This window comes from Actinokineospora spheciospongiae, assembly GCF_003182415.1.
In the GTDB taxonomy this organism is placed as follows: domain Bacteria; phylum Actinomycetota; class Actinomycetes; order Mycobacteriales; family Pseudonocardiaceae; genus Actinokineospora; species Actinokineospora spheciospongiae.
On sequence record NZ_QHCP01000001.1, the window covers coordinates 1 to 165259 of the forward strand.

Below are 165259 nucleotides of genomic sequence, written 5' to 3' on the forward strand. Positions count from 1 at the left end.
GTCGTTGAAGAAGGCGGTGTGGCCGTCCCCGTCTACGCGGCGTTGTCCGCATCGGTGGGGAAGGCGGAGAGGTCACCGGTGAAGGACGCCCGCCGGATGGGGGCGGGCGGGGCACCACCCGGTCGGTGGTGCCCCGCCCGCCGTGCGGGGGCTAGCGGGTGAGCAGGTCGGTGGTCACGGCGCGCAGGAGGGCGCGGGTGTCGATGCCGTGGAGTTGGTTGTGGTTCTTGCTGTCGCGGATGCCGTGGCCGTGGTGGGCCAATTCGACGCAGGTGTTGTTGCCGCTGCTCGCGGTGCGCCAGCGGGTTCCATCCGAGTCGTGCAGGGTGTTCATCGGTCTCCGTTCGGTGCAGTGCCATCGATGAGTTTAGCGATGTGCTCGGCTGAGTCGGCTGGTGTGAGCGCGCGCCGATCAACCTCCTCTGCCGCCGCCTGGTACGCGCTCACATCCGGCGTCCGCCACAGGGACGAGGACGCGGCGAAGTGTTCCAAGTGCACGATCGGCGAGGCGGTGGCGAACTCCAGCAGGATGAAACTGCCGAGTAGGTGGGGCGAGTAACCGGGCACGGTGGAGGGGATCACCTGCACTGTGATGTTGGGCCGCTCCGCCATGGCCATGAGGTGCTGCCACTGCTCGACCATGACCGCGCGGGACCCGATCGGCCGGACCAGGGCCGTGTCATCGATCAGCGCGCGGAACTCGCTGGGATCATCGCGGGTCAAGATGCGCTGCCGGTCCATCCTGAGCCTGACCTTGGTCTCCGACTCGGATTCGGCGCCGAGGACGACTCGGGCGTAGGCCTCGGTCTGCAAGAGGCCGGGGAGAACGGCGAGACTGACCTCGGTGATGCGGCGGGCGGTTTGCTCGATGTTCACGAACTTGGCCAACTGCGGGCCGATGGTGGGGGAGCCCGCGACCAGTTCCCCCGGCGAGGCTGCCTGCTGGCGCAGTCCGAGCAGGCGGTCCCGCTCGTCGGCCTCGACCCCCAGCACGGTCAGCACCATGGTCAGGTCGTCGACGGCGGGCAGGCGGGAGCCCTGCTCCCAGAACGACAGCTTCGTGTCGGAGAACCCGACGACGTCCGCCAGGGAGCGCAGCGTGTGATCGGCCGCCGTGCGGAGTCGCTTCAGGTCGGCGCCCAGCTCGCGGGCCGCCGCGGTCGTGCTTTCAGACATGTAAGCAGCCTAGGCCCTGGCTGATGTTGGCCGACCATGCCCTGATCGGGTGGTTCCCATTGCTTACGTGAGCACATTGTGCTTACGTAAGTCACCTCCCGTACGGGAGGTGGGACACCCGAACCGCACGGTCGCGCCGGTGTCCGCCGCCGGGCACGAACCCACCGAGGAACAGCACCATGTCCACAGTGAACACAACCAGCCGACCGCAGGACAACGACCTCTCCCGGGCCAAGACCCTGCGCGGCCTGCTGCTCGCGCGTGAACTCGACGAAGCCCGGCGGGCGCGTGGGTTCAGCACCCGGGACCTCGCCCAGGCCATGTCGATGTCCCCGGCGATGGTCAACCGGGTCATGACGGGCCGCCGGGTGCCGACCGCCCTGGAGATCGGTGGGCTGTGCGCGGTGCTGGACGTCCCCGCCGCCCGCCGCCCCGTGCTCTACGAGCGGCGGGCCACCGCCGACCGCACCGAGTGGATCATCCACCCCGGCGGCGGCCGGACCATCGTGCACGACGTCGAGGCCATCGCCGACGCCATCACCTGGTTCGCTTCCGACCTGATCCCCCGACCGCTGCGCACCGCCGCCTACGACCGCGCCGTCGAGCAGTCGGCCGACCCGCGACCCGGGCACCAGGCCGCGCTGCGGATCAGCCGGTTCCTCCTGCACCCCCGGGTGCTGCGCCACCCCGCCCTCACCGGCGAAGTCCTGCGCGACCAACTCCACCACCTGCTGGACGCCCACCTGCCGAGAATCCGCCTGCTCCCCGGCTCCACCGCTCCCCACCCCGGCTTCCGGGTCCTGAACACCGGCCACTTCCCGCCGATCGTCCACATCGAACAGCTCGGCACCGACCTCCTGCTGGAGAACCCCACCGCCACCGCCCGGCACGCCGAGTTCCTGCGCCACCTCGACGCCACCGCCCTCACCACCCCCGCGACCCGGGACACCCTGCGCCACCTGCTCGCGGCCGGGGGCGCTTGAGCCGGTGGGCGGACGCGGGGTGCTCGGAGGCGGTGATCCGCAGCACCGGTCAACGCCTCCGCCGGGTCGGGAAGAGGCGTGGGCAAGGCGGTGAACACAGGGTGAATTCCGTTGGGGATGAACCCCGTTGCGTCTTTCAGAGGTACCTCCCCGACGCGCCTGGTGATCAACTGGCCCTCGACGGCGGCAGGTCGCCGGGAGGATCGGACGAGGGGAAGACGATGGGGCGCGAGAAGCGGTTCGCGGGCATGCTGGTCGCCACCCTGGCCGCCGGGTTCTCGGTCCTGCTGGGCGGTTCCGCCGACGCGGCCGGGACCACGAGCCTGCACGGCACCCAGGCGTGCTGGGTGCCGTCCGGGTACACCTACTCGCGCGTTTCCTGGTCGCCCAGGTGCGGCACCTCGCAGTACGCCACCGAGTTCACGCTCTCGGACTACACGAACCTCGACATCAGCAACTCGACCGTGTGCTGGGTCCCGCCGAACTTCGCCATCGCCCGCATGACGAACACGACCGCCTGCGGCACCTCGCAGTACGTCGCGGAGTTCACCGTGCTCGACCCGGTCCGCCGCAACCTGACCGGGGTCTGGTCGTGCAACGTGCCCCCCGGCTACACCTACTCGGCCACCACGAACACCACCAACTGCTCGACGAACTCCTCCCAGACCTACTTCCTCCTCCAGAAGTACTGACCAACCCCGCTCAGGCCGCCGCCTCGACCCGCTCGGCCAGTTCCACGATGAGCCCCTCGGGCCCGCCGACGTAGCAGAGGCGGAAGGCGTTCTCGTGGTCGACGACGTCGCCGACCGTGCCCCACCCCTTGTCCCGCAACCGTTCGAGGACGCCGTCGAGGTCGTCGACGACGCACGCGACGTGCCGGAAGCCCAGGCGGTTGGCCTGCGGGCCCTGTGCGGGCGCCGGGTCGACCGGCCGGTGGAACCTGGTCAGCTCCAGCCACCCGCCGCCGTCCGGGGCGTTGACGGGCACCATGTCCGCCCGCACCCCGTCGAGGCCGACGATCCGGTCCACCCACCCGCCCTCGACGCGCATCGGGTCGCCGCGCTCGAACCCGAGGTCGACGAAGAACCCCGCGACCAGGTCCAGGTCGTCCACGACGACGCCGACGTGGTCGAACCGCCGCACGCCGCTCATCCGACGCCCACCGTCTGGCGGTCGGGGGCGATGACCGCGACGACGCGGTCCTCGTCGCGCGAGTACGGCTGACCGGTGTACTTGGTGGCGATCCGGTCGATGATCGCCCAGGCCGCGTCGCCGTCGAGCCAGGTGGTGACGCGACCGCGGACGGTGATGGGTTCGTAGGGGTTGTCCGGGGTGGTCAGGGACAGCGCCACCCGGGGGTCGCGGCGCAGGTTGCGGGCCTTGCGGGAGTCCGGGCCGGTGAAGAAGACGACGTGGTCGTCGTGGGTGCCGATCCAGAGCGGGGTGGTGTGCGGCGATCCGTCGGGCAGGACGGTGGCCAGGTGGGCCAGCGAGGTGCCGTCGAGGGCTCGGCGCACGGCGGGGGTCAGCATCGGGTTCTCCTTCGGGGTTCCTTGAGAAGACTCCGTTACCGTAGCAGTCGGAGTTCCCTCAGGGAACCCTGAACGCTAGGCTGCTCCCATGCAACGGACGGACTTCAGCGGGATGGCCTGCTCGATCGCGCGGACGCTCGACGTCATCGGGGAGCCGTGGTCCCCCTTGATCCTGCGCGACGTCTGGGTCGGCCTCTCCCGGTTCGAGCAACTCCAGGCCGACCTCGGCATCTCCCGCAAGGTGCTGACCGAACGGCTCAACCACCTCGTCGACCGCGGCGTCCTCGAACGCCGCCCCTACGACCGGCGGCCACGGTACGAGTACGTCCTCACCGACAAGGGGACCGAACTCGTCGACGTGCTCATGGTGATGGTCGGCTGGGGCGACAGGTGGCTCGCGGGTCAGGCGGGCCCGCCGGTCCTCTACCGCCACCACGCCTGCGGGCAGGTCGCCGCCGTCGACCTGCGGTGCGCGCACTGCGGCCTGCCGATGCACGCGGGCGACATCGACCTGCTCCCCGGTCCGGGCGCGGCCCGGCCGTAGGCGGTGGACCGGTTCCGCCCGCTCAACCCGCACCCCGGCCGCGCCGCGCGGGTCGGGCCGGGCGCCGGAAAAGTTCCGGCGGTTATCGGAATGGAAGCGGAATCCCACTGTTTCACCTGGACGGTGTGATCCGCAACACTTCACCGTGCCGATTCCAGGGAAGATCGTCATCATTCGGTTGAACCCGGCCGAAATTCCCCTGGAAGGGTCTTTGTCATGCTGTGCAACGCATCCGTGCGCGTCGCCGCTTCACCCGGTGGGGCGGTGACAGTGTTGGAATGCGATTCCGTCACTCCGGGCGCAATTCCCGGGAAAGCTTTATCGAGCGCTTTCCCGGACCAACCGCGTCGAGCAACGGAATGTGTGGCATGTGCGTTCACCTGATAAACCTGACCGTCGGGTATGACGACCACGTCCTCTTCAGCGGGGTCACCGCCCACGCCAGGGCGGGCGCGGTCACGGTCGTCCTCGGGCCCGCGGGCGTGGGCAAGTCGACCCTGCTGCGCACGCTGGCGGGCGGCAGCCCCGCCCTCGCCGGGCGCGTGTGCCTCGACGGCGCCGACCTGGACGCGCTCGCCCCGGCCGAGCGCTCCCGCCTGGTCGCCCTGCTGCCCGGCGACGCGGTCCCCGCCTGCCCCGGCCTGCTGCTGCTGGACCAGTCGGACCCCGCCCTCGACGGCCCGGCCCGGGCCCGCCTCACCGCCCGCCTGCGCGAGCTGGCCGCCCGGCACGACGCCGCGGTGGTGGTCGGCACCCGTGACCCCGACCTGGCCGTGGCCGCGGGCGACACGCTGTGGCTGCTGACCCCCGACGGCCTCGTGCGCACCGGCACCCCCGCCCGCCTCACCGAGGCCGGTCACATCGCCGCCGCCTTCGCGCCCGGCGCCGGGGCGCGCCGGGCGGACCCGGGGCGGGTGCGGGCGGCGGTGACCGACGCGGCCACCCGGTGCCGCTACGTCAGCGACACCGACATCGACACCGACACCGACACCGGGGACGGCGTCGCGCTGCGGGCGCTGCTGGCGGACCGGGCGCTGCTCGCCGCGCACGTCGACGAGGTCGCCGGGGAGCTGGGGGTGCGCGAGACCCGGGTGGCGGCGTCGCTGCTGCACTACCGGCTGGTGGCCGGGGTGTGGTCGCTGGCGCTGGCCGCGCCGGGGCTGGTGCCCGACCTGGACCGGCTGCGGGTGCGGCTGGACCCGACCACCACCCTGCGGCTGAGCCTGCCCGACCCCGGCGGCTGGACGGCCGCCGACCCGGTCCCGCTGCTGACCCGCGTCGTCGTCGACGACCTGCTGCGGCCCCTGCACGACGCCCTGCACGCCACGACCCGGATCGCGCGGGGGCTGCTGTGGGGCAACGCCGCCTCGTCGCTGGCCTCCGCGCTGCGGGCCGTGCCGAACGCCCCCGCCGAGCGGTTGACCGCGATCCCCGAGCTGGCGGCGGCGTTGGCCGAGGACGGGAGGCGGCGTAGCTGCTGCCTGCACTACCGCACCCCGGCCGCCACCGCGTGCAGCGGTTGCGTGGTCAAGCCAGCGACAACCCCAGGAACGCCGCCCCCAGCCCGAGGATGAGGCTGACGGCGGCGTTGCCGACCGCCGCCGCCCACCGGCCGCCCTGGAGCAGCCGGAACGTCTCGAAGCCGAACGTGGAGTAGGTGGTCAGCGCGCCGCAGAACCCGGTGCCCAGCAACGCCATCAGCGGTGCCGGCACCGGCAGGCCCACCAGGAAACCCAGGACCAGGCTGCCCACCACGTTGACCACGAGCGTCCCGAGCGGGAACCGCCCCCCGCTCCGGCGCTGCACGGCCTGGTCGACCAGGTACCGCAGCGGCGCCCCGACCGCCGCCCCCAGGGCCACCAGCAGCGCGGTCACCGGAGCACCTTCGCCGCCGCCGCCCAGCCCAGCGCCACCGCGGGCACGGCGGCGAAGAGGGTGCCGAACAGGTAGAGCAGCGCGGTCGGCGGCGGCAGGTGCGCCGTGTCGACCACGGCGGTGGAGAAGGTCGTGTAGCCGCCGAGGAACCCGACCCCGAGGAACGGGCGCAGCAGCGGGCTGTGCGGGCCGGTGCGGGTGATCACCGCCATCAGCGCGCCGATCAGCAGGCACCCGCTCACGTTGACCAGCCAGGTGGCCCAGGGCGCCGGGAGCAGCGTGCCCAGCCCGTACCGGGCCAGGGCGCCGAGCACCCCGCCCGCCGAGACGGCCGCCAGGACGGCGGCGTTGATGCGCATGGCTGCCTCTTACCAGTTCCGAGGCCGCGCGGGTGGTTCAGGGGGTGAGGACCACGGTGCCGATCGTCCGGCGGGCCTCCAGGAGCCGGTGGGCGGTCGCCGCCTCGGCCAGGGGCACGGGCGGGGCGGTGATCGGGTTGAGCAGCCCCAGGACACCCAGGCGCATGGCCTCGGTGCGCAGACCCATGGCGCGGGCCGGTTCGTGGGCCACCCGGGGGCCGAAACCGGTGACCGTCAGGCCGTGCACGAGGACGTCCGCGGCGGTGAACCCGGGGGAGTCCGACGCCGCCGTGCCGTGCACGACCGCGCGGCCGGTGCCCGGGGCCAGCAGGCCCATCGCGGTCGCGCTGAGGTGCCCGCCGACGCCGTCGAAGAGCAGGGCCACCGGGCTGACCAGGGCCCGGACCCGGTCCGCCCAGTCCGGGCGCGAGTAGTCGACGACGTGGTCGGCGCCCAGGGCCGCCGCGGTCGCGCACTTCTCCGGCCCGCCCGCCGCCCCCACCACGACCGCGCCCGCCCGCTTCGCCAACTGCACCACCAGCCCGCCGACGCCCCCGGCCGCCGCCAGCACCAGCACCACCTCACCGGCGGCGGGCAGCCCGGTCTCCATCAGCCCGACCGCCATCGCCCCGTGCCCGTTGAGCGCCACCGCCCGCTCGACGCCCACCCCCGGCGGCAGCCGCACCAGCGACGCCACCGGCACCGCCGCCAGCTCCGCGTACCCGCCGCCGCACAGGCCCGCCACCACCCGGGTGCCGATGAGCCCGGGGTCCGCCGCCGCGACCACCGCGCCCGCCACCTGGAACCCCGGGCCCCACGGCAGACCGGGCATCGGGAACCACCGCGTCGCGGCCGACCCCGCCCGCAGTTGCGCGTCCAAGTAGGACGTCCCCGCCGCCTCGACCCGGACCAGCACCTCGTCCGCCGCGGGCACCGGGTCCGCCACGTCCTCCAGCCGCAGCACACCCGGGTCGCCGAACTCGTGGAACCGCACTGCCCGCACTCCGGTGCCTCCTCGATCCCCTGGTGCCGGGGTCCGCTCCGGGCGCTCCCGACCCGGGGGGAATCCCCGCCCGCCCGGCCACGCTACCGGCGCTACCGTGGGCCCATGGCCGACACCCGCGGGCGCCTGATCGACGGTGCCATCGAGACGATCCGCGCGCACGGCTTCGCCGGGACCTCGGCCCGCACCATCGCCGCCACCGCGGGGGTCAACCAGGCGCTGGTCTTCTACCACTTCGGCACCGTGCACGACCTGCTGCGGGCCGCCTGCCTGGCCAACACCGAGGCCAGGGTCGCCCGGTTCGCCGACCGGATCGCCGCCGTGGCCGACCTGCGCGGCCTGCTCGCCCTGGGCCTGGCCCTGCACGCGGAGGAGCGCGCGGCGGGCAACGTGGCGGTGCTGGCGCAACTGCTCGCGGGCGCGCAGACCGACCCGTCCCTGGCCGAGGCGACCGCGGCGGCGCTGCGGCTGTGGATCGACCCGATCGAGGCGGCACTGGTGCGGCTGCTGGCCGACTCGCCCGCGGCGGAGGTCCTCGACACGGCCGGGCTGGCCAGGGCGGTGAGCGCGGCCTTCATCGGCCTGGAGCTGTACGAGGGCGTCGACCCCGGCGGCGCCGCGGCCGCCCTGGACGCCCTGGACCGGCTGGCCGTCCTGGTCGAGGTCGTCGACGACCTGGGGCCGGTGGCCCGGCGGGCGCTGCGGGGCAGGCTGCGCAGGGTCTCGCGCTGACCCGGCCCGCGGTTGTCACGCTCCTGCCAGGTCCCGCGCGGCGAGGTGTCAACCGGGGGCGAACCCGCTCGCGCGATGCGGGAAAACACCGCCGGACCAAGCACGAAATGACAACTTTCCTTGGCGCGCAACGATTGCGGCGCGGTATCGGGGGTGCAACACTTCGATGACCAACCAGTGCGGCGACCCGGAGGTCGGAGAAGGCATGGGTGCGAGGTTCCGCTCCAAGTGGCCGTGGGCAGCGGCCGTGGTGTCCTGCGTGGCGGCGGGCGTGGTCGCCGTCGGGGTGTCGGGTGCCGACGCGGCGCAGGCGGCCGGGGAGCCGACCGTCACCAGGATCGCCCCCGGGGCGGGCGGCGGGCACCCGCTCAGCGGAGCCGAGGGGATCGTCGACCTCGACCGGCTCGGGTACACCGAGGACGAGTACCTGATGTCCGGCACCGCCACCACCTACGACCAGTCGGGGCTGTGGACCGACGACGGCCGGTGGAACACCAAGGTCACCGGGACCGGAACCGCCTACACCACCCGGCTCCTCGTCGAGCGGCCCAGCGACCCGGCGAAGTTCAACGGCACCGTCGTCGTCGAGTGGCTCAACGTCAGCTTCGGCGTGGACATCCCCGTCGACCTGTCCCAGTCCTACGAGCACTTCGCCCGCGAGGGCTACGCCTACATCGGCGTCACCGCCCAGAAGCGCGGCGCGGACAAGCTGACCCAGCTCGACCCCGACCGCTACGCCGGGGTGGACCTGCCCAACGACACCATCTCCTACGACGTGCTGTCGCAGGCGGCCCGCGCGGTCCGGGCGAACCCGTCGATCATCGGCGGCGGCACCCCGCGCACGGTCCTGGCCTCCGGGCACTCGCAGTCCGCGGGCAGGCTCGTCACCTACGCCAACGCCATCCAGCCCAAGGACGACGTGTTCGACGGCATCATGGTCCACGGGCGCAGCGGCGGCGCCGCGGCCATCGCGGGCGGCCTCCCGCCGATCTCGGCGAAGATCCGCGCCGACCTGAACGTCCCGGTCTTCGTCCTCCAGTCCGAGACCGACGTCCCGCTGTCGTCCTCGGCCCGGCAGAACACCGACCGGGTGCGCACCTGGGAGGTCGCGGGCACCGCCCACGCCGACCAGTACGGGCTGGACACCTACAACCCGGTCAACGCCCGCGACAAGGCGATCAACGACGGTGCCGCGACGTACTGCGACACCCCGATCAACTCGATGACCTTCCGCTACGCCGAGAACGCCGCCTTCTCCCACCTGGAGTCCTGGGCCCAGGGCGGGCCGCCGCCGCCCAGCGCCCAGCCGATCGACGCTTGGTTCGGCACCCTCATCCAGCGCGACAAGGACGGCAACGCCCTCGGCGGCGTGCGCCTGCCCGACCTGGTGGCCCCGGTCGCCGCGTACGGCCCCAACAACAGCGGCGGCAACGTCACCGGCGCCTGCCTGCTGCTGGGCACCACCAAGCCGTTCACCGCCGACCGCCTCAAGCAGCTCTACCCCACCCGCGAGGCGTACGTCACCAAGTTCACCGACGCGGCCGACGTGGCCGTCCGGTTCGGCTTCCTCCTCCCCGAGGACCGCGCGGAGGCAGTCGCCCGCGCCCAGGCCGCCGCCATCCCCTGATCGGGAGCCCCGGCCGAAGGTCCTCCATCCCCGTGGCCCGTCCCGCGTTCCCCCCGCGGGGCGGGCCACGGGTTTCGCGCTCGCTGGTGTTCGGCGACGACCCCGACGAGGTCGCGCACCGCCGGAGCGCCTTGGAGAACCTGATCCGCTGAGGGTGCGCGGTTCCCCCGGTGGGTGTTCGACAGCCGGTCCACCGCGCGGGGTTGCGTCGGCGGTGCCGGTGGGTCGGCGGTACGGTGGACGCCCGTCGAGAGTCTGACGCCTCCCCAGCCGGACACGGCGGTCGTCACGGCGGTCGTCATGTCGGAGCACGCGGGCGCCCGCCGGGTCGGAGAGGCCACACCATGTCGACCGGCGACGACACCACCGGGGGCGCCCGGGTGTGGGCGTGGGTGGCCGAGCGCGCGGCGGACCTCGACGTCCCGGTGTCGATACCGGTGCTGTGCGACACCGCGGTGCTGCGGTTGGGGGTCTCCGGCGCCACGCAGACCGCGGAACTGCCCGGGGGCTGGCCGCAGACCGTCCACGCGACCGACGAACTGGGGGCGCGGCTCGCCGAACTCCAGGTCACCGTGGGCCAGGGGCCCTGCCTGGACGTGTGGCGCGACGGCGGACCGGTGCTCGTGCCGGAACTCGACACCCCCACCACCCAACGCCGCTGGCCGCTGTTCACGCCGTCCGCCGTGCGCTGCGGCGCCGCGGCGCTGTTCGCCTTCCCGCTGGCCGTGGGCGCGATCCGGGTCGGCGTGCTCGCCCTGCACTTGACCGAGTCCCAGCGCCTGGCACCGGCCACCCTGGCCGACGCGGTGGCGTTCGCGCACCTGGCGCTGCGGCTGCACCTCGACACCCGGATCGGGCGCGACGGGTCCGCGCCCCGGCTGCACGACCCCCGGCTGCACCAGGCGACCGGGATGGTCTCGGCGCAACTGGAGGTCGGCGTGGAGGAGGCGTTCACCCGGTTGCGGGCCAGGGCGTTCGCCGACGACCGACCGCTCGCTGACCTGGCCGCCGACGTGGTGGCCCGGCGGCTGCGGTTCGACCCCGCCGACGAGGCGGGATGAGCGGGGGCGGGCGTCCCCCACCGCCCGGTCCTACGCTGGGGGCGACGGAGGAGAAGACGAAGATGGCCGAAGACCGCTTGGTGGGGGTGTTCGTCGAACTCGCCGACACCCTGGTCGACGAGTTCGACGTGATCGACTTCCTGCACCTGCTCGTGGACCGGTGCGTGGGCGTGCTCGGGGTGGACGCCGCCGGGCTGCTGCTGGCCGACCAGCAGGGCCACCTCCGGCTCATGGCCAGCTCCGACGAGCACGTGCGGCTGCTGGAGCTGTTCCAGTTGCAGAGCGACGAGGGCCCGTGCCTGGAGGCGTTCGCCACCGCCGCGCCGGTGAGCGTGGCCGACCTGCGCACCGACGACACCCGCTGGCCGCGGTTCGCCTCCACCGCCGTCGCGGCGGGGTTCCTCGCCGTGGACGCCCTGCCGATGCGGTTGCGCGACCAGGTGATCGGCGCGCTGAACCTGTTCCACGCGGACGCGGGGGCGCTGAGCCCGGCAGCGCGGCGGGACGCGCAGGCCCTGGTGGACGTGGCGACGATCGGGCTGTTGCAGGAGCGGGCGATCCGCCAGCAGGAGGTCATCACCGAGCAGTTGCAGACCGCGCTGCACAACCGGGTGGTCGTCGAGCAGGCCAAGGGGCTGGTGGCCGAGCGCCTCGGGGTCGAGGTGGGGACCGCGTTCACCGCGCTGCGCGACTACGCGCGCTCGCACGGCCGCAAGCTCGGCGAGGTGGCCCACCAGGTGATCTCCCGCGAGCTCAGCACCGAGCAACTGCTGGGCCGGACCACGGCCTGAGCGGTGCCCGGAGCCCACCGCTCCGATCGCCACCGTGCTCGGGTTCCCGGTGGCGCAGGCGGATTCACGTGCGCGCGGACCCGGCCGCCGGACCGGTGTCCGAATTGGACCGAAGGTCACCGGTCCCCGCCCAGCGCGTCGATCGACCACGCCCCAGGTCCACCACTCGGGCGGGGGTTCTCACACCGGTCCGGCCTCCGGTCGGAACGCGCTGATCCGCCGCGCCAGGGCGCGCGCGTCGGCGTCGCCGCGCCGCCGGGCCGCCTCGTCGCGCAGCGGTCGCAGCCGGGCCGCGGTGCGGACCGAGGCCAGGCCGCGGCACAGGTCGAGCACCTGCTCGCCCACGGCCACCGCCCGCTCCACCTGCTCGTCGATGAACAGGCAGGTGGCCAGCGAGATCAGGGTGAACGCCCGGCTGCGCGCCATGTCCGGCCCGTACCCGTCGAGCGCGGCCACCAGCGCGGGCACCGCGGACTCGACGTGCCGGGGATCGACGCTGCGCGCCAGTTCGGTGTGGACGACCCCGGTCATCGCCGAGAGGTCCGCGGCGGTGAAGAACGCCGCCCAGGCGGGCACCGGTTCCCCGCGCGCCCCGGCGAAGTCGTCCCTCGCCCCGGCCAGCAGCGCCAGCGCCGCCCCCTCGTCCCCCAGCCTCGCCCGCGCCCACGCCTGGTTCGCCCCGGTCACCGCCAGCGCCAGCGCCGACCCGCCCGCCCCCGCCGCCCGTTCCCCGAGCCGGAACTCCGCCAGCGCCTGCTCCGGGGAGTCGTGGTGCAGCCGCACCCGCCCGCGCCGGTAGTGGATGTTCGACAGCAGCACCCGGTCCCCGCCCAGGGCGGCCACCTCCAGCGCCACCCCGAAGTGGACCAGCGCCTCGTCGACCGCGCCGGTGTCGAAGCAGGCCCACCCGGCCAGGTTGTGCAGGTCGGCCACCGCGGTGCACAGCGGCCCCAGCACGTCGTCGGCGACGTGCAGGCCGAGCAGCGCCCTGGCCGCGGGCAGCCGCGCCACCGCGGCGTCCCGGCAGCGACCGCCGCCGTGGCGGTAGTCCAGTCGCCGCAGCCTGCCGGTGAAGTCGACGACCGCGGTCACGTCGGTGTGCCCGATCCGGCCGCGTCTCGCCCACGGCTCGGTGCGGGGGTGCTCTCGGGGTCGTTCGACCGGCTCGGGCATGGGGTACCTCCGGCGGCGGGTGCTGGCTGCGCGGTACGGCCGTCGGGGTCCGGGGCGAGGTGGGGAATTCATGGTGGCACAGCTCACAGGCACCGGTGCCCGCTTTCACCCGACAGGGGATGGTCTTCCCGTTGGGGCGGTGTGCGGGGTCGCTGGTCGACGCCGCGCCGGTGGGAGGCGGCGTCAGGGGCGGTGGGGCCCGCGGCGGGGGTTGGGGCTCAGGAGCTGCCGGGTGCTGATCCGGCCCTCGATGACGGCTCGGGCGACGTCGCCCAGTTTGAGGTTGGCGGCTCGGGCGAAGCCGCGCAGGGCGGCGAAGGCGCCGTCCATGTCGATCTGCAGGCGTTCGGCGACGAGGCCCTTGGCCTGCTCGATGCCCACCCGGCTGGTCAGCGCGGACTGGAGCTGCTCGGCCAGCACCTGGTGGTGGCGCAGCGATCGGTGCTGCACCAGACCGATGGTGGCGACCTCGACCAGGGACGTGGCGGTGCGCAGCGCGGTGGCGCCCAGCGGGCCCGGTGAGGTGCGGAACAGGGTCAGGGCGCCGAGGACGTCGGTGCGCAGGCGCATCGGCACCGCGTCCACCGCGGCGAAGCCCGCCGCCCCGGCCGCGGGGGCGAACCTGGGCCAGCGGCGGTGGCCGTCGGTGCGGAGGTTCGGTTCGTCGACGTGGGCGCCGGTGGTGAAGGCGTCGACGCCAGGGCCCTCCACGGTGTGCAGCCGGTGGGGTTCGGCGGCTCGGAGCCGGTCGCCGGAGGTGGCGATCAGCTCCAGTCGACCGTGGGGGTCGGCCAGCAGCAGCGCCGCCGCGTCGACGCCGACGAGTTCCGCCGAGCGGTCGGTCAGCAGGTGCAGGAACTCGACCACGTCGAAGTCCTCGACGAGGGTGTCGGCCAGCTCGACGAAGGTCTCGGCCAGCCGGTCGGCGTTCACCACAGCTACCTCACTGGTGCGACTCGGGGGGTGGGGCCTCCGGTCCGCCCTGCCACCACGGCGCTGTGGTGCTGTGCTCCCCGTCGAAGGTGGGTCGGGATTCCCGCCCGGGTACTCGCGATCGCCTCACTCTACGCGCCCCGGGTTGGCCGGGCACCCCTGCCCGCGTGCCCGGGTCACCGGCCGCTGGTGGCCTTGCGGTTGATCGGGCCCTTGTTGGAGTTGCCGTAGGTCATGCCCGCCGATTCCCCCGAGCACAGGCACTTGCGGGCCGGGCCGCCCGCGGCGCCGGCGCGGCAGAACCGCAGGGCGATCGGGTCGTGCGCGTCCAGCGGGTGCGGGCACGCGGTGCAGGTCTCCTCGGCGTGGTCACCGGCATCCGGTGTCGAAGCACCCGGGGTGGAGGAATTCGGGGTGGAGGAATTCGCTAGCGCGTCCATGGTTGGCATCCGCCCAGTCCTGTGATGTCGTCCCTGGTGTCCCGTGGTCTACTACCGCGGGGGCCGGGGCGACACTCCCAGGCTACCCCGGTGCGCCCCCGGAGGCCGACCACGCGCCCGGGTCCGGCCCCGGGCCACGCCGCGCCCGTCGCCGCTCCGCCTCGGCGCGGTTCGCCTGGCGCAGCCGGGGTCGGCCACCACGACCAGGTCGGCCTCGTCGAACCCGCCCGAGGTGGCCCGAACCAGGTGGGTGCGGACGCGCCCGCCCGCCCCGCCTCCCCGGTCAGCCGCTCAGCGCCCACCGGATGGCCCGGACCATGCCGTGGCCCGCGACCCGGACGGCCGCGCTGTCCAGGCCGGGCAGGCGCGGCACGGCGAGCTGGTCGCGGGCCCAGCGGGGCAGCATCGCCACCGCGTTGGCCCCCAGCACGCCGTAGGGCAGCCGCACCGGCCACGGGATCGGCGGCGTCAGCAGCAGGAAGCGCGCCGCGTCCCGCGCCTCCGGGGTCGGGCGCAACTCGGGGCGGTAGGACTCCAGGTGCTCGGCCAGTTCGGCCTCGGTGCGCGGCGGGTCGGTCACCCCCAGGGCGGTGGCCACCCGGGCGGCGTCGGCCACGTAGCCGTCGCGGCCAACCTGGTCCAGCGGGCGTGCGCCGTGGCGCTGGTGGGCGCGCAGGAAGCTGTCGACCTCGGCGACGTGCACCCAGGCCAGCAGGTGCGGGTCGGCCGCGTGGTAGGCCGCCCCCTCGGCGGTGGTGCCGCGGACCCGCTGGTGGATGCCGCGCACCTGGTCCACCGCCCGCTGCGCGTCCTCGGCGGTGGCGAACGTCGTGGTGGCCAGGAAGGTGCTCGTGCGGGCCAGCCGCCCCCACGGGTCGCCGCGGTAGCCGGAGTGGGCCGCGACCGCCGCCATGGCCAGCGGGTGCAGCGATTGCAGCAGCAGCGCCCGCAACCCGCCGACGAACATCGACGCGTCACCGTGCACCGCGCGGATCGGGCGGTCCTCGCCGAACCACCGGGGGCCGGGGGTGTCGTGGATGCGCGAGCGCGCCGCCGGACCGTCCGGCCCGGCCACCCGCTCGAACAGCACCTCCCCGGCCAGTCGCCGGACACCGCCGGGCCGCACCACGTCCTCGAACCGCACCGGACCTCCCACCGCTCACCACGAGCCTAGGCGGTGTCCGGTGGGCAGGCGCATGGCCGGGCGCGACGCCCCGCGCACCGGCAGGCTCGTCGTCGAGGCCGTGCGCGCGGCCGGTGTCCGCGCGGTGCTCGCCACCGGCTGGGGCGGCATCGCGTCCACGGGGTCGACGGATGTGCTTGTCATCGACCAGGCGCCGCACGACCGGCTGTTCCCGCGCATGAGCGCCGTCGTGCACCACGGCGGTGGCGGCACCACGGCCGCCGCGCTGGCCGCGGGCGTTCCCCAGGTGGTGTGCCCCTTCGTCGCCGACCAACCCCACTGGGCGCACCGCGCCCACCTCCTCGGTGTCGCCCCGCCGCCGCTGCGACAGCAAGAGCTGACCGCCACCGCGCTCGCCGCCGCCATCACCACCGCCGTGCACGACGAGGCGATCCGCCGCCGAGCGGAAGGGGGCGGCCGGGTCGTGCGTGCGGAAGACGGTGTCGCACAGGCCGTCGCCGCGCTCGAACACCTCGTCCGCTGACCACATCACTCCACAGTGGACACTCTGGCCCGGGTGCGGCCGCCGCCTGCTCGGGGGTGGGGGTCGCGGGCCTCGGCGCGAACTTGCCCGGGTCGGCGACGGGTTCGGCCTCGAACACCACCGGGCCTGATCCGCCCGAGTCTTCCACCGGTATGACCGTTTTGGCCGGAATACCCGATAGGGTGGTCGCAGAGCGCAGCCGGGAGAAGGGGTACGCCTTGGGCGAGGACGCGCGGGTCGAGTACGACGCCGTCGTGATCGGGGCCGGGTTCGCGGGCCTGCACATGCTCTCGGAGTTGCGCGGGAGCGGGTTCACCTGCCACGCGTTCGAGGCGGGCGGGGGAGTGGGCGGTACCTGGTACTGGAACCGCTACCCGGGTGCCCGCTGCGACATCGAGAGCCTCGACTACTGCTACCTGCACGACCGCGACCTGCACCGGGAGTGGCGCTGGTCCGAGCGGTTCGCCGGGCAGCCGGAGATCCTGCGCTACGCCGAGCACGTCGCGCGGCGGCGCGGGCTGCTGCCGCTGATCACCTTCGACACCCGGGTCACCGCCGCGGAGTTCGACGGGTCCGGCTGGCTGGTGCGCACCGAGCACGGCGCCGAGGTGCGCTGCCGGTTCCTCATCACCGCCGCGGGCTGCATGTCCGCCGTGCACACCCCGGGAATTCCCGGCCTGGACGACTTTCGCGGTCCGCGCCCGCACACCGGCCGCTGGCCGCGCGAACCCGTCGACCTGGCGGGCAAGCGCGTCGGCGTCATCGGCACCGGGTCCTCGGGCATCCAGGTGATCCCGGAGATCGCCAAGTCCGCCGCCGAGGTGGTGGTGTTCCAGCGGACCCCGAACTTCAGCGTCCCCTCCGGGAACCGGCCGCTGACCGACGCCGAACTCGACCGCGCCGCCGACACCTACGACGACCGCGTGGAGTCCGCGCGCACCACCCGCTTCGGCCACCCGGTCACCGGCACCGGCCGGGCGATCCTGGACACCGACCCGGACACCGCCCTGGCGGAGCTGGAGGCCAGGTGGGCCGCGGGCGGCACGCACATCGTCGCCACCTTCACCGACACCGGCCGCGACCTCGACGCCAACGCGCGGCTCGCCGACTTCTTCCGCGCGAAGATCCGCCAGGCCGTCGCCGACCCGGGCACCGCCGAGCGCCTGGCCCCCACCGGGTACCCGATCGGCACCAAGCGGCTCTGCGTCGACACCGGCTACTTCGACACCTTCAACGCCGACCACGTGCGCCTGGTCGACCTGCGCGCCGAACCGATCGAGCGCGTCACCGCCGACGGCGTCCGCACCACCGCGGCGGAGTACCCGCTCGACGTGCTGGTCCTCGCCACCGGCTACGACACCTTCACCGGCGCGCTGACCAGGATCGACATCACCGGCCGCGACGGCGCGGAACTCGCCGCGCGGTGGGCGGGCGGGCCGCGCAGCTACCTCGGGCTGGCGGTGGCCGGGTTCCCGAACCTGTTCACCATCACCGGACCCGGCAGCACGATGGTCCTGTCGAACGTGCTGCGCGCCATCGAGCACCACGTGACCTGGATTCGAGACCTGCTGGTGCACCTGCGCGAAACCGACGCCACCGCCGAGGCCGAGACCGCCGCCCAGGACGACTGGGTCGAGCAGGTCGCCGCGGCGGCGGCCAAGACCCTCTACGGGCACACCGATTCCTACTACCTCGGCGCGAACGTCGAGGGCAAGGCGCGCGTGTTCATGCCGTACGCGGGCGGCCTGGACACCTACCGGCGCATCTGCGACTCCGTCGCCGAGGACGGCTACCGCGGCTTCCGGCTCACCCCGGCGCGGGTCACCGCGTGAGCGCCCGCCCGCTGTCCGCGCTCGGCCTCGCCGCCGTCCTGCTGGGTGTGCTGCTGCCGATGATGGACTCGTTCATCGTCAACGTCGCCCTGCCCACCATCGCCGCCGACCTGTCCGCGAGCAGCGCGGACCTCGAACTCGTCGTCGCGGGCTACGGCACGGCGTTCACCCTGTTCCTGGTGCTGGGCGGGCGCCTTGGTGACGCGTTCGGCCGCAGGCGGGTGCTGGTGGCCGGGCTGGCCGTGTTCGTGGTGGCGTCCCTGGCGTGCGCGTTCGCCACCACCGCGCCGTGGTTGGTCGCCGCGCGGGTCGCGCAGGGCGCGGCGGCGGCGTTGGTGCCACCGCAGGTGCTCGGCACGATCCAGGCCGCCGTGCCGCCGGAGCGGCGGGCGGCGGCGATGAGCCGGTACGCGGCCGTGAGCGGCCTGGCCGCCATCCTCGGGCTGGTGCTCGGCGGCCTGCTGGTCGAACTCGACCTGTTCGGCACGTCGTGGCGGCTGATCTTCCTGGTCAACCTGCCGCTGGGCGTGCTCGCGGCGGTCCTGTGCCTGCTCGCGGTCCCCGACACCAGGTCGCCGAACCCCACCGGCGTCGACCTGCGCGGCACGGCGCTGCTCGGCGCGGTGGTGCTGCTGCTGCTCGTGCCGCTCAACCGGGGTCCGCTGCTCGGCTGGCCGTGGTGGACGGTCGCGCTGCTGCTCCTGGTGCCGGTGGCGGCGATCGCGTTGTGGCGCGTGGAGAAGCGGGTGGTCGCCGCCGGGCGGGTACCGCTGCTGCCGCCCGCCGTCCTCGCCGAACCGCGGGTCCGCGGCGGCCTGGTGCTGGTCGCGCCGTTCCTGGCCGCCTGGGCCGGTTTCCTGTTCGCCCTGCCGCTGACACTGCAACACGGGTTCGGCCTCGACCCGCTGACCGCCGGGCTCACCGTGGCGCCGATGTCGCTGGCGTTCCTGCTCGGTTCGTTCGCCATTCCCGCGCTGCGCACCAGGTTGGGCGAGCGGGTCCTGCCCGCGGGCGCGCTCGTGCAGGCGGCGGGGGTGGTGTGGCTGCTGGTCCTGCTCGGCGTGCTGCACGCCCCGGTGTGGGCGGCGCTGCCGGGGCTGGTGCTGGTCGGCCTCGGGCAGGCGCTGGTCGTGGGCGCCTCGCAGATCTCGGTGCTGGGCGCGGTCCCCACCGCCTACGCGGGCGTGGGCGGTGGGGTGCTGGTGACCACGCAGCAGGGCTCGATGGCGATCGGTGTGGCCGCCCTCGGCACCCTGTACGCCACGGTGACCGTGGGACAGGGCAACGCGACGGCGTTCGCGGTGGTGCTGGGCGTGCAGCTCGCGATCGGCCTCGGCGTGGCCCTCGCGGGCCGGGGCATGGCGCGACTCGCGCCGGTCGGCTGAGCGCGACCGGCGCCCGCCGGTGCTCGTCAGCGGACGGCGGCGGCGTCCAGGTCGGCGATCTGGGCCATGGACAGGCCGAGTTCGCCGTGCAGGAAGCGCACCATGGTCCAGTGCGGCAGCGCACCCTCGTCGAACGGGCCGAAGGCGTCGCGGTAGAGCGGAATCCACCGGAGGGCCTCGGCGGCGGCCCGCTCGCGCGTGGACTCCTCCTCGTAGGCGGTGTAGCTGACGCTGCGGTGCTCGATGAAGAATCCGCCGGGCAGCCGCGCGCACAGCTCGCGGTACTCGGCGGTCTGGAGGATCAGGTAGTGCCACACCTCGTCGATCTCCTGCTCCACCGGCAGGAACAGCCCCGCCAGCTCCTCGCGGTGCGCGGAGACGAGGTACAGGTACCGCAGGCACTCCAGCGCCTGCCGCTCGACGAAGTCGGCCGGCTCGCCGGTCTTGGCCGCGAAGTGCTCCACGACCTCGGCGTACAGCGGTTCGCCCAGCAGGGAGCGCAGGTCGGCGGGGGAGACGGTCGGCACGGTTCTCCTAACGGGTGCGGGAATCCGGGTGCAGCCAGGCGTACTTGCCCGACTTGCCGATGGGGATGTGCTCGCGGTGGACCGGGGTGACCGACAGTTCCAGGTGCTCGGCCAGCACCCGCGCCAGCGCGGCCGGGTCGGGCAGCGGCCGGTCGTCGAAGGTCGTGTACTCCAGCTCACCGGAGGTGCCCTCGCCGACCCGCAGCCGGTACAGGAACACCCCGGGCGCGGTCTCGCCGATCCACCGGTCGAGGTCGCCGTGGCACAGCAGCGTGGAGCCGACGCGGATCAGTTCCTTCTCCCGGCCGCAGAACCGGGCGATCCGCTCCGGGTCGGGGCTGCCGTCGACGGTGCGCGCGCAGTCGCCGGAGCGGTAGCGGATCAGCGGCATCCAGGGGTTGCGGATGCTGGAGACGATCAGGCTGTAGAGCGTGCTGCCCTCTTCGACCGGCACCAGTTCCACCCGCATCCGGTCCAGGTGCGGGTGGTAGCCGCCGGTGCTGTCGCTGTAGTAGAGGTAGCCCAACTCGGTGCTGCCGAACAGGTCCACGATGGGGCAGTCGAAGTGCGCGCGCAGGAACCGGGACACGTTGTCCGGGGTGTACTCGTAGGCGTGGATGATGCTCGACGGGCGCGGGAAGTCCTGCGCCAGCCCGAATTCGTCGGCCTTGCGCACCAGGTGCGCCAGGTGGTAGCTCGAACAGTCGAGGTGGTACTGGCCGCTGGGGTGCGCCGCGCGGGTCTGCTCGATCTCGTCGAGCATCCGCCGCACCTCCGCGCGCGTCCACAGCGCGGGGTCGACCTGCTGGTTGACGTAGACGGTCCGCTCGTCGAGCCACCGGTCGGCCAGCTCCGGGTGCTCGGCGGGCTGCTCACCACGGGCCTTGGCGTTGATCCGGGCGACGTGCTCGGTGGCCAGCACGGTGGTCACCGACACCCGGGGGCAGCCCAGTTCCCAGGTGTGCTTGATGTCGGGGTGTTCACCCCACAGCCGGTAGTAGCTCTTTAGCAGGAAGTACGGCGGGCGGATGATCTGCATCCTGGCGTGGTTGGTGCCGGTCGACAGCACGAACTCCGCCGCCCCGGTCTCCAGCGCCGCCGCCAGGTCCGGTGTCATCCAGTTGTCGGGGAAACCCCTTGCTATGACGTCCTTCTCCAGGATCGGGAACTCACCGCTGCGCAGGTTCTCCCGGTAGATGGGGATGTCCTTGATCCGGTCGAGCATCTCCGGATCGGGCCGGCCCGTCATGCGCACCCCTTCTGTGACCTGCCTTCTGGAACACGCCGGTGGTCGGCGACGCGCGTCGCCGACCACCGGTGCGGGGAATCCCGTCAGCCCTTGGAGATGCAACCCTGCTTCTTGGAGATGCACCCGTCCTTGGTGGCCGAGTTCGCGGCCACCCACTTGGCCCACACGTCGTCCTGGGCGAGCTTCGCGACCAGCTTGTCCATGCCGTACCTCCGAGAGGGGGAAGGGGAAACGCGGGGACCGAGTGGTCCGCCGCTGACGTGGAACACTGCCCACCGAGTCCAGTGCTTCGGACATTTCGGACAGGCACACCGGCGACGCTACCAGAGCCCGTCCGAAATGTCCGCTGTGTCAGCATGGCTGATCAACGGCGGCGTGTCGGTAAGCCGATCGGGCGATCCCGGCTGCCAGACTTCCGCCGGTGTACACCCCGTCCGACCTCGCCGACCTGCTCGACTGCGAACACCGCAGCGTGCTGCGGCAGGCGCACGCGGCGGGGGTGGCGGGCGCCCCCCGCCCGGTGCGCGGCGGCGACCAACTCGCCGCCAAGCACGGCCGGGCGCACGAGCAGGCCACGCTGACCCGCCTCCGCGAGGAGGTAACCGCCCTGGTCGAGATCGACGAGCGCGACCCCGCCACCGCCGCGACCGAGACCGCCGCCGCGCTCGCGGCGGGCACCGACGTCGTCTACCAGGCCGTCTTCCTCGACGAGACCTTCTCCGGCCGCGCCGACTTCCTCCAGCGCGACGCCCAGGGCCGCTACGAGGTCTACGACACCAAACTCGCCCGCCGGGCCCGGCCGGGCGCGGTGATCCAACTGGCCGCCTACGCCGACGCCCTGCGCCGCGCGGGCTGGCCCAGCGGCCCGAACATGCACCTGCTTCTCGGCGACGGCAGCACCGAGACGCTGCGGGTGGACGACTTCCTGCCGCTGCTGCGCCGCCTGCGCGACCGCCTGACCAGCCGCGAACCCGGCCTGCCCGAGCAACTGTGGGCCGACGAGCGCGCCGCCTGCGGCACCTGCGCCTTCGCCCAGCACTGCGCCGACGGCCGCGAGGCCGACCGCGACCTGTCCCTGGTCGCCGGGATGCGCACCGACCAGCGGCGCAAGCTCGCCGCCGCGGGCCTGGGCACGATCGACGCCCTGGCCCAGGCCGGACCCGAGGCCCGGCCCAAGAGCATCTCGCCCGCCTCGTTCACCGCCCTGCGCGCCCAGGCGGCGATCCAGGTCCGCCAGGACGCCACCGGCAAGATCAGCTACGAGGTCGTCGACCCGGATGCCCTGGCCTCCCTGCCCGCCCCCAGCCCCGGCGACGTGTTCTTCGACATGGAGGGCGACCCGTACGCCCTCGACGGCGACGGCCTGGAGTACCTGTTCGGCGCGGTGACCGCCGACGGCGCCCGCGGGTTCACCCCGTTCTGGGCCCATTCCCGCAGGCAGGAGAAGAAGGCGTTCGAGGACTTCGTCGACTTCGCCACCGCCCGCCTAGCCGAACACCCCGGTGCCCACGTCTACCACTACGCGCCGTACGAGGCCACGGCGGTCAAGCGCCTCGCGGCCCTGCACGGCACCCGCGAGCAGGCCGTCGACGACCTGCTGCGCCGAGGGGCGCTGGTCGACCTGTACGCGGTGGTGCGCAAGGCCCTGCGCGTGTCGCAGCGCTCGTACTCCATCAAGTACCTGGAACCCCTCTACATGCCCACGGAACGTGAAGGAGACGTCAAGAACGCGGTCTCCAGCATCGAGGCGTACGAGGAATACCTGACCCTGACCCAACTCGGCCACCCCGAACGCGCCGACGAGGTCCTGCGCGGCATCGCCGACTACAACGAGTACGACTGCGTCTCCACGCTGGAGCTGTTCGGTTTCCTGCACCGGGTCCGGGTGGAACAGGGCATCGCCACCCGAGACCCGGAAGAACTCGCCCTCCCCGACGACGGCAAGGCCGAGGAGCGAGCCGAACGCGAAGCCCGCATCGCCGCCCTGGTCGCCCCCCTGCTCGACGGCCTCCCCGAGGACGTCGCGGACTTCACCGACGACCACCGCGCCCGCGCACTGCTGGCCGCCGCCGTCGGCTACCACCGACGCGAATCCAACCCGGCGTGGTGGGAGTTCTTCCACCGCCTCCAGACCCCGCTGTCGGACCTGGAGGTCGACACCAACTGCGCGGTCCCGGTCGCGATCGAGGTGGGGGAGTGGGTCAAACCCACCGGCCGCCAACGCAAATCCCGCCGCGAACTCCACCTGACCTGCGACCCCGACCGCCCCCACCCGTTCACCGCGGGCGACCAGGTCCGCCTCCGCTACGGCGCAGAGGGAACGGAAGCGAAGGTCACCCACGCCACCGCCGACCACCTCACCGTCGAGGAGACAGCGGCGGTGGGCGAAGAATCCCATGCCACCCCCGCCGCGGTCCTCCCCGGACGCCCCATCTCCGCCACCCCCAAGGACAAGGCGATCGAGGAACTGGCCGAAACGGTCATCGCCACCCTCCCCACCCTCCCACCCCACCCCGGCATCGACCTCCTCCGCAGGCTCTCCCCCCGGATGCGCCGAGGCGGCCGCCTCCCCGACCCCGGCTTCGACCTGGTCGCCACGGTCATCGAGGCAGTCGACAACCTCGACCAATCAGTCCTGGCCGTCCAAGGCCCACCCGGCGCGGGCAAGACCTACCTGGCGGGCCAACTCATCACCCACCTGATCCGCGCGGGCAAAACCGTCGCCGTCACCTCCACCAGCCACAAAGCGGTGGAGAACGTCCTCACCGCGGCCCTGACCACCGCCCCCGACATCCCCGCCGCCAAGATCTCCAAGTCCAAGACCCCCGCCGAAGAACTCTGGGAAACCCCCAAGGACAACAAGGCCCTGGCGGCCTGGCGCGCCGACCACCCCGAAGGCCACCTGGTCGGCGGCACCGCCTGGACCTTCGCCAACCCGGCCCTGAAAGCCGACCCCTTCGACGTCCTCCTGATCGACGAGGCAGGCCAGTTCGCCCTGGCGGACGCCCTGGCGGTGTCCACGGCCACCCGGACGATGGTCCTGCTCGGAGACCCCCAACAGCTCCCCCAGGTCGTCCAGGGCACCCACCCGGCGGGCGCGGACGCCTCAGCCCTCGGCCACCTCATCGGCGAAGCCGACGTCATCCCCCCGGAACTGGGCTACTTCCTCGACGAAACCCGCCGAATGCACCCGGCGGTCTGCAAACCGGTCTCGGACCTGTCCTACGCGGGCCTCCTCCACGCCCACCCGACCGCCGCCGACCGCTCCGTCGACGGTGTCGCCCCGGGGTTGTACGTCTGCTCGGTCGAACACGAGGGCAACACGACGCGGTCTCCGGAGGAGGCCGTGGCTGTGGTTTCCACGGTGGCCGCCTTGATCGGTCGTTCGTGGAACGACCGGGGGGAGGTGCGGCCGTTGGGGGAGAAGGATTTCCTCGTGGTGGCGCCGTACAACTTGCAGTCCCGGGTGGTTTCGCGTGCGTTGGACCAGGCGGGGTTCGGTGGGGTGCGGGTCGGCACGGTGGATCGCTTTCAGGGGCAGGAAGCCCCGGTCGTCATCGCCACCATGACTTCGTCGTCGGCGGTTGACCTGCCTCGGGGCCTGGACTTCCTGCTGTCGCGCAACCGCCTCAACGTGGCCCTGTCCCGAGCCCAGGCGGTGGCGGTCCTGGTCTGCTCCCCCCACCTGGTCGAAGCCGACATCCGCACCATTCCGCAGATGCGCCTGGTCTCCGGCATGATCGGCCTCCTGGACGTCGCCACCCCTTGGTGATCCGCTGGGATGCCGCCGCTGCCGATCGGCTCGACCAAGCCCACCCGGACCCGGGCGGCCACCCCAGGTGCCTGATTTGCCGGGAATGCCTTCGAAAACCGTGCCCATGGCGTTGGTTCAGACCGCTTTCCCCAGCGGACGGTTGACCGAGCCGGGCAGGCCGGAGGGCTTCCAGAACCCGCTGCAGATCGTCAACGACCTCGGCAACATGATCAGTCCCATGATGCTGATGAACATCCAGAACACCGTCCGCGCCGTGAACGGCGGGGTGTTGGACATCATCGGCAGCAACGGCGCCTTCAAGGCCCACCCGCTGCCCGCGGGCTACGACCACCCGGGAGCATGACCATGCCCCAGCAAGGCCCCCGCTTCTCCGACGACCCAACCGCTACGCCGCACGCAACCCACCTCTGATGAGGACCACACTGAGCCGGTGCGCGGCGGCCGTGCACCCAGGGATACCTCGCGCAGCTTCGACTTCTCGTGGGCGTCGGGCAGGCGGCGGTTCGAGTGCGGGCCAGTACGCGAGTGCGTTGGCGTGCATCGCCGAAGTCAGCAGACTGACGTCCGTCAGGGTATCGTCGTCGGCCGTCAGTTGCTGACGACGGCGAGGCGGTGGGTGAGGCGTTGGCGGTTCCCAGTGCCAGTCCCGTCAATTCCGGCTGACCGTCGATGGGGTGCCCGCCGGGCCGATTCGGACCTCGTGACCCGGCCGGTCATGTGCGCGGGCCAGGACCCCGTTCGAGGTCAGAGATCCGCCGGTTCGGTCATCGTGATGGCGCCCTCCCGCGCCGTCAGGACCACGTCCGCGTCGTACCGGCCTTCGCCGAGCGCGGCGACCTGGCCCAGGCTGACCATCCGCACGATCTCGTCGTCGCGCCGGAAGACCAGGAGGTTGCCGTCCTGGACGTAGTCCCCGCCGTGCGTGCCGTCGCCGTCGATTTCGGTGGGCTGGCCCAGTTCGCGTTCGATGCGCGCGCCGGATGCGGGGCCGAGGAGGATGTGCACGGAGGTCCAGTCGCCCGGGGCCAATTCCTTGAGCGGTCGTGAACCGCCCGCGCGGGCCAGTTCGGTGACAGACCGTTGCAGGGTCTCGTCGAATTCCACGGCTGCTCCCGAGGTGTCGCCGCCGCATCCCGCCAGCAGTGCCAGCAGGACGAGCAGGGTCGCGATCACACGCATGTCAGTACTGGTCCGGCTTCGCTGAGGGCCTGCCGGGGTCGCGGTCGTCGCCGCGTCCCGGGTTGTCGGTCGGCCAGGGGTTGTTCCTCGTGTCCCGGGTCTCGCCGGGGTTCACCTCGTTGGACGGCACGAGGGTGTCGTCGTTGTCGATGACCACCATTCTGCCGTCTTTGACCGCCTGCTCCACCAGGGAGGCCAGTTCCTCGGGGCTCGCGTCCGGGTTGGCCCGCGCGATCTCGCGGCCCACCTCGTTGTTGTGCAGGTCCATGCCGACGGGAACCGGGTGGCTGGACGGGTTGCGCTCGTGGGCGGTGGCGAACTCGCCCGCCCACTCCTCGCCGTACCGCTGCGTCATCAGCGCGTTCCAGTAGGCGTGCCGGAAGGCGTCCGCGTGCCCGTCGGTCAGGCCCTTGCCCTCGAACCTGCCCTCCGCCACGTGCAGCGCGTCCTGCCGGAGGTCGGCGAACTCCTTGACCCCCAGCAGCCCCTTGCGCGCTTGCAGGTCGTCGAGCATGGCCGCCTCGGCCTCGGTGACCTGCTCCTTGGAGAACCCCGCCTGCTCGGCGAGCCAACCGGTCAGACCGCTGGGCCACGTCGTGGTGGCGTCGGTCCGGACCTGGTACTTCTCCAGCAGGTCGCGGTGGCGCTGCTCGTCGGTGACGTGGTCCTCGCCCGCCGCCGCGGCGTCGGCCAGCGTCGTCGCCCCCGCGTCGTCGATCTCGCCGGAGCGGATGCCCTGGAGCACGGAGTCCAGTTCGCTGTCGATCGCGGTCGCCTGAGCCAAGGTGGCCTGCACCTCCGCCTGCAAGACCACGGTGGTCAAGAAGCCCCCACCCTCCGCCACGACCTCACCGTTGACGATCCGCATGCCGTTGCGGGCGGCCTGGTCCTCGACCGCCTCGACCCTGACGACCAGCTCCCGCACGGCGTGCTCGGTGTCGTCGATGACCTTCACCGCCGCGGACAACCGCGAGGCCAACTCCTCCAGGCCCTGGCGCCGGGTGCGCAGGTCGTTGTCAGCGGCCTCCGCCGCTTCCCCCGCCCACCCGGCGGGCTTGCTGCCGTCGAGCTCGTCCTGTAGACCGACAACGAGGTTGCGCCGCGCCACCAAGTGGTCGCCCACCTGCCCGACGGCATCGGCCCGCCACTGCCTGACCTCGTCCCAGGTGGCCATCAGCGACCTCCCATCCGCCCGAAGCCGTCCGCCGCGGCATCCTCCTGGGCCTGGTAGGCCTCAGCCGAGGCAGCCAGCGCGGTCGCGTACGAATCCATGCCCTCGGCCCACCGCGTACTCGTGTCCTCCCACTGCGGCCCGAGTTCGCGGGCCGTCGCGCCGGACGCCGCCCCGGGCAGCGCGGTGGCCAAGTCCGCCACCCGACCCAACTCCAGTGCCCGCACGACTCCCGCAGCCTGTCGCGCGGCGGCGGCCGCGGCGCGCAGCACATCGGGACCCACGTCGAAACCGGTCATTTCACCCCCAGTGGAATCCCACCGAAGGTATCAGCACGGGTGCTCCCTGTGACCGGGGTTCGACGAAATCGGAGCTGCGGTGGGGGCCGAGGAGATCATCACCGGGTTGTCTCCTCCTGGGGCGGTGCCAGGGCGGGAGGGTCAGGAGGTGGGGGTCGGGGTGGCGGAGAGGCAGGGCTGGTCAGGATCGCCGACCATCTCCAGGGTCCGCAGGCACCAGCGGCCCGAGTCAAAGGTGAGCAGGCCGCTGCCGGTGGACCAGGAGCAGTGGCTCAGGTCGCCGTTGTCGATCGCGATGATCACGTCCGCGGGCAGCTTTCTCCCGGTCGCCGGAGACGTCCGCGCCGCGCAATCCACATCCCCGATCCGCCGAACCCGTCACAGCCCGGGTGGCTCCCGCCTGCGACAGCACGGCCTGGTCACTCACCCTCGACGGCTTGATCTGTAGACGGGCAGCACCGCCCGGCGATCCAGGTTGAACCTCGGACACACCAGAAATCGGGGATGGTTCCCCACTGGAAAGTGCCCGAGGGGGCTTGTGCGCCCCTGGCTGCTGCCGGGTGCCTCGCGCGGCTTCGGACTTCCTCACGGCCGCCGGGTGGGCAGTGGGCCGAGTCCAGGCCAGCGCGCGAGTGCGCGGGCGTGCATCGCCGAGGTCAGCAGGCCGAATTGCGCCAAGGCGCCGTCGTCGGCGGTCAGTTCGCTGACCACGCCGAGGCGGTGGATGAGGCGTTGGCGGGCGGTGGCGGTTCCCCAGTGCCAGTCCCGGGTGGTGGCTTCGGCCAGGTGGTCGATGGTGCCGCGTTGGGCTCGGGGAACCAGGGCGTCGCCCCGGAGCAGCCAGCCCACGCAGGCGTCGGTGGTGCTGGGGAGGGTGGTGCCGGTGGTGGTGAGCCAGGTTGTCCGATAGGCGGTTTCGGCGGCGTGCAGGAGGTGTGGGGGCGGGGCGGTGGCGCACCAGCAGGTGGGGAAGCCGATGCGGAGGTAGGCGAGTTCGACCAGGCCGTTGCCCAGGGAGGACTGTTCGAAGTCGATGAACCTGACGCCTGCGGTGGTGTGCATGTCGTTGCCGGGGCAGGGGTCGCCGTGGAGGAGGGCGGTGGTGGGCATGGTGCGCAGGCGTCCGAGCAGGGCGTTCAGTTCGTCTTGGACGCCGGGGGTGGTGGGGACGTCGAGGTGGTGGGCGAGGCGGAGGAAGGCGTCGGCGTCGGTGGGGGTTGGGGCGGACCAGGTGGGGAGGGGTGCGTCGGGGTCGATGGTGGCGTGGAGGCGGGCCAGGGTGGTGGCGTGGTCGATCAGCCAGTCCTCGGCGGGGTGGTGGTGTTCCAGGTGCTCCAGGACCAGTACGTGGTGCTCCGGGTCGGTTGCGAGCAACGAGGGGGCGACCGGGGGTGTTGCTCGGGAAGCCAACCGCAGGGCGGTGACCTCGCGGGTGTAGCGGTCGGCCGCTTCCGGGTCTGCCACCAACTGCTTGACCACGGCGGGTGTTCCGGCCAGCTCCACCCGCCACACCCGTGATCGGGGGCTGCTGTCCAGTGGGACCACCGCGGTCGGTGAACCCAGTTCGGCTCGCAGGCGCCCCCCGAACGGGAGGTCACCGCTCTCGCCCGCGCCCTTCAGCACCATCTTTCGAGCATATCCACGGCACCGCCCTGTTCGGCGCCGGGAGCGGTGGCGCGACAGGTGCTGCGGACGGTGTCAACCTTCCCGGCTCGGTGGTCTTGCGCGGACGGCGCCAATGCTCGCGGTGACCACCAACGCTGTGGCCGCTGCCTCCACCAGGGTCAGGGCCTGGCCCAGGACCGCGAAGCCGACCACCGTGGCGATGGCGGGGGTCAGGCACGTCAGCACGGCGAACGTGCCCGCCGGGAGGGTTCGCAGGGCGCGCAGTTCCAGCGAGTACGGCAGCGCCGAGGACAGCACCGCCACGACGAGCCCCAGGCCCAGCACCACCGGGTCCGCCAGCGCCTGGCCCGCCGTGGACAGGCCCAGGGGCAGGGTGGCGACCGCTGCCACGACCAGGGCCAGTGCCAGGCCGTCGGTCTTGGGGAAGCGGCCCGCCGTTCGTTGGGACAGCACGATGTACGCCGCCCACATCGCGCCCGCTCCGAGGGCGAAGGCGACGCCGGGGAGGTCCAGGCCCGTGGTCAGGCCCGCGCGGCTGAGGGTGGCCACGCCTGCCAGGGCGAGGGTTGCCCACAGCCAGCGGCGGGTGGTGGCGACCGCCAGGACCAGGGGGCCGAGCACTTCGAAGGTGACTGCCGCGCCGAGGGGGATTCGGGCGACGGCCAGGTAGAACAGGGTGTTCATCGTGGCCAGGGCGAGGCCGAACCCGGCGATCACCAGCCAGTCCGCGCGGGTGTGGCCGCGCCAGCGGGGGCGGCAGGTGATCGCGAGCAGGATCGCGGAGAAGGCCAGGCGGAGCATGACCATGCCGAGGGCGCCCGCTCGGGGGAAGAGCAGGCCCGCGACGGCCGCGCCGGAGGGTTGGCAGAAGGCGCCGGTCACGACCATGGCCACGGCGGCTGCTCGGGGGGTGGTCCGGGTTGCCAGGGTTGTCACGGCGGTGACCGTATGCAGGGTGGACCACTCCGCGGAAATGCTGTTTCACCAGTGGTTATGCTCTACAGGCATGTCGGTTGAGCTGCGTCACCTGCGGGCGTTCCTGGCGATCGCCGAGGAGGGGACGATCAGTCGGGCCGCGGTGCGGTTGCACCTGAGCCAGCCCGCTGTGTCGCGGACGTTGCAGCAATTGGAGGCGCACCTGGGGGTTCGGTTGGTCGACCGGTCCACCCACCACGTGCGCTTGACGCCCGCCGGGATGGCCACGCGGGTCCGGGCCGAGGCGGCGGTGGCCGCTGTGGACGACGTGTTGGACGCCGGGAAGTTGGGGAGTTGGCCGTTGCGGGTGGGGCACGCCTGGTCGGCTTTCGGGGAGTACACCGTTCCGCTGCTGCGGGCTTGGCGGGCCGCTCACCCGGAGACCGCGTTGGAGTTGAACCGGGTGGACGACCGGACCGCCGGGCTGGTGCGGGGGCGGGTGGACGCCGCGCTGCTGCGGGGGCAGGTGCGGGTTGCCGGGTTGCACACCGAGGTGCTGCTCAGCGAACCCCGGTTGGCCGCCGTGCCCGCGAGCGGGCCGTTGGCCGGGCGGGCTTCGGTGGCGTTGGCGGACCTGGTGGGGGAGACGATCGCGGTCAACCCGGTGTCGGGGACCACCAGCCTGGACCTGTGGCCCGCTGACCGGCGCCCCGCCGAGGCCGTCGAGGTGTTGAGCACCGACGACTGGATCACCCTGATCGGTGCCGGGCACGCCGTGGGGATCACCACGACCGCCACCGTCAGCACCTACCCGCACGCGGAGGTGGCCTACGTGCCGTTGACGGGCGTGGCCCCGGTTCCCCTGGTGCTGGCCTGGACCACACCGCCCAGTCACCCGATGGTGTGGGCGCTGGCGGAGTTGGCCCGGGCCGTGGTGGGCCGAGGGCCTGGAGGGGGCGGCCGGTGATCGCGCGGGTGATCGGGAAGCCCGGGGGGTCCGGGTCGGTGGAGCGCGGGGCGAGGTGGGGGTGCGGGTCCGCCGCGTTTCGGCGGGGAGGGCGACGACCGCCCTTTTCGTGACTATTGCTCGCTTCTTGGGCGGTGTTCCGTGGATTAACCCACCCGGGTGAGGGTGGGCGGGTCTGGGCGCGGGGGGCCTCTAGAGTCTCGCGGATGCGTGTGGTGATCGCGGGCGGCCACAGCGGCGCGGGCCTGCGCCTGGCCTCCCTCCTGTCCGCCCGGGGCGACGCGGTGGTCGCCCTCGTCCCCTCCGACCGGCACCGCGCCGACGTCCGCGCCCACGGCGCCCGACCCGTCGTCCTCGACTCGCGCGGGCTGGTGGAGACCCTGCCCGGGGCCGACGCCGTGGTGTTCACCGGGGGCACCGCGCTCGGGCCGACCGAGCGCCCGGCCGCCCTGGCGTTCGCCGACGGGGTCGGGGCGCTGGGCATCCGCCGCTACGTGCTGCTGAGCACGATGGCGGGGGAGGCGCGGGCCGACGACAGCCCGGAACGGGCCGAGTACCTGCGGACCAAGGCCGAGACCGAGGCCGAGATCGCCTGCCGCGACCTGGACTGGACCATCGTGCGGGCCGGGCGGATGACCGACGACCCGGGGTCCGGGTTGGTCAGCCTCGGGGGAGGGGTGTCCGAGGGGGAGGTGCCCCGGGCGGACGTGGCCGCCGTGCTGGCCGCGCTGGTGACGGGGCCGTGGTGCGTGCGGCGGACCGTGGGGTTGGTCGGTGGGAGCACCCCGGTGGACGACGCGGTGCGGGCGCCCGTGGATTGACGGTGGGGGCGCGGCCTCGGCAGGTGGAGGCAGCTCGGCACGACCCGACGGCGGGCAACCGCGGTTTTACCCCCGCGCACCCCGTGCGGGCGGGAAACGTGGCAGCGTGGCGGTATGGACCTGAACACGGTGGTCGAGGTGCGCGACCCGCGCGTGCCCGGCCCCTGGCTGCCCGGTGACGCCTGGCTGGCCGGGGGCACGCAGCTTTTCTCCGAGCCGCAGCCCCTGGTGCGCAGGCTGGTGGACCTGACGAGGTTCGGGTGGCCCCCGGTGACCCTGGGCGGTGACCTGGAACTGGCCGCGACCTGCACGATCGCGGAGTTGTCCCGGTTCGGGCGGGACAGTGGGCTGCCGGTGGCCGAGTTGGTGCAGCAGTGCTGCCGGGCGTTCCTGGCCTCCTTCAAGGTCTGGAACACCGCCACCGTCGGCGGGAACCTGTGCAACGCGCTGCCCGCCGGGCCGATGATCTCGCTGACCGCCGCCCTCGACGGGGTCTGCCTGCTCCGGACCGGCGGCGGGGAGCGGCGCGTGCCGGTGGTCGACTTCGTGCGCGGGGCGGGGGAGTCCGTGCTGACCGACGGTGAGCTGCTGCGCTCGATCACCATCCCCGAGGCCGCGTTGCACCGCAGGTCCGCCTTCCGGCAGGTGTCCCTGCACGCCCACGGCCGCTCCGGCGCCCTGCTGATCGGCACCGCCGGCACCGGGTTCGCGCTCACCATCACCGCCGCCACCCCGCGCCCGGTGCGCCTCGACTTCCCCACCGCGCCCACCCCGGGCGAACTGCGCTCCGCCATCCTGGGCACCGTGACCGACTGGTACGACGACATCCACGGCCTGCCCGCGTGGCGGCGGCACATGGTGTTGCGGCTGGCCGAGGAGATCCGGGAGGAGTTGGCGTGACCGGCTTCGAGGTCCGGGTGAACGGCCGGACGCACGACGACTCCCCTCGGCCCGGGCAGTGCCTGCGGACCTACCTGCGCGGGCACGGGTGGTTCGGGGTCAAGAAGGGGTGCGACGCCGGGGACTGCGGCGCCTGCACCGTCCACGTCGACGGCACACCCGTGCACAGTTGCCTCTACCCGGCCCTGCGCGCCGACGGCAAGCAGGTGACCACTGTGGAGGGTCTGGCCACCGACGGTGAACTGCACCCGGTGCAGGAGCAGTTCCTGGCCGCACAGGGGTTCCAGTGCGGTTTCTGCACCGCCGGGTTCCTCATGACCGCCGCCGCCCTCGACGACGAGGGGCGGGCCGACCTGCCGCGGGCGCTCAAGGGGAACCTCTGCCGCTGCACCGGGTACCGGGCCATCGAGGACGCGATCACCGGCGTCAAGCACGTGGAGGAGCCCGCCGACGGGGAAGCGGTCGGTCGCAACCTGGGGGCACCCGCCGGGCCGCAGGTGGTCACCGGGACGGCCCGCTACACCTTCGACGTGGACGTGCCGGGGTTGCTGCACATCAAGCTGGTGCGCTCCCCGCACGCGCACGCGCGGATCACCGGCATCGACACCGCCGCCGCGCTCGCCGTGCCCGGGGTGCGGATCGTGCTGACCCACGAGGACGCCCCGCAGCGGCTGTACTCCAGCGCGCAGCACGAGATCGTCGAGGACGACCCGTGCGACACCCGGGTCTTCGACGACGTGGTGCGCCACGTCGGGCAGCGGGTGGCGGCCGTGGTCGGGGAGACCGAGGCCGCCGCCGAGGCGGGGGCGCGGCTGGTACGGGTGGACTACGAGGTGCTGCCCGCGGTGACCGACGCGCACGCCGCGATGCGCCCCGGCGCGCCGGTGGTGCACGACAAGGACCCGGTCGAGGCGCGGATCGCCCGGCCCACCGACAACGTGCTCGCCGAGCTGCACGACGAGTTCGGCGACTTCGCCGCCGGGCTGGCCGAGGCGGACGCGGTGTACCGGGGCACCTTCCGCACCCCCCGCGCCCAGCACGCCGCCCTGGAGACGCACGGCGCGCTGGCCTGGTTCGACGCGGAGACCGGCAGGCTCACCGTGCGGACCAGCACGCAGACGCCGTTCCTGACCAGGCGCTCCCTGTGCGCGCTGTTCGACCTGCCCGAATCCGACCTGCGGGTGGTCGCCGGGCGGGTCGGCGGCGGGTTCGGCGGCAAGCAGGAGATGCTGGTCGAGGACGTCGTGGTGCTGGCCGCGCTGCGGTTGCGAGAGCCGGTGAAGCTGGAGCTGACCCGGTCCGAGCAGTTCTTCGGCACCACCACCCGCCACCCGTTCACCGTGGAGGTGGAGGTCGGTGCCAAGGCGGACGGCACGTTGACCGCGTTGCGCGTGCACGTCGTCAGCGACACCGGGGCGTACGGCAACCACGGCCCCGGCGTGCTGTTCCACTCCTGCGGGGAGTCGATCGCCGCGTACCGCTGCCCGAACAAGCGCACCGACGCGTACGCCGTCTACACCCACAACGTGCCCTCCGGGGCCTACCGGGGTTACGGTCTGGGGCAGGTCATCTTCGCCGTGGAGTCCGCTTTGGACGAACTGGCGCACCGGCTCGGCATCGACCCGCTGGTACTGCGCGAACGCAGCGCCGTCCGCGACGGCGACACCCTGACCACGGCGTCGGGCCCCGAGGAAGACCTGCTGATCGGCAGCTACGGGCTCGACCAGTGCCTGGACGTGGTGCGCGCGGCGCGGGCCGAACCGGTCGGGCCGGTGCCCGGGGGGTGGCTGGTCGGCGACGGCGCGGCGCTGTCGATGATCGCCACCGCCCCGCCGCGCGGGCACTTCGGGGAGGCGCGGCTGCGGCTGCTCGCCGACGGGACCTTCGAGCTGTCGGTGGGGACGGCGGAGTTCGGCAACGGCTCCACCACCGTGCACCGGCAGCTCGCGGCGAGCGCGCTGCGGGTGGCGACCTCGCGGGTGTCGATCCGGCAGTCCGACACCGACCTGGTCCGGCACGACACCGGGGCGTTCGGGTCGACCGGGGTGGTGATCGCCGGGACGGCGGTGCTGCGCGCGGCCGAGGCGATGGTCGGCGCGCTGCTCGGCGCCGCCGCTGAGCGGTCCGGTGTGGACGTTTCGCGGTGCGCGCTGGTGGACCGGGGGGTCGACTGCGGTGGGCGGGTGGTGCCGTTCTCGGAGCTGGCCGCCGGGGAGCCGCTGACGACGACCGGTCACTGCGACGGGACGCCGCGGTCGGTCGCGTTCAACGTGCACTGGTTCCGGCTGGCCGTCGACCCGGGCACCGGGGAGGTCCGCGTGCTGCGCAGCGTGCACGCCGCCGACGCCGGGCAGGTGCTCAACCCGATGCAGTGCCGCGGGCAGGTGGAGGGCGGTGTGGCGCAGGGGTTCGGCGCCGCGGTGGCCGAGCACGTCGACACCGGGGCGGACGGCGCGGTCACCACGGCGGCGTTCCGGCAGTACCACGTGCCGACCTTCGCCGACGTGCCGCGTACGGAGGTCCACTTCGCCGACGTGACCGACCCGCTGGGGCCGTTGGGGGCGAAGTCGATGAGCGAGAGCCCGTTCAACCCGGTCGCCCCCGCCTACGCCAACGCCCTGCGCGCCGCCACCGGGGTGCGGTTCACCGACCTGCCGCTGACCCGGGACCGGGTCTGGCTGGGTTTGTCGCGGGACTGATCGCCAACCGGCGGGAGACGGCGCCGAGGAAGTCGGCGTCGTCGAGCAGGTCGGTCCCGCCCGGGACGGCGGCGGCGTGCGCGGTCGGGGGCGCACCGCCCGCCCGGGAGCGCAGGGCAGCGACCACCGCGGCGGCCTCCACGGCGGCGGCCAGCTCCCGGCCGGTGAGGCCCGCGGCGACGGCCGCGGCGTGGGCGGCCGCCGCGGTCTCGCGGCAGCGGTGGGGGCGCAGGGCCAGCAGGCCGTCGCGGATCTCGATGACGCGGCGGTACAGGCGCGGCCGCAGGTTGCCCAGCACGAGCGCGTCGGGCACCGCGGGCGGGTCGAGGGCGATGCCCGGGTCGGCGCGGTGCAGGGCCCGCCACAGCGGCCCCAGCCTGCGGTGCAGGCGGTAGCGGCGCAGCCAGCCCAGGCAGGCGGGGAGCGCGGCGGCCAGCAGGACCAGCAGGTACGCCGTGGTGGGCAGCACCTTGCCGGGGAGGGCGGTGCGGCCGAAGGGGAACTCGAAGCCCAGCCTCGGCGCCGTGGCCAGGGCGGACTTGTTCACCAGGTACAGCAGGCCGAGGGCCGCGCCCGCGGCGACCAGGCGCAGGCTGATCGCCGTGGTCCGGTCCTGCGCCTGCCGGGCGTGGCGCAGGCCGAGGTGGACCAGTGCGGCCAGTGCCGGTGCCTGGGCGAGCGCGTAGACCAGGCAGTACTCCATGACCCATGGGGACTGGGGGAGCGTGTCGGGCATGGCCGCGAACAGGGCGCACATCAGGGCGGCTGCGCCCGCCGCCCACCACGCCTGCCACCGGGCGCCGCGTGGGTGGCCGTTGACCAGGGCCAGGAACGCCTGGCCCGCCCACACGGCCTGGACCATGCCCAGGTGGCTGACCAGGCGGGCGGCGTGCGGGACGCCGACGAGGTCGCCGAAGGCGGTGGCCGCGGCCGGGATCTGGGCGGTCAGGGAGCAGGCCAGGCCGAGCAGCACCAGGCGCACACAGCGGCGGGTGGGGTCGCCCGCCCTCCACCTGCTCAGCAGGAGCAGCCAGGCCACCGCGGCGGGTGCCCACTGGCGGAGCGGTTCAGCCACGGGCCCCGCCGCCGGGGTGTCGGCTGCCGGTCCTCGGGTGGACCTGTTCCGCCGGGGCGCGCGCCGCGTGCTGCCGGTCGCCCGGGCACCCGGCCCCGGTGGTGTCGGAGGTGGGCGGTTCAGACAAGGCTGTCGCCGCCCAGGGCACCGCGGAGGCGGGTGGTGAGGGTGGTGCCCGGTGCTTCGCGGTGGCGGATGAGGTAGGCCAGGTGTTCGGCCTCGCGCTCCTCGGCGCCCGCGTGGCCCGCCTGGCCCGCCCGGCCGAGGACGCGGCGGACCACGTCGGGGTCGAGGTCGGGGAGCAGGGCGCGGGCCTGGTCGGCCAGCGGGATCGAGATCCGGTGGTCGCAGAGCAGGTGGGCCAGTTCGTGCAGGACGATGTGGTCGCGGTGCGGTGGGGTGGTGTCGCTCTCGTGGAAGATGAGGTCGGCGGTGTCGGTGGCCACCCACATGCCGCAGACCCCGGTCAGCCCGGCCATCGGCACCAGCCGGATGGGCCTGCCGCGCCGCTCGGCGACCCGCGCGCACAGCGCGGCCGCGTCGAACGGGGTCGGGACCGGCAGTTCGCGCAGCAGCGCCGCGTGCCGCCTGCGCACCGCCGCCCGGCTCAGGGGGCGGTGGGTGGCGACACCTCCAGCCATGGGCACAGCCTATCGGCAGTGCCCGGCGGGGCACAGGTCCTTGGCGGGATCTGGGGCTGTTCGCGGGGCGCCGGGTCCGGCAGGTGGTCGACCGCGACCGGACGCGGCTGCCCGCCGTCGCTGCGGGCAGCCGCGTCTGCGCGCGGGGATCAGGCCGGGACCGCCACGGGGGTGCGCAGGGGGGCGCTGACCGCGTGCAGGTGGCGCAGCACGTGGCCGTAGGTGGCGGCGAGGCCGCACTCGGTGTACTCGATGCCGTGCTCGGCGCAGTAGCGCTCGACGATGGGCTTCGCGCGGCGCAGGTTCATCCTGGGCATGGTGGGGAACAGGTGGTGCTCGATCTGGTAGTTGAGGCCGCCCGTGGCGAACTCGACCAGGCGACCGCCGCTGATGTTGCGGGAGGTGAGGACCTGGCGGTGCAGGAAGTCGATGCGCCTGCCCGCGGCGATCGTCGGCATTCCCTTGTGGCCGGGGGCGAAGGAGCAGCCCATGTAGAGGCCCCACAGGCACTGGTGCACGAGGATGAACACGACGCCGGTCAGCGGGGACAGCACCAGGAACACCGCGGTCAGGTACACCGCGAAGTGGCCCAGCAGGAGGAACATCTCCACGCGCCTGCCGCGCAGTTCCTTGCGGCGCAGCGACTGCACGGCGTTCACGTGCAGGCTGAAGCCCTCCAGCAGCAGCAGCGGGAAGAACAGGTACGCCTGGTGCTTGGCCATCCAGCGCAGGAAACCGCGCTTCTCCAGGCTCTGGCCGGTGGTGAAGGCCAGCACGGCGATGTTGACGTCGGGGTCGGTCTCTTCGTGGTTGGGGGCCTGGTGGTGGCGGTTGTGCTGGTCGATCCAGGCGCCGAAGCTCATGCCGACCATGCCGCCGTGCCAGAGGCCGATGGCGGTGTTGGCGCGCTTGCTGCTGAAGATCTGGTGGTGCCCGGCGTCGTGGCCGACGAAGGCGAGCTGGGCGAACATCACCGCGAAGAAGACCGCGACGAGCAGTTGCCACCAGGAGTCGCCCAGGGCGGCGAAGGCGACGCAGCCCGCGGCGAAGGCGACCATGTTGAGCGCGATGCGCAGGACGTAGCGCCCGTTGCGGCGGTCGAGCAGGCCCTCGGCGCGGATGGCCCGGGCCAGTTCGGCGTAGTTGCCGACGGCCGTGGCCGGTGTGTCGAGCGACGTCACGTGCCGCCACCATTCCTGGGTCGTGAGTGGGTGGGAGTCGGGGCGGTATGGCGTCCGGCGTCGGCGACGGAAGGTCGGCCGGACCGCCAACCCGCGATACGCCGTCGACACCGCCACCGTACACGGGCGCATGGGCTGTGTCGCGGTGCCCGAAGGCGTTCCGGCCCACCGTCCTCGACCGACTGCGGAGTAGGTTCGCGTCCCTTTATCCAGCCTGGTGGGAGCCGCTTCGGACACTCGGGACCGCCGCCCATCGCGCGCTGACCAGCGTCTGTCTGTCCGATCGCGGCTGTGAACTGTTCACCCGACATTGTCCGACTGACTAAGCTGGTTAGTTACTTCGTTGATAGTCTGGGTTTCGTGAACCCGGCAGAGCGCCCCGCGCGGCGGTACGCCGCGATCCCGGCAGGTGTGTCCACCCCCGGTGCCGACAACGACGTCATGGAGCGGTTGCAGGAGGTCGGCGTGCTGACGGTGGTGGTCGGGCAGCGGCTGGGGCGGGCGCTGGGGATCAACCCCACGGACCTGGCCGCGATGGACCGGTTGATCACCGAGGGACCGCTCACCGGCCGGGAGCTGGCCGACCGGCTGCGGATTTCCACGGCGGCCAGCACGCACGTGGTGGACCGGCTGGAGCGGGCCGGGCACGTGCGGCGGCGCGCGCACGAGACCGACCGGCGCAAGGTGCTCGTCGACCCCGTCGAGGAGTCTGTCGTCCGCCTGCTCGACCACCTGCGACCCCTGCTCGGCGGGGTGGAGCGGCTGGTGGGCGCGCTCAGCCCCGCCGACCGCGAGGTGGTGTCGCGGTTCCTGGGTGACGTCGTCGCGGTCTACACCTCCGCCGCCGACGCCATGACCGCAGACCGACAGGTTTCCCGGATCGAGGTGAACTCCTGATGAGCCGCACTGTCCTGATCCGCGTCGGCGCCCACTTCGCCACCCCGCCCGCCGAGGCGATCGACCTGTCGGACTACGCGGTCGCGTCCACCTGAGCGTCGTCGAGCAGTTCGGCGACCCGGCGGTGGGCGTCCGCCGGGTCGGTGGTGAAGTCCTCGGGGGTGGGCAGGGTCGCGGTCATGCCCCAGACCCGGCCCCGCGCCCAGGTGGCGTCGTCCACGCCGAGGGCTTCGCGGTAGGCGGCGCGGTGCCGGGCGGGGACCGACGCCCAGGCGGCGATCAGGTCGCAGGCCGGGTCGCCGACGGCCACCGTGCCGAAGTCGATGACCGCGACCAGGCGGCCGTCGTGGACCAGCAGGTTCCCCGGGGCGGGGTCGCCGTGGACCCAGACCGGCGGGTGCGACCACGCGGGGGCGGCCAGCCCCGCTTCCCGGACGGCGGTCAGACCGTCCACATCGGCCAGACCGGTCAGGGCTTCGAGCTTCGGGCGGAGGCGTTCGGCCACGATCGCCGAATCCCGCTCGTCGGCGACGGCGACACCGCGGAAGCCGTTGCTCCACTGCGGTGGCGGGCCGCCGGTCGCATCGATCGCCCGCAGCGCGCGGAAGAAGCCCGCCAGGGCCAGGACGGAGTCCTCGGTGGGGGTGAAGCCCACCGCGTCCTCGCCGTCGAGCCACTCGATGATCGACCAGGGGAACGGGTAGCCCTCGCCCGGCTCGCCCTGGAAGACCGGTGTGGGCACGGCCAGGGGGAGGTGCGGGGCGAGGACGGGCAGCCAACGCTGCTCGCGGGTGACCTGCTCCTCCCAGCGGGGGTACCTCGGCAGCCGGATCGAGAGCCGGTCACCGACGCGGAAGGTCATGTTGTCCCACCCGGGTTTCGCCACCGGCACCACCGGCAGATCGGACCACTGTGGACACTGTGCGGCCAGCAGCCGCCGGACCAGTGGCACATCGATGTCGACCGTCAACGCGGGCGCCCTCCCTCGTGGTGTCCGACCATCACAGCGGGGGAGGGCGGGCGCTGTCCACCGGGTTTCAGCCCAGGCGGGTCCCGTACTCGGCGAACCACGGCAGCGTCTCCGCGTTCGTGACCGCGCCGGGGGAGGTCACCTGCTCCGGCGGGGCGCCCTGGAGGATGCGCTTCACCGGGACCTCCAGCTTCTTGCCGGTCAGCGTGCGCGGCACGGCGGCCACGGCCACGATGTCGTCGGGCACGTGCCGGGGCGACAGCTCGGTGCGGATGGCCGCCCGCAGCCGGGCGCGCAGGTCGTCGTCCAGTTCCGCGCCACCGGTGAGCACCACGAACAGCGGCATGGCGTAGCCGCCGTCGGGGAGTTCAGCGCCGATGACCAGGCTGTCGGCGATCTCCGGGAAGCGCTCGACCACGGCGTAGATGTCCGCCGACCCCATCCGCACGCCCATCCGGTTCAGCGTGGAGTCCGAGCGGCCCGAAACGACCAGGCTGCCGTCGGCGTGCACCGTCACCCAGTCGCCGTGGCGCCACACACCGGGGAACACGTCGAAGTAACCCGCCCGGTACCGCTCGCCGCCCGGGTCGTCGACGAACCGCAGCGGCATCGACGGCAGCGGCTCGGTCACCACGAGTTCGCCCTGCTCACCCACCAGCGGCACCCCGTCCGGGCTCCACGACGCCAGCGCCACCCCGAGCGCGGGAGCGGGGATGCGTCCGGTGTGGACGGGCAGGTCCGCCGCCGCGCCCGCCAGGGCCGAGCACACGTCGGTGCCGCCGCAGATCGACTGCAACCACACGTCCGCGCTGACGCCGCGGTACACCCAGCGCCACGCCGAGGGCGGCATGGTCGACCCGGTCTGCAACACCGACCGCAGCCGCGACAGGTCGAACCGCGTCCCCGGCTCCGCCCCGGACTTCTCACCCGCCACCAGGTACCCGGCGCCGACACCGAGCACGGTGGTGCCGGTCAGCGCGGCGACCCGCCACGCCTGGTCCACGTCCGGGTGCGTCGGGCTGCCGTCGTAGAGCACGACCGTGGCACCGTGCAGCAGCCCGCCGACCAGGTAGTTCCACACCATCCAGCTCGTCGAGGTGACGAACCCGAACCGGTCGTCGCCGGTGATGCCCGCGCACAGCCCCAGCGACTTCAGCAGCTCCACCACGATCCCGCCGTGGCCCTGCACGATCCCCTTCGGCAGGCCGGTCGTGCCCGAGGACCACAGCACCCACAGCGGGTCGTCGAACGCGGTGTCGGCGAACTCCGGTTCACCCCCGGGCTCCGGCCACGTCCGGGTGACCACGCCCGGGCGGTCGGGCCACTCGCCGCTCACGGTGAGCAGCAGCCGCACCGAGGGCAGCCCGTCCAGCAGTTCCGCCGCGTGCTCCCGCCGGTCGAAGCGCTTGCCGCCGTACACGTAGCCCTCGCCCGCGAGCAGCGCCACTGGCTCCACCTGCCGGAACCGGGCCAGCACGCTGGCGATCCCGAAGTCCGGCGAGCACGCCGTCCACACAGCTCCGACGGCCGCCGTCGCCAGCACGCCGACCACGGCCTCCCGGACGTTCGGCAGGTACGCGGCGACGTGGTCACCCGGCCGGACGCCTTCCGCGCGCAGCAGCGCGGACACCGCCGCCACCTCCACGCGCAACCGCTCCCAGGAGGTCTCCACCGGCTCGCCGCGCTCGTCCACGCCGATCAGCGCCGGGCGGTCGGTGCGCGCACCTGCCAGGCACCGCTCGGCGAAGTTGAGCCGCGCCCCGCTGAACCACCGCGCCCCCGGCATCTCCCGCCGGGGCAGCACCTCCTCGTAGGAGCTGACCCGGTCGAGGCCGTAGTACTCCCAGACCGCGCCCCAGAACTCCGCCGGGTGCTCGGCACTCCACCCCCACAGCTCCAGGTAGCCGCCGAACCCCAACCCCCGGGACGCGGCGAGCCACCGCAGGAAGTCGGCCAGGGGCGACCCGGCCACCTGCTCGGCCGTGGGCCGCCACAACACCTCAGCGCTGTCCGTCACCCCGCCGATCCTAGGGCGCCCCCAGCGGCTCAGAAAGCTCACCGCATCCACCATGTGGGAACGGAATCCGCTGTCCCTGGACCGCGTTGTCCCCGGTGACGGGAACACACGCGGGAAGGACGACCATGGGCTTCACGGCGCAGTGGCAGGACTGGAAGACGGCCAGGGAGTGCGACCTCGCCGAGCCGCACGGCTGGCTGGCGCTGGTGTCGCTGGACTGGCTGGAGGACGAGCCGCGCGAGTACCCCGGCCTGCCCGGCCGCTGGTGGCAGGACGCCGACGCCGCCCACGTCGACCCGCAGGGGGCGGTGCTGGAGCACGAGGGCACCGCGCTCACCGGGGTGCGCCGGTTCGAGCTGGTCAACAGCGGCCCCGGCACCCGGGTCAGCAGCGGTGACCTGGAGATCGAGGTCGCCCGGCGCGGCGGGTACCTGATCCGCGTGCACGACCCCAAGGCCGAAGCCGTCCGCGCCTTCCGGGGCGTGCCCAGCTACGAGCCGCAGGAGTCCTGGGTCCTGGAGGGCACCTACGAACCGTTCGACGAGCCCCGCCCCACCACGGTAGGCGCGGTCGTCGCGGGCCTGACGCACGTCTACACCGCCCCCGGCGTCGTCCGCTTCACCCACGACGGCACCGAGCACACCCTGACGGCGTTCAACGGCAAGAAGGACGGCTTCAGCATCCTGTTCACCGACGCCACCAGCGGCGTCACCACCTACGCCGCGAACCGCTCGCTGAGCGTGCCGGAGCCCGACGAGCGGGGCCGGGTGCGCTTGGACTTCAACCGCGCGGTCAACCTGCCGTGCGCGTTCACCGAGTACGCGACCTGCCCGCTGCCGCCCGAGGGCAACCGGCTCCCGTTCGCCGTCGAGGCCGGGGAGAAGATCCCGCACGAGGCCCACTGACGCCCGCCCCGGTGCGGCCCGCAGGACGCCGAGGCGGATCTGGCCGCTGCGGTGCCGCACCAGGGCAGGCGCGGTTGATCCACCCGATCGTGGTGACTCGTTCACGTGCGATCGCTACGTTGGGCGCGTCGTCCACGAGAGGGGTCGAGATGCGCTCGTTCATGGCGGTGGTGCTCCTGGTCGCAGGCCTGGTGCTGCCCGGCGCACCCGCGCGGGCAGCCGAGTTCTCCTTCCTGAACCTGAGCTTCAACCTGTGCGGCAACAAGTGCAACGGCGGCAGACTCGCCGTCGCCGACTCCACCGCCGACGCCATCCTCGACCGCCCGACCCGCCCGCGCACCGCCACCCTCCAAGAAGTGTGCGCGGGCCAGGCCCAACGCCTCCGCACCCGCCTGGGCGCCGCGGGCTACAAGGTCATCCACGTCCCCACCGCCCACCGGTGCGACGACGGATCGGACTACGGGATCGCCCTGGTCCACCGGGGCGAAGCCGCCTGGCACCGGGTGCACCCACTGCCCAACCCGGGCGGCCACGAACCGCGCAAGGCGGTCTGCGCCATGCTGCGCACCCCGGCCACCCTCGCCTGCTCCACCCACATCGACTTCCACGCCGACGGCACCCGGGGCGCCCAGATCAGGGAAATCGCCACCCTGATCGCCGACTTCACCGCAGCGGGCCACGCCACCTACATCGGCGGCGACTTCAACGCAGAACCCACCGACGACCAACTGGACCCCCTGTACCTCCCCGCCTACGGCGGCGGCGCCACCGGCAGGCTCACCGAGGCGACAGGCTGCTGCACCCGAGGCGGCCCCGCCACCGCCGACGGCGGCCGCAAAATCGACTACACCTTCGCCCTGGCGGGCAAGTTCAACCCGGACTGGATCGACGTCGTCCCCACCGACCAGTCTGACCACCACAAGGTGTGGTCCCGCTTCACCCTGCGCTGACCACCCCACGAAGCCACCCCGCCCACCACGGACCCGGCCGCCGACCACCCCCGAACCGCCCACCTGGCAGCCGGCCACACCTAACGCCACCGGGCGCAGCGGCGGGCACCCCACACACCGGCGGCCTGGCGGCCAACCACGCGAAGCGCCAGCGGCGCAGCGGCCGACCACCCTGCCATCCGCTGGCTTGGCGACCCGTTACGCCGAACCCCACAAGCGCAGCCGCCAGCCACCCCGAAAACCGCCGGCCTGGCGGCCAGCCACCTCGAACCCCATCGGGCGCAGCCAGCGATCACCCCGAAAACCGCCGGCCCGGCGGCCAGCCACCTCGAACCCCATCGGGCGCAGCCAGCGATCACCCCGAAAACCGCCGGCCCGGCGGCCAGCCACCCCGAACCCCACCGGGCGCAGCCTGGCGACCACCCCGAAAACCGCCAGCCCGGCTACGGCTCTGCCCGGGTGGGTGGATTTGCTTGGGTGGGGGAAGCGATCATGTGCAAGCCTGCCTGGGCTGTGGGGCATCTCTTCAGCCCCACTCGGTCACACTGGGCGCATGATCGCTGTAGGGGCCCCGCCCAAGCAGATCCACCCACCCGGGCACCAGCGACAAAATCCCGGCCCTTGAGCCGAAGCACACGGCGCAGCCCCGGCGCAGCGGACCACTCGGGCACCACCACCAAACCCCGGCCCTTGATTCGAAGCACACGGCGCAGCGGACCACCCGAGCACCACCAAACCCCGACCCTTGAGCCGAAGCACGGAGCGATCCCCACCCGAGCATCAACAAACCCCCCGGGCTCGAACCACCGCTCAGCGCAGCACCTTCCGATGCTCATGCGTGTAAGCCACGATCTCGTCACTCCGCCCACCCAGCAGCTTGACCACCCACTCCGGGTCTGCCAGCAACGCCCGCCCCACAGCCACCAGGTCGAACTCCCCGGCCTCGAACTGCTCCACCAACCGCTCCACCCCGGCGAAGGACGCCGCACCGTCCCCCTTGCTCAGGAACGCCGTGTCCAGCCCCACCGAGCCGACCGTGATCACCGGCAGCCCGGTGACCTTCTTGGTCCACCCCGCGAGCCCGAGTTCCCCGTCCCGCCCCGGCAGGTCCGGGAAGGCGGGCAGGTAGTGCCGCCGGGTCGACGGGTGCAACGCGTCCACGCCCGCGGCGACCAGCGGCGTGAGGACTTCCTCCAGTTCGGCGGGCGACCCGGCGATGCGGGCGTTGAAGTCGCTGTCCTTCCACTGCGAGTAGCGGAAGACGATGGGGAAGTCGGGGCCGACCTCGGCGCGCACGGCGGCGACCACCTCGGCGGGGAAGCGGGTGCGGGCGGCGCGGGAGCCGCCGTGGGCGTCGGTGCGGTGGTTGGTGCGGTCCCAGAGGAAGCCGTCGAGCAGGTAGCCGTGGGCGCCGTGCAGTTCCAGGCCGTCGAAGCCGACGGACTTGGCGTTGCGGGCCGCTTCGGCGTAGGCGCGCAGGGCCGTGTCCAGGTCCGCCGTGGTCATCGCGCGGCCGACCTGGTCGCCGTTGGTGGCGATGCCGGAGGCGCTGACCGTCTCGGCGTCGGGGTGGTACGCCGGTTCGGCGCCGCGCTGCGAGCCCAGGTGCCACAGTTGCGGGATGATCCGGCCGCCTTCGGCGTGCACGCGCCGCACCACGTGCGCCCACCCGGCCAGGCTCTCCTCGCCGTACAGGTGCGGCACGTCCGGGTCGGGGCCGGTGGCCGGGTCGGGGATGTAGGTGCCCTCGGTGATGATGAGGCCCACCCCACCCGCCGCCCGGCGCGCGTAGTACTCGGCCACGTCGGTGCCCGGGACGCCGCCGGGGGAGTGCCTGCGGGTCATCGGCGCCATGGCGAACCGGTTGGCGGTGCGCAGCGAGCCGAGGGAGAACGGGGTGTCCAGTTCCTTGCCGACCACCGGATCGCGAGATCCGTCCGCACTCGACGATGTCGTGCTCCGCAGGGGTTCGCTCATGATTCGCACTGTAATCGCCGTCGGGCGAGGCGTTCCGTGAGCATTCTGACAGCTCAGGTGGGAATGCGGGACGCGTCCCGCAGCGGTGCCGCACCACCCGGCCCGCGGACCGGGCCGTTCACCCATTCCGCGCGAGGTCTCACCGATTTTGTCGGTACTCGACGATGGCATCGCGAGTGCGATCCGGCCGTCATCGCACCCGGGCCGCGACTTTCCGGGCCACCGGGTGTGTGGCAGGCGGTCGCGGCGTCGAACGGTCCGGTCGATGGGACTGATCGAAACTCCTCGTTGGACTCCCCGCCCGGGCGCGGGCACCGTGGGGGCATGCCCCGGACAGCCCTGCCGCAGACCGACCGCCGCCGCCACGCCGTCGGGTTCCACCTGGTCGCGGTCGTGTTCGCCATCGCGCTGGTGTTCTCCACGCTGCCCACCCCCCTCTACGGGCTCTACCAGTTGCGCGACCACTTCGCCGCCCCGGTCATCACCGTGGTCTTCGCCGCGTACGCCGTCGGGGTCATGGCGGGGCTGTACTTCGCGGGCCACATCAGCGACTGGGTCGGCAGGCGGCGGGTGGTGCTGGCCGGGACGGTCACCGAACTGGTGTCCGCGGTGGTCTTCCTGGTGTGGCCGGAGGTGCCGGGGCTGATCGTGGCCCGGCTGCTCTGCGGGGCGGGCATCGGGGTGCTCACCGCCACCGTCACCGCGCACATGGGCGAACTGCGCGCCGTCGCCCGCCCGGCCGAGCACCCGTCCCGGGCGGCGCTGGCGGCCACGGCGGTGACCATGGGCGGGCTGGCGCTCGGACCGGTCGTCGGCGGGGTGCTCGCCGAGGTCCTCGACGCGCCGCTGACCGGGGCGTTCGTGCCGTTCGTGGTGCTGTTCGCGCTGTCATTGCCGCTGCTGCCGCTCATCCCGGAGACCGTGGACCGGCCCGCGCGGCCGCCCGCCTACCGGCCGCAGCGGGTGTCGGTGCCCGCGCGGTCGCGGGCGGCGTTCCTCTCGGCGGCGGCCGGGGTGTTCGTGGCGTTCGCGGTGCTGGGGCTGTTCACCTCGCTGGCACCGACGCTGATGGCGGGGGTGTTCGACGAGCCGTCGCGGGTCGTCGGGGGGTTGGTGGCGTTCGCCGTGCTCGGGGCCGGGGCGGTCGCGCAGGTGGGGTTGGCCGGGCTGGACGCTGCGGTGCGGTCGCGGTGGGGGGTCGCGGCGATGCTGGCGGGGCTGGTGCTGACGCCGGTGTCGGCGCTGCTGGGGGTGGAGTTGCTGTTCTGGGTCGGTGGGGTGCTGGGTGGGGCCGGGTCGGGGTTGCTGTTCCGGTCCTCGGTTGAGACCGTGAGCGGGCTCGCGGCGCCGGGGGCGAAGGCTGAGGTGTTGGCGGCGCTGTTCCTGGCGGCTTATGTGGGGATCGCGCTGCCGGTGTTGGGTGTGGGGTTGGTGTTGGTGTGGTTGCCCGCGGCGGTGGCGTTGGTGGTGTTCGCTGTGCCGATGTCGGGGTTGGTGGTGTGGGCGGCTCGTGCCGGGCGTCGTTCCTGAGCCGTGTCCTGCGAAGCCCGGTCTTTCGGGTGGGGGTGCCCGGCTGGGTGGTTGGCCGTCAGGTCAGCGGTGTCGTGGGTGGGGCTGGTCTGTTGGTGGGTGGGGTGAAGAGCTCCAAGAGGGCGCGGGTGGCGCGGCTGGGGGTGGTCGCGGCGGCTGTGGCGACGGAGAACTGCCAGGTCAGGTCGCTGTTGCGGAGGGGGAGGACGGTCAGGCCGGGGGAGCGGGGCAGGGCAACGTCGGGGACGACGGCCACGCCGAGGTCGGCGCGGACGTAGTCGGGCACCGTGGTCAGGTCGGCGACCTCGATCGCCACCCGGCGGGGGGTGCCCAGGGTGGCGTAGGCGCGGTCGACCGCCAGGCGGTTGCCGAAGCCGGGGAGCGTGTCGATGAACGCCTCGCCCGCCAGTTCCGCCAGGCCGATCGCCGAGGCGGTGGCCAGGGGGTGGTCGGTGGGCAGGAGGGCCACGTAGGGTCTGCTCGCCAGTTCGCGCGCCGACAGGCCGACCAGGTCGGTTCGGGGGAGGCCCAGCACGGCGATGTCCAACCTGCCCTGGCGGACGTCGTCGGCCAGGCCGGTCGAGCCGGTGGGGGAGGCGGTGACGTGCAGGTCGACCAGGGGGTAGCGGGCGCGGAAGGCGCGGAAGAGGGCGGGCAGGTCGACGACCGGGATGCGGGTGAGGGTGCCGATCCGCACGCTGCCGCGCAGCCCGCCCTCGGCCTCCCGCACCGATTCCCTGGCCCGTTGCAGTGCGGCGAGGGCGGCGCGCGCCTCGGGCAGGAACGCCCGGCCCGCCGCCGTCAGCGACACCTGCCGGGTGGAGCGGTCGAACAGGGTCGCCTTCAACTCGGTCTCCAGGGAGCGGATGCCCGAGGACACAGTGGACTGCACCGCGTACAGGCGCTCGGCGGCCCGGGTGAAGTTCAGTTCCTCGGCGACCGCCACGAAGTACTCAAGCTGCTTGAGGTCCACGGGGGCGATCCTGCCACCCGCTATGCTCGCCGGGAAGTCGAGGAGGGGTCGATGAGTCCACAGTGGTCGGTTGAGCGGGTGGTGCTGCGGGTCGGGGGGCGGGATCGCTCGCTCACCGTGGTCCGCCCGGCGGTGGCCGGTGGCGGTCTGCTGATCGCCTTCCACGGTTCCGACCAGAGCGGCGAGCGGTTCCGCGAGTTCTCCGGCGGGGTGTTCGACGCCTTCGCCGCCGACGGGGTGACCGTGGCCTACCCCGACGGGCACCGGGGCCACTTCAACGACGCCCGGCTCGGCGTCGACTTCCCCGCCCGCCGCGACGACGTGGACGACGTGGGCTTCACCGAGGCGGTCATCGACCACGTCGGGGCCACGCGGGTGCACGTGGTGGGCTACTCCAACGGTGGGTCCATGGTCATCCGCCTGGTCCACCAGCTCGGCTCCCGCCTCGCGGGCGCGACCACCATCGCCGCGACCCAGCCCGCGCCGGAGAACCTGCTGCCGATGGACAGCCCGGTCGTGCCGGTGCCGGTGCTGCTGTTCCACGGCACCGAGGACCGGTTGGTGCCGTACGCGGGCGGCGTGAACAGCCTGTGGGGCTCCGAGTCGCGCGGTCTCGGGCGGTCGGCGCGGGAGACCGCCGCCTACTTCGCCGAGCGCAACGGCATCACCGCCGAGCCCACGACCACGCTGGTGGCGGAGGTGGGCGCGGACCGGACCGGAGTCGAGCGGCTGGACCACCGCCAACCCGGCCACAAGCCGGTCACCCTGTTCACCGTGCACGGCGGCGGGCACGTGATCCCGGGCCCGGTGAAGGCCCCCCTCTTCCTCGGCCGCACGACGCGGCGGGTGTCGGTGGTCGAGGAGATGCGGGCCTTCTTCCGGCTCGGGTAGTGCGCGCCCACCGCCGAACGGGACCCGTGCGGCTCCGGGTGGTGGTCGAACGAGAGCCGCGCTGACGATTCCCGAGCGGACCCCGGCCGGTTGCTCCCCGCCGATGCCGGAACACTCCGCCCGCTGCGCGGGCGACTGTCGTCATCGGCGGTCGGGGAGGTGCGGGACTTCTTCGGGTCGGGTGGTCGGTGGCCATCCTCACCTGCGCACCCGGGGTGCGAGGGTCCGCAGGTCTTGACAAGAAAGAGCCGGATCTTCCCGACATCCGGGCATCGCCTGGACGGGCCGCGCCCGGTGCGGGAGGGTGTGGGCGTCGACCACCGTCCACGTCCACAGTGGACCAGGAAGGAACGGGTGCCCACGTTGGCTGTTCTCCCCTCTCGCGGTGCGGCGCGGGCCGGTGTCCTGGCGGCGGCCACGGCGCTGTTCGCGGTCGCCCCGGCCGTGCCCGCCTCGGCCCACGTCACCGTGTCGCCCACGGCGGTCAGCAAGGAGGGCGTGTCCCGGCTCACCTTCCAGGTGCCGAACGAGTCCCCGACGGCGGGGACGGTCTCGGTTCGGCTGACCCTGCCGCTGGACACCCCGGTCACCTTCGCCATGCCCGCGGCCAAGCCCGGCTGGACCACGGCCATCGGGGAGGAGGACCTGGACAAGCCGTTGGACATCGACGGGTACGAGGTCACCAAGACCGTGCACACGGTGACCTGGACCGCCACCCCCGGCACCCGGCTGGAACCGTCGACCTTCACCCTCTTCGAGGTCCTGCTCGGCGAGCTGCCGCAGAACACCGACAAGATCCTGCTCCCGGTCACCCAGACCTACGACGACGGCAAGGTCGTCGACTGGGCCGACCCGCCCCTGCCCAATGGCGATGAGCCCAACTCCCCGGCCCCCGTGCTCACCCTGACCGACGGTGGCGCGGAGCACGACGCGCACGCCGCTCCGGCCGCTCAGCAGACCACGGCCGGGACACCGTGGCTGGCGGTCTCCGCGCTGGTCGTGGGGGCGCTCGCGCTCGGCCTCTCGATCGGCAACCTGCTGGCCCGCAGGCGCAAGTCCGCTTGAGCGTCCGGCCGGGGCCACGCGCGGCCCCGGCCGGATGGGCCGTCAGCCGCCGGGCCACCAGCGCGACAGCGGCGAGGTGCCGTCCTCGCGCCTGCGCGACGTGGCGGCCAGGACACCGCCGCCGACCAGGAGCAGGGCCACGCCGATGCCCAGGGGCAGGGCGATGTCCGCACCGGTACTGGCCAGGCCGCCGTCGGACTTCCGCCCCGCCGCGTCCGAGGTGGAGCCGCCCGTCGAGCCGCCCCCGGAGGTCCCCGGGGTCGGGCCGCCCGCCGTGCCGCCGCTGATCCCGTCGCCGCCCACCGGGTCGGGGCCGGGGGTGGGCGGTGGGGGCGCGTCGCCCGCCAGCAGGGTGACCGTGGCGTCGTCGGCTCCGGTCAGGGGTTCGCCGGTGTCGCCGACGGCGGGGGTGGGGCTCGCGGTGTAGGTGGCGGTGTTCTTCAGCTCCGTCGTGGCGTCGTCGGTCGGGGTGGTCGTCGTGCAGCGGATGCCGTTGGCCGCCCCGGCGCGCAGGCCCTCGCCGGTCAGGGTGAAGTCGCAGTCGGGTGCCCGGTCGTTGCCGACCTCGACCACCACGGGCACGTCGCCGATGTTGCGGACGGTGACGGTGAAGTCGACGTCCTCGCCGTGCTTGGCCTGCTCCCGGTCGGCCGTGGTGCTGATGGTCAGCGCCGGGTTGATCACCGTGACCCGCAGCGGGGCCGCCTGGGTGCGCATCAGCCGGTTCCCGCCGTCCACCGCTGAGGCCAGCGCCTGGTTGTCGAAGCTGCGGTCCGGGACCGCGGTGCAGGTCCTGGTCGCGGTCTCACCGGGGGCCAGGGTCGGGATCGGCTCGGGCAGGCAGTCGGGGGGCAGGGTCGGGCTGGTGATCCGCACGTCGGTCACCGGGCCCTCGGCCGCGGTGGCGGTGCTCGTGACCGCGAAGGTCAGGGTGACCCCCTCGGTCACCCGCACCGGGGTGCGGTCGACCTGCTGGGTCAGGGTGATCAGCGGGTCCAGGACGGTGACGGCGACCGGTTCGGCGGTGGCGGTCACCCCGGCCCCGCCCACGTCCACCGCGGTGAGCGCGGCGACCACCTCCAGGGACTCGCTCGGGGTGGTGGTGCAGGTGGTCTCGGCGGTGGCGCCGGGGGCCAGCGACGGGATCGGGTCGGGGGCGCAGTCAGGCAGGTCGGCGACCGCCACCCGCAGGTCGCTCAGGGCCTCGTCGGCCTCGTCGCCGGTGTTGGTCACGGTGAAGGTCAGCTCGACCGAGTCGCCCCGGTAGACGGTGTCCTTGTCGACCGCGGTGGTGATGGTCGCCGCCGGGGCGATGACGGTCACCAGGACCTGCTGGCTGGTGATGGTCACCGTGGCGCCGGTGGCGTCCAGGCCGGTCAGCCTGCCCGCGCTCTCGAAGCTCTCGGCGGGCGCGGTCGCGGTGCAGGTGAAGCTGGTCGAGGTGCCCGCCGCCAGGGTGGTGCCCGTCGGGCCCGCGCAGTCCGGGGCCGCGCCGTCGGCGTAGGCGATGCCGGTCAGCGGGGCGGTGGTGTTGTTCGTCAGGGTCACCGCGAACACCACCGGGTCGCCCTCGCGCACCACCAGCCGGTCCGGGACGCGGGTGATGGCGTAGTCGGGCAGCTCGACCTGGACCTCGGCGCTCGCCGACGCGCTCACCGTGCGCCGCTCGCCGCCGGGGCCGACCAGGTAGGTGCCGGTGGCCGTGGCGGTGTTGGTGAACCGCGGACCCGCGCCCGCCGGTTGCAGGCAGGTGACCCGGGTCGTCGCCCCGGGGGCCAGCGGCGGCAGGGCGGTCGGGGTGCAGCGGATCTCCTCGGACGTCGGGTCGCTGGTGTCGGTGAGGGTGACCCCGGTGAGCGGGAGGGCGCCGTCGTTGCGGACGTCGACGGTGAAGGTGGCCAGCTCGCCCTGGGTGACCGGCTCGGTCGGGCCGGTGTTGACCACCGAGATCGACGGGGCCACGGTCTCGGCCAGCACGACGTTGTGCACCACCACGAAGTCGCCGATGCCCGCCACACCGATCTCGACCTCGCCGGAGTCGTTGTCGGCGAGGGTGGGGCGGATCGTCTTGGCGTCGACGCTGAGGTTGTTCACCGGCCGCTTCGCCGGGTCGACCGGGTCGACGGCCCCGACCGCGCAGGAGCGGAAGAAGTCCTCGGTCTTGCGCCCGCCGCAGGGTTCGACCGCGGCGGCGCCGTCCACTGTGAACGTCTCCCCGCCCTGGCGCCAGTCGCCGTCGTAGGCGGTGAGGCCAATGGCCACGTCGGCGGTGGAGCGGTTGCGGGCCACCCCGGGGAGGACGACGCTCGTGCCCGTCAGGCCGGGGACCAGACCGGGCAGCAGGCCGTCGACCAGCGTGGGGAAGCCGGGCACCAAGGGCTCGATCAGACCGGGCAGCAGGGCGCCGCTCTTGGGCAGGTCATCGGTGTAGAGGTCGATCACCCTGGGCTGGGTGTAGGGGGCCCGGGGCTCGTCGTAGCCGAACACCACGACGACCGACCAGCCGCCGGAGCAGCCGGGGCCGGTGGGCGCCCAGACGTTGCTGACCGACAGCGGGATCGGCGTCCCGGTGGGTGCGCCCGCGAACGCCCGCGTGACGTCGGCCCAGTCGCTGTAGAGCTGGCTGGGCTCGGTCAGCCCGTCGGTGGTGCGGAAGTGGGCGGGGTCGCGCCGCACCGGCACCGGGGTGCCGCCCGCCACCGCGATCCGCACCTGCTGCTGCGCCGGGGACGCGGCGGCCGGGGGCGGCGGCGGCTCACCCTGCAACAGCAGCGGGCGCACGCAGTTGACCCCGGAGAAGCCGATGAACGTGCCGGTGTGCCCGCCCCAGTTGAGCTGCGCGTGCCGCACGGTCGCCCCGGCCGGGATGGTGATCTCCGCCCGGCTGGAGGTGAACGAGTCCGGGCGGCCGTCGTCGTCGGCCAGGTGCATGTAGTACCCGTTGTTGTTGCCGCTGTTGTCCAGCAGCGCGCTGTCGGACGGCCCGGAGGCCGCCGTGGCCGCGGCGCACTCGGCGGGGGAGTGGTCCCCGGACACCTCCTCGCCCACCGGGCAGCGCAGCACGCTGTTGCCCGCCTGGAGGAAGTCCCCGTACACCGCGTCCCGGTACCCGGGCGCCACGGTCGGGCTCGGCGGCGCGGGCAGCAGACCCGGCTGCGCCACGTCCGTCGACGGCGCCACCCCGCCGGGCGCGGCCACCTCGGAACCGGGCACGACGGCGAAGGCGAGCAGCAGCAGGCCGATGGCGGCCCAGATGCGGTACACGGGGACTCCCTCAGGGCCTGCGGATCAGGGGTCGGGCGGGTTCGTCGGACACGGTTCGCCTCGGTGGTCAGTGCTCGGTGATGGTGGTGCGCTCCCAGCGCCGCCGCGGCGCCGGGGAAGGGCCCGCCTCGGCGTCGGGGTGGGTGGTGTCGTGCACGTCCAACTCGATCGTCCGCACCGGCGGCGCCGCCTGGCGCAACCGCGACGGCAGCGCCGGGGCGGTCACGGTCAGCTCCAGCGCGGTGCGCATCGGCACCCCCAGCGCACCCCACAGGTCCGGCCCCCGCGCCACCGGCGACCAGCCCAGCCGCAGCGGCAGCGCCGTGGTCAGGGCGTGCAGCGACCCGCGCAGGTGGTCCACGCCCAGCGCGTCCTGCTCGGCGTGCGCGCCGATGACCGCGCCGAGCAGCTCGTTCTCCTCGACCGTGTCCGCCGCCCAAGCCGTGACCAGGTACGACAGGTGGTAGCTGCGCAGCGGGGCGACCGTGCCGGTGACCCGGCCGTCGGCGTTGCGCACGCGCACCCGCGCCGCGGGCACCCCGTCGAGGTCCTCCGCCACCCCGAACAGGAAGACGTTGAGGATGCCCGCGCGCCGGGGTCTGCGCTGGATGCCCGCGAGCAGCCCGGGCGGGTCGAAGCCGATCTCCGTGCCGGGCGCCAGCTCGGAGTCGAGCCACGCTCGGATCGAGGAAGCCATGTCTGCCAGCACATCTCGCAGTCTCCAGTGCCGCGGGTTCCCCGGGCAGCCGCGTCGCGGCCCGCCCCATGGCCACCGTCGGTTGCCTTCGAGGGCAACCGCGGGTGGCCGTGCCGTTGCGCGCGCGACGGGCCGGACGGGGGCCGCGCGGTGCCAGCCTGGTCGTTGTCCGATCCGGTTGACAACGGGGAGAGTCGATGCCCAACTATCTGGCTCCAGGTGTGTACGTCGAAGAGGTGTCGTCCGGCTCCAAACCCATCGAGGGCGTCGGCACGGCGGTCGCGGGATTCGTCGGCTTCGCCGAGAAGGGCCCCGTCTCCGAGCCCACCCTGGTCACCAACTGGACCCACTTCACCCGCACCTTCGGCGGTTTCGTCGAGGGCGCCTACCTGCCGCAGTCCATCTACGGCTACTTCCTCAACGGCGGCGGCGCCGCGTACGTGATCCGGCTGCCCCAGCCCGCCGTGGACGGCGAGCAGCCCGCGGCCAACCACGCGGTCGTGCCCGCCGCGTCGGGCGACGACCAGCCCGCGTTCACCGTGCGGGCGCTGACCAAGGGCGACGACCTGAGCGTGTCGGTCGGCGAGGCGAGCCAGCCCGGCGAGGACACCTTCAAGCTCGACGTGCTGCGCGCGGGCAAGGTGGTGGAGTCCTTCGACAACGTCACCGCCAAGCGCGGCCCACACCACGTGGCCACCGTCGTGGCCAAGCAGTCCAAGCTGATCGCCCTGGACGACAGCAAGTCCACCGCGGTCGCGCTGCCGAAGAAGGACGCCGCCGTCGCGCTGGTGCCCAGCTCGCCGCCGCCCGCCAAGGTCAGCGCCGCCTCCTACGTCGGCGACCCGATCGACCGCACCGGCCTGGGCGGGTTCGAGGCCATCGACGAGATCACCATGGTCCTCGCCCCGGACCTGATGTCGGCCTACCAGCACGGCCTGATCGACGCCGAAGGCGTCAAGGCGGTGCAGTTGGCCATGGTCGCGCACTGCGAGCTGATGTCGGACCGGGTGGCCGTCCTGGACCCGCCGCCGGGGCTCAACTCCCAGCAGGTCAAGGAGTGGCGCACCGAGTTCGCCGGGTACGACACCAAGTACGGCGCCCTCTACTGGCCGTGGGTGCAGGTCATGGACCAGAGCAGCGGCAACCGGATCTCCGTGCCGCCCAGCGGCCACGTCGCCGGGGTCTGGGCCCGCAGCGACGAGACCCGCGGCGTGCACAAGGCCCCCGCCAACGAGGTGCTGCGCGGCGTGGTCTCCCTGCACACGGTCATCAGCCGCGCCGAGCAGGAGCAGCTCAACCCGCTCGGCATCAACTGCATGCGCGCCTTCCCCGGCCAGGGCATCCGCGTCTGGGGCGCCCGCACCCTCTCCAGCGACCCGGAGTGGCGCTACGTCAACGTGCGGCGGCTGTTCAACTTCATCGAGGAGTCCATCCTCAACGGGACCAACTGGGTCGTGTTCGAACCAAACGACGCCTACCTGTGGGAGTCCGTGCGCCGGGTCGTCGGCGCGTTCCTCCAGCGCATCTGGCGCAGCGGCGCCCTGGTCGGCCGATCCGCCTCCGAGGCCTACTACGTCAAGTGCGACGAGGAGAACAACCCCCCGGAGAGCCGCGACGCGGGCAACCTGTTCATCGAGATCGGCGTCGCGCCGGTCAAGCCCGCGGAGTTCGTGGTGTTCCGCATCTCGCAAATGCCGCAGGGCGCCGCGCTCGAAGAGTGACCTGTCCACCCCCGTTCCTCAAGGAGTGACCCATGACCATGCCCCGCGTGTCCATGGCCAGCAGCAACACCTCCACGCTGGTCAGCGCCGCCCGCTTCGTCGTCCAGTTCGACGGCGGTTCCGAGATCACCTTCTCCGAGATGTCCGGCATCACCTCCGAGGTCGAGGTCACCGAGTACCTGGCCAGCGGCAAGGTCGGCGTGTCGATGTCCAAGCAGTTCGGCAAGACCAAGCCCGCCACCGTCGTCCTCAAGCGCGGTGTCGACCAGGACTACGCGCTGTGGACCTGGCACCAGGAAGTCCTCGCCGGGCAGTCCACCGCCCGCCGCACCTGCTCGCTGATCCTGCTCGACATGGCCAACGTGCCCAAGCAGACCTACCAGCTCCTCAACGCCTGGCCGTCCAAGCTGGAGATCGGCGGCCTCAAAGCGGGCGGCAGCGAGGCCGTCATCGCCACCGTCACCCTCACCTGCGAGCAGATCGACCTCACGAAGGGCTGATGATGACCGCCACCGCCGAAGCCGCGGGGCCCGGCCTGCGCACCGAGTACCCGTTCGTCCTGCCCCGCGGCTTCGTCGACGAACACGGCACCGTCCACCGCGACGGCGTGCTGCGGCTGGCCACCGCCAAGGACGAACTGACCGCCCACGCCGAACCCCTGGTGCGGCAGAACCCGGCGTACCTGTCGATCTACCTGCTGATGCGCACGGTGGGCAGGCTGGGCACCCTCCCGGTGGTCGACCGGTTCGTGGTGGAGCACCTGTTCGCCTCGGACCTGGCGTTCCTGCAGGACCTCTACCGCCGGGTCAACCAACAGGGCCACACCGAGGCCGAGGTCGCCTGCCCCGAGTGCGCCCACCGCTTCCTGGTGGACGTGGCCGGTGAGGTCACCGGGTGAGCGCCCCACCCGACCGGCTGTGGGAGGAGATCGTCTACATCGCCTACTACCTGCACTGGTCGTTCGACTCGATCCTGGAACTCGACCACCGCACCCGGGCCAGGGTCATCCAGGAAATCGGCAACATCAACGCCCGCATCGACGGCGCTGACCAGGACGAGTACTGACGGGAGGACCGACCCATGCCACTGTGGCCCCTGCGCCGCCCCCGCCGCACCACCGCCCCCGGCGCGACCACCGCCCCGACGGCTGCCCCGAGCCCTGCTGACCCGACCGCCGCCACCGACCCGACCGCCGCGGAACTGACCACCGCCACTGAGCCGATCACCGCCGGCGACTTGACCGCCGCAGAGCTGGCCACCGCCACTGAGCCGATCACCGCCACCGACTCGACCGCCGTCGAGCCGATCACCGCCACTGAGCCGATCACTGCCGTCGAGCCGATCACCGCCGCCGAGCCGATCACCGTCACCGGGGCCACAGCGCCCGCCAGTGGGTCCGGTGTGGACTCGCGGCCGCCGTTGCCGGGTGCGCGGTCTGCGGCGGGAGCAGCGCCGTCGCCCCTCGTCGGGGGCGACGGTGGTGCGGGTGCCGCTCGGGTCGCGGCGGAGCAGGCAGCGGAACGAGTCGCGGCGCCCCGGGTGGCGGAACAGGTGCCGGGGCGGCGGCGGGCGGCGTGGCGGTCGCTGCCCGCGATGCCCGGCACGGTGCCGGTCGACCCGCCGCTGACGGTGGTCACCGAGGCGTTCGGGGTGCTGTCGGGGTTCGCGGTGGCACCCGCGGTCGAGCGGTCCGCCGGGCTGCCCGGCCGGGTGGCCGGGATCGTGACGCCGGTTCCCGTCGCCGAACCCGTGGACGCGGCGGGGGAGTACGCGCCGCCGGTGGTGGTCGCGGCGCGGCCCCGGGCGCTGCCGGTGCGAGTGCGGGCGGGAGCGGCCCCGGTGCCGCTCACGGTGGCCGACGACCGGTGGGTGTCGGAGCCGGTGGTGCCGCAGAAGCCGGTGCGGCCGTCGGCGTTCATGCACAAGGCCTACCAGGAGAAGGACCGGGTGCTGGCGGAGCTGTACCTGGAGGCGGAAGGGGAGCGCTCGCCCGCGCCGGTCCGGCTGCCGCCCCCGCCGGTGGCCGAACCACCGCGCCCGGAGACCCCGCGCCCGGAGACCCCGCGCCCGGAACTCCCGACCTCGGTGGAGGCGCGACCGACCGCCGCGCAGGCACCGGTGGTGCGCCCGCCCGGCAGGCGCGCGTCGCTGGCCGAGAGCCGCAGACTCGGCCTGGGCCGCACCCCGACCACGGCGACCCCGCCCCCCGCCGCCGCAGAACCCACCGAGGCGCAGCCGCCGGACGAGCCCGCCAGAACCGCACCGGAGCAGGCTGCCACCACCGGGTCAGCTTCCAGCCCTGGGCCGGGGCAGGCTGCCACCGCTGCGTCGGCTTCCGGTGTCGAGTCGGGGCAGGTGGCTGCCGCTGGGATGGTTTCCGGTGTTGGGTCGGGGCAGGTGGCTGCCGCTGGGATGGTTTCCGGTGCCGGGTTGGGGCAGGTGGCTGCCGCTGGGATGGTTTCCGGTGCCGGGTTGGGGCAGGCTGCCACCGCCGGGTCGGCTTCCGGTGTTGAGTTGGGGCAGGTGGTTGCCGCCGGGGCGGCTTCCGGCTCTGAGCTGGGGCAGGCTGCCACCGCTGCGTTGGTTTCCGGTGTTGAGCTGGGGCAGGCTGCCACCGCTGCGTTGGTTTCCGGTGTCGAGTTGGGGCAGGTGGCTGCCGCTGGGTTGGTTCCCGGTGTCGAGCTGGAGCAGGCTGTCTCCGCCGCGTCGACCTCCGGCACCGAGTCGGGATCGACCCCGCCCACCTCGTTCCCCGCCGTGGCCGGGAGCTTGCACGCCCCGTCGAGCACACCCGCGCACCTCTCCGGGGAACCGAACCTGATATCCGAAGTGGACAACGCGTTTCCTGATCCCGCGCCGGAATCCCCGCTCATCCACGCCACGCCCCCGCCCTCAACTGCCGCAGGCACCACGGCCGAGTGGGACGACGCCACCGCCGAACCGCAGTGGACCCATGCTGCGAACCGGCCGGTCGAACCCGACCACGCTGCCACCGAGCACGACGAACAGCCCCCGACCGGCATCCCACTGCCCGAGCCCCAGACACCGCCGAACCCCCCAGCGCCATCCGATCCCGATGCGCTGTCCGAGTCTCCCGCACCTGCCACTCCGTTGCCGGAGGCCGATCCGGTCGACCCTCGCGCGGCCGACGCAGAGGGATCTGTCGAGGTCGCCCTCCCGTCAGCCGACCCACCAGTGAAAACCGGGGGCGGCGTGGCCTCCCCGCTGATCGGCACCGCCCCTCAGCGCACGGACGCGGCACCGCTCGGGACAGTGTTCCCGGTGGCGTCCCGGACACCCGCCACCGCGACCGGGGAAGCCGCGCTGCCGGTTGTCCACCGGGATACGAGTGCATTGCCCGGAAGACCCGAGCCGCACATCACCCCGGAGACCGGGCCCAGCACGCCCACTTCGCCGGATGCGCCCGCCACCCCGCCCACGACACCGGCTCGCAACGACCTGCCCTCCGCTCAGCGAGCAGACAGGCGAGGGGATACGGGCGTCCCAGCGACCCCGCTCACCGGAACCGCCGTGCCTGCCGACTCGCGGGCCGGCGCTCCTGCGCGTGTCGTTCCCGTCGAAGCCCCCGCACCGACCACCCCCGGAACCCCGCTGCCCGTGCTCCGGCGCGACGAAGCCACGGCGTGGGACACCTCGCCGACCAGGTCCGCCGACCCCCTCTCCGGGAGTGCTGCGTCCGACGGTGGACTGATCGGGAGCCCCGCCCCCGGCGATCCGCTTGCCGGGGGCACCGCGCCCGTGGCGGCGGGCACGCCCGCCGCCACGGGCGCGGTCCCCCTCAGCGCACCGGCCAATGCCACCGCCCCGCAGCCTGGCAGCATCCCATTGACCCCGGGTTCGGCACCGGCTACCCGCGACGCGGCGCCCGCCTCCCCACAGGACGAGGACCCTCCGCAGGCCAATGCCGCCCTGCCTGTCATCCGCCGGGTCCGAGGTGCGGCCACCGAGAGCACGGCGGCTGGTGGGCATGGCGCGGGAGCCCCGGTGACCGGTGGTTTCCACCCCGCCGCCATGGCTGCCGAAGCCGCTGCCCCGCCGAGCGGGAACAGCTCCACCACGCCGGGGTTGGCCCCCGACCTGGGTTCCGTCACACCGGGTTCGATCACCGGATTGGGGTCCGTCACACCCGGTTCGACCGCCGAATCGGCGTCCACCGCACCGGGTTTCACCGCCGAACTGGGGTCCGCCGCACCTGGTTCCGCCACTGAGTGGGGTTCTGCCGCCGGACCGGGTTCGCTGTTCGCCGGAACCGGCCGCACGGCTGTGCCCGTGACTTCGCCGTCCGGTGCCCTCCCGCCGGACGGCCCGCAGCCCACCAGGTCGTCGGAAAGGAACCCGTCGGTCGGCGCGCTCCGGGCCGAGTCCGCCCCTCAGGCCCCAGGAGCCAGCGGCCTCCCGGCCGGAACCGCTCCCGCCACCCGGCCGTCGAGGAACCCCCACCTCAACCACCCGCGCCCCCGCCCGGCTGATCCCGTCACCCGGACGCCTGAGCCCGCAGCCCGGTCTGGGGAATCCGCCGCCACGCCGGGGTCGTTCAGCGCCTCGTCCGTCCCCCTCACCGGCCCGGTCTCATCAGTCCCCTCGGCTCCCGCGACCCCGCTCGCCACCGCGAGCCCGGCAGCGACCCCCGTGCCGGAACCCGCTCCGTTGATCGACGCGCCCCGCCCGGCACCCCTGCCGCCGAGCACCGACACCCCTGCCGTTGCGGTGGTCGACGCAACCCCCTCGCCGACTCCGCCGCCGGGCCCCACTGCTTTCGTGGTTTCCCCCATCGAAGCGGAAACCGCACTGTCGAACCCCGCCGAGCCGACCCCGCAGGCCACCCCGGAGCCGGACGTCAGCACGGGCGCACCTGCCGGAGTGGACCAAGCGCCGCCGGACTCCGCCTTATTGTCCGGCCCGGTCTCGACGGACCCCTCGGCTCCCGGCTCCACCGCCCCGGCACCGCTGACCGGTGCGGCATACGCGCACACCGACCAAGCGCCCCTGGTTCCCGGCCCGCACACCCCACCCAGCGGTCCCGAAGGCATTGTGGTTCCCGCCGCCCTGCCCCTGCGGTACCTCGAAACCCGAGCCCACCCCGCCGAAGCACGCCACCCCGCCGAGGTGGTCCACCCGGCCGGGGCGGTGTACGCCGACGTCCAGCGGGCTCCGGGGGTGGCGGCCGTGAGCACCATCGTCCAGTCCGCCGTGGAGAGCTTCGTCCCCGCCGTCCTGGTGGCACCGCTGCGGCGGGTGCTGGCGGTCGACCTGGCCGACGTGGCCGTGCGGCGCGGGGACGACGTGTCCCGGGTGGCGCACCGGATCGGGGCGCGCGGGTTCGCCAGGGACGGTGTGGCGCACGTGCCGGAATCGGCCGGTGACCTCGCCGGTGCCGCCGCCCCGCTGCTGGCCCACGAGCTGACCCACGTCGCCCAGCAGCGGCGGTTCGGGGCGGCGCTGCCGGGGCCGGACACCGCCGTGGGCAGGCAGTTGGAGGACGAGGCCGTGGCCGTGGAGCACTGGGTGGCCGGTGGGGTGCAGGCGGCGCCGCCCCTGGTGCACGGGCACCTGCCGCAGGTGTCGCGGCCCGGGAGTTCCGACGAGGACGGGTCCGAGGAGGACGAGGAGCGCAAGCGGGAGTTCCTGGCCCGGCTCCGTGCCGCCGTCGCGGCGAAGGGTGCGACCGACCTGGGTGTGGGCCCGCAGGCCCTTCCGTCCGGGATCACCCCCGAGGACATCCGCGCCATCCCGTCGGGCACCGAACTCCCCGGGGGTGCCCAGCAGTGGTCCCTGGACCAGTTCTTCCGGAACGACGCGGGTTCCGCCACAGACGACGGCCCGCCCCGGGTGGGCTCCAGCCCGCCAGGGGACGGTGACGACAGCGACGGGTCCGACCCCGGGTTGTCCCTCGACGACATCGACGACCACCTGGTCGAGGACCCGCCGCTGCGGTGGATGGACCTCGACGACCAGGACCACTTCGAGGAGTTGGCCGATCGGCTCTACACCACGCTGATCGGGCGGTTGCGCTTCGACGTCCTGGTCGAGCGCGAGCGGACCGGCACGCTACTGGACTTCGGCTGAGGAGCAGCAGATGGTGAATCCACCCACCCTGGCGCACGGGATGGCGCACCGGTTCGTGGTGTCCGCGGGGTCGCGGGACCTCGGTGCCTGGTCCAAGGTGGCCGGGCTGTCGGTCAAGTGGGACCTGGCCGAGTACCGGGTCGGGCACTCCGACCAGTACTTCAAGTTCGCCGGGGTGCCCAAGTTCGCCACGCTCAAGCTCAGCCGGGCCGCCGACACCACCGGCACCAAGGCGGTGCAGGCCTGGCTGGGCGAGGTGCAGGCCGGTGGCGGCACCCCGGAGGAGGGGGCCGTCGAGATGCTGACCTCGGCGGGTGACTCGGTGATCGTGTGGACGCTGCGGGAGATGTTCCCGATCGCCTGGCAGATCAGCGAGTTCGACGCGACCGCGGGGAAGGTGGCCGTGGAGACGCTGGAGATCGTCTACTCCGGGTTCCTGCTCTCCGCGCAGCAGAACGGCGCGTGAGCGGCGTGCCGGGGAGGGGAGAACGGTGAGCGGGACCAATCTCGCGCTCGGGATGGCGATGCGGTTCAACGTCGTCATCGACGGGGTGAACCTGGGGAACTGGACCTCGTGCAAGGGCCTGGACCTCAAGTGCAAGATCCACAAGTTCTACGACAACGGGGAGTTCGGGTACCAGAAGATCCTCTTCGCCGACGTCGAGTACCCGACCGTCAAGCTGGAGCGGGCGATGGAGAAGGCGTCCTCGCAGGTGCTGCGCGAGTGGCTGGCCGACAAGCTCAGCGCCTGGAAGCAGCCGGGGTTCATGCCCGACGTCCTCAACGCGGTCCTCGGTGGCAGCACCGCGCGGATCACCCTGCTCGACTCCGCCTGGGAGGAGGTGTCGTCCTGGGAGCTGCGCAACGTCTACCCCTCCGGCTGGTACGGCCCCTCCCTCGTCGCCAAGGACAGCGCGGTCGCCATCGAGCGGCTGGAGCTGGATCACGAAGGGTTCCTGTGACGTGTTCATCCCCAAGGTCATGCCGCTGAGCGGTGGCAACAAGCTCAGCCAGGCCCTCAACCTCGGCCTCGCGCTCACCGGCAACGCCAAGGCGATGCTGGTGCCCGCGGAGGGCGGGATGCCGCTGGTGTTCACGCTGAACCCGAAGTCGGTCTCGCTGGAGAAGACCAACAAGGGCGAGAGCGAGCGCGGTGTGATCACCAGCTCGTTCAAGGACGCGATCAAGGCCACCGGCAACATCCGGCTCAAGCTCAAGGAAGCCCACCTGACCGGCGCCCTGGTCACCCAGGCGGCGATCGACATGCTCACCGCCTGGGCCACCCCGGTCCCGATGACCGGGGCCGACGCCAGCCTGGTCAACGCCGCTTTCGACCTGGCCAGGAACACCCTGACCGAGCGGATGAGCCTCAAGCCCAACAGCACCACCCCCGGCGGCGACTCCTCGCCGCTGACCAAGGACCCGGACCCGTCCTCGGTCGCCCCCAGCCCGCCGGTCTACTTCAGGCTGCCGGTGTTGCAGTTCATGTGGGGCGTCGGCGGTCCCGCGGGCGGCGGCATGATGGTCAACCTGGAGAAGTTCGAGATCGAGTACCAGCGCTTCGACGGGAGCGGGGTGCCGGTGTGGGCCAAGGTCGGCCTGACCCTGGTCAAGTTCACCGAGTACCTGCCGGGCACCAACCCCACCTCCGGCGGCCTCCCCGGCCGCACCAGGCACGTGGTGACCCAGGGGGAGGGCGTGGTGCAGATCGCCACCCGCGCCTACGGCTCCCCGCAGGCGTGGCGGGCGGTGGCCGAGGCCAACGACCTCGACGACCCGCTGCGCGTCAGACCCGGCCGCGCGCTGCGGCTGCCCGCACCCGGGGAGCGGTCGTGAGCCAGCCGGTCGAGCGCATCGCCGACAGCGAGGCCACCGGCCGGGCCGGGGTGGCGGTGGGCGGTGTGCCGCTCAGCCCGGTCGTCAACTCGCGGCTGCTGCGGGTGGTGGTGGACAACGACGTCGCCCTGCCCGGCATGTTCGAGCTGACGTTCCTGGACCTCGACGGCTCCACGCTTCCGCTGGCGGGGTTGTCCATCGGGTCGGAGGTGACGGTAAGCGGCCCCGGCGCCCTGGGCACGAGCGTGCCGCTGATCGTCGGGGAGGTCACCGCGATCGAGGGCCTGTTGCAGGGCCTGACCGCCCGCACGGTCGTGCGCGGCTACACCGGGGCGCACCGGCTCCAGCGGGCCAAGCGCAGCCGCAGCTTCCTCAACGTCACCGACGCCGACGTGGCCCGCCGGGTGGCCTCGGAGGCGGGCTTGGGCGTCGGGCAGGTGGTGGCGACCAGCACCACGCACGCCTACCTGGCGCAGGTCAACCAGACCGACTGGGACTTCCTGCGCGCCAGGGCCACCGAGATCGGGTTCGAGATGGGGGTGGCGGGCGGGCTGTTCCACTTCCGCCCGGCGGGCGACAGCCTCTCCTCGGCGGGCGGTGGCCTGGCCGGGTTCGGCCGCAGCGTGCTGGCCGGTCTGGCGGGCATCGGGTCGACGGTCGAGGTGGCGTTCCCGGACAACCTGATCAGCTTCCGACCGCGGGTCACCGCGGGCAACCTGACCCCGGACGTCGAGGTCCGGGTGTGGGACCCGATGCTGCGCCAGACCCTGGCCCAGGCGACCTCCACCCCGGTCGGGGCGGACCCGTCGCCCAACGCCCTGGGCAGGCAGTTCACCGGGGGCGCGTTCGGCGCGGTCACCGGTTCGCTGGAGTCCGCCGCCGACTCGCTGACCTCGTTCAGCCTGACCGGCGCGGTCAACGGCGTCGACGGCGCCCTCGACGCCGCGGGCGACGAGGTGGCCCAGGCGACCGGCGGGCTGGTCGGCTCCCCGGTGGGCTTCCTCGGCCCGCCGCCGAGCAACACCGCGCACGTGGTGGTCGACCGCCCGTTCGCCGACGGCACCACCATGGCCACCTCCGGCCCGATGGTCGCCGGTGCGCTCGGCAGCGACGTCGGCAGCACCTTCGCCGAGGCCGAGGGCGAGGCCAAGGGCAACGCGGGCATCCAGCCGGGCGGCAAGGTCTCGATATCCGGTGTGCCGTCCGTGTTCGCGGGCACCTGGCACGTCTCCCGCGCCCGGCACGTTTTCGACGACTCCGAATTCGGCTACCGGGTGGTGTTTTCCGCGCACGGCAGGCAGGACCGCACCATGCTTGGCCTGACCTCCAAGGGCGCCAAGCGCTCCTCGGGCAACCCGGTGCTCGACGGGGTGGTGTGCGGGGTGGTCAGCAACTGCGGCGACCCGCTGGGCAAGGGCAGGGTGAAGGTGACCCTGCCGTGGCTGTCCCCGGACTTCGAGACCGACTGGGCGCCGAACGTGCAGTTCTGCTCCGGGCAGCGCAGCGGCGCGATGTTCATGCCGGAGATCGGCGACGAGGTGCTGGTCGCCTTCGAGTTCGGCGACGCCCGCAGGCCCTACGTGCTCGGCGCGATGATGAACAACCTGACCGAGTGGAGCATCGCCTCGGGCGGGCCGATCTTCGCGGGCGGGCTGCTCGGCCTGGGCAGCGCCGCGGCGGGCATGGCCGGGCAGGTGGCGGGCGCCGCCCTGGCCGGGCCCATGGCCGGGCCGCTGGGCGGCGCGGTGGGCGGGGCGATCGGCAACCAGGTCGCGGGGGAGATCGCCAACGAGGCCACCGAGTCCATCGCCGGGTCGGCGCTGACGCCGGGCATGATCACCGAGATCCACCACCGCGGGTTCGTCTCCAGCACCGGCAACGCCCTGCTGTTCTACGACGTCCCGGCCCCGCTCGACGCGCCGTCGGCGGCCGAGGCGGGGCAGGCGGTGGGGATGGACTTGGACGCGGGCGGCGGCACCGGCGGCGGCGCGGGCCCGATCGTCCCGCCCGGGGCGGGCGCGCTCGGCTCCGCGGTGCGGGTGGGTTCGCAGAACGGGGAGATCGGGGTGACCGTCGACCAGGTCAACGGCGGGGTCAACATCACCGCCGCCCCGGTGCCCGGGGTGACCACCACACCGCTGACCAACATCAACATCAGCACCGCGAACGGTTTCGTCAACATCGGCGCCGGACCCACCGGGACCATGCTCATCGACGGCGGCGCCAACCTGGTCATCAAGTCCTCCACCGCGATCACGCTCAACGCGCCGACGGTCAACATCGTCGGCCTGCCGCTGGTCAACGGTGTCCCCATCCCGATCTAGGAGCCCCCGATGATAGAAGACGAATTCATCGGCCGCGGCTGGGCGTTCCCCTTCGACGTCACCAGCAACGGCACCATCGCCACCGTCGGCGGCGTCCGCAAGCTCGAACAGGCCATGACGCTGGTGCTGTCCACCTACCCGGGGGAGCGGCCGTTCCGCCCGGCCTTCGGGGCCAAGTTGCGCGACTTCGTCTTCGAGGGCGCCACCCCGGTGGTGTTCGCCCAGATCCAGCGCGAGGTGCACGACTCGCTGGCCATGTGGGAGCCGCGGGTCACCGTGCGCGACGTCTTCGTCCACCCGGACGAGAACCAGGAGAACCTGCTCAACATCGACATCACCTACCTGGTCAAGGGTGAGAACGACGCGCGCAACCTGGTCCACCCCTTCTACACCATTCCCGACGAGGGGGACTACTGATGGTGCTTCCCGCCCCCAGCCTGGACGACCGGCGGTTCCAGGACCTGGTCGACGACGCCAAGCGGTACGTGATGCGCCGCTGTCCTGAGTGGACCGACCACAACGTCTCCGACCCCGGTGTCACGCTGATCGAGGCGTTCGCCTTCATGACCGAGCAGCTCTGCTACCGGCTCGACCGGGTGCCCGACCGGCTGTACGTGAAGTTCCTGGAACTGCTGGGGCTGCGGATGCTGCCGCCCACCCCGGCCGAGGTGCCGGTCACGTTCTGGCTGTCCACCCCGGCCAGGTCCCCGCTGGTGATCCGGGCGGGCACGGCCGTGTCCACCACCCGCACCGAGAGCGAGGAGTCGGTGGTGTTCTCCACGATCGCCGACCTGCCGGTGCTGCCCACCTCGATCGCCGCGGTGCGCCGGGTCTCCGGGAGCGGGGTGGCCAGCGAGAACCAGACCACCGCCCACGAGATCGGCCAGGAGTTCGCCGCGTTCGGCGAACCGCCGCAGCTCGACGACGCGCTGCTGATCGGCCTGCGCGACCCCGCGCCCGCCTGCGCCATGCGGCTGGACTTCCGCGGTGAGACCACCGGCGTCGGCGTCAACCCGCTGCACCCGCCGCTGGTGTGGGAGGCGTGGACGGGCACCGGGTGGACCGGGTGCGACGTGACCACCGACGAGACCGGCGGGCTCAACCGGTCCGGCCGGATCGTGGTGCACCTGCCGCGCGGGCACGAGGCCAGCGTCATCGAGGACCAGCGGGCGGGTTGGCTGCGGGTGCGGGTGGTCGAACCGCTGCCGGGGCAACCGTCCTACAGCTCCTCGCCGGTGGTCCGGTCGCTGGCCGCGGGCACCGTCGGCGCCACCGCCGCGGCGGTGCACGGGCGGATCGTGGAGTTCGAGGAACTCGGCGAGTCCGAGGGCGTGCCGGGGCAGCGGTTCCGGCTCAACCACGCCCCGGTCCTGGCCGGGGCGCACGCCGCGGTGATCGAGGTGGCGGGGGAGACCGGGTGGCAGGAGTGGACGCAGGTCGACGGCTTCGCCACCAGCGGCCCGCACGACCGGCACTTCGTGCTCGACGGGGTCGCGGGCGAGGTCGAGTTCGGCCCGGCCGTGCGGCTGCCCGACCGCGGGCTGCACCAGTACGGCGCGGTCCCGCCGCCGGGCGCGCGGGTCCGGGCGCGCCGCTACTACAGCGGCGGCGGCCTGCGCGGCAACGTCGCCCGCCACGCCGTGGACACCCTCAAGGGCTCCATCCCGTTCGTGGCCGGGGTGACCAACCTGCACCCGGCCTCCGGCGGCGTCGACGGGGAGACCCTGGAGGAGGCCAAGACCCGAGGGCCGATCATGCTGCGCACCCGCAGCCGCGCGGTCACCGCCGAGGACTACGAGGCCATCTCCCGCGAGGCCGCCCCGGAGGTCGCCCGCATCCACTGCCTCACCGCGGGCGAGGACGACGTGGCGCACGGCGCGGTGAAGGTGCTCGTGGTGCCCGCCGCCGCGCACCGCGACGGCCAGTTGCTCTTCGCCGACCTGGTGCCCGCCGCCGACACCCTGGAGCGCATCGCCCGCAGGCTCGACGACGTGCGGCTGGTCGGCACCCGGGTCCTGGTGGAACCACCCCGCTACCGCGGCGTCACGGTCGTGGCCCGGCTGGTGGCGCGCACCCGGCTCGACCCGGACGAGGTCCGCACCAGGGCGCTGACCGCGCTGTACTCCTTCATCAACCCGCTGACCGGCGGCGAGGACGGCACCGGCTGGGCGTTCGGCAGGCGGGTCTCGCACGGCGAGGTGTTCGCGCTGCTGCAATCGGTGCGCGGGGTGGACGTGGTGGAGGACGTGCGGCTCTACGGCGCGAACCCGGTGACCGGGGAGCGCGGCGCCGAGGTGACCCGGCTGCCGGTGGGCGCGGGCGGGCTCGCCTTCTCCTACGACCACCAGGTCCGGGTGGAGCGGTCGTGAGCACCCCCACCGGCCGGGCCGTGGTGCCCGGTTCCCCCGCCCCGCTGCCCTCGCCGTACCCGCTGATCGACCACCTGCCCGCGGTGTTCGCCGAGGACCGGTTCGCGGCGCGCTTCACCGCGGCCTTCGACGACGTGCTCGCCCCGATCATCAACACCATCGACTGCGTGCACGGCTACGTCGACCCGCTGCTGGCCCCCGAGGGGTTCGTCCGCTGGCTGTCGAGCTGGTTCGGGGTGCTGCTGGACGAGAGCTGGCCGCTGTCGGCGCAGCGCGCGGTGGTCGCCGAGGCGGTGGACCTGTTCCGGATGCGCGGCACCATGGCCGGGCTGCGCAGGCACCTGGAGGTCGTGGTGGACGGGGAGGTGGAGATCACCGAGAGCGGCGGCACGTCGTCCTCGGTGCGCCCCCGACCCGACCCGCCGACCGACGTGGAGCACTGGGTCCGGGTCACCGTCCGCCCCCGGGTGCCCGACTCGCTGTCCGAGGCCGCCGTGGCCGCGGTGATCCGCGCGGCCAAACCGGTCCACATCGCGCACTCGCTGGAGGTGCTGCCGTGATCGTCTGCACGGTGTGCGGCAACCACAACGACGAGGCCGCCGCGTTCTGCGGCGACTGCGGCAAGTTCCTGGAGTGGAACGGCGAGAAGGTCGCCCCGCCGCCGGAGGTGGTAGTGGTGGTGGAGGAACCGCCCCCGCCGCCGCAGCCGGAGAAGCTGACGCTGTGGCAGCGGGTGCGCGACAAGGTCGCGTCCTGGCTGCCCGAGCGGGTCTACGTGGAGAGGCGCGAACCCGCGCCCGCCGCCGCGGCCCTGGCCACCTGGACCTCGGAGGCCGAACCGCCGCCACCCCCGCCACCCCCGCCGCCAGCGGGTGCGCCCCCGCCGCCTCCGCCCCCACCGGGCGCGAAGCCGCCGCCGCCCCCACCTCCCGGCGCCAAGCCGCCGCCTCCGCCGCCAGGAGCGAAGGCGCCGCCACCCCCGCCGCCCGGTGCGAAGGCACCGGCGCCGCCCGGGGCCAAGCCGCCGCCTCCGCCGGGTGCCGCACCGCCGCCCCCGCCCCCGGGGGCGAAACCGCCCGTGCCGCCCGGCGGCAGCACGGCGGCTGGTGGTGTGGCTGGTGGCGCCGCCAGCGGTGGTAGTGGCGCGGCAGCCGGTGGTGCGGCTGGTGGTAGTGCGGCAGCCGGTGGTGGTGCGGCGGGCGCTCCGCCCCCGCCGCCCGGGGCCAAGCCGCCGCCCCCCGGGGCGAAGCCCCCACCCCCGCCGGGCGCCACATCGCCGCCGCCCCCGCCCCCGGGGGCGAAGCCGCCCGCGCCGCTCGGTGGTGCGGCCGGTGGTGGCGCGGCGGCCAGTGGTGCCGCCGCCGGTGGTGGCGCGGCAGCCGGTGGTGGTGCGGCCGGTGGCAGTGCGGCGGCTGGTGGTGGTGGCGCGGCTGGCGGCAACGCGGCGGCCGGTGGTGGTGCGGCGGGCGCTCCGCTCTCGCCGCCCGGGGCCAAGTTTCCACCTCCGCCGGGTGCTGCATCGCCGCCCCTGCCTCCGGGGGCGAAACCGCCCGCGCCGCCTGGTGGTGCGGCCGGTGGCAGTGCGGCGGCCGGTGGTGCCGCCAGCGGTGGTGGCGCGGCTGGTGGTGGTGCGGCCGGTGGTGGCGCAGCGGGTGCTCCGCCCCTGCCGCCCGGGGCCAAGCCGCCGCCCTCCGGAGCCACGGCCCCGCCTCTGCCGGGTGCCGCACCGCCGCCCCCGGGGGCGAAATCGCCTGCGCCGCCCGGGGCGGGTGCTGCGGGTGCTGCGGGTGCGCCGCCTGCACCCCCGGGGGCCAAGCCGCCCGGCGGGGGCGGTGCGGGTGCGCCGCCCCCGCCGCCCGGGGCGAAGATGCCGCCTGCGGCGAAGGTGCCGCCCCCCGGGGCGAAGCAGCCGGGTGGGAAGCCGCCCGCGGCCGGGCCGGGGCCCGCGCGGCCCGCGGCCGACCCGGAGTTGGTGGCCGCGTTGGCGCTGTCGGTCACCGGGGTGGCCGAGGCGCGGCCGGAGGAGCCGCCCGAGTTGGCGCCCGCGCCCGCGGTCAAGAAGACCCGGGCGATCGTGCGCACCAAGCCGACCCGCAGGCTCGAACCCGACGACCTGGTGTGCGCGGTCTGCGGTGAGGGCAACGCCCCCACCCGCAACTTCTGCAGCCGCTGCGGGGAGTCGCTGGCCGACGCCGGGGTGGTGCGGCTCGCCTGGTGGCGCAGGCTGTTCCGGCGCAAGCCCAAGCGGCACCCCGCGGGCACCCGCCCGGGTGCCAAGGGCACCCGCCAGCACCGCAACTGGCTGGCGACGCTGTCGCTGCGCAGGCTGCGCACGGTGCTGGTGGTCGTCGCGGTGGTGCTGGGGCTCGTCTACGCGGTTTACCCGCCGTTCCGGGCCACCGTCATCGACAACGTGCGCGCCCTGTACCGCAAGGTCGCGCCCACCCTGGACCCGATCCGGCCCACCACCGTGTCCTCGCCGACGGCCATCCCCGACCACCCGCCCGGGATGCTCGTGGACACCTACGACAACACCTTCTGGGCCGCGCAGCTCGGCGGTGCCCGGCCCAAGGTGGTCTTCACGTTCGGGGAGAGCTACCTGCTGCGCAGCATCATCCTCCACTCGGGAGCGCTCGAGTCGTTCACCGAGGACGGTCGGCCGTCAATCCTGCGGCTTACCTACAACACCGGCAAGAGCGAGAACGTGTTGCCGCAGGACAGTTCCCGGGGGCAGACGATCGACCTCAAGAACACCACCCTGGTGTCCTCGGTGACCGTCGAGGTGGTCGACACCTACAGCGGCACCAAGCGGCAGACGGTGGCGATCAGCGAACTGGAGTTCTTCGCCCTCAAGTGATCCGGTGCCCCCCGGTCGGCCGCACCGGCCGGGGGGCACCCGTCAGCCCTCCGCGAGCAGGGTGCGGTACGCCTGCTGGCCGCGCCGGGCCGCCGCGACGTTCCCGGCGCGGCTGCGGGCCTCGGCCAGCAGCGACCACAGCCGGTGGTCCAGTTCGTCGATGCGCAGCGCCCGCTCGCACACCTCGATCGCGGCGGTCAGGTCACCGCGCCGCATCTCCAGCCCGGCCAGCGCGACGGCGACCCCGGCGGCCTCGCCGCGCAGGCTCTCCCGCTTGGCCAGCACCCACTCCGTCGCGCCCTCCTCGCTGAGCAGTTCGCCGCGGTAGAGGTCGAGCACCCGGTGGCCGCGCTCGACCATCGCGGGCAGGTCGCGGGTGCGCCTGCTCTCGCGCCAGTCGCGCACCGCCCCGGCGAAGTCGACCACGTCCACCGCGCTGCCCGGGGGCAGCGCCAGCAGGTAGGTGCTGCCGTGGCGCAGGACGCCGAACCCGTCCACCGCGTACCCGCGCAGCAGGGCGCGCAGGCTGGAGATCGCCACCTGGAGCCGGTGCTTGGCCTGCTTGAGCGGCGCGTCCGGCCACAGCGCCGCCACCAGCCGCTCCTCGTGCAGCGGTTGCCCGTAGTGCATCGACAGCACCCGCAGCACCCGGCGGGCCTGCGCGCGCAGCACGTCGAGGTCGACCGGGGTGCCCGCGACGACCAGCGAGTAGGAACCCAGGCAGCGCACCGCGACCGGCGGCACCGGCGCGACCGGCTCGGGGACGACCGCGAGCGCGGGGCCCGCCGGGGCGGCCGGGGTGCGCATCGCCCGCGCGGCGGCGGCGCCCTGCCGCGCGGCCCGCTGCACCGCCGTCGCGGCGACCAGTGCCTCGGTCCGCTCCCGCTCCGCGGCCGCGGCCGGGTGGCCCCGGCGGCCCAGTTCGTCGGCCAGCAGCACCCGCAGCCACGTCTCCGGCACCCGCGCCCCCAGCCGGGCGGCCCTGGCCGCGGTGGCGGTGAGGACGTCCACCGCCTCGTCGTGCCCGGCGCGGATCAGGCCCACCGCCAGCACGTAGCCGGTCAGCAGGGCGCCCCACTCGTCGCCGACCTCGCGGCACTCGTCGAGGACCGCGGCGGCGTCGGCGCACGCGTCCGGGTCGAGCAGGGCCGCGCCCGCCCTGGCCACCCTGGCCAGCCAGAGCCACCCGGCGCCCTGGGCGTCGGTGCTCAGCGCGGCGAACTCGGCGGGGGTGACCCGGCCCGCGGTCGAAGCCGCCAGCACCGCCACCAGCAGCCGGGCGGCCAGCGCGACGAACCCGCGGCCGGTGCCCAGCGGTTCGGCCAGTTCCGCGGCCAGCCGCGGCCTGCCGTCGAGCATCGCCGCCACCGCCCGGCTCAGGTCCCACTCCGGGCTCGTGGCGGGCACCGCCCTGGCCAGAAGCTGCACCGGCCTGCCGCGCACCGCCGCCGCCACGTGCCCGGACACATCGTCGACCAGTGGGTCCCCGTCGCGTTCGCCCTCCCCGCCGGGAATCCACCTGGCCACCCCGGAGCGCTCCAGCGAGCACTGCCAGCGCAGCCCGGGGTCGGACAGCCGGTCCTCGGCGTGCAGGTAGCGGTCGTAGGACTCGGCGAGCCTGCCCTCCCCGCGCAGGCGCCGCGCCTCGGCCAGCGCCACCCACGGGTCGTCGTCGAGCAGGGTGTGCGGCACCGAGGCCGCCGCGCGCAGCCCGCCGACCCCGGCCCTGGCCCGGTGCCGCACCTCCGCCGCGGCCACCCAGTCCTCGGCGCGGGCGTAGCCGCGGTGGGCCTCGGCCCAGTGGCCCGCGGTGACCAGGTGGCCCGCGGCGCTGTGGTGGTCCTGCCGGGCCAGGTGCCTGCCCCGGCGCTCGACCAGTTCGCCCTCCAGGTGCTGCTGGAGCAGGGTGTGGAACCGGTAGGCCCGCACGCCCCCGGGCACCGGCAGGGTCAGCGCCTGCCCGGCGGCCAGGTCGGCGAGCACCGCGCCGCTGTCGCGCCGGTCCAGCAGGGCGTCGCACAGCGGGCCGTCGAGCACGCCGAGCGGGCTGACGCCCACCATGAACTCCTGGACCTCCGGCGGCAGCGGCCCGAGCACCTCCCTGCTCAGCCAGCCCGCGAGCTGCCGCGACCCCGCCAGCGGCTCGGCGAACGCCGCCGCCCGCTCCCGCGCCCCCGACAGCACGGTGTCGACGTGCAGCAGCCTGGCCGCCACCGGCAGCCCCTCGATCCGCGCGCACAGCGCCGCCGCCTCCTCCGGGCCCAGCGCGACGCCGTAGACCGAGGAGAACAGCTCCTCCACGTCCCAGGTGCGCAACCGCAGGTCGGCGTAGCCGAACCAGTGCACGGCGCCGGGCACGTCCGTCGCCCACACCGCCCGCTCGTCCCGCGTGGCCACCACGAACCGCACGCAGGCGGGTGCCTCGCGCACCAGCCGGGTCAGCGCGGCGGTGCCCGGGTGCGCGTCGTCGACCAGCACGGTCACCTCGCGCCCGAGCCGGTCGAACGCGGTCAGCACCGCGTCCACCTCGGGCGCGCAGCCCAGCGCCGAACCCAGGCCCGCCAGCAGACCGCCGTCCCCGGCCGCGGCGCGCACGGGCAGCGGCTCGGGCGCGGTGGCGGCGAGTTGGCGCAGCAGCACCGACTTGCCGGACCCGGCCGGGCCGAGGAGCACCCGCAACCGGGCGTCGGCCACCGCGGCCAGCCGGGTGAGCAGGCGCTCCCGGCGCAGCGTCCCCGCCTCGGTGGGCCGGGGCGGGACACGCGCTGGGGTGCTCTGCTGTGCGGACACGCGGGAAGTGTGGACGCCGCCGCGGCGGGTGTCAGCGGGCAAAGCGCCCACCGGGTGGTGCCCGACAGGGCAACCCGCACAGGCCCGTGCCGCCATTCGGCGCAGCCGGTTGCCCGTGCGGCCACCGTTCACCGCCCGCGCGGACGGTTCCCGCGCCGCTGCGCGGCCCCGCCCGCGCCCGCCACGATTGCCGCATGGCCGTCAGCGCGGTGCTCCGCACCACCCAGGTCACCGTGGCCCCCGGCGGGGCCGCGCGGTGCCACGTGCTCATCCGCAACAACTCCGCGGTGGTCGACCAGTTCGCCTTCACCGTGCGCGGCGACGTCGTCGACTGGACCGAGGTCAAGCCCGCCAGGGTCAACCTGATGCCGCAGCAGGAGGTCGGCGTCGAGCTGACCTTCACCCCGCCGCGCTCGCCGGGGGTGCTCGCCGGGGAGCACGCCTTCGCGCTGGTGGTCGCCTCGCGGGAGGACCCGGCCGGGTCGGTGGTGCAGGAGGGGCTGCTCACCCTCGATCAGTTCACCGAGGTCGAGGCCGCGGTGGTGCCGGTGACCTCCACCAGCAGGCGCACCGGCAAGCACACCCTCGCGGTGGACAACCTGGGCAACCACAGCCACGGCGTCGAGGTGAGCGCCACCGACGCCGACAGCAGGCTCACCTTCAAGGTCAAGCCGCGCGCGCCCCTGGTCGAACCCGGCACCGCCACCTTCGTCCGGGTGGTGGCCAAGCCGAAGAGGTACTTCTGGCGCGGGGATAACCGGCTGCTGCCGTTCACCATCCGCGTCCTGGGCCCGGACGGGGCGCCGATCGAGGTGGAGGCCGCCCTCGACCAGGCGGCGCTGCTGCCGCGCCGGTTCGTCCGGCTGTTCGCGGTCCTGCTGGCGCTGATGCTGCTCCTGGTCATCCTGATCACCACCATCCTGCGCCAGCGACCGCTGTCGCTGGTGGGGCACGCGCCCGTCCCGTCGTCCACCCCGGCGCCGCCGAGCACGACGCCCGCCCCGAGCAGCACCGCCCCGACGTCGTCCGCCCCGGTGCCCACGACCACCGCGCCCGTGCCGCCCGCCCGGGTCGGCGGTGCCGGGTCGGCGGCCACCACCGGCCGGACGACCTCCGCCCCCGCCCCGGTGACCACGACGTTCACCATCGCCGCGCAGGCCTACCCCGGTGTCGGCGGCGGTCCGCAGCTTTTCTCCTACGTGGTCCCCGACGGCCCGCGCCACCGGGTGACCTCGGTGCTGCTGCGCAACCCGGCCGCGGACGTCGGGCAGGTCCAGATCCGGCACGACCGCACCGTGGTGGGCACCGTCGACCTGGCCGCGGTCGACCGCGACGGCGGCGACGGGCTGCTGTTCCGCCCGGACGACCCGCCGCTGGTGGCCCCCGGCGAATCGCTCGTGCTGGCCGTGTCCTGCGGCAACGCGCGCGACCCGTGCACACCGCAGGGGGTGTTCACCGCCGCGCTGGTGCGGTAGCCGCACCGGGTCGGACGACCGCGTTGAGCGGCCGTCGCGCTGTGTTGAGCCGGTGTTGAGCCCGCCGCGCACAGTGGGGGTCGGCACAGCGCAGCACCGACCAGAGGGGCGACGAGATGAACCGCATCCCTGTCCACGTCACCGCCATCGACCCGATCCTGCGGACCGGGGTGGACTCGCAACTGCGGTCGCGGCCGGAACTGCTCCTCGTCGCCCACCCGGCCCAGGAGCCCGGGGTGGTCAGCGTGGTGGTCAGCGACGTCGTGGACGACGCCGCGCTGGCCCTGGTGCGGGAGCTGCGCGGCCAGGGGGTGCGCCAGGTGGTGATGGTGCTCGCGCTGATCGACGACAGCGCGCTGTTGGCCGCGATCGAGGCGGGCGCCTGCGGCATCGTCCCGCGCGCGGAGGCCACCCCGGAGCGGCTGGTGGCCGCGATCGGGCACGCCGCGGGCATGGGCGGGGTGCTCTCGCCCAAGCTGCTGGGCAGGTTGCTCGACCAGGTCAACCGGTTGCAGAACCAGGTGCTCGCGCCCAGGGGCCTGCGGCTGACCGGGTTGTCGGACCGGGAGGCGTCGGTGCTGCGGCTGATCGCCCAGGGCATGGAGGTGCGCGAGATCGCCCACGAACTGTCCTATTCGGAGCGGACCATCAAGAACACGCTGCACGACGTGGTGAACCGCTTCCAGTTGCGCAACCGCGCGCACGCGGTCGCCTTCGCCCTGCGCGAGGGGATGATCTGAGCCGGGGGTCCGCACCACCGACCCCCGGCGGGGGCTGTCACCGACAGTGGAGTTGATCACAACGTGGTCCGGGCGGTACCGGACGCCACCCGGGGAGCCCGCATCCGGATCGACCAGCGCGAACAGGACGAATCCGAGCGCGCCTCGCGCCGTCGCGACCACAGTGGAAGGCGTACCGGGCCGAAATGCTTGCCCTCTTTGGTGAATCGTCCGATCGGGTGACGCCTGAACGGACCGTACCACCGGGCCGGTGATCGTCGTTGTCCTGGTGAACAGAAGACGGAGACCGCCCGGCAGCGTCGCCCGCGGACTCCGAACGGGGTCGGGGGATCGCGTCCCAACCGGGCGCGCGGTCGGTGAAAAGGTGACGCGCCGGTGGGTGCGCCGCCCGCGTCGTGCGGAACTGAGGAGACCCAGTCAATGTCCGTTGCGCTCAGTCGCCTGCTGTCCGTCGGATTCTTCAGCGACCAGACCGTCTTCGCCTCCGAGCGCTCGCTCGAGACGCCCGTCGACTCGGTCACCGCGGCACCGGCCGCGGCCGCGGTGGCCGAGGTGACCCCCGCCTCCCTCGTCGTGTTCGGCCGCACCCAACTGCGCGCCGAGGACGTCGACACCGACCTGGCGATCCGGCTCGCCGCCGAACGGGGGGCCACCGGTCTGCTGTTGCAACGGCCACCGCAGCCGCTGCCCCAGGCCACCCGGTCGCTGGCCGAGCGGTCCGGGGTGGCGCTGGTCCTGGTCGAGGACGCCGAACCCAACCGGCTGGTGCCCGCCATGGACCGCTACGTGCGCGCCCCGGAATCCGCCGACAGCGGGCTCGTCGGCCTCGTCGCGCACCGGCTGCGCGCGGCCCCACCGGACCCGGCGGAGATGGTCCGGCTGCTGGGGACGGCGCTGCGCCACCCGGTCGGCCTGGTCGACCCGACGGGCCGGGTGGTGGCCGGGGACCTGCGCCCGGCGCTGCTGCCGCTCACCGCGCCCACCGCCGCCCGGCTCGCCGCGGCCCGCCCGCTGTCCCGGGTGTGCTCGGCCGGGCCGGACGCGCTGCTGCTCCTGCACCCGGTCCACCCCACCCCGGGCGGACCGGCGAACCTGTGGTTGGCGGCCGAGGTCCCGGTGTCGCCCGCGGCGCACGTGCGCGTGGTCACCCAGGCCCTCGGTGTGGCCGCGTGGGCGTTCGTCGCGCACTTCGCCACCGCCGCGGTCGACCTGGAGCGCCGGGGCAGGCGCCTGGAGGCGCTGCTGACCCGGCTGCTGGAGGAGGCGGGCGCGCCGAGGCTGCCGGTGCTGGAGCAGGCCACCGCGGCGGGCTGGCGGCTCGGCGGCTGGCACAGCGGTGTGCACGTGCGCTTCCGCGCCGGGCAGACCCCGACCGCGGTCGTCCGCGACCGGCTGCGCGAGCACCTGGCCACCCGGGGCGTCCGCGCCGAACCCGTCCCGTACGCCGACGGGTGGTCACTGTGGACCACCTCCCCGGTCGCACCCGGCCCGCAGGCGCAGGTCGACCTGATCGACGCGGTCCGCCGCGCCCTGCTCGCCGCCGAGCACGACTGCCCCGACCTGCGGCTGTGCGCGGGCGTCGGGTCCGCGGCGGAGGGCACCGCCGGGCTGCGCGACTCGCTGCGCGAGGCCCGGCGGGCGAGCGTGCTCGCCGGTGCCCGCGACGTCGCGGGCGCGGTGGAGCACATCGGCGCGAACGACGTGAAGCGCCTGCTGTCCAACAGGTACACCACGGGTGTCCAGCAGGACCTCGCGCACCAGTTGCTCGGCCCGCTCGGCGCGGACGCCTCGGGGCAGCTCCTGCACACCCTGTCCTGCTACCTGGACAACAAGTCCTCCGCCACCGCGACCGCCGCGGTGCTCGGGGTGCACCGCAACACCGTGCTGCAACGGCTCGACCGCATCCGGACCCTGCTCACCGTGGACTTCACCGACCCGGACGAGCGGCTGGCGCTGCACCTGGCCACCCGGCTGGTGCGGACCGGGACGCCGCACCGGGCGGGCGAGGACGTCGCCGCTTCCTGAGCCCGCCACGGCGGTGCCGGGGCGATGACCGCCACGGCGGTCACGGGGCGGGGGTGCAGGTGGGTGTGGGGGAGGGCAGGCCGAGGAAGCCGCCGAGCAGGCCGGTCACCGGGACGAGCACGCACGTCAGGCCGGTCACCGGGTCCACCAGCACCTGCCCCACGGTGCCGACCGCGCCCTGCACCACACCACCGACCACCTGGGGCAACTCGGGCACCGACGGTACCGGCGGCACCGGCGGCGGGGGTGGTGCCGGGGCGGGCGGTTGCGGGCGGGGCGTTCCGGGCTGGGAGGTTCCGGGGGGTGCCGGTGTGCCGGGCGGGGGCGGTGTCGGGCCGGTGGTGGGCGGTGTGGTGGGTGGTGTGGTGCCGGGCTGGTGCGGGGGAGCGGGGACCGCCTGCGGTGCGGCGGGCAGGGCGACCGCACCGCCGCCGCCCTCGGTCGCCGGGGTTCCTCCCGGGGCCGTCGGTGCCACGGCGGTGACACCGCCCGCGTAGGCGGCCATCCACGACCGGACCAGGCGCAGGTAGGCCGTGGAGTGGTTGTAGCTGAGCACCGCCGAGTCCAGGCCCGCCTCGGTGCGCAGGTCCCGGCCGCCCGCGCACAGGTAGCGGGCCGCCGCGGTGGCCGCGTCGTGGACGTTGTGCGGGCTGGCGACCCCGTCCCCGTTGCCGTCGGTGGACCACCTGGCCCAGGTGCCGGGGATGAACTGCATCGGGCCGACCGCCCGGTCCCAGCGCGCGTCGCCGTCCAGCCCGCCCAGGTCGGTGTCGCCGATGGCGGCGACGCCGGGGGCGCCGTCGAGCCGCGGTCCCAGGATCGCCTGGACGGTGGTGCCGCCCGCGTCGACCCGGCCGCCGCGGGCGTGGCCGGATTCCACCTTCCCGATGGCGGCCAGCAGGGGCACCGGCACCCCGCACCCCGGCTGCGAACCGGCCAGCGCGAGCGCGGCCCGCCGGTAGGCGGCCAGCACGGGGGCCGGGATGCCCGAGACCGACGCGGGCCGGTCCACGACGGTCCCGCCGCCGGGCGAGGTGCGCTCGACCACCGGCACGACCGGCGGTGCCGCGGTCGGCGGGGTGCCGCCGTCCGCCCCGGGGACCGGGGCGGGCACACCCTCCACGACGCGCGGCCGGACCGGGGCCGGGTCGCCGTGCGCCCCCTGCCGCGCCCGCGCACCGGGCGACCCGGCCGCCCCGATCGCCGACGTGGTGAGCAGCGCCGCGATCACGGCGGCCGTGCGCGGCACCGCGCGCTGCCCTCGGGTGGGTGGGGTTGCTCGGGTCATGCCCCCGAGTAGAGCACCGCGGGCCCCGTTCCCGGGGCCCGCCAACGCTTTCCTGCCCTCGGGGGCAACCCTTCCCGCCCGCGCGGGCTCCTCAGGGGGTCAGGCTGCTCAGGGTGAGGTCCGCGAAGTGCCGCGCCACCTCTTCGGCGCTGAGCGGACCGTCCGGGTGATACCACAGGCCGAGCCGGTGGACCGCGCCGAAGTGGTAGCTGACCGCCAGTGTCGCCGGGACGTCGGACCGGAACGTCCCGTCCCGCTGCCCCTCTTCGATCAGGGCCTTGACCCGGTCGTGGTAGCCGCGGCGCTCACCGCGGACCATCTCGCGAACCCGGGGGGACAGCAGGTGGAAGGACTGGAAGAAGACCACCGCCTCGTCCAGGTCCGCGATCGTCGACTCCACCACGTCGCTGATGATGGCGTGCAGCTTCTCCCGCAGCGGCAGGTCGGAGTCGGCGATGGCCTCCATGCGCAGCCGCTGCCCGCCCTGCATCTGCCGGTAGACCTCGACGAGCAGGTCTTCCTTGGTGGCGAAGTAGTGGTAGAGGGCTCCCGTCGTCACCCCCGCCGCGTCGGCGATCTCGCGGACGGGGGTGGCGTCGAAGCCCTTGCGCGCGAACAGGGTGATGGCCGCGCGCACAACTCGGTCACGTACAGGCACCGGCTCAGCCAACCAGAGCCACTTCGGCCGGGGTGCGGCGGGCGGTCGGCGCGGCGGTGATCGGGCCGGTGCCGCGGTCGGTGACCATCGGCTCCTGGACGACCTTCGGGGTCAGGTCGGGGGAGACGGTGAACACGAACGCCCCGGTGTAGCCGGCGTGGGAGTCCTTCGAGAACGCGAACGGGGTCATCCCCGGCCCGGACAGCGAGCCCGACGACATGGCCTCCAGCAGCTTCGAGCGGGTCAGGTCGCGGCCCGCCAGCTTGACCGCCTGGGCGAACGTGTACGCCTGCGCCATGCCGGAGACCAGCGTGTTGGTGAGCGGCACGTCCGGGATGTAGCGCTGGTGGATCTCCTTGAACAGGGTGATCCACGGGTCGTCGGTGTCCACACCGGGCAGGTAGCCCGCGCCGATCATGCCGGTGAGCAGGGCGGACGGCGACACCTCCGCCCCGGCCTGCTTGCTGAACGCCGACAGCAGGCCGCTGAGCGTGCGCGTGTCGGCGCCGATGCTGTTCACCACGAACTGCGGCTTGTAGCCCAGCCGGGCGGAGGTGAGGACGGCCAGGGCGGTGAACGCGGGCACGCACTCGCACACCACGACCTCGGCGCCCGCGCCCTTGAGCGCGGTCAACTGCGGGAGCACGTCGGTGTTGGCCGAGTCGTAGGGCTGCCGGGACACGACGGCGTCCTTGACGAACTGGTCCAGCCCGGCCTGCGCGTCGCGGCCCACGTCGTCGTTCTGGTAGAGCACGCCGACCTTCTTGCCCGCCAGGTTCTCCTTGACGTACTTGCCCAGGATCTTCGACTCGCGGGTGTAGTCCACCTGGAAGCCGTAGGTCATCGGCCGCGCGGCCGGGTCGTCCCACGCCAGCGCCCCGGAGGACACCAGGACGTCCGGCACGCCCTCGGTGGTGAGGAAGTCGAGCACCTTGGAGTGCGTCGGCGTGCCGAGGCCGCCGACCACGGCGAACACCTGGTCCTGGAGCACGAGCTTCTTGACCACCTCGACGGTTTTCGTCGGGTTGTAGCCGTCGTCCTCGACCCGGTAGTCGATCTTGCGGCCGTTGATGCCGCCCGCGTCGTTGACGTAGGAGTAGACGGCCCTGGAGCCCGCCGAGATGGAGGCGTAGCCGGAGGCGGCCGGGCCGGTGAGCGGTTGGTGGGTGCCGATCACGATGGAGGTGTCGGTGATCCCGGCGGTCTCGTTCTTCACCCCGCTCGCGGCGCCGCCGCCACCGGGGTCGGTCTCGCCCGCGCCCCCGCAGGCACTGAGCAGCAACAGGGCCGAGAGCCCGATGATCCTAGCCTTCAACATGGCTGTCCTTCCGACGCCGGAGCGGGATCTTCCTGAGCAGGCCGTGGATTCCCTGGGGGAGGACCAGCACCACCACGATGAGCACGACACCGAAGATCGCCAGCGGCAGGAAGTTGGCGACGTCGGTGCGCAGGGACAGGCCGTGGGCGAGTTCTTCCGCGCCCGCCTGGAGGGCGACCAGGGCCAGCGCGCCCCACAGCGCGCCCCACAGGCTGCCGACGCCGCCGAGCACGACCGCGGCGAGCAGCGTCAGCGACAGGGCGGGGGTGAACGAGCCGGGGGCGGCGGTGCCCAGCAGGAACGCCTGCAACCCGCCCGCGAGCCCACCGCAGACGGCGCTGACCAGGAACGCCAGCACCTTCGTCCGCCCGACCCGGATGCCGGCCAGCGCCGCGGATACCTCGTCGTCGCGGACCGCGCGCATCTCCCGGCCGACCCGGCCGGAGGTGATGTTGGCCAGCACGACCATTCCCAGCAGGACGGTCGCCCACACCACCCACGCCTGCCAGCGGGTGGTGGGCACGTCCAGGCCCGCGGGCATGCTGTTGACGGTGAAGCCCAACCCGTTGCTGCCGCCCAGGAAGTCCGGGAAGCGCTGGGTGATCGCGGGCAGGCCGACCGCCAGCGCCAGCGTGGCCCCGGCCAGGTACGGGCCGTGCAGCCGGGCCGCGGCGGCCCCGGTGAGCACCCCGGCGACCCCGCTGACGGCGGCGGCGATGAGCAGGTCGGCCCAGAACGGCAGGCTCGGCACGTGGGTGACCAGCAGCGCCACGGTGTACGCGCCGACGAACAGGAACGCGCCGTGGCCCAGCGACACCTGCCCGGTGAGCCCGGTCAGGACGGTCAGCCCGGCGGCGGCCAGCAGCAGGTACCCGACGGTTGCGACCCGGACGTTGGTGAACGGGTCGACCACCGAGGACACCGCGACCACCACGGCGAAGGCGAGCAGCGCCCAGAGCAGGTGGCGCACCAGCGGCGGCAGCGCCGCCCGCCTCGGCGCTCGCCCGGACCGGATTCCCCCGGCTCGGCTCTCCGCTGCCTGGATCTCCTCCTGGGACACCATCACACCCTCCTGGCCACGCCGCGCCCGAACAGGCCGTGCGGGCGGAAGGTCAGCACCAGCACCAGGATCGCCAACGACGCCAGGGTCACCAGCTCCGGCCCGACGTACCCGGACACGTACGACAGCACCACGCCCAGGCCGAACCCGCCGATGATCGTGCCCACCGGGTTCTCCAGCCCGCCCAGCACGGCCGCGGTCAGCGCGTAGACGAACACCGCGTCGAGCACCGTGGGCGACAGGAACGGCGGCGCCGCGAGCACCCCGGCGAGGGCGCCCACCACCGCGGCCAGCGTCCACCCGATGGTCAGCATCAGGCCCACCTTCACCCCGACGAGGCTCGCCACCTCGGGTTTGAACGCCGCGGCCCGCATCCGCAGGCCCAGCGTCGTCGCCCCGAACAGGGCCAGCACCGCCCCGGCGGTCACCAGCACGACCACCACCACGAACACGGCGGCGGGGGAGAAGGCGCCGCGGAAGTCGAAGGCGTAGGGGAACGACTTGGGTTCCGCCGACCAGATCATCCCGCTGACCGCCTGCAACAGCATCAGCAGGCCCAGGGTGGCGATCACCGGGGCCAGCTCCCCGGACCGGCGCAGCGGTCGCATCAGCACCCGCTCGGTGAGCGCGCCGAGGACGCCGCCCGCCACGAGCGCCACCAGCAGCCCGAGCCAGTAGCCGCCGGTCGCGCGGTTGACGCTGTGGGCGAGGTAGGCGCACAGCAGCGCCAGGGCGGGTTGCGCGAAGTTCACCACCCGGGTCGCCCGGTAGATGATGACCAGTGCGAGCCCCAGCGCGGCGTAGATGGCGCCGTTGGTGAGCCCGCCCAGGGTGAGCGTGAGGAAGTCGGGCATCAGAACCCCAGGTAGGCGTGTCGGAGTCGGTCGTTGTCGAGCAGGTCCGCGGCGGGGGCGTCGGCGACGACCCGGCCCAGGGACAGCACGTAGCCGTGGGTGGCCACCGACAGGGCGCCGCGGGCGTTCTGCTCCACCAGCAGCACGGTCAGCGCCAGTTCGCGCAGCACGCGCAGGATGCGCGCGGTGACCATCGGCGCCAGCCCGAGGGACGGCTCGTCGAGGATCACCGCCCGCGGCCCGCTCATCAGCGCCCGGCCGATCGCCAGCATCTGCCGCTCCCCGCCGGAGAGCGTGCCCGCCTGCCGGTCGAGCCGCTCGGCCAGCGGCGGGAACAGCTCCAGCACCTCCCGGCGGGTGCGCTCGCGGTCGGCCCGCGCCCGCCACAGGCCGCCGAGCCGGAGGTTGTCCGCCACGGTCAGCTCGGTGATCACGCCGCCGTTCTCCGGCACGTGCGCCAGCCCGCGGCGCACGATCCGGTCGGGCGCCCAGCCGGTGATGTCCTCGCCGTCGAAGGTGACCGTGCCGGCGTTCGGCGCGGCCAGGCCGCTGACGGTGCGCAGCAGCGTCGTCTTGCCCGCCCCGTTCGCCCCCAGCACGGCGGTGATCACGCCCGCCTCGGCGGCGAGGTCCACCCCGTCGAGGGCGCGCACCGGTCCGTAGGCGGTCGCCAGGTCCTGTACTCGCAGCACGGTCAGCCCGCCGTTCCGAGGTAGGCCTCGGTGACCCGCTCGTCGGCGCGCACCTGTTCCGGTGGCCCGTCGGCGATCACCCGGCCGAAGTCGAGGACGGTGATGTGGTCGCACACCCGCATCACCATGTCCACGTGGTGTTCGACCAGCAGCACCGCCGTGCGGTCGGTGAGCCCGCGCAGCAGCACCACCAGCTCCTCCACCTCCACTTCGGACAGACCGGAGGCGGGTTCGTCGAGCAGCAGCAGCTCCGGCTCGGCGACCAGCGCCCTGGCCAGCGCCACCCGCTTGCGCACGCCGTAGGGCAGCGCCCCGGGCAGCGCGTCGCGCCACCGGGCGATGTCGAGTTCGTCCAGCATGCCCAGGGCGCGCTCGGTCAGCCGCCGCTCGTCCCGCGCCGCCCCGCGCAGGCCCAGCAGGGTGCCCAGGGCCGAGGACCCGCGGTGCCGGTGCGCGCCGACGAGCACGTTGTCCAGCACGGTCGCGCCCGCGAACAGCCCCAGCCCCTGCACGGTCCGGGTGATCCCGAGCCGGGCCAGGTCGTGGGTCCGGTGGCGGCGCAGGGACTCCCCGCGCCACAGCACCTCCCCGCGCACCGGCCGCACGAAGCCGCAGATGACGTTGAACAACGTCGTCTTGCCCGCCCCGTTGGGGCCGATGACGCCGTGCACGGTGCCGGGGCGCACGGCCAGGGAGACGTCGTCGAGCGCGGTCAGCCCGCCGAAGCGGACGGTGGTTGCGGACACGGTGAGCGCGGGATCGCTCTGCATCGGGGCCAACTCCTTCGGACGCCTCTGTCCTCACGGAATGTCCCACTATCTGGGACCGACCATACCGAGCGTTCGGTATGTCGGGCAATGATGCGACCGTGACTCCCGTCCGTCAAGGGGCCTTTCGGTCCAGTCGGGGTTTTCGGGCGTTTCAGCCCCGGCGCTCGGCGTGCACCGGGCAGTAGTGGCGGGGATCGGTGCGGTCGCGCGGCAGGTACCGCTCCGGGGTGTGCACCAGCGGTGTCGAGGCGGGCAGCCTGCCGGACGCGCGGTCCAGGCCGTCCCTGGCCCGGGGGTGCTTGCGCAGCCGGGGCGGCACCAGCCGGAACGCCAGCCCGACCGCCGCGCCGAACACCCGGTGCGCCCGTTCGTCCCACGTGGACCACCGGTAGCCCAGCAGGTCCCGCACCGGCTGGTCGTACATGCCCACGGTCACCCACGCGAACCCGCGCGCCACCACCGCGCGGGTCGGCCGCCACAGCCAGTCCGGCAACCACGGCGCGAACGGCGGCGCGGGCATCGTGGTCAGGTCCAGCACGTCCCGCGTGGCCCTGTTGTCCTCCAGCACCTCGCGGCACATGTGGTCCCAGTAGCGCTGGAAGTCCTCCCAGGTGTCCGGCACCGGGCGCATGCTGACGCCGTACCGGGCGTACCAGGTCTTGTGCTCCTCGAACAGCTCCCGCTTCTCCCGCTCGCCGATCCCGCCGCAGAAGTGTTGCGCGGTGAGCAGGGTGCCGTAGAAGAACGTCGCGTGCGCCCAGTAGAAGACGTCCGGGTCGAGCGCGTGGTACCGCCTGCCCCGGGTGTCGACGCCCCTGATGTCGCGGTGGTAGTCCCGCACCTCCCGCCCGGTCTCCTCGGCCCGCTCCCCGTCGAACACCACACCGCCGATGGGGTAGAGCGAGCGGAACAACCGCTCCCACCGCTCCTCGAAGAACTCCGAGTGCTCCTCCACGGCGGCGCCGAGCTTGGGGTGCATGTTCTGCATCGACCCGGCCCAGAGCCCCTGGAGCATCCCGCGCCAGTCGCCGAAGTACTCCCAGGTGACCGACCCCGGTCCGAGCCCCTCCGCCATGACGTTCCCTCCGGCAGGAATCGACCACCCCGCCGCCGAGCTGACAACGGGTGTTGTCAGGCTAGAAGCCGACAACGCCCGTTGTCAACGCGAGGCGGCGATCCCGTTCGGCCCGACCTGTCGGTGTTCGGACCTGTGGACCCCCACCCCGGGGTTCCGAGGCAGGCGAGGCGCTGGGCCACCATGGCGTCCATGGCGTTCCTGCAACTCACCGCGATCCTCGTCGAGGACTACGACGACGCGATCGACTTCTTCACCGAGGCACTGGGATTCGAGTTGGCCGAGGACTCGTCTGCCCGCACCGACGACGGTCGTCCCAAGCGCTGGGTGGTCGTCCGCCCGCCGGGCGCGGAGACCGGCATCCTCCTCGCCCGCGCCGACGGCGAACACCAGATCGCCGCGATCGGCGAGCAGCACGCCGGTCGGGTCGGGTTCTTCCTCCGCGTCGACGACTTCGACGCGAGCTACCGACGCATGCGCACCGCAGGTGTCGAGTTCCTCACCCAACCCCGAACCGAGCCCTACGGCCGGGTTGTCGTCTTCCGCGACATCGCAGGCAACCGTTGGGGCCTCCTCGGTCCCGTCGGCTCTCCACCCCGACACCCTCGCCACCCGCCGCAACCTGGACTACTGGCGGGGCAGGGTGGACGAGTGAGTCTCGATCATCTTCGCGGGCACTCCCCGGACTTCTCGGGTGACCTGGGTCGGATGGTGTCGTGGTGGCTCGGCGATGGGAACCCCAGTTCAGCGCGGCGAACGGCTGATCGAGGGTGGTCGGGGCAGGATGCGGGGCGGTCACCTGGTGGGTTGTGGGGCCGGATTCGCCGTGAACTCGTGGGAGGCGTTTTCCAGCCAGGTCTTGGCCAGGTCGACCTTCTGCCCGGAGGCGACGGTGTCGGCCGCGCCCTGGTTGTCGGCGTCGAAGTGGACGGTGACCGTGTGGGTGGTGGAGCGGTTCCACGCCGACGTGGCGTTGTTCTTGACGCAGGCGCCCAGGCCGGGGCCCGGTCCGGTGAAGGTCTGGCAGTCCGGGGCGGTGTCGCCGTAGTCGGCGACCGTGGCGGTGAAGTCGGCGAGCGCGCCGGACTGGTCCTGGCCCCAGTACAGGCAGAACTCGCCCTCGTCGCACACCCCGTCGCCGGGGGTGGCGGCGGTGGCCGTGCCCGCCTGCGACACGATGAGCGCGATGGTCCCGGCGAGGGCCGCCGCGGTCCGCACAAGACGTTTCCCCATGGTGTTCCTCCCGGTTGGGGCCGTGGCGCCGCCTTGCCGGGCGCCCCACGTGGACGAGCCTGCTGCACTTTCCGGTCCGGTACCGGCGCGACCACCCCATCGGGTGCCCAGCACCCCTCGATCGGCACCTTCCGACCCGCCCCGACCCGCCCGCCCCGCGCCTGTCCGCCACGACCGGGTGGTCAGGGGTGAGAATGGTCCGCGATGGCCTCCTCACTCGCCGACCGCCGTGCCGCCCGCCGCGCCGCCCTGCTCGCCGCCGGGGTGGCGCTGCTGGGTGACCCCGGCCGCCCCGGGGTGTCCGTCCGGGCGGTCTGCCGGGCCACCGGGCTGACCGAGCGCTACTTCTACGAGAGCTTCCCCGACCGCGACGAGTTCGTCCGCGCCGTCTACGACGACGTCGGCGCCCGCGCGCACGACGCCCTGGTGGCGGCCACCGGGGGCGCCGACCGGGAGGACCTACCGCGGGCCGCCGTGGCCGCGTTCGTCGACCTCATCGTGGGTGACCCCGCGGTGGGGCGGGTGCTGCTGCTCGGGCCGCTGACCGAGGCCACCCTCGGGTCGCGCGGGCAGGAACTCGCCCCCGCGTTCGTGGCGCTGGTCCACGACCACCTCACCGCCGCCGACCCCGCCGAGCGGCAGATGATCGCCCTCGGCGTGGTCGGGGCGCTCACCACCCTGTTCATCGCCTTCCTCGACGGCACGCTGACCGTCCCCCGCGCCCGGCTGGTCGAGCACTGCACCGCCCTGGTCGCCTCGGCGGGGCGGGCGTAGCACCTTCCACAGCACGCTCGGGGCGAGCAACACCGCCGGGCCGCGCACCAGGTGCGCGGCGAGGAAGAAGCGGCGGAACACGTCCGGGTCGCCGGGGATGACGTCGTCCAGGCGGGCGAGGTACCACTGGGCGAGGCGGGCGCGGGCCGGGGTGGGGTGCGGGTCCCAGGTGAGGTCGGCGGCGGTGGCCATGGCCCAGGGCAGCGCCAGGGCGCGGGCGACCCGCTTCTGGAACACCCGCGGCAGGTCCGCCGCGCCCCGGTCGAGGAGGTCGCCGAGGATCTGCGCCTGCACGGCGGTCACGGTCATGCCCTGGGCGTGGACGGGGTTGAGCGTGCACACCGCGTCGCCCAGGCAGAGCAGGCCCCCGGGCCAGCGGGGCATCCGGTGGTAGTGAACCCAGCGGCTGTCGAGGTGGGCCATGCGGTGCGCGCGGCCGAGGGGTTCGCCGCCGGTGATCGTCTCGGCGAACTCCGGGCTGCTCAGGGTGCGCGCGTAGTCGAGGAACCCGGCCGGGTCGGTCGGGGCCGCCTGGCCGTCGGCGCCCATCAGGGTGAGCAGGCGGTGCCCGTCCTCGGTGGTGACGAGAACGCCGCCGCGGCGGCGGTCCGGGGCGCGCGGGAACTCGGCCACCGTCGTCCAGTCCGCTGTGGACGGTGCGCGGAACAGGCGGGTGGTGTAGACGCCCTCGCCGGTCACCGACACCTCCTCCGGCCTGCCGAACCCCGCCGCGCGCAACCAGGTGGGCAGCTTCGTCAGGCGGCCGCTCGCGTCCACGACCAGGTCGGCGCCGATCTCCTCGTGCGCGTCCGGGAGGGCGGACCCGGTGACCCCGGTGACGCGGGTGCCCTCGGCGTCCCAGCACAGGCCGTCCACGGTGAAGCCGGGTCGGGTGGTGACGCGCGGGTCGTCGAGGACCCGGCGGCGCAGGCAGCGCTCCAGGGTGACCCGGGTGGCGGTCTGGATCGGCAGGCCGATCCGACCGCGCGGGGCCCAGCCGGTGGGGAGGCGGTAGCGGGCGCTCTCGCCGAAGTCCGCCCGGGTGGCGCCGCGCGCGGCGAGTTCGTCGCCGAGGCCGGGGAAGAGGCCTTCGAGTACGGCCGACCCCCTGGCCAGCAGGGCGTGCGGGTGGTGGGCCTGCGGGATGCCGCGCCGGTGCGCGGATTCCGCGGTCACCGGGTCCTGCTCCAGCACGACGACCTCGGCGAAGTGCCCGCTGAGCACCCGGGCCGCGCACAGGCCGCCGAAGCCGCCGCCGATCACCACCGCGCGCTGTGCTGCCATGCCGCGAGGGTGGCACCCGAACCGGAACGGCAGTGACCTGGGCCACGAAGCTCACCCGATCGTCGCAGCTCGAATACTCCTCGGTTTGTCGGGCCGGGTTCAGGCGGGGCGCCGCACCGACCCGGCGGTGGCCGGGCTCGGCGGGTCGCCCGGCCAGGCCCACGCCACCGCCGCGGGCTGCGGCAGCGGCTCGGCACCGGGCAGCGCGCACAGCGCGACGACCCGGTCCAGCGACAGGCCCAGCGCCGCGGCGATCGCGGCCACGGTGAAGAACGACGGCCCGGCGATCCGCCCGGCCTCGATCTTGCGCAGCGTCTCGCTCGGCAGCCCGGCCCGCTCCGCGATCGCCGCCAGGGTCAGGTTTCCCCGCGCGGCCCGCAGCAGCGAGCCGAGTCGCCTGCCGCGTTCGCGCTCCTCGGACGTCAGGGGGTGTCGGACCATGATCCGGACGCTAGCGGCCCGGCCGGGGCCGCCGCACCGGTCGAGAGACCCGGAAGTCGTCCGCGATCAGCGGTACCGCGGTGGGCCGAACGGCCTTCCGGCGGGGTGGACCGGATGCTGAATCCCGATCGCGCCTCGACCTGGTCGTCTATCGTGCTCGGGTGCTCGGCCGGTCCGGGGGCGCGGCGACAACGCCCCCGGCGCGGCACCGGCGAGGGACGAGGAGTGGCGGTATGACGGAGTCGAACCCGGAACTGGCGAGGTTCCCGCTGGCGGGCGGCGGGGCCGTGCTCGTCGAGGTGGACGGGCGGGCGGGGGTGGAGCGGGCGGGCAGGCTGCCCCGGGTGCTGCTGGAGGCCAAGACCGGCTTCGACGGCGCCCTCGCCGAGGTGCGCGACGCCGCGGTGGCGGCGCTGGCCCAGTTCACCACCATGACCCGGCCCCCGGAGGAGATCGAGCTGAAGTTCGGCATCAAGCTCGACGCCGAGGTCGGGGCGGTGATCGCGCGGACCGGGGTGCAGGGCCAGTTCGAGGTGAAGCTCAAGTGGCGCAAGGACCCCGCCCCGCTGGAGGAGGAGTCGGTCGAGGAGGCCTGACCCGGCCGGGGGGAGCGGCGTACCGCTCCCCCCGACCGGCGGTTCAGCCCGCCATGTCGGCCAGCAGGGCCGTGGGCGCGGCGAGGGCGGCCAGCGCCTTGTCCACGGTCTCGGTGCTGACCACGTTCTCGTCGTGGCTGGCGGTCAGCTCCATGTGGTCGCGGGTGCGGATGGCGAAGACCGTGATGCCGTCCGGGCCGTAGGAGGGGCTGAAGCCGAAGAAGCGCTTGGTCCCCGTGTCCAGCCACGGCATGTCCGCCAGGCCGGGCAGGGTGGGCATGGAGTTGAACGTCAGGGTGACCCTGTCCGGGCGCGGGGCCAGGGCGGGCGCGGGTTTCGGGGTGGCCGAGACCGCGCCGATGAGCGAGCCGAGGGCGAGCGCGGGCAGGGCGCGGCCGGTGTCGCGCGCCTGCTTCATCGCGGCCTCCACGGCGGCCGGGTCGCCCAGGTCGGTGCGCAGGTAGAGGCTCTTGGACAGGTTGCCCCACCGCGGGTCGTCCGAGGGGCCGAGCATCCCGCGGACGTCGATCAGCGCCCACAGCCCGTCCCCGTTGAGCGGGACGCCGTGGGAGACCAGCGCGCGGTGGGTCATGCTGGTGAGGACGCTGGTGATGGAGATGCCCTTGGCGTGGGTGTTGCGCCAGCGGGTGATCTCGCGCAGCGCCGGGTTCGGGATGACCGCCCCGGTGAAGTCGGGGCGGGTGCGCTCGGGGGCCGTGGTGGCCGCGGCGACCGGGGGAGCGGTGCGGTGGCGCACGTAGTCGACCCAGTCCCGGCGGTGGGTGCGCAGCCCGGCGCGCAGCGCGTGCAGCACGGTGCGCGTGGGGGTGCGGGCGGCCAGCTCGTCCAGGCCCTCGCCGCGGGTGGCCGCCATCAGCAGCCGGGTGAAGGTGGACGCGTCGCCGACGGCGTGGCTGATGTCGCCGAGCACCGCGGTCGGGCTGACCACCAGGCGGACCGGGAGGTCGCGCGGCGGCGCCAGGTGGGCCTTGATGTACCCGGTGAGGTCCTCGGGGTCCGGGTCGGGGGCGGTCACCACCATCCGGGCCACGTGCTCGGCGCGGTCGCCCGCGCGCACCGGCAGCCAGCGGCCGGTGGCCTCGTCCAGGCGGGAGGAGACGGGCGAGTCCGGGTGCAGGTGGGTGAAGCGCAGCAGCGCCGCCCGGATGGCCTCGACGTCGGTGGCCACCGGGGTGACCAGCAGGACCGAGCGCTGGTGCAGCCAGGGGCGGTCGAGCGGGCCGACGCGGCGCGGGCGCGGTCTGTCGGTCATGGTCAGTCCTCTCCACGGAGCGCGGACCGGTAGATCGCCAGGGTCTCCTCGGCGATCCGCCCCCAGTCCGGCACGTCGGCCTCGTCCCGCCGGGTCTCGGCGAGCGCCTGGGTGACCGCCGCGGCGACCGCGGCGGGCTCGGGTCCGACCAGCCGCGCCGCCCCGCCCAGGTGCTCGGCGGCGATCTCGCGGTGGGCGGGGATGTCGCTGAGCACGACCCCGGCGCCCGCCGCGGCGGCCTCCACCGGGGCCATGCCGAACGCCTCGTGCTCCGACAGCGACACCAGCACCGCGGCGGTGCGCAGCCAGCGGTGCACCTCGTGGTCGTCGACGCCGCCGGTGAACCGCACCCGCCCGGCGACGCCGAGCCCGGCGGCCAGCTCGCGCAGCTCGTCGGACTGGGAACCGGTGCCCACGACCACGACCTGGACGTCGGCGGGCAGCAGCGGCAGGGCGCGCAGCAGCGCCGCCACCCGCTTGTAGGGCTCCAGCCTGCCCAGGCTCAGGACCGTGCGCGGCTGGTCCGGGAACGGTTCCGCTGCCCGGATCGCCGCCACGTCGACGCCGTTGGGCACCACGTGCGCGCGGTCCGCGGCTCCCGGGAAGTCGCCCACGAGCTGGTCGCGTTCGGCCCGGGACACGCACACCACCGCCCGCGCCGCCCGGAACAGCAGCCGACCGACGAACCGGTAGACCACGTGCAGCGCCGAGGCCTGCCTGCTGTGCCCGCCGCCGTGGTAGTGCGGGGTGAACACCACGGGGCGGGCGAACCCGCCGAGCGCGGCGAACCCGCAGGCGGCGTGGTAGCTGTGCACGTGCACGACGTCGCTGCCCCGACCGGCGCGCAACCCGGCCAGCAGCAGCCGCGGCGAGATCGACATGACCGTGGTGCGCCAGGCCGGGAACACCCGCACCGGCATGCCGCCGGGGCGCTCCAGCACCGGCCGCGGCACGCCGCGGCGCGCGGTGAGCACCCGCACGTCGACCCCGCGCGCGCTCAGCTCGCGCGCCAGGTGCCCGGTGTGCGCCTCGACCCCGCCGCGCTCGGGCGGAAAACCGGGGGTGACCAGGGTGACCCGCAGCGGCGCGGTCATGCGATGTGGGCCGCGCGCACGACGTGCTCCGCGATGAGCCGGTGCCCGTCGGCGGTGGGGTGCACGTCGCCGTACCGGCAGAAGTAGGTGTAGAGGCAGGCGGCGGCGACGGCGGTGGGGACGGTGCCGTAACCGGGGACCGAGGTGGTCTGGGTGAGCGGCACGTAGCCCTGGGCGGCCTCGGTCACGTCCACGAACTCGGCGCCGACCTTCGCGTACTCCGCCCGCAGCACCGGGTTCACCAGGTCGCGGAAGACCCCGACGGAGGCCGCGGCGACGTCCCGGCCCGGGGCGCCCGCGGTCACCCAGTAGCCGAGCAGCATGTCCGGGTAGCTCACCCCGACGATCGGCACGTCCGGTCCGGCCGCGGCGCGCAGTTCGGCGAGCACCGCGGCCAGGTCGGTCCGCAGCCGTTCGACCGAGGCGGTGACGCAGTCGATGGCGTCCGGCCGGGGGGCCGCGCCGATCGGCAGGCAGGGGCGCACGTCGTTGCCGCCGACCACGACGGTGACCAGGCCCACGCGCCCGCGGTTCTCGGACAGGAACTCCACCGCCGCCCGCGCCTGGGACAGGCCGCCGTAGTCCGGGGCGCCGGGGGCGAGCGCGGTGGGCGCGCAGCCGGGCTCGGTGCGCAACTGCGCGGTGCTGACGCCGGAGCAGCCGAAGTTGGCCAACCGCATCGGCAGGCCGTGCGCGACGGTCTGCTCGGCGACCCGGTAGGCGAACCCGTCGGTGGAGGTGCCGCCGCCGTCGGCGCCGGTCGGCTTGTAGCCCGCGGCGTAGGAGTCGCCGACGGAGACGTAGTAGCGCTCGCCGGGGGCGGCGGCGGTCGAGGTCGCCGCGCACCCCGACAGCGCGAACAGGGCGGCGGATGCCGCCGCGAACAGGCGAACCGACACGGAGCGCGTTCCTTCCGACCGGGGGTGGAGTTCACGACAAAGCGGGGGACCGCGGGAGCGCAAGGTGAAGCAGGCGGAAACCCGACATCTCGTACTTGCGAACGCGCGGGAGCCAGGCGCGATTCATGTTCTCCGGGCGAAGGGTACTACAAATGCCCTCGACCGCACTCCGGAAAGTTGTTCATGATTTGTCCAGTGCTGTGTGGACAGTGGATCAGCGCTCTTCACGGCGTTGTCAGGTCGGGTGCACTGGGTGATGTTACTTGGCAACAGTTACCCGGACAGGTTGTGTCACTCGGGCACAGAAACTGTTCTCAGCGGGGAGTTGATGAACGGTGTGTAGTTAGATGTCCCTCAAGTTACGCTGTGTTACACCTTCGGGTGGTGACGCGTGGTGAGGCCAAAAGAGTGAAACCGCGCACGTTTGGCCCATTTGAGTAACAGCGGACAAGATGATTGCGAAATCCTGTCCGTAGCTCGTCCCCACCTGTCAGAAGACTTGGGAGAACTGATGGTGCGCCTCTCCATCGTCATGCCGGTCTACAACGAGAGCGCCACTATCAGATCGGCCATCGAGCGCGTGTTGTCGGTCGATTACCCCTGCCCGGTGGAGCTGATCGTCGTCGACGACGGCAGCTCCGACGACACGCCGGAGATCCTGCGCGAACTGACCCCCCGGGGCCTGCGGCTCGTCGAGCACCCGCGCAACCTCGGCAAGGGCGCCGCCGTGCGCTCCGGCGTGCGCGAGGCCGAGGGCACCCACATGATCATCCTCGACGCGGACCTGGAGTACTCGCCCGGGGACATCCCGGCGATGCTGGAACCGGTCCTGCGCGGTCGCGCCGACCACGTCTTCGGCGCTCGGGTCTTCGGCCTCAACACCCGCTACCAGTCGTTCCGGTTCGCCGTCGGCGGCCGGGCGCTCACCCTCGCGGCGAACCTGATGTACGACTCCTGCCTGACCGACATGCACACCTGCCTCAAGCTGCTGCCGGTCGCCGACTTCCGCGCGCTCGACCTCACCGAGGACGGCTTCGGCCTCGACACCGAGCTGACCGCCCGGCTGATCCGCGGCGGCGTGCGCCCGTTCGAGGTGCCGGTCAGCTACGTCGGCCGCTCGGTGGCCGACGGCAAGAAGATCAACTGGAAGGACGGGGTGCGCTGCCTGTCCATCCTGGCCAAGGTCCGCACCGAGCGGCACCCGCAGGGGCTGTCCTACGCCACCGCCACCAACACCCCGCACGTCCCCGCGCCGGTCGTCCCGCACGCGGTCGACCTGGACGCGCCGCGGGCGGTCACGGCCACCAGCGAAGAGACCCCGCTCGCCATCTGAGCGGGCGCACCACCGAAAGGCAACGGAGAAGTGGGAGAGCGGCGCAGGGTGTGGCTGGTCGGGCCGGGTTTCGAGTTCCTCAGCGGCCTGTCGGTCTACACCTGCCGGCTGGCCAACGCGCTCGCCGAGGAACACGACGTGTCGGTCGTGCTGCTGCGCAAGCTGATCCCGGCCCGGCTCTACCCCGGCGGCAAGCGCACCGGGGATGACCTGACCAGCCTCAGCTACGACGAGCGGGTCCGCGTCGCCGGTGAGGTCGACTGGTACTGGGGCGCGGAGCTGGGCGCCGTCGTGCGGCGGCTCAAGCGCGAGCGCCCGGACGTGCTGGTGCTCCAGTGGTGGACCGCGGCGACGCTGCACACCTACCTGGTGCTGGCCAGGGCCGCCCGGCAGGCCGGGGTGCCGGTCGTGCTGGAGTTCCACGAGACCCAGGACACCGGCGAGGCGTCGGTGCCGCTGGTGGCGGGCTACTGCCGCCGGGTGATGCCGCGGCTGCTGGCCAAGGCCTCCGGCGCGCTGGTGCACAACCGGCACGACCTGGAGCTGCTGCGCGGCACCTACGGCGCGGCGCTGGACCACCTCGCCGTCGAGATCGCCCCGCACGGCCCGTACGACCACCTGCCCCCGGCCCCCGCCACCGACGCCGACGTGACCCGGCTGCTGTTCTTCGGGCTGATCCGCCCTTACAAGGGCGTCGAGGACCTGGTGTCGGCGTTCAACGCCCTGTCCGCCGAGGACGCCGCCCGGTTCACCCTGACCGTGGTCGGGGAGACCTGGGAGGGCTGGACCAAGCCCGCCGAGCTGATCGCCGCGAGCCCGCACGCCGACCGGATCACCTTCGTCAACCGCTACGTCAGCGACGAGGAGGCGGGCCGGTTCTTCGCCGACGCCGACGCCCTCGTGCTGCCCTACCGGCGCGGCTCGGCCAGCGGCCCGCTGCAGATCGCCATGAGCGGCGGCATCCACGTGCTGCTCTACGCCGTCGGCGGCCTGGTCGAGGCGGTCGCCGACTACCCCGGCGCGGTCCTGCTGCCCCCCGACGACGTGACCGCGCTGCGCGCCGCCCTGCTGGACCTGCCGGACCGGCGCGCGGAGCGCTTCGCCGACCCGCACTCGTGGGCCGCGACCACCGCCGCGGTCGACCGGCTCACCACCGCGCTCACCGCCGCGGCCCGGACCACCCCGGCGGCGGTGTGACCACCTCGACCCACCCGCCGACGCAGGCCCCCGCGGACACCCCGGGCACTGCCGCGTCCACACAGGACACCCGCCCCCCGGCCCGCTGGACGTCGTGGCCCGCCGTGGTCGGCGCCGCCGCGGTGGGCATCCTCGTCGTGGGGCTGTCCTACCGGCTCGCCGCCGAGGGCGGGAACCCGAACATCCGCTACGGCGTGTTCTGGCTCGGGATGCTGCTGGCCGCCGTCCCGGTCACCGCGCGGATCGCCACCGGCGACCGGGTGGCCGCCGGTTGGGGCGTCGCCCTGCTCGGCGTGCTCACCTACGTGCCGAAGTTCCTGCGCAACCCGGGCGCCCCCGCCTACCACGACGAGTACGCGCACTGGCGCGAAGCCGTGGACGTGCTCTCGACCGGCACCCTGTTCCAGCCCAACTCGATCATCCCGATCGTGCAGTACTACCCGGGCACCTCCGGGCTGACCGCCGCCGTGCAGCGGCTCACCGGGCTGTCGGTGTGGTCCTCCGGGCAGCTCGTGTTGTTCACCGCGCACGTGCTGGTCCTGTTCGCCGTCGTCGTGCTGGCGCGCGTGCACCTCAGGTCCGCCGCGGCCGGTGCGCTGGCCGCCGTGGTCTACGCGCTGAACCCGTCGGAGATGTACTTCGACACCCAGTACGCCTACGAGGGCATCGCGGTCGCGTTCTTCATGTGGATTCTCGCCCTGGGCAGCATCGCCGCCCGGTCGAGCGGACGGCGGCGGACCGCCGCGCTGGCGCTGGCCCTGCTGTGCGTGGGCGGCTGCGTGGCCACCCACCACCTGACCACGCTGTTCCTGGTGCTGCTGCTGGGCGGGGTGGCGGCGATCGTGGCGTTTCGGCGGTGGCGGTCCAAGACCGCCGAGGGCACCGGGGTGTGGCTGGTCCTCTTCGGCGGCACCGTGCTGGTGGCCGTCGCCTGGGTCCTGTTCGTCGCCACGCCCACGCTGACCTACCTGTCGCCGTACTTCGGCGGGTCGGTGGAGCAGCTCAGCGGCATGGCGTCCCAGGAGGACACCGGGCGGGTCGTGCTGGCCCCGTCGCCGCAACCGCTCTGGGAGCGCGGGCTCACCGCGCTGTCGCCGGTCATCGTCGGGCTGGTGTGCCTGGCCGCGCTGCTGGCGCTGCGCAAGGTCCTCAAGGACTGGCGCGCGGACACGCTGGCGCTCATGGCGTTCGGGCTCGTGTACTTCCCGTCGGTGCTGTTCCTGCTGGCGCCCTCCGGCGCCGAGGGCGCCCGGCGGTCGTGGGCGTTCAGCTACCTGGGCATCGCGCTCATCGCCGCCTTCATGGTCCTGCGCTGGCGGGAACGCCGACCGGTGCGGTGGTGGGGGCGCGGGTGGGTGTTGATGGCGCTGTTCGTCGTCGTGCTCGTGGGCAACGTCGGCGCGGGCCTCAACGACCCGTACCGCTTCCCCGGGCCGTTCCGCTGGGGCACCGACACCAACTCCGCCAGCGCCGAGGCGCGCACGGTGGGGGAGGAGCTGTCCGCGCGGGCGGGCCGGGTCCGGGTCATCACCGACCGGTACACCGCGCTGCAACTGGTCGCCTACGGCGGCTTGGACGTGGCCGCGCCCTCGGTCGGCTTCCCGGCCTGGCAGCTCACCCAGACCCCGGACGGGCCGAGCACGCAGCTCGCCGCCGAGATGCGCGCCGCGGGCTACGACTACCTGGTCGTCGATACGCGCATGGCCGAGGAGCCGTCCTTCATCGGCGACAACTACGGCCCCACCGACCCGCTGATCGGCCAGGCGACCCCCAAGGAGAACCTGGCCCGCCTCGACCGGGTGCCCTGGGCCACCCGGGTGATCACCACCGAGCACCTGCGGGTCTACCACCTGGACTTCTTCCTGATGAACGCGCCGATTGGGGGCGGGTCGTGAACCGGACGTTGATCCTGGCCTCCTCGGTCGTCGCCGCGGTGGTCCTGTCGCTGCTGCCGGTGCCGGTGGTGCTGCGCACCCTGGTCCTGTTCCCGGTGCTGATCCTCGTCGCGGGCTGGAGCGCCGCCCGGCTCGTGCTGGGCACCCGCACTCCCGGGAATGACACTGCCGACGACGACCTCCGGTTCACGCTGCCGGTGCTGGTGGCGCTGCTCGTGCCGCTGGCCGTGGTGCTGCTGCTGGCGGTCTTCGGCATCCCGGTCGACACCCCGGGCATCGCGATCGGGACCGGGGCCGTGGCGCTGCTGCTGGTGGGCGCCGCGCACGTCGCGGCCGGTCCGCCGACCTGGCCCACCGGCCTGCGCCGGACTGTCGGGCCGCTGGTCGCCGTCCTGGTGCTGGGCGGTGCCGTCGCCGGTGCCGCCGCCATGCGGCCCCCGGTGGTCGAGTCGTACGCGCAGCTCTCGCTGAGCACGGCGGTCCCCCGGGCGGTGGCGGGCAGCACCGTGACGGTGCCGTGGACGCTGACCGGGTACGGCTCGCCGCTGCCCGAGGGCGCCCCCGAGGTCCGGGTGGCCGTCGCCGGGCAGACGGTCACGCCGGTCGAGGTCACCGGCGGCGCGGTCGGCCCGAGCACGGCGGCGGGCGCGGTCGACGAGCGGCGCGGGTCGGTCAGCTTCGCCGCCCCCACCGCGCCCGGCCTGCACGACGTGCGGGTCTCCGTCGGCCGCGACCCCTGGGCGACGCTCGTCCTGCGCCTGGAGGTCATCTCGTGACGGTGCCGGAGACCAGCGAGACCCCGGGGAACACCGGGACGACCGACAACGGCGGGGCCACCGAGACCACCGGGGCCGCCCAGAACCCCGGGTTCGCGGGGGGTGCCGGGGTCGCGGCCGACCCGGGCGGGCCGGTCGAGGCGGCGCCGGTCTCCTTGCGGGAGCGGCTCGCCACCGACGCCATGCTGCGCAACTCGATCGCGATCATGGCCACCACCGTGGTCACCTCCGTGTTCGGGTACGTGTTCTGGCTCGTGGTCGCCCGCACCTCCACCCCGGCGGTCAGCGGTGCCGGTGCCGCCGCCACCAGCGCCCTGCAGGCCGCCGCGCTGTTCGCCGCGGTCGGCGCCGCCGCCGCGATGGTGGAGTGGCTGCCGCGCAGCACCTCCACCGCGCAGTGGCGCTCCCGGCTGACCGTGGGCGTGACCGTCGCGACCGTGGGCGGCCTGCTCGGCGGGGTGTTCGTCGTGGCGCTGCTCGGGTACGCGCTCAACACCCTGCCCGCGCTGCGCGGACCCGTCGGCGGGGTGCTGTTCTGCCTGGGCACGGTGTTCTTCGCCGTCGGCACGGTCTACGACTACGCCGCGGTGGCCGAGCGCAGCGGGACCATGATGCTCGCCCGCAACGCCCTGTTCACCGCCCTGCGCGTCCCGCTGGTCGTGCTGCCGTGGCTGCTGCCCGGGACCGGCGACCAGATCCTCACCGCGTGGACCGCCGCGGCCGGGCTGTCGCTGCTGCTGGCCGTGGTCGGCTTCCGCCGCAGCGCGCACGGCCGGTCGCTGCGCCCCGCCCTGCCCGGGTTCGGCGCGGCGCTGCGCGAGATGCGCGCGTCGCTGCTGGGCCAGCACCTGATCACCGTCGCCGCCATGATGGGCACCTACCTGCTGCCGATCATCGTGGTGGCCAGGGTCTCGCCGGAGGCCAACGCCTACTTCTACGCCACCTGGATGCTCGGCGCGGTGTTCTTCATGGTCAGCCCGGCCGTGTCCACCTCGCTGTTCGCCGCCGCCGCTGAGGACCCCGCCGCGGTCGCGGGGGCCGCCCGGCGCGGACTGCGGATCATCGGCGCGCTGCTGGTCGCCCCGATCCTGGTGTACCTGCTCGGCGGCGGCCTGCTGCTGTCGCTGTTCGGCCCGGAGTACCCCGGGCAGGGGCGCCTGCTGCTGGTCCTGCTGACGCTCTCGGCGATCCCGGACGCCCTGACCAACGTCGCCGTCGCCGTCCTGCGGGCCACCACCCGGCTGCGCGCCGCCCTCTGGCTCAACCTGTCGATGCTGCTGGCCAGCCTGGTGGCGTCCTGGTTCCTGCTGCCGAGCCTGGGGATCGCCGCGGTCGGCTGGTCGTGGCTCGGCGCGCAGACCGTCGGCGCGCTGTGGGTCGTCGTGTCCTGGCGCCGGATCACCACGCCGTGAGGGTCCTCCAGGTCACCGACAACTACGCCCCCGCGACCGGGGGCCTGGAACGGGTCGTGCAGCTTCTCTCGCACGAACTGTCCGCCCGCGGCCACGAGGTGCACGTCGCGACGCTGAGCCGAACCGACGCCCCCGACCTGGAGGCGGAAGGCCCGGTCACGATCCACAGGCTCTCCGGCCTGACCCGGCACCTGCGCCGCTTCTCCGCAGACCCCAACCACCTGTTCCACCCCACCGTCGCCGACCCGGTCCTGGTGCGCCGGTTGCGGGAACTGGTCGACGAACTGCGCCCGGACGTCGTGCACGTGCATAGCTGGATGCTGCACTCGTGCCTGTCCCTGCGCCTGCCGCCGTCGTCGTCGCTGGTGGTGTCACTGCACGACTACGGCATCGCGTGCGCCAAGAAGACGTTGACGTACAAGGACTCCCTGGACACCGCCTGCTCGGGCCCCGAGCCGCGCAAGTGCCTGGGGTGCGCGAAGGACTTCTACGGCGCGGTCAAGGGGACCGCGCTGACGCTGGGGCTCTCCCGCACGCGGCTGGACGGGGTGGACCTGTTCCTGCCGATCAGCGACGCGGTGGCGCGGGCGTGCCTGCCCGGGGTGGCCGCCGAGCGAATCCGGGTCGTGCCGTCGTTCGTGGCGGACTCGGTCGCGCAGGTGGGTCCACGGCCGGACTTCCTGCCCGACGGGGACTTCGTGCTGTTCGTGGGCGCGCTGGGCGAGCACAAGGGGTTGGGGCCGCTGGTCGAGGCGCACCGCCGGATGGCGGCGGCCGTGCCGCTGGTGGTCATCGGACCCCGCCGGGCCGACACACCGGAACTGGTGGGGAGTCCTGGTCGGCCGGTGATCGTGCACGGGTCGGTGCCGCACCCGCAGATCATGGCCGCGTTCGCCGCCGCCGCCGTGGTGGCGGTGCCGTCGCGGTGGGCCGAGCCGCAGGGGCTCGTGGCGATCGAAGCCCTGGCGGTGGGTACGCCGGTGGTCGCTTCGCGGGTGGGTGGCTTGCCCGGGCTGGTCACCGATGGGGTGACCGGGCTGCTGGTGCCTCCGGGGGATGCCTCGGCGTTGGCGGGTGCTCTGGACTCGTTGCTCGCTGACCCCAGGGTTCGGGGCAGGATGGGGGCGGCGGGGCGGGTGGATGCGCGGCGGTACTTCGCCGGGGCTGTGGTGCCGCAGGTGGTTGCGGCTTATGAGTCGCTTGTGGATCGACGGTCTGCGGTGTCCTAGGAGCTGCTGGGAGTCCGGTCTTGTGGCTGGTGCCCGGGGTCTGGTGCCTGCTTCAAGCGCCGGTCGTTCGGTGGGTGTGCCCGGCTGGGTGGATGTGTTTGGCCGGGGCCCCTATGGCGATCATGTGCTCCAGTGCGTCAGGTGGGGCTGAAAAGATGCCCCACCGCCCAGGCAGGCTGTCACATGATCGCCACCCCCGGCCAAACACATCCACCCACCCGGGCAGGGCCGTAGCCGGGGCGGCGGTTTGTTGGGTGGTCGGCTGGCCGAGCACATCCACCCACCCGGGCATTTGGCTTGCCGGGCCGCCGGTTTCGGGGGTGGTTGGCTGGGCAAGCACATCCACCCACCCGGGCAGGGGCGTAGCCGGGCTGGCGGTTTGTTGGGTGGTCGGCTGGCCAAGCACATCCACCCACCCGGGCAGTTGGCTCGCCGGGTCGCTGGTTCTCGGGGTGATCGGCTGGCCAAGCACACCCGCCCACCCGGGCGTTTGCTTGGCCGGGCCAGCGGTTTTCGGGTGGTCGGCTGGGCGGGTACCTCCGCCCACCCGGGCGTTCGCTCGCCGGGCCGGCGGTTGCGGGGTGGCAGGCTAGCCGGTCGACGCCATCGCCCCCGCTCGGTGGCGTGCCGCCGACACCCCGGTGTTGGCGCTCGCCGCAGTCCTGGTCACCGCCGCGATGTCGGCTTTGCTCACGCGGTTGTCGGTGTTGTCACCGAGTACCGCGATCTGCTCGGCCAGTGGCAGCTTCTGCCACTGCGGCGACACCGGCCCGACGTGCCCGGGAAGGGCGGGCTCGTCCTTCGTCACCGCCAGCGTGGCACCGACCGAGCCACGCGCCGCGACGGTGCCGTACATGTTGCCGGTCCACTGGCGGACGCCGTAGTACTCCAACCCGACCCATTGCGACAACAGGATGTGGGAGTTCGCCAACGTCGAGTACGGATGCACGATCGGCGCGTAGATGTTCTGGGCCTGCGCGTAGGTCACGTGGGTCTTCGGGGCGGTCCACAGGCCCGTCGGGTACGTCGCCGTCTGGGTGACCGCGCCGCGGCCGCCGTTGAGGAACGACAACACGACCCGCCCCTCGATGACCTGTGCCGACAGCTCGCCGATGGCTTCGTTGCGACTCGGTGCGTTGATGATCGGCGTGATCGGCCCGTACTGGCGCCAGTCCCAGCGACCGGAGCCGTCGACGCCCCAGAAGCGGTACTGGCTGTAGTTCCACATCTTGTCCCACGGCACCCGCATGAGGTGGATGCCACCGCCGTTCCAGCGGCCCTCGTTGGTCCCGTAGACGTAGACGAAGTTCTCACCCGGCCACATGATCATGGTGTTGTTCTGGAACAGGCTCATGTCGCCGCTGTTCCAGTAGTCCATGTTCTCCCGGTTGGTCTCCAGGTTCCACGTGGTGGTCCAGTTCTCCGCGTTGGTGTCGGTGGACGTCCACAGCCGGGAGTACCAGGTGCGCCAACTGCCACCGGCACTCGGGATGCCGCCCTGCTCGGGGATCGCCCAGTCCCGCACACCGAACGTGGACATGATGTAGCGGCCGTCGGGCAGGTGGATCAGGTCGTTGGGGATCTCGGTGACGACCTGCCCCGGCGTGTTCCTGGCGTAGGCGGGATCGTTGTGCCGGTAGAGGATCATCTCCTTGGCCCGTGAGCCACCGATGGCGTTGTCCCAGCGGATGCCGTTCTGCAGGTCGGTGTTCGACTGGCGCAGCCCGACGGGCGAACGCCACCCGGTGACGTTGACCGGCACCGGCTGGTCGAAGGTGTCGCCGAAGATCGAGATGCAGTAGCCGTGGTTGGTCCGTGCGGTGAACCCGAGGTCGGTGCCTCGGAAGCCGAACCGGGCCGTCTCGTTGCCCGTGAGGTCCTTGAGGTAGCCGGCCCGCGGTGTGCCGGCTGCGCTGGCCGTCGCGGCGCCGAGCCCGCCGAGCCCGGTGCCTGCGCCGAGCAGTGCGCCTGCGGCCCCCTTGAGGAACGTCGCACGGCTGATGCCGAGGCCCGTCCGTGCTGTCGGATCGGTGCCATCGCCGCTGGTGTGGTCGTCGCGTCGCATTCCGCTCCTCCAGGAGTGACCGCTGTGTGACCACGACGCTACCCACTGTTCCAGAAAACCGGAATGACCAGATTTTGCCGGTGCCGGAACCCTGGGTCTGGCTGCCGGGTGGGGCGGGGTGGCGCCATGCCCGGCGCCGCCCCGCCCGGGGTCAGCGCAGGCCGTTGCGGCGGGCGACCGCGATCAGCAGGTCGGGGTCGTCGCTGATCGCGCCGGTGACGCCCAGGTCGATCACCCGCTGGATGGTGGCCTCGTCGTTCACGGTGTACGGGACGACCTTGAGCCCGTACCGGGACTGCAAGGTCCGCACGTCCGGGCCGAAGTAGTAGGCCGGGTCGGTGCGCAGGTACCAGTCGTCGTTCGGGGACTTGGTCTGGGTCGGGTCGTGCACCTGCCAGTTGGCCGACACCGTGGACGCGCCGGAAGCCTTCACCAGCTTGCCGAGGTCGCGGTACCGCCACCAGTCCAGGCCGCCGGTCCACGGGCTGCGCACCGACGGGTCGCCGTAGACCGCCTGCAAGGAGCACTCGTCGGCGGCGGTCTTGCACTCCTCCGGGCCGTACTGCCAGACCAGGGCCACGGTTTCGATGCGCGGGTCCAGTGCCCGGGCCAGGCGGATCGTCCGCCAGTCGAACGACTGGATGGTGGCGCGGCGGGCGAACCCGGCCCGCTCGATCGCGGCCACCAACTGCACGGCGAACTGCTGGTGGGGGGCGGTGTCGTCGGCGGTGGGGCTGAGCTTGGTCTCGACGTTGAGCCGGATGTCGGTCCGGCCGCTACGCCTGACCAGTGCGAAGACCTCGTCCAGCGTCGGGATGCGCTGGCCGGGGGCCGCCTGCTGCCTGGGGAACTCCGGCAGGGTCTTGCTGCCGCAGTCGATGGTCTTGAGCTGCGCCAGGGTGAGCTGCCGCACCTGCTTGCCGACGTACGGGTACAGCGGGTCGCCCGCGCGGACCGGGGCGGTGTCGACGCAGTGCGAACCGTTGACCGTCCGGTCGTGCAGCACCACCAGGCGGTTGTCGCGGGTGATGCCGGTGTCCAGTTCCAGTGTGGACACGTCGCGCTCGGCCAGCGAGTACCCGAAGGCCGCCAGGGTGTTCTCCGGGCGCACCGACCGGCCGCCGCGGTGGGCCTGGACGTCGAAGGGGGAGGCGTACCCGCGGGGCAGGGCGACACCGCGCCCGCGCAGGACCTCGCGCAACCGGTCGGGGTAGTCGGTGATCAGGCCGTCCACGCCGTCGTCGACCAGCTTGGCCATGGTGGGGGCGTCGTCGACCGTCCAGGGGATGACCTCGACGCCGTTGGCGTGCGCGTGCCGCACCAGTTCGGCGGTGACGTAGGACCGGTAGTCCGGGTCGGTCACCTTGCCCGCCTGCGGGAACCCGTGCACGGGGGAGAACGCGTTCGCACCGAAGGACTTCACCGCCGCGATCGGGTCGCCGCCGAAGTCGTCGACGTCCAGCCCGCCCAACCACGGCGAGCGGCCGGGCTGCCCGGTCTGCAGGAAGTCGAAGTTGGTCAGCGCGACCAGGGGCAGCTTCGGCGACACCTGGCGCATCCGCATCAGCGCGCCCCAGTCGAAGCTCTGCACCGACACCCGGTCACCCACGCCCGCCTCGGCGATCACCCGCGCGGTGACCCGCACGAACTGCTCGCGCGGCGCGGTCTCCTGCGGGGCGCCCGCCTCGACCTTCGTCTCCACGTTGAACCGCACGTCGTCGGCGCGGTGGCGGGCGGCCAGCGCGAACACCTCGCTCAGCAGCGGCATCCGCGAACCCGGCGACAGGACCTGGCCGGGGAAGTTCGGCAGCCGCTTCGACCCGCAGTCGAGCGTGCGCACCTGCGCCAGGGTCAGGTCCTTGACGTAGTGGCCGACGTACCGCGCCCCCGGTTCGGTGTCGGCGCACTTGTTCCCGTCCACCTTGCGGTCGTGCGTCACCACGGCCTGCCCGTCGGCGGTGATCTGCACGTCCAACTCCAGCGTGCTCACCCCCAGCCGCAGGGCGTTGCCGAACGCGCTGAGCGTGCTCTCCGACCGCAGCCCGATCCCACCCCGGTGCGCCTGCAGGTCGAACCCACGCCGCTCCCCGGGCGCCGCGTCCGCGGGCGCCACCACGAGCCCCGCCGCCAGCGCCGCCACCACCACAGCCCAGCCCGTACGTCTCATGCCCGGCATGGTGCCAACGGGTTCGGCCCGGACCAAGGCGCGCACCCGCCATTCACCCAGGTTTCCCCCGGCGTACCCCGGATGCCCCAACCCTCGGCCGTCGCAAGTTCTCGGAGGTAAATATAAGCTATCTCCTATCAAGATATTTCAGAGCCTGAAACGTGGTGGGAACGATATCCGGGTAGGAGGTGGACGAATGCGAAGATGGGACCCCGCCTGGCTGTACCCGAGCTGAGGCAGGTGCCGCGTTCTCGGGGGTCACGGGTGTTCGGCGCAGAAGCAGTCGATGCCCTTCTCGATCCAGTCGCGGCCGACCCATTCCGGGTGGCGTTCGATCGCCAGGGCCGAGACCTCCGCGACGATCGTCTCCCGGCTCACGGCCGAGTCGCGTCGGAGCCAGGTTTCGTCGCGCAGGAATTCGAGGTAGGTGCGGACCTCGTCGAGCACCCGGGGGCCGGAGATGTCGCCGTGGCCGGGGACGACGGTGTCCGGGGTGGTGGTGATGAGGGTGCCCATGACGTCGATCCAGCGGGTGCCGGAGACGTCGGTGTCGTACGGCGGGAACCAGGGGAAGATCGCGAACTGCCCGGCTTCGACCAGGTCGCCGGTGAACAGCACGCCCGCGTCGGGGATGGAGATGACCTGGTCGCCCTTGCTGTGGGCGCGGCCGGTGGCCCGCAGGTGCACGGTCCGGCCGCCCAGGTCGAGGTCGTGTGCGCTGTCGTAGACGGTGTCCGGGGTGATCGGTTCGACGCCTTCGAGGCGGCGGGCGACCGGTGTTCCGAGGCCTCGGAACATGTCCAGGTAGGCCGGGCCCTTGTCCGCCAGGTCCGCCGCTTGGGCGCGGTTGAGCAGGTAGGTCGCCTCGCCCGCGAAGGACTGGGCGCCGAAGGCGTGTTCGGGGTGGAAGTGGGTGGTGGTCAGGTGGATCTTGCGGCCCCGGGCGTACTCGGTGGCGAAGGTGAGCACGTCGGTGCCTGCGCGCGGTCCCAGGCCGGTGTCGACGACCAGGATGGAGTGGCTGCCGCCGATGATGCCGATGTTGGGCACCAGTTCCACCCCGCGGTTGGGGATGACCACCAGGTCGTCGGCGATTTCCCGGGCGTCGGTGGTGGTGACGGCCGGGTCGTGGGTGAGGGGTTCGAAGGCCATGTCCTGACCTTGGTGGTCGGGGGTGGCGGGCGTCCAACACCGATCCCGCACCGCCGATACCGCGTTGGTATTGTCGCTGGTGATGGAGCTTCGCCTGCTGCGCTACTTCGTGGCCCTCGTCGAGGAGCGGCACTTCGGTCGGGCGGCTGCCCGGTTGCACATGACGCAGCCGCCGCTGAGTCGGGCCATCCGGCAGTTGGAGGCCGACCTGGGGGTCGTGCTGCTGCTCCGTTCGGCGGTCGGTGTCGAGCCCACGCCCGCCGGGGACGTCCTGTACGCGGAGGCGCGCACGTTGTTGGAGCGGGCTGAGCGGGCTCGTGGGCGGGTGGCGGCGGCGGGTGCGGTGGCGTTGACCGTGGGCATGCTCGCGGACAGTGCGGCCGAGGTGGGTACGCGGGTGGTGGAGGCGTTCCGGGAGCGCCACCCCGGGGTGTCGATCCGGTTCCGGGAGGCGGACTTCACCGATCCGACCGCGGGGTTGCGCACCGGTCTGGCCGATGTGGCGCTGACCCGGACCCCCTTCGACGACACCGGCATCGGTTCGCGCGTGTTGCGGTCGGACCCGACCGGGGTGGTGCTGCGCGCGGACGACCCGCTCGCCCGCCGCGACACCCTGTGCCTGGCCGACCTCGCCGACCGCCCGTGGCCGCAGTTGCCGGAGGGCGTGGACCCGGTGTGGGGTGCGTTCTGGAACGGGGCGACCCCGGTTGGGGGGCGGTTGGCGGGTCCGGTGGTGCGGACGGTCAACGAGTGCGTGCAGGCCGTGCTGTGGAACGGCTCGGTCGGGGTCGCGCCGTTGGGCCACGCCCTGCCTGTCGGGTTGGTCTGCGTGCCGTTGGCCGACATGCCGCCGAGTTCGCTGGTGGTGGCCTGGGCGGTGGGGAACCGGAGTCCGCTGGTCGGTTCGTTCGTCGACATCGCCGACCGGTCGGCGCGGGTGTGGGGTGGGGTCAGGTCAGCCAGTCGAGGATGCGCCGGTTGATGTCGGTGGGGGCTTGCAGGTGCGGGAAGTGGCCGACGCCGGGGATGACCTCGGCCTTGGAGCCGGGGGAGAGCAGGGCCTGGGTGGTGGTCGGGTCCGGGGGGAGGATGCAGCCGTCGTCGGCGCCGTGCAGGTAGAGGGTGGGGGTGTCGGGGGTGCGTTCGGTGGCGGCCTGTTCGGTGGCGTAGCGGGGTTGGTGCAGGTCGGGGTTCATCCGGGCCCGGTAGTAGCCGAGGGCGGCGGTGAGGTTGCGGGGGTCGGCGAGGGCGGCTTTTACCTCGGCGAGGTCGTCGGCGGCGGGGTAACCGGGGGACCAGTCGGCCCAGAGGCCGTCGAGGAAGGCGAAGTCGTCGGCGGCGACGGCGCGTTCGGCGCCGGGGAGTTGGAAGAGGTAGGAGTAGAAGAAGCGCTTGTGCTGCTCGTAGCTGTGGTTCCAGGCCCCGGCGGGGGGTGCGGCGAGGGTGACCAGTTTGCGCCAGCGGCCGGTGCTCGCGGCGGCGTAGGCGGCGAAGGCGCCCCAGTCGTGGCCGATGAGGACCGCGTCGTCGGTGCCGTCGAGGGCGTGGTGCAGGGCGTTGGCGTCGGCGGCGAGGGCGCCGACCTGGTAGGCGCCGTCGGTGGGGATGGCGGTGGGTGCGTAGCCGCGCAGGAACGGGGCGACGGCGTGGTGGCCCTGTTCGGCGAGGGCTGGCAGCAGGTGGCGCCAGGTGTGGGCGGTGTCGGGGAAGCCGTGCAGGCACAGGGCCAGTGGTCCTGATCCGGCTTCGAGCAGCCCGAATTCCAGTCCGCCCGCCACCACGCTCCGCGCTGTCACAGTCACGCGCCGACCATAACGGTTGTCGAACCGGGCCAGGGTGATGTGTTGTGCGGGGGTACCGGTGGGCTGGAAGTGTGCCAGGCTCGGGTGATGAGCGCGTACGACTACGACCTGGTCGCCACCGGTACCCGGCCCGCGCGGCCGGGGAAGGCCTAGGTCCCACGGGCGAGGGAATCGTGGACTTCGACGAGTTGCTGCGCCGGGTTGATGCCCGGGTGCGGCGCTACGACGGCCCGGACGACGCCGCGGTGGTGTTGGGTGCGGCGGTGGAGGCCGAGGCGGACGCGCTGTGGGGTGCGGCCCAGCCCGCGGACCCGGGTCGGGTGAGCGGGGTGGAGGAGGAGCGGCGGGCGGCGGCGAGCCTGGTGTTGGGGTGGTTGGCCTATTGCAGGCACACCGCTCTGGGGCCGGGGCTGCCTGCGGTGGTGGAGTTGGCCAGGGCGGTGTTGCGGTTGTCGCCGATCGCGTCCGCGGGTGCGACCGTTCCCGCCGCGCTGCGGTCGATGATCGGTGCGGAGGCGGATGCGCAGGTGCAGGCCGACACGGGGACCAGGTTGTTGTTGGCCACCGGACACACCGATGACCGGGGGGTTCTCCAGGCGGCTGTGGTGCTGCTCGGTTCGGCGTTGGGGCGGTTGCCCGCGGAGCACCCGGAGTGGGCGCGGTTCACGGCGAACTTCGGGTTGGCGTCGTTGCGGCTGTACGAGAGCCAGGGGTCCGTCGGGGACCTCGACCTCGCGGCGGAGGCGATCGAGGCGGCCGTGGCCGCCGACGGGGAGCACCCGGACCGGCCGGGGTGGCTGTCGAACCTGGCCCGCGTGCACCAGGCGCGTTACGGTCTGACGGGGGACACCGCCGAGCTGCACCGGCAGGTCGACGTGCTCGGGCAGGCGCTCGCCGGTGGGCACTTCGACGAGCCGGGTGTGCTGGGGATGCTGGGTGCGGCGCACCGGAACCTGTACTGGCGCGATCGGGAGCCGGCCGACCTGGACCGGGCGGTGGACAGCCACGAGCGGGCGGTGGCGTCCACACCGGACGGTGCGCCGCGGGTGGCGGAGCAGTGGGCCGCGTTGGGGGTGGTGCGCCTGGAGCGGTGGGAGCACACCGGGGTCGAGGCCGACCTCGACCGCGGGATCGAGGTGCTGGGGGCGGCGGTGGCCGCGGCGCCCGCCGGGCACCCGGACCGGCCGGGGTGGTTGTCCGGGTTGGGGGTCGCGCACCGCAAGCGGTACCGGTTGACGGGGGTGCCCGCGGACCTGGATCGGGCGGTGGAGCTGCTGGAGGGGGCGGTGGCGGCGTTGCCGCCCGGGCGGCGGGAGCGGCCGGGGTTGCTGTCGACCCTGGGGTCGGCCTACCGGGCGCGCTTCGACCGCGCCGGTGCGGTGGCCGACCTGGACCGGGGGGTGCGGTGCTTGGCGGCGGCGTCGGCGGAGACCCCGCCTTCGGGCGGTGGGCAGCCGGTGCTGCTGGCGGACTTGGCGGCGCTGCACGCGAGCCGGTTCGGGCACAGCGGGCAGGAGTCCGACGCCGCCGCGGCGATCCGGTTGCTGCACCTGGCGGCGTCGGCCGAGGAGCACCCGGCGCGGCCGGTGTTCCTGCGGGACCTGGCCGCCCAGTACGAGTCGCGGTACGCGCGGTCGGGCAGCGCCGCGGACCTGGATCGGGCGATCGCGCTGCTGCGGCAGGTGCTCGCGGTGATCCCGGTCGGGCACGGCGGGCGGGCGCCGGTGCTGGCCCGGTTGGGTCGGGCGTACCTGCGGGCGTTCGAGGCGGGGGACCACAGCGTGACCCCGGTGTTGCTGCGGGACCTGGCCGAGGGGGCGCGTGCGGCTGCCACCGGCACCCCGGCCGATCGGGTTCGCGCGCACCGGGCGGTGGGGGAGTTGGCCTACGCCATGGGTGATCACGAGGTCGCGGTGCGGTCGCTGGGGGCGGCGGTGGCCCTGTTGCCGTCGGTGGCTCCGGGGGGTGGTGGGCCGCGGGACCGGGAGCGCCTGCTGGGGGAGTGCGCCGGGGTGGTGTCGGAGGCGGTGGCGGCGCACTGCGAGGTGGGGGACGCGGCCGGTGCGGTGGAGGTGGCCGAGCACGGGCGTGGGGTCCTGCTGGCCGCCCGGCTGGGTGGTCGGTCGGAGTTGGCGGAGTTGGAGCGCGCGCACCCGGAGGTGGCCGAGCGCTTCCACCGCCTCCGGGACGACCTGGGGTTCGCGGAGTCGGCGGACCAGGTGGAGGGCCGCGGGCGGTTGTGGGCGCGGTACGAGGCGCTGTTGGCGGAGATCCGGCGGCACGAGGGCTTTTCCCGGTTCCTGCTCCCGCCGGGGTTGGCCGAGCTGCGCCCGGCGGGTGGGGTGGTCGTGCTGGTCAACGCGGGCAGCCGCCGCTGCGACGCGGTCCTGGTCGGGGCGGCGGGGGAGCCGGTGGTGGTGCGGCTGCCGGACCTGACCCGGGCTGAGGTGTCGGTGCGGGCGGCGGAACTGCTCGACGCGCACGGTCCGGGCAGGCAGGCGGTGATCAGCGCGCACCTGGCGTGGTTGTGGACCGCGGTCGTCGGCCCGGTCCTGGGTGCCCTGCCCGAGGGGGTGTCGCGGGTCTGGTGGTCGCCGACGGGTCTGCTCGGTCTGCTGCCGCTGCACGCCGCGGGCCCGCCGGGGGAGCCGGGTGCGTTGGAGCGCGTGGTCTCGTCGTACACGCCGACGCTGCGCGCCCTCGTCGACGCGCGCACCCGGCCCACCGCGACGGTGCGCGAGCAGGTGGTGGTGGCGCTCTCGCGCACCCCCGGTCTGCCGGACCTGCCCGGCGCCGACCCGCACCCGGACGCCCCGCACCTGCTCGACCGGGACGCGACCGCCGAGGGCGTGCTGGCCGCGTTGTCCGGTGCCACGTGGGCGCACCTGGCCTGCCACGCGGTCTGCGACCCGGAGGTCCCGGCGCGCAGCGGCCTGCGCCTGGCCGACGGCCCGCTGCCGGTGGCGGGGCTCACCGGGCTGCGCCCCGACGCCGAACTGGCCTACCTGGCGGCGTGTTCCACCGCCCCGGGCGGGCAGGCCGACGAGTCGGTCCACCTCGCCTCGGCGGTGGTGCTGGCCGGGTTCCGGCACGTCGTCGCCGGGCTGTGGCACCTCAACGACCAGGTCGCCACCTACGTCGCGCGGGCCTTCCACCACCACCTGCCCGACGGCCCGACCGCCGACGGCGCGGCCGAGGCGCTGCACGCGGTGACCAGGACCCTGCGGGGCAAGTACCCCAACCGCCCCGAGCTGTGGGCGGCATTGGTCCACAGTGGACCCTGACCGGCGCGCGGGGCACCCCGCGCGCCGGTCGGGCGGTGCCGGTCAGACGGAGGCGGCGGCGCGCTCGCCGAAGGACCTGCCGGTGGCGGTGGCCAGCTCGTGCGCGGCGGCCGCGGACTCCTTGGCCAGCGGGATCAGCTCGGCCATGGCCGGGTTGACCTCGGCCAGGGTCAGCTCGGCGGCCACCACGGTGACCTCCGCGCCCCAGACGTCGCGCAGGATGCGCACCAGGTACGGGGTGGCGTGGTCCCAGCCCGCGCGCGGGGTGCCCTCGCCGTAGCCGCCGCCGCGGGCGACTACCAGGGCGACGGACCTGCCCGCCAGCGGCTGGGTGCCCGGGCCGAAGCGCGGGTCGAGGATCAGCAGGTCGATCCACGCCTTGAGGTGCTGCGACACCCCGAAGTTGTACAGCGAGGTGGCGATGACCACCGCGTCGGCGGCGGCGAGCTGGTCGGCGCTCGCGGTCACCTCGGCGAGTGCGGCGGTCTGCTCGGCGGTGCGCTGGTCCTCCGGGGTCTGCCCGGCACCCAGGGCGGTGGCCCAGGTGCTCGCGCCGAGCGGGTCGGCCCCCAGGTCGCGCCGCACGACCTCGGCGCCGGGGTGCACCTCGCGCCAGCCCGCCTCCAGCGAGTCGGCGACGGCGCGGCTGACCGAGCCCTCCTGGCGGATGCTGCTGTCGAGCCGGAACAGGCCCATGTCCACTCCAAGGTTGCGATGCGGATTAGATGTTCTGTTTTACAGACTATCGTCTCCACAGACCATACCCTTCGGCGGGTCCCCTCCCGTAGGATGGGACCGTGCACACCCCCGCCGTCGAAGCCGATCTCGGCTGGGCTCTGGGCTCGGTCTTCCGCGGGTACCTGCGCGCCACCGGCGAAGCGCTGGCCGGGCTGCCCGGCGGCCCCCGCGGCTACCAGGTGCTGACCTCCGCCGAACAGGGCGAACCCTCCAGCCAACTGGCCCTGGCCCACCGGCTCGGCGTGGACCGCACGGTGATGACCTACCTGATCGACGACCTGGAGCGCTCCGGCCTCGTCGAGCGGCGACCCGACCCGGCCGACCGCCGGGCCCGCCTGCTCTCGGCCACCGAGGCGGGCCGGGCCCGCCTCGCCGAGGCAACCGAGGCGCTGCGCCGGGCGGAGGACCACGTGCTGGCCCCACTCAACCCCGCCGAACGCGACCAGTTGCGGGACCTGCTGCGCAAGCTCGCCACCGAGGCGCCCGGGGAGAACGCCTGCCGGGTCGTGGCCGACGTGGCCGCGCTGGAGGGCGGTTCCTGCTAGGTCGCGTCTTTCTCGGTGGTGCGCCGGGAGATCCGCTTGTGGTGCTCTTCGAGCCCGGTCTTGTGGGTGGTGCTCGGTCTTTGGTGCCTGCTTCAAGCGCCGGTCGTTTGTTGGTGGTGCCCGGCTGGGTGGATGTGTTTGGCCGGGGCCCCTATGGCGATCATGTGCTCCAGTGTGACCGGGTGGGGCTGAAAAGATGCCCCACCGCCCAGGCAGGCTGTCACATGATCGCCACCCCCGGCCAAACACATCCACCCACCCGGGCATGGCCGTAGCCGGGGCGGCGGTTTTCGGGGTGGCTGATTGGGCCGCTGCGCCGGTGGGGTTCGTGGTGGCTGGCTGGCTGGCGGTTGCGGGGTGGCCGGGTGGCCGGGTGGCTGGCCAAGCGCATCCACCCGCCCGGCAGGGCCGTAGCCGGGCCGCCGGTTCTCGTGGTGGCTGGCTGGCTGGCGGTTGCGGGGTGGCCGGGTGGCTGGCCGAGCGCATCCACCCGCCCGGCAGGGCCGTAGCCGGGCTGGCGGTTTTCGGGGTGGTCGGTTGGGCGAGCGCATCCATCCACCCGGGCGGTCGCTCGCCAGGCCGGCGGTTTGTTGGGTGGCTGGTTGTTGCTGCGCCCTTGGGGGTTCGGGTGGCCGGGTCGGTCTGTTTCGAACCTGTTGTGTGGGAACGTGTTCGGCCTCGATTGCCTCCCTGTCCGTGTCGGTTGGAGTGTTGCGGACGGGTGTTGCGTCCTTTTGGAACTGTCATGTCGGGTGCGGGGGTGGCGGTGCGGGTGGGTGGTCGGGGGATCACCAACCGGGCCGCTTTTCCGAAATCGAGGCGGGTTCGGTAACGCGTGGCGGGGGTTGCCGATGTAGGGGGGCATACACCGCACGTCCGTCTGGAGTGGTCACATGCAGAACCCATCGGCCGAGCAGGCCATGATGTCGGGCGAGGTGGCCGTGTCGGTCGCCGAGGAGCAGTACCGGGGTGTGCTCCCGCGCCGCCGGGCCGCCCGGTGGCGTGCGTTCTCCGGTTTCCGCCGCCCGGTTGTCGTCACGGGTCTGCTCGTTGCCGTGGTCGCCCTCGTCACCGCCTGTTCGGGTGGTGGCGACGCGCGTGGCGGCGGTGCGGCCGGGATTTCCGTGGCCACGTCGACCTCCGCCACGCCGACCACCACCACCACCACCACCGCAGCGCCCACGACAACCGCCACCACCACCACGGTGGCCCCGGTTCCCACGACCGTCGCCGCCCCGGTCGCCGTGCCCCCGGTGCAGCCGCCCGTGACGGTGGCCAAGCCCGCCACCACGACCAAGAAGCCCGCCACCACGACCAAGCGCACCACCGCGGCCGCGCCGCCGCCTGCCGAGAAGGCCGCTCCGGCGTCGAAATGCGACCCGAACTACAGCGGCTGCGTGCCGGTGGCCTCCGACGTCGACTGCGCGGGTGGCAGCGGCAACGGTCCGGCCTACGTGCAGGGACCGGTGCGGGTCACCGGGAGCGACATCTACGGGCTCGACAACGACAACGACGGCCTGGGCTGCGAATGACGGTCCCGGCGCCGACCGCCCGGGGCGGTCGGCGCCGGTCGTCGCTCACCCGCACAGGGCGTGGTTGACCAGGTCCCGCTGCGCCTGTGACGCGGCGGCGCTGTCGGCCACGACCGGGGTGTTGTTGATCGCGATCGACACCGCCCGCTCGCCGTCGCCCACGGTCAGCGTGGTGTAGCCGGCGATCTGTCCGGAGTGGCCCCAGACCTGGCCGCAGTCGGTGCTGTAGCGCTGCAGGCCCAGGCCGTAGTTGGGGAGGCCGGGGCCGGGTGCCACGTCGCGCATCTGCGTCAGCAGGGTGGGGGACACCAGTTCCCCGCTGAACAGGGCGTTGAGGAACGCGGTCAGGTCCTCCCCGGTGGAGACCAGTCCGCCCGCGGCGCCCCAGACGGCGGGCTCGTAGCCGGTGACGTCGGCGAAGGCCATGCCGCCCACCGACAGGTAGCCGTGGGAGGCGGGGGCGGGCAGCGCCTTCTGGCCCGGGGCGGGCAGGAACGTCGAGGGCATGCCGACCCGGTCCAGCACCTGTTCCTTGATGGCGGTGCGCAGGTCCTGGCCGGTCAGCTTCTCCACCAGCATGCCCAGCACCGTGTAGCCGGTGTTGGAGTACGCGCCGCCCTGGCCGGGGGCGAACTGCGCGCCCTTGCCGGTGCCCTCGTCCACCAGTCGCTGCGGGGTGGGTGGGGTGATCTGCCAGGTGGGGTTGAGCAGCAGCACGGCGGTCTGGAGGTAGTCGCCGCCGACGAAGCCGAGGTAGTCGGGGATGCCGGAGCGGTGTTCGAGCAGGTGCCGCACGGTGATCGCGTTCGGGTCGATGCCGGGGCCGTGCACGACGCCGGGCAGCACCTGCTCGATGGGCGCTTCCAGGTCGAGCCTGCCCTCGTCGACCAGTTGCAACAGAACGGTGGCGACGAACATCTTCGTCTGGCTGCCGACGCGGAAGCGGGTGTGCTCGTCGGGGGCGACCCCGGTCAGCACGGCGGTGCGGCCGCTGCCCCACCCGGCCACCGCGTCGCCGTCGCGGGTGGTGACCGCGGCGCCCACCGAACCGGTCGCCACGCGGTAGGCGTTGAGCCGGTCCTGCTCCTGCTCCGCGGCCTGGGCCCGGGCCGGGGTGGTCGAGGCGCCGATGAGGGCGCAGATCGCCGTGGTCACGAGCAGGCAGCGCACGTGGGGCCTCCCGAAGGGGTTTGCGAACACCAGTGTTCACAATCCTAGCGCGCGGGTGCTCCGGTTGTCACGGCACCGGTCACCCGGTGGCGGGGGAGGTCTCCGCGACGGCGGCGGGCACCACGTCGCGGGCGCGGGCCAGGCGGGTGACCCCGAAGGCGGCGAGCGCCGCGCAGGCCACCGCCAGCACCACCAGCAACCCGTTGGTCGCCAGCTCCTCGCCCAGGAACACCACGCCGATCGCGGTGGCGCTCGCCGGGTTGACCAGGTTCGTCACCGCCAGCGGGGCACCCAGCCCGGCGCGGTAGGACTGCTGGGTGAGCACGGTGGCCGCGATGGCGAACGCGACGATGGCCACGACCGTCAGCAGCGTGCCCAGGCGCAGCAGGACCCCCGGGCCCCCGCTCTCCAGGTTGCGCACCACGGTCTGGCACAGCGCCGAGCACACCGCGAACGCGATGCCGCCCGCGACCGCCTCCCACAGCGGCGAGGCCCCCGGCCTGCTGCCCTTGATGCCCAGCAGCGCGACCAGCACCGTCGTGGCCAGCAGCAGCCCGGACAGCTCCGCGTTGGTCAGCGTGTCCGAGCGGCCACCGGTGGTGATCAGCATGGTGAGCCCGGCGAGGCCGACCACGGTGGCGCCCATGCCGACCGCCTCCAGCCGGGTGACCCGCCGGTGGCCTGCCGCTGCCGTCAGCGGCACCGCGATGACCAGGGTGAGCACGCCCAGCGGCTGGATCAGCGACAGCGGCCCGAAGTTCAGCGACAGCACGTGCAGCCCGGCGCCCGCCACGTTGAGCAGTTGCGCCAGCCACCACACCGGCACCTTCAGCAGCTCCCGCACCGACAGGTGCGCAACCCGGGCCTGGATCAGCGCGGCCGAGGCGTAGACGACGGCGACCACGACGCACAGCGCGATCGTGATGAACAGGTCATTCATGAGTCGCGGCCGCCCCAGTCTCCCGCTCGGCCGACCCCCACGTCGACCCGATGTCGCTATCGACGGCCACAGTAACGCCTCACCCGCTGTGACCGGGCGATTCCGGCGCAACTCCCGGGTGGACGGTGCCTCAGCCGCCCAGCTCGGCGCGAATCCCGGCCAGGTTCGCGCGGATGCCCGCCTCCCACTCCGCGAGCCGGTGGGCGATGATCCTGCCCTCCTTGTCCGGCATCGAGGCGATGACCGCCGTCAGCCCCGACGGGTCCGGCCCCATCCGCCCCCACTGCCGCACCAGGACCGCCCCGCGCCCCGGGTCCACCTCGAAACCCCAGGTGGCGATCGTCGACCCGGCGGCGGTCACCCGCCAGACCCGCCGCCGCCCGTCCTCCACCTCCACGACCACCGACTCCGTGGACCACTCGCCCATCCGCGGGTGCCGGTTGTGCCCGACGAACCGGTTGCCCACCGCCACCCGGTCCGCGTCGCCCACCCAGGCCACCGACTGGAGTTCCGGGGAGTGGCGGGCGGGCAGGTCGATGTCGGTGACCAGCGCCCACGCGGCCTCCGGGGTGGTCTCGATCCGCTCGGTGACCTCGACGGTCGGGCAGTCCCGGTAGCGCACGCCACACCTCCAGTCGTTAATATGTCATAGAGCATAGTACGGCGGAGGGGTGCGGATGAAGGTCGGCGTGCTGGTCGAACCGAGGCTCCCCGGGGCCGCGGAGTTCGCGGTGGAGGCCGAACGCCTCGGGGTGGACTCCCTCTGGGTGGCCGAGGTGTGGGGCTACGACGCCCTGACCGGCCTGGCCTACCTCGCCGCCAAGACGGAGACGATCGGCCTGGGCACCTTCGTCGTGCAGTTGGGCTCGCGCAGCCCCGCCCTGCTCGCCACCTCCGCGCTGAGCCTGCAAGCCCTCTCCGGTGGCCGCTTCTCCCTCGGGGTGGGCGTGTCCGGCCCGCGGGTCATGGAGGGCTGGCACGGGGTGCCGTTCCGCAAACCCGTGCAGACCACCCGCGAGACCATCGAGATCATCCGCACCGTCAGCGGCGGCCACCGCCTCGAACACGCCGGTGAGGTCTACCCGCTGCCCCTGCCCGGCGGCCGGGGCAGACCCCTCACCCCCATGGTCGAACCCGCCCACGTGCCGGTCTACGTCGCCGCCATGGGCCCGGCCAACCTCCGCCTCACCGGCGAGGCCGCCGACGGCTGGCTCGGCAACGCGTTCATCCCCGAATCCGCCGAGGTCTTCCTCGACCCCCTGGCCGAGGGCGCCCGCGCCGCGGGCCGCTGCCTCGACGCGCTCGACCTGGTCGCCCCGGTCGCCGTCTCCTTCGCCGACACCGCCGAGCAGGCCGCGCAACTGGGCCGCAAGCACGCCAATGGCTACGCCTTCACCATCGGCGCCATGGGCTCGGGCCCGGACAACTACTACAACCGCGCCTTCGCCCGCCTGGGCTTCGCCGACGAGGTCGCCGAGGTCGCCGCCCTCTGGCAGCGGGGCAGGCGCGCCGAAGCCGCCGCCGCCGTCCCCCTGGAACTGGGCACCATGACCAACCTCATCGGCCTCCCCGACACCGTCGCCGACCGCGTCACCCGCTACCGCGACGCCGGGATCACCACCCTGCTGGCCAAGGTGGACGGAACCTTCGAGGAACAGGCCCGCACCCTCGCCACCCTCCTCGACATCACCGGCCGGAGCTGACCGTGTCCCCCCGAGGCACCCGCGACCGGATGATCGACAGCGCCATCGTCCTCATGCGCGAACGCGGCGCCGCCGCGGTGAGCATCGACGCCGTGCTGACCCACTCCGGGGCACCGCGCGGGTCGGTGTACCACCACTTCCCCGGCGGGCGCGACGAACTGATCCTCGCCGCCGGGCGGCGGGCGGCCGACGTCATCAGCGGGTTGATCTCGCAGGCCGCCGAGGCCGGGGACGCGCGGGCGGCGGTCGAGCGCATCGCGGCGTTCTGGAAGAAGGTGCTCGTCGCGGGCGGGTTCCGGGCCGGGTGCCCCATCGTGGCCCTGGCCGTGGACGCCCGGGCGGACCTGCCCGAGGCCGAGGCGGTGGTCCGGGAGGCGTTCGAGCGGTGGCAGGGGCTGCTGCGCGAGGCGATCGAGGCTGCCGGGGTGCGGACCGAGGAGGCCGACGAGCTGGCGGCGCTGGTGCTGGCGGCCATCGAGGGAGCGGTGGTGCTGTGCCGCGGCAAGCGGAGCGTGGAACCGCTCGACGTCGTCACCCGGCGGCTCGTGGGGTTGCTGCCAGAGGGGTGATCGGAGCTGTGGACACCCCAGGTCCCACGCGCGGGTTCAGCGGCAGGTCAGCCGCTCGAGCACGGGGGCGAACGCGTCGGTGTTGCTGCCGTGCACGGCGAAGTAGGTGACACCGAGCCGGTCACGGCGACGGAGCAGTTCATCGGCCGTGGCGACAGGGTCTCCCCGTAGCAGGGACAGCGAATCCCGGGCCGACAATTCGGCTGTCGACGCGCCGAGCAGGTTCTCGGCCCACGGCTCCAGGCGGTCCTCGACCGCGAACACGGTCATGGCGAACTCGACCGGGCGGGTGCCCGCCGCGGCACGGATCTCACGCACCAGCGCCGCCACCTCGTCGCGGGTGGCCAGGGCTGGAGCGGCGACCATGACGATGTCGGCGATCTCCGCTGCCAGCGCGCGAGCCCGGGGGCCCGCGGCGGGGATCATCACCGGAGTGTGTTCCTCGCCGTCCGACTCCCGCAGCGCGGCGACGGTGGCGGCCACCCGCTTCAACGCGCCGCCCTCGTGCGCGAGCCCCAGCTCCCGCGCTGCCGCGCGCGTCCCCGGGTTGCCGATCCCGATGCCGAACTCGAACCGCCGCCCGGTCAGCACCGACAGGCTGTGGGCCTCCCGTGCCGCCATGCGCGGCACGCGAAGCGCGCCGGACATCACCAGGGTGCCCAGCCGCAACCGCTGCGTGAGACCCGCGGCCATCCCCAGCGACACCGCGGGAGCAGGCATGTGCAGGTTGTCCGCGGTCAGCAGGGTGTCGTAGCCGAGGTCCTCCGCCCGGCGCACCACCGTCCGCCACTGCTGTGCGTCGCGGGGGTTGGCCACCATGCCGAACCGCAACCTGCCCTCTGCCACCGCAGTCCTTCCCCGTGTGGTCCGAACCCCGGACCGCACAGCGATCGAACGCCCGGACCGGTGAACGTGCAGCGGCGAACGTAGCGCCACAGCGCCGACACCACGACCGAATATCGCTCGAACCCACTGGGGCGTGTGCTTCGGTCGCCGGTGTTTTCGCGGGGTGGTCGCCGATTCGCTCGCGGAAGGCCCCGAGGGCGCTTGAGCGCCCGAGGAGCCCGCGCGGGGTCCTCGGGCGCTCGTCGGTGCGCAGGCCGCCCGGTCTGCGCTCGCCGACGCGGCTCCGGGCGGGTGTTCAGTTGGTGGTGTAGGTGAGGCAGTTGGCGTCGTGGGCGCCCTGGCCGGGGCCGACGCGGACACCGGAGGCGGTGCACTCCAGGTTGGCGTTGAACTTGCAGTCGACGCGGGAACAGGCCCCGACCTGGGCGACGACCTTGTCCAGGCCGCCCTTGCGGGCCAGCGGGACGAAGGTGCCGCAGTCGGCGGCGCCGTTGCTGCCGCCGACGGTGATGGCGAAGGCGTGGCAGCCGTCGTGGTTGTACGAGCAGCCGGTGACGGTGCACTCGTTGACGGCGGGCATCTCGGTGGTGGTCATGGCTTCTCCTGTGGTGGGAGTCGGCAGTCCTCGCGGTCTGGCCACCGGGTGGTTCGCCCGGCGGTGCTTCGACGGTCCCACCGGTCCCGGGAGGTCGCAACAGGGGGGCGATTAGGTGAGGCTAACCTAGAAACCGTTGTGCTGGGCCGGATTCGGTGTGTCGCAAGAGGATTGGAGAGGGGAGGGGCCGCCGAGGTGCGCCAGGGTTGACCCGTCCGTGGAGGGGGCGCGGGTGGGCTCCGCGCCGACCACGCGGCCTGCGGCGGGGCTGGGCGGCACCCGGTTGCGGCTAGGATCGGGCGCCGACGCGGAGGGCGGTGGCTCGGCCCACCCGCGCGCCCGGCCCGAGTCGGCTCGGGTCCCGATGACCTCCCCTACCCCGTGCTGGAGCAGACATGAGCGAGTGGCAGAACAAGGCGGCGGCGTTCCGGGCGCTGCACGACGACGGTGTGCTGGTGCTCCCCAACGCGTGGGACGCGGGCAGCGCCGTCGCCGTCGTGCGGGCCGGGGCGGCGGCCGTGGCGACCAGCAGTGCCGGGGTCTCGTGGTCGTTGGGCAGGCCGGACGGGCACGGGGTGAGCGGGGCGGACATGGTCGAGGCCGTGCGGCGCATCGCCGGGGCCGTCCAGGTCCCGGTCACCGCCGACGTCGAGGGCGGCTACGAGGACGTGGCCGCCACCGTGCGGGGCGTCGTCGACGCGGGTGCCGTGGGGGTGAACCTGGAGGACCCCCTCTCCGGCACCGAGCTGCGCGCCGCTGCCGCGCAGGCTGATCTGATCCGCGTCGCCCGTGCCGCGGGTGGGGCTGACCTGTGGATCAACGCCCGCACCGACGTGTACCTGCTCGGCATCGGCGAACCCGGCGGTCGGTTCGACGAGGTGGTCAGCCGGGGGCGGGTCTACGCCGACGCGGGGGCCGACTCGTTCTTCGTGCCGGGGTTGCTGGACCTGGAGGTGCTGGCGGCGCTCACCGCCGCGGTTCCGCTGCCGGTCAACGCACTCGCCGGACCCGGGGCCCCCGGCATCGCCGAGTTGGGCGCCGCGGGGGTGCGCCGGGTCAGCCTCGGCGCCGCTGTGAGCAAGGCCGTTTTCGGGTTGGTCCACCGGGCGACGCGGGAGGTGCTGGCCGAGGGGACCTACGGCGCGTTGGCGGATGCGATGGACTACGACGCGGTGAACGGGCTGTTCGACCGGTCGTGAGCCCGCCTGCTCGTGCGACCGGTGGGTTCGGGGCCCGGGCGCGGGTCAGCGTCGGGCGATGCGCCAGCCGAAGGGGCCGAGGTGGTCGGCGGGTTCGCCCGCCACGGCCTCGGTGCCCGCCGCCCTGACGGTGCCGGGGCCGTAGTTGAGGGTGACCACCAGGGTGTTGTCGCCGGAGGTGGATTCGTAGGTCAGGTGTTCGTGGGTGGTTTCGGTGATCCTGGTGCGGGCGGTGTGGAGCCAGGGGTGGCGCCTGCGCAGGCCGATGAGGTCCTGGTGCAGGCGCAGGACGGCCGGGTCGCTGCCGGGGAACGGGTCCTCGGGGGTGGCGGGGAACTCCGGGCGGATCGCGTCGTCGCCGCCGTGGCGGTCCTCTTTGACCGCGTGCAGGCCCAGTTCGTCGCCCGCGTAGACGGCGGGGGTGCCCGCGGTGGTGAACAGGACGACCAGGGCGTGGGGGAGGTGGTGTGGGTCGGTGAGCTTCGCGGCGATGCGGGTGACGTCGTGGTTGCCCACGAACGTCGCCGGGACGAAGGTGTCGAGGAAGCCGTCGTGGCGGGTCAGGGCCCAGGCCAGTTCGTGGGGGTTGCCGTCGTTGAGGCTCGACCACACCGCCTTCCACAGCTCGTACTGGGTGACGCTGTCCACTGTGGACTTTGTGGTGAAGTCGGCGTAGTCGCCGTGGATGACCTCGGCGACGAACCAGGCGCCGGGGTGGCGGGCGCGGACCCGGGGCAGCACGTCGGCCCAGAAGTCGGGGGGCGTGGCGTAGGCGGCGTCGAGGCGCCAGGCGTCGGCGCCCCGGTCCAGCCAGTGGGCCAGCACGGCGGTCACGTGGTCGCGGACCTCCGGGTTGGCGTGGTCGAGGGTCAGCAGGCCCTCGTGCCCCTCGAAGGTGTGCCCGGGCCGCAGCCACCCCGGGTGACCGAACCCCGGGCCCACGTGGTTGAACACCCCGTCGAGCAGGACCCGCAGACCGCGCTGCCGGGCCTCGGTGACCAGGGTGTCGAAGTCCTGGTCGTCGCCCAGGCGGGGGTCGACGCGGAAGTGGTCGGTGGTGTCGTAGCCGTGGCTGGTGGAGGCGAACACCGGGCCGAGGGCGATGCCGGAGGCGCCGAGGCGCACCGCGTGGTCCAGCCAGGGCAGCAGTCGCAGCAGCCGGTGCTCGTGCGGTCCCGGCGCCGGGTCGGCCGGGTACGCGCCGGTCATCCCCAGCGGGTACCCGTGCCACCAGATCGCGTGCCGCACCCAGTCCGGCTCACCCACGCCCGATCCCTCCCTCGACACCGCTGCGCGCCCAGCATCCCGCCCCGCCGGGGCCGCCGCCATCGCAACCGCCCCGCTGACCTGCCGGAAGCGCCCGGTGTCACATCCCGGCCGCCTGCCTCGTCCTGGGAGTGGAACTCGACGGACGGGAAGGTGCGACATGCGGATCGCGGTGGCGGGTGGAACGGGGGCCGTCGGTGCCCCGGTGGTCGAGGCGGCGCGGGCGGCGGGGCACGAGCCGGTGGTGATCGCCCGGTCGGCCGGGGTGGACCTGGTGACCGGGGAAGGGCTGGCGGCGGCCCTGGACGGGGTCGAGGCGGTGATCGACGTCAGCAGCGTGACCACCACCAGCGCCGCGGAGTCGGTGGCGTTCTTCGAGCAGGCCACCACGCGGCTGCTGCGGGCCGGGGCCGACGCCGGGGTGCGCCACCACGTGGTGCTCTCCATCGTCGGCTGCGACCGGGTGGACCTGGGCTACTACCTGGGCAAGCGGCGGCAGGAGGAGCTGGTGCTGGCCGGGCCGGTGCCCGCCACCGTCCTGCGCGCCACCCAGTTCCACGAGTTCGCCGAGCAGGTGCTGCGCCGCACCGCGTTCGGGCCGGTGGTGCTGGCCCCGCGGATGCGCAGCAAGCCGATCGCCGCCAGGGAGGTCGCGGCGGCGCTGGTGGCGGCGGCCGAGGCCGAACCGGTGGGGCGGGCACCGGACCTGGCGGGACCGCAGGAGCGGGACGTGCCCGCGATGATCCGGCAGGTGCAACGCGCTCGCGGCGGGCACCGGCTCGTGCTGTCCATCCGGCCCCCGGGCAAGCTCGGCGCCCAGTTGTCCGGCGGCGGCCTCCTGCCCACCGGGCCCGGCCCGCTCGGGGTGGAGACCTTCGACGAGTGGCTGGCGCGCTCGTGACCGCCACCGCCCAACGCGTCCTGCTGCTGGTGCTCGCGGTCGTGGCGGCGTTCATCGGCGGGTGGGCCTACTTCGCCGCGGAGGGCTGGTACGCGACGTTCCCCGGGTTGGGGATGAGCTGGCTGCCCCGGCTGGGCCCCTACAACCAGCACCTGGTCAAGGACGTCGGCTCCTTCTACCTCGGGTTCGCGGCCCTGAGCCTCGCCGCCGCGTGGCGACCGCGCACCACCGCCCTGGTCGCTGCGACGGGGCTGGCGTGGGTGGTGTTCAGCGTGCCGCACCTGGTCTACCACGTCCAGCACCTGGACATGTACGACGGTGTGGACCGGGTGTTGAACGTGGTGAGCCTGAGCGCGTTCGTCGTCGCCGGTGCCCTGCTCCTGGTGCGGCCCCGGCCCGAGCCCGACCGCTGAGGGCGGGCCGTCGACCGGTCAGGCCGACGCGGTGACGAGTTCGGCGGCGGCCCAGCGGGCCACACCGGTGGGGTACGGCGAGGCTGTCCACCGAGTGGTCCCGGTGGTCGACCTGCATGGGGGCGGTCATGATGCCGAAGCTGGGCGTGGTGTCGCGGGGCCTTTCCGGTGTTCTGGGATGTCGGGTTTCCCGGGGCGTCACTTGGATTCGACCCGGCCCAGGGGATCGGTGCTCTCCGCCAGCTCGGCGCGCGCCGCGGCGAAGCCGGTGTCCCCGGGGTACAGCGCGCTGCGGAGGAAAGCGGAGGTGAGCCGCTGGATCAGCGCGACCCGCTCGGGGCTCTCGTCGGTCGTCTCCGTGGCGGCGTAGCCGGTGATGCCACCGAGGGAGTGCTCGGCCCCGAACAGGGTGAGCAGGCTCTTGGGCCCCGGGCTCAGGGAGTACGGGTCGGTGAACCACTCCGGCCCCCGGGTGGTCAGGGCGGACTGGTCCGCGTCCCCGGCGACCACCAGGGCGGGCGTGGTCATGCCCGCGAAGCCCGGGTTCATGAAGGGGAACTGCTCGGCGGCGAACGGTGCCAGGTCGGCGCCCCCCGTGCCCGGCGCGGCGAGCAGCACACCGGCCGTGATCCGCGGGTCGGACAGGTCCTCGCCCGGCACGCCGTCGGCGTCGAGGACCCGCGCGCCCAGCAGCGTGCTCGCCGTCTGGGCGCCCCAGGAGTGCCCGGCGGCGGCGACGCGGCTCCGGTCGAGGCGCCCGGCGAGGCCGGGGACGGCGGCTTCGACGACGTCCAACTGGTCGACGACCCGGGTCAGGTCCTCGACCCGGGTGCGCCAGATGTCGGGGTGGCGGGGGTCGTCGGGTGCGAGGTCCAGCGTCCGCGAGTCGAGGTGGGTGGGCTGGACGACCACGAACCCGTGGGCGGCCCAGAAGTCGACCAATGGGGCGTAGCCGTCCAACGACTCGCCGAAGCCGTGCGAGAAGACGATGACGGGCAGTCCGTCGCCGGTCGCCGGGGCCGACACCCGCACGTGCAGGTCGGTGCCGCGGCCCGGGGCCGCCAGCGCCACCGGGCGCAGCGAGAGGACGGGTGTGCTGACGAGGTCGTGCACGGGATCTCCTTGACGGGTGGGGGTGAGTGGTGACGGGACGGGCGGTCTGACATGATGGCCAAACGGATCGCTGTTCCACTACTGAACATACGGATCAATGTTCCGTTTGGCAAGCCGAGTGATGGGGGCGACAGGTCAGTGGCCGACACCGACAGCGGACCGGGCTCGTCCGCGCCCAGGAAGCGGGCCGATGCCCGGCGCAACGAGCAGGCGCTGCTGGAAGCGGCCGCCGCGACGTTCGTCGCCTCCGGCGTCGACGCGCCCGTGCGCGACATCGCCGCCGCGGCGGGCGTCGGCATCGCCACGATCTACCGGCACTTCCCGACGCGGGCCGACCTCGTCGTCGCCGTCTACCGCCACCAGGTCGAAGCGTGCGCCGCGGCGGCACCCGACCTGCTCGCGACCAGCGGCTCACCGCACACCGCCCTGGTCGGGTGGATCGATCTCTTCGTCGACTTCCTGGTCACCAAGCACGGCCTCGCCGAAGCGCTGCGGTCCGACGACCCCACCTCCACGACCCTGCACGCCCACTTCCTCGACCGCCTCGTGCCCGTCTGCGCCGGACTGCTCGACGCCGCGGCCGGGGCGGGCGAGATCCGCTCCGACATCCAGGCCCTGGAGCTGATGTTCGGCGTCGGCAACCTCTGCATCGGCGCGGGCAAGGACCCCCGGTACGACGCCCGTCGCATGGTCGGGGTCCTCCTGGCCGGGCTGCGCCTGCCCCGGGGGTGATGGCCCGGGTGTCGGTGGTGGGCTCTAGCCTGGCGTGATGTCGACCTGGGATGCCGATGCCGAGGGAGTGCTGCGGCTGCCCTCCGGCCGCCTCGTGCGCGGGCGCGGCCTGCGCCACCCGCTGCCCGCCGGTCCCGAACCCCACTTCGCCCTGCACCTGCGGGGGCGCAGGCCGCCGGAGTTCGCGTGGGAGACCCGGTGGGTCCGGTGGCCGGACTTCTGGCTGCCCCTGGACCGCCCGGGCTTCGTCGCCGACCTGCGCGAGCTGTTGCGCCGCGCCGACACCGAGCGCGTCGAGGTGGCCTGCGGTGGTGGCAACGGGCGCACCGGCACGGCCCTGGCCTGCCTGGCGGTCCTGGACGGGGCCGCACCCGGGGACGCGGTGGCCCACGTCCGCGCCCACTACCGCAAGCACGCCGTGGAGACGCCCTGGCAGCGGCGCCTCGTGAAGGGCTTCCGCGCGGGCTGAGCGGGCTCAGGCGTCCGGGCGGCCGAGCACCCGGTGGAAGGTGCCGTCGAGGTGGACCAGGACGTCGCTCGCCCCGGGGCCGACGACCACGCGGAAGCCCGCCAGGCCGCCGGTCCGGGGGACGTCGGGGCGGGGCAGGGCGGTGGGGCCGCCGCCGACCACGAGCCCGTCCGGGGTGGTCACCAGGGCGCAGGTGCCCGCCCGCCCGCCGAGGTCGGCCCAGCCCGCGACCACGGTGTCCGCGGTGAGGGCCGGGGCGTCGACCACGCCGTCGGCGCGGGGCAGGTCGCGGGTGCGGGCCGGGTCGACGCGGTCGCCGAGTTCCAGGTTCGCGCAGCCCAGGGTGTGGGTGCCGTCGAAGGGGTACACGCCCAGGGCCTTGGCGGCGGGGAGCACGGCGGGTTGGACCTGGAGGGCGGCCAGCGCCCGGGTGCTCTCCATGCGCAGGGCCACCGGGACCACGCCGAGGGGCGCGTAGGAGTTGCGCACGGCCCCGGCCTTCGCGGTTCCGGTCACGAAGGTGATCGCGACCAGGGCCGCGGCGAGCGGGACCGCCACCCGCCCCGGCACCGGCCGCCGCCGGACCAGCAGGGCGATGAGGGCGCAGGTCGCCAGCACACCCGCCAGGGCGTAGCGGCTGATCAGGCCCGCGTTGCCACCCGGTGCGGCCGGGGTGGTCCGCCCCAGCCCGATGAGCACGGCCACCGCCACCGCGTACGCCGCCAACCCCACCCACCCGGCGTCCGCGACGGTCTCCGCGCTGCCGCGCCGCCGTGCCGCCGCGATCCCCAGCCCGACGAGCACCGCCCCCACGGCCGCGCCCACCACCACCGCGACCGCGGGGGTGGCCGAGGTCCACACGCTCCCGAGCACCGCCGTGACGACCTTTGCCCGCGCCACCGGCGCGAATCCCGAACCGGCCATCGACTGCGCCTCCGGCGGCCGGGTCGCCAACCACCCCGCGACCACCACGACCCCCACGGCCGCGGGCACCACGACCCGCCACCACCGCTCCCGCCGCAACCACAGCACCAGGGCCACGGCGAACCACACCGGCATCGCCGCCCCGAACGACACCGCGCCCACCGCGGCGGCGGCGAGGGCGAACCCCACCCGCCCGTGGTGCGCGGCCACGACCGCCAGCACCGACAGCACCACCGCGGGGACCCAGCTCATGCCGTTCGTGGCCTGCACCCACAGCTCCGCCAGGTGCGGGGTGCAGACCAGGAACGCGAACACCGCCACGACCGCCGCCCGCGCGACCCCGCTGACCGCCAGCATCGACCGCATCGCCACCAGGGCGACGACGAGCAACCCGACGGTCAGCAGGGTCAGCACCCGGTTGTCCCCGCCGAACCACGCGGCGTCGCCGTAGAACAGCAGGGACGGCAGGACGAACGGCTGTTCCAGGTGGTAGATCCACAGTGGACCGAACTCCAGGGAACCGGAGTCCGACGTGACCTTCGCCAGCACGTGCCAGTAGTCCAGCAGCACGTTGACCCGGGTCGTCCGCACGGACTCCCAGGCCGCCAGGAGCACCGGCGCGGCTGCCAGGAGCCCGAGCGCCACCACCCACCGCCGCTGCTGTTCCCGCTCCCGCACCACCGGTTCCGCGGCGCGCTCGGCCACCACCATCGACCTCCCCAGTTCGGAGGGTGATGGTACTGAGCTGTATACACCTGATCGTGTACGCCCGATGTGGTGAAACTTGTGCGGTCAGTACTGTTTGTCGCCCACTTTTTCGTCGATGCGGCCGGTGTGACCGATCACCGGTCGGTCGGTTCGGCGGCGGGTCGGGCTGTCCTGTCCGGCCGGAGTCGGCGGCGTCCGGGCGCGAACCGTGAGTGAGCGGCCTCGTTCTCCGCCGACTTCACCCGGGCGGGACAGGGGCGGTCCGGGCTCCGGTGTCGGCTTGGCCCGGTTCGGGGTGGCCCAGGCCGGTGAGCCAATCGCGGACCACCCGGTGCAGGTGCTCGGCGCCGATGATCTCGCCAGGCGGTGGGAACTCCGCCGGGTGCACCAGGAAGCCGCGGGACTGCCCGCCGCCGAGGCCGCCGTGCGAGCCGACGTGGACCTCGAACGGCGAGGCCTCGTCGGTGGCCGGGCTGTAGCGGCTGTTGATCAGGATGTCGGGGCAGTGGGCGAAGCCGTCGGTGCGGCGGATGAGGTCCGCCGCGTGCGGGCCGTAGTGCGCCAACGGGTCCGCGCCGCGCACGGAGTCGTCGGACAGGTGGCGGATGCCGTCGCGGCCGAGGACCAGGGGGCCGGATTCGGCGCTGCGCACCAGCATGAACCCCACCCCGGGGTGGTCGACCAGGGTGGGCAGCAGGTCGGGGAACAGGCGCTCGACGGTCTCCACGTCCACCCGGCCCTCGACGTCGGTGAACGACACCATCGCCACGTGCCCGGACACCACCACGACCACCCCGGGCGCCGCCCTGGTCACCGCCGCGGGCCTGCCCTGCTCGGTGCGGTGCCGGTCGGGGGCCGCCGCCCGGGCCGCGCGGGCCCGCAGCGCGCTCGCGATCGGACCGGAGCCGGTGGACGCCTCGGCGACCGCGGCCCCCAGTTGCCAGCCCTCCGCCGGTGAGCGGCGCGGTCCGCGCCCGGACCGCGGCTCCCCGCACAGCCTGCCGACCAGTTGCTCGATCGACTCGCCGAAGCGGTTGGTGAACGCCTCGCCCTGGGTCACCCCGTGGTCGGAGAGCACCACCAGGTGGTAGCGGCGCGGGGCCAGCCGGGCCGCGCGGTGCAGCCTGCCGATCTGCTGGTCGATCGAGCGCAGCACCGCCAGCGCGTCGAACCGCTCGATGCCGGTGTGGTGGGCGACCTCGTCGTAGCCCAGGAAGTCCGCGTACACCACCGGGCGACCCGCCAGCATGTCGCCGATCAGCGCGGACACGACCAGGTCGCGGACGATGACCGTGGTGCCCGCGCGGGCGAACGGGTAGAAGCCGCCGCGCCTGACCCGCGGTCGCACCCCGGCGCGGCGCTGGCGGGTGGAGGCGGACACCTCGCGCAGCACGTCGACCAGCGCCGAACCCAGGGTGCGCAACAGGTTCACCGGGTTGGCGAAGTAGGCGTAGTACCCGGCGCCGATGGTGTCGCGCGGGCGCCGGGTGAGGAACGGGACCGCGCTCATGGTCAGGCTGGTCTGCTCGGCGTCACCGGTGAACAGCCCGCCGCGGGCCGCGCCGCCGCCCGCGAGCAGACCGCGGCCGTCGGAGTGCCTGCGCTCGATCTCGGCGGCGTCGCCCGGGTGCGCGCACGCCATCACGTGGTCGCGGTCCTTCTCGTACCAGCGGAAGCCGAGGATGTCGTCGTTGGAGCCGTGCAGCAGCCCGCACACGCTCGCCCCGGTCTGCGAACTCCAGTCGCAGTGCCAGTCGGTGAGCACGTGGCTGCCGGTGGACAGCCAGCGCGCCAGGGTGGGCAGGTCGCCGTCGCGGACCGCCCGGCGCACGGTGTCGTGGCCCAGCCCGTCGATCTGGAGCAGCAGCACCCCCGGTGGCTCATCGGCGGGGGAGCGGTCGCCGTCGCGGAACCGGCGGGCCGCGCGGCGGAAGAAGACCTCGTCCTCGTCGATCGCCAGGACGCTCGACGCCAGACCGGCCACGGCGGAGACCACGACCGCCACCAGCACCGCCGTGCGCAGACCGCCGATCACCACGTACGGCACCGCCAGCGAGATCGCCAGCACGCCCGCGCCGAGCAGCAGGAACGAGCCCAGGCCGAGCAGCAGCACCAGCCCCGGCGGGACGAACCGCATGATCAGCGGCCAGACCACGGCGCTGAGCAGGCCGACCGCGGCGGCGAACACCGTCGGCTGCCACCACCGCGGCATGGCGAAGTCGGTCAGCCACAGGTCGAGCAGGTGCAGGCTCACCGCCACCAGCACCCACACCAGCAGCAGGCGGGCCACGACGCGCCCGCCCCGCACGAGGCTGCCGGTGGTGTCACGCGGCACCGCGCCGCTCCTCCCCGCGCCGCCGCAGCCGCTGGACCCCACCGACGGCCAGGGTGACCAGCAGGATCAGGAACGTGGCGACGACGGTCGCGACCAGCGGGTTGTCGAACAGCCCGCCGCTGAGCACGCCCAGCGCGGCGTAGGCCACCGCCCACAGCAGGCACGCGGCGGCCGCGGCGGGCACCAGCCGCCGCCACGGGTAGTCCAGGGCACCGGCGGCCAGCAGCACCGGGATGCGGCCCGCGGGCACCAGCCGCCCGACCACCACCAGCACCCAGCCGCGCGCGGCGAACCGATCCCGCGCCCCCGCCAGCTTCTCCGGCGACTGGCGCCGCTCGAACCACCGGCTCAGCGCGCCGCGCCCGCCGCGGCCCGCGCCGAAGGTGACCAGGTCGCCCACCAGCGCGCCCAGGGTCGACAGCAGCACCACCAGCACGAGGTCGAGGTGCCCGCCGCTGACCGCGATCGCCGCGCCCGCGCCGACCACCGCCCCGGTCGGCACCACCGGCACCACCGACCCCAGCAGCACCCCGCCGAAGATCACCGGGTAGCCGAGGGAGGACGGGTTCGCCCAGTCCACTCCGAGGAACCCGCTCACCGCGGGTCCGGTAGCGGTATGTGGTCGGTGGGGTGGGTGATCGGGGCCGGGGTTGGTGTGCCGGTTCCGGTGGTGGGGTCGGGGGCGGTGGGGTGGGTGACCGGGACCCGGTTTGGTGTGGCGGGGTCGGGGGTGGTCAGGTTCGCCCGGTCCACGCCGAGGGAGCCGCTCATCGCGGGTCCGGTGGCGGTATGTGGTCGGTGGGGTGGGTGACCGGGACCGGGGTTGGTGTGCCGGTTCCGGGGATGGTCGGTTTTGCCCGGTTCAGGGCGGGGATGCCGCTCATCGCGGGTCCGGCGGCGGTATGTGGTCGGTGGAGTGGGTGACCGGGACCGGGATTGGTGTGCCGGTTCCGGGGGTGGTCGGTTTTGCCCGGTTCAGGGCGGGGAAGTCGCTCATCGCGGGTCCGGCAGCGGCACGTCGTCGCCCGGTCGGGTCACCAGGACCCGGGTCGGCACACCGGTCCCGGCGACGGCGGCGGCGAACTCGTGCGGCGGGTCGTGCAGCAGCCGCCGCATCCGCCTGCCGTGCCCGCCGGGCAGCCGGGGCAGCCCGGCGAGCGCCAGCGTCCCCCAGTGCACCGGCACCGCCACCCCCGGCCGGACGCGCTCGACGGCGGTGGCCGCGCGCACCGGGTCGAGGTGCCCGGGCCCCAGCGTCGGACCCCACCCCCACACCGGCAGCAGCGCCACGTCCACCTCGCGCAGGTCGGCCATCCCCGGGAACAGGTCGGTGTCGCCCGCCGCGTAGACCCGCTGCCCGGCGCCGTCGATCAGGTGGCCCATGGCCCGGGCCTGCGGGCCCCGGGTGGACCGCGGCCCCCACCGGTGCCCGGAGTGCTCGGCGGGGACACCGGTGATCCACAGGTCGCCGTGCTCCAGCTCCGCGCCCGGGGCCAGCTCGTCGACGTTGCGCACGCCCTTCGCCCGCAGCCAGTCGCCCGCCCCGCGCGGCACCACCACCCGCACGTGCGGGCTGAGCAGCCGCAGCGACGGCAGGTGCACGTGGTCGCCGTGCAGGTGCGACAGGAGCACCAGGTCCACGTCGGCGCGGTCGGCCGGGGTGCTGGGCGCGCTCACCCGCGCCAGCGCCGACACCCGGTCGGTGAGCACCGGGTCGGTCAGCACGACGTGCCCGGCCAGCTCCACCCGCACGGTGGAGTGCCCGACGAACCGCAAGGCGAGTGGACCCACCCGGCCAGTATCCCCACCGGAGCGGCCGGGGGCACTCCCGCGCCGCCGAGGGGCACCCCGGTTCACCCGTCCGGTTCCGGTCCTCCACCGGGGACCGCGCCCCGCCGCCCGGGTCCGGTCGCGCGGCGGGAAGGGTTGGACGGGAGCGGGTTCACCGCCGTCGACGGGCCGCAGCGCAACGTGACGGCCGTGCTGTCGGGTGCGGGGGACCGGGCGATGGTCAGCTACCGGGACCCGGCGGTGGAACCGCCGCTGGGGGAACTGGTGGCCGCCCACCGCCCGCGCGTGCTGCTGCTGCCCATCCTGCGCCACGGCGCCGGGGTGGCGCGGGCACTGGGGAGGGCGCGGGCGGCGGGGTCGCTGGTGTTCATGGACTGCCAGGACGTGCCGGTGGCGCTGGGGGCCGTGCGGGACGTCCTCGCCCAGGTGGACGTGTTCGCGCCCAACGCCGAGGAAGCGCTGCGGCTGACCGGGGCCGCTACCGTCGAGGACGCCGCGCGGGTGCTGGCGGAGGTGGTGGGGACGGTGGTGGTCAAGCGGGGCGCGGACGGCGCGTTGGCGTTGCGGGGCAAGGAGTTCTGCGCGCTGCCCGCGCCCGCGGTGGACGTCGTGGACACCACCGGCGCCGGGGACTGCTTCGACGCCGGGTTCGTGCACGGGCTGCTGGGCGGGGCCGACCTGCGCACGTGCCTCGCGCTGGCGGTCGCCTGCGGGTCGGCGTCGGTGACCGGGGTCGGCTCCAGCGCCGCGCCCACCCGCGCGCAGGCCGCCGAACGGGTGAGCGGCGGGTGATCGTCGTCGCACCACGGGTGGGCGGGCCCGGGCGGTGTCCTAACGTGAAGCGGCTTCACCCGGGGGTCTTGTCCTGGTCACCGGGCGTTCGCTTGACTGGGGGCGACGATGCCGGTGCTGGTCACGGACCTGGACGGGACGCTGCTGGCCGGGACGCCCGCCGAGCGCGCCGCGCTGCTGGCGGCGCTCACCCCGGACATCACCGTCGTGTTCGCCACCGGGCGCGGGCGGGCCTCCGTCGCCGAGGTGCTGCGCGACCCGCTCGTGCCCCGGCCCGCCTGGGTGATCGGCGACGTGGGCGCGACGGTGTACGACGGGTCCCTGAGGACCGTCCCCGAGGTGCAGGACCTGCTGCGCCGGGGGTGGCCGGGGGCGGCGCGCGTGCGGGCCGCGCTGCGCGGTTTTCCGTTGGCGTACCAGGAAGGCGTGCCGCAGGAGGGGCGCTGCTCCTACCTCGCCGAGGAGGTCACCGCCGAGCTGGTCGAGGCGGTCCGCGCGCTCGGGTGCGACCTGCTGCACTCCGGTGGCCGCTTCCTCGACGTGCTCCCGCGCGGGGTCGACAAGGGCGCCGCGCTGCGCGCCCTGGCCGCACACCGGGGGTGGTCGATGACCGACGTCCTGGTGGCCGGTGACTCGCTCAACGACCTGTCGCTGTTCACCACCGGCGCGCGCGGTGTGGTCGTGGGCGGCGCCGAACCGGGCCTGACCGCCGCCGTCGGCCCCGGCGCCACGCACCGCCCCGGGCAGGCCGGGGCGGCGGCGATCCTCGCCGAACTGCGCGCCCTGGGCTGGGTCGACGACCGCGGGCCGCTGGTCGTCGGCTACCACCGGCCCCCGGTCGTGCCCACGCCGGGCGGGTGGCGCCCACCCGGCAGCCCCAACGGCATCCTGCCCACGCTGACCTCCCTGTTCGCCCAGGGCCTGGACGCGGTGTGGGCGACCACGGCCGTCCACACCCGCACCGACGACCACGGCACCGGCCTGCCGCTGGCCTTCCTGCCGCTGACCCGCGCCCAGTGGTCGGACTCCGTGCACCGCGCCTGCAAGGAAACCCTGTGGCCGGTCCTGGTGTCGCGCCCGGACCTGCTGCGGTTCGACGCGCGGGCGTGGTCGGTGCACCGCGGGGTCAGCGAGCGCTTCGCCGAGCACGTCAGCGCGCTCGCCCGGCCCGGGGTGGTGGTGTGGCTGCACGACTACAACCTCTGGCTCGTCCCCGGCCTGCTGCGCGCCGCCCGACCCGACCTGGTGGTGGGGCTGTTCCACCACACCCCGTTCCCGGAACCGGCCGTGTTCGACCGGCTCCCGGTGGCCGAGGAGGTCCGGGAGTCGCTGACCCGGTTGGACTGGGCGGGGTTCCACACCCGCGGTTTCGCCGAGAACTTCCGCCGCGCGGTCCCGGGCGGGCCCGCGGTCGGGGTGCACCCGCTGGGGATCAACCGGCCGCTGGTGGAGGACCTGGCCCGCGCGCACGCGCCGGGCCGGACCCCGCGCCTGGTGCTGTCGGTGGAGCGCCTCGACTACGCCAAGGCGCCGGTGGCCAAGGTCGACGCGGTCGACGAGCTGCTGCGCCGCCGCCCGGACCTGCGCGGCGAACTGGTCTTCCGGCTGGTGTGCCCGCCGCCGGAACCGGGCGTCACCGCCTACGACACCACCGGGCGGGACCTCGCGCGCCGGGTCGCCGAGGTGAACCGGCGGTGGTCCACCGGCACCTGGCGGCCGGTGGAGCACCTGCCCGGCCTGCCGTTCCCGGAGGTCGTCCGCCAGTACGCCGCCGCCGACGTGTTCTGGGTGACCTCGCTGCGCGACGGCATGAACCTCACCGCCCTGGAGTTCGTCGCCGCCCAGGTCGCCACCGGCGGCACCGGCGTGCTCGTGCTGTCCCGGTGCGCGGGGGCCGCCGAACGCCTCGCCGCGGGCGCACTGCTCACCGACCCGGCGTCACCGGAGGACCTGGTGTCGACAGTGGAAACCGCGCTCGCACTGCCCGTGCGGGAGCGGCGGGCCCGCCTGCGCCGCCTCGGCGCCGCCGTCGGGCACACCCGGCCGATCGACTGGGCGGCGGACGTCCTCGCCGCCACCACCGCGAGCCGCGCGCCCCGCCCTTCGTGGGCCGACGGGGTCAGCGCCTGCTGAGCTGCGGCGGGGTGCCCGCCGGGGCGTGGCGGTCCGCGCGGACCACGACCGCGGTGGCGTTGTCCTCGCCGCCCGCGGCTTCCGCGTCCGCCAGCAGGGTCGCCACCATCGCCTCCGGGGCGCCGGGGGAGCCCAGGACCTCCGCGATGCGGGTGTGCGCGACCTGCCCGGAGACGCCGTCGGAGCACAGCAGCAGGACGTCGCCGCCCGCCACGTCCAGCCGGAGCAGGTCCGGGGCGGGGCGGTCGAAGTGGCCGACGTAGCGGGTCAGGTGGCGGCGGGTCGGGTTGGTCGCGGGAGGACCGAACGGGGGCGGGCTGTGCACGGTGTCCAGCCAGGCCATGGTGTGGTCGGCGGTCAGCAGCTCCAGCAGGCCGCGGCGCAACCGGTACAGCCGCGAACCCCCGAGGTGCACCACCCAGAACCCGTCCGCGCACTCGGCCAGGGCGGTCAGCGCGCAGCCCGCGAAGGTGGTGTTCCCGGCGGCGTGCGTGGCGGCGCGCTCGTGGGCGGCGACCACGGCGGCGCGCAGCCCGTCCACGCCGCCACCCGCGTGCCCGATCAGCAGCTCCACCGCCGTGCGGCTCGCGTGGGCGCTGCCGGGGCTGGAGCCGAGGCCGTCGGCGACCACCGCCAGCAGCGGGCCCAGCCCCAGGTGCGCCACGTCGTGGTTGACCCGGCGGCGGCGACCGGTCCTGCTCCCGGCCGCCCCGCTCAGCGTGCTCACCTGCACGACGCCCCCCGTGGTTTTGTCGCGGGGTGTTCGCCCACCCGCCCGCGCGAGGTCGAAGAATACTAGGCATTCCGGACTTCGGGAGGCGGGGTCCGGTATATCACTCGATCCGTGCATTCGGGGCCGGGTGCAGGGGTTTTCCGCTGCACGGTGGGTGACGGGAATGATCTCGGAAAGCGAATTCGCCGACCCGGCCGGTTCGATTCTTCCGGATTTACCGGGCTGTTCGGGAATCCTTGACCACCGCGGAATCGCGGCGTCCGCCGCCCGGTCAGCCGCGGGGTTCGACCAGGGCGGCGAGGTTGGCCAGGGCCATCCGGGTCCCCGCCTCGTTGTCGGCGGGGGCGACGCTGTCGGGGAGTCCTTCGTGGACGATCGTGACCACGGTGGCGCCGCCCGACTCGGCCAGGCTGGTCGTCATCGTCATCACCCCGGCCAGGGCCGGGTCGTCGGTCTCGAACTCCAGCACCTCCACCACCCGCTCGCCGGGCACCAGCTCGGCGAAGTGCCCGCGGTAGGTGTCGGTGCCCGACGACGACTTGCCCGTCCCGTCCGGCACGTCGTAGGTCAGCGACACCCGGAAGGCGCCGCCCTCGCGGGCGTCGAACCCGTGCACGTGCCCGGTCATCCCGTCCGGCACGCGCCACCGCGCGACCGCGGCGGGGTCCAGCAGCGCCCGGTAGACCGCCGCGCGCGGTGCGTTGACCACCCGCGAAACCCGAGTCGAGTGCACGCGCCGACCGTACCGGTCCCGGGCGGACCGGAAAAGCGGGTGCGCGCGGGGCGGGGCGCGGCGCACCCTCTGCCCGTGACCGGACCTCCCGCCGCCCTCGACTCCCTGCGCGGCCTGGCGCTGGGCGACTGCTTCGGGCAGACCTGGTTCCGGCCGCTGGGCGACCTGCCGTCCCGCCGGGTCGCGCCGGGCCCCTGGCCGTGGACCGACGACACCGCGATGGCCCTGGTGCTGCACCGGGTGCTCGTCGAGCACGGGGAGGTCGACCGGGACGCGCTGGCGGCCGGGTTCGCCGCCGCCTACGCCCGCGACCCCCACCGCCACTACGGGGCATCGATGCACGACGTCCTCGCCGCCCTCGGCGCCGGGGTGCCGTGGCGCGCGGCCGCGGGGGCGGCGTTCGGCGGCGCGGGCTCGTGGGGCAACGGCGCGGCCATGCGGGTCGCCCCGCTGGGTGCCTGGTTCGCCGACGACCTCGACCGCGTGGCCGCGGCGGCGGTGCGGTCGGCCGAGGTCACCCACGCCCACCCGGAGGGGGCCGCCGGGGCGGTCGCGGTCGCCCTGGCCGCCGCCGTCGCCGCCGGTCGCGACACCCCCGGGGAGGGGTTGATCCCGGCTGTGCTGGAGCGGGTGCCCGCCGGGCGGGTGCGCGACGGGCTGCTGCGGGCGGCCCGCGTCGGCTTCGGCACCGACCCGCGCAACGCGGGCGGGACGTTGGGCACCGGCCGCCGGATCTCCGCCGCGGACACGGTCCCGTTCGCGCTGTGGTGCGCGGCCCGGCACCTCGACGACCTCGTCGAGGCGCTGTGGGCCACCGCCGCGGCGGGCGGTGACGTCGACACGACCTGCGCCGTCGTCGGCGGTGTCGTCGCCGCCCGCACCGGGCTCGACGGCGTTCCCGCCGACTGGCTCGACCGGTGCGAACCGGTCGGACCGTGAGGCCGGGGCGCGGTCGCGCCCGGTGATCCGGCAGCGGAACCCGGAGGGCGATTTCATCACGACGGGGTAACGGGCGTAACCCCGGTCGGCGGCGGAACGACACTTGCCTCCGAAGAGGACCGCTCGACCGCGCACCGTCCACTCCGGTCGGTGCGCGGTCGGTCACCTTGCCGCGCCGGGGATCGGGAACCCCGGGCGGCACCGCCGGGGCCGGGCTCCGGGTGGACCGTGTCGACGGGGAACCGTGAGGAGTCGTGCCGTGCCGTACCTGACCGACCTCGCCCAGGCCGCGCGGAAGTCCGGGCTGCGCGTCGTGGAGTGCGGCTCGTGGACCGGCCGCGGGCACGGCCCGATGTCCTCGGTGAAGGGCGTTGTCTGCCACTGGACCGCCACCGGTCCCGCCGTGCGCCCCGGCGAGGACTACCCGTCGCTGGGCATCGTGCGCGACGGTCGCGCCGGTCTGCCCGGACCGCTGGCCAACCTCGGCCTCGGCCGCGACGGCACGGTCTATGTCATCGCCGCCGGGCTGGCCTACCACGCCGGGGAGGGCTACCTCGCGGGCGTCGGGGCCAACGGCAACGCCAACCTGGTCGGCATCGAGTGCGAGGGCTCCGGCACCTGGCCCGCCGCGCAACTGGCCGCCTACCCCCGGCTGTGCGCGGCGCTGTCGGCGCACTACCGGTTCCCCGCCGCCCGGGTCATCGGCCACTCCGAGTGGACCAGCCGCAAGATCGACATCAACACCTGGCCGGGCGGCATGGCCCGGTTCCGCGCCCAGGTCGGCGCTCCGCCCACCCCCACCCCGCCCCAGGAGGACGGTTTCTTGTCCGCACTCTCCAGCTCCGAGCAGCGCGCCCTGTTCAACCGCGTGTTCGGCTTCTGCCGCCAGCGCTGGTTCGTCACGGGTCCGAACGGCCCCCGCGAGGTGGCCGAGGGCACCAAGGGCGCGACCCCGGCGACCGCCCTGGACACCCTGGACGGCAACTACCTCGTCGAGCGCATCGCCGCCGCCGAGGCCGCCGCCGAGGCCGGTGCCACCATCGACCACGCCCGCCTCGCCGCCGAGCTGACCGCCCGCGGCGGCCTCAAGGTGGAGATCGACTACGCCGCCCTGGCCAAGGCCGTCAACGACGACGCCGCCCGCCGGATGGTGGGCTGATGGCCGCCGAACCGAGCCGCACCGAACCGAGCCGCACCGAACCGAGCCGCACCGACCTGCGCCGCACCGACCTGCGCCGCGCTCTGGCGCGCACGCTGGCCACCGAACCCGCCCGCGTCGCCGAGGCGGCCCGGCTGGCGCTGGTCGCCGCCACCGCCGCGGCCTGGGTCGGCACCGCCAACCCCCGGGTGCGCGCCGCCGTGGCCGCAGGCGCGCTGCTGGCCTCCACCGCCGCCACCCGCCGGGTCCGCGCCGCGGTCACGCCCGTGGCCAAGCTCGACGGCTGCGCCCTCGTGCACGAGCACACCCCGTGACCCCGGGGGCAGCGGCTCAGCCGGTCTCGGTGGGCCGCTGCCTGCGCGGCAGGGCGAACCCGACCACGAAGATGAGCGCGGCGGCCACCAGCAGGGACCAGAAGGTGTCGGAGTAGGCCGACTCCGCGGTCCCCGAGGCCAGGTTGCGTTGCAGGACCAGGGCGACGATCGCGATGCCGAAGGCCGCGCCGAGCTGGTGCAGGACCATGGCGGCGCTGGTGGCGCGGGGGACCGCGTCACCGGGGACCGTGCGGTAGAGCGAACCCATGGTCGGGGCGCCGACGCAGCCGACGCCGAAGCCCGCCAGGAAGGTCCACGGGATCAGCCAGCCGACCGGCGTGGTGGGGCCCGCGGTGATGAACACGACGGCGGTGGCGGCGATCAGCAGACCGCCGAACGGGGCCAGGACCCGGGCGCCGAGGCGGTCGACGTACTTGCCCGCGACCGGGTTGCCCACCAGCGCGCCCAGCCCCAGCGGGGCGAGCAGGAGCCCCACGGCGAGCGGGCCGTAGGAGCGGATCTCCTGGTAGTACAGCGGGATGAGGAACAGCAGGGAGAACAGGACGACCCCGAGGACCGTCATGCCGATCGCGCTGGCGGTGTAGGTCCAGCGGGCGAACAGGCGCGGGTCGATCAGCGGGGTGCCGTTCATCCGCAGCGCGTGCACCAGGTAGGCGATCAGGAACACCGCGCCGACCACCAGCCCCAGCACCACCGGGGCGCTGCCGAAGCCGCTGCCGTCCCCGGCCCGGGACAGGCCGAACATCAGCCCGACGCTGGCCGGGCACAGCAGCGCGATGCCCAGCACGTCGACCTTGGCGGGCGCACCCCCGTCGCCCGCCCCCGGTGAGTCGGCGGGCAGGTAGCGCACGGCGAAGGCGATCGCGGCCAGGCCCAGCGGCACGTTGATCAGGAACAGCCAGTGCCAGTCGAGGTTGGCCAGGATCGTCCCGCCGAGCAGGGGGCCCAGCACCGGACCGACGGTGACGGCGCCGAGCAGCCCCATCAGCCTGCCGATGCGGGCGGGCCCCGCCGCGCGGACCAGCAGCGCCAGCATGATCGGTTCGAGCATCCCGCCGCCGAGGCCCTGCACCACCCGGAAGGCGATCAGGCTCGGCGCCGACCAGGCCAGGCTGCACAGCACCGACCCGACGAGGAACGCCACCAGCCCGGTGAGCCACATCCGCTTGCCGCCGAAGCGGTCGATCAGCCACCCGGCCAGCGGGGTCACCACCGCCACCGCCAGGAGGTAGCCGGTGGCGACCCACTGGATGGTCTCCAGCCCGGTGCCGAACTCGGTGCGCAGGGTGTCCACGCCGACGTTGACGATGGTCGCGTCCAGGAAGGCCATCATCCCGCCCAGGACCATGACCAGCACGAGCCGCAGGAACGGCCAGTCGAAGTCGGTGGGGTGCGCCGTCTCGCCGGTCGTCTCGGCCGTCGTTTCGGTCGTTCCGGGGACGTCGGACATGGATCACTCCGGTGCGGTGGGGGTCGGTTTCCGTGCCGGGGCGCTCACGCAGGGTGCCCGGCGGGGCGGACGAACCATACCGGGTTCGCCCGCCCGCGGTCACCGGAAGGTCCGGACCACCTCCTCGTACAACCGGGTGATCTCCTCGGCGGGGTCGGCCGGGGGGCGGGCCGGGACCAGGATCACGTGCGCGGCGCCCTGGTCGCGGAACTCCGCCACCCGGTCGACGACCGCCCCGTAGCCGCCGAAGGCGTAGATGTCGGCGGTGGCGAAACCCGGCTTGTGCCTGCGGACCTCGTCGTCGAGCTGCTCGGTGAGCCAGTCCTGGCCGTCCAGCTCGGGGGGCACGTACACGACCTGGACCGCGTGCGTGACCTCCTTGCGCCCGCCGCGCTCGGCCACCAGCCCGTCGATCATCGCCCGCCGGGCGCCGAACTCGGCGGGGGCGATGAACGACGGCACCCAGCCGTCGGCCAGGGCGGCGACCCGGCGGGCCGCCCTGGGCGAGTGGCCGCCGAGCCAGACCGGGGGCCTGGGCCGGGAGTCGTCGGCGTCGAAGTGGGCCGCCATGTCGGTGAGCAGGCCCTCCATCGCCTTGGCCGCCTCCCTCGGGTCCGGGATCAGCGCCTCGCGCGGCCCACCGAGGCCGAGCTGGGCGACGAACCGGCCCGAGGACGCCGCGGCCAGGCCGCTGAGCCGCTCGGCCAGCGGCAGCGGGGGCATCCCCGCCGCCACCAGCACGTGCGGGCCCACGACCAGCCGCTCGGTGCGGGTCACGGCCTCGGTGAGCAGGTCCAGCACCGGTGGCAGGGCGCCGTTGGTGTTGTAGAGCCAGGCCGAGTCGTACCCGACCCGCTCGACCTCGGCCAACAGCTCCCAGAGCCTGCTCGCGTCCGGGTCGGCGCGCAGCATGGTGCCGAAGCAGAACCCGAACTCCATCACCGCTCCACCGGCCGGTAGAGCGAGATGTGCGAACGGCTCTCGGCCAGGAACGGCCTGCTGCGCGCCCAGTCGCCCCACCGCTCGGCCAGCCGCATCCCCGCCAGCTCGCACATCAGGTCCAGCTCGCAGGTCGAGGTGAGCCGCAGCGCCATCGGGTTGAGCCGGGTCTCGCCGTCGCGCACGATCACGTGCTGGGCGAAGTAGTGCTGGTGCACCGGGTCGTACTGGGCGGCGAGCAGGTGCAGCTCGTCGGAGGTCATCCGCAGGATCTCCAGCCCGGGGCGGATGAACACCGCCGGGTTGGCCTCCTCCAGCACCAGCACGCCGTCGGGCGCCAGGTGCTTGGCGACGTTGCGCAGGCACTGCTGCTGGGTGTCGGCCCCGGCGAGCTGCAACAGCGAGTTGACCACCAGCACGACCTTGAACCGGCCGGTCACCGGCAGGTCGATGAAGTCGCCGAGCACCGTTTCCACCCGGCCGTCGGGGTCCTTGGCCCGCAACTGGGCGAGCATCGGCTCGGAGATGTCCACGCCGGTCACCTTGACCCCGCGCTCGGCCAGCGGCAGCGCCACCCGCCCGGTGCCCACGCCCAGCTCCAGCACCGGGCCGCCGTCGGCCAGCTCGACCACCGTGTCCACGGTGTCGTCCGGCGTCCAGTTGCTGTGCACCCGGTCGTAGATGTCGGCGATCCGGTCGCCGTAGGTGGACTGCTGGTATCCCTGCACCGTCACTCCGCCTTGCGGGCGGCGGCGATGATGTGCGTGCCGCCGTCGATGTTGCCGGGGGCGCGGCAGGCCTGCAGTTCCCAGCGGGTGAAGGCGGCCATGACCTCCGGGTCGGCCAGCAGCGACTCGTCGAGCAGCGGGGTGTCGGCGGACAGGAAGTTCGACGCCGAGGCGGTGACGATCTCGCAGCCGCGCGAGGTCAGATGCGTGCGCAGCTCGTCCCAGGTGAAGAAGTGCGTGGTCAGCAGCTCGAAGTCGGCCTGGACGCCCGCGATGTCACCGGTGGCCACCGCCTGGTCGATCGCCCCGAGCTGCCCGCCCGCGGCGACCATCGGCAGGATGGCGTTGAGGCCCGCCCGCAGGTAGCCGTAGCGGGAGGTGACGCTGACGATCACGGTGCCGCCGGGGCGCACCAGCCGGATCAGCTCGTCGAACGCCTCCGGGATGCGGTCGAGCACGCAGCTCAGCACGCTGCCCACGCACACCACGGTGTCGAAGCCCGCCGACGGGAAGCGGCTCAGGTCGACGATGTCGGCCTGGTGCCAGCCGGTGACGTTGCCCGCCAGGCCCGCCTCGGTGACCTTCTCCTTGTTGAAGGCCAACTGCACGTCGGACAGGTCGCACACGGTGACCTCGGCGCCCGCCTTGGTCAGCTCCAGGGTGAACCGGCCCGGACCGGCGCCCGCCTCCAGCACCCGGTCGCCCGGCTTGACCAGCTCACCCAGGATGGTGCGGTGGATCTGGTAGTTGATCCGGTTCTCGAACGAGCTCTCCAGCCGGTTCCACTCGTTGGCGCCCCAGTTGTTGTAGAAGGAGCGGGTGGTCTCGGGCTGGTACATCGCCGAAGTCATGACTCTCCTCGATCTGGTTTACGGACTGTCCGAACGGGGTGGTCAGCGGGTGTTGGCCGCGTGGTAGGCCAGGTCGCGGCTGCCCAGGCGGATGCGGCTGCCGGAGGCGACGGTGAACGGCTGCCCGGGGGCCAGGCGCACCCAGGTGGCGCTGTCGGGTTCGCGGACGTGGGTGCCCTGCGGGTGGCCGCGGTCGACGACGGTCACGTCCCACTCGCTCAGGGCGATGTCGGCGTGGGAGTCGGCGAGCAGCCCGGTGCCGTCGGCGACGGCCAGGGCGACCGCCTGCCCGGTGCGCACCTTGTCGTCGTGGTGCGGCGCGGTGCCCAGCACCACGTCGCGGTCGAGCACGTGCGAGGCGCCGTCGTCGCCGATCAGGTAGCCCAGCGGCGGGCGCGGGCCCTGCCTGGGCTCGTGGGTCAGGCCGTGCATCGCGGTGCCGCAGGCCGCGCAGTAGCGGGCGTCGGGGCGGTTGAAGTGCCCCTGCTGGCAGTTGATGCCCCAGACCATCGGGGTGTTCGCGGCGGAACCCCCGGCGGACTGGGCGGTGGTGGGCGAACCGGGCAGGGACTGGAACCCGCCGCCACCGTCGGTGGAGCCGCCCCCGGCGGTGGCGGGCGTGCGGCGGTACAGCAGCTTGCGGGTGGGCGGGACCTTGCCCAGCAGGAGGGTGCCCAGGCTGATCAGCACGGCGACCACGCCCAGGTCGATGGCCAGCGCGACCTCGTCGACCACGTACCCGTCGGGCAGCAGCAGGGTCTGCGCGCCGTAGGCCAGCGCCGCCTCGGGCACGGCCTGGGCCAGCAGGAACGCCACCGGCCAGTCCTTGGCCGAGCGCCTGCGCTGGAGGGTGTCGAAGATGAAGTCCCACACCACCGCGCCGAGCACGAACAGCAGGCCCAACCCGATGAAGGTGGACAGGTAGACGTCCTCCAGCGGGGCGAAGCCGACCGGCAGCACGAACCCGAGCAGCAGGGTGGCCAGGCCGCCGACGATCGCGGTGCTGATCAGCCGGGCGCCGATCCGCGAACCGTAGGAGGGGGTGGGTGCGCCGGTGGCGGCCTCGGTGTCGGACCGGTTGCCCTGGTCGAGCCAGTCGGGGGTGCCGCCGGACCGCGTGGGCTGCGGCCGGGCGCCGGAGGTCGGGAACACCGGCGGTCCGCCGGTGAACGACGGCGCGGCGGTGTGGACCTGCCCGGTGGGCGGGGACTGCACCGGCGTCGGCCGGGTCATGGGCTGCGACATCCGGTGCGACACGGGCTGGGGAGCCGGCTGCGACCCCGACTGCGACATCGGTTGCGACATGGGTTGCGACGCCGGGGGAGCGGGCGGTGCGGCGGTCATGGTGCCGGTGCCGCCGTTGCCGCTCGCCTGGGCGTCGTGCTCGGCAGCCATCGGGGCCACCTCGGTGGGCCGGGCGGGGGGCTCGGCGCCGTCGCGGTGCAGCACCAGGCCGCCGCCGGAGACCAGGCCGTTGCGCAGCGACAGCGAGGCCGTGTCGGTGCTGATCTGCTCGCCCACCCCGCGGATCGACAGCGAGCCGATGCCGTCCGGGGCGTCGTAGCGGCGCAGGCCGCCGCCCGGCTGACCCCACACCCGCAGCTCCGCGGTCGGGCTGTCGGCGGAGACCTCCAGCGGGCCGTGCAGGTAGACGTGCACCCGCTCCCCGGTCTCCACCACGGCGGCGAACACCGAGGCGGACTCGGTCGGGCCCGGGGCGGCGAACATCGCCTCCAGCCGGGGGCCCAGCTCGGCGCCGTCGCTGAACAGGCCGATCAGCTTGTCGTGGGCGTTGGCGCCCGCGTCGGGCCGGTCGTCCCCGGCCAGCAGCAGGACCGAGGTGGGGAACCGGCCCACCAGCCCCGGGCCCGGCCGCACGGCCACCTTGAAGTCGTCGAGTTTCACAGCAGTCTCCCAGCACGGAATCGCCAGCGGACCGACACCACGCGCAACGGCCCGTGCAGGCAGAGGAACACCACGAGCCAGGTCGTGCCGAAGTGGATGAGGAACGGGGTGGCGCGCACGTCGAAACCGAGGACGTCGCGCAGCAGGAAGAAGACGACCACACCCTCCGGGATGCCCTCCAGCAGGGTGAACATCGCGGGCCAGTCCTTCTCCCAGCGGAACTGCTGCAGGAACTGGTAGAGCGGTTCCCACAGCACCAGGCCCACCGCCGCCGTCACCCCGATGGCGGCGAAGGTGCCCGCGTAGGTCTCCCGCGTGGTCGCGAACCCGACCGGCAGCAGCGGGGTGAGCAGCAGTGTCCACAGCAGACCGGCGGTGGCCAGGACGAACAGCCGCGACTGCCAGCGGCCCAGCAGCGTCGGGGTCACGGGGTCACCCCCCGCATGAAGCGCCACCACTGCGCGATCGAGCGGCCGGAGCCGATGCGCTTGCCGAAGCCCATTTCCGCGAGCTGGTCGGCGGTGCGCAGCGAGGCGTACTGCACGCCGAGCAGCGAGTCGGCCGGGGCGTAGTAGGCGCCCTCGGTGATCGCGCCCGCGGCGAACATCCGGCCCGAGCCGCTGCGCGCCGAGCGCACCTCGAAGCCCGGGCTCACGTCGAGCCTGCCCAGCACGTTGCGGTCCACCCCGGTGACCTCCACCAGGTCGTTGAGCAGCCGGTGCGAGCGCAGGTCGCCGATCAGCCCGGTCGCGTCGACCAGGAAGTCGGCGTCGAGCGAGCGCAGGCCGCCGCCCTTGGTGTCGCGGTAGACCACGCCGAGCCGCCCGTCCCCGACCCGGTCGACCCGGTCGATGACCCCGGCGACGGTGGTGTAGACGCCGTCGCGGCGGGCGGCGGCGAGCTGCTTCTGCCAGCCCTTGCGGTAGGGGGTGGTGGTGCCCTCCAGGGTCTCCCAGAGCCGCTTGCGCTCCTCGCCCTCCAGCCGCTCCATGCGCATCTTGAGCTGACCGCCCCAGGAGGCCTTCGGCCAGTTGAAGCCCTGGTGCGCCCAGCCGTTCTTGCCGCGGCGGCGCATGAACCGCGACGGGCCGTGCGGGCCCTCCACGTAGGTGCGCAGCACGTGCACGATCCTGGTCTGCGCGCCCAGCTTCTCGCGGTCGTTGAGCAGCCGGTGGATGATCGCCGAGGCCGCGATGCCGCCGCCGCGCAGCACCACCGTGCCCGGGCGGGCCACCAGGTCGTCGTAGACCTGCTCGTGCGGCTCGTAGGCGTTGACGAAGCGGTACCCGTTGCCGTGCTGGGAGCGGAACTGCTGCATGTCCGGCAGGAACCGGATGCTCGGCCAGCCGACCGCCAGGTGCACGTACGCGCTGCGGTAGATGATCCGCTGCTTGCGCGCGCCCTGGGTGGTGAACACGGTGAAGTAGCCGCCAGCCGCGCGCTTGCGGACCATCCTGGCCTGCCCGTGCGCCACGCAGTCCCAGTAGCCGATCCGGTCGGCCTCGCGGCGCATCCCCTCGAAGACCTCACCGGCCAGCGGCGTCCAGTAGTCGGTCAGCACGTTCTCGGTCAGCACGTTCCACAGTGGAGCGATGAAGCCGCTGACGCTGCGCGAGTGGAAGGCCCGCCGCGCGGCGTAGCTCGGGAAGCCCCAGAGGTTGTCCGGCATCGAGGACGCGTCCGAGCGGATGCGGTAGTGCGGCGGGAGCTGGGAGACGCCGGTGAGGTAGGCGTAGTTCTCCCAGGGGTGGCGCAGGTTCGTGAGCACCTTCACCTGGTTGGTCGGCACCCCGGCGATGCGCAGCACGTCGACCATGGTGAACGAGCCCATGCCGCCGCCGACGGTCACGAACGGCACGTCCACCACGGGGATGCCCGAGGCCGCGACGAGTTCGTCCGTCCACACCGGAGTGCGCTGGAGCTGGTCTGGCAGGTCGGGGGTCCGGTCGTCCCAAACCGGTCGCGCCGGGGGCGCGGACACCCTGCTTTCGTCTGTTGTGGACACGGTCTCACACCTTCGGCGAAGTGGTCGGCCGCCGCGCCCTTCTCGGGTCCTGCGTCGACCGGGTGGTTGTGACTGTCCCGCTCGGAATCGAGCTAACCACGGGCCCCGGATTCGGTACAGGGGCCGGGTTTCCGATGTAGGGTAGGGTGTTCTGGTGTCGTGCGGGAGGGAGGCGCGGTGGACACGCCCCACGTTCCCGGGTACCGCGTGCACGGCGAGATCGGCGGCTCCGGCATCAGCGTGGTGTACCTGGCCGAGGACCTGCTGCTCGCCCGCCGGGTCGCGATCAAGCTGCTGCGCCCCGCCGTCGCGCACGAGGACAGGCTGCGCGCCCGCTTCCTCGGTGAGGCGCGGATGGCGGCCGGGCTGGACCACCCGCACATCACCCGGGTGCTCTCGGCCGGGGAGGCGGGCGGGTCGCTCTACGTCGTCCTGGCCTACGTGCACGGCTCGGACCTGCAGAGCCTGCTCGACGAGGAGGGGCCGTGCACCCCGGCGCGGACTGCGGAGGTGGTGGGCCAGGTCGCCTCGGCCCTCGACCACGTGCACGCCTGGGGGCTGGTGCACCGCGACGTCAAGCCGCGCAACGTCCTGGTGGCCACCCGGGCGGGCGGGCACTGCTTCCTGAGCGACTTCGGCATCGCCACCCCGGCGCGCACCCCGGGCACCGCCGCGCAGGCCCGCCCGGAGCGCTCCGCCGGGTCACCCGGCTACGGCGCCCCCGAGCAGCTCGCGGGGCTGCCCGCCGACCACCGCGCCGACGTGTACTCCCTCGGCGCGCTGGTGCTGGCCTGCGCCACCGGGGTGGAGCCGTGGCGGCTGGAGGAGGAGCCCGGGTTGCGCGAACGGGTGCACGCCGCGCTGCCCGGGGACGGCGCGGCCCTGTCGGCGGTCATCCGGCGGGCCATGGCCCCGCGCCCGGAGGACCGCTTCGCCACCTGCGGCGAACTGGCCACCGCGGTGCGCCGGTGGGCCGACGCACCGCGGTAGCCGACGATCAGCCCCTGGCCTGCTTGTCCGCCAGGGTCTCGTCGGCGGACATCGCGTCGTGCGCGACCTCGTCCGGCGCGGGATCCTCTGGCGTCTCCGGGGCCGTGTGGCGCTTGAGCGCCCTGGGCAGCGTGACCGCCACCAGCAGGGTGAACACCACGCCGCCGCCGCCCGCGATCATCAGCGTGGTCGGGGCGTCCGTGGCGTCGAGCAGCAGACCGCCGCCGACGTAGGAGATCGCCGCCGCCACCCCGATGGCGCCGTAGAGGTTGCCGAAGACCCGGCCGAGCAGGTTCGGCGGCACCATCCGCTGCAACATCGTCGAGGACGCCACGTCCATGCCCGCGATGCCCAGGCCGCGCACCGCCTGCACGGTGAACGCCGCGGCCACCGACCAGGCCAGGCCGGTCAGGAAGTTGCCCGCGCTGCTCACCAGGAACCCGGCGACCAGCAGGGTCGGCATGGCCATGGACGAGCTGTAGCGGGTCAGCAGCGCGTACCCGACCAGCAGGCCGATGCCGACCGCGCCCAGCAGCAGGCCCACCGAGGAGTCCCCGGACATCAGGTCCTCCTTGGCCAGCAGCACCAGCGCCACGTCGTCGACGCCGTTGAACGCCACCACCGCGCAGAAGCCCAGCGAGATGATCCGGATCGCCGGGGTCCGCAGGATGTAGCCCAACCCCACCTTGGCCTGGGTCAGCAGCGTGCCCTGGTCGGCGTCGGGGTCCGGCACCGGCGGCATCGGCTTGGTGGCCAGCAGCACCACCGCCGAGAGCAGGAACGACGCCGCGTCGACCAGCAGCACGCCGCGGATGCCCAGGAACGGCAGCATCGCCGCGGCCAGCAGCGGTCCGAACGCCTCGGCGCAGTTCGAGCCGAAGCCCACCGCCGAGTTGGCCGTCTCCAGGTCGCGCTCGCCCACCATGGACGGGATGGCCGCGCGGGAGGCGGGCTGGAAGATCTGCGAGGCGATCGCCCGCAGGCCGACCAGGGTCAGCAGCAGCGGCAGCGGCGGCAGGGCCAGCGCGATCATCAGCACCAGCACGCCCTGGGCGATCTCGCACATGATCATCACGCGGCGCAGGTCGAACCGGTCGCTGATCGCCCCGGTGAGCGGGCTGATCAGCGACGGAACGAAGTCGCCCACCAGCAGCAGCAGTGCCACCGCCAGGCCCTGGCCGGTCGTGTTGGCCACGTGCAGCATCAGGGCGACGAGGCTGAGCGAGTCACCGCCGTAGGACACCACCCGCGCGGTGAACAACGCGCGCAGCGGCCTGTTGGTCCGCAGCAGGCGGGTGGCGCTCGGCGTCCCCGCCTCGGTGTCGGCTGTTGGCATGTCCTAGTTCTCCCGCGCGTCTGGTTCGACCGGCTCACCGAAAGTACCGGCCCGGTTCCGGTGGGTGCACCCCTGGGGTCCGATCACGGCGCTGCCACCCGTTCGGCCCCCATCGCCCGTCGCAGGCTGAGCGGGCGCAGGTCGGTCCAGTGCGCCTCGATCCAGTCCAGGCACTCCTCCTCGGGACCGGCCACGCCCACCGGGGTCCAGCCCGCGGGCGGTTCCCGGTCGGCGGGCCAGATCGAGTACTGCTCCTCGTGGTTGACCACCACCTGCACGCGCGGCCCGGCGGTGTGTTCTCGCGTGCTCACGGCCGTTCCCCTCCCGGTGCGCGGCTCACTTGCCCGCGCGCTTGGTCTTGCCGCCGCCGCCGTTGTTGAGCAGCACCGACATGTCGCTGGAGTTGTGGTTCACCGTGACCAGGTCGGTGGCGCCGTCGCCGTCGACGTCCAGGGCGGCGATGCCCCCGCGCGGGTCGTCGCCCACGTCGGCGAGCGCGCCCTCGCTGAACCGGCCCGCGCCGTCGCCGCGCAGCACGCTCACGTCGTCGGTGGTGGAGTTGTTCGTCGCCAGGTCCAGGTACCCGTCGCCGTTGAGGTCCACCGCCAGCAGGCCCGCCGGGGCGCCGCCGTTGACCGGGTAGCGGCGGGGGTCGGCGAACTCGCCCTCGCCCTCGCCGAGGAACACCGACACGTCGTTGGAGCCGTAGTTGGCGACCGCCAGGTCCACGTGCCCGTCGTCGTCGAGGTCGGCCACCGCCAGGCCCGCCGGGTCGTCGGCGGTGGTGATCACCTCGGGGGCGCGGAAGGCGCCCTTGCCGGTCCCGTAGAGGATCGACACGTCGTGCGAGCCGAAGTGCCCGATGATCAGGTCCAGCACGCCGTCCTCGTCGAGGTCGGCGGCCAGCAGCCGGATCGGGGCCGCCGGGGTGGGGGTGTTGACCGGCTCGGCGAAGGCGCCCTTGCCGTCGCCCATCAGCACCGAGATGTCACCGCCCTTGTAGTTGCTGGTGACCAGGTCCAGCGACCCGTCGTCGTCGAGGTCGACGGCCAGGATGCGGTTGGGGTCCTCACCGGTCGGGAACTGCGTCGGGTTGGCGAACTTGCCCGACCCGTCGCCGAAGACCACGGTGACCATGCCCTTGCCGTAGTTGGGGACCGTGGCGTCGAGGTTGCCGTCGCCGTCGAAGTCGCCCACGCCCACGTCGGCCGGGTTGATGCCCACCTCGGAGTTGATCGGCTCGGCGAAGCCGCCCTTGCCGTCGCCCAGCAGCACCGACACGGTCGTGCTGAGGAAGTCGCCGGTGATCACGTCGGTGATCCCGTCGTCGTTGATGTCGGCGGTGGCCGTGGAGGCCGGGCCGCCGCCGATGTCGAGGGTGGACGCCGCGGCGAAGTCCACCTCCTCGGGCAGGGCGCAGCCGACGGCGGTCAGGCCCGCGGCGCACGCGACGGCGGCCAAGCGCAGCTTGCGGCGCACGGTGGTGTTCATCGCTTCTCCAGTTCTTCTTCGGTGTTGTCTTCCCCGGCGAGGTCGGCGGTGTCGATGCCAGCGGAGGCCTCTTCGAACAGCCGGACCATCAGGGGGTCGTTGACCTTGCCCGCCGCGTACTCGGCGGCGAAGCGGCGGTGGTACTCGGCGAACCAGTCGGCCCGCTCGTGCAGGAACAGCACGTCGTGCGGGGCCATGTGCCGGATGACGAAGCAGGGCACCGGCCCGGTGGACACCTCGAACCCGGGGTTGCGCACGGCGGTCTCCGGGCAGCCCTCGTAGAACTGCCCGAGCATCGCCCCGCCCAGGACCATGTCGGTCTTCACGTCGCGGTGCACCCGGTCGAGCAGGGGGTAGTGCTCGTCGTCGATCGAGGGGAGCACGATCACCAGGCTGCGCTGCCGCCGCGCCGCCGCGGAGGCGGGCGTGGTGGCGATGAACTCGGCCAGGTAGTCGCGCAGCAGCGCGGCGATCACGTCGGTGTCGGAGCCGTCGATCTCGTCGTGCAGCACGATCCGCACCTGGTCGGTGCGCAGCGACTGCGGGACGAACGGGCACACCGGTCCGCTGCGGCCCAGCCGGGGGTGCGGCATGGAGATGTAGTCGCGCAGCCAGTCGAGGATCGTGCTCGCGTGCCGCAGGTCGGTCAGCGACACCGGGCTCTTGGGGGCGGGTTGCGCTCCCGGTCGGGGGGCGTCGGCTCTCATCGTGGGTACCTGGTCCTTGTCGGGTCAGACGGGCATCAGCAGCGGGGTCGGCGCTGGGACGGGGGTCAGCGCGATGGCGGGCTTGGTCCCGGTCGGCTGGTTGGGCAGCGGGTCGAGGCGGAAGCGCTGGGCGACCCTGGTCAGCACCAGGTCGCCCTCCAGTTGGGCGAAGGTGTTGCCGACGCACTGGTGCGCGCCCGCGCCGAACGGGAAGTAGGCGAAGCGGTGCCGTTCCTCACCGGAGAGCCAGCGCTCGGGGAGGAACGCGTCGGGGGTCGACCACACGTCGGGGTGGCGGTGGGTCACGTACGAGGACACGATCGTCCGCGCCCCGGCGGGCAGCACGTGCCCGCCGACGTCCAGCGGCTCGTCGAGCACCCGGCGCAGCGCCCACGCGGGCGGGTAGAGCCGCAGCGCCTCGCGGACGGCGGCGCGCGGCACCCGCAGCTTCCGCAGCAGGTCCCCGGTCGGGTCCCGCTGCCCCACCACGTCGTCCACCTCGGCGCGCAGTTGCTCGGCCACCTCGCCGTTGAGGCTGAGCAGGTGCAGCGCCCAGACCAGCGCGGTGCCGGTGGTCTCGGTGCCCGCGATGAAGATGGACAGCACCTCGTCCACCAGTTCCTCGTCGGAGAACCCGGCCCGGTGCTCCAGCAGCCCGTCGAGGAACGTCGGCTCGGTGCCCGGCCGCCGGGTGCGGGCCACCAGGGCGTCGCCGATGATCCGGCGCAGCGCGGCGATGTCGGTGCGGTAGCGCCGGTTCGCGGGTGTCGGCCAGGAGCGGGGGGCGGTGGCGAAGGTGAAGAGCTGGTGGTCGACGTAGCCGAGCAGGAAGTCCAGCGCGGCCCGGGCGGCGGTGCGGTCGACGTCGGCGCCGGTGCCGAAGGTGGCCTCGACCATCATCGCCACGGTGATCCGCTTCATCTCGGTGGCCAGGTCGATCCGCTCGCCGGTGCGCCACCGGGTGTCCAGCGCCTCGTCCAGCGGGCCGAGCAGCAGCGGGGTCATCGCGGCCAGCCGCTCGGCGCGGAACAGCGGGGTCAGCAGCCTGCGCCTGCGCCCCCAGTCGTCGCCGCTGGGGCTGGTGAACAGGCCCTTGCCGAGCAGTTCGCGCAGGAGCTGCCGGTGGGTGCGGCGGCCGTTCATCAGCACCCGCTTGACGCCCTCGGGGTGGAAGACCGCGTGCAGCGGCCCGGCCAGGCCCAGGTCGAGCTGCACCACGTCGCCGTGGTCGCGGCGGGCCTGGCTGAACATGCCGATGGGGTCGCGCAGGAAGCGCAGGTTCAGCCCCAGCAGCGGCGGTCCGGCGAAGACCGGGATCGCGCTCACGGCCGACCATCCACACTGGACTCCAGCAGGGTCCAGAAGGTGCCGGGGACCTGTTGCACGCGGTCCAGGCGCAGGCCCGCGCAGGTCAGCAGCTCGGTGAACTGCGAGCGGGTGCGGACCGCGCCGCCGAGGTGGGCCAGGGCGTTCAGGTCGCCCTCGACGACGGACATGCCCTCCTCGATCCGGTCCGGCGCCATCATCTCGAACACCAACAGCCTGCCGGTGGCGCCGAGGGCGGCGCGGCAGTTGGCCAGGATGCGCCCGGCCACCGGGTCCGGCCAGTTGGCCAGCACCCGCGAGAGCACGTAGACGTCGCCGCCGGGGGGCACGTGCTCGCGGAAGTCGCCGGGGACGAACCGGCACCGGTCCCCGCCCGGCACCGACGCGAGGGTCTGGGTGGCCGACGGCTCGGTCAGCGGCAGCTCGAACAGGGTCCCGGTCGCGGCCGGGGCCAGGGTGAGGATCTCCGCGAGCAGCGAACCGTTGCCGCCGCCGACGTCGACCACCTCGGTGGCGGTGGAGAAGTCGAACAGGCTGCCGATGAGCGCCGCCGACCCGGCGGGCAGGGCGATCATCCGGTGGTAGTGCTCGGCCAGCACCGGGTCGCGGTCGAGGTGGTCGTAGTAGGGCATCCCGAAGACGTGGTCGAAGGCGATCCCGCCCTCGCGCAGGGCGGTGGTCAGGCCCGAGTAGGCCCGGTAGCTGGCGCCGCCGAAGTAGACCGCCTGCCCGTGCAGCGACCCCGGGTGCGCGGGGTCCAGGTATTCGCCCGCCTCGGTCAGGCCGAACCGGCCGTCGTCGTCCTGGTCGAGCAGGCCCAGGCCGACGAGGGCGCGCAGCACCTGGGTGAGCGGTCGCTCGTGGGCGCCGACGCGGGAGGCGAGGTCGGCGGCGGTGCGCCGGGTGCCCGCCAGGTGCGCGGCCACGCCGAGTTCGGCGGCGGTGTGCACCAGGGCGCTGCGCCGGTAGCCCTCGATCATGGTGGAGACCCGCTGCCGGGGGTCGACCCCGGTCCGCGCCCCGGTCACCGCTCGTCCCGGGTGGTGAGGGCGGCCAGGCGGGCGAAGACCGCCTCCGCCAGGGGCACGGCCGCCCCGTCGATCCGCGCGTCGTACAGCATCACCAGCTCCAACCTGTGTTCGGTGTGGTGGGCTTGAAGTGCCAGCCCGAAGTCCGTCCAGTGCTCCCGTGGCGCCTCGGCGACCAGGCCGGTGCCCAGCGCGGGGGCCGGGTCGGCGAGGTCGGCCATCAGCGGCAGGTCCACGACCCGCTCCAGCGCGGTGTGCGGGAGCAGTTGCTGCCGGTGGTAGGCGGAAAGCGCCTCGGCGTGGGTGCGCCGGACCCGGTCGGCGAAGTCGCCCGCCCCGACCGGGCGCACCACGGCCAGGTTGACGAACCGGCCCACCACCCCGTCCAGCGCCGGGTCGGTGCGCCCGCTCACCGGGACCGCGATGGGCAGCGGCCCGGTGACCGCCTCGGCGCAGTCGGCCAGCACCGCCAGCAGCAGCGACCGCGCGGGCACCCCGTGCTCCCGGGCCAGTTCGGCGAACCGGGCCGTCTGCCGCTCGTCGAGGACGTGGGTGCGGACCTGCCGGGGACCGCCCGGACCAGGGGGGACGCGCAGCGCTCCGGGGACGGGGGTCGGGGCGGTGTCGGCGAGCCAGTCGCGGACCGCCGCGTCGACGACCCCGGGGGTGAGCCGGTCCCGTTCCCAGGCCGCGAAGTCCGGGTGGTGCAGCCGCAGCGGCAGCGGGTCCGGGGCGCCCGCCAGCCGGGCCCGGTAGAGGGCGGCGAGGTCGGTGGCGAGCACGCCCGCCGCGGCGCCGTCCACGGCGATCCGGTGCGCCCGCAGCACCAACCGGTGCCCGCCCTCCACAGTGGACAACTCGGCGGCCAGCAGCCTGCCGGTCCCCAGCGACAGCGGTTCGGTGTTGCCGAGCACGTCGTACGGGTCCACCGGGCGCTGCCGGTCGCCGTCGACCACCACGCGCAGCGCCTCGTGCCGGGCCACCAGGGCGGTCAGCGCCCCGGCGAGCGCGTCCTCGTCCACCCCGCCGGAAATCCGGGCCGCGACCACCAGTTCGACCTCGGCCCCGGTGCCGCCCGCCGCGGCCACGGCGGCGACCCGCCGCTGGCTCCACGACAGCGGGGCGTCCGGGGTCGTCCGGCGCCGCAGCGGCGGGGTGTCCGCCCCCGCCTCGACCGCCTCGGCGAGCCGTTCCACCGTGGCGGCGGCGAAGAAGTCGCCCAGCGCCACCGTGACGCCGAAGCGGTCGCGCACGGCGCGGATCAACCGCACCGCCACCAGCGAGTCCCCGCCGAGCTGGAAGAAGTCCGCGTCAGCGGCGACCTCGGGCAGGCCCAAGGCCTCGGCCCACAGCGCGGCCAGCGCCGCCTCCGTGCCCGGCTCCGGCGCCCGGGCCCCGGTACCGGGGTCGACCTCGGGCAGCGCCCGGACGTCGACCTTGCCGGTCGGGCTCAGCGGCAGCGCGGGGAGAGCCACCACGTGCGCGGGCACGAACGCCGACGGCAGCCTGCCCGCCACGAACGGCCGCAGCGCCGCCGGGTCCAGCGGCTCGGCGCCCGAGGGGGTCACGTACGCGGTCAGGGCGGGCAGGCCGCGCACCGGGCGCAGCACCGCGACCGCCTCGGCCACCGCCGAGTGCGCCCGCAGCACCCGCTCGACCTCGGCGGGCTCGATCCGCACGCCGTTGACCTTGATCTGCCCGTCGACCCGGCCCGCGAACTCCAGCGTGCCGTCCGGCCGGTGCCGGGCCAGGTCACCGCTGCGGTACATCCGCGACCCCGGCTCGCCGAACGGGTCCGGCCGGAACCGGGCCGCGGTCTGCCCGCTCGCCCCGGCGTAGCCCAGGGCCAGGCCGGTGCCGCCGATCCACAACTCGCCGACCGCGCCCGTGGGCACCGGTTCGCCGTGCGCGTCGAGCACCCGGACCCGCTTGCCCGCCACCGGCCGCCCGATCGGCACCTCGGTCTCGGCGCGGTCGCGGGGCAGGGCGTGCGAGGTGGTGTCGATGGTGGCCTCGGTCGGGCCGTACTGGTTGTGCAGGGTGGCGGTGGTGGCCGCGTGGAAGCGGGCCACCAGGTCAGCGCCGAGCCGCTCGCCGCCGCAGAACACGTGCCGCAGCGTGCGCAGCCGCCCGTCCGCGACCTCCAGCGCCCGGCCGAGCTGGGCCGGGACGAAGTCGGCGACGGTGATCCCGCGCGCGGCGACCAGTTCCACGACGGCGGTCGCGTCGGCGGTCGTCTCCTGATCGGCCACGACGACCGCGGCCCCGGTCACCAGCGGGCCGAAGAGCTGCCACACCGACGGGTCGAAGGCGAACGACACCGTGTGCAGCAGCCGGTCACCCGGACCCAGCCCGGTCACCGCCCGCCGCCAGTCCAGGTCCGCCGACACCCCGGTGTGCGCGACCGCCACGCCCTTGGGCGCCCCGGTCGACCCCGAGGTGTACATCAGGTACGCCAGGTCGCCCGCGCCCACCCCGGGCAGCGCCACCCCGTCCGCACCCGCCCCCGGCCGGTGCTGGTCCACCCCGGTCAGGTCGGGGTCGGAGCCGATCAGCCGGGTGGCCCCGGAGTCGGCCAGCATCCGGCGGCGCCGGTCAGCCGGGTGGGCCGGGTCCAGCGGCAGGAAGGCCGCCCCGGCGGTCAGCACCGCCAGCAGCGCCACCACCAGCTCGGCCGAGCGCGGCAGGCACACGGCCACCACTTCGCCTCGGCGCACCCCGGCCGAGACCAGCCCGCGCGCCTCGGCCAGCACCCGCCGCCACAGCTCGGCGTAGGTCAGCTCCTCGTCCCCGAAGACCACGGCGGTGGCGTCCGGGGTGCGCTCGACTTGAGCGGCGACGAGCGCGTGCACCGTCTCCGTGGTCCACGGCAGTTCGGCGTGGTCGGACAGGGATTCCAGGATTGCCGCGCGCTCGCTGTCCGACAGCAGTGGCACCCGGTCGACCGGGGCCGTGCTGTCGGGCAGGGTGTGCAGCAGGCGCTCGTAGTGCGCCAGCAGCGCCTCCACGGTCGCGCGGTCGAAGCGGGCGGTGTCGTAGTCCACCAGCACGGTCAGCCCACCGCCGTCGCGCACCAGGGACAGCGTCAGCGCGCACTGGGCGGTGCCACGGCCCAGCTCCAGCGGTTCGACGCCCAGGCCGGGCAGGTCCGGCGGCGGGGCGGGGGTGTCCTGGAGGGCGAAGAGCACGTCGTAGGGGCCGGACAGGAACCGCTCGGCGGGCACGGCGGCGTGCTCGAAGGCCGCCGCCGCGGTGTGCCGCACCCGTTCGGCGACCTCGGCGAAGCCCGGTGCGCCGGACAGGTCGGCCACCAGCGGCACCGTGGCGAACAGCGGCCCGACGACCGACTCCAGCTCCGGCAGCCGCCGCCCGGTCACCGGCACGCCCACCACGAACCGCTCCCCGGCGCCGTAGCGGCTCAGCAGCACCTGGAAGGCGCCCAGCAGGCAGGCGAACAGCGGCGCCCCGGTCCGCGCGCGGTACGCGTCGAGCGCGCCCAGGTCGGCGGTGCGGTGGGTCAGCCGTCCGGAGTGGATGGTGCGGCCCGCCGGGCGGTCGACCGGGAGCTGCACCGCGGTGGACACGCCGTCGAGGCTCGCCCGCCAGTGCGCCTCCGCCCGCTCCTGCTCGCCGTCGGCCAGCCGGGCGCGCAGCCACCGGGCGTAGTCGGCGAACTGGAGGTCGGGTTCGGGCAGCTCGGGGCGCTCGCCGCGCGCCTCGGCGGCGTAGCAGGCGGCCAGGTCGTGCAGGAGGACCGCGTTCGAGGCGGCGTCGGTGGCGATGTGGTGCACCGACAGCATCAGGGCGTGCTCGTCGTCGGGCAGGCTCACCAGCAGCGCGCGCACCGGGGACTCGGCGGTCAGGTCGAACGGGCGCTCGGCCTCGGCGCGGGCCAGGTCCTCCAGCTCGGCCGGGGTGCTCGCGGTGCGCGAGCGCAGCGGCAGCTCGGCGGCGGCGGGCACCACCTGGCGCAGGCCGTCCGGGGTGTCGACGAACCGGGCGCGCAGCACGGCGTGCCGGGCCGGGAGGGCGGCGCAGGCGCGCTCCAGCGCGGCCCGGTCGAGCCTGCCGCGCAGCCGGACCGCGACGAACACCGTGCCCGCCACGTCCTCGGGCACCGCCCGCTGGCGCAGCCAGAAGCGCTCCTGGGTCGGGGTCAGCGGCGCGCCGTCGACCGGTCCGGCGGTGATCGGCGGCAGGTCGGTCGCCTCCGCGCGGTCGACCGCGCCCGCCAGCTCGCCCAGGGTGGGGTGGTCGTAGAGCGCGGCCACCGGCAGCCGGACGCCGAACTTGGCGGCCAGCTCGTCGAGCACCCGCATCCCGACCAGCGAGTGCCCGCCGAGCTGGAAGAACGACTGGTCCCGGGTCACGCCCTCGACGCCCAGCAGCCGCTCCCACACCGCCGCGACGACCTGCTCGGTGCCCGTCCCCGGCTCCCGCTGCGCTGTTTCCCGGGGCGCGCTCTCCGGTGACGCCTCCTGGGGCGCTGTCTCCCGGGGCGCGCGTCGGATGACCTGTGTCGGGGCGGCGTCGCCCCGGACGGTGTGGCGGGTGCGCTGGAAGGCGTAGCCGGGCAGGCCGGTGCGGCGGCGGCGCTGCCCTCGGTGCAGCCCCGACCAGTCCAGCGGAACCCCCGCGCACCACAGGGCGGCGGCGGTCTCCACGAGCGTGGCCGCGTCGTGCCGGTCGGCGCCCGCGGTCGGCAGGCTCTGCCGGGCGCCGGGGCCTGCCAGCTCGGACAGGGACCGGCCGGGGCCGACCTCCACCATCGGCAGACCGCGCACGGGGGCCACCGCGTCGGCGAAGCGGACCGGGGCGCGCAGTTGCCGCCCCCAGTAGCCGGGGTCGACCTCGGTCATCGGCTCGCCGGTCACCGTGGAGTGCAGCGGGATGCGCGCAGGGGCGTGTGCCAGGGTGGCCGCCACCGCCGCCACCTCGGCGGCGGCGGGGGCCATGGCGGAGGTGTGGAAGGCGTGCGAGGTGCGCAGCAGCCGGGTGCGGACGCCCCGGGCGGCGCAGTCCTCGGCGAACGCGGCGACGGCGTCGGCCGGACCCGCCACGGTGGTCTGCGCTGTGCCGTTGACGGCGGCCACCTCCACCCCGGGCGGCAAGGTCCCCAGGTCGTCCGCGCCCACGGCGAGCATCGCCCCCGGCGGGCAGGCCGCGATGGCCCGGCCCCGGGCGACGACCAGGGCCAGCGCGTCCTCCCGGGTGAGCACCCCGGCGACGCAGGCGGCGACCAGCTCGCCCACGCTGTGCCCGACCACGGCCGCCGGGCGCACGCCCCAGGACTCCCACAGCCGGGCGAGCGCGTACTCCACGGCGAACAGCGCGGGCTGGGTGAACTCGGTGCGCCGCAACAGCTCCGGGTCGGCCAGCGCGGCGCTCAGGTCGGTGCCCAGGTCGGCGGCGATGCCCAGGCACGCGTCGAACTCGGCGCGGAACACCGGTTCGGTCTCGCGCAACCCGGAACCCATGCCCGGGTACTGCGACCCCTGACCCGAGAACAGGAAGACGACCGGCGACACACCCTCCACAGTGGAGTGCGCAGCGGTGCGCAGCCGGTCGGCGGCCTCGGCGCCGGTGCGGGCGGCCACGGCGAGCCGGTGGCCGAAGACCTGCCTGCCGGTTTGCAGCGTGTGCGCGGCGTCGGCGAACTCGCCGCCGGTCAGGGGAGCGAGCGCGTCGGCGAGCCGGGCCGCCGCGTCGGTCAGCGCCTCCGGGGTCCGCGCGCTGAGCGGGATTAGCTGCCACGGGCGGTGCGCGTCGGGCGCGGGGTGCGCGGGCGCTTCCTCCAGCACCACGTGCGCGTTGGTGCCGCCGATGCCGAACGAGCTGACCCCGGCCCGCCCGGACCACGGGCGCGGCTCGGCGCTGACCCGGAACCGGGTGTCGGCCAGGCCCAGTTCCGGGTTGGCGGTGCGGAAGTGCAGGGTCGCGGGCACCACCCGGGTGCGCACCGCCTGCACGGCCTTGATCAGCGAGGCGACCCCGGCGGCGGCGTCGAGGTGGCCGATGTTGGTCTTCACCGAGCCCAGCACGCAGTCGCGGCCCGGCCCCAGCGCCTCGGCCAGCGCGGCCACCTCGATCGGGTCGCCCAGCCGGGTGCCGGTGCCGTGCGCCTCGACGTACCCGACGGTCGCCGGGTCGGTGCCCGCGGCGGCGTGCGCGGCGCGGATGACCTCGACCTGACCGCCGACCGAGGGCGCGGTGTACCCGGCCTTGGCGGCGCCGTCGTTGTTGACCGCCGACCCGCGCACCAGCGCCAGCACCCGGTCGCCGTCGGCCAGCGCGTCGTCGAGCCTGCGCAGCACCACCGCGCCGACCCCGTCGCCGGAGACCATGCCGGTGGCGCCCGCGTCGAAGGCCCGGCAGCGCCCGTCCGGGGACACCATGCCATCTCCCCGGCTGGGCAGGGCGGACGCGGAACCGCCGCGCACCGACACCCCGCCCGCCACCGCCAGGTCGCACTCCCCGGCCAGCAGCGCCTGCACCGCCAGGTGCACCGCCACCAGCGACGTCGAGCACGCCGACTGCACCACGACGGCGGGGCCGCGCAGGTCGAGCCGGTGCGCGACCCGGGTGGCCAGGTAGTCCTTGTCGCAGCCGATGACCAACTGCGACTCGTCCAGGTCGGCGGTGTGCCGGGGGCTGGCCAGCACGTCGAGCAGGTAGGTGCTCAACCCGGAACCCGCGTACAGCCCGGTCACCGGCCTGCGGGCGGGGTCGCCGTGCCCGGCGTCGTCGAGGGCCGCGTGCACGCACTCCAGGAACACCCGGTGCTGCGGGTCGGTGCGCTCGGCCTCCAGCGGGCTGAAACCGAAGAACCCGGCGTCGAACAGCTCCGCGTCCGCCAGCACCCCGCGCGGCCCGGCGCCCGGGGTGTCGGTCACCGAGTCGACCCCGGCGAGCAGGTTCGCCCAGAACGCCCCGACGTCCCCGGCCCCGGGGAAGCGGCCCGCCATGCCGACCACCGCGATGGCGTCCACCGGGGCCTCCGGCGCGGGCGCGGCCTCGGTGGGGTCGGCACCGGGCAGGTGCGTGGTCACGGTGCCTCCATCGGCTCGGTCATCGGCTCGGTGCGGTCGGGCACCCGCGCGGCGCGGGCGCGGCGGCGGGTCAGCCGGGCCCGGCCGGAGCCGGGGTCGACCGCGGGGGAGTCGGTCCGCTGCGGCCCGCCGGAGAGGTAGGCGGCCAGCGTGCGGACGGTCGGGTAGCGGAACAGGTCGACCACCCGCAGGTCCGCGCGCATCGGCCGCAGCAGTTCGCACGCCTGCACCAGCAGCAGCGAGTGCGCGCCCAGCTCGAAGAAGCTGTGGTCGACGCCGATGCCCCCGGTGCCCAGTAGCTGTCGCAGCACCTCGCTCACCCGCTCCTCGGCGGGGGTGGTGGGGGCGGCGCTGGCAACGGCCACCGGGGTCGGCGCGGGCAGGGCTTGGGCGTCGACCTTGCCGTTGGGGGTCAACGGGAGGGCGGGCAGTGCGACCAGGTGCGCGGGGCGCAGCCAGTCGGGCAGGTGCCCGGCCAGGTGCGCCCGCAACTCGGCCGGGGTGGTGTCGGCGACGGTGTAGGCCACCAGTTCGGGACCGCCCGGGCCTTGGCGCACCACCGTGTGCGCGGCGGAGACAGCGGGGTGGCGCAGCAGGGTCGCGGTCACCTCGTCCGGTTCGACCCGGTAACCGCGGATCTTGACCTGGGTGTCGACCCGGCCGCGGAAGGACAGCCGCCCGTCGGCGGCGCGGTGCGCCAGGTCGCCGGTCCGGTAGGCGCGGGTCCCGGGAGCACCGTGCGGGTCGGGGCGGAAGCGGTTCGCGGTGAGCCGCGCGTTTCGCAGGTAGCCGCGGGCCAGACCGGACCCGGTCAGCCACACCTCGCCGACAACGCCGTCCGGGCAGGGCTCCGCCCGGTCGTCCAGGACGTGCGCCCCGGAGCCGGGGATCGGCGCCCCGATCGACACGGCGGCACCGGGCGACAGGCGTGCCGCGGTGCTCCAGACGGTGTTCTCGGTCGGCCCGTACTCGTTGAACAGCGCCACGTCCGGGCAGGTCCGGTGGTGCAGGTCCACCAGCGCCGGGTCGACCGGCTCACCCGCGACGGCCACCACCCGGAGCGCGCCCGGATCGCCCTCGAACCGCGCCAGCAGCAGTCGCCAGAGCGAGGGCAGGCAGACCAGGTGGCTGGCCGAGGGCTTGCGCAGCAACGATTCCAGGTGGTCCAGGTCGAGCTGCGCCCCGTCTGCGGGCAGGTGCAGTTCGGCGCCCGCGGTGAGGCTCCAGAAGATCGACGCCACGGAGGTGTCGAACGCGGGGGAGGACACCAGCACGAACCCGCGCACCGGACCGTCGTAGACGCCCGACCGGGCCGCCGTGGAGGAGGCGAGGTTCGCGTGGGTGACGGCGACACCCTTGGGGGTGCCGGTGGAACCGGAGGTGTAGATGACGTAGGCCAGGTTCCCCGGGTGCACGGTGACCGGGTCGTCGGCCGTGGGCAACGGGAGGTCCAGCGGGACCGCGGTGACCCCGGCCAGTTCGGGCAGTGGCGCGTCGAACAGCACCACCGGCGGGCGGGCGTCGGAGACGATCGCCCGCACCCGGGCGGGCGGGTACGCCGGGTCCAGCGGCAGGTAGGCGCCGCCCGCGCGCAGGATGGCGACGATCCCGACCACCAGACCGGTGCCGCGGTGGGCGTGCAGGCCGACCAGGGTGTCCGGGCCGACGCCGAGCCCGCGCAGGTGCGCGGCCAGGTCGCGGGAGCGGCGGTCCAGCTCGCCGTAGGTCAGCGCGCCGGAGTCGTCACGCAGCGCGACCGCGTCCGGGGTTTCGGCGACCCGCGCGGCGAACCCGTCGAGCACGAGAACGTGCGCGTCGGGCGTGGCGTCGGTGGTGCCCGAGGCGATCGCGCGGTCGCGGGCCTCGGGTGACAGCAGGGGCAGCGCGTCGACGGCGGTCTCCGGTGCGGAGACCGCGGCGGCGGTGAGCACGGTGAAGCACTCGGCGAACCGGGCGGCGGTGGCCGCGTCGAACAGTTCCGTCGGGTACTCCCAGCGCAGTTCCAGCCCGCCCGCCGGGTCCTGGTGCACGGCCAGGGTCAGGTCGGCCTTGGCGGTGCCGGTGTCCTCGCCCACCGTGGTGATCGCGTGCCCGGCGGCGGTGCGCCCGCCGCGTTCGTGCCGCAGGGTGAGCATGGCCTGGAACAGGGGGTTGCGGGTGTGGTCGCGCGGCAGCCGCAGCTCGTCGACGATCTCCTCGAACGGCAGGTCCTGGTGCTCCTGCGCCTCGACCAGCGTGCGGTGGCAGCGGTCGAGCAGCGCCGCGAACGGGGTCGACGGCTCGACCGGGGTGCGCAGGGCCAGCGTGTTCGCCAGGAAGCCGACGACGGAGGCCAGTTCGGTCCCGGTGCGGTTGGCCACGGGGGTGCCCACGACTACATCGGACTGTCCACTGAGGCGGGTGAGCAGGACGGTGTAGGCGGCGTAGAGGGCGGCGAAGACCGTGGTGCCGTGGGCGGCGGCGAGGTCGCGCAGACCGGCGGCGACCTCGGCGGGCAGGGCGTGGGTGTGCTGCGCGCCGTGCACGGTGGGGCCGTCGGGGCGCGGGCGGTCGGTGGGCAGCAGCAGCGCCGCGGGCGGGTCGGCGAGCCGGGTCCGCCAGTAGCCCAGTTGCCGGTCGCGCTCGCCGCCCGCGAGCAGGTCGGCCTGCCACAGGGTGTGGTCGGCGCACTGCGCGGGCTCGTCGGTCGGCGGGGTGCCGTCCAGGGTGGCGACCAGCTCGTCCAGCAGCAGGTCCAGTGACCAGCCGTCGCAGATGCTGTGGTGCAGCACGAGCAGCAGCTCGGTCGAGTCGGCGTGCTCGACGACCGCCGCCCGCACCAGCGGCCCCTCGGCGAGGTCGAACGGCGCGTCCCGCCACGCCGCCACCCGCTCCGCGTCGAGCACGGGCAGCGGGGTCGGCGCGGGTTCGGCGATGTGCTGCACCGGGCCGTCGGCGTCGTGCGGGAACGTCGTGCGCAGCGCCTCGTGCCGAGCCACCAGGCCGTCCAGCGCGGCGGCGAGCCGGGCGTGGTCGATCCGGGGGCTGACGCGGACCGAGACGGGGACCGCGTAGGCGCCGGGCGCGAGCTGTTCCAGGAACCACAGCCTGCGCTGCGCCGGGGACAGCGGCAGCCGGTCGGGTCGGGGCCGCCGGGCGGGCGTGGGGGCGGCCCCGGTGGTGTTGAGGTGCGCGGCGAGGGCACCGACCGTGGGGTGGTCGAAGACCGCGCGCAGCGGCAGCCCGAGGCGGGCGGCCAACCGGGTGGCCAGCAGGGAGTGCCCGCCGCGGCGGAAGAAGTCGTCGGCGGTGGAGTCGACCGGGACCCCCAGCAGCTCCGCGAACAGCGCCGCGACCAGGTGTTCGGCGGCGGTCCGCGGCGGGGTGGGCGGCGCGGGGGCGGTGGTCGGGGCCGGGAGGCGGCGGGTGTCGAGCTTGCCGTTGACGGTCAGCGGGAGTTCGTCGAGCGGCAGCAGGTGGGCCGGGCGCATCCAGGCGGGCAACTGCTCGCCGAGGTGGGCGGCCAGCGCGTCGGCGGCGGGCTCACCCGCCCAGACCACGTAGGACACGATGTCGCTGTCCGGGCCGAGGGTGGTGTGCGCCGAGCGGACGGCGGGGTGGCGCACCAGGACGGCGGTCACCTCGCCGAGTTCCACCCGGTAGCCGTTGACCTTGGTCTGCTGGTCGGCGCGGCCGTGGAAGTGCAGCACACCGCCCGGGTCGCGGTGGGCCAGGTCCCCGGTGTCGTACACCCGCGCGCCCGGCTCGCCGTACGGGTCCGGGCGGAACCGCTGCGCGGTGAGCCGGGGGTTGCCCAGGTAGCCGCGGCTGACCCCGGCGCCGGACAGGTGCAACCGGCCGATCACGTGGTCGGGTGCGGGCAGCAGCGACGGCTCCAGCACGACGGCGCCGGTCCCGGGCACAGCGGTGCCGATGGGAGTGGTGGTCGCGGTGGTGTCGATGGGTGCGGTGGTGGCGTAGACGGTGGCTTCGGTGGGTCCGTAGCCGTTGATGTGCCTGGTGTGGGGGAGTTGGTGGAGGAG

At 74.0% G+C, this 165259-nt stretch carries 139 protein-coding genes and 3 pseudogenes; 65 read left to right on the forward strand and 77 right to left on the reverse strand.

The genetic code is table 11. The features are described from left to right. Positions 1 to 151: 151 nt before the first annotated feature. Together DFQ13_RS00005 and DFQ13_RS00010 are read right to left on the reverse strand one after the other, a co-directional pair. Positions 152 to 334 carry a DUF397 domain-containing protein gene (locus DFQ13_RS00005; RefSeq protein ID WP_110078311.1) on the reverse strand — a complete coding sequence of 61 codons (183 nt, stop codon included), beginning with the start codon at positions 332 to 334 and terminating at the stop codon, positions 152 to 154. Further along, positions 331 to 1176 (reverse strand): helix-turn-helix domain-containing protein, encoded by an 846-nt coding sequence (locus tag DFQ13_RS00010; protein ID WP_110078312.1) that lies wholly within the window; start codon positions 1174 to 1176, stop codon positions 331 to 333. The genes DFQ13_RS00005 and DFQ13_RS00010 overlap by 4 nt, the downstream gene beginning before the upstream one ends. A 188-nt stretch (positions 1177 to 1364) precedes the next feature. Between DFQ13_RS00010 and DFQ13_RS00015 the strand changes: the two genes are divergently transcribed. After that, positions 1365 to 2159, forward strand: coding sequence for a helix-turn-helix domain-containing protein (locus tag DFQ13_RS00015; RefSeq protein WP_181399769.1), 795 nt, complete (start codon positions 1365 to 1367; stop codon positions 2157 to 2159). A 221-nt stretch (positions 2160 to 2380) separates the two neighbouring features. Further along, complete coding sequence (locus DFQ13_RS00020; RefSeq protein WP_110078314.1) at positions 2381 to 2851, forward strand: hypothetical protein; 471 nt, start codon at positions 2381 to 2383, stop codon at positions 2849 to 2851. A 10-nt stretch (positions 2852 to 2861) separates the two neighbouring features. Here the strand turns inward: DFQ13_RS00020 and DFQ13_RS00025 are convergent, their stop codons facing one another. Together DFQ13_RS00025 and DFQ13_RS00030 are read right to left on the reverse strand one after the other, a co-directional pair. After that, positions 2862 to 3311, reverse strand: a complete 450-nt coding sequence (locus DFQ13_RS00025; protein ID WP_110078315.1) for a VOC family protein — start codon at positions 3309 to 3311, stop codon at positions 2862 to 2864. Further along, positions 3308 to 3691: a PPOX class F420-dependent oxidoreductase gene (locus DFQ13_RS00030; RefSeq protein WP_110078316.1), complete on the reverse strand. Its 384-nt coding sequence runs from the start codon at positions 3689 to 3691 to the stop codon at positions 3308 to 3310. The genes DFQ13_RS00025 and DFQ13_RS00030 overlap by 4 nt, the downstream gene beginning before the upstream one ends. An 88-nt stretch (positions 3692 to 3779) precedes the next feature. Here DFQ13_RS00030 and DFQ13_RS00035 point away from each other — a divergent pair, with 88 nt between their 5' ends. Together DFQ13_RS00035 and DFQ13_RS00040 are read left to right on the forward strand one after the other, a co-directional pair. Then, positions 3780 to 4235, forward strand: coding sequence for a winged helix-turn-helix transcriptional regulator (locus tag DFQ13_RS00035; protein ID WP_035285500.1), 456 nt, complete (start codon positions 3780 to 3782; stop codon positions 4233 to 4235). Positions 4236 to 4603: 368 nt separating this feature from the next. After that, entirely contained in the window at positions 4604 to 5809 is a 1206-nt protein-coding gene (locus DFQ13_RS00040) for an ATP-binding cassette domain-containing protein (RefSeq protein ID WP_181399770.1), read from the forward strand. Here DFQ13_RS00040 and crcB read toward each other — a convergent pair. The 3 genes from crcB to DFQ13_RS00055 are packed head-to-tail and all read right to left on the reverse strand — an operon-like array spanning position 5763 to position 7472. Next, on the reverse strand, positions 5763 to 6110 hold the full coding sequence (gene crcB, locus DFQ13_RS00045; RefSeq protein ID WP_110078318.1) for a fluoride efflux transporter CrcB: 348 nt from the start codon (positions 6108 to 6110) through the stop codon (positions 5763 to 5765). The two genes, DFQ13_RS00040 and crcB, sit on opposite strands and share 47 nt — an antisense overlap. Beyond that, positions 6107 to 6469 carry a fluoride efflux transporter FluC gene (locus DFQ13_RS00050; RefSeq protein ID WP_110078319.1) on the reverse strand — a complete coding sequence of 121 codons (363 nt, stop codon included), beginning with the start codon at positions 6467 to 6469 and terminating at the stop codon, positions 6107 to 6109. The genes crcB and DFQ13_RS00050 overlap by 4 nt, the downstream gene beginning before the upstream one ends. 37 nt (positions 6470 to 6506) lie before the next feature. Further along, a complete protein-coding gene (locus tag DFQ13_RS00055) occupies positions 6507 to 7472 on the reverse strand; it encodes a zinc-binding dehydrogenase (protein WP_146240965.1) in 966 nt (321 codons plus the stop codon). A gap of 105 nt (positions 7473 to 7577) precedes the next feature. Here DFQ13_RS00055 and DFQ13_RS00060 point away from each other — a divergent pair, with 105 nt between their 5' ends. From DFQ13_RS00060 to DFQ13_RS00075, 4 genes are all read left to right on the forward strand, one after another. Continuing rightward, positions 7578 to 8204 carry a TetR/AcrR family transcriptional regulator gene (locus tag DFQ13_RS00060; RefSeq protein WP_035285492.1) on the forward strand — a complete coding sequence of 209 codons (627 nt, stop codon included), beginning with the start codon at positions 7578 to 7580 and terminating at the stop codon, positions 8202 to 8204. 166 nt (positions 8205 to 8370) lie between these two features. After that, positions 8371 to 9831, forward strand: a complete 1461-nt coding sequence (locus DFQ13_RS00065; RefSeq protein ID WP_233438196.1) for an alpha/beta hydrolase domain-containing protein — start codon at positions 8371 to 8373, stop codon at positions 9829 to 9831. A gap of 344 nt (positions 9832 to 10175) precedes the next feature. Then, positions 10176 to 10892 carry an ANTAR domain-containing protein gene (locus DFQ13_RS00070; RefSeq protein WP_110078321.1) on the forward strand — a complete coding sequence of 239 codons (717 nt, stop codon included), beginning with the start codon at positions 10176 to 10178 and terminating at the stop codon, positions 10890 to 10892. 62 nt (positions 10893 to 10954) lie between these two features. Next, entirely contained in the window at positions 10955 to 11683 is a 729-nt protein-coding gene (locus DFQ13_RS00075; RefSeq protein WP_110078322.1) for a GAF and ANTAR domain-containing protein, read from the forward strand. A 180-nt stretch (positions 11684 to 11863) separates the two neighbouring features. Here the strand turns inward: DFQ13_RS00075 and DFQ13_RS00080 are convergent, their stop codons facing one another. From DFQ13_RS00080 to DFQ13_RS00095, 4 genes are all read right to left on the reverse strand, one after another. Beyond that, entirely contained in the window at positions 11864 to 12856 is a 993-nt protein-coding gene (locus DFQ13_RS00080) for a hypothetical protein (protein ID WP_110078323.1), read from the reverse strand. A 183-nt stretch (positions 12857 to 13039) separates the two neighbouring features. Then, positions 13040 to 13789, reverse strand: a complete 750-nt coding sequence (locus DFQ13_RS00085) for a GAF and ANTAR domain-containing protein (protein ID WP_110078768.1) — start codon at positions 13787 to 13789, stop codon at positions 13040 to 13042. A gap of 176 nt (positions 13790 to 13965) precedes the next feature. Beyond that, a complete protein-coding gene (locus tag DFQ13_RS00090; protein WP_110078324.1) occupies positions 13966 to 14229 on the reverse strand; it encodes an RGCVC family protein in 264 nt (87 codons plus the stop codon). 283 nt (positions 14230 to 14512) lie between these two features. After that, the gene (locus tag DFQ13_RS00095; RefSeq protein WP_233438197.1) at positions 14513 to 15373 is read right to left on the reverse strand and encodes an oxygenase MpaB family protein; all 861 of its coding nucleotides are present in this window, start codon (positions 15371 to 15373) and stop codon (positions 14513 to 14515) included. 40 nt (positions 15374 to 15413) lie between these two features. Between DFQ13_RS00095 and DFQ13_RS00100 the strand changes: the two genes are divergently transcribed. The 3 genes from DFQ13_RS00100 to DFQ13_RS00110 all read left to right on the forward strand — a co-directional run bounded on the left by DFQ13_RS00100 (position 15414) and on the right by DFQ13_RS00110 (position 19113). After that, a complete protein-coding gene (locus DFQ13_RS00100) occupies positions 15414 to 15896 on the forward strand; it encodes a glycosyltransferase (protein WP_233438198.1) in 483 nt (160 codons plus the stop codon). A 182-nt stretch (positions 15897 to 16078) separates the two neighbouring features. Continuing rightward, a complete protein-coding gene (locus DFQ13_RS00105; protein WP_233438199.1) occupies positions 16079 to 17728 on the forward strand; it encodes a flavin-containing monooxygenase in 1650 nt (549 codons plus the stop codon). Further along, positions 17725 to 19113, forward strand: a complete 1389-nt coding sequence (locus tag DFQ13_RS00110; RefSeq protein ID WP_233427777.1) for an MFS transporter — start codon at positions 17725 to 17727, stop codon at positions 19111 to 19113. The genes DFQ13_RS00105 and DFQ13_RS00110 overlap by 4 nt, the downstream gene beginning before the upstream one ends. A 26-nt stretch (positions 19114 to 19139) precedes the next feature. On the opposite strand, the gene DFQ13_RS00115 is transcribed toward DFQ13_RS00110, so the two are convergent. Both DFQ13_RS00115 and DFQ13_RS00120 read right to left on the reverse strand, forming a co-directional pair. Beyond that, the gene (locus DFQ13_RS00115) at positions 19140 to 19640 is read right to left on the reverse strand and encodes a hypothetical protein (RefSeq protein ID WP_035285225.1); all 501 of its coding nucleotides are present in this window, start codon (positions 19638 to 19640) and stop codon (positions 19140 to 19142) included. Between the two features lie 7 nt (positions 19641 to 19647). Then, a complete protein-coding gene (locus DFQ13_RS00120; protein WP_110078326.1) occupies positions 19648 to 20889 on the reverse strand; it encodes a phenylacetate--CoA ligase family protein in 1242 nt (413 codons plus the stop codon). Between the two features lie 421 nt (positions 20890 to 21310). Between DFQ13_RS00120 and DFQ13_RS00125 the strand changes: the two genes are divergently transcribed. Together DFQ13_RS00125 and DFQ13_RS00130 are read left to right on the forward strand one after the other, a co-directional pair. Further along, positions 21311 to 24661, forward strand: a complete 3351-nt coding sequence (locus tag DFQ13_RS00125; protein ID WP_110078327.1) for a TM0106 family RecB-like putative nuclease — start codon at positions 21311 to 21313, stop codon at positions 24659 to 24661. A 106-nt stretch (positions 24662 to 24767) separates the two neighbouring features. Then, a complete protein-coding gene (locus DFQ13_RS00130) occupies positions 24768 to 25007 on the forward strand; it encodes a hypothetical protein (protein ID WP_146240967.1) in 240 nt (79 codons plus the stop codon). A gap of 401 nt (positions 25008 to 25408) precedes the next feature. Here DFQ13_RS00130 and DFQ13_RS00135 read toward each other — a convergent pair whose 3' ends face one another. The 6 genes from DFQ13_RS00135 to DFQ13_RS00155 form a co-directional block, all read right to left on the reverse strand. Beyond that, on the reverse strand, positions 25409 to 25843 hold the full coding sequence (locus DFQ13_RS00135) for a hypothetical protein (protein WP_233438200.1): 435 nt from the start codon (positions 25841 to 25843) through the stop codon (positions 25409 to 25411). Between the two features lies 1 nt (position 25844). Beyond that, positions 25845 to 27017: a DUF6973 domain-containing protein gene (locus DFQ13_RS00140; RefSeq protein WP_110078329.1), complete on the reverse strand. Its 1173-nt coding sequence runs from the start codon at positions 27015 to 27017 to the stop codon at positions 25845 to 25847. After that, on the reverse strand, positions 27017 to 27313 hold the full coding sequence (locus DFQ13_RS00145) for a hypothetical protein (protein WP_035288461.1): 297 nt from the start codon (positions 27311 to 27313) through the stop codon (positions 27017 to 27019). The genes DFQ13_RS00140 and DFQ13_RS00145 overlap by 1 nt, the downstream gene beginning before the upstream one ends. A 141-nt stretch (positions 27314 to 27454) precedes the next feature. Further along, positions 27455 to 27616 carry a hypothetical protein gene (locus DFQ13_RS33425; RefSeq protein WP_181399771.1) on the reverse strand — a complete coding sequence of 54 codons (162 nt, stop codon included), beginning with the start codon at positions 27614 to 27616 and terminating at the stop codon, positions 27455 to 27457. A gap of 282 nt (positions 27617 to 27898) precedes the next feature. Continuing rightward, a complete protein-coding gene (locus DFQ13_RS35440; RefSeq protein ID WP_110078330.1) occupies positions 27899 to 28939 on the reverse strand; it encodes an aminoglycoside phosphotransferase family protein in 1041 nt (346 codons plus the stop codon). Positions 28940 to 29011: 72 nt separating this feature from the next. Next, on the reverse strand, positions 29012 to 29875 hold the full coding sequence (locus DFQ13_RS00155; protein WP_233438201.1) for an EamA family transporter: 864 nt from the start codon (positions 29873 to 29875) through the stop codon (positions 29012 to 29014). Between the two features lie 70 nt (positions 29876 to 29945). On the opposite strand from DFQ13_RS00155, the gene DFQ13_RS00160 reads away from it, so the two are divergent. The 4 genes from DFQ13_RS00160 (at position 29946) to DFQ13_RS00175 (ending at position 35241) form a co-directional block, all read left to right on the forward strand. Further along, entirely contained in the window at positions 29946 to 30821 is an 876-nt protein-coding gene (locus DFQ13_RS00160; RefSeq protein WP_110078773.1) for a LysR family transcriptional regulator, read from the forward strand. Between the two features lie 206 nt (positions 30822 to 31027). Next, entirely contained in the window at positions 31028 to 31642 is a 615-nt protein-coding gene (locus tag DFQ13_RS00165) for an NAD(P)H-binding protein (protein ID WP_035288455.1), read from the forward strand. A gap of 114 nt (positions 31643 to 31756) precedes the next feature. Further along, positions 31757 to 32542 carry an FAD binding domain-containing protein gene (locus DFQ13_RS00170; RefSeq protein WP_110078332.1) on the forward strand — a complete coding sequence of 262 codons (786 nt, stop codon included), beginning with the start codon at positions 31757 to 31759 and terminating at the stop codon, positions 32540 to 32542. Beyond that, positions 32539 to 35241 carry a molybdopterin-dependent oxidoreductase gene (locus DFQ13_RS00175; protein WP_110078333.1) on the forward strand — a complete coding sequence of 901 codons (2703 nt, stop codon included), beginning with the start codon at positions 32539 to 32541 and terminating at the stop codon, positions 35239 to 35241. The genes DFQ13_RS00170 and DFQ13_RS00175 overlap by 4 nt, the downstream gene beginning before the upstream one ends. On the opposite strand, the gene DFQ13_RS00180 is transcribed toward DFQ13_RS00175, so the two are convergent. The 3 genes from DFQ13_RS00180 to DFQ13_RS00185 all read right to left on the reverse strand — a co-directional run bounded on the left by DFQ13_RS00180 (position 35186) and on the right by DFQ13_RS00185 (position 38138). Continuing rightward, positions 35186 to 36316, reverse strand: a complete 1131-nt coding sequence (locus tag DFQ13_RS00180; RefSeq protein WP_146240968.1) for an MAB_1171c family putative transporter — start codon at positions 36314 to 36316, stop codon at positions 35186 to 35188. The two genes, DFQ13_RS00175 and DFQ13_RS00180, sit on opposite strands and share 56 nt — an antisense overlap. A 119-nt stretch (positions 36317 to 36435) precedes the next feature. Then, positions 36436 to 36957, reverse strand: a complete 522-nt coding sequence (locus tag DFQ13_RS32840; RefSeq protein WP_233438202.1) for a hypothetical protein — start codon at positions 36955 to 36957, stop codon at positions 36436 to 36438. Positions 36958 to 37106: 149 nt separating this feature from the next. Next, a complete protein-coding gene (locus DFQ13_RS00185) occupies positions 37107 to 38138 on the reverse strand; it encodes a fatty acid desaturase family protein (RefSeq protein ID WP_233438203.1) in 1032 nt (343 codons plus the stop codon). Between the two features lie 360 nt (positions 38139 to 38498). Here DFQ13_RS00185 and DFQ13_RS00190 point away from each other — a divergent pair, with 360 nt between their 5' ends. Further along, positions 38499 to 39035, forward strand: coding sequence for a MarR family winged helix-turn-helix transcriptional regulator (locus tag DFQ13_RS00190; protein ID WP_233438204.1), 537 nt, complete (start codon positions 38499 to 38501; stop codon positions 39033 to 39035). Positions 39036 to 39108: 73 nt separating this feature from the next. On the opposite strand, the gene DFQ13_RS00195 is transcribed toward DFQ13_RS00190, so the two are convergent. Continuing rightward, the gene (locus DFQ13_RS00195) at positions 39109 to 40005 is read right to left on the reverse strand and encodes an aminoglycoside phosphotransferase family protein (protein ID WP_110078336.1); all 897 of its coding nucleotides are present in this window, start codon (positions 40003 to 40005) and stop codon (positions 39109 to 39111) included. A 67-nt stretch (positions 40006 to 40072) separates the two neighbouring features. After that, complete coding sequence (locus DFQ13_RS00200; RefSeq protein ID WP_219994179.1) at positions 40073 to 42022, reverse strand: acetoacetate--CoA ligase; 1950 nt, start codon at positions 42020 to 42022, stop codon at positions 40073 to 40075. Between the two features lie 125 nt (positions 42023 to 42147). On the opposite strand from DFQ13_RS00200, the gene DFQ13_RS00205 reads away from it, so the two are divergent. Together DFQ13_RS00205 and DFQ13_RS00210 are read left to right on the forward strand one after the other, a co-directional pair. Beyond that, on the forward strand, positions 42148 to 42927 hold the full coding sequence (locus DFQ13_RS00205; protein ID WP_110078338.1) for a DUF1684 domain-containing protein: 780 nt from the start codon (positions 42148 to 42150) through the stop codon (positions 42925 to 42927). 149 nt (positions 42928 to 43076) lie between these two features. Further along, positions 43077 to 43877 carry an endonuclease/exonuclease/phosphatase family protein gene (locus DFQ13_RS00210; protein WP_110078339.1) on the forward strand — a complete coding sequence of 267 codons (801 nt, stop codon included), beginning with the start codon at positions 43077 to 43079 and terminating at the stop codon, positions 43875 to 43877. An 810-nt stretch (positions 43878 to 44687) separates the two neighbouring features. Here DFQ13_RS00210 and DFQ13_RS00215 read toward each other — a convergent pair. Next, complete coding sequence (locus DFQ13_RS00215; protein WP_110078340.1) at positions 44688 to 45854, reverse strand: NADH:flavin oxidoreductase; 1167 nt, start codon at positions 45852 to 45854, stop codon at positions 44688 to 44690. Positions 45855 to 46178: 324 nt separating this feature from the next. Here DFQ13_RS00215 and DFQ13_RS00220 point away from each other — a divergent pair, with 324 nt between their 5' ends. After that, positions 46179 to 47384, forward strand: coding sequence for an MFS transporter (locus tag DFQ13_RS00220; protein WP_035285370.1), 1206 nt, complete (start codon positions 46179 to 46181; stop codon positions 47382 to 47384). A 58-nt stretch (positions 47385 to 47442) separates the two neighbouring features. Here the strand turns inward: DFQ13_RS00220 and DFQ13_RS00225 are convergent, their stop codons facing one another. Then, the gene (locus DFQ13_RS00225) at positions 47443 to 48357 is read right to left on the reverse strand and encodes a LysR family transcriptional regulator (RefSeq protein ID WP_052021462.1); all 915 of its coding nucleotides are present in this window, start codon (positions 48355 to 48357) and stop codon (positions 47443 to 47445) included. Positions 48358 to 48408: 51 nt separating this feature from the next. Here DFQ13_RS00225 and DFQ13_RS00230 point away from each other — a divergent pair, with 51 nt between their 5' ends. Both DFQ13_RS00230 and DFQ13_RS00235 read left to right on the forward strand, forming a co-directional pair. Further along, positions 48409 to 49248: an alpha/beta hydrolase family esterase gene (locus DFQ13_RS00230; RefSeq protein WP_146240970.1), complete on the forward strand. Its 840-nt coding sequence runs from the start codon at positions 48409 to 48411 to the stop codon at positions 49246 to 49248. Positions 49249 to 49602: 354 nt separating this feature from the next. Next, positions 49603 to 50313, forward strand: a complete 711-nt coding sequence (locus DFQ13_RS00235; protein WP_052021460.1) for a YcnI family copper-binding membrane protein — start codon at positions 49603 to 49605, stop codon at positions 50311 to 50313. A gap of 42 nt (positions 50314 to 50355) precedes the next feature. On the opposite strand, the gene DFQ13_RS00240 is transcribed toward DFQ13_RS00235, so the two are convergent. Together DFQ13_RS00240 and DFQ13_RS00245 are read right to left on the reverse strand one after the other, a co-directional pair. After that, the gene (locus DFQ13_RS00240) at positions 50356 to 53577 is read right to left on the reverse strand and encodes a DUF7507 domain-containing protein (protein ID WP_110078343.1); all 3222 of its coding nucleotides are present in this window, start codon (positions 53575 to 53577) and stop codon (positions 50356 to 50358) included. A 67-nt stretch (positions 53578 to 53644) separates the two neighbouring features. Next, a complete protein-coding gene (locus DFQ13_RS00245) occupies positions 53645 to 54274 on the reverse strand; it encodes a Pvc16 family protein (protein ID WP_146240972.1) in 630 nt (209 codons plus the stop codon). Between the two features lie 197 nt (positions 54275 to 54471). Here DFQ13_RS00245 and DFQ13_RS00250 point away from each other — a divergent pair, with 197 nt between their 5' ends. From DFQ13_RS00250 to DFQ13_RS00310, 13 genes are all read left to right on the forward strand, one after another. After that, positions 54472 to 55995, forward strand: a complete 1524-nt coding sequence (locus DFQ13_RS00250) for a phage tail sheath family protein (RefSeq protein WP_110078345.1) — start codon at positions 54472 to 54474, stop codon at positions 55993 to 55995. 32 nt (positions 55996 to 56027) lie between these two features. Further along, on the forward strand, positions 56028 to 56495 hold the full coding sequence (locus DFQ13_RS00255) for a phage tail protein (protein ID WP_035285362.1): 468 nt from the start codon (positions 56028 to 56030) through the stop codon (positions 56493 to 56495). A 2-nt stretch (positions 56496 to 56497) separates the two neighbouring features. After that, positions 56498 to 56893, forward strand: coding sequence for a hypothetical protein (locus DFQ13_RS00260; protein ID WP_110078346.1), 396 nt, complete (start codon positions 56498 to 56500; stop codon positions 56891 to 56893). Then, on the forward strand, positions 56890 to 57060 hold the full coding sequence (locus DFQ13_RS33430; RefSeq protein ID WP_181399772.1) for a DUF6760 family protein: 171 nt from the start codon (positions 56890 to 56892) through the stop codon (positions 57058 to 57060). The genes DFQ13_RS00260 and DFQ13_RS33430 overlap by 4 nt, the downstream gene beginning before the upstream one ends. A 3714-nt stretch (positions 57061 to 60774) precedes the next feature. Beyond that, positions 60775 to 62082: an eCIS core domain-containing protein gene (locus tag DFQ13_RS32845; RefSeq protein WP_181399773.1), complete on the forward strand. Its 1308-nt coding sequence runs from the start codon at positions 60775 to 60777 to the stop codon at positions 62080 to 62082. 10 nt (positions 62083 to 62092) lie between these two features. Beyond that, positions 62093 to 62548: a phage tail protein gene (locus DFQ13_RS00270; RefSeq protein ID WP_035285353.1), complete on the forward strand. Its 456-nt coding sequence runs from the start codon at positions 62093 to 62095 to the stop codon at positions 62546 to 62548. A 25-nt stretch (positions 62549 to 62573) separates the two neighbouring features. Next, the gene (locus tag DFQ13_RS00275; protein ID WP_146240976.1) at positions 62574 to 63044 is read left to right on the forward strand and encodes a phage tail protein; all 471 of its coding nucleotides are present in this window, start codon (positions 62574 to 62576) and stop codon (positions 63042 to 63044) included. 1 nt (position 63045) lies between these two features. Beyond that, complete coding sequence (locus DFQ13_RS00280; RefSeq protein ID WP_110078348.1) at positions 63046 to 63918, forward strand: LysM peptidoglycan-binding domain-containing protein; 873 nt, start codon at positions 63046 to 63048, stop codon at positions 63916 to 63918. Continuing rightward, complete coding sequence (locus DFQ13_RS00285; protein WP_110078349.1) at positions 63915 to 66242, forward strand: phage baseplate assembly protein V; 2328 nt, start codon at positions 63915 to 63917, stop codon at positions 66240 to 66242. The genes DFQ13_RS00280 and DFQ13_RS00285 overlap by 4 nt, the downstream gene beginning before the upstream one ends. Positions 66243 to 66251: 9 nt before the next feature. Further along, positions 66252 to 66659: a GPW/gp25 family protein gene (locus DFQ13_RS00290; RefSeq protein ID WP_233438205.1), complete on the forward strand. Its 408-nt coding sequence runs from the start codon at positions 66252 to 66254 to the stop codon at positions 66657 to 66659. Continuing rightward, a complete protein-coding gene (locus tag DFQ13_RS00295) occupies positions 66659 to 68611 on the forward strand; it encodes a putative baseplate assembly protein (RefSeq protein WP_110078350.1) in 1953 nt (650 codons plus the stop codon). The genes DFQ13_RS00290 and DFQ13_RS00295 overlap by 1 nt, the downstream gene beginning before the upstream one ends. Continuing rightward, on the forward strand, positions 68608 to 69171 hold the full coding sequence (locus DFQ13_RS00300) for a phage tail protein (RefSeq protein ID WP_035285344.1): 564 nt from the start codon (positions 68608 to 68610) through the stop codon (positions 69169 to 69171). The genes DFQ13_RS00295 and DFQ13_RS00300 overlap by 4 nt, the downstream gene beginning before the upstream one ends. 1307 nt (positions 69172 to 70478) lie before the next feature. Further along, entirely contained in the window at positions 70479 to 71468 is a 990-nt protein-coding gene (locus DFQ13_RS00310) for an NADase-type glycan-binding domain-containing protein (RefSeq protein WP_146240978.1), read from the forward strand. A 42-nt stretch (positions 71469 to 71510) separates the two neighbouring features. On the opposite strand, the gene DFQ13_RS00315 is transcribed toward DFQ13_RS00310, so the two are convergent. Continuing rightward, positions 71511 to 74258, reverse strand: a complete 2748-nt coding sequence (locus DFQ13_RS00315; protein ID WP_146240980.1) for a BTAD domain-containing putative transcriptional regulator — start codon at positions 74256 to 74258, stop codon at positions 71511 to 71513. 194 nt (positions 74259 to 74452) lie between these two features. Here DFQ13_RS00315 and DFQ13_RS00320 point away from each other — a divergent pair, with 194 nt between their 5' ends. The 3 genes from DFQ13_RS00320 (at position 74453) to DFQ13_RS00330 (ending at position 78498) form a co-directional block, all read left to right on the forward strand. After that, entirely contained in the window at positions 74453 to 75733 is a 1281-nt protein-coding gene (locus DFQ13_RS00320; RefSeq protein WP_110078353.1) for a COG1470 family protein, read from the forward strand. 116 nt (positions 75734 to 75849) lie between these two features. After that, positions 75850 to 76473 carry a response regulator transcription factor gene (locus tag DFQ13_RS00325; protein WP_035285339.1) on the forward strand — a complete coding sequence of 208 codons (624 nt, stop codon included), beginning with the start codon at positions 75850 to 75852 and terminating at the stop codon, positions 76471 to 76473. A gap of 420 nt (positions 76474 to 76893) precedes the next feature. Next, positions 76894 to 78498, forward strand: a complete 1605-nt coding sequence (locus DFQ13_RS00330) for a PucR family transcriptional regulator (RefSeq protein WP_110078354.1) — start codon at positions 76894 to 76896, stop codon at positions 78496 to 78498. 40 nt (positions 78499 to 78538) lie between these two features. Here the strand turns inward: DFQ13_RS00330 and DFQ13_RS00335 are convergent, their stop codons facing one another. The 8 genes from DFQ13_RS00335 to DFQ13_RS00370 form a co-directional block, all read right to left on the reverse strand. Then, on the reverse strand, positions 78539 to 79786 hold the full coding sequence (locus DFQ13_RS00335) for a lytic transglycosylase domain-containing protein (RefSeq protein WP_110078355.1): 1248 nt from the start codon (positions 79784 to 79786) through the stop codon (positions 78539 to 78541). A gap of 91 nt (positions 79787 to 79877) precedes the next feature. Then, positions 79878 to 80444, reverse strand: coding sequence for a TetR/AcrR family transcriptional regulator (locus DFQ13_RS00340; protein ID WP_110078356.1), 567 nt, complete (start codon positions 80442 to 80444; stop codon positions 79878 to 79880). Positions 80445 to 80448: 4 nt separating this feature from the next. Next, positions 80449 to 81762: an ABC transporter substrate-binding protein gene (locus DFQ13_RS00345; RefSeq protein ID WP_110078357.1), complete on the reverse strand. Its 1314-nt coding sequence runs from the start codon at positions 81760 to 81762 to the stop codon at positions 80449 to 80451. Further along, positions 81749 to 82825: a branched-chain amino acid ABC transporter permease gene (locus tag DFQ13_RS00350; RefSeq protein WP_035285410.1), complete on the reverse strand. Its 1077-nt coding sequence runs from the start codon at positions 82823 to 82825 to the stop codon at positions 81749 to 81751. Before DFQ13_RS00350 ends, DFQ13_RS00345 begins: the two co-directional genes overlap by 14 nt. After that, entirely contained in the window at positions 82825 to 83676 is an 852-nt protein-coding gene (locus DFQ13_RS00355; protein WP_110078358.1) for a branched-chain amino acid ABC transporter permease, read from the reverse strand. Before DFQ13_RS00355 ends, DFQ13_RS00350 begins: the two co-directional genes overlap by 1 nt. After that, on the reverse strand, positions 83676 to 84368 hold the full coding sequence (locus DFQ13_RS00360) for an ABC transporter ATP-binding protein (RefSeq protein WP_084176012.1): 693 nt from the start codon (positions 84366 to 84368) through the stop codon (positions 83676 to 83678). Before DFQ13_RS00360 ends, DFQ13_RS00355 begins: the two co-directional genes overlap by 1 nt. Before the next feature lie 2 nt (positions 84369 to 84370). Continuing rightward, positions 84371 to 85138, reverse strand: coding sequence for an ABC transporter ATP-binding protein (locus tag DFQ13_RS00365; protein WP_110078359.1), 768 nt, complete (start codon positions 85136 to 85138; stop codon positions 84371 to 84373). Positions 85139 to 85289: 151 nt separating this feature from the next. Next, positions 85290 to 86213, reverse strand: coding sequence for an oxygenase MpaB family protein (locus tag DFQ13_RS00370; protein WP_110078360.1), 924 nt, complete (start codon positions 86211 to 86213; stop codon positions 85290 to 85292). 192 nt (positions 86214 to 86405) lie between these two features. On the opposite strand from DFQ13_RS00370, the pseudogene DFQ13_RS00375 reads away from it, so the two are divergent. Then, positions 86406 to 86720: pseudogene (locus DFQ13_RS00375) on the forward strand (VOC family protein); the annotation flags it as partial. A 288-nt stretch (positions 86721 to 87008) separates the two neighbouring features. Here DFQ13_RS00375 and DFQ13_RS00380 read toward each other — a convergent pair. Then, positions 87009 to 87446 (reverse strand): peptidase inhibitor family I36 protein, encoded by a 438-nt coding sequence (locus tag DFQ13_RS00380; protein WP_110078361.1) that lies wholly within the window; start codon positions 87444 to 87446, stop codon positions 87009 to 87011. A 204-nt stretch (positions 87447 to 87650) separates the two neighbouring features. Between DFQ13_RS00380 and DFQ13_RS35850 the strand changes: the two are divergent. Then, positions 87651 to 87776 (forward strand): annotated as a pseudogene (locus tag DFQ13_RS35850) (hypothetical protein); the annotation flags it as partial. Positions 87777 to 87905: 129 nt separating this feature from the next. On the opposite strand, the gene DFQ13_RS35855 reads toward DFQ13_RS35850, so the two are convergent. Then, the gene (locus DFQ13_RS35855) at positions 87906 to 89504 is read right to left on the reverse strand and encodes an FAD-dependent oxidoreductase (RefSeq protein WP_407643113.1); all 1599 of its coding nucleotides are present in this window, start codon (positions 89502 to 89504) and stop codon (positions 87906 to 87908) included. A 99-nt stretch (positions 89505 to 89603) separates the two neighbouring features. Continuing rightward, positions 89604 to 89945 carry a helix-turn-helix domain-containing protein gene (locus DFQ13_RS00400; RefSeq protein WP_063935985.1) on the reverse strand — a complete coding sequence of 114 codons (342 nt, stop codon included), beginning with the start codon at positions 89943 to 89945 and terminating at the stop codon, positions 89604 to 89606. 233 nt (positions 89946 to 90178) lie between these two features. On the opposite strand from DFQ13_RS00400, the gene DFQ13_RS00405 reads away from it, so the two are divergent. After that, complete coding sequence (locus DFQ13_RS00405) at positions 90179 to 90541, forward strand: CU044_2847 family protein (protein ID WP_035285322.1); 363 nt, start codon at positions 90179 to 90181, stop codon at positions 90539 to 90541. A 43-nt stretch (positions 90542 to 90584) separates the two neighbouring features. Here DFQ13_RS00405 and DFQ13_RS00410 read toward each other — a convergent pair whose 3' ends face one another. The 3 genes from DFQ13_RS00410 to DFQ13_RS00420 are packed head-to-tail and all read right to left on the reverse strand — an operon-like array spanning position 90585 to position 93807. Then, positions 90585 to 91814: a hypothetical protein gene (locus DFQ13_RS00410; protein WP_110078365.1), complete on the reverse strand. Its 1230-nt coding sequence runs from the start codon at positions 91812 to 91814 to the stop codon at positions 90585 to 90587. Between the two features lie 2 nt (positions 91815 to 91816). Next, positions 91817 to 92908: a glycosyltransferase family 4 protein gene (locus DFQ13_RS00415; protein WP_110078366.1), complete on the reverse strand. Its 1092-nt coding sequence runs from the start codon at positions 92906 to 92908 to the stop codon at positions 91817 to 91819. Then, positions 92905 to 93807: a GDSL-type esterase/lipase family protein gene (locus DFQ13_RS00420; RefSeq protein ID WP_181399774.1), complete on the reverse strand. Its 903-nt coding sequence runs from the start codon at positions 93805 to 93807 to the stop codon at positions 92905 to 92907. Before DFQ13_RS00420 ends, DFQ13_RS00415 begins: the two co-directional genes overlap by 4 nt. Positions 93808 to 94318: 511 nt before the next feature. Between DFQ13_RS00420 and DFQ13_RS00425 the strand changes: the two genes are divergently transcribed. From DFQ13_RS00425 to DFQ13_RS00450, 6 genes are read left to right on the forward strand one after another with little or no spacing between them, the layout of a single operon-like run. Next, positions 94319 to 95140 carry a glycosyltransferase family 2 protein gene (locus DFQ13_RS00425; protein ID WP_063935984.1) on the forward strand — a complete coding sequence of 274 codons (822 nt, stop codon included), beginning with the start codon at positions 94319 to 94321 and terminating at the stop codon, positions 95138 to 95140. A 30-nt stretch (positions 95141 to 95170) separates the two neighbouring features. Further along, the gene (locus DFQ13_RS00430) at positions 95171 to 96337 is read left to right on the forward strand and encodes a glycosyltransferase (RefSeq protein ID WP_110078368.1); all 1167 of its coding nucleotides are present in this window, start codon (positions 95171 to 95173) and stop codon (positions 96335 to 96337) included. Continuing rightward, positions 96334 to 98232 (forward strand): hypothetical protein, encoded by a 1899-nt coding sequence (locus tag DFQ13_RS00435; protein WP_146240982.1) that lies wholly within the window; start codon positions 96334 to 96336, stop codon positions 98230 to 98232. The genes DFQ13_RS00430 and DFQ13_RS00435 overlap by 4 nt, the downstream gene beginning before the upstream one ends. Further along, positions 98229 to 99008 (forward strand): hypothetical protein, encoded by a 780-nt coding sequence (locus DFQ13_RS00440; protein WP_110078370.1) that lies wholly within the window; start codon positions 98229 to 98231, stop codon positions 99006 to 99008. The genes DFQ13_RS00435 and DFQ13_RS00440 overlap by 4 nt, the downstream gene beginning before the upstream one ends. Next, positions 99005 to 100420, forward strand: a complete 1416-nt coding sequence (locus tag DFQ13_RS00445; RefSeq protein ID WP_110078371.1) for a polysaccharide biosynthesis protein — start codon at positions 99005 to 99007, stop codon at positions 100418 to 100420. Before DFQ13_RS00440 ends, DFQ13_RS00445 begins: the two co-directional genes overlap by 4 nt. After that, entirely contained in the window at positions 100417 to 101649 is a 1233-nt protein-coding gene (locus tag DFQ13_RS00450; protein WP_146240983.1) for a glycosyltransferase family 4 protein, read from the forward strand. Before DFQ13_RS00445 ends, DFQ13_RS00450 begins: the two co-directional genes overlap by 4 nt. Before the next feature lie 589 nt (positions 101650 to 102238). Here DFQ13_RS00450 and DFQ13_RS00455 read toward each other — a convergent pair. The 4 genes and pseudogenes from DFQ13_RS00455 to DFQ13_RS00465 form a co-directional block, all read right to left on the reverse strand. After that, positions 102239 to 103714 (reverse strand): DUF4185 domain-containing protein, encoded by a 1476-nt coding sequence (locus tag DFQ13_RS00455; protein ID WP_110078373.1) that lies wholly within the window; start codon positions 103712 to 103714, stop codon positions 102239 to 102241. A gap of 151 nt (positions 103715 to 103865) precedes the next feature. Further along, positions 103866 to 104882: a glycerophosphodiester phosphodiesterase family protein gene (locus tag DFQ13_RS34630; protein WP_267897631.1), complete on the reverse strand. Its 1017-nt coding sequence runs from the start codon at positions 104880 to 104882 to the stop codon at positions 103866 to 103868. Then, positions 104868 to 105881, reverse strand: a pseudogene (locus tag DFQ13_RS34635) (glycerophosphodiester phosphodiesterase family protein); the annotation flags it as partial. The gene DFQ13_RS34630 and the pseudogene DFQ13_RS34635, both read right to left, overlap by 15 nt. A gap of 258 nt (positions 105882 to 106139) precedes the next feature. Further along, entirely contained in the window at positions 106140 to 107033 is an 894-nt protein-coding gene (locus DFQ13_RS00465; RefSeq protein WP_110078375.1) for an MBL fold metallo-hydrolase, read from the reverse strand. Between the two features lie 82 nt (positions 107034 to 107115). On the opposite strand from DFQ13_RS00465, the gene DFQ13_RS00470 reads away from it, so the two are divergent. Beyond that, positions 107116 to 108015 (forward strand): LysR family transcriptional regulator, encoded by a 900-nt coding sequence (locus DFQ13_RS00470; protein WP_110078376.1) that lies wholly within the window; start codon positions 107116 to 107118, stop codon positions 108013 to 108015. On the opposite strand, the gene DFQ13_RS00475 is transcribed toward DFQ13_RS00470, so the two are convergent. Next, a complete protein-coding gene (locus DFQ13_RS00475; protein WP_219994183.1) occupies positions 107984 to 108835 on the reverse strand; it encodes an alpha/beta fold hydrolase in 852 nt (283 codons plus the stop codon). The two genes, DFQ13_RS00470 and DFQ13_RS00475, sit on opposite strands and share 32 nt — an antisense overlap. Positions 108836 to 109008: 173 nt before the next feature. On the opposite strand from DFQ13_RS00475, the gene DFQ13_RS00480 reads away from it, so the two are divergent. Then, positions 109009 to 112119, forward strand: coding sequence for a CHAT domain-containing protein (locus DFQ13_RS00480; protein ID WP_110078378.1), 3111 nt, complete (start codon positions 109009 to 109011; stop codon positions 112117 to 112119). A gap of 42 nt (positions 112120 to 112161) precedes the next feature. Here DFQ13_RS00480 and DFQ13_RS00485 read toward each other — a convergent pair whose 3' ends face one another. After that, complete coding sequence (locus DFQ13_RS00485; protein ID WP_035279142.1) at positions 112162 to 112815, reverse strand: FMN-dependent NADH-azoreductase; 654 nt, start codon at positions 112813 to 112815, stop codon at positions 112162 to 112164. A 101-nt stretch (positions 112816 to 112916) separates the two neighbouring features. Here DFQ13_RS00485 and DFQ13_RS00490 point away from each other — a divergent pair, with 101 nt between their 5' ends. Both DFQ13_RS00490 and DFQ13_RS33435 read left to right on the forward strand, forming a co-directional pair. Beyond that, positions 112917 to 113402: a MarR family winged helix-turn-helix transcriptional regulator gene (locus DFQ13_RS00490; protein WP_110078379.1), complete on the forward strand. Its 486-nt coding sequence runs from the start codon at positions 112917 to 112919 to the stop codon at positions 113400 to 113402. A gap of 893 nt (positions 113403 to 114295) precedes the next feature. Then, positions 114296 to 114934, forward strand: a complete 639-nt coding sequence (locus DFQ13_RS33435) for a hypothetical protein (protein WP_181399832.1) — start codon at positions 114296 to 114298, stop codon at positions 114932 to 114934. Between the two features lie 45 nt (positions 114935 to 114979). Here DFQ13_RS33435 and DFQ13_RS00500 read toward each other — a convergent pair whose 3' ends face one another. The 3 genes from DFQ13_RS00500 to DFQ13_RS00510 form a co-directional block, all read right to left on the reverse strand. Next, on the reverse strand, positions 114980 to 116104 hold the full coding sequence (locus tag DFQ13_RS00500) for a serine hydrolase domain-containing protein (protein WP_181399775.1): 1125 nt from the start codon (positions 116102 to 116104) through the stop codon (positions 114980 to 114982). 79 nt (positions 116105 to 116183) lie between these two features. Continuing rightward, a complete protein-coding gene (locus tag DFQ13_RS00505) occupies positions 116184 to 117044 on the reverse strand; it encodes a DMT family transporter (protein ID WP_110078381.1) in 861 nt (286 codons plus the stop codon). A 130-nt stretch (positions 117045 to 117174) separates the two neighbouring features. After that, on the reverse strand, positions 117175 to 117666 hold the full coding sequence (locus tag DFQ13_RS00510; RefSeq protein ID WP_110078382.1) for an SRPBCC family protein: 492 nt from the start codon (positions 117664 to 117666) through the stop codon (positions 117175 to 117177). A 55-nt stretch (positions 117667 to 117721) separates the two neighbouring features. Here DFQ13_RS00510 and DFQ13_RS00515 point away from each other — a divergent pair, with 55 nt between their 5' ends. Further along, complete coding sequence (locus DFQ13_RS00515; protein ID WP_110078383.1) at positions 117722 to 118747, forward strand: LLM class flavin-dependent oxidoreductase; 1026 nt, start codon at positions 117722 to 117724, stop codon at positions 118745 to 118747. A gap of 2 nt (positions 118748 to 118749) precedes the next feature. Further along, positions 118750 to 119316: a TetR/AcrR family transcriptional regulator gene (locus DFQ13_RS00520; protein WP_233427445.1), complete on the forward strand. Its 567-nt coding sequence runs from the start codon at positions 118750 to 118752 to the stop codon at positions 119314 to 119316. Between the two features lie 36 nt (positions 119317 to 119352). Here the strand turns inward: DFQ13_RS00520 and DFQ13_RS00525 are convergent, their stop codons facing one another. Both DFQ13_RS00525 and DFQ13_RS00530 read right to left on the reverse strand, forming a co-directional pair. Next, positions 119353 to 120162, reverse strand: a complete 810-nt coding sequence (locus DFQ13_RS00525; RefSeq protein WP_233438206.1) for an LLM class flavin-dependent oxidoreductase — start codon at positions 120160 to 120162, stop codon at positions 119353 to 119355. A gap of 295 nt (positions 120163 to 120457) precedes the next feature. Further along, complete coding sequence (locus tag DFQ13_RS00530; RefSeq protein ID WP_110078384.1) at positions 120458 to 120757, reverse strand: DUF1540 domain-containing protein; 300 nt, start codon at positions 120755 to 120757, stop codon at positions 120458 to 120460. A gap of 395 nt (positions 120758 to 121152) precedes the next feature. On the opposite strand from DFQ13_RS00530, the gene DFQ13_RS00535 reads away from it, so the two are divergent. Further along, the gene (locus DFQ13_RS00535; protein WP_035279129.1) at positions 121153 to 121956 is read left to right on the forward strand and encodes an isocitrate lyase/PEP mutase family protein; all 804 of its coding nucleotides are present in this window, start codon (positions 121153 to 121155) and stop codon (positions 121954 to 121956) included. A gap of 45 nt (positions 121957 to 122001) precedes the next feature. Here DFQ13_RS00535 and DFQ13_RS00540 read toward each other — a convergent pair whose 3' ends face one another. Next, positions 122002 to 123222: an alpha-amylase family glycosyl hydrolase gene (locus DFQ13_RS00540; protein ID WP_110078385.1), complete on the reverse strand. Its 1221-nt coding sequence runs from the start codon at positions 123220 to 123222 to the stop codon at positions 122002 to 122004. Positions 123223 to 123382: 160 nt separating this feature from the next. Here DFQ13_RS00540 and DFQ13_RS00545 point away from each other — a divergent pair, with 160 nt between their 5' ends. Both DFQ13_RS00545 and DFQ13_RS00550 read left to right on the forward strand, forming a co-directional pair. After that, complete coding sequence (locus DFQ13_RS00545) at positions 123383 to 124123, forward strand: SDR family oxidoreductase (protein ID WP_035279127.1); 741 nt, start codon at positions 123383 to 123385, stop codon at positions 124121 to 124123. Then, complete coding sequence (locus tag DFQ13_RS00550) at positions 124105 to 124536, forward strand: hypothetical protein (protein WP_219994187.1); 432 nt, start codon at positions 124105 to 124107, stop codon at positions 124534 to 124536. Before DFQ13_RS00545 ends, DFQ13_RS00550 begins: the two co-directional genes overlap by 19 nt. Before the next feature lie 198 nt (positions 124537 to 124734). Here the strand turns inward: DFQ13_RS00550 and DFQ13_RS00555 are convergent, their stop codons facing one another. Beyond that, positions 124735 to 125649 carry an alpha/beta hydrolase family protein gene (locus DFQ13_RS00555; RefSeq protein ID WP_110078386.1) on the reverse strand — a complete coding sequence of 305 codons (915 nt, stop codon included), beginning with the start codon at positions 125647 to 125649 and terminating at the stop codon, positions 124735 to 124737. 138 nt (positions 125650 to 125787) lie between these two features. On the opposite strand from DFQ13_RS00555, the gene DFQ13_RS00560 reads away from it, so the two are divergent. Then, on the forward strand, positions 125788 to 126381 hold the full coding sequence (locus DFQ13_RS00560) for a TetR/AcrR family transcriptional regulator (protein WP_110078387.1): 594 nt from the start codon (positions 125788 to 125790) through the stop codon (positions 126379 to 126381). Between the two features lie 37 nt (positions 126382 to 126418). Continuing rightward, positions 126419 to 126850, forward strand: coding sequence for a protein-tyrosine phosphatase family protein (locus DFQ13_RS00565; protein ID WP_219994190.1), 432 nt, complete (start codon positions 126419 to 126421; stop codon positions 126848 to 126850). Between the two features lie 6 nt (positions 126851 to 126856). On the opposite strand, the gene DFQ13_RS00570 is transcribed toward DFQ13_RS00565, so the two are convergent. From DFQ13_RS00570 to DFQ13_RS00590, 4 genes are all read right to left on the reverse strand, one after another. Then, positions 126857 to 128485 carry a DUF2079 domain-containing protein gene (locus DFQ13_RS00570; RefSeq protein WP_110078389.1) on the reverse strand — a complete coding sequence of 543 codons (1629 nt, stop codon included), beginning with the start codon at positions 128483 to 128485 and terminating at the stop codon, positions 126857 to 126859. Positions 128486 to 128720: 235 nt separating this feature from the next. Then, complete coding sequence (locus tag DFQ13_RS00575) at positions 128721 to 130817, reverse strand: alkaline phosphatase family protein (RefSeq protein WP_110078390.1); 2097 nt, start codon at positions 130815 to 130817, stop codon at positions 128721 to 128723. Next, positions 130807 to 131415 (reverse strand): DedA family protein, encoded by a 609-nt coding sequence (locus tag DFQ13_RS00580; protein WP_407643114.1) that lies wholly within the window; start codon positions 131413 to 131415, stop codon positions 130807 to 130809. Before DFQ13_RS00580 ends, DFQ13_RS00575 begins: the two co-directional genes overlap by 11 nt. Positions 131416 to 131810: 395 nt before the next feature. Then, positions 131811 to 132608 carry an MBL fold metallo-hydrolase gene (locus DFQ13_RS00590; RefSeq protein ID WP_110078392.1) on the reverse strand — a complete coding sequence of 266 codons (798 nt, stop codon included), beginning with the start codon at positions 132606 to 132608 and terminating at the stop codon, positions 131811 to 131813. Positions 132609 to 132743: 135 nt separating this feature from the next. Between DFQ13_RS00590 and DFQ13_RS35445 the strand changes: the two genes are divergently transcribed. Continuing rightward, complete coding sequence (locus DFQ13_RS35445; RefSeq protein ID WP_219994192.1) at positions 132744 to 133400, forward strand: carbohydrate kinase family protein; 657 nt, start codon at positions 132744 to 132746, stop codon at positions 133398 to 133400. A 108-nt stretch (positions 133401 to 133508) separates the two neighbouring features. Beyond that, complete coding sequence (locus tag DFQ13_RS00600; RefSeq protein ID WP_110078393.1) at positions 133509 to 135533, forward strand: trehalose-6-phosphate synthase; 2025 nt, start codon at positions 133509 to 133511, stop codon at positions 135531 to 135533. Here the strand turns inward: DFQ13_RS00600 and DFQ13_RS00605 are convergent. Then, positions 135520 to 136260: a PP2C family protein-serine/threonine phosphatase gene (locus tag DFQ13_RS00605; RefSeq protein ID WP_233438207.1), complete on the reverse strand. Its 741-nt coding sequence runs from the start codon at positions 136258 to 136260 to the stop codon at positions 135520 to 135522. The two genes, DFQ13_RS00600 and DFQ13_RS00605, sit on opposite strands and share 14 nt — an antisense overlap. Positions 136261 to 136537: 277 nt before the next feature. Beyond that, positions 136538 to 136999 (reverse strand): SRPBCC family protein, encoded by a 462-nt coding sequence (locus tag DFQ13_RS00610; protein ID WP_110078395.1) that lies wholly within the window; start codon positions 136997 to 136999, stop codon positions 136538 to 136540. A gap of 75 nt (positions 137000 to 137074) precedes the next feature. On the opposite strand from DFQ13_RS00610, the gene DFQ13_RS00615 reads away from it, so the two are divergent. The 3 genes from DFQ13_RS00615 to DFQ13_RS00625 all read left to right on the forward strand — a co-directional run bounded on the left by DFQ13_RS00615 (position 137075) and on the right by DFQ13_RS00625 (position 139411). After that, positions 137075 to 137938: an ADP-ribosylglycohydrolase family protein gene (locus DFQ13_RS00615; RefSeq protein WP_181399776.1), complete on the forward strand. Its 864-nt coding sequence runs from the start codon at positions 137075 to 137077 to the stop codon at positions 137936 to 137938. Between the two features lie 259 nt (positions 137939 to 138197). Continuing rightward, positions 138198 to 139097: a peptidoglycan recognition protein family protein gene (locus tag DFQ13_RS33440; RefSeq protein WP_181399777.1), complete on the forward strand. Its 900-nt coding sequence runs from the start codon at positions 138198 to 138200 to the stop codon at positions 139095 to 139097. After that, a complete protein-coding gene (locus DFQ13_RS00625) occupies positions 139097 to 139411 on the forward strand; it encodes a hypothetical protein (protein ID WP_110078396.1) in 315 nt (104 codons plus the stop codon). Before DFQ13_RS33440 ends, DFQ13_RS00625 begins: the two co-directional genes overlap by 1 nt. 16 nt (positions 139412 to 139427) lie before the next feature. Here the strand turns inward: DFQ13_RS00625 and DFQ13_RS00630 are convergent, their stop codons facing one another. The 7 genes from DFQ13_RS00630 to DFQ13_RS00660 form a co-directional block, all read right to left on the reverse strand. Next, positions 139428 to 140882, reverse strand: a complete 1455-nt coding sequence (locus tag DFQ13_RS00630; protein WP_110078397.1) for a DHA2 family efflux MFS transporter permease subunit — start codon at positions 140880 to 140882, stop codon at positions 139428 to 139430. A gap of 99 nt (positions 140883 to 140981) precedes the next feature. After that, complete coding sequence (locus DFQ13_RS00635; protein ID WP_035279113.1) at positions 140982 to 141821, reverse strand: LLM class flavin-dependent oxidoreductase; 840 nt, start codon at positions 141819 to 141821, stop codon at positions 140982 to 140984. Further along, positions 141821 to 142555: a class I SAM-dependent methyltransferase gene (locus DFQ13_RS00640; RefSeq protein ID WP_084175322.1), complete on the reverse strand. Its 735-nt coding sequence runs from the start codon at positions 142553 to 142555 to the stop codon at positions 141821 to 141823. The genes DFQ13_RS00635 and DFQ13_RS00640 overlap by 1 nt, the downstream gene beginning before the upstream one ends. Then, the gene (locus tag DFQ13_RS00645) at positions 142552 to 143400 is read right to left on the reverse strand and encodes a class I SAM-dependent methyltransferase (RefSeq protein ID WP_084175321.1); all 849 of its coding nucleotides are present in this window, start codon (positions 143398 to 143400) and stop codon (positions 142552 to 142554) included. Before DFQ13_RS00645 ends, DFQ13_RS00640 begins: the two co-directional genes overlap by 4 nt. 42 nt (positions 143401 to 143442) lie before the next feature. After that, on the reverse strand, positions 143443 to 145305 hold the full coding sequence (locus DFQ13_RS00650) for a hypothetical protein (protein WP_110078399.1): 1863 nt from the start codon (positions 145303 to 145305) through the stop codon (positions 143443 to 143445). Then, positions 145302 to 145733, reverse strand: coding sequence for a hypothetical protein (locus DFQ13_RS00655; protein ID WP_035279110.1), 432 nt, complete (start codon positions 145731 to 145733; stop codon positions 145302 to 145304). The genes DFQ13_RS00650 and DFQ13_RS00655 overlap by 4 nt, the downstream gene beginning before the upstream one ends. Beyond that, positions 145730 to 147310 (reverse strand): hypothetical protein, encoded by a 1581-nt coding sequence (locus DFQ13_RS00660; protein ID WP_219994194.1) that lies wholly within the window; start codon positions 147308 to 147310, stop codon positions 145730 to 145732. Before DFQ13_RS00660 ends, DFQ13_RS00655 begins: the two co-directional genes overlap by 4 nt. Before the next feature lie 177 nt (positions 147311 to 147487). On the opposite strand from DFQ13_RS00660, the gene DFQ13_RS00665 reads away from it, so the two are divergent. Next, positions 147488 to 148300 (forward strand): serine/threonine-protein kinase, encoded by an 813-nt coding sequence (locus DFQ13_RS00665; RefSeq protein ID WP_052020738.1) that lies wholly within the window; start codon positions 147488 to 147490, stop codon positions 148298 to 148300. 7 nt (positions 148301 to 148307) lie between these two features. On the opposite strand, the gene DFQ13_RS00670 is transcribed toward DFQ13_RS00665, so the two are convergent. The 8 genes from DFQ13_RS00670 to DFQ13_RS33450 all read right to left on the reverse strand — a co-directional run bounded on the left by DFQ13_RS00670 (position 148308) and on the right by DFQ13_RS33450 (position 165229). Next, on the reverse strand, positions 148308 to 149636 hold the full coding sequence (locus DFQ13_RS00670) for an MFS transporter (RefSeq protein WP_063935884.1): 1329 nt from the start codon (positions 149634 to 149636) through the stop codon (positions 148308 to 148310). A gap of 83 nt (positions 149637 to 149719) precedes the next feature. Beyond that, positions 149720 to 149947, reverse strand: a complete 228-nt coding sequence (locus DFQ13_RS00675) for an MbtH family protein (RefSeq protein WP_052020736.1) — start codon at positions 149945 to 149947, stop codon at positions 149720 to 149722. 25 nt (positions 149948 to 149972) lie between these two features. Next, the gene (locus tag DFQ13_RS00680; protein WP_052020734.1) at positions 149973 to 151127 is read right to left on the reverse strand and encodes an FG-GAP repeat domain-containing protein; all 1155 of its coding nucleotides are present in this window, start codon (positions 151125 to 151127) and stop codon (positions 149973 to 149975) included. Continuing rightward, complete coding sequence (locus DFQ13_RS00685; RefSeq protein ID WP_146240987.1) at positions 151124 to 151834, reverse strand: DUF6875 domain-containing protein; 711 nt, start codon at positions 151832 to 151834, stop codon at positions 151124 to 151126. Before DFQ13_RS00685 ends, DFQ13_RS00680 begins: the two co-directional genes overlap by 4 nt. Positions 151835 to 151858: 24 nt before the next feature. Further along, positions 151859 to 153160, reverse strand: a complete 1302-nt coding sequence (locus DFQ13_RS00690) for a cytochrome P450 (RefSeq protein WP_110078402.1) — start codon at positions 153158 to 153160, stop codon at positions 151859 to 151861. Further along, positions 153157 to 154188 carry a methyltransferase gene (locus DFQ13_RS00695; protein ID WP_110078403.1) on the reverse strand — a complete coding sequence of 344 codons (1032 nt, stop codon included), beginning with the start codon at positions 154186 to 154188 and terminating at the stop codon, positions 153157 to 153159. The genes DFQ13_RS00690 and DFQ13_RS00695 overlap by 4 nt, the downstream gene beginning before the upstream one ends. Next, positions 154185 to 161237: a non-ribosomal peptide synthetase/type I polyketide synthase gene (locus DFQ13_RS33445; protein WP_110078404.1), complete on the reverse strand. Its 7053-nt coding sequence runs from the start codon at positions 161235 to 161237 to the stop codon at positions 154185 to 154187. Before DFQ13_RS33445 ends, DFQ13_RS00695 begins: the two co-directional genes overlap by 4 nt. Then, a complete protein-coding gene (locus DFQ13_RS33450; RefSeq protein ID WP_233438247.1) occupies positions 161234 to 165229 on the reverse strand; it encodes a non-ribosomal peptide synthetase in 3996 nt (1331 codons plus the stop codon). Before DFQ13_RS33450 ends, DFQ13_RS33445 begins: the two co-directional genes overlap by 4 nt. Positions 165230 to 165259: the final 30 nt, after the last annotated feature.

Excerpts from the sequence above, each read along its gene's own strand:
- DFQ13_RS00330 (WP_110078354.1), top strand. The coding sequence starts at position 76,894 with ATGTCCGTTGCGCTCAGTCGCCTGCTGTCCGTCGGATTCTTCAGCGAC.
- DFQ13_RS00030 (WP_110078316.1), bottom strand. The coding sequence starts at position 3,691 with ATGCTGACCCCCGCCGTGCGCCGAGCCCTCGACGGCACCTCGCTGGCC.
- DFQ13_RS00680 (WP_052020734.1), bottom strand. The coding sequence starts at position 151,127 with ATGAACACCACCGTGCGCCGCAAGCTGCGCTTGGCCGCCGTCGCGTGC.
- DFQ13_RS32840 (WP_233438202.1), bottom strand. The coding sequence starts at position 36,957 with ATGGCTGGAGGTGTCGCCACCCACCGCCCCCTGAGCCGGGCGGCGGTG.
- DFQ13_RS00040 (WP_181399770.1), top strand. The coding sequence starts at position 4,604 with ATGTGCGTTCACCTGATAAACCTGACCGTCGGGTATGACGACCACGTC.
- DFQ13_RS00260 (WP_110078346.1), top strand. The coding sequence starts at position 56,498 with ATGACCGCCACCGCCGAAGCCGCGGGGCCCGGCCTGCGCACCGAGTAC.
- DFQ13_RS00090 (WP_110078324.1), bottom strand. The coding sequence starts at position 14,229 with ATGGACGCGCTAGCGAATTCCTCCACCCCGAATTCCTCCACCCCGGGT.
- DFQ13_RS00545 (WP_035279127.1), top strand. The coding sequence starts at position 123,383 with ATGCGGATCGCGGTGGCGGGTGGAACGGGGGCCGTCGGTGCCCCGGTG.
- DFQ13_RS00485 (WP_035279142.1), bottom strand. The coding sequence starts at position 112,815 with ATGGGCCTGTTCCGGCTCGACAGCAGCATCCGCCAGGAGGGCTCGGTC.
- DFQ13_RS00565 (WP_219994190.1), top strand. The coding sequence starts at position 126,419 with ATGTCGACCTGGGATGCCGATGCCGAGGGAGTGCTGCGGCTGCCCTCC.
- DFQ13_RS00005 (WP_110078311.1), bottom strand. The coding sequence starts at position 334 with ATGAACACCCTGCACGACTCGGATGGAACCCGCTGGCGCACCGCGAGC.
- DFQ13_RS00140 (WP_110078329.1), bottom strand. The coding sequence starts at position 27,017 with ATGGCCACCTGGGACGAGGTCAGGCAGTGGCGGGCCGATGCCGTCGGG.
- DFQ13_RS00255 (WP_035285362.1), top strand. The coding sequence starts at position 56,028 with ATGACCATGCCCCGCGTGTCCATGGCCAGCAGCAACACCTCCACGCTG.
- DFQ13_RS00325 (WP_035285339.1), top strand. The coding sequence starts at position 75,850 with ATGAACCGCATCCCTGTCCACGTCACCGCCATCGACCCGATCCTGCGG.
- DFQ13_RS00215 (WP_110078340.1), bottom strand. The coding sequence starts at position 45,854 with ATGAGCGAACCCCTGCGGAGCACGACATCGTCGAGTGCGGACGGATCT.
- DFQ13_RS00295 (WP_110078350.1), top strand. The coding sequence starts at position 66,659 with ATGGTGCTTCCCGCCCCCAGCCTGGACGACCGGCGGTTCCAGGACCTG.
- DFQ13_RS00270 (WP_035285353.1), top strand. The coding sequence starts at position 62,093 with ATGGTGAATCCACCCACCCTGGCGCACGGGATGGCGCACCGGTTCGTG.
- DFQ13_RS00505 (WP_110078381.1), bottom strand. The coding sequence starts at position 117,044 with ATGAATGACCTGTTCATCACGATCGCGCTGTGCGTCGTGGTCGCCGTC.
- DFQ13_RS00570 (WP_110078389.1), bottom strand. The coding sequence starts at position 128,485 with ATGGTGGTGGCCGAGCGCGCCGCGGAACCGGTGGTGCGGGAGCGGGAA.
- DFQ13_RS00365 (WP_110078359.1), bottom strand. The coding sequence starts at position 85,138 with ATGCAGAGCGATCCCGCGCTCACCGTGTCCGCAACCACCGTCCGCTTC.
- DFQ13_RS00070 (WP_110078321.1), top strand. The coding sequence starts at position 10,176 with ATGTCGACCGGCGACGACACCACCGGGGGCGCCCGGGTGTGGGCGTGG.
- DFQ13_RS00135 (WP_233438200.1), bottom strand. The coding sequence starts at position 25,843 with ATGCGTGTGATCGCGACCCTGCTCGTCCTGCTGGCACTGCTGGCGGGA.
- DFQ13_RS00220 (WP_035285370.1), top strand. The coding sequence starts at position 46,179 with ATGCCCCGGACAGCCCTGCCGCAGACCGACCGCCGCCGCCACGCCGTC.
- DFQ13_RS00645 (WP_084175321.1), bottom strand. The coding sequence starts at position 143,400 with ATGACTTCGGCGATGTACCAGCCCGAGACCACCCGCTCCTTCTACAAC.
- DFQ13_RS35855 (WP_407643113.1), bottom strand. The coding sequence starts at position 89,504 with ATGGCAGCACAGCGCGCGGTGGTGATCGGCGGCGGCTTCGGCGGCCTG.
- DFQ13_RS00370 (WP_110078360.1), bottom strand. The coding sequence starts at position 86,213 with ATGGCGGAGGGGCTCGGACCGGGGTCGGTCACCTGGGAGTACTTCGGC.
- DFQ13_RS00405 (WP_035285322.1), top strand. The coding sequence starts at position 90,179 with ATGACGGAGTCGAACCCGGAACTGGCGAGGTTCCCGCTGGCGGGCGGC.
- DFQ13_RS00465 (WP_110078375.1), bottom strand. The coding sequence starts at position 107,033 with ATGGCCTTCGAACCCCTCACCCACGACCCGGCCGTCACCACCACCGAC.
- DFQ13_RS00210 (WP_110078339.1), top strand. The coding sequence starts at position 43,077 with ATGCGCTCGTTCATGGCGGTGGTGCTCCTGGTCGCAGGCCTGGTGCTG.
- DFQ13_RS00355 (WP_110078358.1), bottom strand. The coding sequence starts at position 83,676 with ATGCCCGACTTCCTCACGCTCACCCTGGGCGGGCTCACCAACGGCGCC.
- DFQ13_RS00345 (WP_110078357.1), bottom strand. The coding sequence starts at position 81,762 with ATGTTGAAGGCTAGGATCATCGGGCTCTCGGCCCTGTTGCTGCTCAGT.
- DFQ13_RS00060 (WP_035285492.1), top strand. The coding sequence starts at position 7,578 with ATGGCCGACACCCGCGGGCGCCTGATCGACGGTGCCATCGAGACGATC.
- DFQ13_RS00380 (WP_110078361.1), bottom strand. The coding sequence starts at position 87,446 with ATGGGGAAACGTCTTGTGCGGACCGCGGCGGCCCTCGCCGGGACCATC.
- DFQ13_RS00455 (WP_110078373.1), bottom strand. The coding sequence starts at position 103,714 with ATGCGACGCGACGACCACACCAGCGGCGATGGCACCGATCCGACAGCA.
- DFQ13_RS35440 (WP_110078330.1), bottom strand. The coding sequence starts at position 28,939 with ATGGTGCTGAAGGGCGCGGGCGAGAGCGGTGACCTCCCGTTCGGGGGG.
- DFQ13_RS00630 (WP_110078397.1), bottom strand. The coding sequence starts at position 140,882 with ATGTCCGACGTCCCCGGAACGACCGAAACGACGGCCGAGACGACCGGC.
- DFQ13_RS00010 (WP_110078312.1), bottom strand. The coding sequence starts at position 1,176 with ATGTCTGAAAGCACGACCGCGGCGGCCCGCGAGCTGGGCGCCGACCTG.
- DFQ13_RS00410 (WP_110078365.1), bottom strand. The coding sequence starts at position 91,814 with ATGACCGACAGACCGCGCCCGCGCCGCGTCGGCCCGCTCGACCGCCCC.
- DFQ13_RS00320 (WP_110078353.1), top strand. The coding sequence starts at position 74,453 with ATGGCCGTCAGCGCGGTGCTCCGCACCACCCAGGTCACCGTGGCCCCC.
- DFQ13_RS00600 (WP_110078393.1), top strand. The coding sequence starts at position 133,509 with ATGCCGGTGCTGGTCACGGACCTGGACGGGACGCTGCTGGCCGGGACG.
- DFQ13_RS00120 (WP_110078326.1), bottom strand. The coding sequence starts at position 20,889 with ATGACGGGCCGGCCCGATCCGGAGATGCTCGACCGGATCAAGGACATC.
- DFQ13_RS00025 (WP_110078315.1), bottom strand. The coding sequence starts at position 3,311 with ATGAGCGGCGTGCGGCGGTTCGACCACGTCGGCGTCGTCGTGGACGAC.
- DFQ13_RS00310 (WP_146240978.1), top strand. The coding sequence starts at position 70,479 with ATGCCGCCTGCGGCGAAGGTGCCGCCCCCCGGGGCGAAGCAGCCGGGT.
- DFQ13_RS00145 (WP_035288461.1), bottom strand. The coding sequence starts at position 27,313 with ATGACCGGTTTCGACGTGGGTCCCGATGTGCTGCGCGCCGCGGCCGCC.
- DFQ13_RS00685 (WP_146240987.1), bottom strand. The coding sequence starts at position 151,834 with ATGAGAGCCGACGCCCCCCGACCGGGAGCGCAACCCGCCCCCAAGAGC.
- DFQ13_RS00530 (WP_110078384.1), bottom strand. The coding sequence starts at position 120,757 with ATGACCACCACCGAGATGCCCGCCGTCAACGAGTGCACCGTCACCGGC.
- DFQ13_RS00635 (WP_035279113.1), bottom strand. The coding sequence starts at position 141,821 with ATGGAGTTCGGGTTCTGCTTCGGCACCATGCTGCGCGCCGACCCGGAC.
- DFQ13_RS00625 (WP_110078396.1), top strand. The coding sequence starts at position 139,097 with ATGGCCGCCGAACCGAGCCGCACCGAACCGAGCCGCACCGAACCGAGC.
- DFQ13_RS00130 (WP_146240967.1), top strand. The coding sequence starts at position 24,768 with ATGGCGTTGGTTCAGACCGCTTTCCCCAGCGGACGGTTGACCGAGCCG.
- DFQ13_RS00205 (WP_110078338.1), top strand. The coding sequence starts at position 42,148 with ATGGGCTTCACGGCGCAGTGGCAGGACTGGAAGACGGCCAGGGAGTGC.
- DFQ13_RS00515 (WP_110078383.1), top strand. The coding sequence starts at position 117,722 with ATGAAGGTCGGCGTGCTGGTCGAACCGAGGCTCCCCGGGGCCGCGGAG.
- DFQ13_RS00065 (WP_233438196.1), top strand. The coding sequence starts at position 8,371 with ATGACCAACCAGTGCGGCGACCCGGAGGTCGGAGAAGGCATGGGTGCG.
- DFQ13_RS00250 (WP_110078345.1), top strand. The coding sequence starts at position 54,472 with ATGCCCAACTATCTGGCTCCAGGTGTGTACGTCGAAGAGGTGTCGTCC.
- DFQ13_RS00160 (WP_110078773.1), top strand. The coding sequence starts at position 29,946 with ATGTCGGTTGAGCTGCGTCACCTGCGGGCGTTCCTGGCGATCGCCGAG.
- DFQ13_RS00350 (WP_035285410.1), bottom strand. The coding sequence starts at position 82,825 with ATGGTGTCCCAGGAGGAGATCCAGGCAGCGGAGAGCCGAGCCGGGGGA.
- DFQ13_RS00075 (WP_110078322.1), top strand. The coding sequence starts at position 10,955 with ATGGCCGAAGACCGCTTGGTGGGGGTGTTCGTCGAACTCGCCGACACC.
- DFQ13_RS00400 (WP_063935985.1), bottom strand. The coding sequence starts at position 89,945 with ATGGTCCGACACCCCCTGACGTCCGAGGAGCGCGAACGCGGCAGGCGA.
- DFQ13_RS33435 (WP_181399832.1), top strand. The coding sequence starts at position 114,296 with ATGCAGAACCCATCGGCCGAGCAGGCCATGATGTCGGGCGAGGTGGCC.
- DFQ13_RS00020 (WP_110078314.1), top strand. The coding sequence starts at position 2,381 with ATGGGGCGCGAGAAGCGGTTCGCGGGCATGCTGGTCGCCACCCTGGCC.
- DFQ13_RS00535 (WP_035279129.1), top strand. The coding sequence starts at position 121,153 with ATGAGCGAGTGGCAGAACAAGGCGGCGGCGTTCCGGGCGCTGCACGAC.
- DFQ13_RS00670 (WP_063935884.1), bottom strand. The coding sequence starts at position 149,636 with ATGCCAACAGCCGACACCGAGGCGGGGACGCCGAGCGCCACCCGCCTG.
- DFQ13_RS00425 (WP_063935984.1), top strand. The coding sequence starts at position 94,319 with ATGGTGCGCCTCTCCATCGTCATGCCGGTCTACAACGAGAGCGCCACT.
- DFQ13_RS00080 (WP_110078323.1), bottom strand. The coding sequence starts at position 12,856 with ATGCCCGAGCCGGTCGAACGACCCCGAGAGCACCCCCGCACCGAGCCG.
- DFQ13_RS00170 (WP_110078332.1), top strand. The coding sequence starts at position 31,757 with ATGGACCTGAACACGGTGGTCGAGGTGCGCGACCCGCGCGTGCCCGGC.
- DFQ13_RS00245 (WP_146240972.1), bottom strand. The coding sequence starts at position 54,274 with ATGGCTTCCTCGATCCGAGCGTGGCTCGACTCCGAGCTGGCGCCCGGC.
- DFQ13_RS00335 (WP_110078355.1), bottom strand. The coding sequence starts at position 79,786 with ATGACCCGAGCAACCCCACCCACCCGAGGGCAGCGCGCGGTGCCGCGC.
- DFQ13_RS00290 (WP_233438205.1), top strand. The coding sequence starts at position 66,252 with ATGATAGAAGACGAATTCATCGGCCGCGGCTGGGCGTTCCCCTTCGAC.
- DFQ13_RS00050 (WP_110078319.1), bottom strand. The coding sequence starts at position 6,469 with ATGCGCATCAACGCCGCCGTCCTGGCGGCCGTCTCGGCGGGCGGGGTG.
- DFQ13_RS00415 (WP_110078366.1), bottom strand. The coding sequence starts at position 92,908 with ATGACCGCGCCGCTGCGGGTCACCCTGGTCACCCCCGGTTTTCCGCCC.
- DFQ13_RS00230 (WP_146240970.1), top strand. The coding sequence starts at position 48,409 with ATGAGTCCACAGTGGTCGGTTGAGCGGGTGGTGCTGCGGGTCGGGGGG.
- DFQ13_RS00470 (WP_110078376.1), top strand. The coding sequence starts at position 107,116 with ATGGAGCTTCGCCTGCTGCGCTACTTCGTGGCCCTCGTCGAGGAGCGG.
- DFQ13_RS00035 (WP_035285500.1), top strand. The coding sequence starts at position 3,780 with ATGCAACGGACGGACTTCAGCGGGATGGCCTGCTCGATCGCGCGGACG.
- DFQ13_RS00165 (WP_035288455.1), top strand. The coding sequence starts at position 31,028 with ATGCGTGTGGTGATCGCGGGCGGCCACAGCGGCGCGGGCCTGCGCCTG.